A 230,686-nucleotide genomic window follows, 5' to 3' on the forward strand; every position below is an offset into this window, starting at 1 on the left:
AAGGAATATCTTTGTCATCAAATTGCTGAAGAATATGAGCTCTACGGTCTTTTGCTGATTTTAAACTAATAACGAAATTTTTCATAAATTACTCGATTTATTTAAAACCTACCGACTTAAAAAATAGGATACTTTTTAGCTGATGCAATATACGATAGAGTTCTAAAATAATTTTATCTACCCCCTTCTTCTTATTATATTTTCTTCTCAGCAAACGCTCTTTATATAAATGGCTTGCAAACCGAACACTATCTTTGCATGAATACAGGGTTACATCCTGAATACATAACGCTGGTTTCATTTGATATACAGAAAAAATATTTTCTGTGATCACACATTCAAACATTAAGTGATCTAAGGCAATTAACTTATCTAGTGTTTGAATGTAGCCCAACAATGTTTTTGCACCGTCTAAAGACAATATATAGCCAGCAGTACCTAGGTTTTTACTCTTTAATTGAAAAATAGCTCTATCATTAAAATCGTTAAAAAATTTTACTTTTTTTCCTAAAGCAGTCCTATGTGTAAATTCTTCTAATTTTATAAGATGCCAACTTGGATCTATCCATTGACTATCAGAAAGAAATTCATTGACGTCTTCGCCTAAATAAATATCGTCTTCAAATATCGCCATATACGGGGTATTTTCATCAACCATTTGTTTCCATAAATAGGCGTGACTCATAAAACAAGCAACCTCACCTTTGGTTAAAGCTTGCTCATCAATATTTAAATCAAGCGCTTGGGCAAAAATAGCAGCAGGCTCTGGCGTTAAAGCATCAAAAAAATCAAAAGCTACATTTTTTTTCCCAAACTCACTCAATATATGTTGTCTACGTTCAAGTGCTGTCGATAGGCTAATAACGATTTTTTTCATAGAGATGTGACTATAAGCAATAGATCTATTTTACTATTTTTTTGTCTAGCAATCATCCTTACTTACATACTTTGCTAAGAAATATCGAGGAAACTATCTTTAAAATACATTTTTTTTGAGAAGTAATGACTGAGTGTTTTTCGTTCTTTTCCTGCGAGTTTTAACAATCTAGGCGCCTCGGTTGGAGGGTAATTAATAGCAAAATCAATTAAAATTTTTTCTTTGATCCACTGATTTTTCACTTGATAAAACAAAGCATTTTCATCGCAATTAATTAACGTAATACTCGGGAAAGATTGTCTAAGTACTTTTTGACAAGCAACATAGGCGACTAAATATTCTAAATTACCGATTCTTTGAAAAAATTCTTTGCTGTTTTCTTGGGTATTTCGAATATTTTCTACATAGCGTTTGGGTGTTTGCTGAATTGCTAAATATAATTCATCATACCAATATTTAAAAAAAACATTATTTTGAACAGTTGCCAACAACCAATTTTCCAATACTGGATAATCGATCTGTGTGGTATTTTTTTTACGATAATATGAAAAACATTCTGTCTGATTCTTTTGCATCAACTCAGAAATCCAGTCTAGGTTTTCATAGACAATAATACTGGCATCTAACCAAATTCCACCATGCCGATATAACAGATCAAATCTGAGTAAATCAGCCTTTTGTTGAGGCGTTGCATTCGTCAATAAAGAGAAATCAATATCACTATACTGACTGACATTTTCAGGATTAAGTACACATACTTGATAAGATGGATTTTTTGCTTGAGTATTTTGAATACATTTTTCAACAAACTCAGGAAAATTACCTTCCCAATACATCCATATCTTTTTAGGTAATTCAATGGGTGTAGCAACAGGATTAAAAATCAGTTGTCCTGCATCGTTATCAATTTTTTGATTGGTATGTCTAATTTTGTAATAGTACATCATATGAAATTTAGCTAAATAAAATAATTTTTTAAAAATTTTCATATAAAAAATCCAATATTTTTTACAAAAAAGCAGAACCAATAAAATTTAAACTATACAGTATTTAAAATATTCATTACGTCATTTACTAGAACATCTTTGTACACTTAAAAATAAAGATGTTTAAATGCATACATCCGATCACGCCACATACGTTTTTGCTTTTTAAAACCATAGGAATGGTCACGATTTTCTTTCTCTTTACGAGATATTCCTTGTGTTGCAACTGTACCTAAAATATCGCTATCTAGACCTGCTGGGCGAACAAAAGCAGGCCAAACACCTAATCCTTTTCCATTCTTACTCAACCAAGTTTGGAAAAAGATATCAACAGGCATGGCAATTGTTTTACCTTGTGCAATAAACGCTTCAGCACCTTTACGTGACCAGATTAAACCCAAACCACGAATAGGAAAATAATAAGCATGCCACAATGAATAGTCACCTAACTGAATAATATCTTTGGCTAACTTTTTCTTCTTTGCCGCTAAATTCACCAAATACCAATCTAGCGCTTGATGGCAATCTAAATAAGCTAAAACTTGATCCATAGATTGTTTGAAATCAGCTGTAATTTTCATATCATCTTCTAAGACAACAAGATAATCCGCATCACTTGCTAAAAATTTCTGAGCGCAGCCATAATGACTGAGATAACAGCCCAGTTCTGAATTGAGTAAACGTCTTCCTAAAGTTTGCTGCGTTAACGCATCATCATAATCCTGAAAAGATGATAATTCTTTGCCACGGCCATCATAAGCAGAAAAACGCTCAAACTCCCAGTTTACCGCCTGTAACTGTTCTGTTGCGCGAGCAAGCCGCTCATCACTACCATCTAAATTGATCAGATATGTTTTAACTTTCATGATTGGCTTCCTACGATAAAACTTTGGCTGAAATCACTGATTTAGGCAAATAATCATATAATTTATCGATCATTTTACGACGTACCTGTGCAGCATTCTCAGAATTCAGTTGATCTAAACTTTGGATACAACCATATTTAATATTGTCTTGATTCAATGCTTCTACGAACTCAGTTAAACTTTCAGCATTCTTCAAATAAGCCAAAGCTAAATCAGGCTTTAAAACAGCTTCATTTTTTTGAATCTTTAAATGATTCATCAATGAAATCGGATTTAATTGTTCGACACTTCTAAACTTATATTTAATCTGTGTTTCTAGTAGGTCTGGATGATGCAATAAGTATTCACTTAAAATTTTACGATCAACACAGTGTGGATAATGATGGATTTCAAAAAACTCTTTAAATCCTAAAATATCAGCACCCAGCATTTGTGCGATCACATGACCGGGTTGAATCGGTTTATTAAAATTACGATTTAAAAATTGACGGTATTTCAGCTTGGCCTTGTAACTAAAACAACTTTTCCAGTGCCCATAGGTGACGATTTTATTGCTCTCAAGAAAATCTTCAATTTGAGCGGGTGAATTAAAAAAGAAGTCATCATTTAAGTAGATGAAGTAATCTGAAAGCCCGTTGATATTCCATAACATGCTTTCAATTGACCGAGTGTTAAACGTAGGTAGAAATTGCGTATAACCAGCAAAAATCTCACGATGATCAACGACACGAATTTTATTTGCATCACAAAGACCTTGCGCTACAAATTCATTTAAAAACTCAGGCTGCTGATTATCTGTAACAATGAAAATATGACGGCAAAAAGGCACATACTTCAATATAGATGCAATGTTGTAATAGATCTCATCATTACTGGCAAAACGTGTATCGCTCACAGCATCTGAGGCATCACCACCAGTGAGATATTGCTGACGTTTACGTTTTAACTCAACATCATTGCCATCGACCCAAGCAATCACGATATCAAGGTTTTGCATCTATATTGTTCTCAAATCATCTAAATAAAATTATTGCCAAGCGTCTTTAATCCAGTCTGAAGGCAACACATAGCGGTACCATTTACCTCCACCTCCAGTCACGGCATCAGGTGGATTAATTTCCCCATGGAAAATAATAATTTTGGCATCTTGTGGCTTAACTGGTGGCTTGAAATAAGCAAGCGGTAACTTTTGCAAACAATGGTATTTATAACTCTTACACCAATCTTTTGGCCAGTAACTGAGTTTTTGCTGCTGATCGACATACCAAGACAGATATTCTTGTTCATTTCGAAATTTATGACTAATTTCTTTAAAGTTTTCACGAAAATAAGGCAAGATGTCAGGAAAAGTACCTAACTTAAAACGATAAACTGAACTATTCCCAGTCACACGCCATGGACGTTTCCAGTCGTGAATAATGAGGAATTCACCCGGATAGCTAAAGAAGTCATCAATGTTGTCTACAATGACCACATCAAGATCTAAAAATAATAAATTGCCTTTTAAACCATATAAGTCAGGTTCAAAAGTCGATAACTTATTCCATCCACGTTCAGGACTTCCTTCAGGCAATGCTAACGGCGGAATTGGAAAGCATTGAACCTCTGGATTAATACCTTCTGTACGGTCAGTCAAACACACCATTTGGAAATCAATTGTGGTATGTCGTTTGACCATGTTATATAGGCGATTGACATAATCAGCACCATATTTGCTGCCCCACTTCATACACAAAACGATATTCTGTTCTGATTCAACTAAATTCGACTGTAAATTTGATTCATTGACCTGCATGCATCAATCTTCCACCTGAGCAATCCCCATATCATACCATTACCATCGCCAAGTTACTGTATTCGATTGCATATGCTGAACAATTTGTTTCATGAGAATATGCTATGATGCGCTAACAATTTACATTGAGCATAGTCATTTTAATTGTTCGATATTTTATTGAACAATCTTTGAATGAACGCTCTGTGAAATTGAATACAACTTTTGCAAGCACATTTTCTATATTAGGTTTTTATGAAAATAGCAGTCGCTGGAACAGGTTACGTTGGCTTATCCAATTCAATGATATTTGCACAACATCATGAAGTTGTTGCAGTAGATATTTTAGAATCTAAGGTTAACTTGCTCAACAATAAAATATCGCCCATTCAAGATGTGGATATTTCATTATTTTTAAAAGAAAAATCATTAAATTTTACAGCCACGACAGATTATCAAGCAGCTTATCGCAATGCAGATTTTGTGATTATTGCGACCCCAACGGATTACGACACCAAAACCAATTATTTTAATACGCAAAGTGTCGAAAGCGTGGTTCAACAAGTTTTAGAGGTCAACCCCAATGCAGTGATGGTGATTAAATCAACTGTCCCTGTCGGCTTTACCAAGAGCTTAAAAGAAAAACTCCACACCGAAAATATTATCTTTTCTCCAGAATTTTTACGTGAAGGAAAGGCATTGCATGACAATTTGTACCCTTCCCGAATTATTGTTGGGGAAAAATCTGATCGCGCAAAACTGTTTGCTGACTTATTGATCGAAGGCGCCATCAAAAAGGATAGCCCTGTTTTATTTACCGACGCAACTGAAGCTGAAGCAATTAAGTTATTTGCCAATACCTATCTCGCTATGCGCGTTGCCTATTTCAATGAACTGGATACCTATGCGCAAATTTTTGGCTTAGATACTCATCAAATTATTGATGGTGTTTGTCTAGATCAACGTATTGGTAATCACTATAACAATCCGTCATTTGGTTATGGTGGCTATTGCCTACCGAAAGACACCAAACAACTTTTAGCTAACTATAATCACGTTCCAAGTAATTTGATTCAAGCCATTGTTGACTCAAATAGTACGCGTAAAGACTTTATCGCAGACTCGGTGATCGCACGTAACCCCAATAAAGTTGGTATTTATCGTCTAGTGATGAAAAGTGGTTCAGATAATTTTAGAGCGTCGGCAATCCAAGGTGTGATGAAACGCATCAAAGCCAAGGGAATTGAAGTGATTGTCTATGAACCAACGTTACAAGAAAATGAGTTCTTTAAATCCAAAGTCGTCAATGACTTAGAACAATTTAAACAGCAAAGTGATGTGATTATTGCTAATCGAGTTTCTAATGACTTAAGTGATGTATTAGATAAAGTCTATACACGAGATATTTTCGGAGCAGATGAATGAAAGTCCTCGTCACAGGTGCAGCAGGTTTTATTGGCTTCAATGTTGCAAAAAAACTTTTAGAACGTGGTGATGATGTTGTCGGCTTTGACAATATGAATGATTACTATGACCCCGCATTAAAACAAGCCCGATTAGCAGTTCTCAAAGATACGGCGGTACAAACCCAGCAAACATTCACTTTTATTCATGCCAATCTTGCTGATAAAGCAATCGTTGATCAATGTTTTCAAGATCATCAATTTGATCGGGTGATTCATTTGGCTGCACAAGCTGGTGTCCGTTACTCATTAGAAAATCCATTGAGCTATGTCGAAAGTAATTTAATTGGCTTTACCAATATTATTGAAGCATGCCGTTATGCCAAAACGCCACATTTAACCTATGCCAGTACTAGTAGTGTTTATGGTGCGAATACCACCATGCCTTTTAGTGAAAAACATGGCGTTAACCATCCAGTACAGTTCTATGCGGCAACCAAACGTGCCAATGAACTCATGGCGCACAGTTATAGCCATCTTTTCAATTTACCGACAACAGGCTTACGCTTTTTTACGGTCTATGGTCCTTGGGGCCGCCCAGACATGGCTCTGTTTAAGTTCACTAAGAATATTATTGAAGACCAACCTATTCCTGTATTCAATCACGGCAACCATACCCGCGACTTCACTTTTATTTCAGATATTGTAGAAGGTGTAATTCGTTCAAGTGATCAAATTGCGCAACCTGATCCAAATTGGGACAGCAAAAACCCTGATCCATCGACCAGTTATGCGCCTTTCCGTATTTTCAATATCGGCAATAACAATCCAGTAAAATTGATTGAATATATTCATGCCATTGAAAAAGCTTTAGGCAAAGAAGCAATTTTAGAATTACTTCCATTACAACCGGGCGATGTGCCAGATACTTTTGCGGATAGCAGTGCTTTAGAACAGATGGTCGGATACAAACCATCGGTATCTGTTGATGATGGTGTTAAGCAATTCGTAGCTTGGTATCGAGATTTTTATCAGGTTTAATCAATAGTATTGTTCAGTTTAAAGCTTAATTTTAGCATTTGAATTTTGCTTTCAATTGTTTCAATACTCAAATTTAAGCACAAAAAAAGGATTCCACTAGGAATCCTTTTTTAGCATTCAGCCACTTATTTTACATAAGTCAGCCAATGTGCATATTTTGGATCTTTACCTTGAACAGCATCAAAGAATGCTTTTTGAATCTTCTCAGTAATCGGACCACGAGCACCTGAACCTATTTCACGATCATCATATTCACGGATCGGCGTCACTTCAGCAGCAGTCCCGGTAAAGAATGCTTCATCACCAATATAGAATTCATCACGGGTAATACGACGTTCAACAACTTCAATACCCATATCTTTTGCAATGGTGATAATTGTTTGACGCGTAATCCCATCCAATGCACCGCCAGCAATATCTGGTGTATGTAGTACACCATCTTTGACTAAGAATACATTTTCACCTGAACCTTGGCATACATACCCTTGAGGGTCCATAAGCATTGCTTCATCATAACCAGAATGTGCCACTTCTTGGTGTGCAAGAATAGACAAGGTATAGTTACCTGAAGCCTTGGCTTTACACATGGTCACGTTAGGGTGATGATGGGTAAATGATGAAGTTTTCACACGAATACCTTTTGCCATTGCTTCATCGCCAAGGTAAGCACCCCAGCTCCATGCAGCAACTGTCGCATGAATGGTATTATCCGTTGCAGCGATACCTAATTTTTCCGAACCAATGAAAATAATTGGGCGTAAATAGCATGACGCCAATTTATTTTCACGGACAACATCAATTTGAGCTTGTTCAAGAGTTGCTTGATCAAATGGAACTTTCATTTGATAAATTTTTGCAGAATTTAACAAACGTTTTGTATGGTCTTGGAGACGGAAAATCGCAGTACCGTTAGGTGTTTCATAAGCACGGACACCCTCAAAAACACCCATACTATAATGTAATGTATGAGTTAAGACGTGAATTTTAGCTTCACGCCAATCAACCATTTGTCCATCTTGCCAAATAAAACCATCACGATCAGCCAAATTCATGGCGCACACTCCAAATTTTTACACAATTATTCACTTTCCAAAGCGAAACTCGCTGTTGGATCAATTAATCTTTGCCATAACTTGCAAACGACCTCTCGGGTATCGTGCCAATCCGCAGCACTCACTTGCATATTATGATTTGCAAGTGCCAAACGGTGGCTCTCGGCGCGTTCACTGAGATAAGCTTGAATCAATGCGGATACATCGTCGCTGGATAAGCAACCTGCCTTTGCGGCATCTTCAAGGATTCGTACGTTGTCGGAATAATGGGCGAGATCAGGATTCGTCCCACTCCAGGCTAATACGACATACTGTGCCATAAATTCGATGTCAACGATACCACCTGCATCCTGTTTTAGATGAAAAATTCCATCTTTTTTCTGATCTTTTGAGGAACCCAAATGATCTTTCATCTTCTGACGCATGTTCAAGACTTCTTTGCGAACCGCCTCTTCTTCTCTCGGTAATGTGAGAACCCTGCAACGCAATTCTTCAAATTTTGCTCTTAGGCTTTGCTCACCTGCGATTGAGCGTGCGCGAACAATTGCTTGATGTTCCCACAACCAGGCACTTTTGAGTTGGTACTGTTCAAATGCTTTTAAACTGGTGACCAATAAGCCTGCTTCACCAGATGGGCGCAAACGGGTATCAATTTCATAGACTCGACCATCTAAAGTTTGTGTGGTCATCAGAGACATAAATTTTTGCGCAACACGCATGGCAAATTCAAAACCGCTTATGGCCTTTTGACCATCGGTATCTGCTTGCTCATCCATATAATGAATAAAAACCAGATCGAGGTCTGAACCATAGCCCAGTTCAATGCCGCCTACTTTGCCATAACCAATCACAGCATAGGCCATGTGGTCTAATGAACAGCGTAAGCCTTCTGCATCGACAGGATAACCATGACGCTTGGCAACCGTCTGATAAGCCAAATTTAATGTCGCGATCACAGAAACTTCTGCAATATCCGTTAAAGCATCCGAAACTTTCATCAACGGGCTTTCTGCTAGTACATCGCTTGCGGCAACCGTCAGCACATTAGATTTTTTAAATAAGCGCAATACTCGCATTTGATCTTCAACTTGATCGATTTCAATACGCAATAATTGCTGGCGGAGCGAATCTTCCAAATAATCTCGTCGAGGCAGTTCAAAATCCATGGATAAAAACTCATCCAGCAGAACTGGATAATGTGTCAATTCCTCACAAATCCATGGACTGACTGTGGCCATTTTGACCAAACGTTGCAGTGCCCCTTTGCTTTCAATCAGCATCACCAAATACACAGTACGGCGCATTACAGATTCGACCAGCGGCATCAATCGCATTAAAGCCACTTGTGAACTATTCGACTGTAAAACTGCCTCAACCAAATGTGGCCAAAATTCTTTTAAGCGCTGTACAGCTTTAGCAGGCAGTTTCTTGATTGCATGACCATACCAAAACTCATGAATCAGATTTTGTGCATTACTGTCTAAGATCTCATTGAGTTGGCTTTCCAGCTGACTAAAACTTTCAATCGGAGAATCTAGCCCTTTTTCTTTAATCAAATGCTCAAATTGAAAAGTCACTTTGCTGCGCTTTTGGTTGAGAAAATCAATAAAAGCATCCCAATCATCAAAACCCAAGGTATCAATTATTCGCTGACGAAGTTCAGGCTCTGTCGGTAAAGATTGTGTTTGCTGGTCATTCAAAGCTTGAATAGCATGCTCTACACGTCGTAAGAATAGATAGGCATCTTCAAGATCCTCAACAGATTGATGATCGAGTAAGCCTGCCTCACCCAAATGTTTTAGGCTAACAAGGCATTGGCGGTCTTGTAATTCTAATTTTGCTCCGCCATAAATCAGCTGAAAAACCTGCACAATAAATTCAACTTCACGAATACCACCAGCGCCCAGCTTAATATCATCTGCAATGTTACGCCGAGCCACCTCTCGTTCAATCATGGCTTTCATTTCACGCATGGCTTCAAAAGCGGTGTAATCTACATATTTACGAAAAACGAATGGGCGGGTCATGTCTAATAAACTATCACCGTCTTGCCCACCTGTGATAATACGCGCCTTAATCCATGCATAACGTTCCCACTCGCGCCCATGCTGGCTTAAATATTTTTCTAAAGCCACATGACTTATTGCCAATGCTGAACCATCCCCCCAAGGACGTAAACGCATATCCACACGAAATACAAAACCATCTGCGGTAATATGATCCAATAAATAGATCAGTTTTTGCCCCCACAAAATGCAAAATTGCTGTACATCAATACACTTACGCCCATTGCTTTCACCTTGTTCATCAAAGGCAAAAATCAGGTCAATATCACTAGATAAGTTCAGCTCTTGTGCGCCAAGCTTGCCCATCCCAATGACGATCAAATCTTGAAGCTTACCGTTATACCCCATCGGTTCGCCATGTTTTGCCAGCAAAGGAATTCGGGCAAAATCTTTTGCTGCAACGATACAGGCATCTGCAAAATCAGACAGTTCTCTTGTCAACTTCACCACATTGGTCAGTTGGTTGGCATCTTGCCAAATCCAGCGAAACATTAAGCGTGCACGAAGAATACGTAAGACTTTCATCCACGTATTTTCATCTTGTATATTGACTAAATGATCATAAACGAGTTGTTGAATTTGTGCAGTACTGAGCGATTGTTGAAATTGATCAATTGCATAATCATGTTTTAAAGTGGCTTGATGTAGACTTAATACTTGTTCTGCATACTGACTTGCATGTAATGTTTTTTGCAATTGCTCAATGTTCATTGAAAAGCCTGTACTTATGTTTTATCAACTTATTTATAGCAGTTTGCTTTACATTTAGGGAGGTTTTTGTACTTTTCTTAAAAAACAAAGCTCAAAAAACCACCAACCACAATCAAGCTAAATTATTCAAATATAGAATTATGAAATTTTTATTTTATCTTGCTTGATTTCAGGACAAACCAAAGTTTGATGGGTGTTTTTTGCAGCGGGTAACGCAACAATAAAAGTCGTTCCCTCACCTGTTTTAGAGCTTACAGAGATTTTTCCATGATTGAGATCCACAAACCGTTTACATAGAACCAGCCCTAATCCTGTTCCTCGTTCGCCAATGGTGCCTTTTATACTGGCTTTGATCTGTGGTTCAAACAGTTGTTCAATTTGCGACTGCGTCATTCCCAAACCAGTATCATGAATAATAATTTCTATATTTTTCCCTACTGGGTGCGCAATAATGGAAACTTTTCCAGAACCATCAGTACGGGTAAATTTTAAGGCATTTGAAACTAGATTTTGAATGACCGAGGTCACCATATTCATATCTGCAAAAACGCTTAAATCCTCAGCAACATTTTCAATCAGTTGTATATTTTTATTTACCGCCAAAGGCTTAAGCACATCGTAAACGATCTTTGTGGTCTGTTTTAATTTAAAATTAATTGGGTGATAAACAAAGCGCCCACCTTCTGCCATCGCCCAATTGAGCAAGTTTTCAAGTAGGGAATAAGTTGATTGCAAGGTATCATGCAGATAATCTGCAATATCCTGTATACCGTCATCAGTTAATGTTTCTCGTTCGTTTGCTAAAACATCCGAAAAGCCAATTAACCCATGAAACGGCGCACGTAAATCATGTGCAATGACTTGGAAAAACTTGGTCTTACTAAAATTTAAAGCGCGTTCTTGTTCATATAACTCATAATAATCTTGAGATTCAGATTTACGCGCTAAAATCGTCACCAAACCTGAGCTAAGTTCTTCTAATAAAGCCTGCTGCTTAGTTGTAAATCTTGTATCTTTATCATCATAAAAATAAACATGTGCAATAGAATCATCATCTTCTAACTTAAAGTCATAGCACAATAAGCGTTGGTGTTTTATCCCAATTTCAGCCATATATTGTGAGAATTTTTCATAATTTTTATGCGTTTCTGAAACGATGAGCTGATTGCCAAAATACGGTGATAAACTCAGTTTATGCGGAACTGACGCAGCTTTGAAATCACCATTTTCATTTGCAACCCAAATATAAGGCTCATTATGAAAAGTAAAAAAAGCATTTTCGACATTGAGAACGGCACGCGCTACTCGTAAATAGCGTTCAATTTTATTATTTGAGGTATAGACCCCTAAAATCAGCGATAGTCGACAAGCACTGAGCTGTTCGGTCTGATGAGCTTCTAAGAATTCTAATTTCATGTTTACCTCATTTGCACTTTCAGTTAACACGTTAGTTATTTAAATCGCCCACTTTTAAATATCAATTTCTTCCAAATACATCAAAACTTAAGACAGAATGTAAAATACAGCCTTGGAAGAGCACTTACAAATGTTCACATAAAACAATATAACAGCAATACAACCAAATAAAAACAATGGGGTGAAAGTTTCGATAAATTTCACATTTTTTCCAACATAAGTAGTCAGTTACAGCTTTATATATTTTTATGATTTAAATAGAAAAAACGAAGCGTTTTATAAAGACTAATACTTTAAAACATGGTGATCAAATTCATGAATCAGATATCAACCTATTGGCGTCTATAGCCAAGCTTAGGGATGTAGAACTAGCAAAGATCAAAAGACAAAATAGTAAAATTCGGCATCAACCAGAGCAAGGATATCCCTTAAATGAGTGAGAAAATACGTTATTTTTAATTCATTAAAAAGAGTATTTCAAATAAATAAACCACACCATACAAGAGCATAAAAATCAGAGATAGCAGCGTTAAATTTAAAATGAATTTGAGTATTTTATACGTCTTGAAATGCTTTTCACGGAATTGTATTGAATACTGTCTAAATGGCGCAAAAAATTTAAAAATCGCACTATACACCCCTCTTTTATCTTCAGGCGTGTTTGGAACAACGGTTCCTTTAACAAGAATACGATAAGCACTGTTAAAAATTCGTCCGAATATGTTCATCGGACGATCAACATCACACATCAGAATTAAACGCGCTGAATTTGCTGTGTTATATGCAAAATGTGGATAGGTTTCATCAAAGACAAAATCTTTACCATCAAACCAAGTACGGGTTTGCCCATCAATATTAATTTGGCAATTTTCAGCGTTAGGTGTCAGCAAACCGAGATGATACCTAAAACTACTACCGATAGGATCTGCGTGTAAGCTCAGTTCAGAACCTGCTGGTAACAGTGAAAACATGGCACCGCGAATAGCAGGGACTTGATTAAGTAATGCCAATGTCTTGGGACATAATCTTTGCGCAGAAACATGCGTAGTTCCGTACCATTTTAAGTAAAATTTACTCCAACCACGTTTGTAAAAAGTGCGAAAACCAACATCATAATAACCGTCTGCTCCAGGTGTCTTGATCACATCAAACACACCCGATGACTCCAATGCTATTGCCTCATCTCTAATCGTTGTCCAATTGGCTCTAAGCACTTCAATATTTTCCAAAAAATCAGCATCTAATATTGGCTTTTTTGCAAAGCTGCATGTCGTCATATACAGAACACAATTAAATGGTGCAAATATTGGCCAGCTTTTTCTTAAATATTGCGAGAGTGAGTCATAACGTGCTTTTCCTCGCCAACGGTATACATAAGTCATGGCTGCTATCGAATACACGATTAAACCAATGATGATCATAATACTTAGATTCATTATAATTTTACTCCGATTATGATTTCTGTATCTCCATGGTGTGTCCTTGATTTTCCTTAAATAAAACCAATCTTCTTTACTAGATAAGCCGCACTGAGATCATTTAGTTATTTTTCAAAATAGCGGGAAAAATAAAATATTTTCAAATTATTTAAAATACTTTTAACTATAACTAATTAATTTTCCTATAGGCAAGAAATATGTACACCTTTGGTTAAGTTTTAAATGATTGAAATTAAAAATATTAACTGTCATTGTTAAGTGATCAGGTACTATTTATCGCATACTGATATTTATTATAAAAATGCGTCATTAAAGAGGGATCGAAGGAACACTAGAAATTACGTAATTTTAATTAAACATCGAAACCATCATTTAAATGCCAATCTATTAATTGATCCATAGTGATCAGAATCAGTTTTTTCTTTTTAAGCACTCGTGTTCTTATATGGTTTCTTAAGTTCTGATAGCAGTAATTTCAAACAATAAAAAAGCCCTCAAGTCTAAATATGCTTGAAGGCTTTCCATAATATATGGTCCCGAGGGTCGGACTCGAACCGACACGTCATCGCTGACAGTGGATTTTGAGTCCACCGCGTCTACCAATTTCACCACCTCGGGAGAGGTTGTGTGCGTATAATAGCGCGTTTCATTTTCTTGTCAACGACAAGTTTTCACATTTGTTTAATTTTAAGGCAGTTCTGGTTTTTTTGGATTATAAAACATCAATTTCAGCCATTAATTTGAAAAACGACTATACTAGCGGCAGTTTTTAAATCCCAAATGTCAGTTTTTCTTCCTCATGATGCAACTCTCCGATTTTAATTTCGAACTTCCCGACGAACTCATTGCGCGCTACCCACTTGAAACACGTAGCGCTTCTCGCCTTTTACATCTCAATGCAGATGGTTCATACCAAGATCTTCACTTCACCGATGTTTTTGATTTATTCAATGAAGGTGATTTATTGGTACTTAATGATACCAAAGTGATGAAAGCACGTTTAAAAGGTAAACGCGCCTCTGGTGGTGCTATTGAAGTTTTGGTTGAACGCATTTTTGATCAGACCATTGCACATTGTCATATCAAAGCCAGCAATTCGCCTAAAGCAGGTGCTGAGTTATTTATTGGCAAAGATGAAGTTAAAGTGACGGTAACAGGGCGTCATGAAAACTTATTTGTGGTGGAGTTTTCACAGCCTATTTTGCAAGTTTTAGATTTATACGGACAATTGCCTATTCCGCCTTACTTTAATCGTGAAGCAGAAGCCATTGACACAGAACGCTATCAAACCGTGTTTAACGATCCAACCAAATTAGCAAGCGTAGCAGCACCAACAGCAAGTTTGCACTTTGACCAAGCCCTATTAGAAGAATTAGAGCAAAAAGGCGTAAATAAAGCGTTTGTAACCTTGCATGTGGGTGCTGGAACATTCTTACCTGTACGTACAGATCAGATCGAAAACCACATCATGCACAGTGAATGGTGTGATGTGCCTGAAGCAACCGCAAAATTGATTCAAGAAACCAAAGCACGTGGCAACAAAGTGATTGCCGTTGGAACAACAGCAACACGCGCTTTAGAAAGTGCAGCACAAGCATCTGGTGGAAAAATTGCCGCGTGGACAGGCGATACACAAATCTTTATCTATCCAGGGTATCAATTCTGTGTGGTTGATCGCTTGATCACCAACTTTCATTTACCAGAATCTACCTTGTTAATGTTGGTATCTGCATTATCCAACCGTGACAATATTATGAATGCATATCAACATGCTGTTGCAAGCAAATATCGCTTCTTTAGTTATGGCGATGCAATGTTGATTGAAAACGCAAATGGTTAGATTCAACTAAGCGCAATCTATTTAAAAATTATTGCTTAGTCAGCATACCAATATGCAAAGTGTGGTTTAAACACCACACTTTGCATTCAAAATCATTTTTTCGTTACAATCAGGCATCTAAGCACTTGCCACAATAATGAATAAAGATGAATGATTTACTCACAAAAATTCAAAATGCCTTTAGTCAACAACACGCCAACAATGGCAAGACTCAGCACAATATCCATGCGATCAATCAATTACTCTCATCAAATCAAGATTTTGAACAGATCATTGCAAGCTTAAAGAATTGGCAAGATGATCCGAGTCTGTCTATTCAAAATTATACGTTTTGGCTTTTTATCGCGATCGCGATTGGTTTATTTGTACTGGCTATTTTTACCCACCCGATACTCTTACTGGTTGCGGGTGCGAGTGTGGCTTTTGCTTTCTATAAGCGCACTTCGACAAAAGCCCTCAATCAATTGATAGAAGATGCTCATCAAAAGAACCTAGAAGCAAAATATCAAATTCGCTTCTATCCCAATGCCTTCGATGAAAATATGGAGTCTCCTTATAATTTCCCGTTATTTGGATTAGGGGATCATGAAAATACGATTGGTCATTGCATTTATGGCGCTTGGCAGGTCAACGGCATCAACTATCCATATATGCTGTTTAATTATCATTATGTGGATGAAGTCGAAACGCGTGATTCAGAAGGCAAAAAAAAGACTGAATATCGTCATTATGATTTATGGGGGATCATTCTAGAAAACTTCCCTGCTCAAGGTATCAGTATTTCATCTAAACAAAATCGAGCCTGCCGTCTTGGGGTAAAATGGTCGAGTGGGGATATTCGTTTCGACAATCAGTACCAATTAAGTGGTACAAATGAAATGCAACTTGCCAAATTTTTCACACCAAATCATGTATTAATGCTTGATCAAGCCATAGCTTATTTTAAAGGTGATTTTTATGTTCAAGCCCAGCGCCCTTCTTTGTGCTGGCTGTTTAAAACGGATATTACCAAAGCGCAGATGCAAGTCGATAAAGTTCAAACTGTCTATGATTTGGCTGCACAACTTGAAAGTATGAACATGCCTGATTATGAACAGTTAAAAGATTCACTGATCACGATTCTACAAGAAGTCCAGCCTCATTATGGGACAAATAAAGTTGAAAAATAAACAATTTACTTTGTCGATACAATAATTTATCGCATACTGATCAATCTGGAATTCGAACTTTAATAGACTTCAATCATGATTATTTGCCATGCCTATAGAAACCGTTGAGCGATTACTTCACCTACGCACAAGAAAAAATAAACATGTGATGCGCAATATCGCTCGGCTTTGGGAAATTGGACAACAGGCTCAATCTGCACAAGATATTTTAGATGGCTTACATCCGTGGGGAGAATGTAGAGAGTTATTTTTTCATAACCTCATCCCCAGACTGCTGTTTATGATTGGGGTACTGACTGCAATTTTTGGTTGGCTGATTCATCACTATATTCCCTACCCACTGAGTCTATTAGCAGCCTTGTTATGCTGTTTTGGCGCTTATTTAATTTATGAGCAAAGCGATCCAATTGATGAAGTCATCAATTTTTTAGAACAGCGCATGATGTTTCTCCGCTACGAATTAGATTTTAATAAAACCCCAAGTCATATCTCCACAACAAGCAATAGCTTTTTGGTCATGAGCAAGTTAAAACAAAGTTTTCCGTTGTTTTCGCAAGGCAATGTGTTGAATGAGATTGAACAATTTGCATCCACCAAATGGTTTGATGGTGAACAAGAACATCATGTGATGTTATTTCATTATCATTATGTCGATGAGTTTTCACTGCCCAATACCCAGGGTGAAAAACAGATAATTAAGGAAACTCGTAAAAACCAATGGGGTGCTTTTATTTTTCAATTACCCGCCCTCGGCTTTGCCGCCAGTAATAAACATCATGAATTTATTCCGCCCTATACCCAAATATGGAAAACTGCGGATATTCTGGTCAGTCAAAATTTATATATTTTTGGCTATGATCAACATCAACTTGCCCGTACCATTAGTCCAAGTATCACCTTAAAATTAAGTGATTTTTTTCAACACTATTCAGGTGATATTGTTTATCATTTTGAAGAAAATATGCTGTGCTATATGGGAGATCAAGATCTCTTTCGCATTCGTCGTAAAAAACAAAAGCTTCAGGATATTTCAGCACTTCGTGGACATTTAAGAACATTAACCATGCCTGAATATGAAAAATTTAAACAGTGCATGCTAAACTTGATTTCATAAATCAAAAGGAATAATCAAAATGGGTTTAATCATATTTATTGGGATTTTTATTGTTCTGATCGTTTGGGGTATTCTGGTCAGAAATAACATTGTGCGTTATTTCAATGCGACACAACGCGCATGGGCTGAAGTTGCCAACTTTGAACGTCAGAAAGTAAAAACACTGGAAACTTTAGAGCAAACTTTGGCACAATATACACAATTTGAAAAATCAACTTTGGAAAAAGTGACCGAGTTACGTCAGCAAATTTTGAATCTAAATCTAAACAATACCGATGTTTCTCAACTACAACATGTTGAAAAACTCAATCAAGATTTAATGAAAAGTTTAAATGTGGTGGTTGAAAATTATCCTGAACTCAAAGCGGATACTTTGTATGCAAAAATGATGGATGATATTCAAGAACAAAATGAAAATGTCGGTGCAGCAATCACCATCTTTAACCGTAATGTTGAAGAATTTAATAACACCATCGAAATTTTCCCAAACAATATGATCAATACCATTACTTTGGCAAAGAAAACAATTCGTCCATTTTCCGACAATGTGGTTACTCAGAATTTTGATTACAAGCCTAATTTTAACTAAGCTTTACTCTATATTATTGGAAAAACCCATCCTTCCCAAAGAAATATTGGGAAGGTTCTTTAATCAAACATCACTTAAATAAATACGTAAAAAACAAATAATCACAATGGATTTATCAACAGGCTTGGTAAAAAACAATGGGCAACAGTCCAGTCCTTGCATGCGATTAAACTAAAATTTCAAATCGTCTGTAGGATTTAAATCGGGTATAAATTACCAGCAAATAACACCAACAGCATTACTTAGAATTACCAACCCTATGTTGAAAATCTTTTCCACCCCTCCCTTTCGCCTTCTTTTCAAAAACTGGAATGTATTTGAAATTGTTTGGCTTTTTAGTTTTATTTTCATCGGCTGTATCATTACCTTAGTTCAACACGATACATGGTTTAATTTCGTGGTATTACTCAGCGGAATTCTCTGTGTGGTATTAGCAGCAAAAGGCAATATTCTCAATTATAGTTTTGGTTTATTTAATAGCTGTGCTTATGCATGGATTTGCTATAACAACGGGCTTTATGGCGAAATGGGACTGAATCTCTTATTCTTTGTCCCAACCGCTTTGATCGGCATGCTACTTTGGCAGCAACATACCAAAGAAAAACAATTACAACAGGCCTATACCCTTCGGCAGGCTTATTTGATTTTGATCATCCTGAGCAATATAGGTTGTATTGCGATACTCGGTTATCTTCTTGCCCAAATTGCCACTCAAAATACGCCTTATATCGATGCAACCACCAATATTCTTGCAATCACAGCAACGATTTTGATGCTGCTGCGTTTTAAAGAACAATGGTGGTTCTATATTACTTTAAATATCTTCAGTATTTTAATGTGGGCGATCCGGACCATTGATGGGAGTGGTGATGGTGCAATGATGTTATTGATGTGGTCGGCCTTTCTGATCAATGCCATCTATGGCTACTATAACTGGAACAAACTGGCACAAAACTATTCAAACTCATCCTATTGAATTTAAAAACTATGAAAAAAATCGGACTCACACTCGGTAAATATGCGCCCTTACATGCAGGTCATGTGCATGTATTTGAAACAGCATTACAAGAGGTGGATGAGCTGTATGTATTGATCTATCAAAGTTCAATTACAAGCATCCCCTTAAACATTCGCGCCCAATGGATCCGTGATTTATTTCCTCAAATTCATGTAATTGAAGCATGGGATGGGCCTGAGGGTTATTCCAATGATCGGGCGTTTGAAATAGAACAAGAAAATTACATCATTCAAAAGCTCAATGGTGTGAAAATTTCGCATTTTTATAGTAGTGAATTTTATGGTGAGCATGTCAGCACAGCACTCAATGCAATTGATCGTAGAGTGGATGAGTCACGTTTACAGGTGCCGATCTCCGCTACAATGATTCGAGCAAATGCCTTTCAAAATCGAAAATTTATTCCCAACTGTGTCTATGCAGATTTAATTAGCAAAGTCGTCTTTGTCGGTGCAATGTCTACAGGCAAGTCTACCTTGGTTGAAGCACTTGCGAAAAAGTATGCAACAACTTTTGCCCCAGAATATGGGCGTGAATATTGGGAAACTCACCAAGTTGATCGTCGTATCGGTTTTGAGGATTTCAACATTATTGCAGATCGTCATATCGCCTATGAAGATCAGGCCACTTTAGATGCAAACCGTTATTTATTTGTAGATACCAACGCGATAACCACAGCGATGTTTTGTATGGATTATCATGGACGATTACCAGAACATCTCAAACAACTTGCACTCGAAAATGCACAACGCTATGACTTATTTTTCTTGTGTGAAGATGATATTGCTTATGACGACACTTGGGATCGTAGCGGCCCACAAAAAAGAGCTATTTTTCATCAGCAAATTATTGCGGATCTCAAACAACGTCGGATTCCATACATTGCTTTAACAGGAAGTTTAGAACAACGGATTGCCAAGGTTGAACAAGTGCTAAATCAGTTTGATAAATTCAATAATTTTTTTGGATCAGCTTTTAAGCCATGAACAGGAATCGATTATGGTGATTGAGTATATTTGACTCGGAACATATCACCTAAATCACCATGTGGAATTTAAATAAAAAATTCAGTCATAATCCTGTTTATTTTCAACATAAAAAAATGACATTTTGATCATTTTCTGATATTTTCAGACCGCTAAAAAATGACTATTTTTAGAACAAAACGATCAACTTAAAATGATCAACTTAATAAAAAGACAATCTAAAGATTGGAGTAAATCTAATGTTAAAAAAATTATTCATGATGTTATGTCTGTGTTTTCTTTGGCAAGCCCCTGCTCAAGCGAAAGGCCTGTTAGTTTTCAATACAGGCGATGAAATGTTTAAGGTTGGCCCATTTCCACAAGAGGTGTTAAGTCAATATGAAGATCTTAAAAGTTTAAATGCAGGGTATAAATGTAGTCACTTTGGGATCTTATGGGCAGATGTCAAAACATGGGACTGCACCTTGGTCGGTATGACTGATGCAGAACCAGATACGTTTTATGAATTACCTGATGATGTCATTTCAACCTTAAGTAAAAACCCTGAATACCAAGAAAATAAAATGCAACGTAATTTTTGGAATCATTATGGAATATTCATCATGATTCTGGGAATTATCGCCTTGATCATTATCGGTCGTAAGGCAAAAGACTAATTTTCTATCTTGTCCAAATCTAAGCTCAAAAGTGAACCACTATTCGCTTTTGAGCTGCATAAAAATAATACCTTGATATTCAAACAATAATTATTCAACGATAAAAAAAATGATTCTCCTATCAACCTATTGATGTTCAAGGCGCTAAATCAATAATTTTAAATTTAACATTATGAAAAACAACATGACTGGTATTCGACCATAAAATCAGGGAAAATAGCCCCCTTTTGCAATTATCAATCAGCGAACTGTTTTTTCGCCAGATTTAGGTTATTTATGAAGTTTGAAAAATTAGGTCAGTCGGGGCGTGCTCGTCGTGGTCGTTTAACTTTAGAACATGGTGTGATTGAAACACCTGTGTTCATGCCTGTGGGAACTTATGGCACAGTTAAAGGCATGTTGCCACGCGATATCGAAGACATCAAAGCACAAATTATTTTAGGCAATACCTTCCATCTTTATTTACGTCCTGGACTAGATGTTATCCGTGAACACGGCGGTTTGCATGAGTTTATGAAGTGGGGCAAACCGATTCTTACTGATTCAGGCGGCTTCCAAGTCTTCAGTCTCGGCGCTATGCGTAAAATCAAAGAGGAAGGGGTGACTTTCCGCTCACCTATTGATGGTTCAAAAGTCTTTTTATCTCCTGAAATTTCAATGGATATTCAACATACATTGAACTCAGATATTGTGATGATTTTTGATGAATGTACGCCATATCCAGCAACCCATGAAGAAGCACAAAAATCGCTTCAACTGTCATTACGTTGGGCGAAGCGTTGTAAAACACAACATCACGATGTTTTAAAAAATAGAAACGCATTGTTTGGAATCATTCAAGGCGGCATGTATGAAGACCTTCGTGAAGAGTCTTTAAACGGTCTTAAAGAAATTGATTTTGATGGCTTTGCGATTGGTGGTTTATCTGTGGGTGAACCCAAAGAAGAAATGATCAAAGTTTTGGATTATCTACCTGCAAAAATGCCAGAAGATAAACCACGTTATTTGATGGGTGTGGGTAAACCAGAAGATATCGTTGAAGCAATTCGTCGCGGTGTCGATATGTTCGACTGTGTCATGCCAACTCGAAATGCACGTAATGGTCATTATTTTGTTACCGATGGTTTGGTTCGGATTCGTAACAGCCAATATCGTCATGATCAAAGTCCTCTGGATCCACATTGTGACTGTTATACCTGTACCAACTTCACTCGTGCTTATTTATTCCATTTAGAAAAATGCGGTGAAATGCTCGGTTCGATGTTGGGCACGATCCACAATTTACGTTATTACCAACGTTTTACCCAAGATATTCGTGATGCTTTAGATCAGGGAACTTTTGATGAATACGTGACTGATTTCTATCAACGTCGCGGTTTAGAAGTTCCTCCTTGTCCTGCTGACTAATGCCCCAATATAAAGTTGAATTGAAGATTAATTCAACAGTATTTGCGCTGAAACCCAAGACAAGGTAAATTGCTGAACAAGTCAATTTAAAAGCCATGAAAATGGCAGATAATTTTTAACATTAGGAAATTAGAATGAGCTTATTTATTTCTTCTGCTCACGCTGCAGCAGCGCCTGCACAAGGCCCAGGCATGATGGCAAACATATTGATGATTGTAGTATTTGTTGCAATCTTTTATTTTCTCATCTGGCGTCCTCAAGCAAAACGTGCAAAAGAACACCGTACTTTAATCGAAAGCTTAGGTGTTGGCAGTGAAATTGTCTTTGCAGGCGGCTTAATGGGTCGTATCCTAAAAATTGATGGCGACTTTGCAGTGGTTGAATTAAGCAAAGGAAATGAAGTCAAAGTTCAACGTGCAAGTGTTATTTCAGTACTCCCTGAAGGCACATTAAATAACCTTTAATCATAAAACGGTCGTGCACTTAGCACGACTTTTTCATTTTAAGAAGAAAGCGAATGCGTTACCCTGCATGGAAATATATATTGATTCTAGTGGTACTAGTGATCAGTACATTATATGCGCTGCCGAGTTTGTATCCTGACGAACCTGCTGTTCAAATTTCTGGTGCCAAGGCTGGTACCACAATTGATCAGTCTGTCATACAAAAAGCAGAGCAAATTTTAAAAAGTGAAAATATTAGCAGTCATGATAATACCTTCACCAACAATGCTGCCCTTCTGCGTTTAAATACGTCTGAAGCACAGTTAAAAGCAAAAGATGTCCTCAGCAAAGGTTTGGGTGAGAACTATACCGTTGCATTAAACCTTGCACCAACCACACCTGAGTGGTTGCAAAAAATTGGCGCTAAGCCAATGAAGCTTGGTTTGGACTTACGTGGTGGTGTTCATTTCTTACTTGAAGTAGATATGGACAAAGCTATTGCACAACGTATGGAAACCTCAGCAACAGACTTACGTCGTGAGTTTCGTGACAATAAGATTAAATTTAATAGTCTTTCATTGAACAACAATACCATTACGATTCAGTTTGCAAATAATGATGACCGTGCAGCGGTAATGGACTTTTTACGTCGTGATGGGAATAAGTTCAATCAACAAGCTTTAGCAACGGATACAGGTTCTACGCTTAAGTTGACTTATAACGATGCGACCAAGCAAGATATTCAATCTTATGCACTTAACCAAAACTTAACGACTTTACGTAACCGTATTAATGAGTTAGGTGTGGCTGAAGCATTGGTACAAAGCCAAGGTAGCAACCGTATTGTGGTTGAATTGCCTGGTGTACAAGATACTGCCGAAGCTAAACGTGTCTTGGGGCGTACTGCAAACCTTGAATTCCGTTTAGTGTCTGATTTAAATGATCAATATATTGACCGTTTCACAGGTAAATATAATGGTCAACCTTTACCGCCAGGTACTGAAGTTTTTGCTTACGAATCTTTGGACAGTGGTCGTGAACTGTTATTAAATCGCAGCCGTATCCTTACGGGTGAACGTGTACAAAATGCATCAAGTGGTTTTAGCCAAGATAGTGGTGGCGCTGAAGTAAATATTACTTTAGATACTGCTGGTGGTAAGTTGATGTCAGACGCAACCCGTACTGCTGTTGGCAAACGTATGGCGGTTTTGTTTATTGAAAATAAACAAAAAATCACCTCTGTTGCTGATCCAGTTACAGGTGCAATGACAGAAGTTCGTACCCCATATACTGAATCTGTGGTAATCAATGCTGCAAATATTCAAGCGGTTTTAGGTTCATCTTTCCGTATTACCGGTTTAGATTCTCCTCAAGAAGCGGCTGAACTTGCATTGATGTTACGTGCTGGTGCTTTAGCTGCACCAATGTACTTTGTAGAAGAACGTGTTGTTGGTCCAAGTTTGGGGCAAGAGAACATCGACAAAGGCGTATTATCAACTCAAGTTGGCTTCCTGCTTGTTGCAATCTGGATGATCGTGTTCTTCCGTCTATTTGGTTTAATTGCTGATGTAGCATTAGTGATTAACTTAGCAATGCTTCTTACCATCATGTCTTGGATCGGGGCTTCACTGACCTTACCAGGTATTGCAGGTATCGTAATCACCATTGGTATGGCGGTCGATGCCAACGTACTGATCTGTGAGCGAATACGAGAAGAAATGCGCTGGGGGGCCTCGCCCAAACAGGCCATTATTGCCGGTTATGATCGAGCCTACAACACCATTCTCGACTCAAACTTAACCACATTCTTGGTTGCATTTATTCTGTTTGCTATTGGTACAGGTCCGATCAAAGGCTTCGCTGTAACGCTGATGATTGGTATTATTTGCTCAATGTTTACTGCAATTACAGTAACACGTGCAATTGTCCAATTGGTATATGGCAGAAAACGTAACTTGAATAAGTTGAGCATATAGGAGATCGAAGATGACTGATGTGACTCAACCGAAAAAGAAATATGGTCGCCCAGATGATGAGCATGTAATTAATTTCATGAAGATTGCCAAACCAGCGGCAATCATCTCAATCCTTTTGACCATTGCAAGTATCTTCTTTATTGCAACCAAAGGCTTAAATCTTGGTTTAGATTTTACTGGTGGTGTTTCTGCAGAATTAAACTATCAATATGCAGCAAAACCAGCAGACGTGATTTCGAATTTGGATAAAGCCGGCTTTAAAGATGCAGTTGTACAAACATTAGGTTCAAACAAAGACTTAATTGTACGTATGCCTGCGCAAGACCTTAAAGTTGAAGACTTAAGCAATACCATCACCAAAGCAGTTCAATTGCCAAATAACACTGCTGTTGTTCACAAAGTTGACTCTGTCGGTGGTCAAGTCGGTAATGAGCTATATTTACGCTCTGCAGGTGCTGTAGCGCTTGCAATGCTACTTATGCTGATCTACGTGACCATTCGCTTCGAGTTTAAACTTGCAGTTGGTGCAGTGCTTTCATTACTGCACGATGTGATCGTAACGATTGGTATTTTTGCAATGATGCAATGGCCATTTGACCTTACTGTTTTAGCGGCTATTCTTGCCTTAATCGGCTTCTCGTTAAACGATAACATTGTTGTATCGGATCGTATCCGTGAAAACTTCCGTAAGATTCGTGGCGCGACACCGTTAGAAATTGTGAATATTGCCTTAACTGAAACCTTAAAACGTACCATTCATACCTCGATGACATTATTGCTGGTTGTACTTGCAATGATGTTCTTGGGTGGTGATGGCTTACACTGGTTCTCAGTTGCCATGTTTATTGGTGTATTTGTAGGTACCTATTCTTCAATCTATATTGGTACTGCATTTGCATTGTGGCGTGGTCTTAACCGTCAAGACTTTATCGTACAAGTTAAACCTGAATTCGAAGATGAAGAGCATATTCCTCATTAAGTTTCAGTTTTAATTAAAAAAGCTCATCTTTGGATGGGCTTTTTTATGCTTAAAATCTAACATCACAACGCAAAGAAGTTGTTCTATTCATAAAACCTTACGCTATCCCACAATTCAGCATCTGTCGATTTACATCATATAGCGATATCAATACAGAATAGGTATACGAGGTAAATTGTGACTACTGAGCATAATATTTTGCAGTTGGATAATACTTGGTCTTTTCCTTCCATTTTCCATTAATCAAATTACGATCCGTGACTTCAACTTGATCACCTTTGGGTGAAGTAGCATCCTCAATAAACTCTCGAACCAGCAATAAACCTTTTCTAGGTACAACTTGATACTCAGAACGAATATGGTAGCAACAGCCACTTTTATTAAAAGTGATGATACGTTTGCGCTTTTTGTCTAGCTCGAACATGCCTAAATTTTCTTGAGTAAGTGCAGACAGTTCCTGACTTAAAACAAATTTATTCTTGCTTTGATTAAATACATAAATGTCATACACAGGACCGCCATAAGAACCATAATTGCCGTTTCTAATCGCGAGGTCTTCTGTTCCATCGAAGTTAAAATCATCAAAAATCAAAGGACTTTGTTCGCCATAAAGCTGTATAACATTAACACTCGGTTTAAACTTTTCATCCAAATACATGGTCAATTCATCAGAGTGAAATGCTTGAAATACCGCTTTACTGCCCTTTTTAAATAGCTTTACTTCGGCCTTAGCCCCACATTCATCTTTTTCACATGCAATATCAATTACGGCATCATAGTGTTTAGAGCCATCTTGAATTTCAAAAACTTGTGCATGCGTTATAGACAAGGAAAATGCCAGATAGATGCCCAAGCTTTTACAGATTATTTTAAATGGTTGATTCATCATTTTTTATTCAGTCAATTTTATCAAAATCATAGCATTAAAATTGCTTAAATAAAAAACCGCCCGAAGGCGGTTAGGCTCCCTCCTTTATCAAAGGAGGGTTGGGGTGGATTTAATCCGATAGCGGCTTAGTGCCCACCACCATTGATTGCTTTTGTCATCTCTTCAACAACTTTCTTAGCATCACCAAAGATCATCATGGTTTTGTCATTGTAGAATAAGTCATTGTCTAAACCTGCATAACCTGTTGCCATAGAGCGCTTGATTACCATAATGGTACGTGCTTTATGTGCTTCAAGAATCGGCATGCCATAAATTGGTGAGCTTGGATCATCTTTAGCCGCTGGGTTAACAACGTCATTCGCACCAATTACCAGTACAACATCAGTCGCTGGGAAATCAGAGTTGATCTCGTCCATTTCCAAGATGTCTTCATATGCAACATCAGCTTCAGCCAACAATACATTCATATGACCAGGCATACGACCCGCAACTGGATGGATTGCAAAACGAACCTTTACACCTTGCTCTTTCAAGATTTCACACAATTCTTTCACTGCGTTTTGTGCACGACCTTGCGCCATACCATAACCCGGTACAATCACAACGCTGTCTGCATTTGACATCAAGAAGCCCGCATCATCTGCAGAACCAGAACGGTAATTACGTTGAACTTGCTCACCTTTATCAACCGATGCTACAGCCGTACCACCCATCGCACCACCAAACAATACATTGATGATTGAACGGTTCATTGCTTTACACATGATGTAAGACAGAATCGCACCTGATGAACCCACCAGTGAACCCGCAACAATCAGCATGTTGTTTTCAAGTGTGAAACCAATACCTGCTGCAGCCCAACCAGAGAATGAATTCAGTAGTGAAACCACCACTGGCATGTCACCACCACCGACTGGTGCAATCCAAACCCAACCAAATGCCAATGCCAGTGCAGTCATTGCCCAGAATGCTTGCATGTTGCCTGTGGTAAAGAAATACACACCACACGCCAGCATAGCCAGGAAAATGATCGCTTGAACAGGTTTAACCCAAGCACCTGAAATGGTTTTTGCCCATTTCTTTGCAGCTAACTTACCATAAGCAAATACAGATGCAGTAAAGGTAATCGCACCAACGAAGCAACCGACGAATAATTCAAATAAATGAACTTTACTCATATGCGCATGCTGTACACCAGCAGCGGTTAAAGCAGATTCGTTTTGTGCAAACAAAGCAGTCAGTTGGTTATTATGTAAAATTGCAGCAATTGCAATTAATACCGCAGCCAAACCAACAAGTGAGTGCATCAATGCCACTGTTTCTGGCATTTGTGTCATTGGAACTGTACGTGCACGCGCAATACCGACAATTGCACCCAACACCATTGCACCACCAATCATCCATACAACAGGATGATCTGCGACAAAGAATGTGGTGATTACTGCAATCGCCATAGCGATCATACCGTAACGGTTACCAGCAATCGCAGTTTTAGGGCCTGAAAGACCACGTAAGGTTAAGATGAAAAGGACAGCACCTACAAGGTAGAACCAATCCGCATATTCTCGAATAAATTCCATAGATTAGCCCTCTTTTTTCTTTTGTTTTGGCTTAAACATTTCAAGCATACGTGCAGTCACTGCGAAGCCACCAAAAATGTTAATACTTGCCAAGAACACTGCAATTGCACCAAGTACACTAACAACATTCACGGACTGGAATTGTACACTTGCATCTACAACACCAGGAATTCCAACTGTTTGTATCATCGCACCCACAACGATAATTGAGGACAATGCATTGGTTACTGCCATTAACGGCGTATGCAATGCAGGTGTGACACCCCAAACCACGTAGTAACCAACAAAGATGGCTAAGACGAAAATAGTAATAGTTTCAACCATGATGACTCTCCTTAACCACGCTTCAGCAGTACTTGACCGCCATGAGTTACTAGAAGTGCTTTTTGAATTTCGTCTTGTTGATTGATGGCAAAGTTTTTCTCTTGATCAAACAAAGTTTCTACGAAATTGAAAACATTACGTGCATACAGTGCCGAAGCTTCTGTCGATACTGTAGAAGGAATATTTGGAATACCTAAAATCGTCACGCCATTGTCAGTGACAACATTTTCACCATTCTTAGAACCTTCAACATTGCCGCCTGATTCAACCGCCATATCTAGGATGATTGAACCCGGTTTCATTTTGGCAACAGTTTCAGCTTTGATTAAGCGAGGTGCATCACGACCTGGCAACAACGCAGTGGTTATCACGATGTCTGCATTTGACACGGCTTTATCTACGATGATGGCTTGGTCTTGAATATATTGCTCGCCTGGCATCCAGCCATAACCATTTTTAGCAGCATCGGCAGCTTTTTGTTTTTCTTCATCAGACATCGGTACATCTAACCACTTACCACCAAGCGATTCGACTTGGTCACGTGCAGTTGGACGTAAATCTGTTGCTTCAACAACTGCGCCTAAGCGTTTTGCAGTTGCAATGGCTTGAAGACCTGCGACACCCACACCCATAATTACGATACGAGCGGGTTTCACAGTACCTGCAGCGGTCATCAGCATTGGGAACATACGTTGATATTCCGCAGCGGCCAATAACACCGACTTATAACCTGCAAGGTTGGCTTGAGAAGACAATACATCCATATTTTGCGCACGAGACAGTGTTCGTGGCAAAAGCTCTAACGCAAATGCAGACACTTGTTGTGACGCAAATTGGTCAAGTTCAGTATTACGGTATGGGTCAAACATTGCTACCACAGCTGTTCCAGCGGCAAGCTTTTGAATTTCCTCACCTTGTGGTGCACGAACTTTCAAAATAATTTGACTACCTGTATAGGCATCATCTGTAATTTTAGCGCCGACTTGTTCATAAGCACTGTCAATATAAGCCGCTTTTTTACCAGCGCCTCGTTCAATGACAATACTATGACCAGCACTAATCAACTTTTTTACTGTCTCTGGCGTAGCGGCTACGCGGTTTTCACCGACGACAGATTCTTTTGGGATTCCAATCTGCATGAGCGTTCCTCAAGCTAATTTTTCTTCAAGTAAACATCGTAAATAACCCGATGTTTCCCCCAGATGCGTTGTTATGAATTTTTGGATTCTAATTGAACTTTTTTAAAATACCACCCAATATTTATTTAATAAATACCCATATTTTGAACTGATGATTCATAAATATAATTGTGCGACATACCCTATATTCAATTTACTGTATTTTTCTCGTATTATCCTGCTCAGTTTTTTTGACATATCCTGTCTCCAATTTTTAAAAACGATGTTTTTTTAAGCTTATTAGCATATTTTAGGCTGCTCACCCTACCCTACTGATTGGCATTTACAGCAGTATGATTCACTTTTAAGCATTCCAGCTTGCTGTTTAAATACTCCATAAAACAATAGATTTAGCACAAAAACCAACATCCCTATTGACCTTTCTGACAAATTACATGGTTTTTTTATCAGCTTATATTGGCCTTTTCTATCATTTTTTCCGTCAAAAATGTAAGTCGGTTTTTATTACATTTTTTAATTTCATTAATAAAAAAAAGTACTTGGAATAACCATTAGAATTACCTTAGAACTGAGTCTAAAGCAATTACAAAAAATTTTAGTTTTTTTTTATTTGCCATTTTGTCAGTTAATAATACTCGAACAGCTTGAACCCACCATTACGATGTTGCACCTTTTTTGTGCAAAAAATAGCATATTGAATTTGAGCAGTTTATAAACAAGGATTTCAAGGTTGATTTTTATACAATTTTTATTTCAATCTATTTAAATGCTACTTAAATCCACACAAAAAGAAGTAAGCAAGTGTGTTTTATATTCCTTTTATTGCGTCAATTCATTCTTTTTTTGTATTTCCACAGATTGAAAACAACATTTATACTGCTTGTTCAAATTTACATGTCGTATAGCGACATCGTCAATGCAGTCAAATTCATGAAACTTTCTTTATCCAGTACCCAACTCGGTTCGATTTTCGCACTTGGTGCGGCTTTCTTATTTAGTACTAAAGCTATTTTTATTAAACAGGCTTACGCATTATCACCATTGGTTGACAGCACCGTGCTTATGGCATTGCGAATGGCAAGTGCCCTGCCTTTTTTTCTTTTACTGTGTTGGTTCAATCGCCATCATAATAAAAATATGACAGGAAAAGACTGGGCCTTATTGGTTGCTGCAGGTTTGATGGGCTATTACCTTTCAAGTTGGCTCGACTTCGCTGGTCTGATGTATATCAGTGCTTCATTAGAACGTATTATTTTATTTCTCTATCCAACACTGACAGTGATTGCCACAAGCTTTATTTATAAGCAAAAACTCAACTTTAGAACCATACTAGCAATTGCATTAAGCTATGGTGGTACAGTGATTGTGATGCTGCAAGAGCAAAGCACAGTACCGCATGAAGGAAATTTCTGGCTAGGCGTGAGTTTAGTCTTTGCCAGTGCGGTCTGTTTTGCGACGTACTTACTCATGACCCCACGTTTAATTCAAAAATTTGGTTCATGGAATTACACTGGTTTGGCATTAAGCATTGCATGTTTTGGTACGCTAACCCATTTTATCATTGCAACACCCCAGCCAATTCAACTGCTTACTCAACTTCCGACACAAGTCATTTGGTATGGTATCGCCTTAGGCTTATTGGTGACGGTTTTACCGACGATTTTGGTCGCGCAAAGTATTTCTCGTTTAGGTGCTGCACAAGCAGCTATGATTGGTTCGATTGGCCCGATCCTAACCATTATTTTGGCTGTGGCTTTGCTCGGTGAGTATATGAATGCGATACAATGGTTTGGTTGTTTACTGAATATCATCGGTGTCATGATGATTACTTTGTCTAAAAAGAAACTTGCACACTAAATTGTGCAGAAACTTGGAAGGAATATGCATTTTAAAATTGTATCGCCGAGTGCCTGTGTAGATGTTGAAAATATCCAGTTGGCACAGTCGCATTTGGAACAGTTAGGTCATACAGTCAGTTTGGGTGAACATGTATTTTCACAACATCGCTATTTGGCAGGTACAGTTGAACAACGTATTCAAGATTTAAAACAGGCATGTTTAGATCCAAACATTGATGCAATTTGGTGTGGTCGTGGTGGTACTGGCGCTGCAATGTTATTGCCATTTTTAGGTGAGTGGATTTTGAATAAACCCATTATTGGCTATTCAGATACCACCGTGTTATTAAACTATATCGCGATGCATCATGGACAATCTTTACATGCGCCTGTATTTCAGGAAATTGCCGTTAAAAATTTAGACAATAGTCCCCTATCATATGATGCTTTAAAAACCATCAGCCTGTTATCCGCGGATATAAACCAACACGGTCATTATCCCTTATCCAGCGCAAATGGTTTTGCTCAAGATCAGCACATTGAAGATGTTAAAATCTTAGGCGGAAATCTTACTGTACTGTGTACTTTACAAGGCACACCGTCTGCCTTAAAACTGAATCAGCCGAGTGTTTTACTGATTGAAGATGTAGGCGAACCCTATTATCGAATTGAACGTTCATTGACTCAGCTCCTACAAAGTATTGATATTTCAAACTTAAAGGCTTTTGTCTTGGGTGATTTTTATCAATGCCCACAAAAAAATGTCCCGCAAAGTATTGTTGAGATTGTAAAAGAACATCTCGATCCACTGCACATCCCACTTTACCAATGTGACTGGTTTGGTCATGGTGAAGTCAACCGTCCATTTTGGTTAGGGAAAACGGGCAAGATTGTAGATTCACAACTCATTATTTAACGGCTAGGTCATTTAATGACTGGGTTATTTTAGTACAGCGCTATTTCAGCGCATTGAATATAAAAATAGCCAATAACTTGCTTAAGATAGGTCTCTACGAAATCCTAGTCAGTGCTTACTGGGATTTCCTAAGAGCATCAAAGCAAAGATAAACAAACTATATACTTTTAATCCTGAGCAATACTTCACTTGCATCGTGCTTCTTCTAATCACTTTTCTATATGACGGTTTTCTTGTTTAACAGCCCCTTGATTGTTCATTCATAAATACGATCAGTTGCTTCGGTTTTTTCTTGGCATTTCCACTTGACCTTAAGTTAACTTGAGCTTTGATACTGACGGAAATTTCCAGTCAATCAAAAGAGTCATCCATGAATTCCAGATCAGAATCCGCGCAGATCAAATCGTTCCAAATGATTAACCCAAATACACTTTATAATCCAACAGCATTTGCGTATAGTCATGTGGCTGAAGTACGCCATTATTTGCGTATTTTGCATATATCTGGACAAGGTGGTGAAAACCAACAAGGACAATTATCCCAAGATTTTGCACAACAAGTTCATCAAGCTTTTGTCAATCTGCAACATGCCCTACAAGCGGCTGATGCATCATTATTGGATATTGCTGTTTTAAGAGTGCTTGTGGTCGATCACAGTACTAAAAAACATCAGTTTTTAATTCAGGAAATGCAACAACTTTGGAAAGATCAACCTTTCCCTGCGTGTACACTGATTCCTGTCCCGTGTCTTGCTTTACAAGGAATGCTCATTGAAATTGAAGCAACTGCCTATTGTATGTAACTCCAAGAACTAGGATATTTTTATGAATGCTCAACTCGATATTAGCCAAAATAAAGCATTACTTTGGCTGATGGCGATTGCCTGCGGTTTATGCGCAGGAGCAAACTATTATAGTCAGCCGCTGATTCACTCGATTCAACTCTATTTCAACATGCCAGAATCACAAGTGGCACTTACAGTGACCTTTGCCCAAGTATCTTATGCGCTTGGTCTTTTATTCATTGTGCCCATGGGTGATATTGTCAATAAAATCAAATTTATTCCTTGGTTAATGTTTTGTGCTGCGATTGGTTTATTGATGTGTGCTTTTGCTGTCAATTTACCCATGCTTTGGGTTGGCACAATTATTACAGGTCTATTTTCAGTTGCGGCTCAGGTGTTAATCCCTCTTGCAACGATGGCAGTTAAACCTGAAAAAACAGGTGAAGTTGTTGGCTTTTTAATGAGTGGGCTATTGGTTGGGTTATTACTTTCCACCAGTCTTGCCGGTTTGTTATCTAACCTGTTTAACTGGAAACTGATTTACTTTGTCAGTGCGGTATTGATGTTAATACTTGCATATTTATTGAAAAAACGTTTGCCACATGTACCTGTGTTTAAAATGAGTTATGGCAAAATTTTCTACTCAATGGGTGTGTTGTTAAAAGAAGAACGTCGTTTGGTCTATCGTGCAATTATTGGTGGCTTTGCATTTGCAGCCATGAGTATTTTATTTTCAACGATTGCTGTTTTACTGACCTCTGAACCGTTTAAATTACCTGATGTTTTGGTTGGTGTTGCAACGATTATTGGGGTATTTGGTGCTTTAGCCACTGCAAAAATTGGTAAAATTGCAGACCGTGGACATACCAGTATCCTGACATGGATTGGGGTAGCGCTGATGATCGTCAGTTGGGCGCTGCTTTATTTCGGTGGAAAATACCTCACCAGTTATATTTTAGGGTATGGCCTGATTAGCTTTGGACTCGCTGTGGTTCATACCAGCAATCAAAATATTATTTTCCGTTTACGCCCAGATGCCAAATCTCGGATTAACTCTATCTATATGACAGCCTATTTCACAGGTGGTGCATGTGGTTCCGCTTTAGGGGTTTATGCATGGCATCATGGAGGTTGGACCATGACTTGTCTTGTCGGTGTATGTCTGGTTATGGGGTCTGCACTATTTTCTCTGCTAGATCGTCTATATCTCAATAGAGCACAGACCATTTAAAGCATTCTAAAATCAAAATCCTTCAAAATTTGAGGGATTTTGATTTTTTAAGAAACTTATTATTTTAATAAAAATACGGATACCCAAATCATTCTATTTGAATAATATTCACTGTAACTATTGTGTGAAAAAACTGATCATAATATATTCACATCAATAGTCTGCGATAAAATTCAAAAAAATGCGATGTACACAATTTAAATGGATATGCCGGTTACTCTCTTAAAGCTATATGAATAAACAGTTGAGGAGCAGTAATTGTACGGAAAATAAATCTCAGAGCTTTAAAGAAATTTGTACAGGACAATCTATTTTTTTTGGAAAAAACATCCAAATATCCATGATTATTCAAATTTAAAGTTGATACACTTTGGTCCAAATGATACCCCTGCTTGTCTTTGCTAAAGCGTGATTGACGATACTCAAGCAAGGTTTTTTCAGCTCACACAACAATCAACATTCATCCTGATAGATCAATCAAGAGTTTATCCCTTATGAAAAAAATACGATTAGCATGCTTACCGATTAGTTTTTTATGTACTTTTTCAAGCTTGGTCTTCGCTGCACCAATAGGAAATGAAAACTTATTAAGCCAAGCTTTTATAAACTGTGACAACAGTGCCCAAGGTATTATAGAACAGGCAACTTGTCTAAAAGATGAGGCTGAACGTCAAGATGCACGATTGAATAGTACCTATAAAAAATTACAATCGCATTTGAGTGCTACCCAGAAAACAAAACTGGTTGCATCACAACGCATTTGGCTACAATCACGTCAAAGTGATGCTGAACTGGAAACAACGTTGTATGGCCAATCACAGCCAGACAACTTGCAAATTGAACTTAATGATATACAGCGTATTGCAGCCCGTACCGCACAATTGCAACGCTATCTGATTTTGCTTCAATAATGCGAATCAAAGCATAGAGATATTCAAGAACGAACATCGAGATCAAGATAAAACTAAAGGTCAAACATATGAAAAAATTTAAAAGTACTACATTGTTGTTCATCTCTCTTCTTCCTTTTGCAGCTTTTGCCGATGATGAAATGTCTCGTCCCCTTCCAGATGATTCTTATATTCATGCCAAATTAAGCAGCAGTTATGGCCAATGTATCAAGCAAAGTGGTGCAGTAACATTTGAAATGCAAAGCTGTATGGACCAAGAATATGCTCAACATAAGAACCGCGTTCAACAGGCCTTTGCCAAAATCATCAGTCGTCCAGACAGTGTGAAAAAAGACCGGCAGATGGATGAAATCGCAGCATGGTGGGAAAACACCGACAAGTATTGTAATTGGGATCCGAAAACCGAAGGACAAGGGCAAATGTTAGATGCACAGTCTTGCCGTCTGAACCGTATTGCCAATCTTGCGGATAAAATCAGCCACTATTGAGTCTCACAAATTAAAACTTAGCATCCCATCGTATTCAATAAAGTACTGTTGATTGGCATATTGTGATCCGTGAAACTGGGTTTATCTATGCCCAACAGTTGCATACTTATCTTCACATACTCACTTGGACTTTCTGAGAGTCTGTCAATCTTGTTGAGTAAGTAATTGATGCCCGAATGTAGCTAAAAAGTATTTTTATAAATTATTGTCATTCACAATCAATACAATAGCGTATCTGCTATTTTGAGGTTGTACTTTTGGATAAATTTGCCTTCTTAAAGAATATTCAGGAATGGTCTGATCAGTATCCATGGCTAGAGATGCTAACATCATTATCCATTCTAATTTTTTTCGCCTTTGTCGCAAATTATATTGCAAAACAAGTTGTTGTTCGTGGGATTCGTAAACTTATTTCAAAAATGAAGTTTGCACACAGTGAAATTTTTTCCCAGCATAGTGTCATCCGCAGAGTGGCGAATATTGTTCCTGCCATTGTTATTTTAAATGGTATTACCACAGTTCCACATTTGTCCTTAAAAGCGGTTGGCCTGATACAAATGGCTGCACAGGCTTTTATCTTCCTGACCATTGCACTGGCCATCAGTGAACTTTTAAATGTCTTTAATCTGCTTTATCAACGTAATCCAAAATCACTGAATAAGCCTATCAAAGGCTATCTTCAACTGATCAAGCTGATTCTGTTTATCGTTTGTGGTCTGCTGATCTTAGGTACCTTCTTAAAGAAAGATGTTTTTACCCTGCTTGCTGGTTTTGGTGCGATGGCAGCGGTATTGTTACTGGTTTTTCAAAATACAATTCTGTCCTTGGTGGCATCAGTGCAAATCTCTTCCTACGATATGGTTCGTATCGGTGACTGGATTGAAATGCCAACATTAAATGCAGATGGTGATGTGATTGATATGTCCTTACATACCATTACCGTACAGAATTTTGATAAAACCTTTACCACAATTCCCACCAATAAGTTGGTGACGGACACCTTTAAAAACTGGCGTGGGATGAAATTGTTGGGGGCGAGACGCATTAAGCGCTCAATCTTTATTGATCAAACCAGCATTCATTTTATCACCCATGAAGAACAACAGAAATTAAAAGCGTTCCTGTTACTGGATCAATATCTGGATAATAAACAATCTGAATTGGACAGCTTTAATCAACAATTTGAAGATCAGTCAGTTTATAACCAGCGCCGCCTAACCAATATTGGAACATTTCGGGCCTATGTCGAGTTCTACCTAAAGCAACATGCTGGTATTGCTAAAAACCAATCCCTGATTATCCGTCAGTTACAACCGACAAGTGCGGGATTACCACTAGAAATCTATGCATTTGCCAATACAACAGTATGGAATGATTATGAGGCAATCCAGTCTGATATATTTGACCATCTGATGGCAATTATTCCTGAATTTGGACTCAAGATTTATCAGGCACCTTCTGGTTCAGATTTACGTTCATTGTCAAAACACGCTGAAAGCAGCTCGGAACTTCTGTCCTGAGTTGTTCATTTACATCAAAAAGCCCATGCGGTAACCATGGGCTTGCTTGCAATAAAAGAAGAAGGTTTGTAGCGTCCTCCATAATCAATTCAAAGCATAAACCGACTACTGTAATCCTTAACAAATATCTTGAACATAATTCTATATTTATTTCACCGCTGTCTAATTATAAAAAGTCTATCGGTTCTATTTCAGCTAGATAGTCACTATCCAAAATTTTTAACGTTTTATTTTTAAACTGAATGATGTTTAAGTCTGATAAATCTTTAAAAATCCGATTTAGTTGTCTGGTCGAAATTCCTAACATAGCAGCAATAGAATCACGTTTTTCCAAGTGAATCATACTCCCCTCCATTTCCGCTCTAATTGCTAAATATTTACGTACTTTTATAAATGCTGGAAGCGTTGCATTTGTTAGCAGTTGAGTAGAAGCATATAATTTTTGACTAAGATGAGAGCAGATAAAACGTAGAAAAGCTGGATCGTTAAACGCATATTGCTCAATTTTGCTCAGGGATATCTCGAGAATATCCGCTTTTGAAATCGCAGTCACAGTACTTACTGTACCTATATCTCTATTTAAAAAAAGCTCTAAATCACCAATCACGGAAAAAGCCCTTTCAATAGAGAATACGGCACAACTCCCATCTTTTTGGTAATGTTCTACTTGTAATTTTCCATTCACAAGTAAATAGAGGCTACTTAGCGAGCTTCCTTGTGCAAGCAGATACTCACCTGCTTCTATTTGTTTTAATAAGAAATTTTCTAACAATATTGGAGAAAAATAACGCGATAAAGAAAACTTATCGATATAATTCTGTATTAATTCATCATTACTAATAGTCCTCATCTTTTACGGCTCTTCATTCAAAACTATCTATATTTTCAAAGTCTTTATCAATATTTGAAGCCTGTACCGGGCCTAGATAATAGGTAATAAACAGTGACATAGACCCAAGTTATCTGCTTGAGACAAGGTATTTTACGATCAATATAAAAAAAGGTCATCTGTCCTTTTTTTAATTTATCTTGAAGCATAAGCTGTAGACCACTCCAATAGCCAAGGTTGTGTCACGATGAGACACTTACTGATCCATATACAATGCTTTGGATGATGAATTCGCAATGCAGCGATCAACGCATATGCCTGAATTGAAGATGTTAGCGAAAAGTCATCTGAACATTATGTTATTGATTGCTTCTATCTAATAGATAAGCCTATAACTGCTCGCGTAGTAACTGGAATCAAAACAGATTACTTTAAAAAGCATTTATTGAGCTTATTAAAAGTAAAAATCTATAATTTTGATAGGAATAAGAAGCCGAAATGAATACTGACATTATTAAAGGTCGTTTACTCTTTTTGAAAGAGGCTGAAAACCTGAAAAATATAATGCGTTCCTCTCATACCTCTAAAGGCAGAGTTGAAAGTACAGCCGAGCATACATGGAGGCTTGCCCTGTTAGCTCTTGTATTTGAAGATGAATTAAAATATCTAGACTTTTCAAAGGTGTTAAAGATGTGTCTTGTTCATGATTTAGGCGAGACAATCAATGGTGATGTTCCAGCGACTGAAAAGAAAAATCATCCAGATAAAGACGTTCAAGAACGTAACGATCTATTATTACTTACTCAATCCTTAGATGTTCCCCTGAGAAATGCCATACTTGAATTATGGGAAGAATATGAAGCAGGTCAAACGCAAGAAGCTGTTGCAGTAAAGGCTTTGGATAAGCTAGAAACAATTTTACAGCATAATCAAGGAATTAATCCTGATGATTTTGATTATGAGTTTAATCTTAGCTATGGTGAAAAATATACAGATAAACATCCATTATTTAAAAGTATCCGTGCCCTCATGGATACAGAAACAATGCAAAAAATTAATAACAGTAAATAGAGATAAAAGCCCATGCGGTAACCATGGGCTTGCTTGCAATAAAACAGATTTTTAACTAAAACATATCTCTTTTATTGCGTTTCAAGGACCTTTTAAATTACTAGCACACTCCCAAACTCTGCCCAAATATTGGCAAGCACTTAAAAATTAATTTTTATACAAATCATATATATATTTCAAATTTCTGTGGAAGATCTGATTAAAACCTGCTTAATAGGTAATGGATTGCCTTAATGTTTTAATTAAGAGTTCATATAAATGATCGACCGCTTTTGAATTAAGCGAGGCTCTACTTCTATATACAGATGCTTCCATGGGTGCTAATGGGCCTAGTCCGTGCTCTGCTCCTAAAATTTCTAAATGCTGAGGCGCGCTACATTGTGTAAAAACTGCGACGGCTAAACCACTTTCAACTGCTGCAATTTGCCCGATTAAACTTGAACTATTATAAACTACACGATAACGACGACCTTGCAATGCGAGCGAATTGATCGCACTTTTTTTGGCTAAACTGGTACTCTCATAAACAGCAATCGGTATCGGATCTTCACGCCATAATTCAAATTGGGGAGAACCTACCCACACCATTGGCTCATGAAACAATAAAGTGCCTTGACGGGGGTTATCCCTTGAAATCAATGCTAAATCAATCTCGCCATTTTCTATACGTGGGATCAATGAAGTCGATTGTTCACAAATAAATTCTATTTCAACGCCACTATAACGTGGTGCAAAACGCTTAAGCACTGGCGTTAAATATTTAGCAGCGTAATCATCGGGTACACCAAGTCTAATCCGACCAGTTAACTCTTCTCCATTAAAAGCCATTTGTGTTTCATGGTGTAGATCGAGTATCCGTCTTGCATAACCTAAAAGAAGTTGCCCTTCAGAAGTAAGTTGAATTTGTCTATGCGTTCTAACTAAAAGTTGGCATTTTAAAGCACCTTCCAATTTTTTTAACTGCATACTGACAGCAGACTGTGAACGGTATAGCTCAGGTGCTGCATTGGAAAGAGAACCTGTATCAACAACTGCGACAAAACATTTTAGCCAATCAATCTGTAGATTTTGTAGATTCATGATCACCCCCAAATTATTCGATTTTCGAATAGTATATGCAAGAATTATGCGCTTTTCATTCTAACTTTCTAAGTCCATAATTTATTAAGAAAAGAAGGAAATTTCCCCTAATTTCCATCAGCGATCATTAGGTATATAGCTCATTAGAAAATTTAAAAAGATAAGGAAATTATTTTGTCGAATGTTAACCCAGATATTTATAGTTTAAGTTATTCCCAAGTTTGGTCAGGCTTTAAAAGCCTTCTTCCAATTTCATCTTTTGTGGTGATTTTTGGGGCTGCTTTCGGCTTAGCTGCAACGCAAACAGGACTAGACAATAGCTCTATCATGTTAATGAGTAGCTTTGTTTTTGCAGGAGCATCTCAATTTGCGACTTTAGAATTATGGGGCGCGCAAATATCACTGATTCCCTTAATAGTCACAGTTTTCTTTATCAATGCTCGGCATCTTTTAATGGGCGCATCTCTTTATCCTTGGCTACGGCACCTGCCTCCCATCAAACGATACAGTATCTTGCTGGTTATTTCTGATGCCAATTGGGCACTCTCACTACAAGCATTTAATCGTGGTGAATCCGGGATGGGCTTATTGTTTGGAGGGGGCCTTGCGCTTTGGCTCGCGTGGGTTTTAGGCACAGGACTGGGGTTCTATTTTGGTAATGTCATTCATCATCCTGCATTGCTGGGATTAGATATGGTCATGGCTTGTTTTCTACTGGCGATGGTTGTCGGTGGACAAAAAAACCTCAGAATACTCATCATCTGGACAATCGCAGCCTGTAGCTCATTATTGGCTTATTGGTACTTACCAGAAAATAGTCATGTCGTTGTGGGTGCTTTATTTGGCGGAATTGTCGGAATTTTATGGAAAGAGAAACAGCTATGAACCTAGAAATTAGCACCACCTATCCATTAATTATTATTTTTATTATGGCCGTTGTGACATTAGCCACTCGTTGGGGTGGTGTTTTAATTATGTCTTATGTACCTATTAGCGATCGTGTGCAACGATTCATTAATGCAATGTCGGGATCTGTACTGGTTGCACTTTTGGCCCCTATTGCGGTTGAAGGTGATCATGGCACTCGTTTGGCGTTACTGACAACATTGATCGTTATGCTACTGCTTAAAAAACCACTGTTGGCGATTGCAGCAGGAATATTGGCAGCAGCATTATTCCGTCAGTATTTTGTATGAAATGATAGGGAGCTCAAAGAAGCTGCCTTTGGCTATATTAAACCTAAACAAAATTGAGCAATGACTACACATTATTCATAAGCGACATAGGGGTAATTCAGTGAAACTAGAGTGTATTGTGATTCATTTTTTTGAATAAAAGAATCAACCAATTAATAAATTCACTTAGTCTTCGGGGTTGATTGTTTCGCGATTCATATAAAATCGACAAAGACATCGGTGCACTGGTAAATGCTGTTAATACTTCAATAAGGTCACCATTTGCCAATTGTTGTCTAACACCAATTCTCGGAATTTGAATGATCCCTAGTCCATTTAAACCTGCAGCTAAATAGGCATCCGTTGTGCCGACACTGATTAGACTTGGAGTTGGTACAAGGTAGGTTTGATTATTTTGATTGTATTCAAAAGCATTTTGCGACTGGGTGTCCGCATGCGAATAATCAACAATATAATGATTTTTAAGATCCTCTAATGATGTTGGTCTACCGTAATGTTCCGCATAACTGGGACTAATACAATTAACCATTTCCATAATACCCAAATGGCGTCCTATTAAATTACTGCTTTCAAGCTGACCACCACGGATTACGCAATCTACTCGTTCCTTGATAGGATCAATACGATAATCAACCCCAAGCAGCTTAATCTGTGTTTTAGGATATTGTTGAAACCATGCAGGTAGATGGGGAGCCACTACGCTAGAAAAAAACCGACTAGGCATATCGATGTTAATCACACCACTGAGTTCTTCACTTTGTTGTTGAAATTGGTTATCTAAGCCTTCTAACTCATCCAATAATCTTAAGCATTCGACATAATAGCGCTGACCTGCTTCTGAAAGAGAAAGGTGTCTTGTATTTCGATAAAGTAAACGAGTTTTTAAATGATCTTCAAGCTTAGTGATTGACATAGAGATTGCTGACTTAGGAATCTTGAGCTGTTCTGAAGCACGGGTAAAGCTACCATTTTGTACAACAGCGATAAAACGTTTCATCGTCTCAATCTTATCCATACATCACTTCCAATTGTTCATTATTTATGAACAGTCTTATCTGATTACTTACATTTATCAAGACAATTAATTCCTGTACTTTAATTTTATCAACAGTTAATCAGCATAATATGAGGTCAGTACATGAATAAAATCGCATTCATCACCGGAGGGAGTCGTGGAATAGGACGAGATGCAGCGCTTAAACTCGCTGAGCAAAATATTGACATTATTTTGACTTATCATCGCAATGAAAAAGCCGCTCTAGACGTGGTTGAGAAGATTAAAGAAAAAGGTCAAAACGCATTTGCCATTCAATCTGATATTCGAGATATCACATTATTTGATGATTTGGTAAAAAGCTTGAGTTTCGTATTAAAAGAGCAATTTGGTCGTGAAAGTTTTGACTACCTACTCAATAATGCTGGGACAGGTTTACATACGAGTATTGAAGAAACTAGTATTGATGATCTAGATGATATGCTCAATATCCATGTGAAAGGTCCATTTTTTCTCACTCAAAAATTGCTACCACTCATTGAAAATGGCGGTCATATTGTAAATATATCCTCTGGTCTAACACGCTTTTCTATGCCTGGGTCAGCTGCATACGCCATGGCAAAAGGCGCTGTAGAAGTCATGACACGTTATATGGCAAAAGAATTCGCCCCCAAAGGGATTCGTGTCAACACGATTGCGCCCGGTGCGATTGCGACTGATTTTAGAGACGGTGCAGTCCGCAATAGTGAGCAAGTTCAGGGGATGATCGCATCTATCACGGCATTAGGCCGTATTGGTGAAGCGGATGATGTTGGAAAAGCAATCGCTGCGATTTTTAGTGAAGGATTTAACTGGATCACAGGTCAGAGAATAGAAGCCTCTGGTGGTATGATGTTGTAGTTTTAACTCGTACAGCTTTAACATATTGGTGGAGTTATGCAAATTTCATATAACTCTGCCATATCGGGGTTCTAAGCAAATACAAAAAATTAATATTCATTAATTTTACAAATTCTATCTTTTGAGTATGGTTATTGATTTTAAAATAAAACACGTATAATCCGCACTTGCTTTTTTTCTATCTTTTTTCAGGTTGACTGTATGTCTGAGCTCCAATCTTTAACGCCTCGTATTTCGGTCGCTCCGATGATGGATTGGACAAAGAATAAAAAAATATTTAATCAATTTAACATCTTACTATTATTATAAAATTTTCAGGCGTAAATTTGGCGTAAACTTACTTTAAATTATTTTAAAGTAAGTTTACAAATAAAAATTACCTATTCACGTGTACCTATTAAATATTTTTGGGCCGGTCTGTTAGATAACCATTCATATAATCCAAACACATCAGCATTAATTTTAGATAGCTCTTCAGCAGCAGTAGCTCTCCACGCCAAATTACCCGGACCAGTGAATGTTTTTCTAAGTTCCCGAATGACATTTAAAACCATCTCCGACCATTCCATAAACTCAGTAGCCCCCCAATAACTTACTCCCTCTAAATGGGGAATCGCCCCATCTCTTGCATTAGTCACAGGTGTTAAAATGACAGGTAAAATTCTACAATTTTTATATGATTCATTATGATCATGTAACCATTTTGGATGAGACGCAGCTTGTCTTGCTTTTGTCGCACTTAATGAAGAAGTTTCTTCTGCATCAACATGATCTTCAAAAACTATTACTAGATCCCCCTTATACCACCAAGGATCAGGTGAGGCTTCAGATTCAACTTTCTCCGAATTAAATCCAAGATATTTACCAAGTTCAACCTGTGCCATTTCAAATGTTTCAGGATTATTAAGCCCTGCCCTTATTTTTGCTTCATTAGCAGCAAACTTTGTATTAGAAATTAAACCCAAATTAACTAAATTACTTTCAATTTGTTCAACCTGTTGCATAACCAATAAATTTTTTTGGTCTTCTTTATCTTCCTCAAATACTATATTCATATCTCTTGAAAGAGATGTCAGCCAAGGTATAGAAATTGTTGATTTTTTTGCTTGTAAATAGTGCTCACGTGCAATTGTATCAAAGCCTGCATGCCCTTCCATAAAAGCTTGATCGGCAGCTGATCCTGCATAATAATGCCATAATGCTCTATATCCTTTGAGATCTGGATGTTTTAATACACTTAAAACATCCCGTGCAGCTTCTCGTGCATCGACTGAATCACTATTCCATAATGCTTTTTGCCATTTAATTTCATATTTAACAGCTTGCGATAATTCTTCCATAGCTGGAAATTGTTCTTGCAGAGCTTCGGCACGACTTTCTAAAATTGATTGATTCGCCTCTTCCCAAGAATTGTCATGTTCAATAAAGATTTCAAAATTCTCAATTAAACTAGTTACGTCTGCTTCAGTAGATTGAAAAATACCAAACTCAAGTTCAGCTTGAAGTTCTGGATGAAAATATTTTCTTTTTTTTGAGTCTGTTAAATAACAGCTTAATTCATCACCTGTAATAATTACAGCAGAATAATCTTTAAGCCCCCTAGTACAGCGCCCAATTGCTTGCAAAGCTCTAGTTTGAATTCTGTCGTTAAATAACAAACTAGCGCCCATTTTATTTATAAAAAAACGCTCTTGTAAGTTTGTAGATTGAGACAAGCCATCCACGAATAATAATCTGCAGTCATCCTCAGGGAAATCGATACCATCATACCTGTTAGCAATTACAGCTACCGCATGATCATTTACAAGAAAATTAGACTTACTAGCTTCAAGCTCATTCGCTGTGAAAACAGGAAAACCTAAATGGACATCAACATCATTTGAAATTTCTTTCGCTGATTCATTGTTAGATGTTAAAACTATGCTTCTCCCAGCCTTAGCCATCAAAGTTCTTCTTAAGTGAATAATTTGTTCATCATCCAATGATTTTTCAGGGAAAATAAAAAATCTACGTCCAATACCTTGAGTATCCCATCCCGAAGGAATAGGCAAACGTTTAATATTAGCTCGACCGGTCAATCTCTCGAGATCTCCACCCAAACCTAAAGTGGCAGACATATATATACGCTGCTTGGCCTTTTCAAATGGGTTATGAACCCATGTTGGGGGAATTAAAGGCTTAATGAGAATTTCATTAGAAGAAACATAAAGTTGGCATGCATTTAGATGATCTTGCAACATGCTCCATGCATATCTTTGATCATTTTCACTTGATAAGTGAGCATTAATTGTTGCTCTTAAATCTTGGGCAATAGTTAATAGTTTCTTTGTTGGAATTTTATCAACCCATGTTGCATCTTCGATACCAGACCATGCACCAGATAATCTTGCAAAATTTTGTTCAGGTAAAACTGACTTTAAAACTCCACATATTGCTTTGTATAGAATTTTGTCACTTTCTTCTATACGACTAACACTAAAAGTCCAAAGTGATTGTAAATAGCTCTCTGCAGCATGAGCATCATCAATAATAATTACATCAGCATTATTAAAAAAAGGCCTAGTATTGAACAAACTATTATAAGTAGTTACAGCGACTCTATTACCATCCAAATAAGCTGACTTTGCTTCAGGAGTATAAAACTTAGCAGAACCAATAAAGCCTTGGACATGTAGTCCATATTTAGAATTTGCTTCTTCAACCACCTGATTTACTAGTTGACGAGTAGGACATAAAAAAACAACTCGCTCGTTAAATTTTCTTCTACGCCACTCCGCTAATAAAAGACCAACTAATGTTTTACCGCTACCAGTAGGGAGTTGAATTGCAACATCTTTATCATTTAATGCTTTATCAACATAACTCCGTAAAATTTGACCTTGGTGATCAAATAGGCTTGCATGTTTTCTACGAGGTAGATCATTGAACAATCTATCTGGACTATCAGGAACTGCTGATTTTGTGATTGGTTTTTTAAAAGCCATAGTACAATCTTTTTTCATCAAAATTTTTAATCTAATTAACAATACTATGATTAAAAACTGTCATATTTTCAATAGTTACTATCAATTAAAAATATCCATTTCTCTGCTCTTACCACCTATTTAAAAGTGCCTCATACTAAAAATGATGACCGTTTTTCTGAGACTAATGTGAAGGAGCTCTTCTATTCACAGATATGGATATTTCAAAAAAAACTTGAATAAATTTAAAAAATAAGTGGAGTTCACAACTAATTTTAAAATTAAAGTGTAATTATTTAGTATCTGAATATTTGTGAAAAATCCGATATGAATTACAAAAATCGTCTTAAATGATATAATTTCACAAACCATTCTTAGAGAAATTTTTTAAAGGAAATTAAACAATTATGAATGACAAGCAAAATCAACATTTCGTTCCTCAATACTATTTTAGAAATTTTTCTGATGATGAGAATAGTATAAGAATGCTATTAAAAAAAACAGGAAAAACTGTCGAAAATGCAGCAATAGATAATCAAGCTTCACAAGATAATTTTTATGGTTCTAGAGAAACTGAGAAGGAGGTGACATCTTTTGATACTGAATATTATCAACTCTTATCCCAAACAGTTTTAGACATAAAAAATAATACTTTAAAAAATGATGTTTTAGAAAAAATAAAGAAAGCCGTTATATTTCAAGAATATAGAACACTAAGAGAGAGGGAAAACAAACAACCTTTAATTAATTTTTACGGAGAATTCCTCCAACCACAAATAGAAGACCTTAATAATTACGATTCAGGAGTATCATCTGAAATTACGGATGTGATTCGAAATAGCCTTAAAAAAGCATTAGAAGGTATGAGTAACCAAAAAGCTCAACAGATATTTAGTATGTTTAATATAGAATCTGAGATTATAGAAATAGAAGATTTAAAGGCTATCTTCTTAAAAAACATATCTGGAACGCCTTTTATTTTTGGTGACACACCTGTCACAAGATTCAATCCAGCTCTTGAGGGCACGCCATATGATAAGCATGGAAATAAACACCATGGATTAGTTATACACTACCCAATAAATAGTGAAATAAGTTTTTTAATATTTGATAGTAATTCTTATAATATTCAAAAATATAAAAAGGTATTTGAATTAAAAAATAAAAATGATATAGATCAGCTGAATAAATTACAAATTCATAATTCAATAAATTCAGTATATTTCAAAGAATTCAAATATGCTCAATATGTAAAAGATTTATGGAATCAAGAGAAAAATAATTTCACTACAGATCAACCTAGAATTGAATGCTTACCAGAAATTACCGTAGATGGTTATTTAACAGGAAGAAACATTCAGACTCTAATCAAGCTAGAACCAACTTACGTTCCAAAACTATCTTTTCTTGAAATTATTAAAATTTCAGACTCAAAGTACTTACCTTTTAGATCAAAATTCATTCAAGTTTTAGCCACTTGAATACACTAAGTATTTTTCTTAATTGGAAAATAAATAAAGGCATCCGATGATGCCTTTAAATTAATTTACTATACCTACACTCTGTTGCAAACCTTTCTGAATATCCCGCACATGGCTCAAGTCATGTGTTTGTTGAGACTGCTCTGGTCTTGATTCGTCTGTATAAAACTCCTCAACAATATCCAAACCCTCTTCTCCACCCACCTCAAACCGTGCATTGCCATAACCCTGCCGTGCCACATGATCTAAAGCATGTTGATTAAATCCTGAAGCTTTGCTTTGTTGGTCAATGTCTTTGGCCAATTGAATGGCTTGTTGAAGGTTGATGCCATCTCTGAGCGTTAAATCGACGTAATACACAGGTGTACGATAGCTTTGTGTGGTGGATTTTCCTCTCAGTGTCAGTTGCAGTAGTAGGCATGAGAGCAAGCCATTCGATGCTGCATGGTAATAACTCAATCGCGCTGCCAAGGTACGAATGCTATTAAAACCCGTGGTTCTAAAGATGAATGTGCCAAGTTCATCGGACTCATCTAAATTGACATGCAGACGCCCATAAGGCTTGCAGTTGCCTCCTTGTGCCAATGGACATAGATCAGGGGATGGGCATGCATGTTGCTCAACCCCTTGATGGGTCAGTCGTTGGCAGGTTTCTCCATTTCCTACACACACGGGGCGCCCTGTCTGACGGTCAAATAAACTGTACTCCGCCCTCAAATTAAGCTCTGGATCGTTAAAGATCATACGGACTGGGATTGAACGGAGTTTTTGATTGGGTGCTTTGGCTCGCAGTTGCTCATCCAGTGGATGTTTAATCCAGCCTTCTTTGCCTTGAATTTGACTGGTAATGGTGAATTGATCATCCTTTTCAGGCAGTCGTTTACCATTCTTTTCAACCATCTTACCGATACTAATTCGCCCTAGAATAGGCGGTGTGATTGCTAGACCTTTGATCATGGTGCTTTCTCTTCTGTTTAAATGAGTTTCTGTATTTGCTTAAAATAAAATTGGTATAAAAAAATCCCATGCGCTCAGGCATGGGATTTTTGAGTGGAGCTTGAGATTCTGCTTGTGAATTGCACTTAGGCTAAAGCAGTTTCAATCATCCTTGCTGTAGATATTGAAACGTCGTGAACCTGTTTTGCTTTGTGGAAACTGATTCAGATATTCAGGATGCTGTTTGAGTAAAGCCTTACTGTCTAAACTGATCGAGTCTTTAGCCTTTTTCCATGTCACTGAACCTGTCGTAAACACGGCCCGTTCGACATTTTGCATCTTGGCTTGTAGCTGATGCTTCAGCAGATCGAACTGCTCCTGATGCTTGTCAATTTGGCTTCGAGCTTGAAGCAGTTGTTCAAACTGTTGATTGGCTTGTTCATCTTCAGATAAGTCTGTCGTAGAGAGTGGCACATGTTCTGGATAGAGGAGCTGTAAAGCTCTCGCTGCTGACTCACTGGCATCCGCTTCTGGTGGGGTATCCTTTTCCACACATTCCCAGAAGTAACGTTCAGCATTGACGATGTGTTGAATCACGGACTCTGAGCGTGTCACTTTAAAGATTCGAGTTTCATGTCCACAGATTAAGACACAGATATGTGCTGCCTTTTTGCCTGTCACGGCCAATTGATGTTGTACCTGACAGAGTACGTATAAAGGTACACCGTCTCTCCACAGCTTGGCCCCATACTCCCCTGCGGTTTTACACTCCAGTATTTGTACATCGGCATCTCCAACAACTGAGTAATCCAGATTAGCCAGCATGAAATGTTTGTCTGCATCAGGATGTTGTAACACGGCATTGACCCGACGGACTTTATAGTTGGTATGCATGCTGTAGTATTCCGCAACTAAAGGTTCAAGTCGATTGCCCCAATACAAGGGTGCATGGCCTTCACTTTCATCTTCTATATTTTGTTGAATCCGTCCTGTTTTAATCATCCATAGTTCCAACATCGACATATACGGATTGAGACCGCAGGCTGCGGCACAGTCACTGCTACCAATGCCCTTGCGTCTGACTTCCAGCCATTCGGCTTGAGTCATATTCTTAGTCTCGACAAAACGTTTTGCTGTAAATAGTTTCGGACGGTCAGCATGAAGGTTTGGTCTGGTATGAGTTGGGTGAATCAATGCTGAGTTCATAAATAATTTCCTGTAATTATTAAATTTTGGGCATAAAAAAAGCCACATCTGGAGATGTGGCAAAGAGGGGTCTGGATTGAGAGGATTTTATAGGATCATATTGATCTCATGTCCTCATGTTAAATCTGGAATCTGAATCTAAACTTAAACAACTAAGCGCAGTGCCTGTTCGAGTCCACGTTGCTTTAAGCCTGCACCAGCACCGAACCATGCAGAATCAAGCCTGTGATCCTGACTCATGGCACGACGTTCGTGATCAGCAAACTCTGTGATTGAGCACAGCAAACCGTAAGCGGTGTCTTTGGCTGAACTGAGTTCTGCTCCACGCCCCTGCCCATTAAACATGCTCATGACTTTGGACATGGCACGGCCATTTGGTTCAGTCTTGTTGTCAGCTTTTATAGTTGAGTTAGCTTGGGTGGCGACATTGCGGTAGAACTGAATAATGCTGTCATCCTGTTCGGCAATACTCAGACTTGTATTGTTAAACACGGCATCGAAATAAGCAGCTGCTTCCTGCTGCGTGACTTTACGCTGACTCAGTTGTTTCATTTCATACATGTGTTCTTCCCATGCACGCACGGATATACCGAGTTGCTGTTTAATCTTCTCAGCATCGAATTTGGTGCTGTGCGGCACTTTGACTACTCCTGTACTTGAGTTTTGTCCCTTCAGGGCAATGGCTAGGGTGTTATTACACACCACTCGAATACTGGTGAATTGCGCTGTAGTCGCTAAAGTGCCATCACAAGCGGTGGCTAAGAGAATATAGCCATTACTGACGTCTTTGCCCTTGAGTGATGTTGTTTGTCCTGTTCGTGCCAATGCCCAGAATTTCTTGCCACCTTTCAGTACCCCTGCGGTTTCTAATTCAAAGCCTGATTGTTCAGTCAGGTCTTTATAGAAATTTAGGATTTCCATTGGTTGCACTTCCTGATAACGCTGACTGACCACGGAGAGCGGTGCATGGGTATCGGAACGGTATAACACCCGTTGTTCTTCATATGGCATGATGATACTTTGCCCTCGTTCATTTTGTGCCATATAGCTGACATTGGAGGATTCAATCCGCCAGTCCATGCCTGCTTGTTGTGCCCAGACTTCAATCGGTTGGTTTTGCGTGAGTTGGTTGCCTAAGCCATGCCAAGGGGTTTCACCGACATACGCCATTTGTTCAATTTGATGTGCCATGAGTTTTGTCCTTATAAACAAAAAGGCTACTGAACCCCATCCCTTGATTGGAATGAAGTCCAGTAGCCTGATTCAGATTAGTCTTTTGAATGTGCTTATTAAGCCTTATGTAATTGGCTCAACAAACTCATTCAGTGTGTTGATTCATCTTTATGTTATATAAGTGAAATTTCTTTCAATCTGTTCAAAATTCCCAACGACTCAATTGTTCAACTGTATAGTGCGTGGAGCGCATGCAAAATAAACATCGCATTCAGCTTATTGTGGTGACATCACAATTTCACGTCCATCCTTGAGTACCGCAACCACCTCTCTGACATTACGTGGATCACAATTTAAAAAGAAGCGCATGGATTTACCGTACAGAATGGGATTGGCACCATCACGGTAATCCGCTCTACAGTTACCCCGATTCACCACCACTCGATCAAGAGTGATACTGTCTGACAGTGAAATTAAATGCAGATAGGCTGTTTCAACTTCGTGCTTTCCACCAAAGACCTGATTCTTGATTTCAATACGATACTGCATTGAAGCATCGCCTTGGTCGGATGGTGCTTGCTGTGTTTCCTTCTCCGCTTCCTGTCTGTTCAGTGTTTCCCACTCATCCCAGCCTTTGGCAATGAACTCCCGTATTTCCTCGACAGGGGTTACTTCCAAATTACTTAAGTAAAATCCTGCTGTACTGGCGGTTTCTTCACTGGGCGATTTCTCTAAAGACTCTAAGTCCTGTATTTCTTTCTCGGTCAGTTTTTCAGCTTTGAGCGCTGGTTTGGCTTTTTCAGTTTTAACTGCGGTATTCTGTGCATGTGCTGCTTCTGGTTGCTTTTCACAACCGACTGTGAACATGGCAATGGTTGCCAGCATTATGATCTTTTTCATTTTATCTCTCCCCCTATCCCCTCTATGCTTAGGCATTCACATCAAGGTGCTGGTCTGTCCATGCATTGTTGATAATATTTGTCTTTGAAGACTTGTTTGGTTTTTTCGAAAGTTGCTGTCCCACCTCGACCATATTCAAAGGCGTCATGAATCATCGGTCTGAGTTGTTCTCTGAGTTCATCGTTATCGCCTGCGAGCATATAAGTCGCTTCGGCAAAGCTGCCATAGGTCAATCGAGCCTGCATTACAGTTTCAGCGACATTGGCTTCTTCTTGACAAGCTTTCTCTTGTTTAGAGGTACAGCCTGTAAGCAAAGCAACGGCAATAATGAGAAGTAATTTTTTATTTAGCATGTTCCTACCCTCTGCATTTGCCTACGGTATAACCTCTGGCAAAGTCCAGACGACGTCTGTCTTCATCATTGGTGATCGGTACAGTAAAGAATGGCTTGCCATATTGTTCACGAATGCTGTCATAGCGACAGCTACAGGTTGCTTCACTTTCCACTGCGGTTTTAATGGCAGCGTTTGGATACATGCATTGTTCGATATAGGCTTTACGGTCTTTGCTATCCGTAGATGAACAGGCAGATAAAATAGGTAAAAGGAATACAGCAAGCATGCTGAATGTTTGAATTCTCATAAAGCTCCCCTCTGGAATTGTTCTGTATTGAAATCAAAATTTAAGACACAACGACGCATGCTCCCGAGTCAGGAAGATGTGCGAATATGAATAAAATGAGACGAATAAATCCCATCAACTGCTTAGTGAAAAGTCAGTTGTTTGAAATAGAGTTCAGTACAGTAAGGGGATGTTTTGAATGACCATGATGGACTCCTTGTGTAAAAAGAAGAACTACCACATCACTGCTAAATAATGGTGGCAGAACGAAGAGGGTTAGCAGACTGGTACACAAGGATCCAGCACGCACAAGTGCGTCCCCCTCCGTCCTACCATAGAAAAGGGGGGACGTAAGGATCCAGTACTAAAAATATGACTTTTTAGTACTCTTGTGTATTGGGTCTGCTAAAACCCACTGACAATGTAGGTCAGCATGCTAAGAATAATGGTGAGGTGGATTTAAGTCAATTCAGATGGTTAGGAATACAGCTTGCTTTTTAATTTCTATATTTATTGATTACTTACAAGTCAGCTTGACACTATTTCTAAATTTTAGTTCTGCTTGGCTTTGTTACATAAACATCTAACAGTATGATTTTATTAGTTTTATTCTTAAGTTGAAATTCATACAAACCTTTTAAAATCAGTACCCTACAAAATTTTTATGCAACAGAGCCATTCGTAATAAATAAAATTTACACTTCATCTTGAATTATAATATATACAAACTTATCATCTGTTCTGAATCATGCTTCCGCTAAATGACCTTGAAATTCGTCAAAATTTAATTCTGAGATTAAGTAATCAAAGGTTTAAACCTAGAGCTATCTTGGAAGAACTTAGAGTACATAATGGTAATGCCATAGCCGATATTGTTGCTTTATATGAAGAAGCTCATTGCTATGAAATAAAGGGAAGCAATGACAAAATTGAGAGAATTGTAAAACAAGGTTCTTTTTATGATACTAGCTTTAGAAAAATTACTTTAGTTACAACGGAAAATCATTTAGAAAAAGCACAAACTCTAGCCCCTCAATATTGGGGAATTATGCTTGTAAAAAAAACTAAAGATCAATGTACCTTTAAATCTATTCGTTCAGCAAAAAATAATCCAAATTTCACTAAAAACTTAGCTTCTCTAATGCTTTGGAAAAGTGAAATGCTTCAATTACTCGAACATCAAAAGCTTCATTCAAAACCTAGAGAGTTTCTTGCAAAAAAACTCTCTGAATCTAGAAAAAAAGCAGAATTAAATTACGAAATTTGTAATTTATTATTTGATAGGTACAAAGACCAATGCTCTAAAGAGGAGCATCTCTAAGCATATAAGTCATATGAGCATTTATTAGAGGTGCTACAACCATATTAGGTAAGCTAGCTGGTGGAACTCTCTTAGATCTGTCCTCTAAGAAGCGATCACCAACTGAATAGCTTGCTGTTCTAAAAAAGCTTTGAGTACATATCTGAGCCGCTAGATCAAAATATTGTTCTCTTCCATAAGTTTTAATAGCTTTTCCTCTTGTTATAAAGTGCTTATTTTCATAAGAATATATTAATTTAGCAGCCATAATATTTTGTAATGTCCCACCTGATAAATCCACATCAGAATAGTTCGGTGTAATAATCGTATAATCTCCAAATACTAGTTCATTACTAATTTGATGTCTTTTTAATTTTTCAAATATATTCATTTCATTACGTGTGATAGTTTTACTCTCACCAGTAGATAATAAATCTCTAATTGAAGCAGGAATACATGATCCAGTGGTAATTACCCTTCTAATCTCTGTAGATGGATATTTTTTTATAAAACAATCATGAAAGTCAGCAATGTATTTAGCAACTTTATTAGAGTCTAATTGATAGCAGATTCTAGTATCAAAGACTAAATCAATTTTATCGAATAATTTTATTACAGGCTCTAATAGATCTTCAAGATCAGTTTCGACACTTTCAAAATCTTCAAAATCTGAAAGTGAAAATCTCAAAGCCAATATGGATGAACTTATTAAACTAGATGTTTTCAATTTAATAATCGCATCTATATGCTCTTGTGATCGATCTATACCTGCAACAGGAATCACTAATAACTTCTTAAGTTCATTAAGAAAAAATTCATAATTATGTTTGCTGTCAATTTGTAAATCACTATCCAAGTCATAATTATCAAAATAAAATTCTTCAATTTCACTTAAATGAGTTACGTATTGTTTAACTTTAGTTTTAAAAGATTTCTTAATTTGATCTGCTGTCTTCTTCAAATCTAAAGGATAATCAAAAAAAGGAGTAACAAACTGAAACAACGAAGCATCTAAATGCTTTAATGCAAAAATTTCATTTTGTTTAGCTTTTAAAAATGGTACATATTTATTCATTTATAGTATCTCTTTTACATTAATAGAATGAACAAGCTCGCTGTAAATCTTATAGTTACCTTCTTCATGTCTTAATAGACCAGCAATAATAATAGGATTGATACCTATTGATTCAGAGAACTCAATTAAAATCTGTATATCTTTTGAATATTTAGCAGGACAACTTCGCCATTTATCTTTGGAAACAAATGAATCTTTAGCTAATTTATTTGCTTGTAATTCAAATTTATCTTCATTATTTTCTTCAAAATAATCAATAATCCCCTGTTCTAAATGCTCTTTATGTAAAATAATATGGGCAAGTTCATGTATTAGCGTAAACCAATAGCTATCTAATCTTGAGTATCTTAGACTCATTGCAATAACAGGATTACCTGACTTTAACAAGAAGACACAACCATCTAATTTCATAGATGGAAGATAATCCTGATAAATTAAGATAATCCCCTTTTGAGCTAACAGTTTAGGAAGAATTTTAATATTCTCAGGATCTGGGCTTAAAAGAGCTAACTCCTTTAAAAAATTTTTATCTATAGATTCATATTTAGGAATTTTATTTAAAAGAACTTTTAATTGAGCTGTACTTTTTACTTTAGATAACCATAAATTTATTAATAAATCATCAGATGTAAGGCTTTTTCTAAAAAGCGATATACTCGTATCACTTTGTAAAAAATCCTTAAAAAAATAACTTAAAGAAGAGATATCCTCTTTTGAAGATATCCATTCAAGTTGAACTAAATCACTTTTAGGTAACTTTTCAAAATTTTTTTTAAATATTTTATATTTTTCAAAAACAGCATAACCAGATGATTTATTTAGAGAATCAAATTCAGCCCAAGATTCTATTATTTTTTTGTCCATAATTTATGCGCCCAAAAAAACTTCTGCTTCAGAACGAGGCAGTTCAAAATATATTAATCCATCCTTAGTTAACGATGGAACTTTTAACATCTTAAGCCGTGTATAAAAAGTCTCAGCCTTAGGTAGTGAATGCAAACAAAAACCTGGATTAAGCCCCTCATTATTAACGTAGAACTCTAAAATTTTGTTTAATAAAATTGCTCCAACTCCTTTAAATTGGCGATCTCTAACAAACGGTATTTGCCTATTCCATGGAGCTACAGCAATAAATTCCACATAAAAGATAGGACTATTATTTAAAGCACCATCTTGTGGCTTATATATCAAAGATGCGCCCTGAGGTTTGTTATTTACATATAAAAAAAACCACTCATATCCAACTTTTTCTGAAAAATATAATGTTTTATTAAACCAATCCCAATGCTCATCTTCAAAACTAACTTGAGCAAAAATTTCTTGTAGCTTCTCTTCAGTAAAGTTTTTAGACTCAATTTCCTCTAAAATTTTTAAGTTTTCTTCACCCCATAAGCTATCGCATAAAATAGCTGAAGTCAGGGAGAATCCTTTCCGAATTTCATAACTATGATTTTCCCCTGTAACAGTATTTAATATATCCCCTGATTTAATAACTGCAATATTGCTATTTAAATCAGGAAAAGCTCCAGAAATAATTTGCCTTTTTAATTCCTTTATATCCACTAGAGTTCCTATAGAATTTCTTTAACCAAGAGTTAATTAATAAAAATATTAATTACTTAATTATACCATAGTTTAAAAATCAAACAACTCAATATCCGTAAGTATCTATTGAAGGGACGAGGGTATATTTTTTATAACTACATATAAATTCTATAATTTATTTAACATAAAATCTCTTATGTGAAATGTAGATGTGTGCTCAAGTATGATCTCCAAATTTCACCTAGAGGAGTTAAGCCGAGTATGACTCAATTCCTTTAAAAGCCCCAAATGACATTTTTAGCTAATAATGTATAACTCTATCCTACTGTATTGAGCTGTATAGCCTTGTGCTCAATCAAAATGAAGAACAACCAAAAGCCCTCGTACCTTTCACACGTACCCTGAGACGTTGTTCAATTTTCTCAGCACTCATACAAGCCAAATAACTATAGACAGCTTTAAGCCTATCTAACCCTCTAGGATCTTCACGCTTAACCATACCCAAGCCATTAAGATATCTATAACCTTCCTTTTGCTGAATGATGTCAGTATTCGCTACCATATTGCCACTGTCTTCCAAGTCATCATCCGCATGCTTATTCGTATGGCAATTCCAATAATAGCCAAGCCCTTTGGTGATTTCATCCATCCATACCATGCCTACCCATCGAGCTAATTTACAGTCATACGTAGATGTAGAACCATCATAGATTAAGAATAAATGAACGTGATAACTACCTAACCGGGCCTGCTCTAAACACCAAGCATTAAGCTTGAGGTTTTTAAAACACGTATGCTTATTTGCCATACGGTTACGAAGCGTTTGAACATGTAGATTAAACATTTCAATATCAACCAAATGCTGTTTATCCACGTGATATTTCAAATCCACTCTGACAATGAGATTACGGCTATAACGATGGAACAATCTTTCTGAGAGCTGCTTAAGCCTTTTAAACCGAGTACTTACTCCAAACCTATACTGACGAAGATCGTTCAGGACTTTTCTATTATTAACTTGGAATGACCAGCTATAAACATCTAGCAACCAATCACTTATTTCTAAAAGAGATGCATAGGTGTATTGACCATTTTGCATCTGCTTAAAGCCATAAAACTCATAGCTGGCTAAGAATTCAAATAAACCAACGTAGTCTGCATATACATGATTACATGAATAGATCTGTTCAAAGGCATCTAGCAATCTAACCAGTTCAGGTAAGTCTTTTCTGTTCAAACCATCCTTGATAATCCTCTTGGTAAAAGATTCAATTTCAATCAGCAGTCTTGGTTCATGGAGATTGTGTTGGTGAATGTTCATGATGAGTAATTCCGTAATATGCTCATCAGATCAGGTGTTTGAGTATTTTTTAATTCTTAATCTTTAGTTATATAATTCATATATATAATATCTACTACAGCTTTTCAGACAAAAAATTCCCTAGGATTCATTGAAATATAGAAACATTTCAATCTATTTATCCTAGGGAATGTTAGAAAATTGATCATTTTCAGCAAAGCTAAAGTTATTCAACGCTCAATACAGCTAATCTAATGAGTAAAAAGCCTTATTTAATGCCTAGCCAATCAAATCATGTGTGTAGTGATACTCTTAAACCCAACACGCCCAAGTGTTTTATGCCCCTCTATTTTTAAATTAAAAATACTATCCATCATCACAAATTTGGTAACGGAGCTTAAAGTGTTATAACAAAATGATGAATTACAAATCAAACGACTACCCGACCTGATTAACTTAAAATTTTTATTTGTATATACAGAATTTTTTAAAAAATTCTGTAGTCGATCCACACTATTTTGCTTTCTTTTCTTTTTTACACAAAATATAAAATCCAAATAAAATCCACGAGTTAAATTATGGTTTATTTTCCATAAACAACCCAAAAAATCATCAGCAAACTCCTTCCAACACATATCAATAAATAAATTTCTATCTGAACTTAAATCATTTAAAACTGTATCAAAATTGACTGTACAAATACTACCAGAGATATAATTATCAAAACTGAAATCACGAGTATGAAGAGTGAACTCTATCATGTTAAATTCCTTAGAACTATCAATCATTTTTTGACCAAATTCTAAGTATTTAAGTTTCATCTTAGAAGAATATTTCTGTTCGGCTTTAATCCCATCTTTAAAACCTTGGTCTTGAAAACCTGTCTTTAATTTTTCTAAAATAATCAACAATGGTTCTCTTACTTCAGCAGCAAATTCCTGAAGTTGCTTTTGAGCAAGAGGATGGTCTGAAACACCAAATAAACCAGTTTTATGAAACCGATTGTTGTAAATTATTTCTCTTAAATTTGTAAAAAGAGTAAGATTTTCTTCCACTACATCAAAATATTTAGAAATATATAAACTCGGTCTGTGTAATGGGAATTCCATTCCATACAAGTGACCTCTGTGGGATAAGTCCACAATCAATAAATATTTAAATATAAAAGCTGTCTCATTCTCTAATATTGCTTTTTCAATATTCAAGAGATTGAGCTCTTTGAGCAACTTTACCAATTTTAAAGTTTCATCAGCGATATTAAATCCAATCGAAATAACATCAAGATCATCACGAAATGAAGTTTGACCAAAATATGTTCTTGCCTCTGAATATACACTCATATTTATTCCTTATTAATTCAAAAATTTAATGCTTTAAGCTTAGAAGCATCCAAATATTGCTCATCAAACAATTTTGCTAACTCATTGAGATGTACAAAATATGGTGCTTTTTGACTACCATCCAAACGGAAACACGTGAATGGAAATTCCTGCTGTCTTGCCCGTTCCATCATTTTTGCCTTACTTAAATGTGGATAGTAATCATTCACTACTTCGAGCAATGGTACTGCTAGCTTCTTGTACTTCATAAATAAGTAGTCAGTTGTCGAAAGGTTCATTCACTTAACTCCTATCGCCCTTCAGTGATAAGCAATAGTGTAAATTTAGAAAAACTATGAGTGAAGGAATTAGGCATGATTAAAAAAACTGGACTTTTTTCCAACTTAAGGTAATGATATTTAAAAATTTATATTTATATATATGAACCTAACTGACTTACAACGAACTGAACTCTACCTATCAGAAATTTATTTCCGAGCAATCAAAGAATTTGAGTTACATGAACTAGCATTAAAATTTAATTCTTTTAATGAAGAAAATTACTTTCGACTTATTAATTATATTGAGCAATTCAAATCAACCAAACTTACGACAAAACTGAGTGAGTTATATGATTTATTGAACGAAGGTACGGAGCTAATTTATGGAATAAAGGCTAGACCACTATCATTTTCAGAGTTAGATATGAAGGATTTTGTAGATGATTACCTACAACTCGATTCAAATTATATAAAATCAATTAATGTTGAACTACTCAAACAACCTTTTGACTCAGAAACCAAGACGTATAAAAAATATCTAAAACTTAAAAAAGAACAATTATTCCTTGAACTCATCAATACGATTTATATAGAGCAGCAACATGGTTGGAAATCTGTTTCTAATGTCGTTGAGGCCACTTACAACCGTTATATGGCTGAATTTAAGAAATTTGATGTAGCTTGGCTTAAGGATGAAATCTTAAAAAAAGAGAATTATCTTCCCCGAATTGATAGTTTATTTGTAACGAAAGAACTAGCCTGTAAGGTTGTTGGTACATTAGAAAGGAATAAGAGTTTAGATATAATGCCGTATTATGAAACAATCCCAAATTTAAGACGCATAAAATCTGAAACAATCAAAACCGAAAAGGAAATTGAATTACTGAATCAACTATTAAATACTTTGCAAAATCCCCCCCTAGATCAGAATTTATTGAAAAAGTATCTCCCGTATTATGGCGATGGTGAAGATACATCACTAAGAAAACTATTAAGTAGTAATGAACAATTTAAAAGAACCATCATTTTCAAATAAGAAGAATGATCAAATAAGCATCAAACCTTCAACCCCAAACGAGTCGTTTTTTCAATTCACCATATCTTTTAATGAGTTCACCATAACTCTTAGTCAAAAAATTACTTATAAATCGTTTAATTGAATTAATATATTGATATTAATTCAATTTAGTAATAAAAATAAATACTAGCCCAACCAAATTGTATAGTTTTACTTATCAACAGTCTTATTAATATCAACATAATTTACTACCATTTTCCTCTTCTTAATCGATACATATCTCTCTAAACTCCCCCATGAGTCATGCAGACTCACTTGCTGAATTTGAGGAATAGTAAACCCCTGTTCAGCTAACCTTGTGCATCCCTCATGTCTTAAATCATGAAACTTTAAATCTTCAATACCTAGTAATTTGCATGCATTCCGAAATTCTCCCCCTATTGTTTTAGGGCTTAAAGGAATCAAATATTCGGCAGAATATCCTCTCTTAAGCATTCTGTCCCTTATACCTGAATCCATTAAAAGGTCTATTATTTGTTTACATGGTGGTAAAACATGAAACTCTTTATGATTACCCTTCGATCCAGTTGGGTTCTTTAAATCCCTAATTTTCCATAATTGATTATGTTGATCATAATCAGACAGTTCCATTCGAGTAATCTCTGCTTCACGTCTACACGAATAAATAGCAAACCAAATGATTAAATGCATTGGATAACTGTAGCTAGCTCTAGACCACTTTTCAGAGAAATATTTAGTCAACAAATGCAGTTCTTCATTAGTTGGCAATCTGTCTCTTTTTTTACTAGCTGATATTTGACGTGTTTTTCTAAGCTGTGAAGTAGCTTTATCAAAAGCATTTAAATCAATATCGATATCCCACATAACAGTGGCATGGGATAGAACTCCTCGAATATGTAGCAATTCGTGTTGAAGTGTACTTGCGGCAATAGGACTTAATCCCAATTTGTCTACTCCAACCTTCCTTTGTGCAACATGCTCGGCAATGTGAGTTGACTTTATTTTTGTGATAATATGCTGCGCGATTGGGAACTTCTGAATAAGTTTAAGTGCGTAAGTCTTGGTTCGTCCATACTCACTTCCAACCTCAGCCAAATATCTATCTATGGCATCTGTAAGCGTTAGGTCTACTAATTTTTCTTGACCAAACAAAATTTCAGGGTTGTTTTCTATTTCAGCTTCTCGCTTAGCTATCCAGCCTGCTGCTATTTTTTTTGATCCAAAAGTTTGACTCTCTTTATAGATAGGCAAGCCTTTACGATTAATACGAATCTCAGCTCGGTAACGTATAGTGCCATTAACTAATTTTCGCTGTGCTATTGTCCCCATAAATTTACGCCCTAAACCTTCTCATGAGCATTATGGCGCAATTATGGCGTAAATCAAATTTTAAAAAGCGTAAAATAAGTTAAAATGGTTCTTAATAGTTTTAAACAAATATTGATTCAAGTTGGTGATTTTAAATGAATATTTTACAAAGCAATGATATTAAAAGAAAACCACGAATCAGTGTTGCCCCGATGATGGATTGGACAACTCGTGACTATCGTTTCTTTGCACGTTTGTTTAACCCCAATATTATCCTCTATACAGAAATGGTTACTACAGGTGCCATTATCTACGGTGGAGCAAATCGTCATTTGGACTATAACCATGAAGAACATCCAATTGTTCTACAGCTCGGTGGTTCAAATCCGAAAGATCTTGCAACTTGTAGCAAAATGGCTCAAGACTGGGGTTATGACGAAATCAATTTAAATGTGGGCTGTCCAAGTGACCGCGTACAAAACAATAAGATTGGTGCCTGCTTAATGGCAGAGCCTGATTTGGTTGCAGAATGTATTGCTGAAATGCGTAATGCAGTTGATATTCCAGTCACAGTAAAACACCGTATCGGTATAGATGACATGCAATCTTATGAAGAGATGCTACATTTTGTCGATACCGTTGCGAAAACTGGATGTGATAATTTTATCGTACATGCCCGTATTGCTCTGCTTCAAGGTTTATCACCAAAAGAAAACCGCGATGTTCCACCACTACGCTACGAAGATGTGTATCGTTTAAAACAAGAGCGTCCTGAGCTACTGATCGAGATCAATGGTGGGGTTAAAACGTTCGCTGAAACGCAAGCACATTTAAAGCATGTTGATGGGGTCATGATTGGGCGTGAGGCTTATCACAACCCTTACCTCTTGGCAGAATTAGGTCAACTTTGGAATTTAGATTTACCTGATCGCTTTGATATTATCGACCAAATGCTGCCTTATATTGCTAAACGTATGCAAGAAGGCGCACCTCTATCGATTATTACGCGCCATATTTTAGGCTTATTCCAAAACCTACCCGGTGCCCGTAAATGGCGTCAGGCTTTAAGTGGTGGTAATGCCAAAACATTTGCAGATGTTGAAAATGCCATTATCAATATTAAAGAAGCCATGAAGCGTACAGAAGATTATATTCGTGAACAGTCTGTCTGATCACGACTGAAAATTTCTACGATTCTATACAATCTTAATCTACAGCTATCTTTTCAATCAAACGATGGTCTTTAAAGATCATCGTTGAAACTGTTTGATCATGTATTCAGTACATCGCTGAATGACACCATCTGCATTTTTACTCCAGACCATCACAACATCAGACCATGCATTTTCTGCATCCAAAGCAATCAGTCTTACCTGTTTAGGTAGAATATGCCTAAATTCTTCAGGAACAATACAAATTCCAATTTCAGCAGCCACCAATTGCAATTGTGAAACTTTACGGGACTGAACCGCCGCTTTCTTTGGAGAAAAACCAGCACTTAGGCAAAGGTTTGCAACCAAGTAACTTAATCCGCCCCGTTCCGCATGTGGTGTAGAAACAAAATTTTCATGCTTTAGCTGTTGGATTTTAATACTGCGTTCTGAAGCGAGTATATGATTTTGATGTAGTGCAACGTATAAAGGTTCAGGGTAGAGCGTGGTTGTATATAACTCATCTAAGCGATTTAAAACAGGTGGGCGAATAAAACCAACATCAATATTTCCTTTCATCAGTGCAAGAATTTGGTCTTCAGATGACAAGGTATTGATCTCGAAATTAACATTGAGATGCTTTGAGGTTTGATCAAATACTTTAACTTTTTCTAAGCTCATGGTAATAGAACTTGAGTGTGCAATTTTAATGAGTCGATTTTTTCCATCTGAAATATCTTTAGCATTTTCAATAATATGATCTAAGTTCAGTAAATTATTTTTAATTTGAGCATAAAAGAACTGCCCTGCTTGAGTGAGTTTTATTTTTTTATCACTGCGGTCAAAAATTTCAAATCCTACTTCGTCCTCTAAAAGCTTGATCTGACGACTTAAAGCAGATTGAGCAATAAACAGCTTTTCAGAAGCTGCAATAAAACCACCTTCCTCCACAATTCTAATCAAATAATTAAATTGTTTGAATGTCGCCATACCCATCTCAAAATTAGATCAATCCTGCTTTTTTCTATATTAGATTAGATTGTTTAATTTCACTAGACTTTACTTAAAGCGACTTAGATCAGAGAGAAATAGCATGAGCATATCCAAACAATTACTGGTTTTTATTTGTATTATTTGCACTGTTATTTTACTCAATCTTTATGATGGTTTTATCGCAAAGCAAACAGGTAAAACGCCCCAGCAGCCTGAGTTTATTTATTTACAGGACTGATTGAGCGGAACAGATAAAGTATGTTTTTTACAAGCGCGTGCAAGATTTCACTAAAGCATACTTTTTTATATTGGTGACGCATGTTGTGGTGCTTTTTTTAAAATCATATTGGTAAGCAATATACTTACCAGCAAGCTCATCACTCACAAAGGCGTCTTTTCGAAAATGAGCACGTATAATACAGCCGTGTAAATCAGGTGCAGCATATACTTTTATACTTTCAACATATTTGCTGTGTTGTTGAATATTGACCTCCCAGCCCAGCAGTTGCTTGATCTTTTGAAACTCTTCTTGTTTGCTGATCTGTTGGATATTTTGCAAATTACAGACTTGAATTGCATCCGCTTGAGGTTGAAGGATTGACCATCCCAACAAGTTCTGTATATCACGCATTATCGTTTTAGCTTCATCCAATTGGTTGACCGCCTGAAAATGACGAACCGTTGAATAAAGATAATATCCAATTCCACCAATCAACAGGATCGCCAATATTATTATTTTAAGATCGGGGATAGGTCGATTAAAAAGCCGCTTCATTCTCTAAGCTGTCCATGTCTATGGTCTGAATGCTATAGCGCATTTCAAGCGACTTTTCAGCATAGTTAACGACCAAACTTATTTAAACAACGCCAATATTTATCTTTAAATAGGCTGACATCGATTTCAAAGTTGTTCTGATATTTTTCAACAACCTGATCTATAACTTTGGCGGGTTTTCTAAACTCTTTACAAGCAAAATACATTGTTCTTAAGTTATTACCAGTTTCTCGCCCAATATTTAAATACCCTTCAAAATCCTTTAGCTCATCTAATAATTCTTCTTCAATCGCGTTAAGCAACTCATAATCTGTTGCAGACGGCATACCACTTGAGTTCTGACCAGCATAAGGTATTTCTATCAGCAGCATCCACGGATGAGAAGCCTTTTGATCCCATGTTAAAAGGGTACTGTTTAAGATCGCCACCAAAGGCAACCCTTCATTGGTCTCCCCCTCCAAACTGATATATTCATCTTCATCAGTACTTGAGCGGGTTATTTTGTCTAAGCGAGAAATTTCACTGTTCTTTAAAATTAAAATATTCTTTAAACGATCGATAGGCATTAATTCTTTTTCAGCATCTTGTCTGAATTGTAGCGAAACTTGATCTAGCTTTGTAATCGAATCATATTCACCCAAATAATTATCCAAAAAGATATAAACCGCTTGTAAGAATTCAGCTTTTTGAGCTTCATTATATTGATCATGCACAACCACAAGATCAGTTTCATCTGGATATTCTTCATGGTCTTTTAAATAAAACGATAGCGTTTTTTGACTAAACTCATGACCATGCATACCAATACTGGTTTGCTGAATATCACTTGCGGGTTTAAGTGCGGTAAATTTCCAGCCAGGAATTTCAGGGGCTGCTGCCACCAACTCCTCTACAAATACAATATTTGCCACAACACCATCTGGCGTTAAAATCAATTCAGCTGTTTGTGGGTCAAGCATCCCGGTAAGGAAAAAAATTCCACCATGAACTTTGGCCAATTCAGGCGATAATTTATCAAAGAAATCCGCCTGAATCGTATCTTGATTTAACTCATCCACAATACGATGGAAATCCTGTTGATGCTGCTCAAACCATTGCCAAAATTCAGCATAGCGGTTTCGATTGATTTGTATTTGTTGTTCTTTCTTTCCAAATAACTTTTTGAAAAAACTCATTTTGATTGTTCTCTGTTATTGCGTTTATTTCAGATTAATTTAACTGAATTTTTATGATTTTTAAATGCATCTAAACTTTTACTTAAAAATACCAAACGCTTATTTGATCCGATCTAACTTTTTCAACACTTCTGCAACAGCGACCATCGCAAAACTAGAAGTCACCACCACTGCCGAGCCATATCCACCACAGCGCAAGCCTGCACTCGCACACACATCAGCACTGGAAAAAGGATTATCAATTGAATACACACAAGTAATGCCAAATTTTTCTTTTGGTTTCTTACAAATGCCTTTGGCGCGCAACTGACTCCGCAATTTTGCAAGCATCGGATCTTGTTCTGTTTTAGATAAATCAGCAACACGAATTTTTAAAGGATCAAGCTTACCACCTGCCCCACCCGAAACAATCAAAGGAATTTTATTAAAACGACAATGTAGCATAAGTGCAAATTTTGCTTTAACGTCATCGATGCAATCTAAAATAATATCGGGAACATTTTCTAGAATTTCTTTTACATTGTCAGGGCTGAGATAATCATCAATCAAATTGATCTTGATCCGAGGATTAATTGAACGGCAACGTTCAGCCATGACTTCAATTTTCTCATGACCTAAAGTAGAGGTCATTGCAGGCAATTGTCGGTTGATATTTGAAGCAGCCACTGAATCCATATCGACCAGTGTTAACTCGCCAATCCCTGTACGTGCTAAGGCTTCGACCGCCCATGAGCCGACCCCACCAATACCAATCACCATGACATGACTTTTTTCATAGTGATTAAATGTCTCTTCTCCATAAATTTTGGCTACGCCTGCAAAACGGCGCTCATATTCATCATTTTGGAAAAGTTCAGTCATGGTTCAAATCTAGGCTCAAAAAATCCAGCTCATTTTATCAAAAATAAGCAGTGAAAATGAAAAATTAAATTTGCAATGCTAAGATCAAACTTTACAAATATAAAAGTTCGAACAATGCAAAATTCACAACAGATTATTTTATGCATTCCTGGGGTATGGAAAAATCATCAGGAATTAGTTCATGCCATGCTTGAATGCGACACTGGGTATATTTATGCGGGGATGATCATGACATCACTGCATTCTGATCATTTTGTTGAAGTTGAAGAACATAATCATGATCCTGAAGTAAGTCGTATATTCAGATTATTCAGTATGCAACGCTTTTCAGACCATGAGCTCGATCAAATCGATCAGCACAATATGGTGCTCTACCTCATATGCAAAGGTGGTCATTTTCAAAGTGTACAAGATGCCCTTAAGCTTGGACAAGCGTTATTAAAGGCAGGTGGATTAGGTATAAAAATAGAAACAGCAGGGCTTACACATAGCAAAGAACAATGGCTCGAATTTTCTGCAACGAATTTATTGGATATTTTTAAAGCATTTATACCAGTTGTTTCTGATCAAGAATATCTTTATTCGTGCGGCATGCATCAGTTTGGAAAACCGGATGGCTGTATTTCATCTAGTGTCAATGAAGCCAGTTTCACCTTAAATCAATTTCTACTTTATATTTTAGCCGAAGATCCTGATTTTAAAAAAGGTGATACATTCAGGGCTGAAGAGGATATGGAAAAATTCAACCTTTCTAAACGCTCCTCATCTGAGTTTTTTGAAGCAGATTCACTTTATTTTAACTCTTTCGGTATATGGCAATTAAATTCGCCACTTCCTTAAAAAGCAACATCAAGTTCTCTTTTAAACGAATAAAAAAAGCCCTGCATTCTATACAGGGCTTGGAGAACTGAAATATATTGTGATTTATTGATTAGACTATGAAGCGATTAAATTACGCAGCACATAATGCAAAATACCACCTGCTTTAAAATATTCCACTTCATTCAAAGTATCAATACGGCATAACACTTTGAAACGATCTATTGAACCATCGACACGTTTAACTTCTACATCTAAACTTTCATGTGGTTGTATGTCATCAGAAAGTCCATAAATCGACAGTTGCTCATGCCCAGTTAAGTTAAGTGATTGACGAGTTTGACCATCCACAAATTGCAACGGTAAAACCCCCATACCAACCAGATTTGAACGATGGATTCGTTCAAAACTTTCAGTAATCACCGCTTTTACTCCTAAAAGATTGGTGCCTTTCGCCGCCCAGTCACGTGATGAGCCTGTACCATATTCCTTACCTGCAATGATGACCAATGGCGTACCATCTTGCTGATACTTCATCGCAGCATCGTAAATGGCTAACTTCTCATCTGTCGGGATATAGAGGGTATTGCCACCCTCTTCGCCATTGAGCATTTCATTCTTAATACGAATATTGGCAAAGGTACCTCGCATCATCACTTCATGATTACCACGACGAGATCCATAAGAGTTAAAGTCCTTTTGATCGACACCTTGTGCTTCTAGGTAACGACCTGCTGGACTGTCTTTCTTGATATTCCCCGCTGGAGAAATATGATCTGTTGTGACTGAGTCACCAAGAACGGCCAAGATATTTGCATTGAGAATATCTTTAATTGGTTTCGCGGGTTGATCAATACCGTCAAAGAACGGAGGATGACGAATATACGTTGAGTTTTCATCCCATTCATAGGTTTCAGAGTCTGGGATTTGAATTGCTTGCCATTTTTCATCACCATCAAAAACTGCCGCATATTCTTTATGGAACATCGCTGTATTAACTTTTTGCAGCACCTCATCAATCTCGATTTGACTCGGCCAAATATCTTTGAGATATACCGGTTGACCTTGCTGATCGTGCCCTAATGCTGTGCTGGTAATGTCACTACGAATGGTACCCAGTAAACCAAATGCAACCACCAAAGGCGGTGATGCAAGCCAATTGGTTTTTACTAGTGGATGTACCCGCCCTTCAAAGTTTCGGTTGCCTGAAAGTACCGATGCAACATTCAGGTCATGGCACTGAATAGCGTCTTCAATCGGTTTAGGTAAAGGTCCTGAATTACCAATACATGTGGTACAACCATAACCAACGAGGTTATAGCCCAACTGGTCCAAATAAGGTAATAACCCTGCTGCTTCTAAATAATCGGTTACCACTTTAGAGCCTGGTGCTAGAGAGCTTTTCACCCATGGCTTACGTTGAATGCCTTTTTCGATGGCTTTCTTTGCCAACAAACCCGCAGCCAACATCACACTTGGATTAGAGGTATTGGTACATGAAGTAATCGCTGAAATTACCACATCACCATCCGTCAATGGATAGCGTTTACCATCAATCACACAATGCGGCTCTTCATTTTGTAAAGCAGACTGTTTTGAATCAATTGCTGTACCTGCACCACCTTCATTGGCTAAACGTTCTTTTTCTTCACCTTTAGCTGGCTTAAGATCCAGCGCCATTAAGGCACTAAAAGTTTGTGGGATATCAGGCAATGCCACTCGATCTTGCGGACGTTTCGGGCCAGCAACACTTGCTTCAACGGTTCCCATATCCAAAGCAAGCACATCGGTAAATACAGGTTCATCCCCAGTATGACGCCATAAGCCTTGTTCTTTACAATAGGCCTCAACCAATGCAATACGGTCTTCTTTACGACCCGTTAAACGCATATAGCCTAGAGTGATTTCATCAATCGGGAAAAAGCCGCATGTTGCACCATATTCGGGTGCCATATTGGCTATGGTTGCACGGTCTGCAAGCGGTAGAAATGCCAGCCCATCACCATAAAATTCAACAAATTTACCCACCACGCCTTTTTTACGTAGCATCTGAGTAATGGTTAAAACCAAATCGGTTGCGGTAATCCCTTCACGCAATTTCCCTGTCAATTTAAAACCAATCACTTCTGGAATCAGCATTGAAATCGGTTGTCCAAGCATGGCCGCTTCGGCTTCAATTCCCCCCACACCCCAACCTAATACACCTAAACCATTGATCATTGTGGTGTGTGAATCTGTACCGACCAAGGTATCGGGAAAGGCAAATACCTCGCCATCACTTTCACCCAGCCACACTGCTTGAGCTAGGTATTCTAAATTAACTTGATGGCAAATCCCTGTTCCGGGCGGTACCACACTAAAATTATCAAAAGAAGACTGCCCCCAACGGAGGAATTGATAACGTTCTCCATTACGTTGCATCTCAATTTCGACGTTCTCATCGAAGGCATGATCTGTCCCAAAGTGATCCACCATCACAGAGTGGTCAATGACCAAATCCACTGGAGATAAAGGGTTAATTAAATTGGGATCTTTATTGGCTTTCTGTACAGCTGCACGCATCGCAGCCAAATCTACCACAGCAGGTACACCGGTAAAATCTTGCATCAAGACCCGTGCAGGGCGATATTGGATTTCTTGATCTGAAGTTTTATTCTTTTGCCAATCAACAATCGCCTGAATATCGCTTTGCCTCACGGTTTGATCATCTTCAAATCTAAGTAAATTTTCCAATAATACTTTGAGTGATTTAGGCAATTTTGAAATATCACCTAAACTCGCTTGAACCTGTTTTAAATTAAAAATTTTATATCTTGTATCCCCTACAGTTAGGTCTTGTAGAGAATTTAAACGATTGATATGACCATATTTTGCCATTGGTTGAACCTCCAGCTTGGCGTTAACTTTCTTATTGGCTACTTGGAGTACTTCTTTAAATCTAAGACAAATATTTATTTTAGGTGTTGTTGATTGGTTATTTTTATTCAAATTTACATCGCTATATGTAAGCATTCATGTGAATTTTTCCACAACATCCCTGCCAGCGTTGCCTGATCCATTGCCAAGCTTTCAGCTAAACCTGCCAAGACAAAAGGCAAGTTCACTGGTGTATTACGGGTATGCTGCTGGTCAGACGTCTGGCAACACAGTGGTGTCATATCTGGGCAATCGGTTTCTAGCACTAAATGTTCTGCACCAACCGCTTGTACAACTGCATGCAATTTTTTGGCATTTGGATTAGTGATTTGTCCTGTGACACCCAGTTTAAAGCCTAATTTAATAAAGGCTTTTGCCTCTTCTATTCCCCCACTAAAAGCATGTGCAATACCACCATGTTTAAACTGGTGCTGTTTCAACATTGCAAGCACGTCAGCATGTGACTTACGAATATGTAGAAGAATGGGTTTATCGTATTGTTGGGCAAGTTCAATTTGGGCTGAAAAAAAATCTTGTTGTTTTTGAAAAATTTCAGCTTGTTTATGCTGTTTAAGAAACGTGTCTAAGCCAATTTCACCAACCGCAATACAAGCTTCAGTTTTCAGTATATTTTCCAAAGCATTTAAATGCTCTAGACGGTGTTGTTCGATATAAAAGGGATGCAACCCCGGCGCAAGATGGCTACGAGGCGCATTATTTAGCTGATTTAAAAATTGCTGAGTGTCTATCAAATCTTGAAAGCGTTCATATAGAAACCCAATCAAAATCAAATGTTCTACACCCACCTTTTTTGCTTGATGCGCCAATTGTTCTCGATCCAGATCAAAATCAGGAACATCAAAATGCGTATGCGTATCAAACAAAGGCCAAGGCATTAGGATTTCGCTTTACCACTTGCAACAGGTGTAGAGCTGCTTGGCTGATCAACTTGCATCTCCGCTGGGAAATATTGACTTTTCAGCACGCCTTTTAACTGATCGTAAGGAATCATCAAACGCGGTAAGCCAACAACATAAGGCCCAATATCATATTCACCATATTGTAAAATCAGACCTTGTTTACCCAAATAGAAATTGTCTGATAATGTAAACTTCCACGCCTGTTCATATTCATTGACGCTTTCAGCAAGTTTTGAATCGATAACCCAAGTTTTAAATGCATCATGTGCCAATTTTTCAAATTTAGCTTTTTGATTGGCTTCAATGATTTGATCCAAGCCAACTTGTTTTTTACTCACCAAATCAAAGTTAAAATAGGTTTGCGCAGATGCCCCATGTGCACCGCCTAAATAACTACTGGTATTTAATACCACCGTCGCTAAAGGTTTATCTGAGTTTAAAATTTTAGGACTTAAACTAATCGTGATCTGGCCACTTGCCCCTAATGTTTTAAGCTCTTTATCCATCTCAAGGAATGAATTTGCATAAGGTTGCACCCGCTCTTGCAATTGCTGAACAGGGGTTTTATTGGCTTGCACCTCACTTGCTGAAGCTTGTGAAGCCGTTTGCTGCTGATCTGCATCTTTTTTTGCTTTACTCAATTGCGCGATATCCAGCATTTTATCCAGATTATCAAGAATCGCTTGATCAATCGTTTCATCAACAAAAGCCTGATTACTTTTTAGTCTTTCTATAGAAAACTCAGGGCATGTATTGCCATTACACTCAGGCAGTGTCAATTTTACTTTTTCTGTATCGCCCTGTAATAACATTGATGTATCAGGCACTTGAGATGCAGCACTTTGATCAACTGTTGGTTCTGCTTTTTTCGAGTCAGATTTTTGACATGCAGTTAACCCTAAAGTGATCACCAGAATTGAAAGCGCTAAAGTACTTTTTTGATTTAACATTTCACAAACCTATCCAACGAATCAAGCCAAGATTTTTTTAATCTCTATATTCATTAGCCTATTCTTCTCTAAACAAATCCTCAATCAAAATTTGTATGAAAATTGAAGCGTTATTGCAATACATGGCTCAAGTTTATTGATCGCTGAGTCAATTCAACAAGGACCAATGATCTTAACCGCTCTGCTTTAGAATCCCGCTAAAATTGGCAGAATGATCAGAATACTCCTTAGAACATGCGTTGATACACTTCAGGCTTGAGTATTTTTTGCGTCTGTTCTTTGCTCAAATAAATATCCAACTGGGTACCATCTTCGACAATTTCATTGGCGCGATAATGTAAGCCAACACCTTCACCATCAAAGAACCAATCGGCTTGCCCCCAATATAACTTTTTAGGCGCATTTTTTTTCACATCACTATTTTGCTTTTCCAACCATTCTGCATATTTTTCTTGGACCCAAGTATTCAGTTGGTTCTGATGTTTGGCATCAATCACATCTAAAATACTTAAGCTTTTCTTCAATTTCCGGTCAGCAACAAAAAAGTATTGTCGTTCTTTGATACTGACATCCGCTTGTAAACTATTGACTGAAACTTGCAACAAAACATACTGATTGCGTTGTGAAGCCATACGCGTTTGCATATGCAGTTCAAAGGCTTTATTTTTCGGGAATTCTTCTTGCCAAGTATCTGACTTTTTGACAAAAGCATTAATGGCCTGTTGTAAGGTCATATTCTGTTTTAAATCAATCTGTGCCTGAATCACGCTGGACTGACTATTTGCAATCCACTGATTTAACCAATTGTCTTGGGTTTTAATGGTTTGAATATCAATTTCAATGCAATTGTTCTTTTCACAAAACGGTAAGGCATAATCAGCTTTGGTTTCTTGAATATTTAAATAAGGTAAGACTTCAGCGGCTTCTTGTTTGGGTTGTAATACAGAACCATCTTTGTCCTGATCTTTTTTAGAATCACATGCAACCAAAACCATTGTACTTAAGCAAAGCACTGAAATTATTTTTTTTGAAAATTGCACTGCATAAATCCCTTTGGACAAAAAGCATTGTATTTTGATACAAAAACAGCTTCACAAGGAAGCTGTTTTTACATTTTGCAATAAGTTAGCTGAACTTAATGCTCACGTGTAGAACGGAATTGAATATCCGGATAACGCTCTTGCATTAATTGTAGATTCACTCGGCTTGGTGCGAGATAAGTTAAATGCCCACCACCATCGACAGAAAGTTGGTCATGTGCCTTTTTCTTAAATTCATTAAATTTCTTTTCATCATCACAAGAAACCCAACGCACTGTGTTGATGTTCACTGGCTCATAAATACAATCTACTTTGTATTCTTCTTTCAAACGATACGCCACCACATCAAACTGAAGTACACCTACAGCCCCAACAATCAAGTCATTGTTGATTTGCGGCATAAACACCTGAGTTGCACCTTCTTCTGAAAGCTCTTTTAAACCCTTTTGCAATTGTTTAGATTTCAATGGATCTTTTAAGCGTACACGGCGGAACATTTCAGGTGCAAAGTGTGGAATCCCCGTAAAATGAAGTTTTTCACCTGAAGTGAATGTATCACCAATCTGGATCGTACCGTGGTTATGTAAACCAATGATATCGCCAGGCCAAGCTTCTTCAAGTTGCTCACGTTCACCCGCAAGGAATGTCAATGCATCGCTGATACGCACATCTTTACCAATGCGCACATGATTCATCTTTAAACCTTTCTCATACTTACCTGAACAGATACGCATGAAGGCAATACGGTCACGGTGTTTTGGGTCCATATTGGCTTGGATTTTAAATACAAATCCACTGAAGCCTTCTTCTGTTGCTTCAACAGTACGTTCATGTGTTGGATGCGCTTTTGGTTGTGGTGCCCACTGAATAAATGCATTTAATACATGATCAACCGCAAAGTTACCTAACGCTGTACCAAACAATACTGGTGTTTGACGACCTGCTAAAAACTCCGCTGGATCTAGCGGATCATTCGCCATTTGCACCAACTCTAAAGACTCTTCAAATGAAGCAAAGGCCAGATCACCGACTTTTTCACGAATGTCTGGGTAGTCATAGCCATCACGAATTTCAATATCTGTAATGGTCGAACCAAAACCCGCTTTATATACATAAAGCTTATTTTCAATGATGTTATATACGCCAGCGAAGTCGCGCCCCATACCCAATGGCCAAGTAATCGGCACACAACGGATTTTAAGCACGTTTTCAATTTCATCAAGCAATTCTAATGGCTCACGAATTTCACGGTCCATTTTGTTGACGAAAGAAATAATCGGGGTATCGCGCATACGACACACTTCCATCAATTTGATGGTCCGTTCCTCGACCCCTTTTGCACCATCAATCACCATCAATGCTGAGTCAACGGCAGTTAAAGTACGATAAGTATCTTCAGAAAAGTCTTCATGTCCTGGTGTATCAAGTAAATTGATGACATGATTTTTATAAGGGAACTGCATGACTGAGGTGGTAATCGAAATACCACGCTCTTTTTCCATTTCCATCCAGTCAGATGTCGCAGAACGGTCTGACTTTCGACTTTTAACCATACCTGCAACTTGGATTGCTTTACCCCACAACAACAGTTTTTCTGTCATTGTGGTTTTACCAGCATCGGGGTGGGAAATAATAGCGAAGGTACGTCGCTGAGCGACTTGCGCCGCTAATTCATCTTTAAACATAAAAAATCTACAATATGTACACAGTTATGTACACATTTATAAATATGTACTTGAACTGGAAAATGGGAATTCAAAAATTGGCGATATTGTATCAGATTTAGCGTCGTTTTAACGATTGTTGCTATATCATTAAGCACTTTGATCGCACAGACATCGCAAAAATTCCAGAAAGAGGATGAGCGATACAGACGACAAGCAAATGGTTTTAAAGATCAACGTAGATCTCAATATACAGTGGCGATGGTTAAGTAAAACGCGATTATGCTCAGCTTAAACCTCATTTGAATGATCGCGGTAGGTCTTTAGCTGGCTGAATATTTTTATATCTAAGGTATGGCTTTAACCATACTATAATTGGTTTCCAAACGGTCTACAGGTAACGGCATGCCTAACAAATAACCTTGTAATTGCTGGCAACCTAAACGTTTAAGAATCTGCGCCTGCTGTTCAGTTTCAACGCCTTCTGCCGTCACCACCAGACCCAAACGAATCGCCAAATGAATAATACTTTCTAAAATGATTTGTTCTTTTGAACCTTCACACAAATTACGGATAAATTCTCGATCTATTTTTAATTCATCTACTGGTAAATCTTTTAAATACAAGAAACTCGAATGCCCCGTTCCAAAATCATCAATTGCCAGTCGGATACCTAAATTTCTTAATTTCTCAAAGGTTTGAATACTGTCATCTATATGATGCATCGCTGTAGATTCAGTAATTTCAATAATTAAATTACCATTTTTGACGTGGTATTTTTGAATCAATTTTTCTAAAGTTTCGATCAAATGTTTATGTTCAAATTGTACTGCTGAAAGATTTACGGCGATGGGACCAAAAGCATATTTTTTATCTTCCCATTCTTGAATTTGCTTACATGCTTTCTCTAAGGCCCAATAGCCCATACGAATAATCAGACCGGTTTGCTCAGCACCATCAATAAACATACTCGGGGCTAATAAGCCTAGGGTTGGATGCTTCCAACGGATTAAAGCTTCTACCCCACAAATTTGGTAGTCCGCTGTAAATTTAGGTTGATAAAATAGAATAAATTGTTGTTCTTCGACTGCTTTATATAAATCATTGATGAGTTTAGATTGACTACGGCTTTGGTGTTGTTGGTCTAAAGAACTGCTATAAACACTAAAAGTATTACGCCCCTGCTCTTTAGATTGCATCATGGCGGAGTCAGCATTGATCAATAAATCTTGTAGGTTCTGCCCATGGTCGGGGAAAAATACGATGCCAATACTGGCAGAAATATTAATTTCTTTACCTGAGATTTGAAAACCATCTTGTATTTTTTGTAAGAACAATTCGGCAATCTCTTCAGCTTCATTACGATTAGAATCTTCCAGAATCAGAATGAACTCATCTCCACCAATACGAGTGAGTCTTTGCCCATCCTTAAGTAACGGATATAAACGCTGGGCGAGTTTAACCAAAAGCTCATCACCGATATGATGACCAAATGCGTCGTTAACAGATTTAAAGCGGTCTAAATCAATATAAATAAAAGCAATTTTAGACTGTATGTCCTTATAATCTAAAAATAAAGCATCGGTGTATTCAACGAGAAATAATCGGTTTGGAAGTTTAGTCAGATTATCTTGAAGTGCTAAGTCTTCAAGCTCTTTATTGGCTTGTAATAACTGTAAACTACGTTCTTCTAATCTTCGTTCTAAAATCGCCACACAAAAAGCAGAGACAAGTATTAAACTCGCGACAAAAATAATGGTAAACAATAAAATACCTTGCCCTTCGTGTAGTTGACTTCCAAAATGATTGTCATGCACCGATGAGATCGTTGCTGCTGCCATACCAATATAATGCATTCCCACAATACTGAGTGCTATCATGATCGATACAGCAATTTTATAAAGCATCTTATGATTAAAAGAGTTCTTATATTTAAATGCGAGCCAGAAAGACAATCCTGAACCACTAATCGCGATGATGACAGAGAGCATCACCAAAATAACATCATAATCAACTTGTTGATTTGGAATATCTAGCCCCAGCATGCCGATATAGTGCATTCCAGAAATTCCCAGTCCCATCAACACGCCACCTAAAATCAACCGTACAATTGGCAAAGTCTCTTGAGTGGTCAGCCAAATCGCAAAAGTCGAAGCCATGGCCGCAATAATATAGGAGATCACAGTTAATGTTAAATCAAAGGAATAACCTTGCGGTAGATCACAAGCCAACATTCCGACAAAGTGCATTGCCCAAATGGCGAAGCCAAAAACCATGCCACTTAAACACAAGATAATTTTCTGTAGACGAGGGGTATGTTGGGTAAATATGAGTTGTTCTAATGAAATAGCTACGTAACAGATGATAACTGCAATACATGCAGAACCTATTACGAGATTACTATCATAACTCATATAACTCATAAAAATTTACTTCCAGTAATGAACCTATTTTTGTTATAAGCAACCTCTATATATACAACGCAAAATTGCGAGAAGGTTCACCTTTTTTTAAAGAACGTTCGTTTTACTTAAAATATCACTATCCTATTGAACGTCAAGTTATTTTTTGAATCGAAATAAAAAAAGCATATCCGAGATATGCTTTTTTATTTTACCTAAATAGAATTTTTAGTTATTTACTTGTTAGATGTGCCAAATCTAACAGAACATTGGCAGCCTCATTCACAAAGGTCTCTTCCTCTGGCAATGCCGGACGTTGGTTTACCTTCATTTTCGCTCTTGATTCAGCCAATGCATCCAAACTTGCTTGATAACTTTCCCAATTTGAATATGGCTTTAATCCTGTTTCAGTGCGACGCTTATTCTCCGCAGCCAATGTTCTTGCTTCAAGCGCCACCAAATCTGCTTTACGTTTATCAATATCTAAAGAGATTCGTTTTTGATCTTTGGTTTCTTGAGCAATCGCTTTACGCGTCTCTAAGTATTGGAACTGAGGATCACCCGCCGCACGAACTTTTGATTTTTCGCCAAGCTGTGCCACATACGGTTGAATTGATCCTTCACGTTTAAATGGCGCAGTTGGAATCGTATCCCATTTCAAAGCATTTTTAGCTTTACGCTCACCAAACTCTTCATCATAAATATCCACCAGTTTGATATCTGGAATCACACCTTTGTTTTGGGTGCTGCCACCAGTCACGCGGTAGAATTTACGTTGCGTTAAGGTTGCTTGACCATAAGCCAGACTATCCAATTGAACTTGCGCAGTCCCTTTACCCGTGGTCGTACTTCCTAAAATTACCGCACGATCGTAATCTTGTAAGGCAGCAGAATAAATTTCACTGGCAGAAGCCGATGCTAAGTTAACTAAAACAGCCAAAGGTCCAGCATAGGTTTGCGCACCACCGTCGGTGTCTTCAAACACGCTCACATTGCCGTTACCATCACGGATTTGAACCACTGGGCCTTCTTTAATCACTTGCCCAATCATTTTGGCAACTTCTTCTAAAGAACCACCTGGGTTATTACGCAAATCAATAATAATCCCTTCAACATTTTGTGCTGCAAGTGACTTCAATGCTTTATTGGTATCTTCTGAAACAGAACGGTATTCAGTCCCTGCACGACGTGCACGATAGTTCAGATAGAAAGATGGGATTTCTAAAACACCAAACTTATGTTTTTTACCATCACGTGTTAGCTCTACAGTACGTGAACGCACACCCGCATCTTCTTCTTGAATCACATCACGAGTAATGGTCACAACTCGTGCTTGGCTCATAGAAGCGCCCGCAGCCAACAATTTCACTGACACCTTGGTGCCACGTTTACCACGAATCAAACCGACAATTTCAGAACTTGGCCAACCAATCACATCGACCATTTTATTGCCATCTTGTGCAACACCAATAATGCGATCACCAGATTTAACCTGTCCGGTCTTACTTGCCGGCCCACCATCTACAATGGTTTCAATCTTGGTATAGTCTTCATTACCACGCTCAGGACGAATCGAAACACCAATACCTTCAAGTTGTAAGGTGGTTTGACGATTCAACTCCATAGCATCAACAGGTGGGAAGTAATTGCTGTGTGGATCGTAGGTCAAGGTCATTGCATTGAGGATACGTTCCAGTACATCATCGCTCTTGGTTCGTCCAATACGCTCTAGTTGGCGGGTATAACGCTTGGTAAGCGTTTGAACAGGTGTAAGATCTTCTGATGCTGCCAAATCCTGACCATTGGCCAATGTTGGATCATCTTTTAATGCTTTTTGTTTGGCTTGATCTTCTTGCTTGGCAATAGTGAGATTGATTAATTGCGACACCAGCATCTTACGCCAATAGTTTTGCAACTCGGCTTTGCTGGCAAAGAATTCAGCTTTCTCACGGTCGGCATCAATAAATTCATTTGGCTGATTTAAGTTCTGGGTCTTTTTAAGTTCAGCCAATTCAAATTCATAAAATTCTTTTAAACGTGCACGATAATGCGCATGAATCGCAAATGGTCCAGACAAATCGCCTGCTTTTAATTTTGCGCCGAGTGTTGCACCATATTGCTTTTTATATTGTTCAATTTCTGAAGCTAAAAATAAGGTGTGCTCTGGGTCAAGGCTATCAATATACATGTCGAGAATACGATTTGATGTATTTGCATCTAAACGCATATTCAAATAATGCTGACGGTCAATCAATGTTGCAAGTTGACGTGTCACTAAGGCTTGATCTTGTGAAGGATGAATCGATTGAGACACGTTTGTAGCATTGGTTTCCGCCATTGCCTGATTGATGGTATGGGTAAAGAATAAACCACCTGTTGCAAGTGCTATAGCGCAAGCGAGAGTTTGAATTTTCATAAATTCTTAATACTTCCTTGGGTTTTCCAATTTCTATATCGTTTTTCAATCTGAACTCAACAGTTTCAATATCTTAAACGACTTTATCTGTTTATGTTGTGTAGTTTTAGCATAATCTGTACTGAGTAAGTGTAGCAAATCATTGCAGAAATCAGGTATTGTTTCCCAGTTTATATAAATACAACCGTGGATTCCTATGATCGGCGCATTGATGCTTGATATTGCAGGCACAGAACTTACTCAAGAAGATATTGAACTATTACAAACTCCGCAAGTCGGTGGCATGATTTTATTTTCAAGAAATATAGAATCACCTGCTCAAGTTCGCGCTTTAACCGATCATATGCGCCAAATACGCCCCGACATTCTTATTGCCGTTGATCAAGAAGGTGGACGAGTACAACGCCTAAAACAAGGCTTTACCCTACTACCAGCCATGGGGCATTTTGGTGAGCTATACTTAACTCAACCTGAAAAAGCTTTAACTCTGGCTGAACAATGTGGTTGGCTCATGGCAATTGAAGTGCTTGCAGTGGGGATTGATTTTAGTTTTGCACCTGTTTTAGATCTGAATGACATTAGTGATGTAATTGGCGATCGTGCCTTTGCAAAAAATGTACAAGATATTGTACCGCTTGCCAGCGCATTTATGAAAGGAATGCAACGTGCAGGTATGGCAACCACAGGAAAACACTTTCCTGGACATGGTTCTGTAAAAGCAGATTCTCATGTTGCTGCAGCAATTGATCCACGTGAATACCAAGACATTTACAACAAGGATATGCAAAGCTTTATTCAGCTACAAACCCAGCTGGATGCACTGATGCCTGCACATGTGATTTATGAAAAAGTAGATCCAAATCCTGCTGGTTTTTCACCTTACTGGATTCAAACGATTTTACGCCAAGAGCTTCAATTTGATGGTGTGTTATTCTCGGATGATTTAAGCATGCAAGCAGCTTGTGTTGCAGGCGGAGCAGATGCACGTATCCGTGCTGCCCTCGAAGCAGGTTGTGATATGGGCTTGGTGTGTAATAACCGTGAATCGGCATGTATTGCATTGGCTGGAATCGAAAACCTACCTTTGCCGAATCAAGCACGTTTAGAACGTATGCGTGGTAAAATTCTACAGATCAGTATTGATGAAACATTTGACCTTGGAAATGAATGGCAAGCTGTCAAAAAAGTCATTGAAGAATTTAAAAATTCACTTTAAAACCAATAGAGAGCTATCCATAGGATATTGTGCTAGATGACTTAATTTTGCTGCCCCCTCTTGATGACAAGCGGGGGCAAATCTGCAGCCTTTTATGATTAAAGAGATTTAAGCTATTCTCCTTTCAATAGGAGGGTTGCAAAGGATCAAAAAAAGATGACGAAGCAAAATTAAATTTTTAGTTGTGTTTTAATTGCTTTTCATCATGACCCCATTAGAAAAAATAAAAGTTAAGGATAACTATGTCAGACCAGCAACTTTCCAAGCACCGCCATATTTCATTTACAGCCCATTACACAGGCTATATTTGGTATCAAATGGGCATTTCTCATCCCTTATTTGCCACATCCAAAGGTAAAACTTTGGCTATGATTGCCCACCCAATAGAAAGTTGGGGAGAAAAATACGTCGGTGGCAGTATGCGTACCACACTCAAGCAACGTCATACCATGTTGGATGAACGTTTAGCTGAACTGATTGAACAGTCTCCAGACTTACAAGTACTGGAAATAGCCGCTGGACTGTCACCCAGAGGCTGGTGGTTTAGACAACATTATCCCTTGATTGATTATCGTGAATTAGATTTACCCGATATGGCAAAAACCAAGCAAGCGGCGCTTAAGCAAATTGATCACAAGAGCCCAGATGTGTTGTCTGTCGACTTATTTACAGCGGATTTTAAAAAAGCCTTTGAGGTATTTGATCCACAACGACCACTCGTCGTGATCAGTGAAGGTTTAATTAACTACTTCACCAAAGAACTGTTACAACAATTGATTCAATCGATTGCCCATTATGGGCAAGACTTTAACAGTCTGCATTATCTCACCGACCTTTACCCTGAACCAGTAAAAAACAAATTGGCAAAAGTGATTTGGAACAGCAGCAAGCTGTTAAAAGTCATGTCACGAAGTGCTTTTACTTTTCACTTTGTCACACCAGAACAAGTCAGAAATTTTATCTACCAAGCTGGTTTTCAAAAAGTTGACGTGATTCAGCCCCGTGTCTATTTCAATACAGATTCAACTGAATACAATGCTGAAGAGCATCTAGGTGATTTGGTGTGGATGATTGATGCACAACGCTAAAGCAATCATGTATTGAGATTTGGAGACTTAAATCCTTTAAAACGTAAACATTTCGAGATTTAAATACTTCAATTCTAAGAAATAAAAAACCAGTCAAAAGACTGGTTTTTTAACAGATCAATATATCAAAGGCTTAAGCCACTGCGCCTTCTTGCGCTATACATAACTGCACTGCTTGAGTCTGGCGTGCAATAAACCGTAATAAGCGATCTGCATTTTCAAAGCTACCATGCTTAAATAGTGCGCGAACACCAGATGCAGAGGTTTCAAAAATTAAACATTCAATCGCAAACTCACCTTCATCATCACTCAAATTTAAAGCCAAATCACGGGTATGTTGATTTACAAAAGCTAAATCTTGTTGATGATCAAGACGCATCAATAAACCAAAGTAATTTAAATCAACCACCTCAACCTGAATCACTTTATTTGAATGGCGATGTGTCAACTGACGATGTGGATCAAGCACTTGAATACGATTTTCACCACGACGCTCGATATGCTGCATTTGTTCCCGTGTGAAATTGACAATCCCATCCAGCCCTTGGATCGACCCACCTTTTAAATAAGTGGTGAATAAAGTCATGGTTTCTTTACGGCGTTGTAATTGAGGAACATGATCGGCATTGGCAATCATTGCAAACTGCATATCTGGGCATTGCAAAGCAAAGTTTGCATTTTCATGAGGTAAAGTAAAACTGTCGTATTGACCACATGCCACCAGTGTATTCACTTGAGGAACCGGTACATGGCTTAACCGTAATAGACGATTACAATTGATTTCATAACGTTCTTGTTCAGTATTTGAAAATTCAGCCATTTGCTTAAAGAATAATCTTTTGGCTGTGGGCGACATACGCGTTTTATCGAGCTTGGCATGATTGACTAAATACAAAATCACGGCCTGACCAAACTCGCCCATACGTTGTTCTTTCATCAACATCAATGATTCTTCTAACAACATGCGCCAGCTTTTACGAGTTTCTTGCATCACCCCCATCAAGATCATTTTTTCGACCAGTTCAGGGCGTTGATCAACAAAAAATGAAGCAATCACAGAACCTAAAGAAATCCCCACCACGGCAACCTTTTCAATCGCCACAATATCAAGCCACTGTCCCAACATACGAGAAAGATCAGGTAATTCTAATGTCCCCGCAGATAAACCAGAGTCGATATTGGTGATTTGTTGATTGGCGCCCATAGAGGGCAAATCAATCAAAATGACTGGGCCACTTTCAAAGAACTGCTCAACACAATACTTATATGAGTTAAAGTTTTGGAACGCTCCGCCCACAATCACAATCGGTGTATTGTGAATTGTTCGTGGATCTGCGATCGCCATATACTCAATTTTCCAGCCATCAATCCAAGTTGTTCTTGGCTCCTGCTTAAAACTGTTTTTGTGGTATATGTCGAAAAAACCAAAGCTTGATAAAGATTGGTGTGATTCTGTGTCCATTTGGATAATGGAATTCATATCCTTCCTCCATCCTTGCTTTATTCTTTTAATATGCAAGATTTTGACCCGCATTATTCTTTCAAATTCGTGATACGTATGAATTCTGTATCACATCAATGTCCTTATTGTTTCATTCTTACAGATGTGTGATTTATACGCAATCGCTAAATTGACCGTTTATCCAGTTTAAATGGCAAAAGATTTTGCAAGATATTTAACGCTTCAACGCTGCAAAATAAGTTTATTTCAGTGAAATACTTCCTTGGCTTTACTTAGACTGCTACTATCAAAGGGAAATTTTTAATGATCAAATAAACTGCTATGCAAGACTCAATTGAACAGTATATGCAAACTGTAGGGAAGCAAGCACGCCAAGCCGCTAGTGTTTTGGCAGGCGCAACTACACTTGCAAAAAATAATGCCTTATCTGCGATTTATACTGCTTTGGAAAATAGTCAACCGCAAATCTTGGCCGCCAACCAAATTGACATGAGCAAAGGTCGTGACAATCAATTGGATAGTGCTTTACTTGATCGTTTAGAACTCAACCCCACACGCTTTAAAGGAATGTTACAAGGCTTAAAAGATGTCATCAGCCTTGTCGATCCGATTGGTGAAATCACGGATCTTGCTTTCCGTCCAACAGGTATTCAGATTGGTAAAATGCGCGTGCCTTTAGGTGTGGTCGGTATGATTTATGAATCACGCCCAAACGTTACCCTTGAAGCTGCCTCACTTGCGTTAAAATCTGGCAATGCCATCATTTTACGTGGTGGTTCGGAGGCATTGAATTCAAATCAAGCAATTGCTGAAGCCATTCAACATGGTTTAAAAGCAGCGGGCTTACCTGAAACTTGTGTACAAGTGATTAACACCACTGACCGTGCTGCCGTGGGTCAATTGATTACCATGTCTGAGTATGTCGATGTCATCGTACCTCGTGGCGGTAAAGGTTTGATTGAACGCATTACCAATGAAGCAACCATTCCTGTGATTAAACATCTTGATGGAAACTGCCATGTTTTTGTTGAGGCGCAGGCGGATCTACATAAAGCACTTCCTATCGCATTAAACTCAAAAACACATCGTTATGGTGTGTGTAATGCAATGGAAACATTGTTGGTTGATGAAAAAATTGCGGAAGAGTTTTTACCCCGAATCGCTGAGCTTTATGCAGAAAAAAACGTTGAATTGCGTGGCTGTATCAATGTTCAAAAAATCTTAGGCAATGCTGTAAAACCAGCCAGTGAAGAAGATTGGTATGAAGAATATCTAGGTCCAATCTTGGCAGTGAAAATTGTGACTGGGATTGAAGAAGCCATTCAACATATTAACAAATATGGCTCACATCATACCGATGCAATCATCACTGAAAACTTTAGCTTAGCGCGTCAATTCTTAACCCGTGTAGATTCAAGTTCAGTTATGGTCAATGCTTCGACGCGTTTTGCTGATGGTTTCGAATATGGTTTAGGTGCTGAAATTGGTATTTCTACCGATAAAATTCATGCCCGTGGCCCAGTCGGTCTTGAAGGTTTAACCTCGCAAAAATGGATTGTTTTAGGCGATGGTCAAATTCGTCATTGATTCCAAGCTTGAATAACTCGACTCAGCATTTATCTCAAACATAAGTGCTGAGTTTTTATTTTTAATGCACAGTAAAAATATCAATCAATTTAAAATTTTGATAAAAAATATGTGCTTGTCTTTTAGAAAGACGCAAAGATTGCCTTTGGATAGGACAAGATTATTTACAAGAAACTATAGAATGCAGATAGATTAAAACAACAATGAGTGATAATTTTTAACAATCAATTGATAAATATTAATTATTAATCAATATCAGGTCGATAGTCCAAAAGTCTAATCACCTAAAGTCTATCTAGGACAAAAAAACTACACATGGTACAACATGACTGCTGATCTAATTTGCCCTTTATAAACAAGCATAATCAGATCAATCAGGATGACTTTTTTAAATTATAATTTCGGGTATTCAAACGTGTCTACATCAGTATTAGTAATTAACTGCGGATCTTCATCAATCAAATATGCGCTTGTTTCTGAACGTCGTGAAGATCGAATCTTTGGTTTAGCAGAAAATCTAGGCTCTGCTGATGCACGTATTAAAGGAATCACGGCGGGCAATCAACCACTTGAGCTTTCAATTCCCTATGCAGACCATGAAAAAGCTTTAGAAACCATCTTAGGTCGTTTATCACAGTATAAACCTCAAGCCATTGGACACCGTGTTGTTCATGGCGGGACCTTAACCAAAGCTGAGTTATTGACGCCTGAAATTGTAGAAAAAATTCGTGAAGCAACACCACTTGCACCACTGCATAACCCTGCTCATTTAGTCGGTATCGATGCGACAATGCGCCTATTCCCTGAATTACCGCAAGTTGCAGTATTTGATACAGCATTCCATCAAACCATGCCTGCACATGCATATCGTTATGCTTTACCAAAGTTCCTGTATACACAACACAACGTTCGTCGTTATGGTTTCCATGGTACCAGTCATGCCTATGTTTCTGAACGTGGTTCTGAACTCGCGGGGAGCTATAAACATGGCGGTTGGTTAACAGCACACTTAGGCAATGGTAGCTCCACTTGCGCCATTTGGAATGGTCAAAGTGTCGATACCTCCATGGGACTGACTCCGCTTGAAGGCGTGGTCATGGGTACTCGTAGTGGTGATGTTGATCCAAGTATTCATAGCTTCCTTGCTTCAAATCTGGGCTGGGACATCTATAAAATTGATAAAATGCTGAACAGTGAATCAGGCTTACTGGGCTTATCAGATCTTTCAAATGATATGCGTACCTTGATTGAAGCTTCAGAACAAGGCAATGAAGATGCGACTTTGGCGATTGAAGTATTCTGTTATCGTTTAGCCAAATCACTTGCGGCATTAAGCTGCGGTTTACCACGTATCGATGGTTTATTCTTTACAGGCGGTATTGGTGAAAATTCTGCCTATATTCGTGAAAAAACCATTGCTTACTTACCACACTTCGGTTTCAACCTCAGCAAAGAACAGAATGACGGTTTAAAACGTGGTACAGAAGGTCGAATTGATGCTGGAACAGGTCCTCAAATTTGGGTCATACCAACCGATGAAGAAGGTCGTATTGCTAAAGAAACCGTTCATGTTGTAGAACACGAGGTACAACAGGCCGCAAAAAAGCCTGAATCTGATATTGCGACAGCTTAAGCTGTCGTAAGTCTTGTACGAGCTTTGGGTATACCTATTGAAATAGCCGCATACTCAAGCTCGTTATTACAATTGATCTTGACCAGATTTTGATATAAAGCTGTTTTGTAATCGCTTAAGCTGGCATAAATATATAAACCAGCCTTGTAGATGAATATCGTTTTGCGATCACTGTATACACCACCAAAAAGATGTTGAGTGAAGCAGATGATTTGAGATATTCATCTTCAATTTATCCATGAATTCACATATTTTTACTGATTAAAGAATCGTCTATGAAAACAATTTTATTGGTTCCAACTGGGGAAGGCGTAGGTTTAACGTCTGCGTGTTTAGGTTTAGTCTATGCATTGGAATGCCAAGGCGTTAAAGCAGGCTTTGTAAAACCATTTTCACAAGAATTAATCGCTGAACCAGACCGCACCACTGCGCTTTACCGTCATATCTCAAAATTAGATACGGTTGAACCGATAGCTTATGCAAAAATCACACAACAGCTCAATGATGGTGAAACAGATGAGCTCCTTGAAGAAGCGGTCAGCTTACAACGCCAAATTGCAAAGTCCCATGACATTGTGATTGTAGAAGGCTTAGTCCCTACTGCACGTGATGCTTTTGCCAGTGATTTAAATGCCTCTTTGGCGCAAGCTTTGGATGCCAAAGTTATCTTTGTCAGCAATGCTAATATCGAAAAACCAGAACAAACTGCTGAAAAAGTTGAAGCACAAGTACGTAATTTTGGTGGTGCATCATCATCGCGTAATGCAGGCGTACTGTTTATGCGTACCCGTGGTCTACCTGCAGAATCTGCACAAATTCCGGTGACCATTGATCCAAGCTTACGTTTAGTTGCAGATACTGAAAAATTTAAAACTGAAATTCAAAAAACTCATGCACACATCGGCTCAGCAACATTTCCAATTATTGGCTTAGTTCCATTCAGTGACACCTTGAGTGTGCCTCGCATCTCAGACTTAGCAAAACAAATTCAAGCCACGTGGATTAATCAGGGCAAAGCCAACACACGCCGTGTATTGCACAGCAGCTTAATTGCTTCAAATATTGAACATGAACTACAAAAATTCGTTGCAGGCGAACTGATTATCAGTGCTTCTGATCGTATTGATGTGTTATTGGCGAGTAGTTTAGCCACCAGCAATGGCATTCCACTCGCAGGTTTAGTTTTAACTGAACACCATGAGCCAAATCCATTGGTTTTAGAGTTCTGCCAGTCTGCAATTAAAAATGGTCTACCGATTTTACACACACCACTCAGTACCTTTGAAACAGCACAGCAACTTGCCAATTTAAGCAATGAAATTCCTGTGGATGATACTGAACGTGCCGATCAAGTGACCCGATTCGTTTCAAGCCATATTGATCCAGAATGGTTGACCCAAATGTTGAATGGTGACTATAAACCCCGTTTATCTCCTTCTGCATTCCGTCATGAATTGGTACAAAAATCGATTGCTGCAAAAAAACGTATTGTACTGCCTGAAGGTGATGAGCCGCGTACCATTCAAGCCGCAGCAATTTGTCAATCTCGTGGTATTGCACAATGTGTATTGTTAGCAAAGCCTGAAGCGGTACTTGAAGTCGCCAAAGCACGTAATATTGAACTCCCTGTGGATTTAGAAATTATTGATCCAGATCTGATCCGTGAAAACTACGTGACCCAAATGGTTGAATTACGCAAAGGTAAACTCAACGAATTACAAGCACGTGAGCAACTGCAAGATACTGTAGTACTCGGTACGATGATGCTGGCACTTGATCAAGTCGATGGACTGGTTTCTGGTGCTGTGCACACCACCGCCAATACAGTGCGCCCTGCATTCCAGCTGATCAAAACTGCACCAGAATACTCCTTGGTCTCTTCAATCTTCTTTATGCTGTTACCAGACGAAGTTTATGTATATGGTGATTGCGCGATCAACCCTGATCCAGATGCTGAGCAATTGGCAGAGATTGCAATTCAATCTGCAGATTCGGCAAAAGCATTTGGTATTGACCCACGTATTGCCATGATTTCCTATTCAACCGGTACTTCAGGTGCAGGTGCGGAAGTTGAAAAAGTTGCAAAAGCCACGGAAATTGCCAAACAACGTCGTCCAGATTTACTGATTGATGGCCCTTTACAATATGATGCTGCATCTGTTGAAAGTGTTGGACGCTCTAAAGCACCAGACTCTCAAGTTGCTGGGCGTGCCAATGTGTTTATCTTCCCAGACCTCAATACAGGCAATACCACCTATAAAGCAGTTCAACGCTCTGCTAATGTGGTCAGTGTTGGTCCAATGCTGCAAGGTTTAAATAAACCTGTAAATGACTTGTCGCGTGGTGCATTGGTAGATGATATTGTCTTTACCATTGCATTAACGGCGATTCAGTCAGAACAACAAGCTGCACATTAATGCTGATCTACTAGACATAAAAAAACCACCCAAATCAATTGGGTGGTTTATTTAATGTACTGACGAAAAATTCATAAATCAGTCTTTATGATACTGATATCCCCATCGATTCAATTGCTATCATGGGTATTAGACAGCTTTATTTTCAATGAGATTAAAGCTTAGAAGAAATAGTTCACGCGAAATAAATAATTACGCGGAGTACCTGGCATAGCGTTTGAACGCCAATATTCTTTATCTGTTAAATTATTCACAGCAATCGTCGCCCCCCATTTATCATCTTTATAACCAATTGCAGCATCGATACGAGTCCAATCTGGCATTTTGGTGGTATTTTCATCAGAAGTATAATAATCCCCCATATAGGTTGCACCAACCTCGCCATAAATTTTTTCGGTAGGAAGATAACGTACAAACAAATTGCCTGTATGCTTGGAAACATTGCGTAAATTATTATCAACCAATTCAGGTCTTAAATCATGTTTAGTAATTTTGGCATCTGTATAACCATAGCCACCTCGAACATAAATATTATTCAGTGCCTGACCAATAAAACTAAACTCTAATCCTTTAGATTCATTTTCACCAACAACAACATAAGGCGAGTTATTATCATCTGGATCTTTACGTGCGCGGATATTATGTTTTTTAATATTGAATACAGATAATTGTGTGTTTAGCTTAGAATCCAGCCAATCACTTTTTATACCCACTTCATATTGATCAAGATATTGCGGCTCATAATTAAATGCACTTAGATCATCTGTTGCATTTATAACATTGACGCCCATATTGCCGCCAAAGGGTGAAAAACTTCGACTATAAGATGCATATAGACTTTGTTCAGGGACGGGTTGCCATACAAAACCTACATTTGGGCTAAATGTCTCATCTTTAACTGCACGTGATTGTCGGTATGATGTTGAACTCTCTAATTTATTTGTGGTTTTTGACTCATAGTAATCATAACGCCCACCTAACATCATTTTAAACTGATCATTAAAGCTAATGAGATCCTGAAGGAAAAGCGCATAATTTGTTCCTTCATTATAATTGTGAGAGGTCGTAATATGCCCTGTGCCACGGTTACTAAAACGATCACCTGTTAGTGGATTCACAAATCCATAAATCAATGAGCCATCCTTGTTTTTATTTGATAGTAAAGGTTCTCGCTGTTCATAAGACCAGTCTGTACCGACTAGAACATTATGTTTAATCGCCCCAGTATTAAACTCACCAGTTATATCCCAAGTATTGGTTGTGGTTTTATTGGTTGTTTGCTGCCAATAATAAATTTGATTGACATAACCTTTATAACATCCTTTATTTGTATTCGTTGGCTTCACATCTGCAGTACACATAGAGCCTAAATAAAAATGATCAAAATTTTGTTCCGACTCACGATGACTTAAACCCCAATGAAATTTCCAATTTGGCGCAAATTCATATTTAACATCTGTACGCATTGTTTGAAGAATATCTTCTACATAATCTCCAGATTGAGCAAACCCCATCTTAATTGAAGTCCCTGTAGGCAAGTTCTCATAGGAAGGACCACGATCAGGAACTCGATGTATATTGTCGTAAGTAAATTCGGTCGTCCAAAGTAGTTTTTCATCATCACTACGATAAGTCACACTTGGAGAAATCATTTCCTCATTGGCGCCGATATCGGAACGGAAGCTATTGGTATCGGACTTTTCACCAACCAAACGTACAGCCCAGTTATCATTAAGTACTTTATTAATATCAAGCGTTCCGCCAACATTATCATAAGAACCCACGTATGCCCCAACTGAGCTTCCCGAATCAAAATTTGCATATTTGGTGACCATATTGATCACACCACCACCGCCACTACGGCCATATAATACAGATGCAGGACCTTTTAAAATTTCAATTCGTTCAACATTGGCGGTACTGCGACGTATCTGTCCACTTTCACGCACACCATCACGATAGATATCTCCAGAATCCGCACTAAACCCACGCAGCATAATACCATCACCACGCATATCATAACTGGTTGAAACGCCTGGTGTGCCTTGTAACATAACACTCAAATCATTTGCGCCATACAGCTTATATTTCGAAACATCAATTGTATCAATCGTTTGTGGTATATCTTTTTTATCTAAACCATTTCTCGTAACATTGGCTTGTTTATAGTCCACATATGTTTTTATTGGGTCACCATCATTCATTGCTTCAATGACAATGGTGGGAAGCGTTGCTGTGCTTTTTTTCTGTTCTTCACTGCTATCTGTATTTGCAAATGTTAAAGAGGAAACGAAAAGCCCTCCCGTCGACAGCATCATTAAAGTTAAGCTTTTTTTAACAAAAGGCATTATTGCACCAAGAAAAATAATGAGAATTATTATCATTATAATATGAATTTTCACTAAATTTTACAATAACACGCTAATTTAACTACAAAATAATGATGATCTAAAAAATAAACGTGAAAAGTATATTAAATTAAGTGGGATTATTTTTACTTATTTAGAAATTAAACTAAAAAATAACTTTAATACTCATAATTAAAATATATGAATCTCTTAATTTGAGAATATTAAAATTTTTAGATATTTTTGTATTTATTGCTTAATTTATTTTCATCTAGGTATTTTATATTCGCTTGGCTAACCAAACAGTATGCCCAGTACAATCACGATCTTCAGCAATCATCTTTATCACTTCAAAATTATATTTTTTAAATAGTTCATGATACTCAGCGGATGATAAGCTGGCATGATACAGCGCATCACCAAACATCTCTCCAACCGCTTCACCCTGTGATGGTCCACTGGTAAACATTAAAGCAGCGCCAGCTTTTGTATATTGATCAAAAATTTCAAACATATCTCGCTGATCTTGTGGTGTAAGGTGAAAAAAGCTATCCCAAGCGAGTATTGCATCAAATTTGCGATCTAAATCTACTGTTCGCATATCAGCTAAAATCCAAGTGCGATCAGGAAAATTCTGTTTCGCCATTTCAATCATCACATCAGAACTATCAACACCTGTCACAGTATTCGCTTGCTCAATCAAATAAGCTGCAATTGGTTTTGCAGAGCCACAGCCCAAGTCAAGAATATGGGAATGAGCTGGAATTAAAGTTAAAAAGCGATCCAACCACGCTTTTTCATAAAGAAATTCCCCGCGTAATTCAGTCCATGCACGAGCATGCTTTGTATAAATTTCAATAATATTTTCCGCAAGATGCGTATAGTTTTCCATGTTGTTGTTATTTAGCCCAAGCTTTTGACTCAATAGAGTATAGAGCTTTTCTCACCCTGTAAAATCTGAAATTTATTTCAATACGGCTTTATCATCATTTATATAAAAAGTAGAAAAGTTGACTTGATCAATCAAAATATAAGCTGAGTTTCTCAAATAAAATCATAAAACTTTAGGCTGAAATTAGATCTAAGCCACCACAAAACAAGCAATATCACGTATAATTTAGCCCGCTAGCTAACAGCCCGCTCAAGAGATTTTTGATATGACAACTATTATCAAACAAGATGACTTGATCACATCGGTCAAGGACGCGCTTCAGTTCATTTCGTACTATCATCCACAAGACTTTATCCAAGCGATGAGCCGTGCTTATGATCGTGAAGAGAACCAAGCTGCAAAGGATGCAATTGCACAAATCTTAATTAATTCACGTATGTGTGCAGAAGGTCATCGTCCAATCTGTCAAGATACTGGTATTGTTAACGTATTTGTTGACGTGGGCTTAGATGTTAAATTTGATTTAACCATGAGCTTAGATGATGCGATCAATGAAGGTGTACGCCAAGGTTATTTAGAAAATAGTAACGTACTCCGCGCTTCAGTTTTAGCAGATCCTGCTTTTGGTCGTAAAAATACCAAAGACAATACACCTGCTGTAATTCACTACAAACTCGTTCCAGGCAATAAAGTCGATATTACTGTTGCAGCGAAAGGTGGTGGTTCAGAGAATAAATCTAAACTGGCAATGCTTAACCCTTCTGACTCGATCGTAGATTGGGTACTTAAAACTGTACCAACGATGGGTGCGGGTTGGTGTCCTCCAGGAATGCTCGGTATTGGTATTGGTGGTACTGCTGAAAAAGCCATGATGCTTGCAAAAGAATCGCTCATGGAAGAAATCAATATGGACGAGTTACTTCGCCGTGGTCCACAGAACCAAATTGAAGAACTGCGTATTGAAATCTTTGAAAAAGTAAATGCATTGGGTATCGGTGCGCAAGGTCTTGGTGGTCTAACCACAGTGCTTGATATCAAGATCAAAGACTACCCTTGCCATGCTGCTGGTAAACCAGTCGGTATGATTCCAAACTGTGCTGCAACTCGTCACGCTCATTTCCAGTTAGACGGTTCAGGTATTGCACATATTCAAGCGCCTTTACTTTCAGATTACCCTGAAGTGACTTGGGATACGTCAACATCTAAACGTGTTGACTTAGACAATATCACACAGGAAGAAATGAACTCATGGCAACCGGGCGATACATTATTATTGAACGGTACCATCTATACAGGTCGTGATGCTGCGCATAAACGCATGGTTGACATGTTGAATAAAGGCGAACAGTTACCTGTAGATCTCAAAGGTAAATTCATTTACTACGTGGGACCTGTAGATCCAGTCGGTGATGAAGTTGTAGGCCCTGCTGGTCCAACAACAGCAACACGTATGGATAAGTTCACACGTCAAGTCCTTGAAGCGACTGGCTTGTTTGGTATGATCGGTAAAGCGGATCGTGGCCCTGCTGCTGTTGAAGCGATCAAAGACAATAAAGCAACTTATTTGATGGCTGTTGGTGGTGCTGCTTATTTAGTATCTAAAGCCATTCGTGAAGCAGAAGTTGTTGCATTTGCTGACTTAGGTATGGAAGCTATTTATAAATTTAAAGTACAAGACATGCCTGTATCTGTTGCAGTTGATGTCAATGGTACTTCTATTCATGCGACTGCACCTAAAATCTGGCAAGCCAAAATTGGTAAAATCCCAGTGGTTGATGCTGTTGCACAATAATCTGATCTAAAGCTTAGATTAAGCTTGAGCATCACTTAAAAAGCACTCTATGATTAGAGTGCTTTTTATTTTGAGTCAGATCATGAACTTTATAAAATATATTATTTTTCCTGGATTATTTGTATGCTTGATCTCTATTCAAAGTTTTGCTTCAAACACTGATAGTGACGCTGTTGACCGACTAGCGCAAGGTATCATTACCAATCAAATATGGCGCCTACAATACAATGAAAGTGCAAAAAAGATTTATCAAAATCAAGCGGAAAATTTAATCAAAAACGGATCAAGTACAATAGAACTCACTGATAAAGAAAAACAAATCATCCCTCAAATTGTAGAGATTTATCAGGCAATACCAGAAAATATTCTCCGAGACCCACAATTTATCGCCCAAACCAAACAAATTCTTTTAGAATCGTTAAGTTCTCAAGAAATTGAAATGCTCTCACAGCATGACACAACGTCGAGCCAAGAGCTGTACACAAAACTTGCCAATATTGACACAGAAATATTCCTAGAAAGCAATGCAGCTATTCGTAAGGCAGTCAATGACCCTCAATTTATCCAACAATATCGCAATAAAATTGGAGAAATTATTCAGCAACTGCATCATTTAGATGAAAATAAATAATGGAAAACCTATGAAAATTAAGCAGTTCGTTTTAACTTTAAGTTTATGCTGTATCACAATGTCAAGTTTTGCATCTCCAGCAACAGATAAAAGTGTCGACAAATTGATGCAACTCTCCAATATCTCAGAGATTTTCAAACAAAGTACTCGTGATATGCAACCCTACTTTGACGATCAAGCAGAAGCACTTGTTCGCCAAGTGACGGGGGCTCAAACATTGAATATCGATCAGCAAAATGCAGCACTACAAATTAGTGCATTGTATAGTGATATTCAACAGCAGCTGGTGACTGACCCAGAATATCTCAACATGTTTAAATCATTATTTAAAAAGACCTTTACTGAAGAAGAAGTTCAAGCCAATATCGCTTTTTTAAGTACACCGATTGGACAATCCATCAATCAAAAGATGAACACGCTTATGACAGAAGTCATGCAAGAAACCGCAAAGTTTTCTCAAGAAAAAATGCTAAAAGTAGAAAATCAAAAAGCCCTGAAAGAAAAAATGGAAACGATTTTAAAGCCAATTCTTCAAGTTGAATAAGCTTTTACTCAACCATTTTATGATGTGAATTACAACCAGAACTTATATAGGTATTTTATGAAATTACTCCAACACTTACTACTTGCAAGCGCATGTATCAGCACAAATTTTGCTTTTGCAGCGCCCGCTTCAGACCAACAAGTTCAACAATTATTAAAAGTCATGAATATTGATGAACTGCTACAAGAAACCATACAACAAATTCGCCCTCAGTTGGATCAACAAGCTTACCAAATCATTCAAATGACGGTAAAAAAAGATCAGCTCAACCCACAAGAACAAATTGTCGCCAATGAGCTTGCTGACAAAATGTATGAGCAAAGTAAAAAAACCATTGCTTGGGATCAAATCAAACCTGTTTATCTTAAGATTTATAAAGACATATACAGTGCTGAAGAAGTTCAAGCTCAAATTGATTTTTATTCAAGTGCAATTGGACAGTCGATTCTGAAAAAAACACCTCAAGTTGCTCAAGAAACCATGAAAGTCATGAACAGCCAACTGATTAAAAGTGTACAAAACGCATCTGAAGACTTTAAAGAAGTGACTAAAAAACTAGATGCTTTAAAAAAGGCCGCAAATACTCAATAAAACAAATAAGAAAAGAGAGCCTCGCTCTCTTTTCTATATCAAGCATCTCTAGCGATAGATCACCAAGTCATTGGGTTCCAAAGTTTAAACTGCTGTCCCAAATGCACATCATCACTCACTTTGTACGGTTCACCTTTGATTTTTTCTTTAGGTTTGATCACACGACCATCTGCAGTCACTTCAGCCACGAAATTAAGGCCTGGAGTTTTCAGTTGAGTCATTGCAATTTCTTTAAGTCCTTGTCGGGTAGGCATTTGCATTAAAGGCCCTACACGTAATAACCCTGCTTCACCATTGGGTCCACCGCGAAATTTTTCTTCTTCATATTTGACAAAATATTGCCCGCCAGCTTCCACTGAGAAGTAAGCAACTTTGGGTTTCTGGAAATGAAAAACCGTTAATGGGCGACTGAGACTTAATTTATAGTCACCTTCAGCCAGTTCAATCCAGTAATAATGATTACTGATCAAACTTGGAATTTTCTTACCATTCAGAAAAAAATTGTTTGGAATAATTTCTTGTCTATTCCAACGACTGTCTGGTCGATAAAAATACACAATTGCAGCTTGAGGATTCTGTGGTTTAACCAGCTTAAAGTATTGCCCCGGTTTTTGATTGACCCAAGATCCGGTAGAAAATGATGCAACTTTATATTGTTCAAGCTTTTCATGAACCAACGAATCTTCTTTTTTGAAATCGATTGGATCTAAAGTTGAAACAACTTTTGCAGGTTGCTGTTCAACAGATTGATGACTTTGACAAGCTGCCAACCCACAACTGATCAAAACGACTAGACCGATGTAACGCATGATTTTCCCTCACCGCGTATTTTTTATTTTCGTTTTTAATAAACCCTATTGTCTACAGCCAGCTTAACATTTCAATGACCATTTAAAAATAAAAAACGTGCAAATAGTCAAGCTACTTGCACGTTTCAGATGAATTGCACTGAGGATGTATCAGAATCCAGCTTTTAAGCTGATTTTGTATCCAACACCTTCAAATCTACTTTTTCAACTTCAGTATTTTCATGCTTTGGTTGACGTTCAGATTTGAACTCTGGTGCAGCTTTATCGTTAATCACCGCTTCATTGATAATCACAGTACCAATGTCTGAACGACTTGGTAAGTCATACATGGTTTCAAGCAATACATTTTCTAAAATAGAACGCAGACCACGCGCACCTGTATTACGCTCTAACGCTTTTTTCGCGATCGCACGTAAAGCAGAGTCTTCAAAAAGAAGGTCTACATTTTCCATCTCAAAAAGATATTGATACTGACGCGTTAATGCATTTTTTGGTTCTGTTAAAATCTGCATCAAGGCTTCTTGATCAAGCTCTTCAAGTGTTGCAATCACAGGTAAACGACCAATGAACTCTGGAATTAAACCAAATTTCACCAAATCTGCAGCTTCAACTTGACGGAATAATTCAGATAATTTCTTACTATCGTCTTTATTCTTTACGTCTGCGGTGAAGCCAATGCCACCTTTTTCTTGACGTTGTTGCACAACTTTTTCAAGACCAGAGAATGCACCACCACAGATAAACAAGATATTTGCAGTATCAACTTGAATAAACTCTTGCTGTGGATGTTTACGTCCACCTTGAGGCGGAATTGACGCAACCGTACCTTCAATCATTTTCAACAATGCTTGTTGCACGCCCTCGCCAGACACATCACGTGTAATCGAAGGGTTTTCAGATTTACGGGTAATCTTGTCAATTTCATCAATGTAGATAATGCCCTTTTGTGCTTTTTCTACATCGTAATCCGCTTTTTGCAAAAGTTTCTGAATAATGTTTTCAACATCTTCACCAACATAACCAGCTTCGGTCAAAGTTGTTGCATCAGCCATTGCAAAAGGTACATCAAGCAAACGTGCAAGTGTTTGTGCCAGCAATGTTTTACCTGAACCTGTCGGTCCAATCAGCAAAATATTACTTTTAGCAATTTCAACGGCATCTTTAGGCTTATGCCCTGTTTGAGATACTTTTAAACGTTTGTAATGGTTATACACTGCAACTGAAAGTGTTTTCTTTGCTGTGTCTTGACCAATTACATACTGGTCCAAAGCCGCACGAATTTCATGTGGTTTTGGCAATGGGCGTGTTGCCCAATCGCCTGTTTCCACCTGTTGACTCGTTTGCACTAAGTCTAAGCACACATCCACGCATTCATTACAAATATATGCGTCCTCGCCTGCGATCAGCTTACCGACTTCAGACTGCGTTTTACCGCAAAATGAACAATGCTTTTGTCCTTGAGGAAGATCGGACATTTTCACTCCAAATTCTTAAATCTTATCTATAAATGTTTAGTCTTGAGGTCGTTTACTTAATACCTGATCCACTAAACCATATTCTTTTGCTTGCTGTGCAGTCATAAAATTATCACGATCTGTATCTTTAGCGACAGTTTCGTAATCTTGACCACTATGTTCAGCCATTAAACGATTTAAACGTTCTTTGATGAATAAAATTTCACGTGCATGAATTTCAATATCCGATGCTTGACCACGGAAACCACCCAATGGTTGGTGAATCATCACACGCGCATTTTCCAAGCAATAACGCTTACCTTTTGCACCAGCATTTAATAAGAAAGCCCCCATAGATGCAGCTTGACCCATACAATAGGTCACTACATCAGGCTTAATAAATTGCATCGTATCGTAAATTGCCATACCCGCAGTCACTGAACCACCAGGTGAATTGATATATAAATGGATATCTTTATCTGGATTTTCAGCTTCTAAAAACAACATTTGCGCGACAATAAGATTCGCCATGTTGTCTTCAACTTCACCAGTTAAAAAAATCACACGTTCACGTAAAAGACGTGAAAAAATATCGAAAGAACGCTCACCACGTGAAGATTGTTCTACGACTACTGGCACCAAAGCGCTTTCAATTGATGGAACGTACATACGTTATTTATTCCTGAATTCTTGTTACTTCACTCATGTTCACAATATGAGGGATAATTGCTGAAAATGCAAAATATTCCCAACTTAATATCAGATATTTTTTGCATAAGTATTGTGAATGGAATGATTAAATCCATGTTTAAGCTCATAAAAAAAGGCGCCAAAGCGCCTTTTTTTAGATCAAACAACTTAGCCTTGTTGGCGCGCTTGTTGCTCTTTTAACAAATCTTGATAGCTAACAACTTCATCAGTTACTTTAGCAGCAGCTAAGATATGATCAACAACTTGATCTTCTAACACTACGCCTTCGATTTGAGCACGTTGTTGCTTATCAGTTTTGAAATATTCGATCACTTCAGTCGGATCTTCATAAGAAGAAGCCATATCTTCGATATAAGCATCAACACGTGATTGGTCTACTTCAAGTTTAGCATCAGCCAATACTTTGCTTACCAATACACCAAGTTTAACTGCTTTTTCAGCTTGTTCTTTGAACAATTCATCAGGAAGCATGCTGCTGTCAAATGCTTTAGCACCTTGAGCACCAAACTGTTGAGTAAATTGTTGAATCATTTGTTGACGTTGACGATCAATTTCTTGAGCCAACATAGATTCAGGAACTTCTACGTCATTTGCAGCAACAAGTGCATCAAAAGTTGCACCTTTTACTTGGTTACGTAGGCCATTTTTTACTTCACGTTCCATGTTTTTGCGAACGTCAGCTTTTAATTTCTCAACGCCTTCTTCTTCAGTTAAACCGAAGATTTTAAGGAATTCAGCATCAATTTCAGGAAGTTTTTGTTTTTCAACAAGTTTAACTGTGATTTTGAATTGAGCCGCTTTACCTGCTAAGTTTTCAGCTTGGTAGTCTTCAGGGAAAGTTACATCAATCACTTTCTCTTCGCCTTTCTTCATACCAACGATACCGTCTTCGAAGCCAGGGATCATACGACCAGAACCTAAAACAAGTTTAAAGTCTTCAGCAGCACCGCCTTCAAACTTCTCACCATCAACAGTACCTTCAAAATCGAAAGTTACTTGCATGTCTTTTTTAGCCATGCCTTTAGTTTCAGTCCATTCAGCGCGTTGCTTTTGAAGATTTTCAAGCATTGCATCAACGTCTTTATCTGTTACTTCAGATGATTTACGTGATACTTCAAGACCTTCAAATTTAGCTTCAACTTCAGGATAAACTTCAACTGTAGCTTGATAAACTAAAGCATCATCTTTGTTTTCAACTTTGTCGATGTTTGGCATACCAACAGCGTTGATTTTTTCTTGTTGAATTGCTTCAAATACTGTGTCACGAATGATGTCGTTTACAACTTCTTGGTAAATACCAGCGCCGTATTCACGACGTACAACGTTTACTGGCACTTTACCTTGACGGAAGCCGTTGATCTTCACAGTTTTGGCAGTGCGTTTCAAGCGAGCTTCAAACTGCTCGTTAATACGGCTCGTCGGTACAGATACATTTAAACGACGGGCAACGCCCGAAACCGCTTCAGAAGTTACTTGCATGGCTTCCTCGATAGAATTTAATAATTACAGTTTTTCAAAAAGTGCCACATTATATGACAACATTTGAATATATACAAAACACCTGTGTAAATCATTTTATTTCGATCACTGATTTTCTCATTGTGGCGCTTTTTTTAATAAATTATCTTCGGCTCAATGACAAAATAAAAATTTTGTATTTTTATATAAATTTACCAAATTCAAATACGTTAGTGACATTAGAATAAATTTATTTACATTTTGAAATATCTACAATTAAAATTAAATAAATAAAATTCAAAAAGTTAAGTGAAATTTCAATACATTTTTAATTCGTTTTCTCATCATAAACATTTAAAACCATCGACAATTTCAATTTCAAACAGATGCAATAAACAATAAGAATCATTATTATTCGCATACAAATTTACACTACTCTTTGTGAGTTCACGTATGTCTTTTATCAAATCACGCAAAAAGATTGTTTCTACAGCAATCGCATCTTCACTTTCAGTTATTGCAACATCAGCCATCGCTCAAGACGAAATCGCAAAATTACCAACAATTAAAGCACAAGCAACGACTGAACAAAGTTTAAAAGTAGATCAGTCTGCCAATACAAAATTTGTTGCCCCGCTTTTGGATACACCTAAATCTGTAACTGTAATTTCAAAACAATTGATTGAAGATACTCAAGTGACAACACTTGCAGATGCACTTCGTACAGTTCCCGGGATTACATTAGGCGCTGGTGAAGGCGGTAACCCAAATGGTGATCGTCCATTTATTCGTGGTTATAACTCTGAAAGTTCTATGTATATTGATGGAGTTCGTAACTCAACTTCTCAAAACCGTGAAATGTTTGCTATCGAACAAGTAGAAGTCACTAAAGGTTCTGCTTCAGCGATGGGTGGTGCTGGAACTTCAGGTGGTAGCATCAATATGATTTCTAAGGTCGCTAAAAAAGGAGACTTTTTAGAAGGTTCTGTTGCAGGTGGTACAGATAACTACCAACGTATTACCCTAGATGGCAATAAAGATTTTGGCAATGGGATTGCTGCTCGTGTCGCTGTGATGGGGCATCATAATGAAAAGGCTGGTCAAGAAGATGGCACTGAATATAAACGTGCTGGTATTGCGCCAAGTATTACTTTTGGCTTGGATACAGCGACTCGTGCAACGTTAAGTTACTACTACTTAAAGTCAGACGATACACCAGATTCTGGTGTGCCATATCAGTATGATACAACTAAAAAAGCAACAGTAGGTAAGCCTGTCGATGTTAAGCAAGGTATTTATTATGGTTGGTTAGATCGTGATTTCCAAAAACAAGAAAATCAAAGTGGTACATTAAAGTTAGAACATGATCTTACTGATAGCCTCACTTTAAGTAATACGGCCGTTTATAGTAAATCAAAAAATAATTATTTATGGACTCAACCTGATGACAGCCAAGGAAATATTGTCAATGGAAAGGTTTGGCGCCGTGTAAACACCAATCTTACCAGCACAGACAGTTTTACTGATCAATTGGCTTTAACAGGTAAATTAAATACGGGGGCTTTCAAACATAAATTTAATGTAGGTGCAGAATACTCTAAACAAGATTCTGATCGTGGAACAAATATTGTTACTGATCCAAATACATCAAAAATCGGTGGCAGCCCAAGTAATAACAATGCAAATAACGCATGTTCACTTACAAATTCCAATGGCTGGTGTACAGACTTAAATAACCCTAATTCTCATGATGCATGGTTAGGCAATGTAAAAGCCAATCCTAATGTCACCAATATTACCTCTAAAACACAATCAATCTATGCTTTAGACAATATTGAAATCACGCCTCAGTGGTTACTTGATCTTGGTATCCGTTGGGATAAATTCGAAACGGACATGAAATATAATCAAGATTCAGGTTCAGGTGCTACAGCAATTAAAGCTGGGACACATTATAACTCTGACAATGATTTCTTTAACTATCAATTGGGTGTGACATTTAAGCCTGCCGATAATGGTTCTATTTACTTAAGCTATGCAACTTCTGCGAACCCTGTCGGTGTAGATGCAGGTGATGGTTCTGAAGGAATCAGCGTTCCTGGTCGTAATACATCGGATGAACAAGCACGTGCAATTAATAACTTAAAACCAGAAGAAGTTAAAACCTATGAAATTGGAACAAAATGGGATCTTTTTGGCGATAAGTTAAATTTAACAGCTGCTATTTTCCGCACTGAAAAACAAAATACACGTGCTTTAGATACAGATGGTTTTACGCGTAATATCGGTGAAACTCGTGTCGATGGTATTGAATTAGGTGCTAACGGTAATATTACCAATAAATGGGCAATCAGTGCTGGCTATACCTATCTAGATAGTGAAATCGTAGATGCAGGCTTTACAAAAAATAGTGATGGAACTTATTCACCAAGCTCAACAAATGGTAATCAAGTTCAAAACGTTGCGAAAAACTCCGCAACACTTTGGACAACTTATCAAGTGCTTCCACAGTTGAATTTAGGCGTTGGTGCAATTGCTATGGACAAAGTTTATGGTGATGCAGCTAATACTAAATTTGTTCCTGGCTATGTACGTTATGATGCAATGGCTCGTTATAACGTAAACAAAAATGTTGATTTACAATTAAACGTAAACAACCTTTCGGACAAACGTTATTTCACTAAAGCATATGCGTCTCACTATGCAGCAGAAGCAGAAGGTCGTAATGCTGTATTATCAATTAACTTTAAATATTAATAGTTAATACTTTAAAAATTAAAGTGAAATGGCTCCTATTCATAGGGGCCATTTTTTACCTATAATTTAGCTCGTTGTGTCTTTTATTAAAGATAAATCTCATTGTTATTAACCCTTACTAAAAAATAATTCTATAATTTCCAATAGTTACTTTTTACCAATCATTAAAAATACTTTAGATTTCAGCAATATGATCAAACTCCATCAATCATATTTCCTATAGCTTTCTTTAATTATATTGAATGAATTAAACAGTTTTTCCGTATGAATATTCACTTACTATTTATTGTGAATGAAAATAATTATCATTAGAATTCGCAACACTAGTTACATACCTTAACAATTTCTCCATTATTGCGTCATGAAGTTTCCTGAGCAGTATTGGTTAAGTTTGACACAACCTGCGATGGACGCAAAAAATGGCTCAAAAAAATTCTGTAAAAAACAAAAAAGTTAAAACAGTTGCACTTGCAATTGCTTTACCCAACCTAGCTTTTGCAGCAACTGAAGATACAACTATACAGCTCCCGACGATTCAAGCTCGAGCAGAACAAAATACTGCATATTTAGCAGCAAAAACATCCTCGACTAAGCGTACAGAAACCATTTTAGATACAGCTAAAACCGTTCAGGTCATCACGGAAAAAGCACTCAAAGATCAAGGCTTACTTTCACTACAACAAGCCCTTGCAACAACTCCAGGCATTAGTTTTGGTGCTGGCGAAGGTGGTGGTGGTTATGGCGATAAAATCAACCTACGGGGTTATGATGCAACCTATAACACAACTGTAGATGGCTTACGTGATGCAGCATTAACTAACCGTTCTGATTTATTCAATTATGAAGCTGTTGAAATCATCAAAGGTGCGAACTCTGTTGAAAATGGTGTAGGACAAATCAGTGGTGGTGTCAATTTAGTCTCTAAAACGCCTAAGAATCGTGACAGCAATGAAGTTACTTTAGGTTTTGGTTCAGATAGCTATAAACGCTTTACAGGTGATTTTAATAAAGTTGTAGATGAAGATTTAGCATTTCGTTTAAATGTAATGGGACATCAAAATACCTATGCAGGTCGTGATGAAGAAATGAAACGTTGGGGAATTGCACCTTCGGTTACTTTTGGAATCAGTGATACCACGAAGGCAACTTTATCGTACTTATATCAAAAAGATGAAAATGATCCACAGTACGGCGTGCCTTACTATAATGGCAAACCTGTCAAAGGGATTTCAGATAAAAATAACTATGGCTATAGCAACTTAGATCAACAAGATATTGAAAATCAGGTTGTCACATTTAAAGTAGAAAGCGAGATCAGTCCCAACGCAAAACTGAACTCCATTACTCGTTATAGTGATATTCAACAAAAAGCGACTGTTTCTGCACCACAAGGAACATTCTGTTTAGCAGATGGCACATCACCAACAGCATTGACCAATACCAACCAAACTGGCTATAAAAATTGTAATGTAACTTCTGGTTCAACCACGATTACTGTTCCAAAGGGTTCATATTATATTTCTGGCCCACGTGGTTATTATCGTGATACCCATAATAAGCAATTTGCCAATGACACCAACATCAATGTGCAATTCAAAACTGGCGTTGTCGATCATGCTCTTGTTGCTGGGGTAGGCTTTAGTCGTGAAGACTATGCGATTACCACAGCTGGCTATTTATATAATTCAAATGGTTCATCAGCAGGCAGTTCTATTACTAACCCGCTTTACATGGATGTATACAATCCAGATAACTTTTGGCATGGTCCAACAAACTTCCGTAAAACTGGTGTTGCTGAAGGCTACTTAAATGTTTATTCAGCGTATTTGTTTGATACTTTAAAGTTTGGTGAACAATGGTTACTTAACCTTGGTGTGCGTAATGATTATACTGACGGTCAATATCGTTCGGATACTATTTCAACAACCAATGCAACTGTAACGCGTGGTCAAAACTATAAACAGTCTGATAATTTAATTTCCTATAATGCTGGTTTGACATTTAAACCAACACCAGCAACCAGTCTTTATTTATCTTATGCTAATGCTCAAAAGCCAGTACAAAATACTGCAAGTGGTGGCTGCTCTCAAACTATTACCAACAATGCAATCACAGCAAATTCTTGCAATACAGACCCTGAGAATGCAGTTGCCTATGAAGTGGGGGCAAAATGGCAAGCAAATCCTAACTTCTTAGTGTCTGCCGCAGTATTTCGCAATGAACAAGATAAAGTCCGTGTAACCAATGATATACCTGGACAACCAGATGCAAAATTAGATGGTAAAAACTATGTCCAAGGTGTTGAACTTGGTTTAGCGGGTGAAATTACACCAAAATGGAACATCACCGCTAGTGCTGCTTATATGGAAGGAGAATATGACCAAACTAAAGTCAATGGTTCGCCGAATATTGACTTCCAAAAAGGTGACAAATTGGTCAATGTACCTAAAGTTTCAGGCAGCTTATGGACAACGTATCAATTCAATGATCAGTGGCAAGCTGGCTATGGCTTAACTTATCAAGGTGAAATGTATTTAAGCACACGTTCAGCGACGAATAATCTTGTGCCGCAGGTCAAGTCTGAAGATTATGTGATTCACAATGCTTCTGTAACGTACAGCTACAACAAAGATTTAAGTTTCCAATTATTGGGGCAAAACTTAAGTGATGAGAAGTACTATAGCCATATCCGTAACAATGGTTGGGCAATGCCTGGTGAGGGTCGCAAAGGCGTATTCAACATCAACTATAAGTTCTAAGATTTAATCAATCTATGTTAAAATTCAGCGTCTGATTCATCAGGCGCTGTTTCTTTTTTGGGGAAGAAAATCATGATTTTACATATTCCAAATTTACTTAGTCTGGATGAACTAAATCATTGTCGTCAGACACTTTCTCAAGCAGAGTGGACAGATGGAAAAGTAACAACAGGCTATCAATCTGCGCATTTAAAAAATAATTTACAACTAGCTCAAGATTCTCAACAAGCATTAGAACTTGGACAAATCATTCAAAATTCTGCTAATGCAAATCCTTTGTTCTTTAGCGCGGCTCTTCCAAAAACATTTTTACCTCCGCTGTTTAATTGTTATCAACACGGCGGAAACTTTGGGATGCATGTTGATAATGCTATCCGCCGTCATCCTCAACTCAATCAGTATTTAAGAACTGATGTGTCTTGCACTGTTTTTCTCACCAATCCCGATGAATATGATGGCGGTGAACTGGTGATCGAAGACACTTTTGGTACACAAGAAGTAAAACTTCCAGCTGGCGATGCAATTGTCTATCCTTCTACCAGTTTACATCAGGTCAACCCAGTCACTGAAGGTGCACGTATTGCCTCGTTCTTTTGGGTACAAAGCTTTGTATCATCCGATGCGCAACGACGAATTCTCTTTGACTTAGATCAAAATATTCAAAAGCTGACCATCGAGCTATCTGCTACACATGAGCAAGTGATTAGTCTTACAGGGATCTATCACAACCTTCTACGTGAATGGAGTGATTTATAAATTTTAGCTTGCAAGTCATTATTGTAATGAAAGTGTTTTGTATAAATTTGGACAATCAATAAATGAGTAAAAAAATCCAAGCACCACTCACTCAGATTCCAGCATATTTACAGACCATTGCGGATTACGAGAAACAAGCAGAACAGCATCTATCTGAAAACACTTGGCACTACTTGCAAGGTGGGGCGATGGATGAGCAAAGTGTGCAAGAAAACTTACAACAATTTAAAAATATTCAACTGATTCCAAGACTGCTCAATGACTTAACTCAAGGCTCGACCGAATGTGAAATTTTAGGACAAAAATTTCCTCATCCAATTTTTCTTGCACCGATTGGACATCAACAATTGTTCCACCCTGACGGCGAAGCTGCGGCTGCACTGGCGGCCGAAGTTTTAGGAAGTAATATTGTACTGAGCACTTTCACCAATACTGATATGCGAAGTTTAAAACAAGAAAACCCTTTGAAATGGTTTCAACTGTATTGGCAAGGTGATCGTGAGAAATCATTGGCCTTAGTTCGACTCGCAGAACAACAAAATTTTAAAGCACTTGTGATTACAGTAGATTCACCGCATACAGGGATTCGTGATCGTGAACGTCGGGTGAATTTTCAACTGCCAGAAGGCATGCAACACCCCCATACACCCACCCACATTCCCCTACCCGAAATTTCTGAGCATCAACACCCTGTATTCAACGGTTTAATGCAAATTGCACCCAAATGGGCAGATATCGAATTTATAATTGCCCATAGCCATTTGCCTGTAATTTTAAAGGGTGTGCTACATCCACTCGATGCAAAAAAAGCAGTCGAAATCGGCGTAAAAGGCTTAATCGTTTCCAATCATGGTGGACGAGTACTCAATAGCAGTATTTCCCCATTGATCGCCTTAGCAAAAATTAAGGCCGTTGTTCCTCATGATTTTCCTTTGCTTTTAGATGGTGGAATCCGTCGTGGTACCGATATATTTAAAGCATTGGCTTTAGGCGCATCTGCGGTGTTGATTGGCCGTCCTGCGATCTACGGGCTCTCTGTTGCTGGTGCTTTAGGTGTCGCCCATGTGATTAAAATTTTAAAGGAAGAATTTGAAATTACCATGGCATTAATGGGAACAGCTACCGTAAAAGAAATCAATCAAGAATATATTTTTCAAGATTAAGTCATTCAAAGGAAATTTTTCTCTCAACTGATATTTTTTATGCAAATTAAGGAAATTATTTCCAAGATAATTGTTTTAGAATTAATCTCAAGTTAAACCATTTGTAAGTTATCAGTGTTTAGATTTATCTCGTGCTACCCACGTATAAGTTTATGAAAATTTACTGTGTTTTCATCTTAAAAACACTTGTAAATTGAACAGATAGACACAATCTATATTTGTAGTAAGTTGCCTTTACCCAAGAGACGAGCAACAACAACTACACAAGGAGTTCCCTCATGATGTTGGCTGATCCAAGTAAAAAATATCGTCGCATGTATCAACGTGTAGACTTGCCTGACCGTCAATGGCCAAATAACGAAATCAATAAAGCGCCAATTTGGATGAGTACCGACCTTCGTGATGGTAACCAAGCGATTTTCGAGCCAATGAACATTGAGCAAAAATTCAAAATGTTCGAAATGTTGGTCAAAATCGGCTTTAAACATATTGAAATTGGCTTTCCTTCAGCATCACAAGTTGATTTTGATTTCACTCGTAAGTTGATTGAAGAAGGTCATATTCCAGATGACGTTTATATCGAAGTCTTGGTGCAAGCGCGTGATCATTTAATTGCACGTACCTTTGAAGCCTTACAAGATGCGAAACGTGCCATTGTGCATATCTATAACTCGAACTCACCCACTTTCCGTAAAAAAGTATTGAATGTTGATGTCAATGGTGCAAAACAATTGGCCATCAATGCAGCAAGCAAAGTAAAAGAATATGCAGCAAAACAGCCTGAAACTGAATTTATTTTTCAGTACAGCCCAGAATGTTTTACAGCAACAGAATTAGAGGTTGCTAAAGATGTCTGTGATGCAGTGACTGAAATTTGGGAAGCATCACCTGACAATAAAGTCATTTTAAATTTACCTGCAACTGTTGAGGTTTCAGGTCCGCATGTCTATGCCGACCAAATCGAATGGATGCATCGTAATTTGCAACGTCGTGATGGTGTGATTATTTCAGTACATTGTCACAATGACCGTGGTTGTGGTATTGCAGCATCTGAGTTAGCGATCATGGCTGGTGCTGATCGTGTTGAAGGTTGTGTATTTGGGAATGGTGAACGTACTGGTAACGTTGACGTTGCTGCAATTGCATTAAACATGTACACACAAGGTGTAGCATGTGAGTTAGATTTCTCAAACATTAATGAAATTATTGCCACAATAGAAGAATGTACTGGTTTACCTGTACATCCACGTCACCCATATGCTGGTGATTTGGTCTTTACTGCTTTCTCTGGTTCTCACCAAGATGCAATTAAAAAAGGCTTTGAGTTCCAAAAAGACGAAGAAATTTGGGATATGCCTTATTTACCGATCGACCCTAAAGACTTAGGTCGTGATTATGATGCAGTGATCCGTGTCAACTCACAGTCGGGCAAAGGCGGTATTGCTTACTTATTAGAGTCTAACTATAACGTAGTTTTACCTCGTCGCTTACAAATTGAATTCTCACAAATTGTTCAACAAGTTGCAGATGAAGAAGGCGTTGAAGTTTCAGCTCAACAAATTTGGACCTTGTTTAAAGACACCTATGTTGCTGCAAAAGATGCACATTATTCAGCGAAAAATTATAGATTGTCAGATGAAAATGGTAGCCAAGTGATTGAGCTTGATGTGGTCATCAATGGTGAAACTCAGCGCTTACGTGGTGAAGGGAATGGTCCAATTTCTGCGATTTTAAATGCACTTCAATTACCAATTGATGTCTTAAACTACGAAGAACGTAGTATCAGTTCAGGCGCACATGCAAAAGCGTTGGCATTGATCGAACTTCAAGTCCAAGGCACAGGTAAATCTGCATTCGGTGCTGGTGTACATGACAATATCGTCACCTCTTCAATTGAAGCAATCATTGCGGCAACCAATCGTTTAATTGACCAAGGTGTTTTAAGTACTGAACAAGTGATCGCTGCTGCTGTATAAGCGATATCAATTAAAAGACTTTAGAAAGGATGCCCCCTAGTGGTATCCTTTCTTTTATTTATTGATGTTATCAAGCAATCACTTCAAACAGCTTTATATCTTTTAAAGATAATGTATAGATAAAAGATACGTGAAAATTTTATCCATGATTGTTTGAGGTCAGACTGGTGTTGGCGAGTAGTGAACACGTTTGGCGATGAGAAGCAAAGTTTGACAAGATCGCTCTCTTATAAAGCTTAAGCTTTTTATTTTTTTCGAAAGAAGAATACGTTGAGCTTCAGCAAAGTCAAAACACTCATTGTGACTCTACTCGACATTATCACTCATCCTGAAGTGAACTTTAATGATAAAAGCTATTGTGAAAACCATGGAATATCATTAATTTATTAGCCATACAGATGACTTAGATATCTCTAATATCCGTAATTTATCGACCTTCTAAAATTTTAAGGTGAACATTTCCAGTGTCTTTTCCAGCTGATTCAGTGGGGCTCGTTACTCCACAAAAGTTTGAATTTGAAGAACCGTTAGAGCTTGAGTGTGGTCGAGTATTGCCACGCTATGAAATCATGGTGGAAACCTATGGTGAGCTCAATGCAGATAAATCAAATGGAATTTTGATTTGCCATGCACTTTCAGGGCATCATCATGCGGCTGGCTATCACCATGAAGACGATAAAAAAACAGGCTGGTGGGATGCATGTATTGGGCCGGGTAAAGCCATTGATACCTCGAAGTTTTTCGTGGTCGCACTCAACAATATTGGAGGTTGTAGTGGCTCAACGGGACCCACTTCACCTAACCCTGAAAATGAAAATCGCCCATACGGTCCCGACTTTCCATTAGTGACTGTACGTGATTGGGTTAAAACCCAAGCCCTCCTCTCTGACCGCTTAGGGATAGATGTTTGGTATTCAATCATTGGTGGTTCTTTAGGTGGCATGCAGGCTTTACAATGGTCAGTGGATTATCCTGACCGTTTACAAAAATGTGTCATCATTGCCAGCGCACCAAAACTTTCCGCACAAAATATTGCATTTAACGAAGTAGCGCGTCAGTCTATTTTGTCTGATCCAGATTTTCACAATGGCCGCTATTTAGAACTTGATAGTTATCCAAAACGTGGCTTAATTTTGGCACGTATGGTGGGTCATATTACCTACCTTTCTGAAGAAGCCATGAAACAAAAATTTGGCCGTGATTTAAAATCAGGCAAGTTTATGTATGGTTTCGATGTTGAGTTCCAAGTTGAAAGCTATCTGCGTTATCAAGGCGAACAATTCAGTCGTAACTTTGATGCCAATACTTATCTGATCATGACCAAAGCCTTGGATTATTTCGATCCATCACGTGAATATGAACAGTCACTGACGAAAGCATTATCTAATACCAAATGCCGTTTTTTAGTGGTGTCATTTACAACAGACTGGCGTTTTAGCCCAGAACGTTCGCAAGAGATTGTTAATGCATTGATTACCAATCAAAAGCCTGTGAGTTATTTGGATATTGATGCTGAGCAGGGCCATGACTCATTCCTATTCCCTATCCCCTTGTACGTCAAATCCTTACGTGCATTTTTAGGTGGTATTGAACACCTTAATTCAACACCTAAGGAGGCTTTGTAATGCGTATTGACCAACAGCTTGCAGAAAAATGGATCAATGCTGGTGCAAGTGTGCTCGATTTAGGTTGTGGTGATGGCGAATTATTGTCACAAATGAGCAAAAAACAGCAAATTCATGCTTACGGGCTAGAAATCGATCAAGAAAAGATTGCAATTGCCGTCAGCAAAGGGTTAAATATTATACAACAAGACTTAAACCTCGGTTTGGGACGCTTTGCCGACCAGTCTTTTGACTATGTGGTTATGGCACAAGCTTTGCAAGCTGTAGATGCACCTGATGTGCTTCTGCGCGATATGGTGCGTGTGGGGAAACAAGCAATTATTACGTTTCCTAACTTTGCGTATTGGAAAACACGGTCTTTCCTTGCACTGAAAGGCAAGATGCCTGTTTCTGATGCCTTACCGTATATGTGGTACAATACACCTAATATCCACTTATGCACCTTTCGTGATTTTGAAGCATTATGTGCTGAAAATCAGATTCAAATTATTGATCGACTCGCTGTAAATGGGAACCAACAAGGTAGCTTTTTAAGTAAAGCCATACCGAATTTGTTCGGCGAAGTCGCTATTTATCGAGTGAGCGCTCTATGAAGAAATTATTATTAGGCAGTACGTTATTTTTTGGGCTAGTGAGTATTCAAGCCCATGCGGACTATGTACCGCAGCAACAACAATCTGTATCAGCAATGGCAGCGCAATATGCACATATGAATGTGACAGATTTGCAAAAAGCAGCCAAAGCTGGTCAACCTGCTGCACAATTTTATTTAGCAACACATTTCCAGGCTGGTACTGGCGGTGTATCTAAAGACCTGAAACAAGCATTTACATGGTTTAAAGCTGCGGCTGACCAAGGTATTTCTGCGGCTCAGTTAAATGTTGGTCGTATGTATGCTGATGGTTTAGGCGTTTCTAAAAGCGAAACATCTGCGCGTCAATACTTTGAAAAAGCAGCAAGCCACGGCGATAACCGTGCAAGCTTTAATCTTGCGGTGATGGAAGAGCAAAAGAAAAACTACATGGGCGCTTATCAGTGGTATGAGCTTTCTACACGTGATGGTATGTTAGACAATAAAGTGATTAACATGTCGCAAACCAAAAAAACTGCTTTGGCTGCTAACTTAACTCAAGACCAAATTCGTACTGCGACACAACGTGCAGATCAATGGATTCAAGCTCAATAATTTGATTCTCATCGATCATAAAAGCACCTTCGGGTGCTTTTTTTACTACTACCAATTTAGGGTCTGTTAACAATGCAAGACCTATTCAAACAATTAATTCAATATGAATGCGGGTTGCATCATCGTGATCGTCAAAACTTTCAAATACTTGATCAACGGTTACATCCAGATTTTAAAGAAATTACCAAATCAGGGTGGATTGTGCATAAAGCCCAAATGATTGAAGCACTTTTAAACGATACAGATAGCGACATCATTCAAGCTCAGGATTTTCAAGTTCAGTCGTTATCTGATCATAGCGTTTTACTGACCTATCAAAGCCATCAAATCAATGTGGCAACTCAAGCTCAATACAATGTGGCTTTACGCAGTTCAATTTGGGTTATGAATGATCACGGTATATGGCAAATGATTTTCCATCAAGGCACCACTTGTGCTTTTGAGAAGTAAATCGAGTTCTTCTATGTATGGAAAGATATGCAAAAGAAAAAATATTATGCTTCACGCAAACAAATGATTCCTTTGGCGATTTTTGCTGGAATTTTGGCCTGCCCCTTTTGGGCTGCGACCGTGCTTTTGATCTGGGAAATGTTTGAATGGAAGAATGGCTTAAAAAGTCTCTTTTCGCTATTTCTTGTTACGCCATTGGGTTTCATTGCTTATTTTTTCAGTAATAAAGCTATTCAGATGTTTAGCAATCAACGTCCTATTTTAACCCTCTCCCAAGACATGATTAAAAGCATTGATTTTAAAGGTCGAGTGATAATTAAAAAACACATTAAAATACCAGAGATCTATGAAGTTGAGCTAAAAAAAACCTTACTTGATCGACAATACTATTTACTTTTTATCATGAAAGATAACAGCAAACAGAAACTCAATGTTGGACTAGGTTTTATGAAAAATGAAGATGTTCTCGATTTAAAACAAGAGTTGGACAAACGCATTAGCGCAAAAGCAAAACGCATCCAGTAAAGCGTAAAGGACAAGAGAATTTAGCCATATTTTATGACACAGATTAAGTTAAAATAACTCAATTTTAAATTTTGAGTCTGCATCATGTCATCAAAAGATTGGTTATCACAAGGAACACTGGTACTCGCAAGCAATAACAAAGGCAAAATTGCTGAATTTGAAAAATTGTTTGCTGAATTGGCTTTACCCGTTGAAGTGATTCCTCAAGGTCGATTGAATATCGAAGACGCGATTGAAGATGGCTTAAGCTTTATTGAAAATGCAATTATCAAAGCACGTCATGCAAGCCGTATTTCAGGTAAACCTGCGATTGCAGATGATTCTGGGATTTGCGTTCCTGTATTAGGTGGAGCACCTGGAATTTACTCTGCACGTTATGCAGGTGAACATGGCGATGATGCAGCCAATAATGCAAAATTGCTGGAAAACCTTAAGCCTTTACGCCAAGACGATCAAGCGATTGAAGCAATGTTCGTATGTGTATTGGCATTGGTTGAACATGCAGATGATCCTTTACCACAAATCTTCCAAGGGATCTGGCAAGGTGAAGTACTCGAGCAAGCTCGTGGTGAAAATGGTTTCGGTTATGACCCACTGTTCTGGCTACCCGAGCTAAATATTTCAAGCGCAGAAATGAGTAAAGAAGAAAAGAACAAAATTAGCCATCGTGGTCAGGCGATGCAATTGTTTAAAGCAAGCTTGAAATAAGCAGTTAAAACCAGCCGTTTAAAATCATACGATTTTGTTAGATTCCTCCTCGCCTTTGAGCAAAGGAGGAATACGATGAGTCTCGCTAAAGCTTATCTAAAACGAAGCAAAATAAACCGATAAAACTATAAAAAATGAATCAACGCACCATATAAAACACATACCACACAACTGACTATCGTTCCTGAAGCAATATATTTTGCTGAAACTCCAGTGCCTTGATAGTGGGTTTCCAATGCGACAATATTGGCAGCTGGCGGTAAACAAAACAGTAAAAACATCACCCCAATATATTGATGGATCTGTGGAACCGGTAAAAAGAAATAAGCCAGACTACACAATACAACACCACAAACTAACTTTAATATTGCAAGCTTAGTACTGGACAGTAAGTCCTCGATATGGACTTTGGTTTTTCTTAACCACATCCCCAATACACACATACCGGTAAAACTCATACTCCATTTAGCCAGAGTATAAATCCAATTAATCCAATCATTTGCCTGAAACTGTTGCACATCAAAGCAACGTAAAATCCCGGCAATGATCAAGGCAATCACAGGTGGCGATTGCAATACTTTTTTGATAAGCAATCGTTTGGATTGTGGAGCTGAGCTCACCGAAGTCACAGCCCAAGAGTTTCCAAAAATTGAAACCCCGATATAGAGCGGTATCATCAGCATACTATTGTCTGGACCAAATATAGCCAAGGCAATCGGAAAGCCGAGCCATGCCATATTGGTATAGCTAAAACACAAAGAAGCTAAACGATCTTTAGACAGCGTGAGATAAATAAAGAAAAGCGTAAAGCATGAGAAAAAAGCAAATAAGATTAAAGCAATACTGCCCGATTTATAAAATACCATATTGTAAATAATCACAATCGGGATAAATAATCGAGCCAGCAGCAAAGACATGAATGATTTTAAGTTTACTGAAAATTTGCTATTCGCCAGTATCAGCCCACAGATAAATGATAAAACTGGAAATAACAAAGCCACAATACAACACCTTATTCTCAAATCATGAACATACTAGCATTTTCCAAATATAGATGACGTTGAACATATCAAAATAATTTATAAATATTGTCTGTCTTTAAATTGAAATATTAGTGTCACTTTTTTGTCATGGATAACTGTTGTTATAGCTGTTATTAAATAGGAGTTAAAACTATGGCTGGATTATCGATTTGGCATGTACTTATTTTTGCAATTGTTGTGATTCTACTATTTGGTACATCAAAGCTGAAAAACTTAGGTAAAGATGTTGGTGGTGCCGTCAAAGATTTTAAGAAATCAATTAAAGAAGAAGAGGCAACAACTGCTTCACTGACTGAAACACGTACCCTAGAACATCAAACAAGCAATACTGATGTGAACTCTACAGTAAAACACTAATAATCGGTGAGGCGTAGATCATGTTAGATGTTGGATTTTCAGAACTGTTAGTGTTTGGGATCATTGCGCTCTTAGTATTGGGACCAGATAAACTTCCTGAAGCTGCGCGTTTTGCTGCCAAATGGTATAGCAAATTTAAACGTGCAATTAGTAGTGTCCAAAATGACATCGACCGTGAATTACGTCTTTCTGAATTTAGAGAACAAATGCAACAAGAGATGCAAAAAATTCAAGAACTTGAACAAAAAATGCAGGCTCAGATGCAGGAGTTACAGCAACAAAAAATTGCTGTAGAACAAGAAAGTCATCTCGCAATAACAGACAATAAAAAAATTCATACGACTTATCATAAACTTGATATTACGGTTCCCGCTATTTATATGTCAAAGACTTGGTTAGATAAACAAAACTGTACTGTAACTCGACCACAAATTGTTCTTGTTAAAGAAGTACCGCAATTGAAGGTGGCTGTATGAGCGACTCATTAGCACCACAAGTACATGATGCCTCGTCTACCGAGACGCCGCCTTTAGATGCGATGCCGATTACTCAACACCTGATGGTGTTACGTAAGCATTTATTTAAAATTGTTGGCGCGCTCATCACTATATTTTTTTGTTTATTGCCATTTGCTAATAAGACCTATATTGCGTTATCAGAACCACTCAGAAAACAATTACCTGCAACCTCAACCATGATTGCAACTGATGTTACAGCAACCTTCATGGCGCCGTTTAAGTTAAACTTCTTTATTGCGCTGATGTTGGCGATGCCCTTTATCATCTATCAACTTTGGGCTTTTATTAAACCTGCATTATACGAAAAAGAAAAAAATCTAGCATTTCCGTTGTTGTTTGGCAGTATTGTGCTGTTTTATTCAGGGATTGCTTTTGCTTATTTTATTGCATTGCCATCCATCCTGCATTTCTTTATCAGTGTTTCACCAGAAACCGTCGCGCCAATGACCGATATCAATAGTTATTTAAGCTTCTGTCTAAAATTATTTTTGGTCTTTGGTGTGACCTTTGAAATCCCAATTATTACTTTAGTGTTAATTTTAGTTGGCTTGGTCACCACTAAAACATTGGCTGAAAAGCGCCGCTTTATCGTGGTGGGATGTTTCTTCGTATCTATGTTTATTACCCCTCCTGATGCAATTTCAATGATCATGCTCGCAATTCCAATGTGGATGCTATTTGAGCTGGGTTTATTGCTGGGTAAAGTAATTGAAAAACGTAAAACTGTAGATGCTTAAGGATCAAAATAAAAAAGCTTTTAATATTTAAATGACTTCTTTTGAGGTCATTTTTTATTTTTAAGCGTGTTAAATTCTTTTTTAGAAACAATTATAAAAACAAGTCTATCGCTTAATCTTCAGCCCTTTTATTCGAATACATTAGATCTATTTCACAAGTCAAAAGTGATCAGGTTAAGTGAATTATATTGTGATTAAAAGTCACTTCTCCCCTCGGGAGAAGGTTAGGATGAGGGGGACTTTCTGTTGATCTATGCTTTTAATAAGCGCTTAGAAAAGAAGCCTATTCTTAAAATCTCTTTATGAAACATCTCTATTAAAAAAATAACTACAAGTTAATCCTGTTGATTCAATTCACCAAGCACATACCATGCTCAATCAGTCATACCCCAATGTTTATAGAAATTGAACAGCACAGTAATTATCTAAATACAAATATGACAATCCTATTACTTTCTTAAAATAAGATTAAATTTAACCAATATTAAATATAAGAGTAAGAGATCTTACACATTTGTTCTGTATGTTTTTAAGCTGAATCAAAATCACATTTAATCAAGACTTAAAGCCAAAGGGAATCGTATGACAGACCTCACGCCATATCATGAAAATCAAGAGTTAGATAACAATACTTCGAATAACACGCATTTCCGTGACATTTTAGAACAACGGATTTCTCGTCGTAGTTTAATTACAAAAACAGCAAGCGGTGCAGCGGCTCTCGCTTTAGCATCGAGCCTAGTCGGTTGTAATGACGACGATGACAATAACTCAACCCCAACAACGACCGTTAAAAAACCAGAAAAATTCACCTTTAACCCTGTTGCAAAAAACCTCAATGACATCGTCACTGTTCCTGCTGGTTATGAAGCAAATGTCCTTTATGCTTTAGGTGATCCATTAACACAGACTATCCCTGACTGGGATGATAACAATGTTCCTTCAGGGGTCAGCTTTACAGCGCGTTCAGGCGATTGTCATGATGGTATGAGCTATTTTGGCTTAAATTCCAATAGCTCTAAATATGATGCGAAAGCCTCAAACCGTGGCTTACTGGTCATGAACCATGAATACATTAATCAAACCTTCTTACATCCTAAAGGTGCAACAAAAGTAAATGGCCGTCGCCCAGAAGATGAAGTGATTCGTGAAGTTAATGCACACGGTGTTTCCATCATTGAATTAAAAAAAGATGCAACCACACAAAAAGTAGAGATTGTTAAAAGCTCTCCATTTAATCGCCGTATTACAGCGTCAACAGTCATGGACTTTGCTGGTACAGTTGCGGGTTCAGACTTGGTGAAAACCAAATATTCAAGCTCAGCAAAGCAAACACGTGGCACACATAATAACTGTGGTAATGGTTACACACCTTGGGGAACTTACCTCACCACAGAAGAAAACTTTATTGGATACTTTGTGCGTAATAAAGGTGACGATGCAAAACGTAGTGCGGCTGAAATCATCGCACTGAATCGCTATGGTTTAAAAGATGGTGCCAGCTCACGTTATGGCTGGGAAACTGCGATTGGGGCAATCGAAAGCCAAGATTTATATGACCGTTGGAACGCTTCTATTACCGCTGACTCAGCAGACAAAGATTATCGCAACGGCGCAAATACCTTTGGTTGGATTGTTGAAATCGATCCATTCGATAGTCGTTCAAACCCAGTTAAACGAACATCTTTAGGTCGCTTTGCACATGAAGACTGTCGCTCAAGCCGTTTAATCGAAGGGGAAAATCTGGCCTTCTATATGGGCGATGACTCACGTGGCGAATATATCTACAAATTTGTATCTGATGCGAAGTGGGATGCAAAAGATGTCAATGGTGGCTATCGCGCAGGCGATAAATATATGAACAGTGGCAAGCTATATGTTGCGCAATTCAATAATGATGGTACAGGTAAATGGATTGAATTGGCATATGGTAAAAACGGTTTAAATGATAGCAATACCGTCTATCCTTTTAAATCTCAAGCCGATGTCACTACTTTTGCACGTTTAGCTGGTGATTCGGTCAAAGCCACCAAAATGGATCGTCCAGAATGGGTTGCGGTGAACCCTGAGAATGGTGAAGTCTATGTCACCCTAACCAATAACTCGAACCGTGGTACAGCACATGCATTAGACGCCGCAAATCCACGAAACTATAGCGACCCAGAAGGCGGTAAAGGCAATGTAAATGGTCACATTATCCGCTTCCATGAAAAAGATAATAAAACCACAGCTGAAAGCTTTACTTGGGATATCTACCTCTTTGGTGCTGAAGCAAAAATGGCCAGCAACATCAACTTATCTGGGTTAAATGATAACAATGATTTATCTTCGCCAGATGGTATGTGGTTCGACCCACGTGGTGTCCTTTGGATTCAAACCGATGATGGTGCTTATACAGATACCACCAACTGTATGATGCTTGCTGCACTGCCTGGTAAAGTCGGTGATGGTGCAAAAGCAATAACATCTGCTGGGCAAGAAACGATCGTGGGTAAACAAGTCACTGATGAAAACCTGCGTCGCTTCCTAACAGGTCCAAAACAATGTGAAATCACAGGTGTCACCATGACACCCGACTACAAAGCCATTTTTATCAATGTTCAGCATCCAGGTGAAGACTCACCTAGCTTTGATAAGCCATCAAGTAACTGGCCTGCATCACAAAAAGATCCAAGCAATAAGACCGCTCGCCCACGCTCTGCAACGGTCGTCATTACTCGTAAAGATGGCGGTGTAATTGCTGGCTAATCAACTAAATTTATTTTTTTAAAGCCATAGTGACGAAAGTTGCTATGGCTTTTTATTTTTCAATAACGCGCTTAATCTCGACTAACTCGCCCATATGTTCACCTTGTTGTGTTTTTTCGATCCAATCAATCTGCGTACTGCTTATTCTTAAAAAGTTGGAACAGCGTGTCCCATAAATTGGACTTTGAATAAATGTTGAAGACAACAACGCTTCCATCTCAGGATTAATTCCAGTATTGGGCAGTAAATCAGGAATAATTTTTCGTTCATCTTCTAAAATATCCCAAACAGCGAATTGTAGATCTTGTTCAGGGATAGCAGGAACTTGCAGCATGGGTAAAAATTCTTGGGTAAAGCGTTTACGTAAATGCTTAGTTTTTTCCCAATCGTCTGACATCAAGCCGTTTGAAACGACAAATACACCTTGGGATAATACTTGTGGGGCTTCACCACGATTACTCATATAAACAGCTTGCTGTCGATCACCCACAAATAAGTTAAAACCAGCATAATCTCTTTGCTGCTTTTCCAGTGCTTGTGCAAAACGAATCGGTGTTTGATCTGACGCTAAAAAGGCTTGAATCAAATAGCCGCGTGTCGTCGGATAAGTTTGTTTATCAGCACCATCACGATAATTGGTAATCACTGCCCAACGTCCCTGTGGTGTGACCCCCATCCACGTTCCGCCTGATTGCAAATCTTGCCCTGCAATAATCGGACTGTTCGACCATGACTGTAATTGAGTGCTTGGACGATGGTAGAATTCATCACGATTTGAAATTAAACAAACAGGTAAATCATCCAAAACTTGCCAAGCCAATGCCACAATACACATAAAATACATTCCATGAAGTTTACACATTGAATGTACAACATTTTTAATATGTTTCAGCTAAAATCTGTGCAAAATAGAAAATCAAGGATTGGGAATGCTTACCTACCCGAATATTGACCCAGTTGCAATATCACTGGGTCCACTCAACGTCCATTGGTATGGGCTAATGTATCTCTTGGCATTTTTATGTGCTTGGGGCCTTGCCACTTATCGCGCCAAACAACGTGCTGACTGGAACTCTGAAATGGTTTCAGATCTGGTGTTCTATGGGGCACTTGGGGTTGTACTCGGTGGTCGTGTTGGTTATGTCTTATTTTACGAGTTTGGCAAATTTTTAGCAGATCCTATCTGGCTATTTAAAGTCTGGACTGGTGGTATGAGTTTCCACGGGGGCTTCCTTGGCGTAATGATCGCCATGCTTTTGTGGTGTCATAAATATAAGAAAACTTGGTTTGAAACACTGGACTTCATTGCACCCTGTGTACCGACGGGCTTGATGTTTGGTCGAATTGGTAACTTCATTGGTGGTGAATTATATGGCCGCCAAGTTTCTGACCCTAACTTTGCGCTAGGTATGATCTTCCCGACTGATCCACTACATTTGGTTCGTCATCCATCTCAGCTCTATCAAGCGCTGTGTGAAGGACTGCTGCTGTTCCTTATTCTATGGTTCTATAGTGCTAAACCACGCCCACGTTATGCCGTATCTGCGATCTTTCTAATGGGTTATGGCTGCGCTCGATTCTTTATGGAGTTCTTCCGTGAACCTGATGCAGATCAAGGTTATATCCTGTTTGGCTGGATGACCAAAGGTCAAATCCTCTCATTCCCAATGATTCTGATTGGATTGTGGTTAATTTGGTACGCTTACCAAAAGAAAATTTTTGACTGGGGTCCACAAAAAAATACTTAAGCCTTATGGGCTAAGTTTAAAAAGGTGAAGCTAAGCTTCACCTTTTTTATGCTAAATTATCATTATTCAATTTAAACGAAATCACTATGCTTGAATTTTGGTTTGATCCTAAAGTCTCGGTTGCAAAGAAGCTCATTTTCCTTATTTTATTGGCACTGGTCACTATTGGACTATATTGGTACCAGCCTCTAACCCCTGATAATATTTTACTTTTTGCAGGTACAGGTATTATTTTTCTGATTTGTCGTTACTGTAAGGTTCATTTTGCAGCCCAACGTCCAACAGGATTTCTTTATCGTTTATTGACCTGGATTCCACTGGCTTTAGTTTTGGCATTGGTTTTTAAAAATATGAACAATGGTGAAATTTTAATCCCAGGCGCTCAAGGTATTGGTTTTATGGCCCTAGCGGTTTGTATTTTTTCACCACTCTCGCTACTCAATAAAAACTCATCTGAACAAGCGTCTAAATAATGTTAGATTTTTGGTATTCAGCGCGCTGTAGCCGTGAAATGAAAGTGATCATCTCAATCTTAACCTGTGTGATAATTTATTATTGCGCCACGATTGAGAAGTTAAGTCCAGCGTTTACCGTGATATGTTTAGCAATTGGAATCTCTACGCATTTATTAAGAATGCTGGGGCTAAAAATTGCTCAACAGAATGTCTATGCTCAAGGTTTTAAAATTTTATTTTCAATCTACCCATTGCTTGCACTTATGCTTTTAATGGCTTTTTTACCCGCACAACATAAAATATTGACCTCGATTCAAGCGGTTGGCTTTGCTGCATTGGGTCTATTTATCATGTCAATTTATCAAAATCGCGCAAAACGTTTTGACTAAAGGTGTTGTAGTAAAAAAGCATTGCAATAAAAAAGGAAGCCTTTCATTCCAAAAGCTTCCTTTTTTATCTTTATAATCCGTAATAGATTAAATGCTTTTGACTGTGAAACTAAGCAGCTAGACGATAATATTCATAGGTTACATTTGGGTCTTTATACACATCGTAACTACGTTGTCTAAAATCAGAAACCCATTGAGAACCTGTAAATCCAGCAATATGACCATAACGATGGCGACTGGTACTGTTGATGATATAAATATCACCTTCTTGAGGATTATCAAAGTCAGGACGGATTTGCTTATAACCAATCTCTGTTAAAGTCGAACCCCAATCTGAAGCGGCAACAGGATGATCGGAAAAACGCGCACCGGCTGATTCAAGCGCTATACGCACATATCTTGCACAACGATGTGCAGTAGTACTACGTGACATACTGACAAGTTTTTCAGTAAATTTGCTAATATCGATTAAGCTTTCTTTCTTAAATGCTTCAGTTTGATTTTTAAAAGTTTCAAATGCTTTATTTTTTAAGTATTCATCTGGTCGAAAATTATTATTTTGATTTTCCGATCGAATCTGAATATGAACCGTGGGATTCACGTATTCATTCATATTAACATTGTGGTCGTAAATCATGCATTGTCCTCAAACTGCCCTTTTGAATTGATTCAAACCACCTTGTTTAAACCAATAACAACTTTTCACAAGCCATGAATAGTAATCAGCAATTCTTAAAATGTAGACTTAAAACATGTAAAAAAATATGTAAGTGTTAATAAATCTCATTTGTAACGCCTCAAGCTACTGAAACTGCTGACATTACACAATTCATCATCTGGGTTTGTTTGTTTAAAAATTAATCAATAAAAGTTTGCTCGGCCGTATCATTAAAATATTTTCTTAATCTAATCAACATATTAAACTGTCAATTCAGTCACACTTTTGTTTTATGAATTCAGCAAAATCGTATGCCAAAGAAAGATTTTTTCAATAAAAAGCTGACGTTATCAACATCAGCTTTTTAGAAATTATGCCGTCGGTGCTTAATAACAATCCCAGTTATACACCACTTTAGAGAAATCTCTTTTTTCAAGATCATCCGGATGAATAAAGAAGTTCCCTACACCTGAGTCGCCCCACATGATCTCAATACCTTCAGCTTCACCTGTATCAATCTGCAACAGCAAAATATAATCTTGAATAGATTCATTGTATTCACGCGGATCAGATTGAGTAAAAAATGGATATCCCCCTAAACGATGACCGCTTGCAGAAAAAACTTCACTGTACTCATCACAAAACTCTTCCTCATCTTCTCTTTCATAAGGGTCTGTGACTTTTTGAGCAAAATCAAAGTTGTTCATATCGATATAGCTTTCAGCCTTCTCAAACTGAATCGCAGACTGTCCTGCGATAGGACTATAAATATCGTCCTCAGCAAAACTTGGAAAATCGCTTTGTAAAAGTGCAAGATCTTGCTCAATCTTGTCATAAAAAACCACACGAAAGCCATCTTGCTTTTTTTGATCATCAAAATTGAGACCATATAAATCATCATGCGGATTGATAAAAAACTGTAAAATTCCAGACTTTGGATAATGTTGATTTTCTGGCACTTCTGCAAAATTGATCTGCGCCAATAATTGTAAGCCCTCACCCTCCGCGCTTTGCGGATATTGCTTCCCTACAGGTAAATAAGGATTTCCACCCACTTTGCTTTGCCAAATCTGTAAATCTTCAGTCGGCACTAATGATATTTCTATACTGTCTTTTTTTGTCGCAATAATTTGCGTTTTATATGGCTGTAAACATGCTGGGAGCTCATTCAAATTTATACTCATTTTCAAATACTCTTAGTTTTAGCTGTTAGATGGATGCAAAACAGAAAATAATCTAGCTTAAAAAGAAACTCAGATTAGTATAAACTCTGAAGCTATTCAGAAACATTACGAATGGGTAATCATGCGACATAATCTGTCATTTATGTCGTATAGACGCCCCAAATTGGACACTATATGAAAGCGTATTTAGACCTTCTACAACATATCCTAGACGATGGCGGTGACAAAGGTGATCGTACTGGTACAGGTACTCGTTCTGTATTTGGTCATCAAATGCGTTTTGACTTGTCAAAAGGGTTTCCGCTACTAACCACTAAAAAAATTCATTTCCGCTCCATTGTGATTGAACTGCTGTGGTTCCTAAAAGGCGACACCAACGTTCAATATCTTAAAGACAATAAAGTTTCGATTTGGGATGAATGGTCTACCGCTGAGCAGACTGCCCGTTTTGGACGCCCTGAAGGGGAATTAGGCCCAGTCTATGGTCATCAATGGCGTAACTTTGGCGCAACGCAAAAAGACAATGGTTTGTTTGAAAATGATGGTTTTGACCAAATCAGTTGGTTGGTCAATGAAATCAAGACCAATCCAAACTCACGTCGTTTGATTGTGTCTGGCTGGAACCCAAATGAAGCAGGTAAAGTTGCCTTACCGCCATGCCACACTTTATTCCAATTTTTTGTTCAGGATGGAAAGTTGTCTTGCCAACTTTATCAACGTAGTGCAGATGTTTTCTTAGGGGTGCCATTTAATATTGCCAGCTATGCTCTACTGACTCATATGGTTGCTCAAGTTTGTGGTTTAGGCGTAGGTGATTTTGTCTGGACTGGCGGTGATACACATTTATATGTTAACCATTTTGAACAAGCAAAACTTCAGTTAACACGTGAGCCCTTACCACTGTGCCAACTCAAGTTAAATCCTGAAATTAAGGATATTTTTGACTTTAAATTTGAAGATATTGAAATTACAGGTTATGAGTCACATCCTGCAATTAAAGCACCTGTAGCTGTTTAAATATTTTAATTCAGTCTTTCCTTATTCCCTCCTTGCAATTGGAGGGAAAATTTTCCAATGGATAATAAGCGAATTCATTATGACATTTAAAAACTTTGAAATTGTGCATGTCGTTGCAATGGATCAACAACGCTGCATTGGTAAAGCGAACGATCTTCCATGGCATATTTCAGCAGACCTTAAGCACTTCAAAGAAATCACCCAAGGTGGTGTTGTGGTGATGGGACGTAAAACGCTTGAATCGATGGGACGTGCATTACCTAAACGTGTCAATTGGGTAATTACCCGTGATCAGGATTGGAACTTTGCTGGGGTTAAAACGGCCCATAGTATAGATGCTGCTTTGGAGCAAGCGATTCCTGATGTATTGGCATCAGAAAAACCTGCCAGTATCTTTATCATTGGTGGTGGTGAAATTTTTAAACAAACCATGCACATTGCCGATCGTTTAGAGCTCACCCACATTGAGCTCGATGTACAAGGTGATGCGTATTATCCAGAAATTCCAACGGAGTTTAAAAAAGTTGCGAGCGAGTCACATGTTGATGACAAAACAGCTATTGCTTTTGAGTTTGCAACATACCGAAAATAGCACTGAACTTTATTAACAAAAATAGTGGCTTATGGATAGCTTAAAAGCAAGATCAATACTGCATACACTTGGAATGGGGATAATCCATTCCTTGTTTAGCTTATTTGTCATATTGAGCAGCCTGTGGTTTTGTTTCGCGATTTGGATTCAACACCCCTTAGGAAAGATTTTCAGTTATATCATCATCCCTATTTGGATTATTTTTGCACTGAGTATTTTTGGGATCTATTTTACTAAAAATATATTTAGCCGAAAAACTGACAGTTTGATCTATATCATCGCCTTTATTGTCAGCTTAGTCTGGTACTTTAATATTCCTGCGCAACAAGATCGTCAATGGAGTCCAGAAGTTTCCAGAATTTTTACTTACGAGCAGCAAGGTAATCTTGTCACGATTCATAATGTCCGTAACTTTAATTGGCACTCCCCTGATCAATATGACGAACGCTGGGAAACCAGAAGCTACAACTTAGATGAGATTACAGGCGTCAATATCATCACCTCTTATTGGATGGGACCACAGATTGCCCATACCTTGGTTAGCTTTGATTTTTTAAATCAGCGCCCACTCGTTTTTTCCATTGAAATTCGAAAAGAAAAAAATGAAAACTTTTCTGCAATTGGTGGGTTTTTTAGACAGTTTGAGCTAAGCCTAATCGCTGCAGATGAAAAAGATATTGTTTATACACGAAGTAATATTCGAGGCGAGCAGGTTTATTTTTTCCCGATTCAACTACCAAAAGCAGAAACCAAAGCATTATTTGAAGAGTATCTTTTGAAATCTTCCGCTTTGGCGGAACATCCAAAGTGGTACAACACCCTAACTAGTAACTGTACAACTTTGGTTTTTGATATGGTTCAGGCGATTTCCCCTGAAAAATTACCAACAGATTATCGTTTATTGGCTTCAGGTTATTTACCCAATTATCTTTATGATTTGGGTGCATTAAATCATCAATGGTCAATCAAAGAATGGTATAAAAAAGCACATATCAATCCAAGAACGGCTGAATATGCTCAGTTTAAATATCAAAATAGCGATAACTTTTCTAAAGTGATTCGTTTTGGTTTACCTGAAGGCCATACTCAATAATGTATAGCTTTAGTCAGCCCGTCTTTATGGTTTAACTCAATTTTGTTTATATAATGATTAAAATTAGGAGAATACGCATGTTTAAATCCATACTCGCAACCACATTCATCACAGCAACGCTCTTGTTTTCTGGATGTGCATCTACACCAAGTGTCGATCAGCAAAGCCAAAATTTAAGTTTGTTGCAAAACAAAAATTGGACACTTACGCATATTGGTGCAACAGAATATAAAGCAACGCCAAATGCTCACAACATACCAAGTATTCAATTTGGTTCAGATTTACGGGTAAGTGGTGCAGATGGTTGTAATCGTATTATGGGTGCCTATGCGATCAAAGGACAGCACTTAACCTTAGGGCAACTCGGCTCTACTCGGATGTATTGTCAGGACACTATGAAACTCGCGGCTGACTATACTGAAGCACTCAATAAGGTGAAAGGTTATCAAGTCTATGACAAAACGTTAAAGTTAGTCGATCAATATGGGAATCGTGTTTTGCAATTTACAACGCCATAACATCGCCTAATCAGTTATTTATATACGCAGTTTAAAAGCTTAAAACTTTAGGCTTTTAAACACCTCCAATTATAAAATCTAATACCAACAATGAAATTGAATAAAAATTTTAACTCTATCAATGAAAGACAATAATTTTACTACACACGCTGTCTTATCATTAGGATTAGAATAACAACAACTTAAAATTTGGATATTTCTATGAAAGTTATTGGCCTTATCTTGATCTCATGTCTAGTTCTATCTGCATGTAGTTCAATGAATGTAAGACCTACGGTTGGGGTAAGTATGGGAACATCTGTTAAATAAAAAAACAGCGCCGAAGCGCTGTTTTTTGATTCAATTATTTACAATAATCAATAATTCCATAAGGGCTTTTATTATTGATCGATGGTGTGTATGACCAATCAACCTTATCAAAATCATTTGTTACAGTAGGTAACATCACTGTGCGATAACCATGTACAGGATAATTTGACAATGATGTTTTAGCACCCACTTGGACTTTTAACCAACTTGCATATGCTTTTGGATAACGTAATTCAAAATCAAATTTACCTTCTTTGTCTGTCGTATAGGTTGCTGTATATGGATTAGATTCGCTAGCACCTATGAAGCGGACAGCATTTAAAGTTTCCAATACAGCAAGCCCATCTCTATCTTTTTCGCCCGTAATCGTTACATTACGATCATCATACGGTGTAGACGGATCATCGTTATCAGGGACTGCACAAGACAAAGGCAAAGATGCTGGTGGTAAATATTGAGCCCATGATTTTTCTTTAGTTACTGGATTTTCAACTACAGTCCATGCACCTCGCGTAAATTCAACTGCTCGAATATCCATAGTAACATTTTGATTTGCCACAGGACGACCATCTAAATCTACAAGCTGAACAGAAGCACTCCAGTTATAGTAAGTGCCTGTTTGATCATCAACACCAACATGATTTGGATTCATAACAACCGTAATTGACCCTTGAGTCACAGGTATTTCAGCATTAATCACATCAACTAAATAGCTTTGTCGACGTTCAGTTGCATTTGAATCTTTTACCAATGCTTCAACAATTAAATCATCACTAACAAATTGTGCTGCATCATAACCATTCGTACGAAGGCTCTCATCAACAACGACTGTAAATTTAACCCATCCATTTTCATCACTGGTAAGTGTAGATGCTCCACGAATATACGCACCATTCTTTTGATAATTTGGAATAGTTAACGTTACAGCTTTACCTGGCTGACTAGATCCATTGATATCCGTAACTAATACAGATACATCCACAGCATCACCTCTAACATGCAATTTGTCTTTAGAAGCTTTTAATTTTAAATCTAGCTGAGGAATTAATGCAGTTGGCGTATGCACTCCAATCTGAGAAATTTGCTGTGCTTTTGCACCTTGTGTATTTGTATGCGTCGCAATTAATTGTATTGAACTTAAATCTAAAGAATTAGAGGCTTTCATATCAATTGAAAAAACAGCTTCCCCATATTGATTTGTGACGATTTGTGACGCACCTTTAATCGTTGTACTATTCCTTGAATCAACAATTGCTAAGTTTACAGGTTGATTTTGAATACCACCTTGATTTGCATCTAATAATTTCACTGTTACTAAAGCAGTATCACCAGCTAAGCTCAGCGAAGCTCTATTACTATCTATCGAGAGGTGATAATCATTTACGACATCTTGAACTTCCAACTCTAAGGTCGTTTTTATCTCTGCACCATTCGGATTATTAATCGAACCAATAACTGAAATTTTACTTAACTGCGCTGTTGTTAAACCATTAGGGATATTGAGTTCAACCGTTACGTTCCCAGTAGAAGAAACCAATATGCTGTCTGCACTTAATGTAACACCTGCTGCAACTGCCTCAGGGTTTAAGCTAAGCCTCATCGGCGTACCCGTAGTATAAGCTCCTGCTTCATCTTTTACTGAAGCATAAATCTTGATTTTATCATTCGCTTTAGCGTATTTAGTATCTGTAGTTAGACGAGGATTCAAAGCATTGGCTGGAACAGCAACCTGAATCGAACCCGTCTGCTGAATACGATCACCATTATTACGATTTGTACCCACAACAGCAAACGTGATGCCATTCTTGATTAAGCTCGCATCATAAGCACCCTCAGCAACTCGAATGGTAAATTCAGCTTCACCCTTACTATTGGTTGTCACATTGGAGTCTGACAATGAAACTCGAGAACCCGCTAAACTTGATAATGCAATCGCGACAGATGTATTTGGAATAATTGCTCCATTCTCATCTTTGGCAATCACTTTAACACGGACCTCTCCACCCAATACAGAAACGGTTTGAACATCATAGCTCAGACTTAACGCTGCCAAATCTGGAATGATAACCACAGGTTGAGAGATCTCAACTTTACGTGTAATAGTATAAGCAGAGCCATCAGTACGTACTCCTTTCACAGCCACGGTAAGGCCATTTGCAACCAAGTTTGCCAACTCACTTGTATTATTGGCTTTCACCTTAATCTTAAACGTTGCTTGACCTTGGCCATTCGTTGTAAGTGTTGCCGCCGTAGCGAGGCTCGCTCCATTACTTGTCGCCGCATCATTTAGCCCGATAGACACTTTTTGATTCGCCAGCGCCTTACCATCTGTACCCAACGCATTAACGGTTACATCGAATGTTTGTTCGTTATTTGCGGTTAAAATGAGGCTACCCAACATATCAATATTCAAGTGATCTAAATCAATTTCACCTTGAGCTGTTGGTGCTTTGAAATTGAGATTGACAGTACTTGCCGCGCCAACTCCATTGGTTGGTTTAGCAATAAGTCCTAAACCATTCTCAACTAATGCTTTTTGGGTTGGACTTCCACTTGCTTTATACTGATAGGTAAAGGTTGCATAACCTGTTGCATCCGTAAGTGCATCCGCAGAACTGGATAGACTTAATCCTAGGCTTTGCAACTCTGAAACTGAATATGCCTTTGAAAATCCTAAATTAACAGTCTCTCCTTTTAATGCACTACCTTTTACACCTGTAGCTTTCACTTTGACTACAATGGTTTGATCCTTAGTGTAATCATAGGCCACATTAATCGGGTCTATTGCAAGATAACTTAATGCTTCCTCTGACTTCGCTTCATCTTCCACTGTAATCTTAATGCTGTTTGTTACATTATTATCAGTGGTAAATGTTGCAGTAATACCTGCCGCAACTAAAGCTTCAACAGCTGCCGGCGTTTTAGCATTGGTTTTTAAGGTGTAAGTGACATAACCTGTTTTAAATTCCTGTTCTGCACTTCCATCAAAAGTAACACCATTAGAATTCGCTTCAGCATTTAGGCTCAGTTTGACCTTACCTTGAGTCGCGGCTTCACCTTTATTATTAATTCCTTTAACAGTAATGGTAATCGAATCATTTTTTGCATTAATCTGATACGAAGACGCAATTTCAAGGCGTTGAAGTGCCTGCTGGTTTGATGCTCCAGTATCAGCAGTTGTCACTTTAACTGTTGCTGTTGCAAAAATATCTGCGGAGTCACTATAAGTCGCTTTTAAGTTAATTCCTTGTTGAGATAAGGCAATCGGATACGATGATGCAGATTTAAGGGTAAATACTGCATAGCCTTTCGCATCAGTTGTCACTTCTGCCTGATCAATCGTGACACCATATACAGCACTACTATCTGTAAAAGATAATTTTACTTTTTTATTGGTTAAAAGATTACCATCACTATTTTTTGCAACAACAGTAACTTGCGTCGTTCCACCTTGTGCAACGATAGGGCTATCTTGAGTAACAATTTCTAATTTTTGAACAATTTGAGAAACATCTTTAAAAGTAATTGATGCTTTTGCTTGGCTCTCAGCTTTAAACTCATCTACTAATTTAAAATCTAAACTTGACGAGGTTAATACAAGTTGAGCAATGTCAGCTGCCGTTAAATCACTATTCGCAGTAATATTAAAAGTTGCTTTGCCTAGCTCATCTGTTTTTAAGGTAGAACCATTTGTAATCGAAAATTTACCTTGCATTTCAGCAGGTAAAGCTAAAGATACAGATTGATTCGCTTTTACACCACCATTTTTATCTGTGACTTGGGCAGTAATAGAAGCTGAACCTTTTGGTAGATTAAGCACAACTCCTTGTTGGATTTTAAGATTATATTCACTTTGAATCGTGCTTGTTTTTTTAATATTAAGGGTATAAACCTGTTTAATTGTTGTTCCATCTACAGTTGCAGTCAGCTGTACTTTTCCAGAATTTGCATTCAGTGTAGGAATATTTAATTCAAATACCGCAACACCATCATCACCAGTCGTTACCTGAGAACTCTTACTTGTTACACCTAATTTTTCACTATCTGCAATCGATAAATTTACCAGTTTAGCAGCAACACCACCTTTATCACTGTTCAAGGCTTGAACTGAAATTAAGACTTTAGAATTGTCATAAGCAACATCAATTGGTTTAGCTTCAGCATCTTGTAGCGAAAGCCCCAAACTTTCTACAACTTTTTTAGTATCCGTGGTTGAACCATTACCACCATTTCCTGTACCTGTTCCACCATTATTCTTATCATCCCCATAATATCCACCACCTCCACCGCCGCCACACGCCACTAAAGCTAATGAGGACGCCAGAACTGTTGCTTTAACCCCTAATTCTTTAAATTTTGTTAAGTAAATCATAATTTCATCCATTGTATTTAGTATAAGTTTTGCCCTAAAAATACTTTTATGGCTTTTACACGAAATGTACTCAATTCTACAAAACTTTTCAATCTAATACTTGTGATATATTGAAAAAATATAATTTGACGACACTCTTTATATGAATATTTTTTATAAATTGCTATTAAATCTTTAATTAATATTTCTTGTAATATAATTAAATGAGGAGAAGATATGTACGACATCATTATCATTGGCGCAGGAACAGCGGGTATTAGTGCATATAAAGAAGCAATCAAATATACATTTAACATACTGATTATCAATAAAGGTCCATGGGATACAACCTGTGTCCGTGTTGGCTGTATGCCAAGTAAAGTTCTCATTTCAACTGCAAATCGGATGTATGACATTCAAAATGCCAAAGAAGTCGCTTTAGAGGTAAAAGCAGAGATCGATACACGTCAAGTTATGCAACATGTCAGAAATTTACGTGACCGCTTTGCTCGGGCGACGCTTAAAGATGTAGAAAGTTGGGAGGCTGCACATAAACTTGATGGCGAAGCTAAATTTGTAAATGCAAATACGGTTGAAGTCGAAGGAAAACATTATCAATCTAAATCATTTATTCTTGCTGTAGGTTCAACACCGACCTATAACCAAGATTGGAAAAATAAACTGGGCAATAAACTGATTACTTCAGATGAAGTATTTGAACTTGAGACGCTGCCTAAGTCAATTGCCGTGATCGGTAGTGGTGTGATTGCAATTGAATTAGCTCAAGCAATGCATCGCTTAGGCGTAAATACGACTGTTTTTGCAAGAAGCAAAAAAGTGGGGGTGCTTAGTAGCCCTAATTTACAAGAAATCGCTCAAGCAGAATTATCCAAAGAACTGAATATTAAATTTGAAGTTTTACCTGATTCAATCCAAAATCTTGAAAATGGGGTTGAAATATCATTTATCGAAAATAATGAATCTAAATCCATACAGGTTGACTATATTTTAAATGCGACTGGTCGTGCTACACACTTATCAACCTTGTCCCTCGAAAACATTGATCAGTCATTCTCAGATTTAAAACAATTACCAGTTCATCCCACCACTAAACAATTGGCTGATTTTCCAATATTTATTATTGGCGATGCTTTTACCCAAACGCCTTTACAACATGAGGCTGCAAATGAAGGAAGAAATGTCGTTTCAAGTTGTTTAAATTTTCCCAATATACACAACTTAAATAACCTATCCCCTTTAGGTATTGTGTTCTGTAGTCCAGAAATGGGGATTGCTGGGCAAAACTTTGCCGCGTTGTCAAAATCAGACACAACATTTATTACAGGTTTTGCTTCTTATGAAAAACAAGGTCGCGCATTGGTTTTAGGTAAAAATAAAGGTGCTGTTGAAGTTTATGTAGATCAGCAAAGTAGAAAACTCTTAGGTGCTGAGCTTTTTGTTGAGTCTGCCGAACATATGACTCACTTACTCTCTTGGATCATTGCAGAACAGCTGACAATTGATGAAATATTAGCAAAACCTTTTTATCATCCAACCTTGGAAGAAGGCCTAAGAACTGCATTAAAACATGCCCGAAGACAGCTTAAATAACGTTTTTACCTATCAAATTAAGCTCTATTTTAAAGAATAGAGCTTTTAATATTCTATTTTAGACTTTTTTCTTCCAGATATCCCAACACCGCGCATAAAAAAACACCCCGTTCTCGCTAGAGACCGGGGTGTTTTAGATTTAAAAGCTGGCGATGACTTACTCTCACATGGGTAACCCCACACTACCATCAGCGCTAAGAGGTTTCACTTCTGAGTTCGGGAAGGGATCAGGTGGTTCACTCTTGCTATTGTCGCCAGCAAACTGTTATGGACTTGTTCGGGTCTTATTTAAATGCCTTACTTCGTACCAAATGAGTTATTAACAGAACATTTGAGTTGGGTATTGTAACTAGCTTTTCAACTAAATCAAGTATGTTTGATCTTTTATGAATCAAATGATGCTTCATATACAACTGCTTGGGTGTTGTATAGTCAAGCCTCACGAGCAATTAGTATTGGTCAGCTTCATGCGTCACCGCACTTCCACATCCAACCTATCAACGTCGTAGTCTTCAACGGCTCTTTAGAGGACATAAAGTCCTAGGGAAATCTTATCTTGAGGTAGGCTTCCCGCTTAGATGCTTTCAGCGGTTATCCCTTCCGAACATAGCTACCCGGCGATGCGACTGGCGTCACAACCGGTACACCAGAGGTTCGTCCACTCTGGTCCTCTCGTACTAGGAGCAGATCCTCTCAAATTTCCAACGCCCACGGTAGATAGGGACCGAACTGTCTCACGACGTTCTAAACCCAGCTCGCGTACCTCTTTAAATGGCGAACAGCCATACCCTTGGGACCTGCTTCAGCCCCAGGATGAGATGAGCCGACATCGAGGTGCCAAACACCGCCGTCGATATGAACTCTTGGGCGGTATCAGCCTGTTATCCCCAGAGTACCTTTTATCCGTTGAGCGATGGCCCTTCCATACAGAACCACCGGATCACTAAGACCTACTTTCGTACCTGCTCGACTTGTGGGTCTCGCAGTTAAGCGCGCTTTTGCCTTTATACTCTACGCGTGATTTCCGACCACGCTGAGCGCACCTTCGTACTCCTCCGTTACTCTTTAGGAGGAGACCGCCCCAGTCAAACTACCCACCAGACATGGTCCTCGTCCCGGATAACGGGACAGAGTTAGAACCTCAATATTACCAGGGTGGTATTTCAAGGATGGCTCCATAGCAACTGGCGTCACTACTTCAAAGCCTCCCACCTATCCTACACAAGTAAGATCAAAGTTCAATGTCAAGCTGCAGTAAAGGTTCACGGGGTCTTTCCGTCTAGCCGCGGGTACACCGCATCTTCACGGCGATTTCGATTTCACTGAGCCTCTGCTGGAGACAGCGCCCCCATCATTATGCCATTCGTGCAGGTCGGAACTTACCCGACAAGGAATTTCGCTACCTTAGGACCGTTATAGTTACGGCCGCCGTTTACTGGGGCTTCGATCAAGAGCTTCGCTTACGCTAACCCCATCAATTAACCTTCCAGCACCGGGCAGGCATCACACCCTATACGTCCACTTTCGTGTTTGCAGAGTGCTATGTTTTTAATAAACAGTTGCAGGGGCCTGGTTTCTGTGGCTGCCAATAGCTCAAGGAGCAAGTCCTATCACCGTCAGCAGCGTACCTTCTCCCGAAGTTACGGTACCATTTTGCCTAGTTCCTTCAGCAGAGTTCTCTCAAGCGCTTTGGTCTACTCGACCTGACCACCTGTGTCGGTTTAGGGTACGATTCCTGTGTAACTGAAGCTTAGAGACTTTTCCTGGAAGCATAGTATCAGCCACTTCGCTAGTAAACTAGCTTGCTATCAGCTCTCAGCATAGAGCACCCCGGATTTGCCTAAGATGCATGCCTACTGCCTTTCACCTGGACAACCAACGCCAGGCTGACTTAACTTTCTCCGTCCTCTCATCGCATTACACAGAAGTATTGGAATATTAACCAATTTCCCATCGACTACGCCTCTCGGCCTCGCCTTAGGGGTCGACTCACCCAGCCCCGATTAACGTTGGACTGGAACCCTTGGTCTTTCAGCGAACGGGTTTTTCACCCGTTTTGTCGTTACTCACGTCAGCATTCGCACTTCTGATACCTCCAGCATACTTCTCAATACACCTTCATCGGCTTACAGAACGCTCCCCTACCACGTATACATAGTATACATCCGCAGCTTCGGCATATAGTTTTAGCCCCGTTACATCTTCCGCGCAGGCCGACTCGACTAGTGAGCTATTACGCTTTCTTTAAAGGGTGGCTGCTTCTAAGCCAACCTCCTAGCTGTCTATGCCTTCCCACATCGTTTCCCACTTAACTATAATTTGGGGGCCTTAGCTGGCGGTCTGGATTGTTTTCCTCTTGACTACGGACGTTAGCACCCGCAGTCTGTCTCCCGGATAGTACTCATAGGTATTCGGAGTTTGCATCGGTTTGGTAAGTCGGGATGACCCCCTAGCCGAAACAGTGCTCTACCCCCTATGGTATTCGTCCGAGGCGCTACCTAAATAGCTTTCGGGGAGAACCAGCTATCACCGAGTTTGATTAGCCTTTCACCCCTATCCACAAGTCATCCCCTGGCTTTTCAACGACAGTGGGTTCGGTCCTCCAGTTAGTGTTACCCAACCTTCAACCTGCTCATGGATAGATCACCCGGTTTCGGGTCTATACCCAGCAACTAAACGCCCTATTAAGACTCGATTTCTCTACGGCTCCCCTATGCGGTTAACCTTGCTACTGAATATAAGTCGCTGACCCATTATACAAAAGGTACGCAGTCACCGAACAAGTCGGCTCCCACTGCTTGTATGCATGCGGTTTCAGGATCTATTTCACTCCCCTCACAGGGGTTCTTTTCGCCTTTCCCTCACGGTACTGGTTCACTATCGGTCAGTCAGGAGTATTTAGCCTTGGAGGATGGTCCCCCCATATTCAGACAAGGTTTCACGTGCCTCGCCCTACTCGTCATCATTATATGTGCCCTTTCGTGTACGGGACTATCACCCTCTACGGTAGCACTTCCCAGAGCTTTCCGCTAAAACACATATAACTTAATGGGCTGATCCCCGTTCGCTCGCCGCTACTGAGGGAATCTCAATTGATTTCTTTTCCTAAGGGTACTGAGATGTTTCACTTCCCCTCGTTCGCCTCGCATGACTATGTATTCATCATGCGATACCTACCTTATGGTAAGTGGGTTTCCCCATTCAGAAATCTCCGGATCACAGGATATTTGCCGCCTCCCCGAAGCTTATCGCAGGCTATTACGTCTTTCATCGCCTCTGACTGCCAAGGCATCCACCACATGCACTTAATTACTTGACTATACAACCCCAAACAGTCGTTAATCCCTACAAGGAGGATCAACAATGTGAACTTAATCACTTCTATTTGTTGCCTGTGAACTTAATCACCATACAGCTTCAATTTAATTCATATACCAAAACGCTTGATTCAGTTTTATCGCTAGTGCTCATTTCACTCAACATTAACAATTACTTGCTAACATCAACTAAAACGAGTTTAAACAATTATTTCAACTCAAATATATTCTGTTAATGATTCACTACCGCCTCGTCAGCGAGTAGTTAACTGTGATAAATCACAGAACTTAATAAGCTATCGGCTTACTAAGTTCTGTAATCACTTAGTCTTTAATTAGTGGTGGAGACTAACGGAGTCGAACCGTTGACCTCCTGCGTGCAAAGCAGGCGCTCTACCAACTAAGCTAAGTCCCCAGCTTAAGATCTTAATATATCTGCTCTTCTGTGTTCAGTAGACTTGGTGGGTCTGACAAGACTTGAACTTGTGACCCCACGCTTATCAAGCGTGTGCTCTAACCAACTGAGCTACAGACCCTCAGATACATCAATGAAGAACAACTTGTTGTGGATTCTTACCAATCGTCAATCTTTCGTTAAGGAGGTGATCCAGCCGCAGGTTCCCCTACGGCTACCTTGTTACGACTTCACCCCAGTCATCGGCCACACCGTGGTAAGCGTCCTCCTTACGGTTAGACTACCTACTTCTGGTGCAACAAACTCCCATGGTGTGACGGGCGGTGTGTACAAGGCCCGGGAACGTATTCACCGCGGCATTCTGATCCGCGATTACTAGCGATTCCGACTTCATGGAGTCGAGTTGCAGACTCCAATCCGGACTACGATCGGCTTTTTGAGATTAGCATCCTATCGCTAGGTAGCAACCCTTTGTACCGACCATTGTAGCACGTGTGTAGCCCTGGTCGTAAGGGCCATGATGACTTGACGTCGTCCCCGCCTTCCTCCAGTTTGTCACTGGCAGTATCCTTAAAGTTCCCACCCGAAGTGCTGGCAAATAAGGAAAAGGGTTGCGCTCGTTGCGGGACTTAACCCAACATCTCACGACACGAGCTGACGACAGCCATGCAGCACCTGTATGTAAGTTCCCGAAGGCACCAATCCATCTCTGGAAAGTTCTTACTATGTCAAGACCAGGTAAGGTTCTTCGCGTTGCATCGAATTAAACCACATGCTCCACCGCTTGTGCGGGCCCCCGTCAATTCATTTGAGTTTTAGTCTTGCGACCGTACTCCCCAGGCGGTCTACTTATCGCGTTAGCTGCGCCACTAAAGCCTCAAAGGCCCCAACGGCTAGTAGACATCGTTTACGGCATGGACTACCAGGGTATCTAATCCTGTTTGCTCCCCATGCTTTCGTACCTCAGCGTCAGTATTAGGCCAGATGGCTGCCTTCGCCATCGGTATTCCTCCAGATCTCTACGCATTTCACCGCTACACCTGGAATTCTACCATCCTCTCCCATACTCTAGCTTCCCAGTATCGAATGCAATTCCCAAGTTAAGCTCGGGGATTTCACATCCGACTTAAAAAGCCGCCTACGCACGCTTTACGCCCAGTAAATCCGATTAACGCTCGCACCCTCTGTATTACCGCGGCTGCTGGCACAGAGTTAGCCGGTGCTTATTCTGCGAGTAACGTCCACTCATCCTAGGTATTAACTAGAAGAGCCTCCTCCTCGCTTAAAGTGCTTTACAACCATAAGGCCTTCTTCACACACGCGGCATGGCTGGATCAGGGTTCCCCCCATTGTCCAATATTCCCCACTGCTGCCTCCCGTAGGAGTCTGGGCCGTGTCTCAGTCCCAGTGTGGCGGATCATCCTCTCAGACCCGCTACAGATCGTCGCCTTGGTAGGCCTTTACCCCACCAACTAGCTAATCCGACTTAGGCTCATCTATTAACGCAAGGTCACAAGTGATCCCCTGCTTTCCCCCGTAGGGCGTATGCGGTATTAGCATCCCTTTCGAGATGTTGTCCCCCATTAATAGGCAGATTCCTAAGTATTACTCACCCGTCCGCCGCTAGGTCAATTACCGAAGCAATCTCCCCCGCTCGACTTGCATGTGTTAAGCCTGCCGCCAGCGTTCAATCTGAGCCATGATCAAACTCTTCAGTTAAAAATCATTAGTGACTTAAGGTCACAATTCTGGCTCATCAATGTACTGACAAATTCTCTCAAATAAACTTCGAGTAATTTAAACCAATCAATCAATGATAATATTTCGATTAATCAATCAGTAAAAATCCACACAAGTTGTTCTTCATATTCTCTTAATGATCTTCTCAATGCTTCGTCAGCATCAAGCTAGGTCGGCCATACTACTCTCTATCTCTAAAAAGTCAATCAATAATGTTAATTATTTTTTCTAACAAACCCAACTCCAATCTCATCTTAAAATCTCAATTCGAAATCTTAACAACTTAATCAAGTGCCTGATTTATCAGAAGTTTTATTTAACATCACCGCCGATGGATGTGCATTCTACAGCATTCCCAACCCAACACAACCCCTTTTTTTAATTATTTTTCATTTTATCTATCACTTGCTTATTTATTCTTCTAAATTGGCCTTATTCCTGTTTTTTGGTCTATTTTTTAAGCATGATCAGCACAGGACTGCTCGATTTATTTGATAATTTATTGTCTTTATCTATTTCCTGCCATTTTAAAGGGCGGCAATCTATATATTCACAGTAACCACCCTCACCTTGATAGTATTCATCATTGAGATGTAGTTGATAAACAAAACTTCCAACATAACCTGCAGCTAAACCAAACTTATAATCACCACGGCTTTGTGCTTGAATATCAATTTTGGTATTTTCATCTTGATATTGCCATTCAAACTCGCGTGGTAAATACATCTCCTGATGATTTACTGTTGTGACTTTAGGGAACACCCGATGAATATTGAAACGGACCTGTCGATCAAGCATTTCTGTTTCATTGTTTTGAATATCTCGAATATAGATACGTGAATGTAAAATATTATTCATCTGATCACGACTATGCATAAAAATAATCTGTAGATCGTCATTCACTTGAATCAATTGATATGTATACAGCGCATAAGGCAGATAAGGAAAATTCACTGTTTTCATATATTCAAAAACAGCATTTTGTTCAATTTCGTAATTTTGATCTTTGTATTGAATTGTCCCTTTACAATGTGCAACCAAAGACCAGTGCTGTGCAAATCCAAATTTCAAATGAATAAAATGAGAAATTAAAGGCATTGTTGTAATGCTTAAATTCACACTCAATTCGTCATCCTGTCTTTGAACAGTAAAATCAGGAATTTTTCCAAACACTTTTTCTTTTTGACCAAACGTATAGGTCACATTGCTATTTTCATCAATGTGAAATTGGCATTCATGCTGAATTGAGTATGAGTTTAATTGTCCCACCATATGGGGACTGGAGCTGACCAGTAAGGTTGCTGTATCTAAAGCAGTTGTTGAGATTTCATTGTTATTGCAAAAAACAGGACTATTGGGCTGTCCAATCAAACTAAAAAAATTGAGGTAATGCAACGGCGCGGGTAAATTGGCAAGCACTAATTTTTGATGAATAATTTTATATCTGTCTTGTGGGGGATGACAGCAAAGTTCTATAGGCTTTTGAGCTTGATTCAGCTGTTTAGACTGATCTAAGAAATCTTGAAACAACCGCATATCAAGCCCCCTTACCTTTTTATCTTTTATTCAACAGTATTCTTTCTCGCTAAGAATGTTGTCACAAAACCAGAAATCGCATAGATAATCGAAATGACTAAAATCCCTACAGGAATATTATAAGTGATTGCTGCAAGGATAAAAACTGCTATAGGCAATACAAAGAATGGAACACGTTTACGGTCTACTGTTTTAAAAGAATAATATTTGATATTTGAAATCATCAACAAACCTACTGCAATGATAACAAATGCATTGGTCGCTTGAATCGCAACATCTTTTAAATCAAAAATATAGGTGAAATCTTGTCCAACCCATACCCATGCAATAATAATAATTGCTGCTAATGGGCTTGCCACACCGATGAAATAACGCTTATCGACCACACCAATTTGTACATTAAAGCGGGCTAAACGAAATGCAGCACATGCGGTATAAACAAAACAAGCAGCCAAGCCAATCCGCCCTAGATCATGCAAACTCCAGCTATACATCAAAATTGCTGGGGCAACACCAAATGCCAAGAGATCTGAAAGAGAATCGAATTGTTCACCAAAAGCACTTTGTGCACCAATTGCACGAGCAACACGACCATCTAAACCATCAAATAGTGCTGCAAGAAATATCGCATAAACGGCTTGAGTGAAGTCACCATTCATACTGGCAATAATCGAATAAAAGCCAGATAACAACGCAGATGTTGTAATCAGGTTAGGCCACAAATAGATTCCGCGACGTTTGACCTTCTGCCCTTCATGGGTATGCTCTTCTTCTTCCACTTCAAAAGTAATGCCATCAAATCCATGGTCTTGATTAGAAGAGTTTGGGCTTTCTGGTTTATTTATATTTGTCATTTTTTGAATCCTATCTATGGCTCTTATAGAGCTGTTGATATCTCACTTAAATATTTTATCACATTCATTTTTAAGTGAAATTGATGTGAATTACTCAATGTATTTCGTCTTAATTTGTAATTCACACCATCGTTCATGTTTCTGTTGATATCCAATCGAATGGATTATTCACCCACTAACCAGCGAACAGCAGCATGTCCACCATTTTCACTCATACGTAAATGTGGGAACAACCATTGCAATGCCTCATCAGCATCGTTAGAGAATTTCCAAGGTGGGTTAATCACCAACAAACCACAACCATTCAACCCGACTGGTGTGTCATCTGGCCAAACACAAACTTCACAGACCAACTGACGGCGAATCCCTGTTTTCATCATTTTCTTTTCAAAACGATCAATCATGGCACGGTCTTTAATTGGATACCAAATTGCAAATACGCCTGTTGGCCATTTTTTATGTGCAGTGGCAATCAACTCGACCAATTGCGGGAAGTCTTTACGTTCTAATTCATAAGGTGGATCGATCATCACCAAACCACGTTTTTCTTTTGGAGGAATAACCCCCAAAAGACCTTCATAAGCATCACGCTCATGTAAACCCGCACGTTTATCGCGAATATTAAAATACAGTTGTTGAAACACATCACGCTGCATTTCAAAAATAGTCGCTTTATCAATATCACGCATGCCTTCAAGTGCAAACCACGGTGAACCTGGATAAGCGCCTTTACCTGAACCTGCACGCATATCTTCAACAATTTTAAGATATTGTTTTACACCTTCAGGCGCATTACGTTTAATCGACTCATCCAGCTTAACCAGACGATGAATACCGGTTAAGAATTCACCTGATTTTTGTGCTTCAGAAGTAGATAAATCATATTTACCTGCACCACCATGTGTATCTATATAGCGATATGGTTTGTCTTTAGTATTTAGACGTGTCAAAAGTTGCAGCAATAACACATGTTTCATGACATCGGCAAAGTTGCCTGCATGGAAATGGTGACGGTAATTCATGTTTCGATTAATTCCTGAGTTCAATAATCATTTTAACACGAAAAAATATTTCTTCACTGTCCATCGTTTGTTCTAATATAACAACATATCTTTATTGCACTATTTTTTGGTAATTTATGGAAGCGCTGCTACTCCCAAAGTCATGGAATGTTGATCAAATTCTTGATGATTTAGATCAACATGGATTTACCATTATTGATCATGCTTACTCCGCTGAATACGGACTTCAACTGGTTGCAGAATGTACTTCAAATTTAAATCGCTTTCGTGAAGCAGCAATTCAAAATGGTGTGATCAGCAATATTCGCAGCGACCATATCTTGTGGATCAATGAAGAGCTTACGATCGCACAACAACATATTGATGCACTCAAACAGCTCTCGCAAATTTTAAACTACTCATTTTATTTAGGTATTCAGGATGTAGAAGCACATTTTGCCTGCTATAACGCAGGTGAATTCTATGCACTTCATCGCGATAATCCGCAAGGTAAAAATGGCCGTATGATTTCTACTGTGTATTATCTACACCAAGAATGGCAGGATGACTGGGGTGGAAAGTTACACTTACAGGATAAAAATAATGTTTGGCATACAATAGATCCCCAGCCTAATCGTATTGCCATGTTCCAAAGTGATTTATTACATGAAGTGCTAGAAGCCAAACATCAGCGATTATCAATTACCGCATGGCTAAGAAGCGACAATACTGTGTTGTAATATACTCAGTTTTCAAATTTGCAACGCTGTATCTCTATAGGGCAAGCTTTAAATTATTGAAATAGACCTCATAATACTCTTCATAAATTCAGAGGATTCAGCACATGTTTGATAATACAAAACAAATCATCTCGCGCATTGGGGAAACAGATCAATTGTATTTGTCAGGCAATACACCTGAACTTGCACTTGAACGTGGGGACTTACGCTTACAGCTGGTCACTCAAAGTCATTCAAAGCAGGAACAAATCCATTTCTTGCAAGAAGCCATTGTTTTACTTGAAACTGCGCGATTTGAATATGAAGAAATGCCAATGTCAGTCTACATTCAGCTTTCTTTGCATTTGGCCAAAGCCTATATGATTTACTTTGAATTGACCAAAGAATCACGTTATGCATTGATTACGCAGCAGATTTTAAAACCATTGGCACAACATCATCATGCTGATATTTACTTTATGTTGGCTTATGCATCTGTGAGTAAAAATGAATTTGCATTGACTCGTCACTGGCTGAGTAAATATATCAAGACAACTGATTTTGATTTAACCTTACTGCAACAACACACTGCATTTAGACCTGTTCGCAATGAAGCTTGGTTTAGTCAAATGATTCAGTCTAAATTACATTGATCAGTGCTATGCTCATTCAAAATGACTCAATTTGTTATTCGTTTTGATCAATACTAATTTGATCGATACAAAATAGAAAAGATGGCCATAACGGCCATCTTTTTTGTTGCTCTGGGGGAAACTAAATCATTAGGCTGTTAGCTTATACGCATCTAGATGTAATTGTTGGTTTAACTCGTCAATCCAAATTGCCCAATCATCATCTTGTATCAAGTGACTAATTAATAAGTCACGTTGAGATTTATTCCAAAACGGCGCTTCATGTAATGAAAGATTTGCTGGCAATTGATGAGTGCGTACATATAGCTCAATTGCTGCGGGACTATTTGCCAAACCAAGTTGAGAAAATAGTAATTCTAAGGATGGTGTGTTCGTCCTGAGCATATTGCCTCCTTATATAAATTTATTTGTCATCTTTTATTCAATTAACTTATAAGAAAATAATTTTAAAAGATAGTCTAGATTTTAATTTTCTTGTTTCAATTTGTGATTAAAAAACAAACAAATGTTGGCTTAATATAAATTATCTATTCTCAAGATGTTTGATTTGAAGCATAAAAAAAGCACTCTAAATAGAGTGCTTTTTTCAAAATTAATCTTTAACAGATTAAATTTTAATTATTTGAGCATATCAGCAATAGCTGCGCGCTCTTCTTCAAGTTCTTGAAGAGTTTTGTCCATACGTTCACGGCTGAATGCATCAATTTCTAAGCCTTCAACACGAGTGTATTCGCCATTTTCACAAATTACAGGAACACCATACATCACACCTTCAGGAATTCCATAAGAACCGTCAGAAGGAATACCCATTGTTACCCATTCGCCATTGGTGCCAAGTGCCCAATCACGCATATGATCGATCGCAGCATTTGCAGCAGAAGCAGCAGAAGAAAGACCACGCGCTTCAATGATTGCAGCACCACGTTTACCAACAGTTGGAAGGAATACGTTTGCGTTCCAATCAGCATCGTTGATTTTGTCTTTTAAGCTTACGCCATTTGCAGTTGCAAAACGGTAATCCGCATACATTGTTGGAGAGTGGTTACCCCAAACTGTAAGGTTTTTGATATCCGCTACAGCAACACCCGCTTTTTGAGCAATTTGAGTCAACGCACGGTTGTGGTCAAGACGTAACATTGCTGTAAAGTTCTTCGCTGGAAGATCTGGAGCAGATTTCATTGCGATATAAGCATTTGTATTTGCAGGGTTACCTACAACAAGTACTTTAACGTCACGGCTCGCAACTTCGTTAAGTGCTTGGCCTTGACCAATGAAGATTTCACCGTTCACTTTTAACAAGTCAGCACGTTCCATACCAGGACCGCGTGGACGTGAACCAACCAATAACGCGTAGTCAGCATCTTTAAATGCAACTTTTGGATCATCAGTACCGATCATGCCAGCCAATAATGGGAAAGCACAGTCATCTAATTCCATCATTACGCCTTTAAGCGCAGCTTGAGCTTTCTCAAATGGAACTTCTAACAATTGCAAAATAACGGGTTGGTCTTTACCAAGCATTTCACCGCTAGCGATACGGAATAATAAGCTGTAACCGATTTGACCAGCTGCGCCAGTAACGGCAACGCGAACAGGTTGCTTCATGTAATTATCTCCAATGAGGATCGTTAATGTGATTAAACGGTTAAATCCGTTTTAATCGAATTATCATAAACGGCAAAGATTGTACTCCAATCCTTTAACAGTTGCATGTAAAAGAGAATGCTTTTCAACAAAAGTATGATAGGAAATATAAATAAAATTCCTCAGAAGAACTAATAAGTCCCTTTGATCGAGAATGTATTTGGGCAGTTTGAAACAATGTGATTTGAACATTGTTTATACTGACCATTGACCCGATAACACACTTGAACCTCGGTTAACACTGGGTTTGATGATGAACTTTGACAAGTAAAACGGATACTGTCGTTATTCATTCCCGGGTTTAATCTAACAAATTGAGTTTTTAACGCATTATGTTGCACATTCTTGTTTTCAGAGCTGGTTAAATCTGCAGGAATTTTCAAACGATCTGCCAAATTAATCACAGTTCTAAAATATTGACTCGCGTTCATTGGAACACAGCCACCCACGCTACGCCACAATTGAATACGTGCATTTTCCTCAGGCATTACCCGTGCAACCACCTTAGCTTGTAAAGGGGTCAAACTTGCAGATGTATTGGTGGTGCAATTCCGCTCTGTCGTTTCAGGCAACAGACCTGTGATGGTCAATGAATAACCTTCGAGACATTTGCGTTGCTTTTGTTTTGAAGAATCAAGTGCACAGACAGCAGGTGTCAACTGGACTTGCATGACATAGCCTTGTAATTGCGGTGCAGCATGTAACTGCACATTGAGCCCAAATAATCCCGCAAAGCATAAGCTCCATGCTAAGCAAGATTGTTTCAATTTACGCAAAATTTTGAAAATCATTGATTTACCAACAAAGTTTCATCCAAGTCCAAATAGTTTTATTGTGAAACACGGGTTGGAATAACAGGCATACGACTCTCAATCGCTTGAGGCCCTTGTCCCAACAAGATTCCATAATGTGCTGCATTGGTCATCACATTTTTGACATAGTCACGTGTTTCATTCAGAGGAATAGATTCTGTATATTGATCTGCTGAAAGATTTTGATAATCTGGCTGCCAACGTTTCGCGCGATTTGGTCCTGCATTATACCCTGCGGTTGCCAAGACAGGATTACTGCTTAATTGACCATGAATCATCGACAGATAGAAAGTACCATAGCGAATATTGGTATTGGCATCACTGAGCGCAGCAGGATTATAAGTTTCACCCATTTGTTTTGCCACCAACTTTGCAGTGCCTGGCATGATTTGCATCAAACCACCTGCACCAACATGTGAGCGAGCAGCAGTTACAAAACGGCTTTCTTGGCGCATTAAACCATAGGCCCAAGCAGGATCAATACCCGCATTACGGCTATGACTCACCACCAACGACTGATGAGGTGTGGCATAACGATAAACATAGTTATGTTTTTTCTCAGTACGTTCTGCCGCATAAATTGCACGATCATACCAGCCCATATCAGTTGCACGTTTTGCCGCAGCAAGCAGTAACCCATCATCATGTTTTAAGTATGCCTGACGTACCGCCCAGTTCCATTCCCTATTGGTATAAGTTGCAGGCGCATTAATATTTCGTAAAGTAAATGCACGACGGAAATGAATATCGCTATTTAAGCGTTGTTGGTCATCAGTTGAAGGCTGTTCTCTGGCAGGGCTATCATTATACTTTTGCCCCAAATGATCTTTGGCAAGCAAATTATGATAATCATCACCCGACATTGCCAATCGTTGATAGATATCTTTGGCGGTTCTTTTAGATTGTGCATCATTGCGTTGTTCTGAAGCACGTGCCAACCAATATTGCCAACGGTCTTCTTGCTTTTGTGTCACGCTCATACTGTCTATTGCACGAATCACACTTTCCCAAGCCCCAAATCGAATGGCTTGTCGTGCATAAACTTCTGCTTCTTCTGCACTAAATGGCGCACCATAGCTTGCATCAAAATTTTGCAGTACTTCACGATTAAAATTATTTTTCATAACGGTCGTTCCGCCGATATAACCGACAGTACGATAAATATATTTTTGCACATCCGCTGGTACACCCTGAACCAACTTTGGTACTGACTGTAAAGCGCTGGTTAAATCAGTATCTGCTGCACGACCCAGTGCATAAACCAAATAAGCATAATCTTCTACATTGTTTTTGGGTGCAGACCATAAATAATTTAATGGATTGGCTTGGATTTGGTTCAATTGGGTTAACGATAAATTAACGCCAATCGTTTGTGCGGTAGCGATGGCTAGACCAGACTGCCCTGCTCTCAGTTGTGCATATAATCGTTGTTGGCGATCTTGTGCGGTCATGAGTGGGCTGCTAAGCATCATGCGACCTAAACCATTGCATGATTCAGGTTGAGAGTTGGTTGCCAACCAAACATCTTTAAATTCAGCATAGACCAAAACGTCACCAGTTTTCGCACGAACTTGAGCAACAGCACAACGTTCTGCTTGATCTGGATTAGAGACATATTGCAATACAGGTTGCGCGCTGGCGTAATCTGCTTGTTTAACCTTCTCTTCGACATAATCCGCAGCCAACTTTTCTGCCATCGCCGATTGAGGATAACGTTGCGCAAAGCTAATAATATTTGCAGAAGGTTGAAAAGCGAGATTTGAATTCAGTGACCAATACTCAGGATAATAGCCCAAAGCATCATTTTGCATTGAAGAACGATATTGTTCTAAAGCACTTGGATTATTTGCATTACGTAAAGCATCATTAAACTGCTCTTCAGCAGCATGGGCCACTTGCAGGCTTGTACATGCAACTGTTCCTAAAAGGTAAAGTTTTAATTTATTTTGCTTAAGTTGCTGCTTTAACACCGTTTTTCTCTCAACCTGCATGATGTGCCTTTAACATACTGATGCACTTATTTGTGCCTAGTTTAATTATTCTAATCCATTTCTACTGTTGTGTTATGTAACCTTATGATTCATCATTAATATTGTTCTCTATTTTTTCTTCATAATTTTCATTTTCAATGCCCTACAATCCAATAAATGGCAATAGCCGCTAAATATTTTCCTGAGTTCACTCTAAATGCTATAAAATGGCGCGCCTTTTATGAGTCTGTTAAAATAGCAGGCTTAGTACACATTCAAAATTCCCTTTATTCATAGGAAAGACGCCTCCATGACGGTTCAAACCTTCATTCCCAATGGTGCCAAAGCTGCCTCAGAAAACACTGTAACCCAGCCACAGCACACCCCAGCCGACGGTGCAGTAAAAAAACTGTATATCGAAACGCAAGGGTGTCAGATGAATGAGTATGACAGTCATCGTATGGCAGATCTTTTAGGCGACTCACACGGTTACATTTTAACCAAAGATCCAAGTGACGCAGATATCCTGTTAATGAATACCTGCTCAATTCGAGAAAAAGCCCAAGAAAAAGTATTTTCTGAGCTGGGTCGCTGGCGCAAATTAAAAGAAAAAAATCCTGATCTCGTCATCGGTGTTGGTGGATGTGTTGCTTCTCAAGAAGGCGACAATATTCAAAAACGTGCACCGTATGTCGATATGGTTTTTGGCCCTCAAACCTTGCACCGTTTACCACAAATGCTGGATCAGCATGTTGAGCAAATTGAAAAACCGAAGAAAGACAAAATTAAACTTGTAGATATTTCATTCCCTGATATTGAAAAATTCGACTTTTTACCTGAACCGCGTGTTGAAGGTTACAAAGCATTTGTTTCAATCATGGAAGGTTGCTCGAAATACTGTTCTTTCTGTGTAGTTCCCTATACTCGTGGTGAAGAAGTTTCTCGTCCTTTGGATGATGTCTTGGCAGAAATCGCTGGTTTGGCTGAAAAAGGCGTTCGCGAAATCAGCCTTTTAGGACAAAATGTAAACGGCTATCGTGGTGAAACTTTTGAAGGTGAAATTTGTACCTTTGCAGATTTATTACGTTTGGTTGCAGAAATTCCAGGAATCGGTCGTTTACGTTATACAACATCACATCCGCTCGAATTTAATGAAGATTTGATTCAGTGCTACCGTGACCTACCACAAATGGTTTCACATCTGCATTTACCAGTACAAAGTGGCTCAAATGATGTGTTACAAGCGATGAAGCGTAACCACACCATTGATGTCTATATCGAAAAGATTGCCAAACTGCGTAAAGCTCGTCCAGATATGCATTTATCTTCAGATTTCATCATCGGCTTCCCTGGTGAAACTGATGCACATTTTGAAGAAACCTATCAGTTTATCCAAGATTTAGACTTTGATCATTCTTATAGTTTTGTTTATTCAAAACGTCCTGGTACACCAGCGTCTGAATTACCTGATGACACCTCTGATGCAGTCAAGAAAGAACGTTTAGCCAAAGTTCAACACTGGATTAAGCAATCAAGTATTCGTAAAACCGATGCGATGTTAGGCACCATTCAACGTGTACTGGTTGAAAATGTTTCCAATAAAGATCCAAATTTATTGGTCGGTACAGCTGACAATACACGTTTAGTAACATTTGTAGGTGACGCCTCTTGGGTCGGACGCTTTGCAGAGATTGAGGTTACAGAGATTAAGACCCTAAATTTAGTTTATGGAGAACTCTTGAATCTTGAGCCTGACGTGGCGTAATGTAAGGGTATAGACTTTACTTTAAAAAGGATATCTCTTGACTGCAGCGATTCGACGTACAGTAGCTTTTCCAGGTATTTCAGTTGAACGTTTAAAAAGCATGTTAGGTGCTTATAACGGTCATCTGAAACAAATCGAACAACGTTTAAATGTCAACATTTCTCATCGCAACGATAACTTCTATATCGATGGTGATTTAGAAGCAGTTGAGAGAGCTGAAGGTTTATTGCAGCGTTTGCATGCAGAAGCTGAACTCTCTCAGCAAATCAGTGCTGATACGATTCATTTGATGATTCAAGGCAGCCAAACTGACCGTGAGTTACAAGACGACCTTTCAGACAATGAGCATACCGGTTTAGATGATGTCTGGTTGCAAACGCGTAAAGGTCGAATCAACCCTCGTGGTGCCAATCAAAAACGTTATGTACAACGTATTCTACAAAGCGATATTTCTTTCGGAATCGGCCCTGCAGGTACAGGTAAAACCTATCTTGCAGTCGCTGCTGCGGTAGATATGCTAGAACGTAATGAAATTCAACGGATCCTTTTGGTTCGCCCTGCTGTTGAAGCTGGGGAAAAACTCGGTTTCTTGCCGGGCGATTTAAGCCAAAAGATCGACCCATATCTACGCCCGCTTTATGATGCATTGTATGAAATGCTTGGCTTTGAAAAAGTTGCAAAACTGATTGAGCGCCAAGTGATTGAAGTTGCACCGCTTGCTTATATGCGTGGTCGTACATTAAATCATTCCTTTGTAATTCTCGATGAAGCACAAAACACCACCCCTGAACAGATGAAGATGTTTTTGACCCGTTTAGGTTTTGGTTCTCGTGCAGTGATCACCGGGGATATTACACAGGTCGATTTACCACGCGGGCAACAGTCTGGTCTTGCTCACGCATTGCGTATTATCGAAAAGATCAAAGAAATTCACATCACTCGCTTCCATTCCCGTGATGTCGTTCGTCACCAGCTGGTACAAAAAATTGTAGAGGCTTATGAAGGATGGGACAGTGAACAATACCGTTTAAGTGCTGAAGCACGTGCAGAACGTAAAGCACGTCAAGAAGCCTTAATTTCTGAAAATGATTCTGCCGCAGATGCTCAACATGAGGAACATACTGCTGCAAATCAGGAAAATGTTTAAGGACTGTTTTTGAAACTTAGCTTATCGTTACAACAAGCGTTTGAAGCACCAGAATTGGTGCTCAAACGTGTCTATGTAAAAAAAGTCATTGAAACAACACTACGTCATATTGATGTAGATCAAGATTGTGAAATCGGAATTGCGTGTGTTGATGAAGATGAAAGTCACAAATTAAATTTGGAATATCGTGAAAAAGACAAACCCACCAATGTATTGTCTTTTCCAAGTGAGATTCCAGAAGAAGTTTTACCCATGCTCGATGCATTACCCATCGGTGATTTAGTCATTTGCATCCCCGTGGTTTTACAAGAGTCGATTGAACAACAAAAAACACCGATTGAGCATTTCACTCATATGCTGGTTCATGGCACCTTACATTTAATGGGGTATGACCATGAAACTTCTGATGATGATGCTGAAGAAATGGAAGCACTCGAAATTGAAATCTTGAAAAAACTAGGCTTTGAAAACCCTTATACTGTTAAAGAAAGTTGATTTTATAATCAACTCCAAATCCCTCTGCTCTAGAGGGATTTTTTGTTTCATTCAAATGAGATGCCTTTCAAAAAACTGATCTCATTCAAAATCTAAGTATTTGAATACATCATCACGGTGTATTATCGGAAACTCTCCCAAATCCCAACTTGCCCTTCTTTGACACGTGGAATATTGCCTAATTTAATCCAAGGCATATTGTCACCATGGAAATCACTCCCCACAGAGACTTTTAAACCGTGTTCAGCAATCATTCGATCGACCATTTGTCGTGTTGAAGCGGGTTCCATTGCGGGTGGAAGCTCAACAGCATCACCACCATATTGTGCAAAGATTTCAATTAAATAACGGGTATTTGTTGCTGATAGATCATAACGTGTTGGATGTGCCAATACTGCAAAACCTTGACTCTCATGAATCACTTGAATGGTTTCTGCTAAACCTAAACCATCAAATTTCACATAGGCTTTTTTACCTTCCTTAATGTATTTATCAAATGCCTGCTGTGCGCGCTGAACAAAACCCTTTTCTACAAGGGTCTTGGCAATATGCGTCCGAGTAATCCGATCAGGTTCACCATCTACCTTTGCCACAACTTCTGCATAAATATCCTGATGAATCAAAGGAATTAGCAAATCACAGATTTGCTTGGCTCGCTCAGCACGAATTTTCTTCTGTTGCGTTAAAAGCTGTTGTAATGGTTCAGGATTTTGCATATTGAGCGCAACAATATGCACACCATAACTTTTTTTAGTCTCAGGTCTGGACCATTGACTAGAGATTTCTACACCTGAAATGATTTGAATTGGTTGATTTTTTGCAAATTGTTCAGCTTGTATTAAGCCATCCATGCTATCGTGGTCCGTCAATGCAAGTGTATGTATGCTTTTCTCGATGGCAGCTTGAACCAATAACTCTGGCGTCAGAGTCCCATCAGAAATATTACTGTGAGTATGTAAATCTATGCCTTGCATCTTTTATACTATCCCATCAACCTGAACAGACTAGATACTTTAACATGAAAGCACTTTTAGACTTTGTGCCCCTCATAATTTTCTTTTATTTATACAAAACGGTTGATCCTAAAAACACCGATCATCCATTATTACAATTGATCGGCTCAGCAGGTGGTGTAAATAACAACAACATTCTTGTTGCAACTACAGGTCTGATTATTTCAATGCTTGTGGTCTATGGTGCGTTATTCATTTTCCAAAAATTCCGTCTGGATAAACAACAATGGTTTGTTTTGTTCATGACCGTCATTTTTGGCGGAATCACCTTAATGTTGAGTGATGACTTCTATATTCGCCTGAAAGCTGCAATTTTGAATTTAGCCTTTGCTGGCGCGTTCTTACTCTCTCCCTATTTTGGTAAAGAAAAGAAGCCACTCATTCAAAGATTATTTGGTCCTGTTTTAAACCTGACTGAAAAAGGCTGGAAAAATCTAAACTTTGCATGGGCTGCAATGTTCATTGTCATGTCTTGTTTACATATTTTCTTCGCATTTTTATTTGCAGGTGGAAAATATTGGGGTGAATTTACAGCATTTGGTGACATGATCGTCATGTTTTCCTTTATTATTATCCAGTTTGTTATATTACGAAAACACTTTAAATCTACCGATGAATAAAGTGTTTTAGAAAATCGAGAAATATCATGCCATTATTTGTAATTACGTGTACAGATCAAGCAGGTACAGTAGAAAAACGTCTTGCTGTACGCCCACAACATTTAGCTCGACTCGAGAAGTTAGATGCTGAAGGCCGTGTCATCGTGGCTGGCGCGATGCCGATTGATCGTGAAAATCCACAAGCAGGTTTTTATGGCAGTACTTTAATTCTCGATTTTGACAGCCGTGAAGCTTTGGATGAATGGTTAAAAGAAGAACCTTTCTTAAAAGAAGGGATTTATAGTCATATTGATGTTAAACCATTCAATAAAGCATTGCCTAAGGGATAACATAATGCGCGTTGTCGTCCAAAGCTTACTTAGCCTGACTTTAAGTTCTTTTGTACTTTTATCACCTGTTGTATCGGCTGAGCCTACTCAATCTTCAGCGACTCAAGCAACGACGGCAGCGCCTACTCAGGCGGCCCAACCTGTTGCACCGCCAAAACCGAGTATTATTCCTGCTGTAGCAGGCGCAAATTCCAGTACCCAAACACAGGCGCAAGCACAAGAAAATAAACCGTTAACAGCTGAACAAATTAGCAAAGAAAAAGCATCTCAAGATGCCAAAGCTAAAGCTTTGGTTAAAGACCAAGCAACACGTTTACAGCAACTTGAAAAGGCCAATTTAGAAGCCCTTTCACAGAACCAAGAATTACAACTCAAAAATGACAATCTGGGTGTACAAGTTCAAGTTCTACAAAGTGAACAAAGTGCGCAAATGTTCTTATATGGTGCTGCGACCATTGCTGTTGGTGTTTTACTTGGCTTTTTAATCGCAAGCTATATCTATACCAAACGTCGTCGTCAGTGGTAAGCCACTGCTTCGACATTATGCTTAAAAAGTTTCACGCCATAACCTGATACTGCGAAATGTCAGGTTTTTTCATTTTAATTATCAAAAGGTAATCTGCTTTGTCAAATGCCATTCAAACTGCCGATTTAGACTGGCAATGTATTGATGGAATTGAAGTTCCAATTTCCAAACAATTTGGTGATGTCTATTTTTCTAAAGACAACGGGTTACTTGAAACCCGACACGTATTTTTGAATGGTAATGATCTTTCAATACGACTTGCAGATTTAGATGATTTTGAATACTTCTGTGTTGGTGAAACTGGCTTTGGTACAGGATTAAATATTTTGGCATTGTGGCAACTTTGGCACAATGTTCGTCCAGATAATCACAGCCACTTGCATGTGATCAGTGTAGAGAAGTTCCCCTTGTCTAAACAGGATTTAACCCGTGCGTTAAAGGTCTGGACTGAACTTCAACAATTTTCTGATCAATTGATTCAACACTATCCATTGCCCATCGCTGGTTGTCACCGTTTAAGCTTTCCAGAAGCCCGTTTTTCAATTGATCTTTGGTTAGGTGATGCACATGATGTATTTCCAGCAATGGTTAAAGCCCAACAAGTTAACGCATGGTTTTTAGATGGATTTGCCCCCTCTTGTAATCCAGACATGTGGGAAGACAAAGTTTTAAACAATATTGTCAGACTGTCAGATTTTGGAACAACTTTTGCCTCATTCAGCGTGGCAGGTGTGCTTAAACGGGGTCTAAAACAGCATGGAATCACTATTTCACGTCCGCGTGGTTTTGGTCATAAACGTGAAATGCTAAAAGCCATTTGGAATCCATCTGAGCAAGCAGTCGAAGAAAATCAATCTCAGTCAATGGACCTTGCAGCGCAAAACATTCAAAAAAAAATACGGAAAACTCAAAATAATTTAAATCAACGCCACATTGCCATCATTGGTGCTGGAATTGCAGGTTTAAGCTGCGCATGGGGATTTGCCCAAAGAGGACATCAAGTTACGATTTACGACCAATCAGCGCCTTTAGCAGGTGCTTCTGGTAACCCTCTGGCCTTATTAAATCCGAAACTATGCCCTATCGAGCAAAGTTCGGAACATTTAATGACCTTGGCTTGGCAACACGCCCTACAGCACTATCCAAAATTTCAGGCTTTTCGTCCTATTGCCGTTCAACAATTAGCACAAAAAAATGCTGAACATTTATTGGATTTAGCAGCACAATATCCTCAAGGTTTACTCAAAGCTCAAACAGCAGATGCTTTAGAGCCACAAACTACACTTGAGAGTTTACAGCTCACTCAAGCGGGTTCAATTTATCCCCAGCAACTCAAAGACCAAATCCTTGAACATCCACTGATTCAATTTAAACATGCTCACATTCATAGTATTGTTCAATCGAATTATCATCAATTAACACTACAAGATAGCCAGCACACAGATCTTGGTGATTTTAATCATGTGATTGTCTGTTGTGCCAAGGAAAGCCATGCTTTTTTTGAGCAGTTCCCGATACTCAAACCGATCCGTGGACAAGTCAGTTGGCTCAACAATGTTAAACATCGATTAGATCCGCAATATGCCTACAGTTATGGTGGCTACTGCATGCAGCTTGATGAGCAGCATTTGATTTTAGGTGCTTCTTTTTATCCCAATCGTGATGACACTGAAGTTTTGCTTGAAGACCATGTGCATAACTATGAACTTATCCACAGTGTGTTTCCACAATACGCAGAATCACTTTGCAAAGTAGATGAATGGCACGGGCGTGCTTCTGTACGAGCCCAAAGTCTGGACTATTTTCCATTACTGGGAAAAGTTGAAGCTGAGAAAGAGGTTTATACATTTTCTGGGCTGGGCTCTAAAGGTTTTTTATTTGCGCCCTTGTGTAGTGAAATATTGGTGGCTTTGGTCCTTAATCAAGCTTGCCCGATTCCCCAAAATTTATTGCAAAAATTAAATCCAAACCGCTTTCAAAAGAAAGTAAAAGCCAAAAAACCTTATTTTAAACCGATTCAATCATGATTCTTTTTTATTGATTATCTGTAATAAAAAAGCGCCTTTCGGCGCTTTTTTATGAACCCTGTTCTAATGGGAGACCTGCATCACGTGCTGCACGTGTTCCCCCCATAAGTACAACGTAATCACGAGAATCATCTAAACTCTCTAATTTTTCAGCAGCTCGAGGCGCTTTACTTCCACCACCACATAAAATGTAAATGGACTGATCCGAATTCACTTGAGTCAAGCTCTCAGCACTTAAACCATCTATAGGCTGATTTACAGCCCCTTTTACATGGCCTTCGGCAAAGGCTTTTGCATCACGAACATCCCAGATAACTGCATTTTCTGGGAACTCAAATGTTGTAATTTCTAATTTACGGATCATTGTGCACTCCTTTGATGTAAACAACACTTGGCAAATGAAGAAAACATCCCTAGCATCTCAGATATTCTTTCCATTTGTAAAGGTCTAAACTATGCCATCTTTCGATATTGTTTCAGAATTAGAGATTTTTGAAGTAAATCACGCTGTTCAAAACACACAAAAAGAAATTGCAACACGCTTTGACTTCCGTGGTCAGGACGTTTCAATCGAAATTAATGAAAAAGCCAAAGAAATTAAAATTTCAACTGAAAGTGATTTCCAGTGTGAACAAGTCTATAGCATGCTTGAAAATCATTTCTTTAAACGTAAAATCGATATTCAAGCCCTTGATCCACAAAAAATGACGGCTTCAGGTAAAAATATTGTGCAAGTGATCAAGCTTAAAGATGGACTTGACTCAGATACCGCAAAAAAAATTAATAAAGCCATTAAAGAAAGTGGCGTCAAAGTGCAATCTTCTATCCAAGGTGACAAGATACGTGTAACTGATAAAAAGCGCGATACATTACAGCAAGTTATGGCATTTTTAAAAGAACAACAATTCGGTGTACCTTTACAATTTAATAACTTCAAAGACTAAGGTCTTTAGCAACACTATAGGTTAAGACATGACTCAGACCAACCGTTTATCTAAACTTGTGAAAGCGACTTCTAAATTCCCTAAAGGCATTCGTAGTACGCTCTGGAGTAAGGCGTTTGGTCGAGTTGTGCCTATGGTGGGCACAGCCAATATTAAGTACCTAGAAGTCAGTCATTCAAAAGTTGTGGTGGAAATTAAAAACCATCGTGCTATGCAAAACCATATTGGACAATTACACGCTGTTGCAATGGCGCTGATTGCTGAAACAGCAACAGGCTTTGTCACAGGTATGAATGTTCCTGATAGTTCAATTGTATTGATCAAAAGCATGCATATTGAATATAAACGACCGTCTAAAGGTGATATGACAGCAACAGCGACATTGAGCAAAGAACAAATTTTAGAAATGCAAAGCTCTGAAAAAGGTGAAACGCTGGTTCCAGTCACCATTATGGATGAGTCTGGAAAAGAGCCTGTCGAATGCCAAATGGTATGGGCTTGGGTGTCAAAAGAACGCCTAAAAAAGAAATAAATACAAATCTGCAAATGTAAATAAAACTTACTGCTCAGTAAGTATAAAATTTACCAAAGTACAAATAATGAGTGACGATTATTCACTATATTCATGCTTATTTACTCATCAAGATGGTGTTATTTCCACCACCATCTTGAACTATTGAGATTTGAACTATAGAGGATAATCATGCGATCAGCTATGCCAAGAAAAATTATTGCACTCAGCCTCATTCTAAGCCCTATTTTGTTTCTCACTGCATGTGCCCAAAATCCAAATCACGTTGCTACTACTGCAACGGGCAACACATTAGCAGCGAATTCAACCACCCAACAAGCGCAACAAAATAAAGCTATTGTGACTGATTTTTATGAAGGTGTATTTCAAAAGCATCAAGTTAAAGCATATGCAGATCGTTATATTGGTGACCAATATATTCAACACAATCCGCGTGTTCCAGATGGTAAAGCGCCCTTTGTAAATCACTTTACCCAGTATTTCCAAAAAAATCCTGAAGCAAAAAGTGTAATCAAACGTGCTGTCGCAGAAGGAAATTTAGTATTTTTACACGTTCATTCAGCTCAAAATCCACAAGATCGTGGTGTTGCAATTGTCGATATCTTTAGAGTCGAAAATGGAAAAATTGTTGAACACTGGGATGTACAACAAGCTGTTCCAGAATCAAGCGCCAACAGCAATACCATGTTTTAACACAATATTTAAATCAAACGATCTAAGCGCCTATTCCATAAAAAAATCCCAAACAATGTTGGGATTTTTTATCTTGAGCATTTAAGCACTTTGTGAAGCTAAATATTTCTGCTTTACATCTTCAGGAATTTGGCGTTTATTTCCCGCAACATCTACAGCAACAAAAGTAAATACACCTGCGGTAACACGTTTGGCAGCACGAGAACTGTCATGACTATCCCAAACTTCGATCTGCATTTGAATCGATGTATTACCAACCTTTAAAAGCTTGGTATAACAACTGATCACATCCCCCACTTTTACGGGAACAAGAAAAGTCATCTGATTAATCGAAATCGTTGCACAACGCCCTTTACTAAAGCGTTCTGCATGAATTGCACCAGCCAAATCCATTTGTGAAACAATCCAACCACCAAAAACATCACCACTCCAGTTTGTATCTGCTGGCATTGCGATGGTTTGTAAAGACAGTGTACCTTCAGGTTTTACATGAGAATCTGACACAATAACTCCGAGCCCGTGAATTACTTATGGGCATTCAATTGTTGATCTAACCATTCTTGTAATTGGTTAGCACGTAACGCACCACTTATTCTAGCAACTTCCGTAGTTTTATTCATTAAAACCAAGGTTGGAATGCTGCGAATATTAAATGCACTACTTAACCGTGGATTCGCTTCAGTATCAATTTTAGCAAAAACCACATGAGGGTTATTTTTTGCAACTTCAGCAAAATGCGGTGCCATCATTTTACAAGGACCACACCACTCTGCCCATAAATCAATCATAATTGGCAAATCACTATGGCTGACAAAGTTACTGAAATTTTGTTCATTTAACTCGATAGGAGCAAGTGTAATCAAATTTTGATGACATTGACCACAAGTGGGTTGAGCATTTAATTTATCTTCGGGAACTCGGTTTTTTGCGCCACATGCTGGACATACAATAATCATCTAGCTCACTCCAATATGTTGATGTAAAAACTCTAATTGGGTCAAAATTGTTTTTTCCAACCATTTCCCATGATAAATATCAAAATGTGCCATATCCCATTCATGATATTGTACAAAAGGTGCAATATTTGTCGCCGTTTCCCGACTAGATTCAATCGGGATAAAACTGTCTTTTTTAGCCGCAATAAATAGCACAGGAATATTAATACTTCTGACGGTCTGAATTGGTCTAAAACGGATTAAATTAAAAAATACCCGTGCTGGAACTTCCCCACTCCAAAAGTAGTCGGGATTTACAATCGACATATAGCCGTTATAACTATCTTTGGTCGGAATAAAGCATAAATCAAAGGGGTGTACCACAGGTAAGGTTCGTGGAAGCATGCCAACTTTTGCCCCCATATAATCTTGACTAGATATTTTTAATGCCTTGGGTAACTGTTGAATTGGAAACAATTTTGCCGTTTCTGCTCCATCCACATAAGGCACTTGCACCATAATGGCTTGGACACTTTTTAGCTCACTTGCAAGACTAAGTACATAGCCGCCACTCAAAGAGGTTCCCCAAAGCACTATTTTTTTTGGATTAATTTTCTTTTGAGTTGCGACATAACTGACTACAGTTTTCCAATCATCCAATTGATTTTGCAGTGAAATTAGTTCACGAGGAAAGCCTGTACTTCCTCCCCAAAAACGATAATCAAACAGCACAACCGCATAGCCTGCCTGTGCAATTTTTTGCGCATAGCTCACCAACTTAAATTGTCTTAAACATGCAAATCCATGAGCCATAATAATAACAGCAGGTTTTTTTAGATTTTTAGGTCGATAAAAATCCGCCGCTATGACTTCTTGTCCAATGGGAATATATAGTGGTTCAACTGTATATGCGTACATACACACTCCATTGCGTTATCTTTTATAGATATTTCTTTTATAAATCTTTTATCGTTCAAACTCAGTTCTGAGCTTAATGCTATTATATATAGCATATTGGATTTTAAATCATATAGGAGTGACGAAATGAGTGAAAATGTTGGTTTTGCTGGTCAAATTGGTCCAGAACATATTGCTCAAGTGGCAGAAAAAGGCTTTAAGTCTGTAATGAATAATCGTCCTGATTTGGAAGGTGGAACGGAACAGCCTACAAGTGCTCAAATTGAAGAAGCTGCACGTGCTGCAGGTTTGGATTATGTATTTCTACCTGTTGTTGCTGGTCAAATCACAGAAGTTGATGTCAGAACCTTTGCCAACCGCTTTAACGAGCTTCCAAAACCAGTACTCATGTTTTGTCGTACAGGGAATCGTTCAAATAACCTCTATCAAATTGCAAAACAAATGGATTTATTAGACGACGAATAAATTCTCATGAATATAGAAGGCATTCCGTTGAATGTCTTTTGGTTCACCTTAAATAGAAAAGCTTAAGTTTTTACAGCAATTCGAATAGATTGCGCTTTTAAAATTTTGCAACAATTTAAACAGATCTGTTTAGTGAATCAAACAGCTATTGTACCTATGCTTAAATGGTTATATGACAAACTAAGCAAGTTCACGATATGATCTTTGGCATCGTTTCGTCTTTTCTATAATTTAAAAATAAAGGGATCTTCACATGCAACAGGCTCTATTTGGTGGTGGCTGCTTTTGGTGTACCGAAGCCGTATTTTTACAACTCAAAGGTGTCAATCACGTTGTCAGTGGTTATGCTGGCGGGCATACTCCCAATCCAACTTATGAAGCAATTTGTAATGGGGATACCAATCATGCTGAAGTGATTTTGATTGAATTTGATGAACAGCAAATCAATTATCAACAATTACTCACGGTTTTTTTTGCAATTCATGATCCAACTACATTAAACCGCCAAGGTAATGATATTGGAACACAATATCGTTCGGTGATTTATTACTTCAATGAGCAGCAAAAACTTGAATCTGAACAATTTATTGAGCAGCTCAAAGCAGATGGCTTAAATATTGTGACTGAACTCAGTCCAGCACCTACCTTCCATCCTGCCGAAGAATATCATCAAAACTTCTTTGCCCGTAATCCTGCGCAAGGTTATTGTAATTTTGCCATTCCACCAAAATTACTCAAACTCCATAGCCAATTTCAAGATCTTTTAAAAGACTAAGATCACTGACATACTTCACTTTATGCAATAACACTGAACTAACCCAATAGCCAAAATATCAACATAAAAAAAACCTCCTTAAAAGGAGGTTTTAAAATATTTGTAATTATTTAAATTAATTATCACTCATAAAGGCAAGATCATTTAATCCTGCTTCACTTGCACGAGACATCACTTGTGCAACGGTATCATAGCGAGATTCTTTATCCGCTCTCAACTGTACAGCTGGTTTTACTGGCTTTTGACCTTCTTCATCAAATCGTTTAGCCAACTCATCTAAAGTGATGACTTTATCATTCCAAGCAACATCGCCATTCTGATTGATACTGATGGTAATTGCTTCAGGTGGAGGCGCGATTACTTCAGCAGTGGTCTTTGGTAAAGTTAATGGTATCGATGGGTTAGCAACGGTGGCTGTCACCAAGAAGATGATCATCAATACCAACATAATATCGATCAGCGGAATGAGGTTCATCTCATTCATGCCAGAATCGTTGTCTTCTCCCAATTGAAAAGCCATTAAGCTTGACCTCCAACTAAACCTTTATTGGTAGATTCAGATTCAACTTTTTGCGTTGAAGAATCTTGTTGTAACATCGTATCAATTAACAAACCATGTGCTTGATCTTGCAACTCATTTGACAATGTACGGTTAAAACGTACGCAAATGTTATATGCCAATACCGCTGGAATCGCAACAGCAAGACCTAGACCGGTCATGATCAATGCCTCACCAACTGGCGTTGCAACTTGAGCTAAACCTGCTTGACCACTTTTACCTACAGCAACAAGTGCATGGAAGATTCCCCATACTGTACCAAATAAACCAACAAATGGTGCAAGTGAAGCAATCGTTCCTAAAACTGAAACACCTTTTTCAGCATTGGCCTTTTCTGCTGAGATTTGACGGAGTAACGCTTGTTCTGCAACCGCTTTACGTTGATCAAAGCTTAATGGCGCAAGCTTGGCTTTTAATGCTTTTAAAGCATGAGCAAGGTGATCCTGAGCAACCTGCTTGAGTTGACGCGTGCCTAAAATACGCAAAATGAACACAGTCCACGTTGCAATAGACATTGCCAATAACACGAAATACAGTGTCTTACTGACCGCATCAGCATGTTGCCAATAAACTGAAAAGTTCATATGCACATTTCCTAATTCTTAAAAAAATTATTTACTTTTTAGAGACCGACAATGCAAAATCTTGCCTAATTTTAAATGGTACACCCGCACCATTTTCTCTATAAGCTTTAAATTTTGCAGATTGAGTCTGCTTAACAACATAACTATCTAAACTTGAATTACCGCTAGATTGAAGAATACGGACATTGGTAATATTTCCGCCCGCATCCGCAGTAATTTCTAGATTCACAACCTTTGTTCCATCTTCTGGAGACATCAGTTTAAGTAATTGCTCTTTTGCGATACGTGGACTACGACTCCAAGACACCTGACCTTCATTTACATTACGCGGCGTGTTTCTTTGCTCTTGATCACGACGTTGACGATCGCGCTCATCTTGCTCACGTTTTTGACGATCACGTTCATCTTGTTCACGTTTCTGCTGTTCCGCACGCTTCTGATCATCTTGACGTTTTTGCTCATCTTGACGTGCCTTATCCTGCTTCTGTTGCTCTTCTAAACGCTTTTGTTCTTCAAGCTTTCTTGCCCGATCATCATTTTCTACAGGTTTTTTCTGCTCAATGATTTTTGGCTTAACCACAGGTTTAGGCTCAACTTTCTTCTCTATAGGTTTCGGTTGAACTTTAGGTTTGATGGGTTCAGATGGAGGAGGTGGCGGCGGTGGAACATCTTCTTTTAACTTTAAAAATTTGATTTTTAAAGGTTCTTTCTTTATTTGAGGCAGTTCAAATGGTTTCATATGACTTACCCCCCACAACACACCTACGTGCCCGACAACAACTGCTAACACTGCAGCAAGGACTTTTTTCTTCATCGGTGGTGGCGTTTGAAGTGGTGCAATGGAAGACTGACTCATAAGAATCTAAATACCTAAAATTGAGCAAACTACAAAAAATTATTCAGTTTGTAGATTAAGCTCATCGGATAGAACAATTAAAGTGCAACAATGATAAATGAGAAGTGTTTTCATTTGCAACTGGTTTTTCAATGTTTTTAATCGATTTTACAAATTAAAAATAAAAAAAGGATGCATAAAGCATCCTTTTTTACGACTCATATTAAATGAATATTCACATGTTATTGAAAAACAACAGTCTTATTGCCATCGACAATAATACGGTCTTCTAGATGCCATTTTACCGCTCTAGCAAGTACGTTACGTTCAACGTCTTGGCCTAATTCACGCAGTTGATCCACAGTAAAATCGTGATTTACTCGTTCTACATCTTGCTCAATGATTGGGCCTTGATCCAGATCAGCCGTCACATAATGCGCTGTTGCACCAATCAATTTAACGCCTTTTTCATAAGCCTGTTTATATGGATTTGCCCCCACAAAAGCAGGTAAAAATGAGTGATGAATATTGATCACTTTCATTTCCCACTTTTGTACAAACTCTTCATCGAGAATTTGCATATAACGCGCGAGAACCAGTAAATCATTCCCTTGCATTAACTCATCGATCTTTGTATAGGCTTCACGTTTATTTTCTTTGTTGACTGGAACCACATAGAAAGGGATACCAAAGTTTTCTACTGATTCGCGTAAGTCTTCATGGTTTGAAACCACTTGAGTAATTTCACAAGGTAAGCCACCACGTGAATGGCGCCACAACAACTCAAGCAAAGCATGGTCAACTTTAGACACCAAGATACCGACTTTTTTAATGTCGCTCACCAAAGCTAAACGCCAATGCATACTATAACGTTCAGCCACATTGGTTGCGAAAGTTTGAATGAGACTCTCACGACGGGATTGCAAATGATCAAGTTCAAACTCAACACGCATAAAATAACGCCCGCCCTGAGCTTCAGTTGCGTATTGATCAAGCGCAGTAATGTTCGCGCCCTGATGATACAAAAAGCTCGATACAGCTTGCACGATTCCTGGCTTGTCTTCACAAGTAATCAGTAGACGTGCTGTGTTGGCAGTAGTCATGTTCATGTTGATGGATATCACTTATAAGTTAATTTAAAAAACAGCCGAATATTTTAACGCTTTTTCATCAGCTTTCAATCTTGATTCAGCATCAATCGCGTTTTACCGCAGATAAACTGGCAAATAATTCCGAAGAACCGAAGCTTTCTAGCAAACGTTCATAGGTTTCACGACTTTCACCACGTAAATAAGGACCTTCTAAAAACACCATCTGGCGCAATGCTTGCCAAATCCATTTTTCATCTAAATGGTTGGAATCACTTAAATGCCCAGACATATATAAGAAGTTTGTCCAGTTGGTCAGGACAATCCAAATATTGATGATAAGTGCTTCAATTTCAGAAGGTGTCATCTGCATCAGCCCTGCTTCAACAAAGGCATGATAAATTTTTTGCCCTTGTTGCATCACCTTGCCAGCAAAGCGAGGATAAATTTTTCTAAAGTCGTCGTTATTTTCAATTAAATGATAAACATCACGATGTAGAAAGCGATATTCCCATAGCTGACTGCTTAAAACTTGGAAATAACGGATTTTATCATTCGCATTGACTCCACGGTCATCGGGTAATGACAGCATATCTAAAGTTTCTTTTTGGTATTGTTCCATCAATTCTTTGATGATTTCTTGTTTGTTTCGAAAATGATAATACAAATTTCCAGGACTGATCCCAAGCTCTGCTGCAATATGATTCGTTGTAACTGCACGTTCGCCGCGCTCATTAAAAAGTTGCAGACTAATCTGCAAAATTCGGTCTTTCGTTTTCAAAGTTTTGGAGCTCGACATCCTATTACCATTTTTAACCGTTAGCACAAGCTAACATAAAGTGACTTGACTATTTAGAGTATTTACTCTAAAAATTATATTATATTAACCTATTCGTAAATGGTGTTTGTCATGAACAGTCATACAAAAACAAATTCAATGACTTCTTACTCACCTGAAGTTCAACGTATGCATGACATTCTTGAACAACAGAAAGTCGCTTATCAACGCTACCCTGTTCCTACAGCAAAGGAACGTATTGAACGTTTAGCTCGCTTAAAGAAAGTTCTGGTAAAATACCAAGATCAATTTGCAGAAGCAATCAATCAAGACTACGGCAATCGTTCAATCAGCGAAACTAAAATTGGTGAACTACTCACATGTTTAGAACAAATTAAATATTATAGCAAGCATTTAACAGCATGGATGAAACCATCTAAGCGCCATGTGTCTATCTTACACCAACCAGCCAAAGCTTGGGTGCAATATCAGCCTTTAGGTGTGATTGGAATTATTGCACCATGGAACTATCCATTGTTGCTTTCTGTTGGCCCACTGATTTGTGCACTGGCTGCTGGAAATCACGCAATACTCAAAATTTCAAGTTCATCTTCTAATTTTGGCTTCGTACTTGAAAATGCTCTCTCAGAAGCATTTCCACAAGAATTGGTTGCGGTGGTGAATGGTGGTGGTCAAATTTCGGATGCATTTTCACATTTAACATTCGATAAAATCATTTTCACTGGCTCTACCAATGTCGGTAAAACGGTGATGTCTGCTGCTGCCGAAAATCTAGTGCCTGTTATTCTTGAGCTTGGTGGTAAATCACCTGTAATCGTACACCCTTCAAGTGATCTCAATCTGGTCGCTGAACGTATTGCTTTTGGTAAATTATGGAACTCTGGTCAAACCTGTGTAGCACCAGACTATATGTTCCTACCTCGAGGAAAAACTGCCGAGTTTATTGAAAGCTTTAAACAAGCTGCAACAACAATGTACCCGACGATTCGTGATAATCAAGATTACACCAGCATCATCAACGATAAGCAGTACAACCGTGTTCAAGGTTATTTAGAGGATGCACGTCAACAAGGCGCTGAGTTGATTGAAATCAATCCTCAAAATGAAGAATTAGCGAGTGTACGTAAAATTGCCCCAACATTCTTAACAGGTGTTCTACCGACAATGGACATTATGAAGAATGAAATCTTTGGTCCAGTGCTTCCGATTATGGAATATGATCAAATTGACGATGTAATTGACTTTATTAATGGCAGACCGCGTCCACTTGCTTTATACTATTTCGACTTTGACAATGCCCGCGCAGAATACGTTTCTCAACGTACCCATTCTGGGCATTTCGGTCAAAATGCCGTAGTTACCCATGTCGCACAAGACGATTTACCATTTGGTGGCGTTGGTGCATCTGGCATGGGCAAATATCATGGCCCAGAAGGTTTCTTTGGTTTATCACATGAGCGTTCAGTAATGTCTATTCCTAAGCTATTTAGCTTAAAATTCATATTAGCGCCTTATGACAAAGCCCTAAATAAGATTTTAGAGAAAACTTTCTTACGCTAACTGATCAAGGCATGATCTATCAAATTAGATCATGTTGCGTTTTGACGAATTCCGCTTGTCTTTTAAGCGGAATTTTGGTATAAAACGCCCCTTGAATGAATTCAATCCGTTTTATTTTGACTGGCCATACAGATTTGCTGTTGGCTAAATCAATGGAGTTACACCATGTCTAAGGTTTGCCAAGTTACCGGCAAGCGTCCAGTCGTTGGTAACAACGTCTCACACGCCAACAACAAAACTAAACGCCGGTTCGAGCCGAACCTGCATCACCACCGTTTCTGGTTAGAAAGCGAAAAACGTTTTGTACGTCTTCGTCTAACCACTAAAGGTATGCGTATTATCGACAAATTGGGCATTGAAAAGGTTGTTGCTGACCTTCGTGCTCAAGGTCAAAAGATCTAAGGAGTCTGAACCATGCGTGATAAAATTCGCTTAGTTTCTACTGCTGGTACAGGTTATTTCTATACCACTACTAAGAACAAACGTACTATGCCGGAAAAAATGGAAATCAAAAAATTTGATCCAAAAATCCGTCAACACGTAATCTTCAAAGAAGCTAAAATTAAATAATTTTAGTTTTCTTAAAAAATACGATCCATTTGGGTCGTTTTTTTTGCCTTTTTTTTCTTCGACTTGTTAAACTCTTTAGCGAATTTGGCACTGATTGTGCATTTTATATGGCTTTATACAAAGTCATTACCTTAAGAAATGATTTTTTGAATGATTTCTCCTGAAGATTTAAGGAGTATTTAGTGCCTCATGATGTAGATCTGATTATTTTACTTGCAGTTGGTTTTGGTATAGCCCTGATCTTTGGCTATATCGCTGCACGATTACGCCTGCCACCTTTGATTGGTTATTTAATTGCGGGAATTATCATCAGTCCCAATACCCCAGGTGTTGTTGCAGACATCGCGCTGGCCAATCAGCTTGCTGAATTAGGCGTCATGTTCTTGATGTTCGGTGTCGGGATGCATTTTTCCCTCAACGATTTAATGCAAGTCCGAAAAATTGCCCTTCCTGGTGCAATTTTACAAATCGCAGTTGCGACATTACTGGGTATGGCAGTTTCCATCTTTTGGGGCTGGAGCTTTGGCTCTGCACTGGTCTTTGGCTTAAGTTTATCCTGTGCAAGTACGGTGGTTTTACTCAAAGCATTAGGTGACAAGGGACTGCTTAACTCTGTGAATGGTAAGATTGCCGTTGGCTGGTTGCTGGTCGAAGATCTGGTCATGGTTTTAGTCTTGGTTCTACTGCCTGCAACAGCCGTACTTTTAGGCGGACATCCTATTGCAGGACATGAATCTGATCAAAACATCTGGTTAACACTCGGCATTACCCTGTTAAAAGTAACTGGTTTTATCGCCTTTATGCTCATCATTGGGAAACGTCTTGTGCCAATGATTATGCAATATGTGGCACGTTTAGGTTCTAGAGAGCTTTTTACTTTAACCGTGGTCGCAGCAGCAGTTTCAATTGCTTATGGCTCATACGCAATCTTCGGTGTTTCTATGGCACTTGGAGCGTTCTTTGCCGGAATGGTGGTTAAAGAGTCAGATTTTAGTCATCGTGCAGAAGAAGAAACCTTACCTTTACGCGAAATTTTTTCGATTTTGTTCTTCGTTTCTGTCGGAATGTTATTTGATCCACGTATTATTGTGGAACAGCCTCTGCATATTTTAGCAGTCATTGCCATTATTATGATTGGTAAGACGCTGGCTGCCATGGCATTGGTGTTATTTTTCCGTTATCCCATCAATACAGCATTAACAGTCGGCGCCAGTTTGGCACAAATTGGAGAGTTCTCCTTTATTCTGGCAACCTTAGGCTTGTCACTAGGATTACTTAGCCCTGAAGCGCAAAACTTAATCTTAGCGGGTGCTTTATTTTCTATCACCCTCAATTCATTTCTATTTTCTGCGATCGAACCTGTACAAAACTGGATCCGTGAACGTTCGCATTTGGCGCGCTTACTTGAGCGTAGCGGTGATCCATTGGCAATGCTTCCAGATGAAGTTGATCAAGCCTATTTACGTGATCAAGTGGTGATCGTTGGTCATGGTGAAGTCGGACGTCGTATTACCAAAACATTGATGGATGATGGCATCAAAGTGGTCATCGCTGAAGAAAACCGTGAAATTGTAGAAAATTTGCGTGAAAAAGGCATCGCTGCAGTTTCTGGCCGAGCAACTGAACCCAGTGTATTGATTCAAGCCCATATCCAACATGCACGACTATTGGTGATTTCACCGATGGATATTGTAGATATTCATAAAATTGTCGATACAGCCAAGCTGCTTAATCCAGAAATTCAAGTGTTAGTCTGTGCTGAAAATAAAGAAGAAGCTGAAGTGATCCGTAAAGACAATGTCGGTGAAGTCTATTATGCAAAAGAGGAAATGGCGAAAAACATGAGTAATCATATTTTAAACCAGATCCAAATTGCTCATCATCATGAACCAACACATTGAATTCGGCTCATTTTTAAAACGTAGATCTTTTAAAAGGCAGCTAAAACCACACGACTGTTCTTTGTAGACCTTGGAAAGTCGTGATGCTTCCATTATGTAATGGTATCGATAACCATGTTGGATGGGGGATCATCACCCCATCTAACAAAAGATTTAAAACTTCTAGAATTTGACGCCATTTGCGTATGTCAGGTTATTTGCCTACAAAGAAAAACGCACTCGAAAGTGCGTTTATTGTATTTATTCTAGAATAAATGAAATCACTAGCTCATAAATTTTGGTTGTTCATCAACAACTTCAGCATGCCATTCATCTGCCTGTTTTTCAAGTAACGCAAATAATGCAGCCTGAATCATCTGTTGTGCAATCGCTGGTGTTTGATCACCCAGTAGTGCTTTCACTTCTTCATTAAATTGAATAGTGACCAATGGCTCTTTTTCAGAACCTGCATTACGCAGTGCCAGCTCCCCACTTTCGAGCTGTACCAACTCCAAAATAGCTTCCTGATTTCCAAATAACTCTTTTAACTGTTCGATAGACATAAATCCTCCATGCTCAACATGGGGCAAGGTGCTGAATGCACTTTGCATCTTGTAGATATTTTATATAGTCATTTAAAACAAAATTTCAAGTATATCTGATCAAAAAGATCAGAATTCAACCATTTCATTACGAAAACCATCAATAAGTTGCGATAAATCTCGGTGCCACTCTCTTAAAATCTTTGTATCAGGCAACCAAGCTTGTGGTGTTTGCGTCACTTTAATAATTAAGTTTGATGATGTTTCATCCTCTGGTTCTGGCGCACTTGGTTCAGGTGCATATTGACAAAGTCGATATGCTCTTTTGAGTTCAGCAATAAATCCTTCTTTGGCTAATTTTTGCATCACTAAAACTTCTGGTGAGACTTGTCCTTTAGCCGCCATATTTTCTTCGATTGACTTTAAGGTTGGGGAAAAATCATTTAAACGGTAATAACGTACCAACTCTTGCAGAAATGCTAAAACCGCGCCATGTAAATGAAATACTGCTGCTTCACGATGTGCTTGAGCTTGTTGAACATTTTCAGTTTGTTCTCCCTGCATACATGCAAGACGAGCAAAATAAAGTTTTTGATTGGTACGGTCTGCATGAAAGCGAGCTACACGTGACATGGAAGTTCCCTAAGATTTTGGCATTCTTTACAGTCTTAGCTTAATCTTTATTGAACAAAAATCACAATGAATTTTATCCATGTTGTATGTCAATAAAATAGATAGCGCTCTTTTTTGCAAAAATATCAATTTAAGTTTTTATTTTTATCATGGTTTGACGAGATTATTTAAATACTAAAATAAAAAAAAGGAGCAATAAATGCTCCTTAGACTATCTGCCAATTATGCTTCTGGCTTATCTTCCGCTGCTTTTACACGAATTCCATGACCATGTAAGCGCAAGGTATTTAAACCTTTAATCGCTTTAACTGCTTCTCTACCATGTGGCATTTCAACAAAAGCAAAACCTTTCGATTTACCTGTTGCCGCATCAAGTACTAAAGTACAAGTATCTACTGTACCGTATTGCTTAAATAACTCTAACAATTCAGCTTCAGTTACAGTACGTTCTAAATTACGAACTAAAATTTTCATCTCACAACCTTAAAATATAAACGAGGCAAAAAACATCAAAAAGCACTCGCCTACCTACTTTTTGAATGAAAAACGATTGCTATAGTTTAATCTAGATCTATACCAAAATCTAAATTAATCGCCCGACGTTCGATTAAGGCACTTTTTACAGTTTGCTCTCGCTGTCTATAGTGGGTTTCTGTGCTACATAAATTTCGAGTTAAATCATTGAGAAAATAACTTTCAATCTTACGACCTTGTTCATCTGTTTGCGTATGTGCCCAAAAACTTAAATTTTGTTTGGTTAGAATAAGTTCATTTTGCGCGCGTGTTAAAGCCACATAAAGTACACGGCGCTCTTCTTCAACTTCATCGAAATTGCCTTGTGCACGTGCATTTGGGTATTGCCCCGCAGAGACATTTGCCACATAGCAAACCTTTTGTTCTGTGCCTTTAGCAGAATGGATGGTAATTAAAGTCACCACATCATCTTGCGACTGACGCTCAATTTCACTGATTGAAACAGGGTCAAGTACATATTCTTCTAAGAACTCGCTCAGTTGGGTATGTTTAGACGCCAATTGCTTGACCAGATCAAAATCCCCCACCCGTTTATGCCAATCTTTTTTGGCATAATTTTCTTCAAGCTGATTGAGAATAGCCTCTACACCGAGTTTTACACAGGCTTCAACTTCAGTTTTTAGCACACTCATTTGCTTCATAATCAGCAAGGTATTGTCAGGAATACGCCCAAACTTTTCTAATTTTTCTGTAATTTTTTCAATATCTGCATCAAGTAAGAGTTGTTGCGCCAGCTTACTCGCACCAACATCACCCACGCCATTCCATAAGGTTAAAAACCGCATCCACGCAATATCATCCAATGGATTGGCAATAACACGCAATAAGCTCAGTAAGTCTTTAACATGTGCTGTTTCAAGTAACTTCATCCCTCCAATAAATCGGTAGGGAACATTGGCTTGGATAAAAGCAGCCTCGATATGCCGTGCAGCAAAGGCTGAACGCACCAACACCATGTGGTCATTCCAAGCTGAACCTTCCAATAAATGCCGTTCTTTGATGTCGATCGCGATCCATTTTGCTTCATCAAACTCATTTGGAAAAACATGCATTCGCGGTTTAATGCCATCACCACGATAAGCTTCAAGTTTTTTATCGTAATGAATCGAACTTTGATCGAGTAACCAGTTTGAAAAATCTAAAATTTCTTGAGTAGAGCGATAATTTTTTTCTAATTTGAAAATCTCTGCATCTGGCACACGCTCTTTAAAATGGTGGATATTTTCAAAATCCGCACCACGAAAACCATAAATCGACTGTGCATCGTCCCCCACGCAGAACAGTGATGTTTTATCTTTTAATGGTTCAAGAATCGCCCACTGTAGAGGATTGGTATCTTGCATTTCATCAACCAGCATGTATTGACATAAGCCCGCAACATAATCCGCTAAACCATCGGACTGTGCCAAAGCAGACGCAACCACGGCGAGAATATCATCGTAATCTAGAAAACTACGTGCCCGCTTACGGATTTCGTACTCTTTCATGATTTCTGCGATTTGATCTTTATCGTCTAAAAACTCAGGCAGTTGCTTTTCTAAAGCCAAACTTAGTTTTTGCCGAGTATTACGTGCAAAGGAATATAAATCACAAAGCTGTTGTGGTTTGGGTAAGGCGTTGGGATTCTTTTTATCATCCTTTCCACGAATCAAACGGAACAACATCAATTGATCATCACGATCTATAATCGAAAATTGATCCAATCCAAAAGCTTTTGGCACACGTCTAAGTAAATACATGCAAAAGGTATGAAATGTAGATGCACGTAACCCTTTGGCCTGATCACCTAAAGCAAGCTCTACCCGCGCTACAATCTCACTGGCAGAACGGCGGGTAAATGTCAAAATTTGGATTTGATTGGCAGGAATGCCTTGATCAATGAGATATGCAGCTCGTGCCACAATGGTTTTGGTTTTGCCACAACCTGCCCCAGCAAGAACTAGACTATGTTTTGTTTCAGTCGTAGCAGCTTGTTTTTGTTGAGGGTTTAATTCATCAATCAGGTTGGCTAAACTCATTTTCACTCATCATTTTATGGATGGCTGCTAGTTTAGCAGAGCTATAGTGAAATTATGCATTTTAACCCAAGAATCAAGTCGTGAATTGACGCTTAAATCAGGACATACCAATGAAGAAAAATTCAAGACAATAAAATTTATCGTCCCAAGCAGAGATTAAAGGGGGAGCTTCGACAATAAAAACCGCCTTATAGTCTTAACAACCGTGCCACACTCTCACAACAGCGTTCTAAATTTTGCTCACCATGCTTTAATGCTGTTGCTAAATCACATGCACCATCAACAATACCAAAAATTGCACTAAAGCCTTCGGCATAAAGCTCCTCGACGCCTTCACCGATATGCCCTGCAAAAGCAATCACAGGTTTATTCAACTGCTTGGCAACTTGCGCTACCCCAAAAGGTGTTTTGCCAAACTTGGTTTGAAAATCAATACCACCCTCGCCAGTAAACACATAATCTGCTTGGGCAATTTTTTCCTCAAGTCGGGTTTCTTTAATCACGATTTCCACACCAGAGCGTATTTTTGCTCCTGTAAAAGCCATAAGTCCAAAGCCCAAACCGCCTGCAGCACCAGCACCCTGTAGATTTGCAACATCAACATTCAACTGTTGTTTCACCAACGCAGCAAAATGATCAAGGTTTTGATCTAAGATCCTAACCATCTCAGCGGTTGCTCCTTTCTGTGGTGCAAAAATAAAAGAAGCTCCATTTGGACCGCATAATGGATTGTTTACATCACTGGCAATAATAATCTCAGTCGCTTTTAAACGCGCATCGAGTTGTGAAATATCAATGCTTTTGATCTGCTGAAGCTGCCCACCACCCACGTCTACAGGATGGTTGTTTTCATCTAAAAATTTTGCCCCTAAAGCCTGTGCCATCCCGGCACCAGCATCATTGGTAACACTACCACCCAGACCAATAATGATTTTACCAACACCCAAATCCAAAGCGGCTTTGATCATTTCCCCTGTACCCAGAGTTGACGTCACTAAAGGATTACGTTGAGACTTCTCGATCAGATGAATACCGTTTGCCAGCGCCATTTCTATAACAGCTGTTTGACCGTCATCAATTAATCCCCAATAGGTCGATATTCGTTGCTGAGCCAATGGACCAGCGACCTCAACATATACTTTACGACCACTTCGTGCAGCGACCAAAGCATCGACTGTTCCCTCGCCACCATCTGCCATAGGTACATGAATAAACTGTGCATCAGCAATGACTTTTTCAATGCCTCGTTGCATTGCAAAACAGGCTTGTTCGGCTGTCATACTTTCTTTAAATGAGTCAGGCGCAAGAACAAAAACTTTAGACATGAGCAAATGTATTTTGGTGAGATTCAAAAATTAACATAACGATTTTTCGAGTATAGATAAACTAATAAATTCATAATTAAGACTAAAGAAATGACAACTATGCAACGTGTAAACCTTGGTAAGACTGCCCCAGAACTATATAAAACGGTCATCGAGCTTGAAAATTTATCTATGCAAAAAGTTCAGCAAGCTGGGCTTGATGTTGGATTCTCTCATTTGCTCAAATTAAGAGCCTCGCAAATTAACCAATGTGCTTTCTGTGTTCGTATGCATACCCAAGATGCAATTAAAGCGGGCGAGTCAACGGATCGTATTGCGTTGATTAGTGCTTGGCGTGAAAGTGAATACTTTACTGAAAAAGAACGAGCGGCTTTAATTTTAATTGAAGAGATCACTTTAATTGCCAATCAACATTTTCCAGATAGCGCTTATGAACAAGCTGCACAGCATTTATCCAGTGATGAAATCACGGCGATTGAATGGGTTGCGATTGTAATCAACACATGGAACCGTATCGCCATTTCCAGCCAGTATAAAGTCGCGAAATAAGCTGAGTTTCTACGCTTAAATCATTTATCTAGGCAACACCTCGCTTTTTAGGAGTGTTAATTGAGATAAGATTTAACTGAATACTGTTCTAGTTGCATAAAAATTTACACCAAAATACAAAACGCCTGATCTCATTGATCAGGCGTTTTGTTAAAAGCACATATGATTTAAAACATTAAATGAAACCTTAATGACTCGCAGGTGGGATTTGTTTAATTGCCGCAGCAAAGGTGAGATAGTTGACTCCTTGGAATAAAATATCCACACCTAAAAATAATCCGAGTACCCAAAAAGGAGAATCTGGTGATGCCAGAATAATTGCACCTGTTGCCAAGGTTAAAAGCCCTGAAAATAATGTCCAGCCCCATCCAGACATTGGTTTCAACATAAACGCATTAAAAATACGAATAAAACCGCCAATCAATAAAGCAATTGCCAGTAAATTGGTTAATACCACTGCAGTGGTAATCGGAGATTTAAACGCATAATAACCCGCTGCGATATACAACACACCAAACAACGCCCAAAGCCAGCGGAAGCCACCATCAAAAATTTTAAATGCTGCAATCAGGTGTAAAACCCCACCGATCATCATTAAAGCACCAAACAATGCAACAACCGTCAATGTTGCCATACCCAGTGAAGCCAATAGCACTAATCCAAAGATCACCAATAAAGCTCCAAGCAGAAGATACCATTTACGGTTTTCATGGAGTTGATGACGAACTAAATCATTTCCTACAGTACGCATAATTCTTCTCTTGGTTGTTATTCATTCATTTTATTGTTGATCTAATTCAGGTGTTTGTCTGTATAAAATCTGCATCTATACCAGAATAAAGCTTTGTTTGAGCAGAATCTAAGCAATAAACAGCACAGCTCTATACGCTACTTCACCCAACCCATTTCTTGTGCAGTGAGTCGACTGATCATGGTATCTTCTAGATCTTCAGGTGTTTTGCTTTTACTTTCTGAAAGCGCAATATAGCCGCCCATAATTTCTGCACGTTGTTGTGGATAACGTGGTTGTTGTTCAGGATTGGCATAGCCCGTCGGATAGAGTGGCTGCCCCGTTGTAAAATCATATTTGTCTTTTGCACCAAAGGTATGCAATAACTCATGTACAAGAACGACTTTATTGCTCGAACTTTGCTTTCGTGATGCAAATAGATTCACAGAGCCAATACGCCCACGCTCCAATGCAGTAGAGTGTTTCAATACTTTCTGCAACTTGGGATCATAATAATTTAAATACAGGGTCACCGATGGTGAGCCATCTTCGCCTTGATGCTGTTTCCATGCATAAAATCTAAATTTTAAACTCCACAAAACTGTATCCAAGATACGGCCTGATTCTGGAAACTTAGGTGGTAAGGTATTTAACTCACGTCCAAGCTGAAAATGAAACGAAATCGGCTGCCCCCGGAATGCTTGAGACTGCAAACCTAAATAATGTTCAATTTCCTCAAGATCATCTGTTGAAATTTGCTGAATATAGGCTGATGTGGAGCGTTGACCATCTGCATTGATCGGATGTAATAAAACAACGATTGGCTTGCTCCAATCTTGGTTCATATCGCGCCATGCGTTCACTGCAACAATCAGCAGAATGACCAGTAAAATACCAACTCGAATCTTTTTCCACATTGAATATATTCTCAATTTTTTAATCGCAATAAAAATGCTGACCTAGGCCAGCATTTTTAAATATTTATGGATTAAGCTTCTACCCATTTCCCATCTTGGTAGACCAAAGACCATTTGGTTTGTTTACCTTCTGGAGTTTCTGAACCAATATATTGTGCTTGGTTTTTACGGCTAAACTTAACCAATGTTGGATTACCATCTGGATCTTGATCAGGTGCTTGCAAGATAAACTGATACTTAGGATCAAGTTGATCTGCAACTGAACGTAACTCCGCAACCTTCGGTGCACGTGTTTCGCGTACTTTAGGGAATTTGCTTGCCGCCAAGAATAAACCCGCTGCTCCATCACGTAGAACAAAGTAATCATCATGTTTGACTGAACGTAAATGTCCCATTTTGATTGGGTCGACACGAGGTGGCGCTGGCTGACCATTTTTCAAAACTTTACGGGTATTGTCACAACTCATACAAGCGAAATATGGACCAAAACGACCCGTTTTCAACTGCATCTCGCCATCACATTTATCACATGGAATGGTTGGACCATCATAACCCTTGATTTTGAACTCGCCTTCTTCTAGCTCATAACCATCACAATCTGGGTTATTACCACAAATATGTAACTTGCGACCACCATCAATCACATAGCTGTCCATTGCAGTACCACAGACTGGACAACGTTTCTTCGACATCAAATCAGCAGTTTCAGCACTGTCATCATCAGAAAGTATAGCCAACGACTCAACTGGTGTTAAATTCAACGTCCCTTTACAACGTTCTTTTGGTGGTAAGTTATAACCAGAACAGCCAAGGAATACACCCGTCGTGCCTGTACGAATCTGCATTGGGCGTTCACATTCTTTACAGTGAACAGCTTCAACTTCTACAGGTTGATTACGGCGCATGCCGTTTTCGCCCTGTGCTGTGGTTAAACGCTTTTTAAAATCACCATAGAAACTATCTAACAGTTCTTTCCAATTACGTTCACCATCTGCAACTTTATCCAATTGACCTTCCAAATCTGCAGTAAATGCATAATTCATCAGGTTATTGAAGTTCTCGTCTAGACGATCGGTAACAATTTCGCCCATTTTCTCTGCAAAAAGACGGCGATTGTCGAGTTTGACATAACCACGATCTTGAATCGTCGAAATAATCGCAGCATAAGTCGATGGACGACCGATTCCACGTTTTTCCAATTCTTTTACTAAAGATGCTTCAGTAAAACGTGCAGGTGGTTTAGTAAAGTGTTGAGAAGGATCAAGTTTCTCAAGTTTGAGAATTTCACCCACTTTGACTGCAGGTAATAAAACATCATCATCAGACTTGTTCTGACCACGAACTTTGGTAAAACCATCAAAAACTAAAGTACGACCTTTGGCTTTGAGTTCTACACCATTGGCATCAACCAAAATCGTTGAGGATAAATACTCTGCTGGGGTCATTTGACATGCAACAAATTGACGCCAGATCAAATCATATAAACGCTGTGCATCACGCTCAACACCCGCCAAACTATCGCCTTTTAAGGCAACATTGGAAGGACGAATCGCTTCATGGGCTTCTTGCGCATTGGCTTTATTCCCATAACGATTTGCTTTAGCAGGTAAGTACTTCGCACCAAATTCAGTTTCAATATGATTACGCACCATACTGACAGCATCATCACTCAAGAATGTTGAGTCAGTACGCATATAAGTAATAAAACCAGCTTCATATAAACGCTGTGCAAGCATCATGGTTTTCTTTACAGAGAAACCTAAACGAGTACTTGCAGCTTGTTGCAAGGTTGAAGTGATATAAGGCGCACTTGGATTGACCTTCGTTGGCTTATCTTCACGTGTTGCAACTTTATATTCAGCATCTTTTAAAATTTTCAATAAAGCATCTGTTTGCGCTTTATTTTGTAATTTTAATGTTTTGCCGCCTTGTTTGACTGCTTCTAAACGAATTTCATCTTTTGCAGAATGAGTGTCTGCAAAAACTTGCCAGTATTCTTCAGGAATAAAGGCACGAATCTCACGCTCACGCTCGACCACCAATTTTACTGCAACCGACTGTACACGCCCTGCAGAGAGGCCACGCGCAATCTTTTCCCACAGTAGTGGTGAAACCATGAAGCCCACCACGCGGTCGAGAAAACGACGAGCCTGTTGCGCATTCACACGGTTTAAATCTAGACGTGTAGGTTGCTTAAATGCTTCTTGAATGGCATTTTTGGTAATCTCGTTAAAGACCACACGATGGTAACGGCTATCATCACCACCAATTACTTCTCTTAAATGCCACGCAATCGCTTCTCCTTCTCTATCCAAATCCGTTGCGAGATAGATTTCATCTGCATCTTTGGCTAGTTTTTTGAGTTCAGCGACCACATGTTCTTTGCCGGGAAGCACTTCATATTTAGCTTTCCAGCCATGCTCAGGATCGACACCCATACGATTGACTAAAGCGGATTGTGCTTTTTCAGCCTTCTGTTCATCCGTCAATTTGGTACGCGTTGCAGGCTTTTTTTCTGTCGATTTACTTGAACCACCTGTAGGTAAATCACGAACATGACCTACCGAAGACTTCACAATGTAATTTGAGCCTAAATATTTATTAATCGTTTTCGCTTTTGCAGGCGACTCCACAATCACTAATGCACGTTTTTTCCCAGCATCAGGAGAATTTGCTGTTGTGCTTTTGGATGTGGACCGAGGAGCGTTCGCCATAATAAACCACTGTTCCTATTATTAAGTTAAATTTCAGCCAATTTAAGTAAATATGCCTTCATATCATCAAGCTGTGTTGCTCTGAGGTCAGATTCTTCATCCCAATAAAGCCCTACACAGTTGGCCTGCATATCAATAGCATAAATCCCTTTTAATGCAATGGGAAAATCTTTAAATTTCTCATCACCGAGGACCACTTGAAGCTTTTGCTCTTCTACACGGGCGCGCATCAAAGCTAAGCGTGCATCTGGAATCAGTACACTATAATAAGCCACCATACTCGCACGAGACTCTGTTGCCATCGGGATTTTCGTCCACTCTGGTGCAGCCACTAAACGTGGGTGTAAGCCCATCTTGCGTGCTTTCTCTCGCATTAAACCTAATGCTTTTTCTCTAGGGCTTACGCGTAAGCCAAAAATTGAGCCCAATACAAAAACAATAATAACGAGCGCAACCCAAAGACCAGTGTGTTCCATAGTTCACCTTTTAATTCCTATATTAGAGTTGCATAAGCTGAATATAAAACGCAAGTTTAAAATTAAAATTACCGCCAATTACTGATTTTGAGGTCAGTTTAATTTCTTATTTTTCATTCATATTTTTTTCATAAAGCTCCATCCAGCTTCCCAATGACTGAATAGCACTTTGCAGCGTTTGTCCTAATTCGGTAATTTGATATTCCACTCTAGGCGGTACTTCTGGGTAAATCTGCTTGGTTATAAGTTGGTGTTGCTCCAGCAGTTTTAAATGTTTCGACAACTCTTTTTGTGGAATTGGCGCTAAAGCCTTCTGTAATTGGCTAAATCGAACAGGATGCTGTGCTTCAATAAGATGATAGACAATTGGCAATACCCATTTTCCCGAAAATAATCCAACAAATCGCATAATCGAACAATTTTGCTCATATTGCAGTGTTGTCATTTTTCCACCTTACATAAAGCTACATTTTATAGCCTTTGAGTTTAGTCTATTTCAAACCAAACAACGACTAAGTCACCAATTGGTAAGTACTTACTTTGGCAAATAAATTTTCACAATATAAGAGTTTGTAGACATTTTAGTGAAAAATATGCGATTAAAGGATAAAACGGTTTTAATTACTGGCGCAACCAGTGGAATCGGTTTTGCAGCAGCACAACGTGCAATAGAAGAAGGAGCTTTTGTTGTGTTTACTGGCCGAAATCCAGATCAAATTGTACAAACACAAGAACAATTCGGCAGCCAAAGTTTGGGCATCCAATGTGATCACTCAAGCTTAATATCACAAGATCATTTCATTGAAAAAATGCAACAATTATCCATTAAATTCGATGTGATTTATATCAATGCAGGCAATGTTAGCCATGAAGCATTTGGACAATGGACCGTTGAACAATTCGATGCGATTTTCGATACCAATGTAAAAGGTCCATTTTTCCTGATACAACGCTTACTTCCAATGATCAAGCCCCATGCTTCAGTGATTTTATGTGGTTCGACCAGTATTCATATCGCCTTAGAGAAAAGTAGCGTTTATGCCGCTTCAAAAATCGCCTTACGCTCTTTGGTCAAGACCTTATCTAGAGAACTTTTGGCCCAGCAAATACGATTTAACTTACTTTCACCAGGACCAACCTTAACCCCTGCCCTCAACAAAGTTGCGAGTACACCCGCTGAAGTTGAACAGCTCAAAGCCAGTATTGAAAATCTTGTGCCAATTCAAAGGTTGGCGGATCCAGTCGAAATTGCCAATGCCTTTATTTATCTTGCTTCTGATGAAGCTAAATTTATTGTCGGTAGCGAACTCTTGGTCGATGGTGGCGTAGCAAATTTATAAGCATAAGCAAAGTTATAAAACTATAGTGTATGGCTTAATAAAAAAGCGCTAAATATTCAAATCTAAGCGCTTTTTTATATTGCTCTGAGCAGCTTAAAAATCGCCCTAATTTAAATACATTTCATGACTATAAACAACTTCATGACCATTCCAATAAATATAGCCTTTTTCAATCAATTCTTTAAGCAATAAACGGATATCAGATTTTGGAAACATTTGCTCCAATAAATCACGCAACTCATAAATATCTTTAGGTTTATCGGTTTTTAAATTATTCAATTTATGAATAACTTCAATTTGCACTGGATCTATTTTTGCAAAGTTTTTAAACAAAACCTGATGTACTGCACCCACAGAGTCTTGCTGATCCATTTCCTGTAACACCTGATCTGAATCAACACGTAATTTTTCTAAAATTTGATCAATTTTTTCAAGTTTGATATTGGGTTGTGCTGCGGATTCAGTCTCAACTGGGTGTGCTAAAACAGGCTTGCCGATGTCAAGACTTGTCCATTGTTTCAAGACTTTTTTACGATAAGCCACCTGATCATCAAAGCGTTTGACAATTTTTAAATTGATTAACATGCCGACCAGATGCTGAGCTTTTTCTGGCACAACTTGTAAAATATTCACAATAGAATTCTTTAATTTTTCAATGGTATTCGGTTTGCCTGTCATCTCTCCCAAGGCATCGCAATACTTTTTAACCATTTGCAAATACGGCTTATTTTGAATGGTTTGTAGACTAGGTATCGAGTACTTGTTGCGTTGACGTTCCAACGTTGATTCGACTTGAATAAAACTACACGCTAGATCAGCACTACGCATCAGATCCAACAATAAGGAACAACTTGGCATCGCAGAAATGACCTCAATCTGCATCTCTGGCTCTAATAATGCCAATAATTGCCCCACCACAACTGCATATTCATATTCTTTTTCAGATGCATTCGGTACTTCTAAAATCACCACCTGACCACTGCTCACCCAGCCTGAAAATTCAGTTAAATCTTCCAGTGAGTACTGGAATTGTCCCGTACAATTGAAAAGATAGAGTGTTGGGTAATGTTCAATAATCTCCCGCAGCATTTTGGCTGTAGGTATATTATTTTCAAGATCGAGAAGAACAGCTTTATTCGGCATGGTCAAAAAGTTTGCAACTGAACAGTGGCAAGCATTACAACCAGCTTTCAACAAAAGGTCAAATAAAATTGGAAATTTAATCCTAAATTCCCAATTCCATCTGACTTAAATGTATAAGTTTTAGATTTTAAAGATAAATATTACTGGATGGTTGCAATCACTTGATCAGCCTGACACGTGCTCCCGACTTCTTTCAGCAATTCAATTTGACCACTTTGATGTGCCAAAACTTGAACTTCCATTTTCATAGCTTCCATAATTGCCACAACTTGCCCTGCACTCACTTGCTCTCCGGTTTGGACTTTCCAAGCAATGATGGCCCCATTAATAGGCGCTTGTAAGTGCTCAGGTTGAAGTGCTAACTCTGTGCTTTGCGCTGGTTGTTGCTCCACCTGAACTGCGCCTTGAGCAAACATTCCTGCAGGTAGGCCTAGACGGTGTAATTTCCCATCAATTTCGATATAGCTTAAAACCATCGCTTGTTGATGCTGAGGAATCGCACGTCGAGTTGATTTTAAGTCTTGTTTAAAGTCATTTTCAATCCAACGCGTATGGACTTTAAATTCGTCGGTAAAATCAGGCTCATTCAGCACGGCACGATGAAAATCTAAAACTGAAGCCACCCCCTCAATTTTAAACTGCTTTAAAGCACGTTTTGCGCGGCGTATTGCGATTTCACGCGTTTCCCCCGTCACAATCAGCTTTGCCATTAAAGAATCGAAATGGCTGGAAACCAGAGAGCCTGTGCGCACGCCAGTATCGACACGCACACCATGACCAAAAGGTGCTTCAAATAAACTTAGTGTACCAAATGCTGGAATAAAACCACGGCTAGGGTCTTCTGCATTGATACGAAACTCAATGGCATGACCTTGTGCTTTAGGGGTTTCTTTGATCGATAACTCTTCGCCCAAAGCCACCTGAATTTGCTCAACCACCAAATCAACGCGCGCTGTTTCTTCGGTCACAGGATGTTCAACTTGCAACCGCGTATTGACTTCTAAAAATGATAAAGTCCCATTTTGGCTCAATAAATACTCGACTGTCCCTGCTCCAACATACTGAGCAGCCTGACAAATATTTTTTGCTGAAGTTAAAATCTCTTGATAAATCTCATCACTGATAAATGGTGCAGGAGATTCCTCAACTAATTTTTGATTACGACGCTGTAAAGAACAATCACGCGTACCTAAGACCACCACATTCCCATGCAGGTCGGCAATCACTTGCGCTTCCACATGACGAGGATTGTCTAAGTACTGCTCAACAAAGCATTCGCCACGACCAAAGGCCGCTTTTGCTTCACGGACAGCAGAGTCATAGAGTTCTTTCACTTCTTCAAGCTTCCAAACCACTTTTAAACCACGACCACCACCACCAAATGCCGCTTTAATTGCAATAGGTAAGCCATATTGTTTTGCAAAGGCTAAAGCCTCATCTGCATTATTCAATGGGTCTTGTGTGCCTTGTACCAAAGGAGCACCCACTGAAGCAGCGATTTTACGTGCTTCAATTTTATCACCCAACTTGGTAATTGCTTCAGGAGATGGGCCGACCCACTTCAAGCCTGCATCAATCACAGCTTGTGCAAATTCAGCCCGTTCCGATAAAAAACCATAACCAGGATGCACCATGGTGGCTTTTGATTTTTTAGCAATATCAATAATGGCATCAATATTTAAATAGGTTTCTTTTGCGGTTGCACCAACCAAACCCCATGCTTCATCTGCAAGTTCGACATGTAAACTGCCGATATCGTCATCTGCATACATTGCCACAGAAGCAATGCCCATATCACGACAAGCATGGATAATACGCACAGCAATTTCACCACGATTGGCAATCAATAATTTTTCATTTACATATTTTTGCTGGTTCATCTTAGTTCTCGATATCTACAAATTCGGCGATTTTTCTAAATTTGATATGGCAATCCGCAGGTATTTGTGCCACCAAATCCCAATGATGCTTGGCAACCGAAGCAATCACAGGATAACCACCAGTTAATGGGTGATCATTCATAAACAATACAGGTTGACCATTGGGTGGAATCTGCAAAGCACCAATACATGTGCCTTCGCTTTCCAATTCATGGCAAATCTTACGTGTTAAGGGCGCTTTCCCAGATAAACGTAATCCCACTCGATTACTTTCATTGGTGACTAACCATGCTTGATTGCACAGTTTTTCAATACTGCTTTGCTCAAACCAATCCGTTCGAGGTCCCATCACAATATCAAGTTCAATCGTATCGCCAAGGGACGGGAGATTGGATTTTGGCACTTCGTTGATGCTGATATTGGATGGGACGACTTGACCTTGGTAAATGACATCACCCGTTTTTAAAGGGGCTGGACCAAGAATGGCTAAACTGTCAAAAGAACAGCTATTTAAAACGGGTTGAATATCCAAACCACCACGAACCGCAAGGTAATTGCGTAACCCTGCGCTCGGTGTTTGAATTTGAAATTCATCTCCCTCATCCAGTGCAATCGCCTGATAGCTGTCAAAATCTGCTTTTTGACCATCTGCAAATTTCACATGGATATTGGAAATTGCACCTGCCACGCTAATGACAGCTGAATTTTGCATGACTGCTTTTAAACCGCCATTTAGCACCTCAATCACAGGCGTATCCGTTGGATTCCCTACGATTCGATTGGCACAATGCATCGAAGCGACATCCATCGCCCCTGCTGTACCCACACCGATATTGCTGTGCTGAAAACGACCTTCATCTTGAATCGAAACTTGCAAGCCAGATGCCGTGATTTTGAATAGGGGCTGTTTTAAAGTTAAATCTTGCCGTGGTGTGATTTGCTTGGGCACATCCACAGATACAGGATGATGGGTTATATCCTCAAAATGCACCCGCATTCCTGGTCGTAAAAGCGCAGGATTTTGACGCTCCAAATCCCACATTTTTTCTGACGTTGTTCCAATCAATTGCCAGCCACCCGGACTATCTTTTGGGTAGATACCCGAGTATTGTCCAGCAAGTCCAAGTGAACCTGATGGAATTTTTTTACGCGGTGTTTTTAGACGAGGAACGTCTGTAAAGGGTAGATCAAGGCTACTCATATAAGCAAAACCTGGAGCGAACCCAATAAAGGCAACGTCCCAAGTGCTTTGATGATGTTTTAAAATCAGATCGGCTATAGAGAGGCCTTGCAGTTCCGCCACTTGTGCTAAATCTTCACCATCGTAACGAATCGGAATAATCACTTCCTGCGTATTGCGATCAAAGCCTGAATCAAGGTTTAAAGTACCAATCAAAACACTCAAGGTTTTAAAGTCAGTCTTGATTTCGTTAAAACAAATCAAAATTGTTTTTGCAGCAGGAATTAAATCTTTGATTCCATTCAAGTGTAAATTTTGCAATTTACTGTATAACGCCAAAGTCTCTTCTAAACTAGAAAGTTCAATCAAGAAACTGTCGGAATTTACCGATAAAAATCGCATTTACTGATCCTTTCTTGTCTTAACGCATCCATGCACGATCAGGTATGTCTGTAATCAACATATGTCCTGGTGCATGGCTAATGGCAAATGGGATTTTCGAGTTCATGATTGCAGCTTGAGGCGTTACACCACATGCCCAAAATACTGGAATTTCACCCTGTTCAATACGTGAGGCATCACCAAAATCTGGCTGATTGATGTCGCGTATGCCCAAACTTTCAGGATGACCAATATGTACGGGAGCGCCATGAACACTCGGCATACGTGCCGTAATTTTTACAGCCTCAGCTATTTGATGGGCAGGAATGGGGCGCATAGAAACCACCATATTTCCTGAAATACGTCCAGCAGAAAGGCATTCGATATTACTCAAATACATCGGTACATTGGTCTTATCATGGATATGACGCACTTCAATTCCCGCTTCTTGCAAAGCTGTTTCAAAGGAAAAACTACAGCCAATTAAAAAAGTCACTAAATCAGGATGCGCGTTATAAAGCTCACTCGCATCCGTGAGCTCATCAACCATTTCACCGTCTTTCCAAACACGATATCGCGGAAAGTCAGTGCGAATGTCTGAGTCAGTAGCCAATCGAGAGTGGTATACGCCTTCTTCCAAAACATCTAATACAGGACAGCTTTGCGGATTACGCTGTGCGTACAACAAGAAATCATATGCCCAGTCTTTGGGTACAGAAATCATGTTCACTTGGGTCATTCCAGCAGCCATTCCTGCTGTGGGTTGATCAAAACCCGTACGAATTTGTTGTCGCGCATCCAATGCAGCTTTGAGTTGAACTGGATCGACTTTAATCTCTTTAAACATGTGTCTTGTCCTTATTGTTTTATGCACAAAATGAACGAACTTGAATGTCGTTTTTTAACAGCTCAGCTTTAATCGCTGCGGACATTTCTAATGCACCTGCGGTATCACCATGCAAACAAATCGTATCGGCTTGAATCGGGGTAAATACGCCATCAATTGACTCAACCCCGCCATTTTTTAACATCGCAACCACACGTTTTGCCACAAACTCTGCATCATGCAAAACAGCACCCTCTAAACGGCGTGAAACCAGTGAGCCATCACGGTTATAAGCACGATCAGCAAAGGCTTCTGAAACCACTTTTAAGCCTGCCTGACGTGCTTGTGCAACCAAATTTGACCCAGCCAAAGCAACCAGTACCAATGCTGGGTTATACATTTTAATGGCTTCAATCACGGCTTCGGCTTGTACGGGATCTTTGGCTATGGTGTTATACAATGCCCCATGCGGCTTGACATATTGCACTTTGGAGCCAGCAACTTTTGCCAAACCATCAAGTGCCGAAATTTGATAGAGCACATCCGCGATCAGTTCGTCTTGAGACAGATCCATATTACGGCGACCAAAACCAACCAAATCTGGGTAGGAAACATGTGCACCAATCATGACATCTAATTTCACCGCTTGTTGAAGCGTTTTCAATATTCCCAACGGGTCACCTGCATGAAAGCCACAGGCAATATTGGCACTACTGACCACAGGTAAAATTTGCTCATCATTGCCCATTTTCCATGAGCCAAAACTTTCACCCAAGTCACTATTTAAATCGACATACATTGTGATCATTCCTTTTCAATTGAGTGTGAAGTTGATTAGAGCTTGGTGAGGTAATTAAATACCGTCGTGAATGACATATAACCCATCCACCATGTGAGTAAGCAGGTTAATACACCCAAAACCAGCAACCATTTTGGATAATTATAATTACCCATCATGTCTTTACGACATGCCGCAACATAGACAAAAATCGTTAAACCAATTGGTAATACCAAACCATTAAAACCACCCACAAAGATCAGTAAGCCCGCAGGTGTTGCACCTAGAATCACGTAAAGCAACAGGGCTAAAGAAATAAAGCTAATGGTGAGGTAGTTGGTATGTTTAGTGGTTAAGTTCTTTTTAAATGCGGACATAAATGAAACAGAGGTATAGGCTGCACCAATTGTGCTACTGATTCCGGCTGCCCAAAAAATCAAGCCAAACAGTTTAAAACCAAATGTACCCGCAGCATATTGGAATGCTTGCGCAGCTGGGTTGGCATCGTGACTTGCTAAATCGATATTTGCGCCGCTGACCACAACCCCTAAGAATGCCAAGAACAATACATAACGCATGATCCCGACCACCACAATACCTTTGGTTGCGGCTCTGGCAACTTCATCAATATTTTCTGGTCCTACAGCACCTTTGTCCAATAAGCGATGCGCGCCTGCGTAGCAGATATAACCGCCCACTGTACCGCCAACAATGGTTGTAATGATGGCGAAATCAATTTGATCAGGTGCAAAAGTTTGTTGAACGGCTTGCCCCACAGGTGGCATGACAATGAATGCAACGATCACAATCAAAACGATTTTGAGCAACCCCAAAATAATCATGCTCTTGTCCATCGCCAGTGTGGCTTTTCTGGAAGCAAAAATCAGAATTGCCAAAGCACCACTCAGCACGCCGCCGACCTTGGTATCCAACCCAAAGAGTGCATTTAAGCCCAGTGCAGCACCCGCAATGTTACCGATACTAAAGAAAAACCCACCTAAAATGACCAGAAATGCGAGTAAGTAACCACTCCCCGGTAAGGCTTTATTGGCAATATCAGAAGCGCGCATTTGCGTTAAGGTGACCACACGCCAAATGTTTTGCTGCACAACATAATCAATAATGATCGAAACTAGGATTGCAAAGCCAAATGCAGCACCTAATTTCACTGTAAATACAGCGGTTTGAGTTAGAAAACCTGGCCCCATCGCAGACGTTGCCATCATAAAGATAGATGCAACAATTGCCCATTGACGGTCAGACAAAAAAGAAGATTTCAATAAAGACATGTAGGCGTTCCTCATCCATTTGAGCTTAATCAACGCTATTTCAAGTGAAACAAAGAACATCTATTTTTCTAAAATACGAAATTCTTTAATCCTTTAAACTTTTAAGATTTTCTGGTTATGCTGAACCAAATCTGTATTTCAAATAAAAGCATAGGCGAAGGTCAGTCACAATAAGACTTTATCCAAAATTCATTAAACATAAGATATTGAATTTATATGTTTTTATTATTTTTAAAATCATTTAATAATGAATGTTTATCAGTTTCTATAAGTTCTCATTATCAATATTTCATATTTTTGCAATTTTTAAATCAAAATCAAAGCTGCATAAAATGCCGTTTTATTGTTCATTATCTAATTTTATTATTCAGCTTTTTCATGGCATTTTCCGAAGTTAAAACCGCTAAATCCGTCAACTTTTCTTTTAATGCGGTGTTATTGCCTTGTGTATAGATTGCGGTAAAGTGGAATGTCTTTAATTGGATTGGCGTATCTAGAATTTCAAGTCGCCCATCTAAAATTTCTTTGATTGCCGTTAGTTTAGGTACCACTGCAATCCCTAAACCTTGTTCAGCTAAACGTAATAATGTGACCAATGAATAACTTGTGATGGATAGCGGTTCATCGATCTTCTGTTCTTTCATTTTGGCTTTGAGCTCTTTATAAGGATAGGTAATTCTTGGATAGGTTAAAATGGTATGCGACATCAATGTCCGCAATGACATCTGCCCGATTCCACCTTTAAATGAAGGTGATGCTAGAAAGCTTAATTCAAAATCACACAATGAACGTTCTATACATTCAAAAGGCAAAGTTGGCCCCAGTAAAAACGCCATATCCAAATCACCGATGCGTACACCTTCTTGTAAATCTGGAGTTAAATTCACCACGATTTCGATGGAAACTTTGGGAAACTCTTGCTGGACTTGCTCCATATACTCCACTAGCCAAGTATGGACAATCGTTTCGGAAACCCCTAAACGAATCGTTCCTGTTAAATACTGACTTTCTGTGAGTTCAGCCACCAAGTCTGTTTCCAGTCGCATAAACTTTTCAGCATATTTAAATAAGGTCATGCCCTTATGCGTGGCTTTGATTTGACGAGAACTGCGATCAAGCACTTTAAAACCGAGATCATTTTCAATCGCAGTAATTTTTTGAGAAATTGCAGGCTGTGTCGTTTGAAGCTTTGTTGCGGCTTTATTAAAACTGTTTAAGGTCACCACCCAATAAAATGCTTCGAGGTTTTTTAAGTTCATAATCCATCTTAACCCACAAATTTAGCGCTTGCGTTATGCAAATCCTTTGCCAATATCACTGCTATGTGTGAATTTACACCTGATTCAGCACACCTCAGCCACTCATATTTCACATCCGTTGCATCAATAATGCGGAGGACGATTGGTCATTGGGTCAAATGCTGCAATACCTTCTGACAAATCAGCAGATTCTATACGTTGGTAAATTAACTGCATTTGTTTTTTTAAATCAGCGATTTCCAAGCTTTGTTGTGCCACTTGATCATTTAATTGTTCGACTAAATCATCTAAAAATGCAATTCGGACTTGCAAATCTTCTATGGGTGCGGAAAATGACGCCTGATCATCAATATTTTTATGTTTAGTCATTTTTAGTCCTCAGTGTGGGATGTTTAGGAAACCGTATGGCCTATATTACTATAAGGGATGTCCAACTTGCGTTTGGTGGACCTGCCCTGCTCGATGGCGCAAACTTCAATTTAGAACGAGGCGAACGAGTCTGTCTGATTGGTCGTAACGGTGAAGGTAAGTCTACTTTACTCAAACTGATTGAGGGAAGTTTATTGCCTGATCAAGGTGAAATTGCATTACAAAATGGTATTACGATTTCTATGCTTGCTCAGGATGTACCGATGGATTCGGGCAAAGTTGCAGATATTGTTGCCGAAGGTGCAGGAGAAGCCGCGCTCGTCCTAAAAGAATACCACGAAGCCAGCGATGCTTGTGTATTAGGTGATATGGAAGCTTGTGATCGTATGGGCAACCTACAACATAAGCTGGATTTGCTCGATGGTTGGGCCTTAGAAACCAAAGTAAATTCTATCTTAAGCAAAATGGGCTTAGATCCTGAAGCGGATTTAGCTGATTTATCAGGTGGGCGTAAACGCCGTGTACTTTTAGCACGTGCATTGTTGACGCAACCTGATGTTTTATTACTTGACGAACCAACCAACCATTTGGACGTAGAAAGTATTGAATGGTTAGAGAAATTCTTACTCGATCAAAACAATCTCACCCTATTATTTATTTCCCATGACCGTGCTTTTGTTGACAGTATTGCGACACGTATTGTGGAGTTGGATCGTGGTGTTTTACGTAGTTATGAAGGTAACTACTCACGCTACCTCGACTTAAAAGCACAGCAAATGGAAGCTGAAGAAAAGCAGAATGCACTGTTTGATAAACGCTTGGCTGAAGAGGAAACTTGGATTCGTCAAGGGATCAAAGCACGTCGTACCCGTAACGAAGGTCGTGTACGTGCATTAAAAGATTTACGTGAACAATCTAAAGCACGTCGCTCACAACAAGGTAAAGTGAGCATGGCGACTCAAGAGGCGAATCGTTCAGGTAAATTGGTCTTTGATATTGAACACTTAAGTGTGGCTTTTGGTGATAATGCACCGATTATTAAAGATTTCTCTGCGTTAGTACTGCGTGGCGACCGTATTGGTTTAGTCGGTGATAATGGTGTAGGTAAAACCACCTTGATTAAAGCCATTTTAGGTGAACTTGAACATGGCGGTTCGGTGAAAACAGGTACACAGCTTGAAGTGGCTTATTTTGACCAATTACGTAATGCGCTAGATCTTGAAAAATCAGTAATGGCCAACGTGTCTGAAGGCTCAGACTTTGTCGATGTTAATGGTGGTCGCCGTCATATCTACAGCTATTTACAAGACTTTTTATTCTCGCCTGAACGCGCGCGTACTCCAGTAAAAGCACTTTCAGGTGGTGAGCGTAACCGTATCCTTTTGGCGAAGTTATTGCTTAAACCGTCTAACCTTATTGTGATGGATGAGCCAACCAATGACTTAGACATGGTGACTTTAGAATTACTCGAAGAGATGTTGAGTGATTATAAAGGGACTTTGTTATTGATCTCACATGACCGTGCATTTATGGACAATGTTGTGACATCAACTTGGGTATTTGACGGTAAAGGCAATATCGATGAATACATTGGTGGCTATCAAGACTATTTAGAACAACGTCCAGATCAACGTGTTGTCGATCAGAAAAGTGATGTAAAAAAAGCCATTGCGAAAGCGGAAGCTGCTGCGGCGCCTGCTGAACCAGCCGTTAAAAAAGTGAAGTTGAGTTATAAAGATCAACGCGCTTTAGAACAGTTACCTGCAGAAATTGAAGCTTTGGAAAAAGAACAAGCTGAACTGACTGCAAAACTTGCAGATGGTTCTTGGTTTGTGACTGATGCAGATGCAGCCACCAAAGCGTCGCAACGACTTGGTGAGATTGATGAACTGATGCTTGAAAAAATGGAGCGTTGGGATGCATTAGAAGAAATGACCAAAGGTTAATTCTTCTAAAATCTTTAAATAAAAACTCCGCAAATATGCGGAGTTTTTATTGAGCCTGCCGACATTGAAACCAACAACATTGATCAATTATCTTATAGATATACAACACATATTTTCAGCTTTATGTATTAACCAGATTTAAAGACATTGGAACATAACGTAACCCATGATTTTCAATGGTTTCATCTTTCACCACAAAGCCAAATCGTTCATAAACAGCTTGTGCATTACAGCTTGAATTTACCGTAAATACTGAAACACCAGACTTTTGCACCTCCTGCAAGATAAAATTCCACATTGTTCGGCCAATTCCCTGAGCTTGCTTCTCTTTCGATATAAAGAAATGAACCAAATGGGCAGGATTCTTATACGCAATAACACCGATCATCTGCTGATGATCGCTATAAACAAAATAGTGAATTTCAGGATTCTCAAGCATTTTTTCAATCATACTTACGCAAAACAGTTGTCGCCCACTGTCATTAATTGCAAATTCATCAATAAAAGGCGCAATCAATTGGGTAATTGCAATTAAGTCCTTTGTGGTTGCTCTTCTGATTGTTTTATTCATGTGAGGGACATTTCAATAGTGGAGTAGCAGTAAAAGATCAAAATGCTAAACTTAAGTCTGTAATCAGCATTTCGTTATCTAGCTAATACTTGAAATGATATATAACAGATTCTTTCATTTTCAAAAATAAACGCACTTATTTAAATGGCTTAGTTCAAGTTAAAATGACGGCAATACTTTACTGATTAAAATTAAATAAAACTTAAAAAATCAAAGCACTTACCATTCCCCACTCATCTTACCAATGATCATTTCATTTATACTGAATTTCGCTACAAGCACTTCATGATGTTTCCATACAAATCCACCAAGATATGATTATCGAATCTAGTTCAGATCTCGAATTATTTAGTGAGAATATGATCATGAAAAAAGTTACATCATTACTTGTTGCAGCATTTACCACAGCAATTTTCGCAGGTTCGGCAATGGCAGCAACTCCAGCACAGCATTCGACTCAAGCGGTTAAAACCCATCAAATGCAAAAACAACATAAAGCTGGTCATAGCCAAAAACACCATGCCGCTGCACAAAAATCAGCAACAGCAAAAAAAGTAGAGGGTAAAGCAGCAACCAAATAATCCACTTTAAAACGTTGTTTTAAAACTGTCGCTTTATAAAATTATGATCCTCATGCTTAAAAGCTACACCAACAGTGTAGCTTTTAAATTTTCAGCGAATGCTCTGGATCGCTTCAAATCCATTCGCTACTTTAAACCGAATTTTTCAACAGGTTTGATTAACCATAAAGATAATTTTCTTAATAAAATATCAAAAAATTGCTGTTGTAACATCCAGCAAGTCAATACAGATAAACCAATACAAATCCCAATTTCCACAAAAATATTAAAATCCAGTTGCCAATAACGTGCAATTAACATCACCACAAAACCATGTAGCAAATACACCGCCAAGGTGTTTTTTCCAAGTTGCACACAGCCAATATTCAATAATTTTGTCCACGCAAACATCGCGAAAATACCCAAACTCGACATCAAAAGACAGCCTATTCTGATCCAAGTACCATCCCACATACTTACCTTAAGTTGCTGATAACTTAAACTGCCATATAACCAAAATGGGTTGATTTGGGTGAAATACACCAAGCTTGCAATACCCATCACGATGAATCCAGCTAAAATTTGAGTGACTTTAAATTGCTGAATTTTCTCGACAATGGTTTTGCCATAAAGTGCACCCACAATAAAAAATGGAAAGAAGCTAAAAATTCTGCCGATTGAGTATTGGTAATTGTTCCATGGGCTTAAGCCGACACATAAAGCAAGAATCAGTGCAATCAGCAGTGCAAATTTTGTTTTTATCAAAAAATGGCTAAGCGTTGTCCATACCATCATGCCCAACAGATACCATAAGATCCAATAAGGTCGTTCAAACACATTCCAATTGAGCTGAAATTTACCTGACCAGATGGCATCAAATGCAGGAAATAGAATTTGAAAGGGTAAATAGAGCGCAACAAAAAATAGAATATTCTTAAACCATTTACTGTCTTTAAACAACATGCCCGAAATAAAGATAAAAGCAGGCATATGTACAAAATAAATCGTACCTAATAAGACATGATCAATCGGATCTTTCCAACCGATCATGCGTTCTAGAAAATGCCCGAGCACCACAAGAAATATCAGCGTTGCCTTACAACTGTCTAAGTAGGTATCTCTCATCGTAAGGTTGTCTAAAATAGTCAGTGAATAACTGCGATTATATACCTAAAACATGCACTTGCTTTTGATCAATCTCAGCAAGATGCTGGCGATAGATTTTAAAATTTTCCAAATCAAAACACACGAAACTGACTTCCTCTAAGTTGTTCGTCTGGGTTAAAAACTTAGTCACGCTGTTTATGGCGATAAATGCTGCCTCTGATTTGGGAAAACGATAAATCCCTGTTGAAATATTCGGAAATGCCAGTGTTTTTAGCTGATGTTGCTCAGCGAGTCTTAAGCTATTGAGATAGGCTTTCTCAAGCAGTTCATTTTCAGCATGCTGTCCATCTTGCCAAGTGGGGCCCACGGTATGAATCACATAATTACAGGGCAACAACCCCGCTGTGGTAATCACTGCTTCACCAATTGGACAACCACCCTGTCTGGCTCGGATCTTTTGACAATCCTCCAAAATAGCAGAACCACCTTTTCGATGAATTGCACCATCCACACCACCACCGCCAAGTAACGAGGTATTGGCAGCATTTACAATTGCATCCACCTTTTGAATTGTAATATCACCTTGAATTAACCGAATTATTTTCACGTCATGCTTCCTTGCGTATCCTCAATGAGAGTGAATGACATCTTGAATTTTCTTCTTTAAACCGCTTCATGCTACACTCCTTTCAGTTTTAACTTCCCCAAAATTTACAAAACTGCTATGAGTAAAAAGCATCAATACGAGCCTGGAAAATTTTATTGGGCATTTTTACATCCGAAATATTGGGGAATCTGGATTGCGATTGTATTTTTGATGATGCTCGCTATCTTGCCTTGGGCAATTCAGTATCGCTTAGCGACATTGTTGGGCAATATTGCCTTTGATCGACTAAAATCACGTCGTGAAACAACAACACGTAATTTAGAAGTCTGCTTTCCAGAATGGTCACCTGAGCAAGTCATCGACAACTCAAGACAAGTCTTTGTTGATCAAATGATTGGGGTCTTTGAAACTTTAAATGCATGGTACTCACCACAATGGTTTAAAAACCGTGTCAGTATTCAAGGGCTAGAGCATATCCAACAGGCCAAACAAAATGGTCAAGGCATATTGCTACTCGGCACCCATAGCACCATGCTTGATGCTGGTGGTTATTTATGTGCACAATTTTTTGAACCCGATGTCGTGTATCGCCCACAGAATAATCCTTTACTCGATATGTTGATTTATCGTTGTCGTGCAACGATTTATAAAGCGCAGATTGATCATGATGATATGCGTGGATTGATTCGCCATCTGAAAGAAGGTGATGCGATTTGGTATAGTCCAGATCAGGATTTTGGATTAAAACAAGGGGTAATGGCTCCCTTTTTTGGTACGCCCGCTGCAACGGTAACGGCGCATCGACGTTTATTGAAAATATCAAAAGCTGTCGCAATCCCACTGTATTTTTATCGTGATGGTGATATCAAAGATCCAAAATATCATGTGCTTATTGAACCTGCTGTTGATCCATTACCCAGTGAAGATGAAATGGATGATGCGATTCGTGTCAATAAAATCATTGAAAATCAACTGCGGATCGCACCGACACAATATATGTGGTTTCATCGTCGCTTTAAAACACGTCCAAAAGGCTACCAGAAAATCTATTAAGTTTAAGTGTTTTGTTTTAACAATCAGGAGATATAAAATATCTCCTTTTTTATTTTGGTCATCTCGCGTCTAAATAGCATCGTTCATGGCGAACTGTGTCTAGTTACACATGCCCACTTTCTTGATTAAACAAAGCGAATTAAGATTTATCAATAATAAATTCAAATTTAAGGAAAATAAAACAATGAATATCACCAATAAAGTTCTTTTTTCGTGTTTGATCAGTTTCAGTTTGATGTTTACCGCATGTTCAGAGCAAAAAGCAGATATCGCCCAAGACAAAACATCAGAAACTACGTCTACTGCAACAACTCAAGGCAATTGGAAAAGCAAAGCGACTGAACTGAGTACAGCCAACGCAACAGAGATTACAACAGACTTAGCTCAACTTAATCAGATCGTCAATCATGCAAATACTCAAGCACTTCAATTAAGAGCGGAGCTTCAATCAGCCACTCGCCAACCTGAAAAGCGCCAGCAGATTTTACTCAAAGCCAATGATATACAAGCGGCAACTCAACAACAAATCATGGCATTAAATTTAAAAAGTAGTGAAGTACAAAGTCTACGCACACAAATGATTGATAATTTAGTCACTAGTCAGAAAATGTATACGCTTTCAACAGCCCCAGATTTTAATGCAAATGCACCCAGTGATGAATTTAAGCAACTTGGTAAACGTTCAATGGCGCTTCAACAAAAAATTTCTGCTGAAATGGACGCCTTAAATCAAGATTATGGAAAATAAAAACAATCTGAATCATAAGCGGGTTAAGTAGAAAGACCTAACCTTTCCATACCCGAAAACGTGCCATCGCCCAAATCACATAAGGCCAAAAAATCATATTGACTATGCTATGGATACTTTCCCAAATACGCCAATAACCTCTACCAAAAATATCTGCGCGTGCATTAAAGATTTCAATTACAAAGGCAAACACCACTGTGGCGATAATCGCAAGATTTGATTTAAGTTGTCTTTTATGAATTGCAGCAACAATAAAATAGATGATTAAACCTGCATAGATAAATAAAGCATCACTACTTAAACCAGTAAAATGTTTAAGACTTGAAGCAAACTCTTGAACTTTTGCGAGAAACATAGCCACTCTTTTTTATTTTCAATTTTGTCTATTCTAAATTATATACCATAAATAAAGCATAACCCGAGTTCTGCATCCTGCAAAACTCGGGTTCATGAGGTTGTGCTTTCACATCTTATTCTTATTTTCTTGGTTATCCATTCCAACATCAAATCCTTGATGATTGCTCCATCGACTTCGTCTTCCTTAGTGAGATTTTCCGTTCTCATTCCCTGTGTCGATAAGTAAAGATTAAAACGAATATGCTTTGCATACTATCCGCTTAGGGCCTAAATCCATGTAAGTAATTGCTTACAAAAATCAGCCATTTTTTAATTTTATTGTCAGACAATCAGGTTCCAGCTTTATAACTTTGCGCAATTTCATCAGTCACCAACTTCTCCTCTTTCTCTGCTTTTTCAATCCCTTCCTGAATTGCCTCTTGCGCTTCCCTTTCATCTGCATCAGTTTGCTCTAACTCTTCTTGAGTTTGCTCAAAAATACGCCCTGTTTGTAATACTACATAAATCGGAAAATGATCTGAACCCACATGAGGCAGTCGTTGCATATGTACTAAAGCAAAATCTGTACTGTGAAATAAATGATCCAAAGACCATCTCAAAAATTTATAGTCAGCATGGAAGGTGTTGATATATCTGCGCCCCACACGTGGATCAAGCAAACCACTGATACGTTGAAATAAACGTGTTGTGCGTGACCAAGCAACATCGTTTAAATCACCCATAACAATACAGCTCTCATCCAAGTCTTTGATCTGATCCCCCACAATAAGCAATTCAGCATCACGTAAAGTCGAGTCTTTGGCTTCTGTTGGGCTTGGTGGTTTGGGATGTAAACAATACAGTTGCACCGCTTGCCCAGATGGTAAAATCACCGTGGTATGAATAGACGGAATTTCATCACTGAGGATGAATTTAACCTCTGTATCGACCAGCTTGAGTTTGCTATACAAATGCATCCCATAGAGATTATCTAAAGGTATAGCCACACGATAAGGATAGTCTTTTTCAATTTGAGCCAATTCATTTTGCCAAGTTTGATCAGTTTCAAGTGTCAAAACAATATCTGGCTGGTGCTGTTCAATTTGCTCAAGCAATAAGTGATATTGATCATTCGGTGTCAGCACATTAGACACAATCACTGAAATTTGCTGATCAGGATTAAGCTGATCTTTGCTCACCTGTTTGACTTGTTTCTTCCAAATGAAGGTATAAGGCAAAACCATCTTTAATTGAAAAGCTAAGGCTGCTATCAATAAAAATAAAATCACTTCACGAGCCAAGTCCCACGGCGCTGTCCAAAACAACATCAAGACCAAGGCAATCAAACCAACAAATAATATCTGCAAGCGTGGAAAATCAGCACCTCTAAACCACCATTCATCACGGGGAATCAGTGACCAGAAACTTAGCCAAATCACGATCAACGCAAGTACTTCTATCCAGATCATATTTTGTCACTCTTATATTCTTAATTTTTGAATGATTCATAAATTAATATCAATTTTGCATGTATCATAAACAAGATATATTGCACAATATAGTTGTGTTTTCATTGTGTATGCTATTGCAGTTACACACTCTTTTGATACACTCAAACCCCCTTTTATTTTTTAACGCACCGAGGCAAAGTGACATGAAAGTAGGTCTGGTCGGTTGGCGCGGGATGGTTGGTTCTGTCCTTATGCAACGTATGGTTGAAGAGAATGATTTTGCTCATTTTGAGCCATTCTATTTCTCTACCAGTAACGCAGGTGGTGAATCGCCTGCTTTTGGTGGTAAAACTGCTCCAGCACTTATGGAAGCGACGGACATTACCAGTCTGAAGCAAATGGATGTCATTATTACCTGTCAAGGTGGCGACTATACATCAGAAGTCTTTCCTCAGCTAAAAGCTGAAGGTTGGAAAGGCTATTGGATCGATGCAGCGTCTACATTACGTATGGATGATGAAGCAATCATCGTACTCGACCCAGTCAACTTAAATGTTATCAAAGACGGTTTGGTCAATGGTATTAAAACATTTGTTGGCGGTAACTGTACGGTTTCTTTGATGTTGATGGGCATGGGTTCACTGTTCCAACACAATTTGGTGGAATGGATGACGGCGATGACGTATCAAGCCGCTTCAGGTGCTGGCGCGCAAAACATGCGTGAGCTGATCACAGGTATGGGGTATTTATATAACAATACTCAAGACTTGTTAGATGATCCACGTTCTGCGATTTTAGACATCGACAGCCGAATTGCCGAATTACAACGTGGCGAAGGTTTCCCGAAAGCAAACTTCGGTGTGCCTTTAGCGGGTTCGTTGATCCCTTATATTGATAAGCAACTTGAAAGCGGTCAATCTAAAGAAGAGTGGAAAGGTCAAGTTGAAACCAACAAGATCTTAGGTAATGCTCAAATTGTTCCAATTGATGGTCACTGTGTACGTATTGGTGCAATGCGTTGTCACTCTCAAGCCTTAACATTGAAATTGAAAAAAGATGTTCCGCTTGATGAGATTGAAGACATGATTCGTCAGTCTAACCAATGGGCAAAAGTGGTTCCAAATACACGTGATGCATCAATGACGGATCTTACTCCAGTCGCTGTAACAGGAACTCTATCTGTGCCAGTAGGTCGTTTACGTAAATTAAATATGGGTAAAGAGTATTTAGGCGCATTCACTGTAGGTGACCAATTACTTTGGGGTGCTGCTGAGCCTTTACGTCGTATGTTACGTATCTTAATCGACTATAAAAATGCTTAAAGTCACAAAAAACTCATAAACAATGAAAAAGCCGATCTATCTTGATCGGCTTTTTTATGTAACTATATTTATGTAACTCTAATGTTAATATTTTACATATAGACTACAGCTAAATATTGTATTATGGGGATGCCTTGAACTTTGTCAGAGCAATGGATAGAGATGACTGTATATAACAAATTAAAAATTGCCATTTTAGCCATCATGACGTCGCAAGCGGTGAGTGCGATTACAATAGACCCGATTCAAGTTCAATCAGGGTCTGGTGATCTGCTTTATGCTGAAATGAAGTTTAGTAATGCAAATCCAAATGAAAAAATAGAAGTCGGATTAGCCGATGCAGATGATATTCAAAATATTGGTATTTCCACGCAAGCACCTGGACATTTAAATTTTTATACTCGTCGTTCAGGAGATGGCACTGGGGTGATTGTGATTACCTCTTCTCGCCCGATTGTTGAATCTGAATTAAATATATTATTAAAAGTCAAAGAAGGGAGTGCGACCCATATTCAACAAGTCAAAGCCCCATTGACCCGTGGGCGTAGCAACATCCCTGCTCCAATGAGCAATGCGTTAGTCAAAGAAAAGCCTCTGACACCTCAAATCATCGTCAGCGAAAAAGATATTGCATTAAATTTACCAACCAGCACGCAATACCACGTGACAACGCCAGAAGTCGTAACTCCACCAGTTATGGCAACCAAAGCAACGACGACAACGGATTCAGCTGGTACTTTAGCGATTAATGTGATTGCACCACCAGCTCTCAAAACAGAACAAAAACCAACCACAGTTGCGACAAACACACCGCCTGCGGCTACAACCAATACTCCGAACCCTCTTCAAAGCAATCATCAAAGCAGTGCTCAGAATACGCCACAAACACCGACGGTAACTGTACAACAAGTACCTCAGCCACCAGCCGAAAAAGCACCAGTGCAATCTGCAAAAGCTCAGACCCCACCCGCTAAATTAGACGAGCAAAAAGCAGAATCACAAAAGCCAAAAGATTCCAAAGCTGAGACCAAGCAAGCAAAATCGAATGAGCCTCGCGTAGCGAAATCGAAAGCGGAGTCACAAAAAGCACTTAAACAGGAAAAAGCCAATAAAGCATTAGATAAACAACCTAAGCATATTGTTCAGGCCAATGAGTCACTGTGGAAAATTGCTTCTCGGATTGCAGCAGAAACCAATCAAAGCGTTCCAGAAGTGATGCGACAAATTAAAGCAAATAATGCCAATGCGTTTATTCAAGGTGATGTAAACCGTATTCGTCGTGGTGCTGCACTCAATCTTGCAGCCAGCTATCGTCAAATACCACAAAGCAAAAATAAAGTTGCAACGGCTGCACCTGAAATTGCCAAAAAGCAATCGGGTTCTGCCAAATATCGTTTAGACCAAGCAGAAATGAGTTTAGTCGCAGACAATGAACAACCCGCTGCTCAGAGTCAAGGAAAGCAAAATACACAGTTGAATCAGACCACTACTGAATTATCTACAAAAGTTATGACTTCTCGTGAAAAAACGGTTAAATTACAGAAGAATGTGAACCAACTTGCAGCAGGTTTACAACAAAAGAATCAGCGAATTCAATTATTAAATGCTCAGCTCGCTCAATTGCAACAGCAATTACAACAGCAGAATGCAAAAAAACCAAATAGTTAGGATATTCAAAATATTGATTCATTGTGCTCAATGAAGGGGAAATAAAATGTTGTTGTATGTGATTCCATTTGTTCTACTCTTGGTCGTGGCGATCGTGCTCAAAAAACGAGAGGATGCCAATAAAGAGAGCGCCAGTACCAATAACAAAAAAAGTAACAATAAAAAGACCTCAAAGAAAAATGTTGCACGCACTGCGCGTACCTCAAAAAAACAACAGACCACTGTTGTTGAAGATGAAGTTATTGTTAAACAAGCAACAAAACCATTAAGCCCTGAATTAAAAACTAATATTGAAAAGCTGATTGCTGAGAAAAACTATTTCTCTGCTGAAGCAAAAATCAATCAAGTTTTAAACCAAGACAATGCTCAACATGAACTTTATCTTTATCTTTTAGACGTGCATCTGGCACAAAAAGATGAATTTGCAGTGAATCAATTGATTAATCATATTCGTTCATTAGGCTTAGACGAAATCGTCATTCAAGCCGAAGAACGACGAAAAGCCAATCAAGCTGATCACCCAGTTGAATCGATTGCTTTTGAACCCTCAAGCCCTGTCGTGCCAGAAAGCAAAAATACAGCTGCCTTTGATGCCTTGATTGGAAATACAGAAACAATTTCACAACCCGCTGTATCTAAAACCGAAACGCAAAATCTGGCACAAGTCGATGCGCTAGAATTCGATCATTCAACGCTTGTTGAGCAGAAAGTTGAGACACCGCAACAACCTGTTCAGCCTTTAGAATTTAATTTAGATCCTGCACCTGAAAAAGCGCCAACAACAACACCTGAGCTTTCTTTTGAAGTAGTTCCTCCTGCCCCAGAAATTAAAACTGAAACTGTTAAGCCGTTAGAGTTCACGTTTACAGCAAATGAACCTACAGCAATTCCAGTTGAAAAAGCAGCAGAAGTTGAAGTCGCACCAGAATTCAAACTTGATTTTGCTGAACCGATTACCCCAGTAGCTACTGAAGAAAGCACACCAGTACGTGAGTTTGAATTTAAACTCACGCCTACTGAACCAGAGACACAGCCTACTTTTAGTTTTGATTTAGATCCAAAACCTGAAACAGTTGAGCAAGTGCATAGTACAGCAACACTTAGCCTTGAAACGCCTAGTGAAGCTGAAACCAGTCTGGCCATAGATGCAAACGACCCATTACTCCATTCATTCCCTGAGCTGGCTCAAGTGAATGAAGTTCAATTAAATTTAGACCTTGCTCAACAATATCTAAATTTGGGTGCATATGCTTCCGTTCGTGAACTACTCTCACAAAATGAAGCAGCGTATACCGCTGAACAACGCCAACAATCACAAAATTTACTCAATCAAATAGCTTCTTAAATCTATTCGTCTTAAGATAAAGCAGTCATGAATGGCTGCTTTTTTATTATGAACAAAAAAATTGCTTTAATTTACATGGGTGGAACTTTTGGCTGTATTGGCGAGCCTTTAGCGCCGATGCCTGATGCTGAGTTTATTCCACAACTCAAAAAGGTCTTAGCACCTCAGTTTAAAATTGAGTGCTTTAAGGCGCCCAGTATCAAAGACAGTAGTGCATGTACAGCCATTGACTGGCTTATGCTGATTCAACAAATACAAAGCCTACAACTCCAAAATTTCCAACACTTTGTCATTATTCATGGCACAGACACGCTCAGTTATGCTGCGGCGACCTTATCACGCTTTTTAGCTGAGTCCTGTCATGTCGTCCTTACTGGAAGCCAATATCCACTGCTCAATATTCAAGGGGACAATACTCGAGAATTCACCGATGCGCTGGATAATTTAAATACCGCACTGGATGCCGTCACTCGACTTCCTGTAGGCGTATATTTGGCTTTCTACCATCAAGTGATTCATGCCAGAACCACATTAAAAGCCCATAGCACTGCTTTAGATGCGTTTAAAGGACTCAAAGCCGAACAGCAAATAGCGGTAGATCATTCCGTCATTCAGGTACAACTTTCACATATCGAAAAAGCCAAATCGCTCAATATCGTCAATTGGATGATGGTGCCGACTGAAATATTACAATTTGAACATAATCTGGAAATTTTCTCCAAACATGCTCCGCATTTCTTGATCATTCAAGCTTATGGGGTAGGTAATTTAGCCGTAAATGCGGGCATTATCCAAAAAATTAAAAGCTTGCAGGAAAATGGCTGCCAAATCATTTTATCGACTCAAGTGCCTCTAGGCGGCATGGATCAACGCTATGCAATTAGCCAATGGATCAAAGATTCAAAAATTTTAGTCAGTGATGCACTGAGCCAAGCAGATCTTTATGCCAAAATTGTTAAAATTTATTTACAATACCCCTCTTCGGAACAATGGCATGACCATTGGTATGATCATCCTGAATAGAGGTATTTATGCAACGTTTTGCAATTGGTATTGAGTTTTGTGGCATGCGATATAAAGGTTGGCAAACTCAACAGCCTGGCGTACGTAGTATTCAGGAAACCATGGAAAAGGTGCTCAGTAAAATTGCCGACGAGCCTATTATTTTACATGGTGCAGGTCGTACTGACGCGGGTGTCCATGCGACCAATATGGTGGCCCACTTCGACACCAATGCGATTCGCCCTATACGTGGCTGGTTAATGGGTTCAAATAGTCAATTGCCCAAAGACATTTCAATCCAATGGATTAAAGAAATGGATAACGATTTCCATGCACGCTTTAAGGCAAAGGCACGTCGTTATCGTTATGTGGTCTATCAATCGGCAAATCGCCCAGCCCTGTTACATAAACAAGTGACACATGCCTATTATCCACTCGATGTGGATAAGATGATTGAAGCGGCGCAAAAATTTCAAGGTACGCATAATTTTGAAAGCTTCCGTGCTGCGGCATGTCAGTCCAATCAACCTGTACGTCATGTCAAACATTGTCGCTTAATTCGCCATGGCAACTATCTAGTTCTCGATATTCAGGCAGATGGCTTCTTACACCACATGGTACGTAATATCATGGGCTGCTTACTTGAGATTGGCCAAGGTCTATATGAAGTGGATCATATTGATGAAATTTTTGCGGCACAAGATCGTAAAGCGGCAGGAATCACCGCACCACCAGATGGACTTTATTTTATTCATGCAGATTACCCAGAACAATTTGAATTGCCTCAACCACCGTTAGGACCACATTGGTTAAATATGCCTGAATAATTTTTGCGGCTTCATATAAAAAATCCTTCTCAATAGAAGGATTTTTTATATTAAAACTGTTCAGTTCATTTCCCGCAACATACGACTTAACGCTGTTTACGCTTTCTATATTCCACAGGCGTTTCATTGGTCCAGCGTTTAAATGCGCGGTAAAAAGTACTTGGCTCAGAGAATCCAGTCAAATAAACAATACGCTCAACACTTTCAGTGGTATTGGCCAATAATTTCTTGGCTAAGCGACAACGATAATCTGAAAGAATTTGTTGAAAGCTGGTATTGGCTTCCGAAAGCTGTGTACGTAAACGACGCGGGGTAATGCTGAGTTGTGCAGCAACAGTTTCAAGGGTTGTTTCACCACTTTCCAAAGTGGAGCCTATCGCACGACGTACTTCACCCACCAAATCATAACGTGCAAGCTCTTGCAGTTTTTCAATTGCAAGTTGTTCATGCAATTGCAATAACTCAGGTTCCGCTTGCCACAATGGATATTCTAAAATTGAAGGATCAAAATAAAGACGCGTCTCTTTTTGCCCTAAACTGACAGGACAACCATAAACACGATAATACTCACCATCAGAAGCACCATTGGTGAAATTAAAATCGATGTAAATCGGTTCAAAACGTCCTTCAGTGATAAATTTAAAGAAGCGTAAAATCCCTGAAATAGCACATTCTGAAAAATGACGATTGACGATGTTCTCACCCCAAGGCTGCTCACCATTGGTTAAATAACAACGTCCATCGTCATCAATGATCAATTTGGCATGAAATGCATCGCTAATTAAACGTTGATAAGCCAAAGCACGCTTTAAGCCTTCGCCAAAGTTTTCACTTGAAATAAACAAGTGTTCGATTACTTGCCCACGATACAGTGGCAAGTGCTCTCCGAGGTGTAAACCAATATCTGGATCATTACTGACTTCCTCCGCAGCGACCCAAAATGCAAATTGTGCATTCAACGGTGTTCGAGCATTTTGGTCAACCTGACCCAATGCTACCCCAGCCTTTGATAATATTTCTTCTGTCGGCAATCCTGCACGACGGATCGCTTGATAGCCTAATCGTAAAACAACCGAAGCATCAGTTAGCTGACTCACGCAGTGCCCTTCCTTGTATGTTATTCATTTATACTTAAAACATTTAATTTAGATTACAGTCGATTGACCAAACTGACAATATTTATCCGCTTTTTTTTGTAGAAATTGTTTAACAATATGTTCGCTTATTTTCAAGTCATCTACCGCCTTGTAATGCCGAATATTCTTGTCTTTCTGCAAAAAATTGCCTATAATTTGCGCCTTTCCAATTTGATCATCAGGTAGGCTATGGCCAATAAAGAGGAACTTATCGAGTTCGAAGGCGTTGTCACCGAAACGCTTCCTAATACTATGTTCCGTGTGCGTTTAGAAAACGGTCACGAAGTGATTGCTCACATTTCTGGTAAAATGCGTAAACACTATATTCGTATTTTAACAGGCGATAATGTAAAAGTTGAAATGACTCCATATGACTTAACAAAAGGTCGTATTACATATCGTGCACGCTAAGTTTTAGTGTAAGCAAAAGCCACTTTTAGGTGGCTTTTTCATTATCCACAAGATTTACCCTCCTGCTTACGATCTTTTATCGTCTGGCAACTATACATCTGACACATTAAAATCTGTTTCCTATACCTATTTATCACTTGTAATCCATTTACTTCAAAGTTGATAGCACTAATTTGTTCTAAATTTTAATACAACTGATCTTTTCACGGCTTCACCAGTCCTGTCTATTTGACGCTTTTTTAGTAAAATCTATACCACTTGGTTTGCTCTGCAACCAAGCTACATACATATGGCTGTATATTTATTATACTGAATAGAAATCATTTCTAAATTAAGTTAACTATGGATTAGGTGAAACTTATGAAAATACATGTATGTATGTTTTTATTGGCATCTGTTGCACTTGTTGGATGTAAAAGCTTAAACACCCGACCTGCAAATTTAGATCAATATTTACAGCAATTTATTGGTAAAACCAGTGCTGAAATTCAAAGTACCCTAAATTTTCGGGCTTTGGGATATAAGGTGAGTGATAAAATTCAAACCACCAGTAACACCTTAAGCTATACCATTCTTAGACAAATCAATATCCCTATGGCAGGAAGCAATGCGATTGTAGGCTCTACGATTGCCATTGCCACACCAAGCTATAACATTAATTTTAATTGTAAAGTCATTTTTCTATTAAAAAATGGTGTTGCTGAATCTGTTGAGTATTTAGGTCGAGCTTGTTAGCTGTTTTAAAGTGAATCTAATACCCATCGCTATAATGGCGAGAAAATGGATAGACTTTTATCAAAAGCTAAAATTTAACAATAAAAAACACAGCTTAAGCTGTGTTTTTTATTACCAAGCATTTAAAACAGGTATTTAAGCAATCGCTGCAACGACAGCTTCACCCATTTCAGCCGTACCAACTTTACGCATGCCATCAGACATAATATCGCCAGTACGCAAGCCTTGGTCTAAAACTTGCCCTACAGCATCCTCAATGGCTTTTGCAGCCACTTCTTCACGGAAGGTGTAGCGTAGCATCATTGCCACAGAAAGAATGGTAGCAAGTGGATTGGCAACGTTTTGCCCAGCAATGTCAGGAGCAGAACCATGACAAGGTTCATACATACCTTTGCCATTCTCATCTAAAGAAGCAGATGGAAGCATACCAATAGAGCCGGTTAGCATTGCTGCTTCATCGGAAAGAATGTCACCAAACAAGTTCCCTGTCACAATCACATCAAACTGTTTTGGCGCACGAACCAATTGCATTGCTGCATTATCGACGTACATATGTGAAAGTTGAATATTTGGGTATTGTTGTTCTTTAAGTGCAGTCACCGTCTGCTTCCAAAGCTCAGTCACTTCAAGCACGTTGGCTTTATCCACTGAACAAACTTTACCGCCGCGTAAGTTTGCCATTTCAAAAGCAACTTTTGCGATACGTTTAATTTCAGACTCTGAATAAACGTCAGTGTTATAACCTTGCTTCTCACCATTTTCGAGTTCACGAATACCACGTGGTTGACCAAAGTAGATGCCACCCGTCAGTTCACGAACAATAAGGATATCTAACCCAGAAACAATCTCTGGTTTAAGACTAGACGCATCCGCCAATTGCGGATAAAGGATTGCAGGGCGTAAGTTAGCAAATAGATTTAATTCACTACGAATTTTCAATAAGCCACGTTCTGGACGAATTGAACGTTCAATATTATCCCATTTTGGACCGCCTACAGCACCCAGTAAGATTGCATCTGCTTTTTTCGCTTGTTCCGCTGTTACAGCTGGGTAAGGTTCGCCATGTGCATCAATTGCTGCACCCCCTAACAAACCTTGTTCCCATGTTAAACCTAAATTAAATTTATCATTGACACGTGTCAGTACTTTTTCAGCAGCAGCAACGATCTCAGGACCGATACCATCACCTGCCAAAATCAAAATTTGTTTAGACATTTGTAGTTCCATTTATTTTTCAGTATCTATACTGATGTGAGATTAAATCTTCTGTTCAACAAATTCGCTCACGCCCGTCACCGCATTATGCGGGCGACAAAAACGGCGAATTGTCCGTTTTTCTTGAACCATATCGACACATAGCGGTGTCGGTGAAGAAACATTCAGTAAACTTCCTGAACCCTGTGACCTTAAGCGATACATCTTAAATGTGTATTTTTGATTTGCTTTAAAATCATGAATAACATGGAAAACTTCAGCATGCTGTTTAGTGATTGGATAGAATCGAATCACCATCTCATATTGCTGAGGTGGAATCGTTAAATAAACACCATTTTGATCTAAAGGCTCACCCGTTAATTTGAGATAACCCTTTTGAATGGCGCTACGATTGGCACGTTGTGCACGTTCATCCATGATAATCACATCATTTAAGCGCGCAAATTCACAATGCTCTGCACCTGAACAATAGACAGAAACCGAATTTTGGCTGACATATTTATTTTCAGCTTGCTTGATACGCATTAAATCAACCATTTGAGTGGATTGACATGCACTAAGCATAAAGCTTGTTAAACCGATTAAAACACTGCAACTCAAAAACTTAGTCATTGCTCAACCCCAACCCTCACTTCACTGAGTCAACATTCATTTTGTTATACTCGCATGTTAGCAAGAGTTAGGCATTCACGCTATGTGTAAAATGTTCGCTGAAAATTAACCTTGAATTTCAGCAAATACCCAAGGGCGTGATTGTTTGGTTTTTTCTTCATAAGCACGAATTTCATCCGCAGCCTGTAAAGTCAACCCAATATCATCCAAGCCATTCAATAAACAGTGTTTACGAAATGGATCGACTTCAAATTTAAAAGCTTCACCACTTGGTGTACGGACTTCTTGAGCTTCTAAATCAATGGTTAATTGATAGCCTTCCTGAGCAGCACATTCTTTAAACAGTTGATCCACAACAGATTCAGGCAAAATCACTGGCAACATGCCATTTTTAAAACTGTTATTGAAAAAGATATCAGCATAGCTTGGTGCAATCACTGTGCGAAAACCATACTCTTCCAATGCCCAAGGCGCATGTTCACGGCTTGAACCGCAACCAAAATTGGCACGAGAAATAAGTACAGATGCCGCTTGGTAACGTGGCTGATTCAAAATAAAATCAGGATTCTTCGGACGTTTAGAATTGTCTTGCCCCGGATAACCTTCATCTAAATAACGTAATTCATCAAATAAGTTATCACCAAAACCGGTGCGTTTAATTGATTTTAAAAACTGTTTTGGAATAATTAAGTCGGTATCTACATTGGCACGGTCTAAGGGTGCAACAATACCCTGTTCAACGGTATAAGCTTTCATCTCTTTGCTCCTTAAGCCTGATTAGAATGAACGTACATCAACAAAGTGACCTGCAATTGCTGCCGCAGCTGCCATTGCTGGACTGACAAGGTGAGTACGTCCACCATTGCCCTGACGGCCTTCAAAGTTACGATTTGAAGTCGATGCACAATGTTCACCCGGTTGTAACTTATCAGCATTCATCGCCAAACACATTGAACAACCTGGCTCACGCCACTCAAAACCAGCTTCGATCAAGATTTTATCTAAACCTTCCGCTTCCGCTTGTTGTTTCACTAAACCAGAGCCTGGAACAACCATGGCCTGTTTAATACTAGACGCTACTTTTTTACCTTTTGCCACTTCTGCAGCAGCACGAATATCTTCAATACGTGAGTTGGTGCAAGACCCAATGAATACGCGGTCTAATTGAATATCAGCCAATGCCTGACCTGCATTTAAACCCATATATTGATACGCACGGGTCCAGTCATTACGCTGTACATCATCTTTGGCCTGTTCCAAAGTTGGAACTGCTTGAGATACAGGAATCACCATCTCAGGAGAAGTACCCCAAGACACTTGTGGTTCAATTTCTTCACCATTTAAAACCACGATCGTATCAAAATGTGCATCTTCATCAGAATGTAAAGTATTCCAATACGCGACTGCCGCATCCCACTGTTGGCCTGTTGGTGCATAAGGACGATCTTTAACATATTCAATCGTTTTGTCATCGACAGCAACCATACCAACACGCGCACCGCCTTCGATTGCCATATTGCACACAGTCATACGCCCTTCAATCGACATATCACGGAATACCTGACCACCAAATTCAATCGCATGCCCTGTACCGCCAGCCGTTCCGATTTTACCAATAATTGCCAAAACCACGTCTTTTGGGGTAACGCCTTGACCTAATGTTCCGTCCACACGCACCAACATGTTTTTCATTTTCTTCTGTACTAAGCATTGTGTTGCCAATACATGTTCAACTTCTGACGTTCCGATCCCGTGTGCCAAACAACCGAATGCGCCATGTGTCGCTGTATGCGAGTCACCACATACCACCGTCATACCCGGTAAAGTTAAACCTTGTTCTGGTCCAACGACATGTGCAATACCTTGACGCACATCGTTAATGTCAAACTGCACTACATTAAAGGTTTTACAGTTATCGTCTAAGGTCTGAACTTGGATACGAGAAGTATCATCTTCAATCCCAGCAATCCCTTCTGAACGCTCTTTGGTTGATGTAGGAACATTATGGTCAGGTGTTGCAACGTTAGCACTTAAACGCCAAGGTTTACGCCCAGCAAGTTGTAAGCCTTCGAATGCTTGTGGAGAAGTCACTTCATGCAATAAATGACGGTCGATATAAAGTAATGCTGAACCATCATCACGTTGTGTTACAAGATGGTCATCCCACAATTTGTCATACAAAGTTTTTACTGATTCTGTTTTTGCTTTTTGGTTTTCGCCTGCCATGTCGAAATGCTCCACTGGACTGGGTAATTCTTTCATTCACTCAATTATAACCACGTTTTTACATAAATCTAATTTATCATTTTTATTAATTTAAAAACTTTTTGGAATTGATTTTATCCAAATAAATGCTCCTAAAATCACCTTTATAAAGTATTTAAATCAATGATATATTTTCAATGACTTTAAAAGCACTTGGCTTAATCATCAAGAAAAAATAGAGCTTAAACCAATAAATGTACGTCCTAAACCATAAATTAAGCAAATCCATGATTTAAAAAGAACTCAATAATTCCTATATCAACAATCACGATGCAATGTATAAAGAATAAAATATCGCTTTATCCAATCAACATTAATCAAAAAAACCTTTTTACATTACAATTGATAATGATTATTATTTAACTATTGAATTAATAAGTGGTGATTCTCATGGCGAGTATCCAAAATTTCCTACAAAGCAATCAACGTGTTTTCAAAAAAACCTTAAGCTATTACATCATGCATATCACAGTAGCAATGTTGGTTGCTTATGCGGTGACTGGTAATTTTTGGATGGCTGTGACATTAAGTTTACTTGAACCGACTGTACAAGCATTTGCATTCTTTTTCCATGAAAAGGCTTGGAATAAACGAGACCAAAAGGCAGCACAAAGCACTGAAATTAAAATCTAAATCAGATGTATTTTCTGTGGCTGGAGCTGCTAATCACCACCGCCTCCTCCACAGCTGCTACAACTACTACAAGAGGAAGATGAATCAGAACTTGTACTATGTGAATGGCTCGAATCACTGGATGAACTTGATCCTGAACATGAGCTAGAAGAACATGACGATGTTGCAGAAGCCTGTGGAAAATCTGAAGTTGAACTTGTCATTTGGCTATACATTGTCATCATAAATGGTAAGCTAAAAATTAAACCCCGCTCCCATCGAACATGGGCATCAACCTGAAAAATTCGAGGTAAGACCTGCGTGTTTTGTGGATTCAATCCATGTAAAGCACATGCCCCATGCCAAGTATTGAGCAATTGCTGTCTTTGAGCAGCCCGCTGTGATTCTGTTACTTGTAAATCATGCGGTTTATGAATCAGTTCATAACCTAAAAAACGTTGGCTCATGGACTGATAAAAGTCATCAAATTCTTCAATCAATATATGCCATAACGCGTCTACTGAGTGTGAAGGCATTGCATAAGCTCCCCTACGCCACAAATGAATTGCTAAATAGTCTTTAAAACCTTCTTCAATCAATGGATAAGAAGATTGTCTGATATTTGGATGTCTTTGTTTAAAAGCAAGCCAAATACGATTTGGAAATTTAAAATTCTCCAACTCTTGCATTTTTCTTAGGCGATTTAACCGAAGCTTCAACCAAATTATGCTGAGAATAGCGATGATAATGATGGGGAAATAGATATTGAAAAAATATACAAAGATTAAACCTAGAGCAGAAAATATCAGTATCGTGGTAAAAAATCGAAGCCAAGTTTTAGAGAAGGTATTTCTAGTATGTTGTTGAAAATAGTGAATGGTGGTGTTTGTTGGTTGATTCAAATAGCTTTCCTTTTGTTGTTTTTATGCGCTGAATATAAATGAGCTTTGCTTAAATTGTACAGTAAAAAGTTGTATTAAAATTTTTCCAAAGCACGAATAGAACCAATCACTTTGCTAAAAATAAAAAAATTTGAAAATTACTTTGATTAATTCTTAAATTTTCTAAATAATGAATTACGCATAAAAATTCTTTATGGATGGAAATATTATGAATCTCGCTGCTTTTGAAGCCTTTGTCAAAGTTATGGAAACTGGTTCGATTTCTATGGCAGCAGAACATCTGTTTATTACTCAGCCAGCTGTCACCAAACGCATACATAGCTTAGAAGAATATTTCGGCGTCAAACTTTTTGAGTCTGCAGGTCGTGGTGTTCAAGCCACACATGCAGCGCATTCATTATTACCTAAAGTAAAAAACTGGTTAAATGAATTGGGAGATATTCACCATACCCTGAGTCATGAGCAAGGTGAAGTTCGAGGAAAACTCAAGATTGGCACCAGTCACCATATTGGCCTACACCATTTACCACAGCATTTAAAAAAATATGTACAGCACTTTCCTGAAGTCAAACTAGATGTACATTTTGTGGACTCTGAACAAGCGCATGAACAAGTGCTTGCTGGGGATTTAGAACTGGCATTTTTAACCCTTCCGCCACAAGGTGATGAGCGTTTGCGTTATATCACGATCTGGAATGATCCTTTGGTATTCGTGGTTGCACCTTTTCATCCTTTGGCACAAAAAAAGAACCTTAAGCTTGAAGATCTGATCGAATACCCAAGCTTATTGCCAGCAGCACAGACTTATACCAGTCAAATCACCTTGGCAGAATTTGAAAAGAAAGGTTTAAAGCCAAAAATTACCATGAGCAATAATCCGCTTGAATCTATTCGGATGTTGGTTTCCATTGGTTTAGGCTGGTCTGTTCTACCTAAAACCTTGTTAAATCAAGACTTACAACAACTTGATATTCGTTTTGAAATGAACCGCCAATTGGGTATGGTTTGGCATCCTGGACGTACCCAGTCTAGAGCTGTGCAGGAATTGATTGAGATGATGAAATAATCCCTACAATCAAAATCCCTTATCTTGTTACTCAAGATAAGGGATTTACATATTACACAGGGATAGTCGTACTTATCTTTCCCTTCATTCCCTTATAAAGTCTTCATTGCACAATTTTTTACTTTACTGAGTCTTCATGTAGAGACTCATTTAACTGATCAACCACTAATGCCCATTCACCATCAGATTTAATTTTTTCAGCAAGAAACTGACGTTGTCCCTCACTCCAATAAGATGCGTCTGTAATTAGAGTATCTGCATCCAACTGGTGATTTTCAATAAAACTTTGAATTGCTTCTTCGCTAGAATCCAAGCCGAGTTGTTCAAATAAATTGGTCATTCTTGGACGTGTCTGGCTCATTATATAATCTCCGTCAGTTTTAAAAGTGCTCAAATCAACATAGCATTTTTACACTATAAATGAAGTACAAAATCTTCATTTATAAAAATATTTACAAAACTTCTCATTCTTGACAAAACAATCAAGCCATAAAAAAGCAGTGATCAACACTGCTTTAAATCACAATAATCAGCCCAGCTCAAATCGACCAATCTTGGATATCCCAACCCTGTTCTTTTGCCAGATGCTCAAGACGATCATCAGGATTTACTGCAATCGCATGGTCAGCATATTCCAATAAAAAACGGTCATTAATCGAATCTGAATAAGCCCATGATTCAGTGACAGTACGACCATCGAGCCATTGATCCAAACGTGCCAATTTACCTTTTTGGTAACATGGAATATTGATCACTTTCCCCGTGTATTTCCCATCTTTTATTTCAGCATTGGTCGCAATAATTTCGCTGATACCAAATTCACGGAAAATAGGTGCTGTAATAAAATCTGAAGTTGCTGTAATACCAACCAACGCATGGCCTAAATCTTTATGTTTTTGAATCGCGGCAAAACCAGCTGGACGCATTTGTGGACGAATCACTTTTTGTATAAACAACTGATGTAATTCAGTTAAATAATCATTATCGTGTTGAGTAAGAAACTCAAAGACAAATTCATTATAAGCAATTGGATCAAGCTTGCCTGCTTTATAGTCTTCATAAAACTGATCATTCATCGCACGATGTCGGACTGGATCGACCAAGCCTTCATTGACTAAGAACTCTCCCCAAGAATGGTCAGAATCTGTATTTAATAAGGTGTGATCTAAGTCAAACAGCGCCAATTCCATGAAAATACTCGTTTAAACTGAAATTTAAGAAAAAATTTGTAAATCTATCACCGCTAGTCGATAGAAATTCGTTAAGATCATAGCAATTTTAAAACATTATTACTTTGACTTTATCGAGTTGGACAAAAGAGTGTATGTCCCCATATATAAAGTCAAATGAAATTAACAAATTTTAGGTAGCCAAATGATCGACTCAGAAGGTTTCCGACCCAACGTCGGGATCATTTTGGCAAACGATATTGGACAAGTTTTATGGGCAAAACGCATTGGACACAATGCTTGGCAATTTCCTCAAGGAGGCATCCAGTTTGGAGAGACTCCTGAGCAAGCTCTATTTAGAGAACTACGAGAAGAAGTTGGGCTCCTACCCGAACATGTCCAAATTATTGCCCAGACAGATGACTGGTTGCATTATCGTTTGCCGCTTCGATACATTCGCTCGGATTCCGATCCGATTTGTATTGGACAAAAGCAAAAATGGTTTTTACTGAAACTCACAGCTTCAACGAAACATATTCAGTTGAATCTCTCTGACCCGCCGGAGTTTGATCAATGGCAATGGGTTAGTTACTGGTACCCACTTGGACAAGTGGTGAATTTTAAACGAGATGTTTATCGTAAAGCGATGATGGAGTTATGTATGCGAATGCCGCAATATACAGCTGAAATTTCTTCAAAATATGAATGATTTTTCAAGGTAGTACTGTTATAAATAATACTGATGAAGTCGCTTTAAAACATAGCTTAAATTAGGAGCATACATCCATGTCGAACATGCAACTGGACACATTAAGACGTATTGTACAAGAGATCAATGCGTCAGTCAGTTTGCATGATTCTTTGGAAATCATGGTTAATCAAGTTTCCGAAGCCATGCATGTTGATGTTTGCTCTATTTACCTTTTAGATGAACGTAACCAACGTTATGTACTCATGGCAACCAAAGGCTTAAACCAAGAATCTGTAGGGACAGTTTCCTTACAACTTGGCGAGGGTTTGGTTGGTTTAGTGGGGCAACGTGAAGAGATTGTCAACTTAGACAATGCGTTTAAACATGAACGGTTTGCCTACTTCCCCGAGACAGGGGAAGAGATCTATAACTCGTTCCTTGGTGTGCCAGTCATGTATCGCCGCAAAGTGATGGGCGTGATGGTGGTTCAGAACACCGAACCTCAAGATTTTAGCGAGGCAGCAGAATCATTTCTGGTGACCTTATGTGCGCAACTCTCTGGGGTAATTGCTCATGCACATGCAGTGGGTAATATTGATGTTTTCCGTAAACCCAGCAATTCATCTAACTACAAGACCTTCCAAGGTTCATCTGGTGCAGGCGGCATTGCACTTGGGCGTGCCATCATCCTTTACCCTCCGGCAGATTTAGCTTCAGTCCCAGACCGTGATGCGGATGATATCAGTGAAGAACTTAAGCTTTTAGACCAAGCTATTGCGTCTGTACGCAATGAAATTCAATCGCTTGATGACAAAATGCAAGATTCACTCATGGCGGAGGAACGTGCTTTATTTAGCGTGTTCTTACGTATGTTGGATGAAAATGCCCTACCTGCTGAAATTAAAGAAATTATTCGAGATGGAAGCTGGGCGCAAGGTGCAGTTAAAAATGTGATTGAACGCCATGTTGCGCTTTTTGCACAAATGGAAGATGACTATTTACGTGAACGTGTATCTGATTTAAAAGACCTTGGACGCCGAATCCTAGCAGCATTACAAGAAGGTGATACCAGCCATAAAGAGATCACCTCTGAAAGTATTTTAATTGGAGATGAGATTAGTACGGCTGCTTTGGTTGAGCTTCCTGTAGATAAAATCGCCGCAATTGTAACCTCTGAAGGGGCTGCCAACTCCCACATGGTGATTGTCGCCCGTGCACTCGGTATTCCAACCGTCGTGGGTGTTACTGAGCTGCCAGTAAATACCCTTGATGATGTTGAAATGATTGTCGATGCTTATCAAGGTCGGGTTTTTGTCAATCCACCACGTCGTTTACGTACACGTTATAAAGAGATCCAAAAAGAAGAAGAACAAATTGCCAAAGATTTAAAGCAATACGAAACCAAAGATGCCATTACCCCTGATGGTGTTGCAGTAAAGCTGTATGTCAATACCGGTCTAATGATTGATGTGGTACGTGGAGTTCAACGTGGTGCAAAAGGTGTAGGACTTTATCGTTCTGAAATTCCATTTATGCTGCGTGAACGTTTCCCGGGCGAAGAAGAACAGCGTGCGATTTATCGTCAACAGCTGAGTCACTTTGCCAACAAACCTGTGGTGATGCGTACACTTGATATTGGTGCGGATAAAGACCTGCCATATTTCCAAATTGAAGAAGAAAACTCAGCTTTAGGATGGCGTGGCATTCGTTTTACTCTCGATCACCCTGAAATTTTTTCTTCACAAATCAGAGCAATGTTAAAAGCCAGTATCGGCTTAAACAATCTGCATATTTTATTGCCAATGGTCACCAGTGTCAGTGAAGTAGAAGAAGCACTTTACCTACTGGAACGTGACTGGATTGCGGTTCAAGAAGAAGAGCAAGTTAACTTCGCCAAACCGAAAATCGGGATTATGGTTGAAGTACCGAGTGTGCTTTTACAAATTGGTGAATTTGCTGAATTGGTCGATTTCTTCTCAGTCGGTTCAAATGACTTGATTCAATATTTATTGGCAGTTGATCGTAATAATCCACGTGTATCCAGTGTTTATTCACACTTCCACCCTTCTGTACTTCGCGCTTTAACGCGTTTGGTTCAAGAATGTCATAAGTATGAAAAACCGATCAGTATTTGTGGAGAAATGGCAGGCGACCCACTCTCAGCTATCTTACTTATGGCAATGGGATTCAATACATTATCGATGAGTTCAAGTAATATTCTGCGAGTGCGTAAAGCGATTTGTCATGTATCAATGACAGATGCACAAAAGCTATTAGAAGAAGTGATTGCGATGAATAACCCACTCATGGTCAAGAGCTGGATGGAGTATTACTTTAAACATCATGGTTTGGCTGATATGGTGAAATCGAATCGTCTAGTCAATATTTAATTGTTTATTTTTATTAGATTTTTATAATTATTTAAGCAAAAATTGCAGTCCACAAAAAAGGCCGATAATCATCAGAATATCGACCTTTTTTGTGTTTATCATAACCACGTTTTGCATTCTTTTTACGATCTACAAACACTTGGCTTTTGTTGACTTCATGCATGTGTTTGGCCACAAAGTTGTGAATCACAACCTCTGGCATTGCTTTTTTCTTTGCCATTTTCTTTACCTATTTTGCTGTATACCACTTGATCAGTGGGAATCTGATATTACGCTTTTTTGTGTAGAATACAAGTATTTGTATTGATCAAGTTTGTGACTATTTCCTAGTGCACTCTTTTTACCTATTGCATCAAGGCAAATTTGCAGATTTATCTCAAATTGATTTTAATCATCAGAAGATCATCTTTAATTTAATTAAAATTTTACAAATCAGATTGAAAACTTCATGTAATTCATGAGTATTGTTATCTATAGTATTTAAAGAAATTTGAATATAAATATGCTCAATAAAATATAGGGTAATGAGTTAGAACTGGAGGATCATGTGTTCAATCAAAAGAAATTATCGAGTTTTCTACTATTGTTGGTTATCCCTACACTTGGTTTAATCGCATGTAGTAAACCTGAAAAAGCGGAAGTCATAACAACTGAATCAAGTGCGAGTTCTGTACCATCTGAAACTGTGAAAACTGAATCTACAGAGAACACTTTTGATCTTTCCAAGATTCCAATTTCAAATATTACACTCGGTCAGTTTCCATATATTTCTTTGCCAAATGGCTATCAGTTTCACGAAGCAACCAGCGTAAATTTTGAGAAAATACCATTTTGGACAGGTCAACATATCGAAAATATTGAAGGTCAATTATATAGTGCAGCCATTCAACAAAATGAAAATTATAAAGAAGGAAGTTTTTTAGAATTGCAACGTAATTTGGAAAATGTAATCCAGCAATTGGGTGGCAAACAAATTACCCAGAGTAAAATTCCTCAACAAGAATTAGAAAAGATCCCACAAAAATTCCAAGTCGATTATGTTGCAGGATTGGGAGATGTTTTTAATAACCCGACACAGACCTTTGTGATACGTCAAGCGAATAAAAATATTTGGTTCCAATTGACACAGACAGGGAATGGACATGCTGGCCTATTCGTCGCAGAAACTAAACCTGTTGAAATTACAGCTAAAGCATTAAGTTCAGACCAACTCAAAACAGCTTTGGATAAGGACAATAAAGTCAATATTGAGGTTAACTTTGCCACGGATCAAGCGAATATTTTGCCTGACTCTCAACCCCAAATTGAACAAGTCATTCAACTGCTAAAAAACAACCCTGAACTCAAATTGAGTATTAATGGTCATACAGATAATTCAGGTGATACCAAACATAATCAAACGCTTTCAGAACAACGTGCAAATGCTGTTGTTAAGGCTTTAACCAATAATACTGGAATTCAACAAAGCCGTTTAACAGCCAAAGGCTTGGGAGATACACACCCTATTGCGGATAATTCAACTGAAGACGGTAAAGCTTTAAATCGTAGAGTTGAGCTGATTAAATCTAATTAATTCTGTGAAATGCTGAGTTCATTGAACAAAGAAAACCCATTATAAATAAATGGGTTTTCTTTTAAAAATAGCTCACTCACTACATACACGATGTACTCAGTAAAACTCTATCTAGCAATCATTTTACATCCACAGCTTGCACATCTAACATTTCAGCAACTCATCCATAAAACAGACTATAAGGTGTTTTAATAAAAGCATCCGCTTGTAATCTACTGTTGATTCTTCCGCTCACAAACAAATTTTTATTAAAAGATAAAAACTGCGATAACAATAACTTATTTACTGAAATAAAAACTTAACTACAACAACTTTCAATAAAAAACAAAAATATTAAATATTTTCAACAATATAAATTTGCCGAATTCAAAAAATGCATATATATTGTATATACATTTTTTGAATTATCACCTTTGGGGATAAATACGTCATGGCTGAATTACCCAAAAAGACAAAGGTGAATAAAAAAGATGGGCAACTCTTAATTCGCATTAACAGTACTGAGCGTGACCAGTTTTTACAACTCTGTGAAACGATGGATACCAGTGCAGCACGTGAGTTAAGAAAATTTATCCGTAGTTTTATCAAAAAACATCAGCCAACGGATACTCAAACTAAGGAGTAACATGATGTCTAAGCAAGTTAAATCTTTAAAACAGAAAATCAAAGCACGTTTGGAAAAAATCTCCAAACACGAAGGTAAATTGAAAAAGCTCAAAAAAAAGCTTAAAAAACAAAAGTAATTTCGATTACACATCCTAAGCTTGAACTTTGATAAAAGTGGCTTAAAAAAAGCGGCATTATTTACATAATGCCGCTTTTTGCATTTTCGAAGGGACTAAGCTAAAGCTCTATCTAATAAGCGTTTTACATCCACAGCTTGCGCATCTAACATTCCGACCACGCGTCCATAAAACGCACTATAACGTGTTGCAATAAAAGCATCTGCAACAAAATCTGGTGCATGTTGTTTCAACAAAATAGCTTGTGCCAAGATGACCAAGCGACTGACTAAACTACGTGCCATAAATTGCAATTCATCTGCTTGTAAGCCACTAAATAATTTAAATAAAGCTTGTAATTCATCTTGTAAAATTGAATCTTGAGAGGCGACTTGTGCAAATGATTTAAATAAGACTTCAATTGATTCACGGTCACGTTGAATTGCACGTAATACATCCAAACACATCACATTACCAGAACCTTCCCAAATAGTATTTACAGGGGCTTCTTTAAAAATACGCGCCATGATTCCTGTATCGACATAACCATTGCCACCGAAGACTTCCATCATCTCACCCGTCAACTCCACAGTACGCTTACACACCCAGAACTTTGCTGCTGGTGTCATGATTCGTCTCCATGCCAGAGATAATTCATCATCACTCTCATAGCAATGCGCAAGATGAAAACTCAATTGCATAGCTGCTTCTGTTTCCAAGGCTAAATCCGCCAATACCGCTTGCATCAACGGTTGTTCCGCCAAATGTTTACCAAAGGCCTTACGCTGACGGGTATAGGCAATACATTGCACCAAAGCCTGACGTAACATCGCACTTGAACCGACTGAACAGGTCAAACGTGTATAGTTTGCCATTTCAATAATCGTGGGAATCCCGCGCCCAGCTTCACCGATCATAATGCCCCAAGCATTTTTAAATTCAACTTCTGAGCTTGAATTACTGCGATTACCCACTTTATCTTTAAGTCGTTGTACTTGAACCGGATTTTTTGTCCCATCTTCCAGCCAACGTGGTACAAAAAAGCAGGCCAATCCATCTTGTTCAGTTTTTGCCACGACTAAATGTGCATCACACATTGGTGCAGAAAAGAACCATTTATGCCCTGTCAGTAAATATGCTTGCCCACGTCCTGACTCAGCTACAGGAACAGCCCGTGTTTCGTTGGCACGCACATCTGACCCGCCCTGCTTTTCCGTCATCCCCATACCTAACCAAATTGATTTTTTCTGAGAAATCGGAATGTCACGTTCATCGTATTCCGTCGATAAGAGCTTTTCACCGACTTTTGCCCACAATTCTGGTTCATTTTGAATTAAGGGAATACTACCTAACGTCATAGAATTAGGGCATAGATTGCCACACTCAACTTGTCCACTCAGGAAAAATCGAGCCGCCCAATCGACCCATTTTGAACTTGATTGTGGATGATTAAATGGATGTGCGTGTGTGTCAAATTGTCGATTTAGCCGCATCCATTTATGCCATGCAGGATGAAATTCTAGAAAATCTTTACGGCGACCACGAGCATCAAAACTATGTAATTCAGGAGTATGTCGATTGGCCAAATCGGCATATTCATAATATTCAGTAGAACCCGCAATCTGTGAGAATTCAGTTAGGCGTTGCTGATCCTGACTGCCATAACGTTGCAAAATTTCTTGTAAGACTTGATCTGTAGTCAATAAATTATAATTTTGCAGTTCGTCAAACTGATTGCTGATTTCATGTGTTTGCCAATTCTCTGCTGTGTTCATCCTGAATTCCTGTCTTGTTGTTTTAACCAATTGCATTCAGTATAGAAGAAAATACCTTCAAGGATGTTCGGATTATTTTTATGGCTTTACCTGCAATCAATGTGCGTCGTAAACCCCGCCAATCAAGGGCACGTATCACGCAAGAAGCGTTGATGGAAAGTTTTGTTCGGCTTTTACATGAACATCCTGCCAATAAAATTACCATTCGTGAAATTACCGATCTTGCTGGTGTGGGTTTAGGGACGTTCTATGAGTATTTTTCTAAAAAGGAAGATTTGATTGCTTTAACTATTCACCAACATGTAAAAAGCAATGCAGAAGTCTTAAAAAGTTATGCACAAAGCGTGTATGACTTATCCACAAAATCAGATTTTCAAAGCTATTTACAGCAAATCATTCATTTTCAACTTGAGCAAATTCAAGCACAGCAATTTTTATGGGCCCAGTCTTTCTTATTAGAACGACAGGTTTCCAGTATTGAAACATATCAAAAAAGTTATGCCATGATGGTAGAGATGTGGCAAAACATGCTGAAACCTTTTATTCAGGATGATGAACAACTTAAACAGATGAGTCTAAATGTACAACGAATTTGCTATGGTTTTGTCTCGCAGACATTGTTGATTGAACCTGAGTTTAAGGATTGGAAAGTTTTGGAGGCGGATATGGTTCAAATCATAAACAGCGTTATATGTATTAAAAAACAGATTTTCTAAAATTGAATGCTATCAATTTTCGTTTAGCAAAATATTCTCAAATGGATGAAGACAAGCTGAATGTTTCCAAGTCCATTTTCACTAAAAAACCCAATCTATTGATTTTTATTTATTTTGTATTTTAAACCATCATTGTTATCGTAAATAAAAGCTGAATTAATGTTTTTCTTATCAGTACGCAGAACTCTGCCCATTAATCGCCAAAACAAATCAATAATAATATTTTTATCAATTTCACAAATATAAAAAATCACTCTAAAGTAAAGTTATCGCTTTAAAACATTGCTTGCTCTTCCTTAAACAACAGTATTTTAAAGCAGATAGAGACCGGTAAGTTGTTTCTAAAAATAAATGACAAATCATTTATTTTTAGATCAATTAGATTTAACAATTGTTCACTATATTGGTTTTTCAATTACGGTTAATGTCATGTAATAGCGAATATTCTTTATCTATTCCATCTATTCAAAAATGAATACATGATTAATTAAAAATGGAGAAATAGAATGAGCCAAGACTCAAAAAAATGTCCTGTAACCCACCTGACAACGGCTTTTGGTGCACCTGTTGTAGACAACCAAAATAGTTTAACGGCAGGCGCACGTGGTCCTCTACTGGCACAAGATTTATGGTTAAACGAGAAACTGGCCAACTTTGTACGCGAGGTGATTCCTGAGCGCAGAATGCATGCAAAAGGTTCAGGTGCTTTTGGTACATTTACCGTAACTCACGATATTACCCAGTACACACGCGCTAAAATCTTCTCACAGATTGGCAAACAAACAGAAATGTTTGCACGCTTCACCACTGTCGCTGGTGAACGTGGTGCAGCAGATGCAGAACGAGATATTCGAGGCTTTGCACTTAAGTTCTATACCGAAGAAGGTAACTGGGATCTCGTTGGAAACAACACTCCCGTCTTTTTCATGCGTGATCCACGTAAATTCCCAGATTTAAATAAAGCCGTAAAACGCGACCCTAAAACCAATCTACGTAGTGCAACCAACAACTGGGATTTTTGGACGTTATTACCTGAAGCTTTGCATCAGGTGACAATTGTGATGTCTGATCGTGGTATTCCAAAAAGCTTCCGCCATATGCATGGTTTTGGTAGTCATACGTACAGCTTTATCAATGCAAACAATGAACGTTTTTGGGTCAAATTTCATTTCCGCACCCAACAAGGCATTGAAAATTTAACCGATGCTGAAGCGGAAGCGGTTGTTGCTAAAGACCGTGAAAGTAACCAACGTGATTTATTTGATTCGATTGAAAATGGTAACTTCCCAAAATGGAAGCTTCAAATTCAAGTGATGCCTGAAACAGATGCAGAGAAAGTCCCTTATCATCCATTTGACCTGACCAAAGTTTGGCCTCATGCAGATTATCCACTGATTGATGTGGGTGAGTTTGAGCTGAATAAAAATCCTGAAAACTTCTTCCTTGATGTAGAGCAATCGGCTTTCGCACCAAGTAACTTAGTTCCAGGTATCAGTGTTTCACCTGACCGTATGTTACAAGCGCGATTATTTAACTATGCCGATGCTCAACGCTACCGTTTGGGTGTGAATTATCAACAAATTCCTGTCAATGCTGCACGTTGCCCTGTTCATTCTAATCACCGTGATGGTCAAGGCCGTGTCGATGCAAATTATGGCGGTTTACCACACTATGAACCGAATAGTTTTAGCCAATGGCAGGAACAAGCTCAGTTTAAAGAACCACCATTAAAAATCAGTGGTGATGCAGATTATTGGGATTTCCGCCAAGATGATTCGGATTATTTCAGCCAACCACGCGCTTTATTCAATTTAATGAATGATACGCAAAAACAAGCACTGTTTGATAATACGGCGGGTGCGATGGGTGATGCACTTGATTTTATTAAGTATCGTCATATCCGTAACTGTTATGCATGTGACCCCGCCTATGGTGAAGGCGTGGCAAAAGCCTTGGGCTTAACTGTTGCAGATGCACAAGCTGCACGCGATAGTGATCCTGGTAAAGGTCATCCTGGTTTTCAATAAGCCTAGCTCAATATAAAGTCATTCAATAGAAACCGCCTTCGGGCGGTTTTTTATTTTGTGTAAATACACTATATTGAAGAAACTCCCAATCGCGAGTAAAGCCATGCAACAGAAAATTGAAGCGATAATTCAACAACATGACATCATTTTATTTGATGAAATCTGTATGTTATGTAATGGCTGGGCAAAGTTTTTAATCAAATATGATACACAGGCACAATTTAAATTAACTTCAGTACAATCACCATTAGGACAAGACATCTTAAGACATTACCAAATGCCCACTGAGCAATTTGAGAGCATGTTGGTGATTAAAAATGGGCAAGCCTATAGTGAATCCACTGCGTTTTTAAAAGTGATTGAAAGCTTAGGACAACCCTTTTCATATTTAAAAATGGGTTATGGGATACCCAAATTTATCCGAGATTTTCTATACCGCCGAGTCGCTTTAAATCGCTATCGTTTATTTGGTACAACTAAACAGTGTTTACTGCCTTCATCTGAAAATAAAAAACATTTCTTGGAACATAGCATTGATGCAAAATTTTAAAGCACTTCAGAATGCCCTATTGACCATTCATATTTCACTGGCTGTCTTATGGTTCTATCAGGGGCTCATCCCTAAAATCATATATAAAGTCATCGAAGAGCAACAATTTTGGCAATTTACAGGGATTCAATTGTTGCCCATTCCTAGACTTATTGAACTCTCAGGATTTGGCGAAATCATATTTGGTGGATTATTTCTTATTTTTAGACAATCAAAGCTTCTGCATTATTTAAATATCATCGCGATGCTGTTGTTTTTACTGGTTGTCGCGATCGTTTATCCACACTATTTTGCGCAGGGCTTTAATCCTTTCATCATGAATACTGCAATGGCTGCACTGTCTATTGTCGCAATTCAACTTCTCAATGCTCAAAAAGCCGAATAAACTTACATTCGCACATTTGTACCAAACTGCTCTTTCCATCCTTTGGTTTCAGTCGCAATTTGCTTGGCAAGTTTGCTTTTCACTTCTTGAATTAAGCGCGCCCGTTCCTGTCCATGCACAAATCGACCTTTATAATCACTTTGCATGGTTTGAATATATTCATTCAGTGCACGTTGTTGTTGCTTGGTTTTTGGAGCAGTATGCAAAAATTGAAGGTATTCCTCATCTGGGTTTGTGCTAAGCGGATCACCCAAAATATCTTCAACATATAGTACAGCACTGACTAATTTCACTTTACCCTTTGCATCCACAGTATAAGTTTGTTTGCGCACACCATAAGGATAGGTCCAGAGCCCCTGCCGATCACCTGAAGCCCAATAGCTATAAAAAATAATCTTGTTATCTTTGACCTCATAATCACCCAATTCAATCTGGAGAATACTGCAGTCACCCGTGGTTGAATAAATTGTATGCGTGAGCAGCTTTTGATTATTTCGATATAATTCAATATCTTTACGCAAAAAGTCGGCTTCTTCTTCATTCATCACTGTTTTCAACTCAAAATTATTCTGATTAATTTGTATATTTTGAGTCTCAGCAAAAGCTGTACTGGATAATGCCAGTAACATCAATAAAGTTTGGATTATTTTCATTATTCATCTCCCTTGATTTTTCAATCAGGAATCAACACTATTTTTTAGTTTGGGTAAATACACCCTAATCCTGACACAGCTTTTGCAAAACTGGAAGTATTTCACCAGCCTGACTAAAAGGTTGTGTTTGACGATAATGCTCGACCTTTTTAACCAGTTTATAGTTTTTATCGTCCTGACTTTTAAACTGCTCAAGTCGTGTAAATGTCCGATCCTTACACAATACTTGATAATAATTAATCGTGTATTGTTTTTTTGGGTTCACACTTTTAACCCAAGCTTGAGCAAGCTGAATAGTATCGGCCAATCGCAGATCATTTTCAAAGAATTGAGTATCTGAATTTTGGTATATCAGCTCCCATTTATCCCCCATTTCCAAATCATATTTTTCATTTGAAGGCTTAATACTTTTCGTATAATCCTCAGGTTCAAAATCTTCGACTGCTGCAGATTGGTCTACAACAGCACAAGGCGCATCTGAAACACAATCCGCCCTAGCCGCTTGAGTTAGGTCTATAGATTTTGCAGCGACTGAAGTCATCACCAAACAAAATAACAAAGTACTGGATAAGATTTTTATCATTTTTAGTGTTTTCAATTTTTATGGCTCAATAAGGGCCCACTACACCACCAATTTACGACCTTCACGGATACAGTAGAATGGATTAACCATTTTTGATGAATTCTTCATGGCCTTTTGTAAATCCTGCTCAGGCTGTTCCCGCGCTTCATCCGTCAATTGGAAAGTACGGTAATGAATTGCCAAAGAGCGCTTGGCTTGTAAATCTAAATGCGCCTGAAAAGCATCTTGTGGATTCATGTGCATATATTTCATTAACGCTCTTGGTTCATACGCACCGATTGGCAATAACGCAATTCGCGGTGAACCTAAACGTTTTTGAATTTCTTTAAAATGCGGTGAATACCCTGTATCGCCAGCAAAGAAGAAATGACCATGTTGCGATACCACAGAAAAACCACCCCACAATGCAATATTCTGATCACGTAAACCACGACCCGAACCATGCTGTGCAGGGGTATAAATAATTTTTAAGTTTTTAAATAATGCAGATTGCCACCAGTCCATCTCAATCACATGGAACTCTTTAGGCAAGTAACAGGCATTGCCCAAACCTGTATAGATTGGCATGGCAAATTTGTTGTGTAGCCATCTTAAAGAGGCTAAATCCATATGGTCATAGTGATTATGACTAAGTAAAACTGCATGAATCTCGGGCAATTGCTCTAAAGCAATTCCAGCAGGAATCACACGTTTTGGTCCACGCCCATGTTTCGGACTAACATAATCGGCCCAAACAGGATCAGTTAAGAAGTTATAGGGACCTATTTGAACCAGTACAGTCGCATGACTCACAAACCAGATTTGCCAATCATGCTCATCAGCATCTGGTCGATTCTGAGGTAATACACGTTTTGCCGCATAGAATTCTGATGATTCTTTTTGAGTATCCACATTCCAAGTATATGATTTTCGGGTACCCAGCCATTTCATCAAATCCCAACGGCTACGCCCTTGTGGTTTACGTATTTCATTAAAGAACCGTTCACCATTGTGCTGATTTGAACCAATCACACTAAATACAGGTTTATACCATGTATGTGACAGACAATTTTCAGTATCAATTCGATAATGCAATTGTTGAACTTGCTGAGATGGAACAGTCTTATTTTGCATTGTGTTGTCTTGTACCGTTGTATCTTCAAGACGGACCATTGGCTCTTGTTTCGACATGATTACTCTAAACGCCCTTTCATTCTTTCAAGCCATACTTGCTGTGTTTGTGGCTTCACGAATAATGCCACGATTTCGGGATGAATACTTTTAATCTTTGCTTCAATTCTGTTCACACAGGCTTCGATATCATCTGAAGTTAAACTATCTTTAAACTCTAAGCTTAAAGAAGCAATCACCTGATGTGCACCCATTTGTTCAGTCAGTACGCCATTTGCTGAATACACGGCAGGATCTTCCTGAGCTATTTTCAATACATTATGACGTAGTTTTGGATCTGCTGTTTCACCCATCAACAACCCTTTGGTTTCCCTTGCCAAAAGCAGGGCCGAGATGGCTAAGACAACCCCAATCAGCACTGAAGCCACACCATCTAAAACGGGTAAATCAAACTGCTGGGCACAAAATATTCCCAGCAATGCAATGATTAAGCCAATTAAAGCTGCTGAGTCTTCAAATAAAACTGTAAAGGTTGTCGGATCTTTACTGCGACGAAAGGCTTCAAAATATCCCATTTGACCTTTGGTCTTTTTAAATGTTTTCAACGCAATAAACCATGAAGTACCCTCACAAAGCAGCGCAAACCCGAGTACCACATAATTGACCAATGGGGATTGTATAACTTCTGGATGACGAATATGTTGAATACCCTGATAAATTGAAACCACAGCACCTAAAGCAAAAACCAACAATGCGACAATAAAGGCCCAAAAGTATAACTCTCTTCCATAACCAAAGGGGTGATGATAATTTGCAGGCTGTTGTGATTTTTTTAAACCATACAACAATAAGATTTCATTTAAAGTGTCTACGACAGAATGGACCGCCTCACTGAGCATTGCCGAACTATTTGTAATATAAGCGGCAACAAACTTAACCAGAGCAATGGCTAAATTGCCCAAAAGTGCTGCATATACAACAATTTTGTTGGAATCTGACATTTATTGTCCTGTTTTTTATCATCAAATACATCAATTTGATTTTTATATCTGTCCTGCTTCATATTAGCGAAACTATCTGTGATTTTTCTTTATTTTTTGTTGCTTTTCACAATTGAGTGAATCTTTTATGGAACCCAATTTAACCAATATTCTAAATACTCCGTCGCAGTCTCATCCACAATTATTAAAAATTTGGGAAGCCTCTGTACGTGCGACGCATGACTTTTTAAACGAACAGCATATCTTACAAATTAAAACGCTCATCATTCAGCATCATTATTTTGATCATGTGCAGTTGTTTCATGTGGAACGTGAAGGGCAAATCGTTGGGTTTATGGGATTGGCTTATCAAAAGATTGAAATGTTATTTATTGACCCTAAATTTTTTGATCAAGGCATTGGTTCCATGCTCATTCAAAAAGCCCTTGAGTTAGGTGCGCATGAGGTAGATGTCAACGAACAAAATATTCGTGCTTTGGAGTTTTATAAGAAACATAACTTCCAACAAATTGCGCGTTCGGAACTTGATGCTGAAGGTAATCCATTTCCAATTTTGCATTTGAAACTAAAGAAGCCTTCCGTCTAAGTATTTTGAGATAGAGCGATATCAAAAACATCATCATAAACACCCTGATCAAGCTGAGTGTCCATGATGACGAAACCGACCTTGCCCCCTATCTCCAAGTCGGTTTTAGTAATCCTCAGCATGATCATGTTTATCAGACAGATTGCAACAACTTAAACCAGTGCAATCAAACACTTTTCAAGTGTTCCTTCATATAAATTTGGATCATTATAGATTGATGACGAGATACATCAATTAAAACATCGATATCAATTTTTCTATTCCTGAAAGTAAGCTTATGACAAGTAAGGGCCGTAGATAAATTGATGCAACTTTGTACAGATGATGGCTTCTAGGCTAGGGCTTAGCGAAATATTTTTTGTTTTAATTAAGATATTTTATCAATTATTCGCCACGTTATTTTCTATATTAAAATAACAATGATTTTGAAAAGTTCATTTATTTTCTAAATACTATAATCGTCTTCACCTGACAGTTGTTTATAGATTATACTCTTTGAAAATCTTAGTAAGACATTTTTTGGATTATTCTTTGGACGCGTTATATGGAATTACGACATCTGAGATACTTCATTACTGTGGCTGAAGAACTCAACTTTAGCAAAGCAGCATTGAGACTTTATACAGCACAACCCTCACTCAGCCAGCAGATCAAAGATCTTGAAGAAGATGTCGGTGTTCGGCTGTTAAACCGGACCAAGCGTAAAGTTGAACTTACTGAAGAAGGTGCTGTTTTTCTGGAGCAAGCACGCTTAACTTTAGCACA

Annotated in this window: 210 protein-coding genes, 3 tRNA genes, 3 rRNA genes and 2 pseudogenes (2 of these 218 only partly in view); 104 read left to right on the forward strand and 114 right to left on the reverse strand. The window is 38.6% G+C overall.

What is annotated here, in order from left to right:
• The 6 genes from PYV58_RS18820 to PYV58_RS18845 form a co-directional block, all read right to left on the reverse strand.
• Positions 1-85, reverse strand: partial view of a glycosyltransferase family 25 protein gene (locus PYV58_RS18820; protein ID WP_034609930.1) — the start only. 689 nt of this gene lie to the left of the window's left edge; only the first 85 of its 774 coding nucleotides appear in the window; its start codon is at positions 83-85; its stop codon lies beyond the left edge, outside the window.
• 12 nt (positions 86-97) lie between these two features.
• On the reverse strand, positions 98-877 hold the full coding sequence (locus PYV58_RS18825) for a glycosyltransferase family 25 protein (protein ID WP_004819051.1): 780 nt from the start codon (positions 875-877) through the stop codon (positions 98-100).
• 74 nt (positions 878-951) lie between these two features.
• A complete protein-coding gene (locus PYV58_RS18830) occupies positions 952-1,866 on the reverse strand; it encodes a capsular polysaccharide synthesis protein (RefSeq protein WP_034609927.1) in 915 nt (304 codons plus the stop codon).
• 104 nt (positions 1,867-1,970) lie between these two features.
• Positions 1,971-2,729, reverse strand: coding sequence for a glycosyltransferase family 25 protein (locus tag PYV58_RS18835; RefSeq protein ID WP_034609925.1), 759 nt, complete (start codon positions 2,727-2,729; stop codon positions 1,971-1,973).
• Positions 2,730-2,739: 10 nt separating this feature from the next.
• A complete protein-coding gene (locus PYV58_RS18840; RefSeq protein WP_034609922.1) occupies positions 2,740-3,726 on the reverse strand; it encodes a Stealth CR1 domain-containing protein in 987 nt (328 codons plus the stop codon).
• 30 nt (positions 3,727-3,756) lie between these two features.
• The gene (locus PYV58_RS18845; RefSeq protein ID WP_004723130.1) at positions 3,757-4,524 is read right to left on the reverse strand and encodes a hypothetical protein; all 768 of its coding nucleotides are present in this window, start codon (positions 4,522-4,524) and stop codon (positions 3,757-3,759) included.
• Positions 4,525-4,758: 234 nt separating this feature from the next.
• Between PYV58_RS18845 and PYV58_RS18850 the strand changes: the two genes are divergently transcribed.
• A complete protein-coding gene (locus tag PYV58_RS18850; RefSeq protein ID WP_275059647.1) occupies positions 4,759-5,928 on the forward strand; it encodes a nucleotide sugar dehydrogenase in 1,170 nt (389 codons plus the stop codon).
• Complete coding sequence (locus tag PYV58_RS18855; protein WP_034609917.1) at positions 5,925-6,947, forward strand: NAD-dependent epimerase; 1,023 nt, start codon at positions 5,925-5,927, stop codon at positions 6,945-6,947. Before PYV58_RS18850 ends, PYV58_RS18855 begins: the two co-directional genes overlap by 4 nt.
• Positions 6,948-7,072: 125 nt before the next feature.
• On the opposite strand, the gene PYV58_RS18860 is transcribed toward PYV58_RS18855, so the two are convergent.
• The 5 genes from PYV58_RS18860 to PYV58_RS18880 form a co-directional block, all read right to left on the reverse strand.
• The gene (locus tag PYV58_RS18860; RefSeq protein ID WP_004723137.1) at positions 7,073-7,999 is read right to left on the reverse strand and encodes a branched-chain amino acid transaminase; all 927 of its coding nucleotides are present in this window, start codon (positions 7,997-7,999) and stop codon (positions 7,073-7,075) included.
• A gap of 26 nt (positions 8,000-8,025) precedes the next feature.
• Positions 8,026-10,776: a bifunctional [glutamate--ammonia ligase]-adenylyl-L-tyrosine phosphorylase/[glutamate--ammonia-ligase] adenylyltransferase gene (glnE, locus tag PYV58_RS18865; RefSeq protein WP_034609914.1), complete on the reverse strand. Its 2,751-nt coding sequence runs from the start codon at positions 10,774-10,776 to the stop codon at positions 8,026-8,028.
• 138 nt (positions 10,777-10,914) lie between these two features.
• Positions 10,915-12,192, reverse strand: coding sequence for a HAMP domain-containing sensor histidine kinase (locus PYV58_RS18870; RefSeq protein ID WP_034609912.1), 1,278 nt, complete (start codon positions 12,190-12,192; stop codon positions 10,915-10,917).
• Between the two features lie 455 nt (positions 12,193-12,647).
• A complete protein-coding gene (locus PYV58_RS18875; protein ID WP_034609909.1) occupies positions 12,648-13,628 on the reverse strand; it encodes an aspartyl/asparaginyl beta-hydroxylase domain-containing protein in 981 nt (326 codons plus the stop codon).
• A gap of 534 nt (positions 13,629-14,162) precedes the next feature.
• Positions 14,163-14,249: transfer RNA gene (locus PYV58_RS18880), tRNA-Leu, on the reverse strand.
• A gap of 184 nt (positions 14,250-14,433) precedes the next feature.
• Between PYV58_RS18880 and queA the strand changes: the two genes are divergently transcribed.
• The 11 genes from queA to secF all read left to right on the forward strand — a co-directional run bounded on the left by queA (position 14,434) and on the right by secF (position 25,805).
• Positions 14,434-15,471 (forward strand): tRNA preQ1(34) S-adenosylmethionine ribosyltransferase-isomerase QueA, encoded by a 1,038-nt coding sequence (gene queA, locus PYV58_RS18885; protein WP_034610110.1) that lies wholly within the window; start codon positions 14,434-14,436, stop codon positions 15,469-15,471.
• Positions 15,472-15,617: 146 nt separating this feature from the next.
• The gene (locus PYV58_RS18890; RefSeq protein ID WP_034609907.1) at positions 15,618-16,640 is read left to right on the forward strand and encodes a hypothetical protein; all 1,023 of its coding nucleotides are present in this window, start codon (positions 15,618-15,620) and stop codon (positions 16,638-16,640) included.
• Positions 16,641-16,728: 88 nt separating this feature from the next.
• Positions 16,729-17,754, forward strand: coding sequence for a membrane protein (locus PYV58_RS18895; RefSeq protein ID WP_034609904.1), 1,026 nt, complete (start codon positions 16,729-16,731; stop codon positions 17,752-17,754).
• A gap of 19 nt (positions 17,755-17,773) precedes the next feature.
• Positions 17,774-18,343, forward strand: coding sequence for a LemA family protein (locus PYV58_RS18900; protein ID WP_004723147.1), 570 nt, complete (start codon positions 17,774-17,776; stop codon positions 18,341-18,343).
• Between the two features lie 259 nt (positions 18,344-18,602).
• Positions 18,603-19,319 (forward strand): nicotinamide riboside transporter PnuC, encoded by a 717-nt coding sequence (gene pnuC, locus PYV58_RS18905; protein WP_034609901.1) that lies wholly within the window; start codon positions 18,603-18,605, stop codon positions 19,317-19,319.
• A gap of 11 nt (positions 19,320-19,330) precedes the next feature.
• Complete coding sequence (locus PYV58_RS18910; protein WP_034609896.1) at positions 19,331-20,344, forward strand: AAA family ATPase; 1,014 nt, start codon at positions 19,331-19,333, stop codon at positions 20,342-20,344.
• Positions 20,345-20,583: 239 nt separating this feature from the next.
• A complete protein-coding gene (locus PYV58_RS18915; RefSeq protein WP_034609892.1) occupies positions 20,584-21,000 on the forward strand; it encodes a hypothetical protein in 417 nt (138 codons plus the stop codon).
• A gap of 276 nt (positions 21,001-21,276) precedes the next feature.
• Positions 21,277-22,407 carry a tRNA guanosine(34) transglycosylase Tgt gene (gene tgt / locus PYV58_RS18920; protein WP_004723155.1) on the forward strand — a complete coding sequence of 377 codons (1,131 nt, stop codon included), beginning with the start codon at positions 21,277-21,279 and terminating at the stop codon, positions 22,405-22,407.
• 134 nt (positions 22,408-22,541) lie between these two features.
• A complete protein-coding gene (gene yajC, locus PYV58_RS18925; protein ID WP_004723156.1) occupies positions 22,542-22,871 on the forward strand; it encodes a preprotein translocase subunit YajC in 330 nt (109 codons plus the stop codon).
• A gap of 53 nt (positions 22,872-22,924) precedes the next feature.
• Positions 22,925-24,826 carry a protein translocase subunit SecD gene (gene secD / locus PYV58_RS18930; protein WP_004723158.1) on the forward strand — a complete coding sequence of 634 codons (1,902 nt, stop codon included), beginning with the start codon at positions 22,925-22,927 and terminating at the stop codon, positions 24,824-24,826.
• A 10-nt stretch (positions 24,827-24,836) separates the two neighbouring features.
• Positions 24,837-25,805, forward strand: a complete 969-nt coding sequence (gene secF, locus PYV58_RS18935) for a protein translocase subunit SecF (protein ID WP_004723159.1) — start codon at positions 24,837-24,839, stop codon at positions 25,803-25,805.
• A 181-nt stretch (positions 25,806-25,986) separates the two neighbouring features.
• On the opposite strand, the gene PYV58_RS18940 is transcribed toward secF, so the two are convergent.
• The 4 genes from PYV58_RS18940 to PYV58_RS18955 all read right to left on the reverse strand — a co-directional run bounded on the left by PYV58_RS18940 (position 25,987) and on the right by PYV58_RS18955 (position 29,737).
• Positions 25,987-26,694 (reverse strand): FG-GAP repeat protein, encoded by a 708-nt coding sequence (locus PYV58_RS18940; protein ID WP_034609882.1) that lies wholly within the window; start codon positions 26,692-26,694, stop codon positions 25,987-25,989.
• 125 nt (positions 26,695-26,819) lie between these two features.
• A complete protein-coding gene (locus PYV58_RS18945) occupies positions 26,820-28,274 on the reverse strand; it encodes an NAD(P)(+) transhydrogenase (Re/Si-specific) subunit beta (protein ID WP_034609879.1) in 1,455 nt (484 codons plus the stop codon).
• A 3-nt stretch (positions 28,275-28,277) separates the two neighbouring features.
• Positions 28,278-28,598, reverse strand: coding sequence for a proton-translocating transhydrogenase family protein (locus PYV58_RS18950; protein WP_004723166.1), 321 nt, complete (start codon positions 28,596-28,598; stop codon positions 28,278-28,280).
• 11 nt (positions 28,599-28,609) lie between these two features.
• Positions 28,610-29,737: a Re/Si-specific NAD(P)(+) transhydrogenase subunit alpha gene (locus tag PYV58_RS18955; protein WP_004723168.1), complete on the reverse strand. Its 1,128-nt coding sequence runs from the start codon at positions 29,735-29,737 to the stop codon at positions 28,610-28,612.
• Between the two features lie 930 nt (positions 29,738-30,667).
• Here PYV58_RS18955 and PYV58_RS18960 point away from each other — a divergent pair.
• The 7 genes from PYV58_RS18960 to PYV58_RS18990 all read left to right on the forward strand — a co-directional run bounded on the left by PYV58_RS18960 (position 30,668) and on the right by PYV58_RS18990 (position 37,425).
• On the forward strand, positions 30,668-31,594 hold the full coding sequence (locus PYV58_RS18960) for a DMT family transporter (RefSeq protein ID WP_034609874.1): 927 nt from the start codon (positions 30,668-30,670) through the stop codon (positions 31,592-31,594).
• A gap of 24 nt (positions 31,595-31,618) precedes the next feature.
• Positions 31,619-32,491 carry an LD-carboxypeptidase gene (locus tag PYV58_RS18965; RefSeq protein ID WP_034609866.1) on the forward strand — a complete coding sequence of 291 codons (873 nt, stop codon included), beginning with the start codon at positions 31,619-31,621 and terminating at the stop codon, positions 32,489-32,491.
• 370 nt (positions 32,492-32,861) lie between these two features.
• The gene (locus PYV58_RS18970) at positions 32,862-33,293 is read left to right on the forward strand and encodes a RidA family protein (protein ID WP_004723174.1); all 432 of its coding nucleotides are present in this window, start codon (positions 32,862-32,864) and stop codon (positions 33,291-33,293) included.
• Between the two features lie 22 nt (positions 33,294-33,315).
• A complete protein-coding gene (locus tag PYV58_RS18975) occupies positions 33,316-34,506 on the forward strand; it encodes an MFS transporter (RefSeq protein ID WP_004723176.1) in 1,191 nt (396 codons plus the stop codon).
• Positions 34,507-35,000: 494 nt separating this feature from the next.
• The gene (locus PYV58_RS18980; RefSeq protein ID WP_034609860.1) at positions 35,001-35,417 is read left to right on the forward strand and encodes a lysozyme inhibitor LprI family protein; all 417 of its coding nucleotides are present in this window, start codon (positions 35,001-35,003) and stop codon (positions 35,415-35,417) included.
• Between the two features lie 68 nt (positions 35,418-35,485).
• On the forward strand, positions 35,486-35,905 hold the full coding sequence (locus PYV58_RS18985) for a hypothetical protein (protein ID WP_004819009.1): 420 nt from the start codon (positions 35,486-35,488) through the stop codon (positions 35,903-35,905).
• A gap of 257 nt (positions 35,906-36,162) precedes the next feature.
• Positions 36,163-37,425, forward strand: a complete 1,263-nt coding sequence (locus PYV58_RS18990; protein WP_034609856.1) for a mechanosensitive ion channel domain-containing protein — start codon at positions 36,163-36,165, stop codon at positions 37,423-37,425.
• A gap of 166 nt (positions 37,426-37,591) precedes the next feature.
• Here the strand turns inward: PYV58_RS18990 and PYV58_RS18995 are convergent, their stop codons facing one another.
• Entirely contained in the window at positions 37,592-38,275 is a 684-nt protein-coding gene (locus PYV58_RS18995) for a Crp/Fnr family transcriptional regulator (protein ID WP_034609852.1), read from the reverse strand.
• A gap of 477 nt (positions 38,276-38,752) precedes the next feature.
• Between PYV58_RS18995 and PYV58_RS19000 the strand changes: the two genes are divergently transcribed.
• On the forward strand, positions 38,753-39,325 hold the full coding sequence (locus PYV58_RS19000; protein WP_034609848.1) for an HD domain-containing protein: 573 nt from the start codon (positions 38,753-38,755) through the stop codon (positions 39,323-39,325).
• 210 nt (positions 39,326-39,535) lie between these two features.
• Here PYV58_RS19000 and PYV58_RS19005 read toward each other — a convergent pair whose 3' ends face one another.
• Complete coding sequence (locus PYV58_RS19005; RefSeq protein ID WP_034609846.1) at positions 39,536-40,405, reverse strand: LysR family transcriptional regulator; 870 nt, start codon at positions 40,403-40,405, stop codon at positions 39,536-39,538.
• A gap of 174 nt (positions 40,406-40,579) precedes the next feature.
• On the opposite strand from PYV58_RS19005, the gene PYV58_RS19010 reads away from it, so the two are divergent.
• Together PYV58_RS19010 and PYV58_RS19015 are read left to right on the forward strand one after the other, a co-directional pair.
• Entirely contained in the window at positions 40,580-41,290 is a 711-nt protein-coding gene (locus tag PYV58_RS19010) for an AzlC family ABC transporter permease (RefSeq protein WP_034609844.1), read from the forward strand.
• Positions 41,287-41,601: an AzlD domain-containing protein gene (locus PYV58_RS19015; RefSeq protein ID WP_034609840.1), complete on the forward strand. Its 315-nt coding sequence runs from the start codon at positions 41,287-41,289 to the stop codon at positions 41,599-41,601. The genes PYV58_RS19010 and PYV58_RS19015 overlap by 4 nt, the downstream gene beginning before the upstream one ends.
• A gap of 106 nt (positions 41,602-41,707) precedes the next feature.
• On the opposite strand, the gene PYV58_RS19020 is transcribed toward PYV58_RS19015, so the two are convergent.
• Entirely contained in the window at positions 41,708-42,616 is a 909-nt protein-coding gene (locus PYV58_RS19020; RefSeq protein ID WP_034609838.1) for a LysR family transcriptional regulator, read from the reverse strand.
• Between the two features lie 123 nt (positions 42,617-42,739).
• On the opposite strand from PYV58_RS19020, the gene PYV58_RS19025 reads away from it, so the two are divergent.
• Positions 42,740-43,495 carry an SDR family oxidoreductase gene (locus PYV58_RS19025; protein ID WP_034609835.1) on the forward strand — a complete coding sequence of 252 codons (756 nt, stop codon included), beginning with the start codon at positions 42,740-42,742 and terminating at the stop codon, positions 43,493-43,495.
• 380 nt (positions 43,496-43,875) lie between these two features.
• Here PYV58_RS19025 and PYV58_RS19030 read toward each other — a convergent pair whose 3' ends face one another.
• Positions 43,876-46,479: a DEAD/DEAH box helicase gene (locus PYV58_RS19030; protein ID WP_034609832.1), complete on the reverse strand. Its 2,604-nt coding sequence runs from the start codon at positions 46,477-46,479 to the stop codon at positions 43,876-43,878.
• 386 nt (positions 46,480-46,865) lie between these two features.
• Between PYV58_RS19030 and PYV58_RS19035 the strand changes: the two genes are divergently transcribed.
• Positions 46,866-47,939, forward strand: a complete 1,074-nt coding sequence (locus PYV58_RS19035; protein ID WP_034609829.1) for a DUF4238 domain-containing protein — start codon at positions 46,866-46,868, stop codon at positions 47,937-47,939.
• A 60-nt stretch (positions 47,940-47,999) separates the two neighbouring features.
• Here the strand turns inward: PYV58_RS19035 and PYV58_RS19040 are convergent, their stop codons facing one another.
• From PYV58_RS19040 to PYV58_RS19065, 6 genes are all read right to left on the reverse strand, one after another.
• Positions 48,000-48,896, reverse strand: a complete 897-nt coding sequence (locus tag PYV58_RS19040; protein ID WP_034609825.1) for a hypothetical protein — start codon at positions 48,894-48,896, stop codon at positions 48,000-48,002.
• Between the two features lie 141 nt (positions 48,897-49,037).
• Positions 49,038-50,081, reverse strand: coding sequence for a lambda-exonuclease family protein (locus PYV58_RS19045; RefSeq protein WP_034609822.1), 1,044 nt, complete (start codon positions 50,079-50,081; stop codon positions 49,038-49,040).
• 144 nt (positions 50,082-50,225) lie between these two features.
• On the reverse strand, positions 50,226-51,272 hold the full coding sequence (locus PYV58_RS19050; RefSeq protein ID WP_034609819.1) for a DUF932 domain-containing protein: 1,047 nt from the start codon (positions 51,270-51,272) through the stop codon (positions 50,226-50,228).
• 258 nt (positions 51,273-51,530) lie between these two features.
• On the reverse strand, positions 51,531-52,154 hold the full coding sequence (locus tag PYV58_RS19055; RefSeq protein ID WP_034609816.1) for a hypothetical protein: 624 nt from the start codon (positions 52,152-52,154) through the stop codon (positions 51,531-51,533).
• Between the two features lie 41 nt (positions 52,155-52,195).
• Positions 52,196-52,507 carry a hypothetical protein gene (locus PYV58_RS19060; protein WP_034609814.1) on the reverse strand — a complete coding sequence of 104 codons (312 nt, stop codon included), beginning with the start codon at positions 52,505-52,507 and terminating at the stop codon, positions 52,196-52,198.
• Positions 52,508-52,511: 4 nt separating this feature from the next.
• Positions 52,512-52,796, reverse strand: a complete 285-nt coding sequence (locus PYV58_RS19065; RefSeq protein WP_034609812.1) for a hypothetical protein — start codon at positions 52,794-52,796, stop codon at positions 52,512-52,514.
• 727 nt (positions 52,797-53,523) lie between these two features.
• Here PYV58_RS19065 and PYV58_RS19070 point away from each other — a divergent pair.
• Entirely contained in the window at positions 53,524-54,096 is a 573-nt protein-coding gene (locus PYV58_RS19070) for a sce7726 family protein (protein ID WP_034609809.1), read from the forward strand.
• Here PYV58_RS19070 and PYV58_RS19075 read toward each other — a convergent pair.
• The 6 genes from PYV58_RS19075 to PYV58_RS19100 all read right to left on the reverse strand — a co-directional run bounded on the left by PYV58_RS19075 (position 54,077) and on the right by PYV58_RS19100 (position 59,613).
• Complete coding sequence (locus PYV58_RS19075; protein WP_034609805.1) at positions 54,077-55,150, reverse strand: beta family protein; 1,074 nt, start codon at positions 55,148-55,150, stop codon at positions 54,077-54,079. The two genes, PYV58_RS19070 and PYV58_RS19075, sit on opposite strands and share 20 nt — an antisense overlap.
• On the reverse strand, positions 55,151-56,014 hold the full coding sequence (locus PYV58_RS19080; protein ID WP_051670952.1) for an ImmA/IrrE family metallo-endopeptidase: 864 nt from the start codon (positions 56,012-56,014) through the stop codon (positions 55,151-55,153). It lies immediately after the preceding gene.
• 3 nt (positions 56,015-56,017) lie between these two features.
• Positions 56,018-56,713, reverse strand: coding sequence for a hypothetical protein (locus PYV58_RS19085; protein ID WP_051670950.1), 696 nt, complete (start codon positions 56,711-56,713; stop codon positions 56,018-56,020).
• Positions 56,714-57,050: 337 nt separating this feature from the next.
• Entirely contained in the window at positions 57,051-58,016 is a 966-nt protein-coding gene (locus PYV58_RS19090) for an inovirus-type Gp2 protein (protein ID WP_034609801.1), read from the reverse strand.
• 266 nt (positions 58,017-58,282) lie between these two features.
• Entirely contained in the window at positions 58,283-59,335 is a 1,053-nt protein-coding gene (locus PYV58_RS19095) for a hypothetical protein (RefSeq protein WP_034609798.1), read from the reverse strand.
• A gap of 17 nt (positions 59,336-59,352) precedes the next feature.
• Positions 59,353-59,613, reverse strand: a complete 261-nt coding sequence (locus PYV58_RS19100; RefSeq protein WP_034609794.1) for a pyocin activator PrtN family protein — start codon at positions 59,611-59,613, stop codon at positions 59,353-59,355.
• A 142-nt stretch (positions 59,614-59,755) separates the two neighbouring features.
• On the opposite strand from PYV58_RS19100, the gene PYV58_RS19105 reads away from it, so the two are divergent.
• Positions 59,756-60,631, forward strand: a complete 876-nt coding sequence (locus PYV58_RS19105) for a hypothetical protein (protein WP_034609791.1) — start codon at positions 59,756-59,758, stop codon at positions 60,629-60,631.
• Between the two features lie 192 nt (positions 60,632-60,823).
• On the opposite strand, the gene PYV58_RS19110 is transcribed toward PYV58_RS19105, so the two are convergent.
• The gene (locus tag PYV58_RS19110) at positions 60,824-61,963 is read right to left on the reverse strand and encodes a tyrosine-type recombinase/integrase (RefSeq protein ID WP_034609788.1); all 1,140 of its coding nucleotides are present in this window, start codon (positions 61,961-61,963) and stop codon (positions 60,824-60,826) included.
• 134 nt (positions 61,964-62,097) lie between these two features.
• Here PYV58_RS19110 and dusA point away from each other — a divergent pair, with 134 nt between their 5' ends.
• Positions 62,098-63,114, forward strand: a complete 1,017-nt coding sequence (dusA, locus tag PYV58_RS19115) for a tRNA dihydrouridine(20/20a) synthase DusA (protein ID WP_034609785.1) — start codon at positions 62,098-62,100, stop codon at positions 63,112-63,114.
• A 78-nt stretch (positions 63,115-63,192) separates the two neighbouring features.
• Here the strand turns inward: dusA and PYV58_RS19120 are convergent, their stop codons facing one another.
• The 4 genes from PYV58_RS19120 to PYV58_RS19135 form a co-directional block, all read right to left on the reverse strand.
• A complete protein-coding gene (locus PYV58_RS19120; RefSeq protein WP_034610103.1) occupies positions 63,193-64,083 on the reverse strand; it encodes a LysR family transcriptional regulator in 891 nt (296 codons plus the stop codon).
• Positions 64,084-64,351: 268 nt separating this feature from the next.
• Positions 64,352-64,861 (reverse strand): hypothetical protein, encoded by a 510-nt coding sequence (locus PYV58_RS19125; RefSeq protein WP_034609783.1) that lies wholly within the window; start codon positions 64,859-64,861, stop codon positions 64,352-64,354.
• Positions 64,862-64,926: 65 nt separating this feature from the next.
• Positions 64,927-66,036, reverse strand: a complete 1,110-nt coding sequence (locus PYV58_RS19130) for a DUF695 domain-containing protein (RefSeq protein WP_034609781.1) — start codon at positions 66,034-66,036, stop codon at positions 64,927-64,929.
• A 99-nt stretch (positions 66,037-66,135) separates the two neighbouring features.
• On the reverse strand, positions 66,136-66,897 hold the full coding sequence (locus PYV58_RS19135; protein WP_034609779.1) for a tRNA threonylcarbamoyladenosine dehydratase: 762 nt from the start codon (positions 66,895-66,897) through the stop codon (positions 66,136-66,138).
• Positions 66,898-67,011: 114 nt separating this feature from the next.
• Here PYV58_RS19135 and PYV58_RS19140 point away from each other — a divergent pair, with 114 nt between their 5' ends.
• On the forward strand, positions 67,012-67,737 hold the full coding sequence (locus tag PYV58_RS19140; protein WP_034609776.1) for a DUF4261 domain-containing protein: 726 nt from the start codon (positions 67,012-67,014) through the stop codon (positions 67,735-67,737).
• Between the two features lie 96 nt (positions 67,738-67,833).
• On the opposite strand, the gene acnA is transcribed toward PYV58_RS19140, so the two are convergent.
• The 7 genes from acnA to PYV58_RS19175 all read right to left on the reverse strand — a co-directional run bounded on the left by acnA (position 67,834) and on the right by PYV58_RS19175 (position 80,024).
• Positions 67,834-70,593 carry an aconitate hydratase AcnA gene (gene acnA, locus PYV58_RS19145; RefSeq protein ID WP_034610101.1) on the reverse strand — a complete coding sequence of 920 codons (2,760 nt, stop codon included), beginning with the start codon at positions 70,591-70,593 and terminating at the stop codon, positions 67,834-67,836.
• A 113-nt stretch (positions 70,594-70,706) separates the two neighbouring features.
• The gene (locus PYV58_RS19150; protein ID WP_034609774.1) at positions 70,707-71,528 is read right to left on the reverse strand and encodes a TatD family hydrolase; all 822 of its coding nucleotides are present in this window, start codon (positions 71,526-71,528) and stop codon (positions 70,707-70,709) included.
• Positions 71,528-72,502 (reverse strand): RsiV family protein, encoded by a 975-nt coding sequence (locus PYV58_RS19155; protein ID WP_034609772.1) that lies wholly within the window; start codon positions 72,500-72,502, stop codon positions 71,528-71,530. The genes PYV58_RS19150 and PYV58_RS19155 overlap by 1 nt, the downstream gene beginning before the upstream one ends.
• Before the next feature lie 227 nt (positions 72,503-72,729).
• The gene (locus tag PYV58_RS19160; RefSeq protein ID WP_004818929.1) at positions 72,730-73,497 is read right to left on the reverse strand and encodes a hypothetical protein; all 768 of its coding nucleotides are present in this window, start codon (positions 73,495-73,497) and stop codon (positions 72,730-72,732) included.
• A 140-nt stretch (positions 73,498-73,637) separates the two neighbouring features.
• On the reverse strand, positions 73,638-75,227 hold the full coding sequence (locus tag PYV58_RS19165) for a peptide chain release factor 3 (RefSeq protein WP_004723253.1): 1,590 nt from the start codon (positions 75,225-75,227) through the stop codon (positions 73,638-73,640).
• Positions 75,228-75,553: 326 nt separating this feature from the next.
• Positions 75,554-77,629 carry an EAL domain-containing protein gene (locus PYV58_RS19170; protein WP_034609768.1) on the reverse strand — a complete coding sequence of 692 codons (2,076 nt, stop codon included), beginning with the start codon at positions 77,627-77,629 and terminating at the stop codon, positions 75,554-75,556.
• Between the two features lie 211 nt (positions 77,630-77,840).
• Positions 77,841-80,024, reverse strand: coding sequence for a carboxy terminal-processing peptidase (locus PYV58_RS19175; protein ID WP_004818923.1), 2,184 nt, complete (start codon positions 80,022-80,024; stop codon positions 77,841-77,843).
• A 196-nt stretch (positions 80,025-80,220) separates the two neighbouring features.
• Between PYV58_RS19175 and nagZ the strand changes: the two genes are divergently transcribed.
• On the forward strand, positions 80,221-81,240 hold the full coding sequence (nagZ, locus tag PYV58_RS19180; RefSeq protein WP_034609765.1) for a beta-N-acetylhexosaminidase: 1,020 nt from the start codon (positions 80,221-80,223) through the stop codon (positions 81,238-81,240).
• A 242-nt stretch (positions 81,241-81,482) separates the two neighbouring features.
• Entirely contained in the window at positions 81,483-82,328 is an 846-nt protein-coding gene (locus PYV58_RS19185) for a class I SAM-dependent methyltransferase (protein WP_034609762.1), read from the forward strand.
• A 133-nt stretch (positions 82,329-82,461) separates the two neighbouring features.
• On the opposite strand, the gene PYV58_RS19190 is transcribed toward PYV58_RS19185, so the two are convergent.
• Entirely contained in the window at positions 82,462-83,808 is a 1,347-nt protein-coding gene (locus tag PYV58_RS19190; RefSeq protein ID WP_004818917.1) for an alpha/beta hydrolase, read from the reverse strand.
• Between the two features lie 303 nt (positions 83,809-84,111).
• On the opposite strand from PYV58_RS19190, the gene PYV58_RS19195 reads away from it, so the two are divergent.
• The 3 genes from PYV58_RS19195 to pta all read left to right on the forward strand — a co-directional run bounded on the left by PYV58_RS19195 (position 84,112) and on the right by pta (position 89,427).
• Positions 84,112-85,377 (forward strand): glutamate-5-semialdehyde dehydrogenase, encoded by a 1,266-nt coding sequence (locus tag PYV58_RS19195; RefSeq protein ID WP_034609758.1) that lies wholly within the window; start codon positions 84,112-84,114, stop codon positions 85,375-85,377.
• Between the two features lie 415 nt (positions 85,378-85,792).
• Entirely contained in the window at positions 85,793-87,010 is a 1,218-nt protein-coding gene (locus PYV58_RS19200; RefSeq protein ID WP_034610100.1) for an acetate kinase, read from the forward strand.
• Positions 87,011-87,285: 275 nt separating this feature from the next.
• A complete protein-coding gene (gene pta, locus PYV58_RS19205) occupies positions 87,286-89,427 on the forward strand; it encodes a phosphate acetyltransferase (RefSeq protein WP_034609754.1) in 2,142 nt (713 codons plus the stop codon).
• A 161-nt stretch (positions 89,428-89,588) separates the two neighbouring features.
• On the opposite strand, the gene PYV58_RS19210 is transcribed toward pta, so the two are convergent.
• Positions 89,589-91,775 carry a TonB-dependent receptor gene (locus PYV58_RS19210; RefSeq protein ID WP_034609746.1) on the reverse strand — a complete coding sequence of 729 codons (2,187 nt, stop codon included), beginning with the start codon at positions 91,773-91,775 and terminating at the stop codon, positions 89,589-89,591.
• A gap of 280 nt (positions 91,776-92,055) precedes the next feature.
• Positions 92,056-92,667 carry a class I SAM-dependent methyltransferase gene (locus PYV58_RS19215; protein WP_034609743.1) on the reverse strand — a complete coding sequence of 204 codons (612 nt, stop codon included), beginning with the start codon at positions 92,665-92,667 and terminating at the stop codon, positions 92,056-92,058.
• 265 nt (positions 92,668-92,932) lie between these two features.
• Between PYV58_RS19215 and PYV58_RS19220 the strand changes: the two genes are divergently transcribed.
• The 4 genes from PYV58_RS19220 (at position 92,933) to PYV58_RS19235 (ending at position 96,225) form a co-directional block, all read left to right on the forward strand.
• On the forward strand, positions 92,933-94,459 hold the full coding sequence (locus tag PYV58_RS19220) for a fumarate hydratase (RefSeq protein WP_004726542.1): 1,527 nt from the start codon (positions 92,933-92,935) through the stop codon (positions 94,457-94,459).
• 82 nt (positions 94,460-94,541) lie between these two features.
• Positions 94,542-95,090, forward strand: a complete 549-nt coding sequence (locus PYV58_RS19225; RefSeq protein WP_034609739.1) for a hypothetical protein — start codon at positions 94,542-94,544, stop codon at positions 95,088-95,090.
• A gap of 10 nt (positions 95,091-95,100) precedes the next feature.
• Entirely contained in the window at positions 95,101-95,634 is a 534-nt protein-coding gene (locus PYV58_RS19230) for a DUF2059 domain-containing protein (RefSeq protein ID WP_004818906.1), read from the forward strand.
• A gap of 57 nt (positions 95,635-95,691) precedes the next feature.
• Positions 95,692-96,225, forward strand: coding sequence for a DUF2059 domain-containing protein (locus tag PYV58_RS19235; protein ID WP_004818905.1), 534 nt, complete (start codon positions 95,692-95,694; stop codon positions 96,223-96,225).
• A 59-nt stretch (positions 96,226-96,284) separates the two neighbouring features.
• On the opposite strand, the gene PYV58_RS19240 is transcribed toward PYV58_RS19235, so the two are convergent.
• The 4 genes from PYV58_RS19240 to tig all read right to left on the reverse strand — a co-directional run bounded on the left by PYV58_RS19240 (position 96,285) and on the right by tig (position 100,678).
• Positions 96,285-97,034 carry a DUF2846 domain-containing protein gene (locus tag PYV58_RS19240; RefSeq protein WP_004726536.1) on the reverse strand — a complete coding sequence of 250 codons (750 nt, stop codon included), beginning with the start codon at positions 97,032-97,034 and terminating at the stop codon, positions 96,285-96,287.
• 164 nt (positions 97,035-97,198) lie between these two features.
• Entirely contained in the window at positions 97,199-98,509 is a 1,311-nt protein-coding gene (gene clpX / locus PYV58_RS19245; protein ID WP_275059648.1) for an ATP-dependent Clp protease ATP-binding subunit ClpX, read from the reverse strand.
• A gap of 36 nt (positions 98,510-98,545) precedes the next feature.
• Complete coding sequence (gene clpP / locus PYV58_RS19250; protein WP_004726532.1) at positions 98,546-99,157, reverse strand: ATP-dependent Clp endopeptidase proteolytic subunit ClpP; 612 nt, start codon at positions 99,155-99,157, stop codon at positions 98,546-98,548.
• A 189-nt stretch (positions 99,158-99,346) separates the two neighbouring features.
• The gene (tig, locus tag PYV58_RS19255) at positions 99,347-100,678 is read right to left on the reverse strand and encodes a trigger factor (RefSeq protein ID WP_004726530.1); all 1,332 of its coding nucleotides are present in this window, start codon (positions 100,676-100,678) and stop codon (positions 99,347-99,349) included.
• A gap of 432 nt (positions 100,679-101,110) precedes the next feature.
• On the opposite strand from tig, the gene PYV58_RS19260 reads away from it, so the two are divergent.
• The 11 genes from PYV58_RS19260 to rdgB all read left to right on the forward strand — a co-directional run bounded on the left by PYV58_RS19260 (position 101,111) and on the right by rdgB (position 114,562).
• Complete coding sequence (locus tag PYV58_RS19260) at positions 101,111-103,414, forward strand: TonB-dependent siderophore receptor (protein ID WP_034609734.1); 2,304 nt, start codon at positions 101,111-101,113, stop codon at positions 103,412-103,414.
• Positions 103,415-103,833: 419 nt separating this feature from the next.
• Positions 103,834-106,173 (forward strand): TonB-dependent receptor, encoded by a 2,340-nt coding sequence (locus PYV58_RS19265; protein ID WP_034609733.1) that lies wholly within the window; start codon positions 103,834-103,836, stop codon positions 106,171-106,173.
• Between the two features lie 72 nt (positions 106,174-106,245).
• Complete coding sequence (locus PYV58_RS19270) at positions 106,246-106,929, forward strand: Fe2+-dependent dioxygenase (protein ID WP_034609731.1); 684 nt, start codon at positions 106,246-106,248, stop codon at positions 106,927-106,929.
• Between the two features lie 62 nt (positions 106,930-106,991).
• A complete protein-coding gene (locus PYV58_RS19275; RefSeq protein WP_034609730.1) occupies positions 106,992-108,092 on the forward strand; it encodes an alpha-hydroxy acid oxidase in 1,101 nt (366 codons plus the stop codon).
• 278 nt (positions 108,093-108,370) lie between these two features.
• Positions 108,371-110,068 (forward strand): 2-isopropylmalate synthase, encoded by a 1,698-nt coding sequence (leuA, locus tag PYV58_RS19280; RefSeq protein WP_034609729.1) that lies wholly within the window; start codon positions 108,371-108,373, stop codon positions 110,066-110,068.
• A gap of 464 nt (positions 110,069-110,532) precedes the next feature.
• Positions 110,533-111,693: a homoserine O-acetyltransferase gene (locus tag PYV58_RS19285; protein ID WP_004726519.1), complete on the forward strand. Its 1,161-nt coding sequence runs from the start codon at positions 110,533-110,535 to the stop codon at positions 111,691-111,693.
• Positions 111,693-112,286 carry a methionine biosynthesis protein MetW gene (gene metW, locus PYV58_RS19290; RefSeq protein WP_004726517.1) on the forward strand — a complete coding sequence of 198 codons (594 nt, stop codon included), beginning with the start codon at positions 111,693-111,695 and terminating at the stop codon, positions 112,284-112,286. Before PYV58_RS19285 ends, metW begins: the two co-directional genes overlap by 1 nt.
• A complete protein-coding gene (locus PYV58_RS19295; protein WP_004726515.1) occupies positions 112,283-112,879 on the forward strand; it encodes a tetratricopeptide repeat protein in 597 nt (198 codons plus the stop codon). Before metW ends, PYV58_RS19295 begins: the two co-directional genes overlap by 4 nt.
• Positions 112,880-112,951: 72 nt before the next feature.
• On the forward strand, positions 112,952-113,329 hold the full coding sequence (locus PYV58_RS19300; protein ID WP_034609728.1) for a DUF4440 domain-containing protein: 378 nt from the start codon (positions 112,952-112,954) through the stop codon (positions 113,327-113,329).
• Positions 113,330-113,356: 27 nt separating this feature from the next.
• Positions 113,357-113,854, forward strand: a complete 498-nt coding sequence (locus PYV58_RS19305) for a hypothetical protein (RefSeq protein ID WP_034609720.1) — start codon at positions 113,357-113,359, stop codon at positions 113,852-113,854.
• A gap of 84 nt (positions 113,855-113,938) precedes the next feature.
• On the forward strand, positions 113,939-114,562 hold the full coding sequence (rdgB, locus tag PYV58_RS19310) for an RdgB/HAM1 family non-canonical purine NTP pyrophosphatase (RefSeq protein WP_034609719.1): 624 nt from the start codon (positions 113,939-113,941) through the stop codon (positions 114,560-114,562).
• A gap of 125 nt (positions 114,563-114,687) precedes the next feature.
• On the opposite strand, the gene PYV58_RS19315 is transcribed toward rdgB, so the two are convergent.
• The gene (locus PYV58_RS19315; protein WP_034609718.1) at positions 114,688-115,563 is read right to left on the reverse strand and encodes a permease; all 876 of its coding nucleotides are present in this window, start codon (positions 115,561-115,563) and stop codon (positions 114,688-114,690) included.
• A gap of 174 nt (positions 115,564-115,737) precedes the next feature.
• Here PYV58_RS19315 and tatA point away from each other — a divergent pair, with 174 nt between their 5' ends.
• From tatA to PYV58_RS19335, 4 genes are all read left to right on the forward strand, one after another.
• Positions 115,738-115,962: a Sec-independent protein translocase subunit TatA gene (gene tatA / locus PYV58_RS19320; protein ID WP_004726505.1), complete on the forward strand. Its 225-nt coding sequence runs from the start codon at positions 115,738-115,740 to the stop codon at positions 115,960-115,962.
• Between the two features lie 20 nt (positions 115,963-115,982).
• Positions 115,983-116,438, forward strand: coding sequence for a Sec-independent protein translocase protein TatB (tatB, locus tag PYV58_RS19325; RefSeq protein ID WP_004818879.1), 456 nt, complete (start codon positions 115,983-115,985; stop codon positions 116,436-116,438).
• Positions 116,435-117,217, forward strand: a complete 783-nt coding sequence (gene tatC / locus PYV58_RS19330; RefSeq protein WP_034609692.1) for a twin-arginine translocase subunit TatC — start codon at positions 116,435-116,437, stop codon at positions 117,215-117,217. Before tatB ends, tatC begins: the two co-directional genes overlap by 4 nt.
• Positions 117,218-117,799: 582 nt before the next feature.
• The gene (locus tag PYV58_RS19335; protein ID WP_034609689.1) at positions 117,800-119,965 is read left to right on the forward strand and encodes a PhoX family phosphatase; all 2,166 of its coding nucleotides are present in this window, start codon (positions 117,800-117,802) and stop codon (positions 119,963-119,965) included.
• 52 nt (positions 119,966-120,017) lie between these two features.
• Here the strand turns inward: PYV58_RS19335 and PYV58_RS19340 are convergent, their stop codons facing one another.
• The gene (locus tag PYV58_RS19340) at positions 120,018-120,800 is read right to left on the reverse strand and encodes an NRDE family protein (protein ID WP_034609687.1); all 783 of its coding nucleotides are present in this window, start codon (positions 120,798-120,800) and stop codon (positions 120,018-120,020) included.
• 94 nt (positions 120,801-120,894) lie between these two features.
• On the opposite strand from PYV58_RS19340, the gene lgt reads away from it, so the two are divergent.
• The 3 genes from lgt (at position 120,895) to PYV58_RS19355 (ending at position 122,557) form a co-directional block, all read left to right on the forward strand.
• Positions 120,895-121,713, forward strand: a complete 819-nt coding sequence (gene lgt / locus PYV58_RS19345) for a prolipoprotein diacylglyceryl transferase (protein WP_034609684.1) — start codon at positions 120,895-120,897, stop codon at positions 121,711-121,713.
• Positions 121,714-121,799: 86 nt separating this feature from the next.
• Positions 121,800-122,186: a hypothetical protein gene (locus PYV58_RS19350; RefSeq protein ID WP_034609682.1), complete on the forward strand. Its 387-nt coding sequence runs from the start codon at positions 121,800-121,802 to the stop codon at positions 122,184-122,186.
• Complete coding sequence (locus PYV58_RS19355; protein WP_034609680.1) at positions 122,186-122,557, forward strand: hypothetical protein; 372 nt, start codon at positions 122,186-122,188, stop codon at positions 122,555-122,557. Before PYV58_RS19350 ends, PYV58_RS19355 begins: the two co-directional genes overlap by 1 nt.
• Positions 122,558-122,666: 109 nt before the next feature.
• Here the strand turns inward: PYV58_RS19355 and PYV58_RS19360 are convergent, their stop codons facing one another.
• Positions 122,667-123,194, reverse strand: a complete 528-nt coding sequence (locus PYV58_RS19360; RefSeq protein ID WP_004726489.1) for a hypothetical protein — start codon at positions 123,192-123,194, stop codon at positions 122,667-122,669.
• A gap of 407 nt (positions 123,195-123,601) precedes the next feature.
• Positions 123,602-124,399, reverse strand: coding sequence for a YwqG family protein (locus tag PYV58_RS19365; protein ID WP_034609677.1), 798 nt, complete (start codon positions 124,397-124,399; stop codon positions 123,602-123,604).
• A 174-nt stretch (positions 124,400-124,573) separates the two neighbouring features.
• Between PYV58_RS19365 and thyA the strand changes: the two genes are divergently transcribed.
• The 4 genes from thyA (at position 124,574) to PYV58_RS19385 (ending at position 127,619) form a co-directional block, all read left to right on the forward strand.
• Positions 124,574-125,416: a thymidylate synthase gene (gene thyA, locus PYV58_RS19370; RefSeq protein WP_034609675.1), complete on the forward strand. Its 843-nt coding sequence runs from the start codon at positions 124,574-124,576 to the stop codon at positions 125,414-125,416.
• Positions 125,417-125,495: 79 nt separating this feature from the next.
• Complete coding sequence (locus tag PYV58_RS19375) at positions 125,496-126,008, forward strand: dihydrofolate reductase (protein WP_034609674.1); 513 nt, start codon at positions 125,496-125,498, stop codon at positions 126,006-126,008.
• Between the two features lie 31 nt (positions 126,009-126,039).
• Complete coding sequence (locus PYV58_RS19380) at positions 126,040-127,101, forward strand: DUF4105 domain-containing protein (protein WP_034609669.1); 1,062 nt, start codon at positions 126,040-126,042, stop codon at positions 127,099-127,101.
• A gap of 77 nt (positions 127,102-127,178) precedes the next feature.
• Positions 127,179-127,619, forward strand: coding sequence for an META domain-containing protein (locus PYV58_RS19385; protein ID WP_034609666.1), 441 nt, complete (start codon positions 127,179-127,181; stop codon positions 127,617-127,619).
• Between the two features lie 343 nt (positions 127,620-127,962).
• Here the strand turns inward: PYV58_RS19385 and PYV58_RS19390 are convergent, their stop codons facing one another.
• Entirely contained in the window at positions 127,963-132,300 is a 4,338-nt protein-coding gene (locus tag PYV58_RS19390) for an Ig-like domain-containing protein (protein ID WP_034610098.1), read from the reverse strand.
• 216 nt (positions 132,301-132,516) lie between these two features.
• Between PYV58_RS19390 and PYV58_RS19395 the strand changes: the two genes are divergently transcribed.
• Entirely contained in the window at positions 132,517-133,890 is a 1,374-nt protein-coding gene (locus PYV58_RS19395) for a dihydrolipoyl dehydrogenase (RefSeq protein WP_034609663.1), read from the forward strand.
• Between the two features lie 144 nt (positions 133,891-134,034).
• Here PYV58_RS19395 and rrf read toward each other — a convergent pair.
• The 8 genes from rrf to rlmJ form a co-directional block, all read right to left on the reverse strand.
• Positions 134,035-134,149, reverse strand: a 5S ribosomal RNA gene (rrf, locus tag PYV58_RS19400).
• Positions 134,150-134,318: 169 nt separating this feature from the next.
• Positions 134,319-137,209, reverse strand: a 23S ribosomal RNA gene (locus PYV58_RS19405).
• Positions 137,210-137,546: 337 nt separating this feature from the next.
• A tRNA-Ala gene (locus tag PYV58_RS19410) sits at positions 137,547-137,622 on the reverse strand.
• A 44-nt stretch (positions 137,623-137,666) separates the two neighbouring features.
• Positions 137,667-137,743, reverse strand: a tRNA-Ile gene (locus PYV58_RS19415).
• A 59-nt stretch (positions 137,744-137,802) separates the two neighbouring features.
• Positions 137,803-139,341, reverse strand: a 16S ribosomal RNA gene (locus PYV58_RS19420).
• The 16S, 23S and 5S rRNA genes sit together here with 2 tRNA genes alongside, the layout of an rRNA operon.
• Before the next feature lie 471 nt (positions 139,342-139,812).
• A complete protein-coding gene (locus tag PYV58_RS19425) occupies positions 139,813-140,898 on the reverse strand; it encodes a DUF6670 family protein (RefSeq protein ID WP_034611704.1) in 1,086 nt (361 codons plus the stop codon).
• A 26-nt stretch (positions 140,899-140,924) separates the two neighbouring features.
• Positions 140,925-141,752: a CDP-diacylglycerol--serine O-phosphatidyltransferase gene (gene pssA, locus PYV58_RS19430; protein ID WP_004717950.1), complete on the reverse strand. Its 828-nt coding sequence runs from the start codon at positions 141,750-141,752 to the stop codon at positions 140,925-140,927.
• A 164-nt stretch (positions 141,753-141,916) separates the two neighbouring features.
• Entirely contained in the window at positions 141,917-142,774 is an 858-nt protein-coding gene (rlmJ, locus tag PYV58_RS19435; protein ID WP_004717951.1) for a 23S rRNA (adenine(2030)-N(6))-methyltransferase RlmJ, read from the reverse strand.
• A 116-nt stretch (positions 142,775-142,890) separates the two neighbouring features.
• Between rlmJ and PYV58_RS19440 the strand changes: the two genes are divergently transcribed.
• Both PYV58_RS19440 and PYV58_RS19445 read left to right on the forward strand, forming a co-directional pair.
• Positions 142,891-143,493 carry a 2OG-Fe(II) oxygenase gene (locus tag PYV58_RS19440; protein WP_004717953.1) on the forward strand — a complete coding sequence of 201 codons (603 nt, stop codon included), beginning with the start codon at positions 142,891-142,893 and terminating at the stop codon, positions 143,491-143,493.
• 104 nt (positions 143,494-143,597) lie between these two features.
• A complete protein-coding gene (locus PYV58_RS19445) occupies positions 143,598-144,125 on the forward strand; it encodes a hypothetical protein (protein WP_004818848.1) in 528 nt (175 codons plus the stop codon).
• Positions 144,126-144,254: 129 nt separating this feature from the next.
• On the opposite strand, the gene PYV58_RS19450 is transcribed toward PYV58_RS19445, so the two are convergent.
• From PYV58_RS19450 to PYV58_RS19465, 4 genes are all read right to left on the reverse strand, one after another.
• Positions 144,255-144,509, reverse strand: a complete 255-nt coding sequence (locus PYV58_RS19450) for a DUF2789 family protein (protein WP_004818847.1) — start codon at positions 144,507-144,509, stop codon at positions 144,255-144,257.
• A gap of 234 nt (positions 144,510-144,743) precedes the next feature.
• Complete coding sequence (locus PYV58_RS19455; RefSeq protein WP_004717959.1) at positions 144,744-145,730, reverse strand: malate dehydrogenase; 987 nt, start codon at positions 145,728-145,730, stop codon at positions 144,744-144,746.
• Positions 145,731-145,900: 170 nt separating this feature from the next.
• On the reverse strand, positions 145,901-146,560 hold the full coding sequence (locus PYV58_RS19460) for a hypothetical protein (RefSeq protein ID WP_004717962.1): 660 nt from the start codon (positions 146,558-146,560) through the stop codon (positions 145,901-145,903).
• Between the two features lie 38 nt (positions 146,561-146,598).
• On the reverse strand, positions 146,599-148,572 hold the full coding sequence (locus tag PYV58_RS19465; protein ID WP_034611701.1) for a lytic transglycosylase domain-containing protein: 1,974 nt from the start codon (positions 148,570-148,572) through the stop codon (positions 146,599-146,601).
• Between the two features lie 289 nt (positions 148,573-148,861).
• Here PYV58_RS19465 and miaB point away from each other — a divergent pair, with 289 nt between their 5' ends.
• From miaB to ybeY, 3 genes are read left to right on the forward strand one after another with little or no spacing between them, the layout of a single operon-like run.
• Complete coding sequence (miaB, locus tag PYV58_RS19470) at positions 148,862-150,316, forward strand: tRNA (N6-isopentenyl adenosine(37)-C2)-methylthiotransferase MiaB (RefSeq protein WP_004717965.1); 1,455 nt, start codon at positions 148,862-148,864, stop codon at positions 150,314-150,316.
• 37 nt (positions 150,317-150,353) lie between these two features.
• Positions 150,354-151,463, forward strand: coding sequence for a PhoH family protein (locus PYV58_RS19475; RefSeq protein WP_004717967.1), 1,110 nt, complete (start codon positions 150,354-150,356; stop codon positions 151,461-151,463).
• 9 nt (positions 151,464-151,472) lie between these two features.
• Positions 151,473-151,958 (forward strand): rRNA maturation RNase YbeY, encoded by a 486-nt coding sequence (gene ybeY, locus PYV58_RS19480; RefSeq protein ID WP_034611699.1) that lies wholly within the window; start codon positions 151,473-151,475, stop codon positions 151,956-151,958.
• A gap of 122 nt (positions 151,959-152,080) precedes the next feature.
• Here the strand turns inward: ybeY and PYV58_RS19485 are convergent, their stop codons facing one another.
• Positions 152,081-152,932, reverse strand: coding sequence for a PHP domain-containing protein (locus PYV58_RS19485; protein ID WP_034611696.1), 852 nt, complete (start codon positions 152,930-152,932; stop codon positions 152,081-152,083).
• A 44-nt stretch (positions 152,933-152,976) separates the two neighbouring features.
• On the opposite strand from PYV58_RS19485, the gene PYV58_RS19490 reads away from it, so the two are divergent.
• The 4 genes from PYV58_RS19490 to mnmC all read left to right on the forward strand — a co-directional run bounded on the left by PYV58_RS19490 (position 152,977) and on the right by mnmC (position 156,473).
• The gene (locus PYV58_RS19490) at positions 152,977-153,591 is read left to right on the forward strand and encodes an inner membrane-spanning protein YciB (RefSeq protein WP_004717972.1); all 615 of its coding nucleotides are present in this window, start codon (positions 152,977-152,979) and stop codon (positions 153,589-153,591) included.
• A 26-nt stretch (positions 153,592-153,617) separates the two neighbouring features.
• Entirely contained in the window at positions 153,618-153,920 is a 303-nt protein-coding gene (locus PYV58_RS19495) for a YciI family protein (RefSeq protein WP_034611693.1), read from the forward strand.
• Positions 153,921-153,924: 4 nt separating this feature from the next.
• Positions 153,925-154,446 carry a hypothetical protein gene (locus PYV58_RS19500; protein ID WP_004717976.1) on the forward strand — a complete coding sequence of 174 codons (522 nt, stop codon included), beginning with the start codon at positions 153,925-153,927 and terminating at the stop codon, positions 154,444-154,446.
• Between the two features lie 98 nt (positions 154,447-154,544).
• Complete coding sequence (gene mnmC / locus PYV58_RS19505) at positions 154,545-156,473, forward strand: FAD-dependent 5-carboxymethylaminomethyl-2-thiouridine(34) oxidoreductase MnmC (RefSeq protein WP_034611691.1); 1,929 nt, start codon at positions 154,545-154,547, stop codon at positions 156,471-156,473.
• Positions 156,474-156,522: 49 nt separating this feature from the next.
• On the opposite strand, the gene PYV58_RS19510 is transcribed toward mnmC, so the two are convergent.
• Positions 156,523-156,837 carry a rhodanese-like domain-containing protein gene (locus tag PYV58_RS19510; RefSeq protein ID WP_004717980.1) on the reverse strand — a complete coding sequence of 105 codons (315 nt, stop codon included), beginning with the start codon at positions 156,835-156,837 and terminating at the stop codon, positions 156,523-156,525.
• 91 nt (positions 156,838-156,928) lie between these two features.
• On the opposite strand from PYV58_RS19510, the gene PYV58_RS19515 reads away from it, so the two are divergent.
• The 3 genes from PYV58_RS19515 to PYV58_RS19525 all read left to right on the forward strand — a co-directional run bounded on the left by PYV58_RS19515 (position 156,929) and on the right by PYV58_RS19525 (position 158,642).
• Positions 156,929-157,417 (forward strand): YajQ family cyclic di-GMP-binding protein, encoded by a 489-nt coding sequence (locus PYV58_RS19515; protein ID WP_004717983.1) that lies wholly within the window; start codon positions 156,929-156,931, stop codon positions 157,415-157,417.
• A 28-nt stretch (positions 157,418-157,445) separates the two neighbouring features.
• Positions 157,446-157,949 carry a DUF4442 domain-containing protein gene (locus PYV58_RS19520; RefSeq protein ID WP_004717985.1) on the forward strand — a complete coding sequence of 168 codons (504 nt, stop codon included), beginning with the start codon at positions 157,446-157,448 and terminating at the stop codon, positions 157,947-157,949.
• Between the two features lie 171 nt (positions 157,950-158,120).
• Positions 158,121-158,642: a nuclear transport factor 2 family protein gene (locus PYV58_RS19525; protein ID WP_034611690.1), complete on the forward strand. Its 522-nt coding sequence runs from the start codon at positions 158,121-158,123 to the stop codon at positions 158,640-158,642.
• An 81-nt stretch (positions 158,643-158,723) separates the two neighbouring features.
• Here PYV58_RS19525 and PYV58_RS19530 read toward each other — a convergent pair whose 3' ends face one another.
• From PYV58_RS19530 to PYV58_RS19540, 3 genes are read right to left on the reverse strand one after another with little or no spacing between them, the layout of a single operon-like run.
• Positions 158,724-159,146, reverse strand: coding sequence for an acyl-CoA thioesterase (locus tag PYV58_RS19530; protein WP_004717987.1), 423 nt, complete (start codon positions 159,144-159,146; stop codon positions 158,724-158,726).
• 20 nt (positions 159,147-159,166) lie between these two features.
• The gene (gene trxC / locus PYV58_RS19535; RefSeq protein WP_034611686.1) at positions 159,167-159,598 is read right to left on the reverse strand and encodes a thioredoxin TrxC; all 432 of its coding nucleotides are present in this window, start codon (positions 159,596-159,598) and stop codon (positions 159,167-159,169) included.
• Positions 159,599-160,495, reverse strand: coding sequence for an alpha/beta hydrolase (locus tag PYV58_RS19540; protein ID WP_034611683.1), 897 nt, complete (start codon positions 160,493-160,495; stop codon positions 159,599-159,601).
• A gap of 126 nt (positions 160,496-160,621) precedes the next feature.
• On the opposite strand from PYV58_RS19540, the gene PYV58_RS19545 reads away from it, so the two are divergent.
• Together PYV58_RS19545 and msrA are read left to right on the forward strand one after the other, a co-directional pair.
• A complete protein-coding gene (locus PYV58_RS19545; protein ID WP_004818831.1) occupies positions 160,622-160,960 on the forward strand; it encodes a TIGR01244 family sulfur transferase in 339 nt (112 codons plus the stop codon).
• A 253-nt stretch (positions 160,961-161,213) separates the two neighbouring features.
• Complete coding sequence (gene msrA, locus PYV58_RS19550; RefSeq protein ID WP_004818830.1) at positions 161,214-161,735, forward strand: peptide-methionine (S)-S-oxide reductase MsrA; 522 nt, start codon at positions 161,214-161,216, stop codon at positions 161,733-161,735.
• 115 nt (positions 161,736-161,850) lie between these two features.
• Here the strand turns inward: msrA and PYV58_RS19555 are convergent, their stop codons facing one another.
• The 5 genes from PYV58_RS19555 to PYV58_RS19575 form a co-directional block, all read right to left on the reverse strand.
• Positions 161,851-162,255 carry a biopolymer transporter ExbD gene (locus PYV58_RS19555; RefSeq protein WP_004717995.1) on the reverse strand — a complete coding sequence of 135 codons (405 nt, stop codon included), beginning with the start codon at positions 162,253-162,255 and terminating at the stop codon, positions 161,851-161,853.
• Positions 162,255-162,878, reverse strand: coding sequence for a MotA/TolQ/ExbB proton channel family protein (locus tag PYV58_RS19560; RefSeq protein ID WP_034611680.1), 624 nt, complete (start codon positions 162,876-162,878; stop codon positions 162,255-162,257). The genes PYV58_RS19555 and PYV58_RS19560 overlap by 1 nt, the downstream gene beginning before the upstream one ends.
• A gap of 31 nt (positions 162,879-162,909) precedes the next feature.
• Positions 162,910-163,734, reverse strand: coding sequence for an energy transducer TonB (locus PYV58_RS19565; RefSeq protein WP_004818828.1), 825 nt, complete (start codon positions 163,732-163,734; stop codon positions 162,910-162,912).
• Positions 163,735-163,955: 221 nt separating this feature from the next.
• A complete protein-coding gene (gene purU / locus PYV58_RS19570; RefSeq protein WP_016539263.1) occupies positions 163,956-164,822 on the reverse strand; it encodes a formyltetrahydrofolate deformylase in 867 nt (288 codons plus the stop codon).
• Between the two features lie 85 nt (positions 164,823-164,907).
• Positions 164,908-165,600, reverse strand: coding sequence for a TetR/AcrR family transcriptional regulator (locus tag PYV58_RS19575; RefSeq protein WP_034611676.1), 693 nt, complete (start codon positions 165,598-165,600; stop codon positions 164,908-164,910).
• Positions 165,601-165,711: 111 nt separating this feature from the next.
• Between PYV58_RS19575 and PYV58_RS19580 the strand changes: the two genes are divergently transcribed.
• The 4 genes from PYV58_RS19580 to PYV58_RS19595 all read left to right on the forward strand — a co-directional run bounded on the left by PYV58_RS19580 (position 165,712) and on the right by PYV58_RS19595 (position 169,631).
• Positions 165,712-167,160 (forward strand): coniferyl aldehyde dehydrogenase, encoded by a 1,449-nt coding sequence (locus tag PYV58_RS19580; RefSeq protein ID WP_034611674.1) that lies wholly within the window; start codon positions 165,712-165,714, stop codon positions 167,158-167,160.
• Positions 167,161-167,325: 165 nt separating this feature from the next.
• Positions 167,326-167,562: a 50S ribosomal protein L28 gene (gene rpmB, locus PYV58_RS19585; protein ID WP_000048256.1), complete on the forward strand. Its 237-nt coding sequence runs from the start codon at positions 167,326-167,328 to the stop codon at positions 167,560-167,562.
• A 12-nt stretch (positions 167,563-167,574) separates the two neighbouring features.
• Positions 167,575-167,730 (forward strand): 50S ribosomal protein L33, encoded by a 156-nt coding sequence (gene rpmG, locus PYV58_RS19590; RefSeq protein ID WP_003654787.1) that lies wholly within the window; start codon positions 167,575-167,577, stop codon positions 167,728-167,730.
• 182 nt (positions 167,731-167,912) lie between these two features.
• Complete coding sequence (locus PYV58_RS19595; protein ID WP_004718008.1) at positions 167,913-169,631, forward strand: cation:proton antiporter; 1,719 nt, start codon at positions 167,913-167,915, stop codon at positions 169,629-169,631.
• 263 nt (positions 169,632-169,894) lie between these two features.
• Here PYV58_RS19595 and PYV58_RS19600 read toward each other — a convergent pair whose 3' ends face one another.
• The 5 genes and pseudogenes from PYV58_RS19600 to PYV58_RS19620 form a co-directional block, all read right to left on the reverse strand.
• Positions 169,895-170,173 carry a hypothetical protein gene (locus PYV58_RS19600; protein WP_004718010.1) on the reverse strand — a complete coding sequence of 93 codons (279 nt, stop codon included), beginning with the start codon at positions 170,171-170,173 and terminating at the stop codon, positions 169,895-169,897.
• A 108-nt stretch (positions 170,174-170,281) separates the two neighbouring features.
• A complete protein-coding gene (locus tag PYV58_RS19605; RefSeq protein WP_004718012.1) occupies positions 170,282-170,785 on the reverse strand; it encodes a DUF6586 family protein in 504 nt (167 codons plus the stop codon).
• A gap of 222 nt (positions 170,786-171,007) precedes the next feature.
• Positions 171,008-171,259: an RNA-binding protein gene (locus tag PYV58_RS19610; RefSeq protein WP_004718014.1), complete on the reverse strand. Its 252-nt coding sequence runs from the start codon at positions 171,257-171,259 to the stop codon at positions 171,008-171,010.
• 200 nt (positions 171,260-171,459) lie between these two features.
• A pseudogene (locus tag PYV58_RS19615) lies at positions 171,460-173,337 on the reverse strand (ATP-dependent helicase); the annotation flags it as partial.
• Between the two features lie 188 nt (positions 173,338-173,525).
• Positions 173,526-174,662 (reverse strand): glycerate kinase, encoded by a 1,137-nt coding sequence (locus tag PYV58_RS19620; RefSeq protein ID WP_034611670.1) that lies wholly within the window; start codon positions 174,660-174,662, stop codon positions 173,526-173,528.
• A 99-nt stretch (positions 174,663-174,761) separates the two neighbouring features.
• Between PYV58_RS19620 and PYV58_RS19625 the strand changes: the two genes are divergently transcribed.
• Positions 174,762-175,211: a carboxymuconolactone decarboxylase family protein gene (locus tag PYV58_RS19625; RefSeq protein ID WP_034611667.1), complete on the forward strand. Its 450-nt coding sequence runs from the start codon at positions 174,762-174,764 to the stop codon at positions 175,209-175,211.
• 187 nt (positions 175,212-175,398) lie between these two features.
• On the opposite strand, the gene PYV58_RS19630 is transcribed toward PYV58_RS19625, so the two are convergent.
• The 5 genes from PYV58_RS19630 to PYV58_RS19650 form a co-directional block, all read right to left on the reverse strand.
• The gene (locus PYV58_RS19630; protein WP_004718021.1) at positions 175,399-175,962 is read right to left on the reverse strand and encodes an HdeD family acid-resistance protein; all 564 of its coding nucleotides are present in this window, start codon (positions 175,960-175,962) and stop codon (positions 175,399-175,401) included.
• Positions 175,963-176,099: 137 nt separating this feature from the next.
• On the reverse strand, positions 176,100-176,858 hold the full coding sequence (locus tag PYV58_RS19635) for a hypothetical protein (RefSeq protein WP_034611666.1): 759 nt from the start codon (positions 176,856-176,858) through the stop codon (positions 176,100-176,102).
• A 71-nt stretch (positions 176,859-176,929) separates the two neighbouring features.
• Positions 176,930-179,572, reverse strand: coding sequence for a type I DNA topoisomerase (gene topA, locus PYV58_RS19640; protein WP_034611665.1), 2,643 nt, complete (start codon positions 179,570-179,572; stop codon positions 176,930-176,932).
• 26 nt (positions 179,573-179,598) lie between these two features.
• A complete protein-coding gene (locus PYV58_RS19645) occupies positions 179,599-180,048 on the reverse strand; it encodes an ammonium transporter (protein ID WP_004718027.1) in 450 nt (149 codons plus the stop codon).
• A gap of 106 nt (positions 180,049-180,154) precedes the next feature.
• Positions 180,155-180,493 (reverse strand): helix-turn-helix domain-containing protein, encoded by a 339-nt coding sequence (locus tag PYV58_RS19650; protein WP_034611662.1) that lies wholly within the window; start codon positions 180,491-180,493, stop codon positions 180,155-180,157.
• A 148-nt stretch (positions 180,494-180,641) separates the two neighbouring features.
• Here PYV58_RS19650 and PYV58_RS19655 point away from each other — a divergent pair, with 148 nt between their 5' ends.
• Positions 180,642-181,388 (forward strand): SDR family oxidoreductase, encoded by a 747-nt coding sequence (locus tag PYV58_RS19655; RefSeq protein WP_034611659.1) that lies wholly within the window; start codon positions 180,642-180,644, stop codon positions 181,386-181,388.
• A gap of 105 nt (positions 181,389-181,493) precedes the next feature.
• On the opposite strand, the gene PYV58_RS19660 is transcribed toward PYV58_RS19655, so the two are convergent.
• From PYV58_RS19660 to PYV58_RS19695, 8 genes and pseudogenes are all read right to left on the reverse strand, one after another.
• Positions 181,494-182,531 (reverse strand): hypothetical protein, encoded by a 1,038-nt coding sequence (locus tag PYV58_RS19660; RefSeq protein WP_034611709.1) that lies wholly within the window; start codon positions 182,529-182,531, stop codon positions 181,494-181,496.
• Positions 182,532-182,671: 140 nt separating this feature from the next.
• Complete coding sequence (locus PYV58_RS19665) at positions 182,672-184,411, reverse strand: biotin carboxylase N-terminal domain-containing protein (protein ID WP_034611657.1); 1,740 nt, start codon at positions 184,409-184,411, stop codon at positions 182,672-182,674.
• 1 nt (position 184,412) lies between these two features.
• The gene (locus PYV58_RS19670; protein WP_034611654.1) at positions 184,413-185,993 is read right to left on the reverse strand and encodes an urea amidolyase family protein; all 1,581 of its coding nucleotides are present in this window, start codon (positions 185,991-185,993) and stop codon (positions 184,413-184,415) included.
• Positions 185,994-186,012: 19 nt separating this feature from the next.
• On the reverse strand, positions 186,013-186,819 hold the full coding sequence (locus PYV58_RS19675) for a putative hydro-lyase (protein ID WP_034611652.1): 807 nt from the start codon (positions 186,817-186,819) through the stop codon (positions 186,013-186,015).
• A gap of 19 nt (positions 186,820-186,838) precedes the next feature.
• Complete coding sequence (locus tag PYV58_RS19680; protein ID WP_034611649.1) at positions 186,839-187,597, reverse strand: 5-oxoprolinase subunit PxpA; 759 nt, start codon at positions 187,595-187,597, stop codon at positions 186,839-186,841.
• 35 nt (positions 187,598-187,632) lie between these two features.
• Positions 187,633-188,884: pseudogene (locus PYV58_RS19685) on the reverse strand (NRAMP family divalent metal transporter).
• 331 nt (positions 188,885-189,215) lie between these two features.
• Positions 189,216-190,124 (reverse strand): LysR family transcriptional regulator MumR, encoded by a 909-nt coding sequence (gene mumR / locus PYV58_RS19690; RefSeq protein WP_004818810.1) that lies wholly within the window; start codon positions 190,122-190,124, stop codon positions 189,216-189,218.
• Between the two features lie 123 nt (positions 190,125-190,247).
• A complete protein-coding gene (locus PYV58_RS19695; RefSeq protein WP_004718047.1) occupies positions 190,248-190,493 on the reverse strand; it encodes a SlyX family protein in 246 nt (81 codons plus the stop codon).
• A 35-nt stretch (positions 190,494-190,528) separates the two neighbouring features.
• Here PYV58_RS19695 and PYV58_RS19700 point away from each other — a divergent pair, with 35 nt between their 5' ends.
• Positions 190,529-192,439 carry an ATP-binding cassette domain-containing protein gene (locus tag PYV58_RS19700; RefSeq protein ID WP_034611646.1) on the forward strand — a complete coding sequence of 637 codons (1,911 nt, stop codon included), beginning with the start codon at positions 190,529-190,531 and terminating at the stop codon, positions 192,437-192,439.
• Positions 192,440-192,560: 121 nt separating this feature from the next.
• Here PYV58_RS19700 and PYV58_RS19705 read toward each other — a convergent pair whose 3' ends face one another.
• Entirely contained in the window at positions 192,561-193,010 is a 450-nt protein-coding gene (locus PYV58_RS19705; protein ID WP_034611644.1) for a GNAT family N-acetyltransferase, read from the reverse strand.
• A gap of 365 nt (positions 193,011-193,375) precedes the next feature.
• Here PYV58_RS19705 and PYV58_RS19710 point away from each other — a divergent pair, with 365 nt between their 5' ends.
• On the forward strand, positions 193,376-193,591 hold the full coding sequence (locus tag PYV58_RS19710) for a hypothetical protein (protein WP_224964682.1): 216 nt from the start codon (positions 193,376-193,378) through the stop codon (positions 193,589-193,591).
• A gap of 126 nt (positions 193,592-193,717) precedes the next feature.
• Here the strand turns inward: PYV58_RS19710 and PYV58_RS19715 are convergent, their stop codons facing one another.
• Complete coding sequence (locus tag PYV58_RS19715; protein ID WP_004818805.1) at positions 193,718-194,695, reverse strand: acyltransferase family protein; 978 nt, start codon at positions 194,693-194,695, stop codon at positions 193,718-193,720.
• A gap of 37 nt (positions 194,696-194,732) precedes the next feature.
• The gene (locus tag PYV58_RS19720; protein WP_004818803.1) at positions 194,733-195,284 is read right to left on the reverse strand and encodes an O-acetyl-ADP-ribose deacetylase; all 552 of its coding nucleotides are present in this window, start codon (positions 195,282-195,284) and stop codon (positions 194,733-194,735) included.
• A gap of 117 nt (positions 195,285-195,401) precedes the next feature.
• Between PYV58_RS19720 and PYV58_RS19725 the strand changes: the two genes are divergently transcribed.
• Together PYV58_RS19725 and PYV58_RS19730 are read left to right on the forward strand one after the other, a co-directional pair.
• Complete coding sequence (locus tag PYV58_RS19725; RefSeq protein ID WP_004818802.1) at positions 195,402-196,337, forward strand: hypothetical protein; 936 nt, start codon at positions 195,402-195,404, stop codon at positions 196,335-196,337.
• Positions 196,338-196,521: 184 nt separating this feature from the next.
• A complete protein-coding gene (locus tag PYV58_RS19730; RefSeq protein WP_034611641.1) occupies positions 196,522-197,085 on the forward strand; it encodes a hypothetical protein in 564 nt (187 codons plus the stop codon).
• A 37-nt stretch (positions 197,086-197,122) separates the two neighbouring features.
• Here the strand turns inward: PYV58_RS19730 and PYV58_RS19735 are convergent, their stop codons facing one another.
• Complete coding sequence (locus PYV58_RS19735) at positions 197,123-197,440, reverse strand: hypothetical protein (protein ID WP_004718064.1); 318 nt, start codon at positions 197,438-197,440, stop codon at positions 197,123-197,125.
• A 331-nt stretch (positions 197,441-197,771) separates the two neighbouring features.
• Positions 197,772-198,890, reverse strand: coding sequence for an endonuclease/exonuclease/phosphatase family protein (locus PYV58_RS19740; protein ID WP_034611639.1), 1,119 nt, complete (start codon positions 198,888-198,890; stop codon positions 197,772-197,774).
• A gap of 185 nt (positions 198,891-199,075) precedes the next feature.
• On the opposite strand from PYV58_RS19740, the gene asd reads away from it, so the two are divergent.
• From asd to truA, 5 genes are all read left to right on the forward strand, one after another.
• Positions 199,076-200,194 carry an aspartate-semialdehyde dehydrogenase gene (gene asd, locus PYV58_RS19745; RefSeq protein ID WP_004718072.1) on the forward strand — a complete coding sequence of 373 codons (1,119 nt, stop codon included), beginning with the start codon at positions 199,076-199,078 and terminating at the stop codon, positions 200,192-200,194.
• A gap of 162 nt (positions 200,195-200,356) precedes the next feature.
• Positions 200,357-201,862 (forward strand): hypothetical protein, encoded by a 1,506-nt coding sequence (locus PYV58_RS19750; protein WP_034611636.1) that lies wholly within the window; start codon positions 200,357-200,359, stop codon positions 201,860-201,862.
• A 46-nt stretch (positions 201,863-201,908) separates the two neighbouring features.
• Positions 201,909-203,207 carry a hypothetical protein gene (locus PYV58_RS19755; protein WP_034611634.1) on the forward strand — a complete coding sequence of 433 codons (1,299 nt, stop codon included), beginning with the start codon at positions 201,909-201,911 and terminating at the stop codon, positions 203,205-203,207.
• 48 nt (positions 203,208-203,255) lie between these two features.
• Entirely contained in the window at positions 203,256-204,230 is a 975-nt protein-coding gene (locus PYV58_RS19760; RefSeq protein ID WP_034611706.1) for an asparaginase domain-containing protein, read from the forward strand.
• An 8-nt stretch (positions 204,231-204,238) separates the two neighbouring features.
• Positions 204,239-205,036 (forward strand): tRNA pseudouridine(38-40) synthase TruA, encoded by a 798-nt coding sequence (gene truA / locus PYV58_RS19765; RefSeq protein ID WP_004718082.1) that lies wholly within the window; start codon positions 204,239-204,241, stop codon positions 205,034-205,036.
• 86 nt (positions 205,037-205,122) lie between these two features.
• Here the strand turns inward: truA and PYV58_RS19770 are convergent, their stop codons facing one another.
• Positions 205,123-206,133: an AraC family transcriptional regulator gene (locus PYV58_RS19770; protein WP_004818793.1), complete on the reverse strand. Its 1,011-nt coding sequence runs from the start codon at positions 206,131-206,133 to the stop codon at positions 205,123-205,125.
• 228 nt (positions 206,134-206,361) lie between these two features.
• Here PYV58_RS19770 and infA point away from each other — a divergent pair, with 228 nt between their 5' ends.
• Positions 206,362-206,583: a translation initiation factor IF-1 gene (infA, locus tag PYV58_RS19775; RefSeq protein WP_004718087.1), complete on the forward strand. Its 222-nt coding sequence runs from the start codon at positions 206,362-206,364 to the stop codon at positions 206,581-206,583.
• 360 nt (positions 206,584-206,943) lie between these two features.
• Positions 206,944-207,318 carry a hypothetical protein gene (locus tag PYV58_RS19780; protein ID WP_004818791.1) on the forward strand — a complete coding sequence of 125 codons (375 nt, stop codon included), beginning with the start codon at positions 206,944-206,946 and terminating at the stop codon, positions 207,316-207,318.
• A gap of 135 nt (positions 207,319-207,453) precedes the next feature.
• Here PYV58_RS19780 and leuB read toward each other — a convergent pair whose 3' ends face one another.
• From leuB to leuC, 4 genes are all read right to left on the reverse strand, one after another.
• Positions 207,454-208,533 carry a 3-isopropylmalate dehydrogenase gene (gene leuB / locus PYV58_RS19785; RefSeq protein ID WP_004718091.1) on the reverse strand — a complete coding sequence of 360 codons (1,080 nt, stop codon included), beginning with the start codon at positions 208,531-208,533 and terminating at the stop codon, positions 207,454-207,456.
• 42 nt (positions 208,534-208,575) lie between these two features.
• Complete coding sequence (locus PYV58_RS19790; protein WP_034611630.1) at positions 208,576-209,145, reverse strand: hypothetical protein; 570 nt, start codon at positions 209,143-209,145, stop codon at positions 208,576-208,578.
• Between the two features lie 105 nt (positions 209,146-209,250).
• Positions 209,251-209,901, reverse strand: a complete 651-nt coding sequence (gene leuD / locus PYV58_RS19795; protein WP_004718096.1) for a 3-isopropylmalate dehydratase small subunit — start codon at positions 209,899-209,901, stop codon at positions 209,251-209,253.
• A 21-nt stretch (positions 209,902-209,922) separates the two neighbouring features.
• Positions 209,923-211,371, reverse strand: a complete 1,449-nt coding sequence (leuC, locus tag PYV58_RS19800; protein ID WP_004818782.1) for a 3-isopropylmalate dehydratase large subunit — start codon at positions 211,369-211,371, stop codon at positions 209,923-209,925.
• 423 nt (positions 211,372-211,794) lie between these two features.
• Between leuC and PYV58_RS19805 the strand changes: the two genes are divergently transcribed.
• On the forward strand, positions 211,795-212,043 hold the full coding sequence (locus PYV58_RS19805; RefSeq protein WP_171066891.1) for a DUF2061 domain-containing protein: 249 nt from the start codon (positions 211,795-211,797) through the stop codon (positions 212,041-212,043).
• A gap of 29 nt (positions 212,044-212,072) precedes the next feature.
• Here the strand turns inward: PYV58_RS19805 and PYV58_RS19810 are convergent, their stop codons facing one another.
• On the reverse strand, positions 212,073-212,558 hold the full coding sequence (locus PYV58_RS19810) for a hypothetical protein (RefSeq protein WP_227504215.1): 486 nt from the start codon (positions 212,556-212,558) through the stop codon (positions 212,073-212,075).
• A 574-nt stretch (positions 212,559-213,132) separates the two neighbouring features.
• On the opposite strand from PYV58_RS19810, the gene PYV58_RS19815 reads away from it, so the two are divergent.
• Positions 213,133-213,990 (forward strand): LysR family transcriptional regulator, encoded by an 858-nt coding sequence (locus PYV58_RS19815; RefSeq protein ID WP_004718104.1) that lies wholly within the window; start codon positions 213,133-213,135, stop codon positions 213,988-213,990.
• A 118-nt stretch (positions 213,991-214,108) separates the two neighbouring features.
• On the opposite strand, the gene PYV58_RS19820 is transcribed toward PYV58_RS19815, so the two are convergent.
• Positions 214,109-214,351, reverse strand: coding sequence for a DUF2789 domain-containing protein (locus PYV58_RS19820; RefSeq protein ID WP_004718105.1), 243 nt, complete (start codon positions 214,349-214,351; stop codon positions 214,109-214,111).
• Between the two features lie 178 nt (positions 214,352-214,529).
• Positions 214,530-215,180, reverse strand: a complete 651-nt coding sequence (locus PYV58_RS19825) for an HAD family hydrolase (RefSeq protein ID WP_034611625.1) — start codon at positions 215,178-215,180, stop codon at positions 214,530-214,532.
• Positions 215,181-215,364: 184 nt separating this feature from the next.
• Here PYV58_RS19825 and PYV58_RS19830 point away from each other — a divergent pair, with 184 nt between their 5' ends.
• Together PYV58_RS19830 and ptsP are read left to right on the forward strand one after the other, a co-directional pair.
• A complete protein-coding gene (locus PYV58_RS19830; protein WP_004718109.1) occupies positions 215,365-215,868 on the forward strand; it encodes an RNA pyrophosphohydrolase in 504 nt (167 codons plus the stop codon).
• A 77-nt stretch (positions 215,869-215,945) separates the two neighbouring features.
• The gene (gene ptsP / locus PYV58_RS19835; RefSeq protein WP_004718112.1) at positions 215,946-218,240 is read left to right on the forward strand and encodes a phosphoenolpyruvate--protein phosphotransferase; all 2,295 of its coding nucleotides are present in this window, start codon (positions 215,946-215,948) and stop codon (positions 218,238-218,240) included.
• Between the two features lie 31 nt (positions 218,241-218,271).
• On the opposite strand, the gene PYV58_RS19840 is transcribed toward ptsP, so the two are convergent.
• The gene (locus tag PYV58_RS19840; RefSeq protein ID WP_004718115.1) at positions 218,272-218,460 is read right to left on the reverse strand and encodes a hypothetical protein; all 189 of its coding nucleotides are present in this window, start codon (positions 218,458-218,460) and stop codon (positions 218,272-218,274) included.
• A gap of 327 nt (positions 218,461-218,787) precedes the next feature.
• On the opposite strand from PYV58_RS19840, the gene PYV58_RS19845 reads away from it, so the two are divergent.
• Both PYV58_RS19845 and PYV58_RS19850 read left to right on the forward strand, forming a co-directional pair.
• Positions 218,788-219,813, forward strand: coding sequence for an OmpA family protein (locus PYV58_RS19845; protein WP_034611622.1), 1,026 nt, complete (start codon positions 218,788-218,790; stop codon positions 219,811-219,813).
• A gap of 430 nt (positions 219,814-220,243) precedes the next feature.
• Positions 220,244-220,438 (forward strand): hypothetical protein, encoded by a 195-nt coding sequence (locus PYV58_RS19850; RefSeq protein WP_034611620.1) that lies wholly within the window; start codon positions 220,244-220,246, stop codon positions 220,436-220,438.
• A 213-nt stretch (positions 220,439-220,651) separates the two neighbouring features.
• Here the strand turns inward: PYV58_RS19850 and PYV58_RS19855 are convergent, their stop codons facing one another.
• Positions 220,652-222,310, reverse strand: coding sequence for an acyl-CoA dehydrogenase family protein (locus PYV58_RS19855; protein ID WP_034611618.1), 1,659 nt, complete (start codon positions 222,308-222,310; stop codon positions 220,652-220,654).
• Between the two features lie 80 nt (positions 222,311-222,390).
• Here PYV58_RS19855 and PYV58_RS19860 point away from each other — a divergent pair, with 80 nt between their 5' ends.
• From PYV58_RS19860 to PYV58_RS19875, 4 genes are all read left to right on the forward strand, one after another.
• Positions 222,391-223,026 carry a TetR/AcrR family transcriptional regulator gene (locus PYV58_RS19860; RefSeq protein WP_034611615.1) on the forward strand — a complete coding sequence of 212 codons (636 nt, stop codon included), beginning with the start codon at positions 222,391-222,393 and terminating at the stop codon, positions 223,024-223,026.
• Positions 223,027-223,532: 506 nt separating this feature from the next.
• Positions 223,533-225,053, forward strand: coding sequence for a catalase (locus PYV58_RS19865; protein WP_004718136.1), 1,521 nt, complete (start codon positions 223,533-223,535; stop codon positions 225,051-225,053).
• Between the two features lie 103 nt (positions 225,054-225,156).
• Positions 225,157-225,603, forward strand: coding sequence for a DCC1-like thiol-disulfide oxidoreductase family protein (locus tag PYV58_RS19870; protein WP_034611613.1), 447 nt, complete (start codon positions 225,157-225,159; stop codon positions 225,601-225,603).
• Positions 225,590-225,988 (forward strand): DoxX-like family protein, encoded by a 399-nt coding sequence (locus PYV58_RS19875; protein ID WP_034611610.1) that lies wholly within the window; start codon positions 225,590-225,592, stop codon positions 225,986-225,988. Before PYV58_RS19870 ends, PYV58_RS19875 begins: the two co-directional genes overlap by 14 nt.
• Positions 225,989-225,990: 2 nt before the next feature.
• Here PYV58_RS19875 and PYV58_RS19880 read toward each other — a convergent pair whose 3' ends face one another.
• The 4 genes from PYV58_RS19880 to PYV58_RS19895 form a co-directional block, all read right to left on the reverse strand.
• Positions 225,991-226,641 carry a hypothetical protein gene (locus tag PYV58_RS19880; RefSeq protein ID WP_034611607.1) on the reverse strand — a complete coding sequence of 217 codons (651 nt, stop codon included), beginning with the start codon at positions 226,639-226,641 and terminating at the stop codon, positions 225,991-225,993.
• Positions 226,642-226,705: 64 nt separating this feature from the next.
• Positions 226,706-227,224, reverse strand: a complete 519-nt coding sequence (locus PYV58_RS19885; protein ID WP_034611605.1) for a hypothetical protein — start codon at positions 227,222-227,224, stop codon at positions 226,706-226,708.
• A 39-nt stretch (positions 227,225-227,263) separates the two neighbouring features.
• Positions 227,264-228,394 (reverse strand): MBL fold metallo-hydrolase, encoded by a 1,131-nt coding sequence (locus PYV58_RS19890; protein ID WP_004718147.1) that lies wholly within the window; start codon positions 228,392-228,394, stop codon positions 227,264-227,266.
• A 2-nt stretch (positions 228,395-228,396) separates the two neighbouring features.
• Positions 228,397-229,335, reverse strand: a complete 939-nt coding sequence (locus PYV58_RS19895; RefSeq protein WP_034611603.1) for a cation diffusion facilitator family transporter — start codon at positions 229,333-229,335, stop codon at positions 228,397-228,399.
• Positions 229,336-229,462: 127 nt separating this feature from the next.
• On the opposite strand from PYV58_RS19895, the gene PYV58_RS19900 reads away from it, so the two are divergent.
• On the forward strand, positions 229,463-229,921 hold the full coding sequence (locus PYV58_RS19900) for a GNAT family N-acetyltransferase (protein ID WP_004718150.1): 459 nt from the start codon (positions 229,463-229,465) through the stop codon (positions 229,919-229,921).
• Positions 229,922-230,465: 544 nt separating this feature from the next.
• Positions 230,466-230,686: the 5' end (the start) of a DNA-binding transcriptional regulator HcaR gene (hcaR, locus tag PYV58_RS19905; protein WP_034611600.1), read on the forward strand. 688 nt of this gene lie beyond the right edge of the window; 221 of the gene's 909 nt are visible here — the first part of the coding sequence; its start codon is at positions 230,466-230,468; the stop codon falls past the right edge of the window.

Origin of the sequence: Acinetobacter sp. TAC-1, assembly GCF_029025845.1 — a bacterium.
GTDB classification, from domain to species: Bacteria; Pseudomonadota; Gammaproteobacteria; order Pseudomonadales; family Moraxellaceae; genus Acinetobacter; species Acinetobacter guillouiae.

Coding starts and splice junctions, on each gene's coding strand:
- PYV58_RS18825 (WP_004819051.1), bottom strand. CDS start 877: ATGAAAAAAATCGTTATTAGCCTATCGACAGCACTTGAACGTAGACAA.
- PYV58_RS18830 (WP_034609927.1), bottom strand. CDS start 1,866: ATGAAAATTTTTAAAAAATTATTTTATTTAGCTAAATTTCATATGATG.
- PYV58_RS18835 (WP_034609925.1), bottom strand. CDS start 2,729: ATGAAAGTTAAAACATATCTGATCAATTTAGATGGTAGTGATGAGCGG.
- PYV58_RS18840 (WP_034609922.1), bottom strand. CDS start 3,726: ATGCAAAACCTTGATATCGTGATTGCTTGGGTCGATGGCAATGATGTT.
- PYV58_RS18845 (WP_004723130.1), bottom strand. CDS start 4,524: ATGCAGGTCAATGAATCAAATTTACAGTCGAATTTAGTTGAATCAGAA.
- PYV58_RS18850 (WP_275059647.1), top strand. CDS start 4,759: ATGAAAATAGCAGTCGCTGGAACAGGTTACGTTGGCTTATCCAATTCA.
- PYV58_RS18855 (WP_034609917.1), top strand. CDS start 5,925: ATGAAAGTCCTCGTCACAGGTGCAGCAGGTTTTATTGGCTTCAATGTT.
- PYV58_RS18860 (WP_004723137.1), bottom strand. CDS start 7,999: ATGAATTTGGCTGATCGTGATGGTTTTATTTGGCAAGATGGACAAATG.
- glnE (WP_034609914.1), bottom strand. CDS start 10,776: ATGAACATTGAGCAATTGCAAAAAACATTACATGCAAGTCAGTATGCA.
- PYV58_RS18870 (WP_034609912.1), bottom strand. CDS start 12,192: ATGAAATTAGAATTCTTAGAAGCTCATCAGACCGAACAGCTCAGTGCT.
- PYV58_RS18875 (WP_034609909.1), bottom strand. CDS start 13,628: ATGAATCTAAGTATTATGATCATCATTGGTTTAATCGTGTATTCGATA.
- queA (WP_034610110.1), top strand. CDS start 14,434: ATGCAACTCTCCGATTTTAATTTCGAACTTCCCGACGAACTCATTGCG.
- PYV58_RS18890 (WP_034609907.1), top strand. CDS start 15,618: ATGAATGATTTACTCACAAAAATTCAAAATGCCTTTAGTCAACAACAC.
- PYV58_RS18895 (WP_034609904.1), top strand. CDS start 16,729: ATGCCTATAGAAACCGTTGAGCGATTACTTCACCTACGCACAAGAAAA.
- PYV58_RS18900 (WP_004723147.1), top strand. CDS start 17,774: ATGGGTTTAATCATATTTATTGGGATTTTTATTGTTCTGATCGTTTGG.
- pnuC (WP_034609901.1), top strand. CDS start 18,603: ATGTTGAAAATCTTTTCCACCCCTCCCTTTCGCCTTCTTTTCAAAAAC.
- PYV58_RS18910 (WP_034609896.1), top strand. CDS start 19,331: ATGAAAAAAATCGGACTCACACTCGGTAAATATGCGCCCTTACATGCA.
- PYV58_RS18915 (WP_034609892.1), top strand. CDS start 20,584: ATGTTAAAAAAATTATTCATGATGTTATGTCTGTGTTTTCTTTGGCAA.
- tgt (WP_004723155.1), top strand. CDS start 21,277: ATGAAGTTTGAAAAATTAGGTCAGTCGGGGCGTGCTCGTCGTGGTCGT.
- yajC (WP_004723156.1), top strand. CDS start 22,542: ATGAGCTTATTTATTTCTTCTGCTCACGCTGCAGCAGCGCCTGCACAA.
- secD (WP_004723158.1), top strand. CDS start 22,925: ATGCGTTACCCTGCATGGAAATATATATTGATTCTAGTGGTACTAGTG.
- secF (WP_004723159.1), top strand. CDS start 24,837: ATGACTGATGTGACTCAACCGAAAAAGAAATATGGTCGCCCAGATGAT.
- PYV58_RS18940 (WP_034609882.1), bottom strand. CDS start 26,694: ATGATGAATCAACCATTTAAAATAATCTGTAAAAGCTTGGGCATCTAT.
- PYV58_RS18945 (WP_034609879.1), bottom strand. CDS start 28,274: ATGGAATTTATTCGAGAATATGCGGATTGGTTCTACCTTGTAGGTGCT.
- PYV58_RS18950 (WP_004723166.1), bottom strand. CDS start 28,598: ATGGTTGAAACTATTACTATTTTCGTCTTAGCCATCTTTGTTGGTTAC.
- PYV58_RS18955 (WP_004723168.1), bottom strand. CDS start 29,737: ATGCAGATTGGAATCCCAAAAGAATCTGTCGTCGGTGAAAACCGCGTA.
- PYV58_RS18960 (WP_034609874.1), top strand. CDS start 30,668: ATGAAACTTTCTTTATCCAGTACCCAACTCGGTTCGATTTTCGCACTT.
- PYV58_RS18965 (WP_034609866.1), top strand. CDS start 31,619: ATGCATTTTAAAATTGTATCGCCGAGTGCCTGTGTAGATGTTGAAAAT.
- PYV58_RS18970 (WP_004723174.1), top strand. CDS start 32,862: ATGAATTCCAGATCAGAATCCGCGCAGATCAAATCGTTCCAAATGATT.
- PYV58_RS18975 (WP_004723176.1), top strand. CDS start 33,316: ATGAATGCTCAACTCGATATTAGCCAAAATAAAGCATTACTTTGGCTG.
- PYV58_RS18980 (WP_034609860.1), top strand. CDS start 35,001: ATGAAAAAAATACGATTAGCATGCTTACCGATTAGTTTTTTATGTACT.
- PYV58_RS18985 (WP_004819009.1), top strand. CDS start 35,486: ATGAAAAAATTTAAAAGTACTACATTGTTGTTCATCTCTCTTCTTCCT.
- PYV58_RS18995 (WP_034609852.1), bottom strand. CDS start 38,275: ATGAGGACTATTAGTAATGATGAATTAATACAGAATTATATCGATAAG.
- PYV58_RS19000 (WP_034609848.1), top strand. CDS start 38,753: ATGAATACTGACATTATTAAAGGTCGTTTACTCTTTTTGAAAGAGGCT.
- PYV58_RS19005 (WP_034609846.1), bottom strand. CDS start 40,405: ATGAATCTACAAAATCTACAGATTGATTGGCTAAAATGTTTTGTCGCA.
- PYV58_RS19015 (WP_034609840.1), top strand. CDS start 41,287: ATGAACCTAGAAATTAGCACCACCTATCCATTAATTATTATTTTTATT.
- PYV58_RS19020 (WP_034609838.1), bottom strand. CDS start 42,616: ATGGATAAGATTGAGACGATGAAACGTTTTATCGCTGTTGTACAAAAT.
- PYV58_RS19025 (WP_034609835.1), top strand. CDS start 42,740: ATGAATAAAATCGCATTCATCACCGGAGGGAGTCGTGGAATAGGACGA.
- PYV58_RS19030 (WP_034609832.1), bottom strand. CDS start 46,479: ATGGCTTTTAAAAAACCAATCACAAAATCAGCAGTTCCTGATAGTCCA.
- PYV58_RS19035 (WP_034609829.1), top strand. CDS start 46,866: ATGAATGACAAGCAAAATCAACATTTCGTTCCTCAATACTATTTTAGA.
- PYV58_RS19040 (WP_034609825.1), bottom strand. CDS start 48,896: ATGATCAAAGGTCTAGCAATCACACCGCCTATTCTAGGGCGAATTAGT.
- PYV58_RS19045 (WP_034609822.1), bottom strand. CDS start 50,081: ATGAACTCAGCATTGATTCACCCAACTCATACCAGACCAAACCTTCAT.
- PYV58_RS19050 (WP_034609819.1), bottom strand. CDS start 51,272: ATGGCACATCAAATTGAACAAATGGCGTATGTCGGTGAAACCCCTTGG.
- PYV58_RS19055 (WP_034609816.1), bottom strand. CDS start 52,154: ATGAAAAAGATCATAATGCTGGCAACCATTGCCATGTTCACAGTCGGT.
- PYV58_RS19060 (WP_034609814.1), bottom strand. CDS start 52,507: ATGCTAAATAAAAAATTACTTCTCATTATTGCCGTTGCTTTGCTTACA.
- PYV58_RS19065 (WP_034609812.1), bottom strand. CDS start 52,796: ATGAGAATTCAAACATTCAGCATGCTTGCTGTATTCCTTTTACCTATT.
- PYV58_RS19070 (WP_034609809.1), top strand. CDS start 53,524: ATGCTTCCGCTAAATGACCTTGAAATTCGTCAAAATTTAATTCTGAGA.
- PYV58_RS19075 (WP_034609805.1), bottom strand. CDS start 55,150: ATGAATAAATATGTACCATTTTTAAAAGCTAAACAAAATGAAATTTTT.
- PYV58_RS19080 (WP_051670952.1), bottom strand. CDS start 56,014: ATGGACAAAAAAATAATAGAATCTTGGGCTGAATTTGATTCTCTAAAT.
- PYV58_RS19090 (WP_034609801.1), bottom strand. CDS start 58,016: ATGAACATTCACCAACACAATCTCCATGAACCAAGACTGCTGATTGAA.
- PYV58_RS19095 (WP_034609798.1), bottom strand. CDS start 59,335: ATGAGTGTATATTCAGAGGCAAGAACATATTTTGGTCAAACTTCATTT.
- PYV58_RS19100 (WP_034609794.1), bottom strand. CDS start 59,613: ATGAACCTTTCGACAACTGACTACTTATTTATGAAGTACAAGAAGCTA.
- PYV58_RS19105 (WP_034609791.1), top strand. CDS start 59,756: ATGAACCTAACTGACTTACAACGAACTGAACTCTACCTATCAGAAATT.
- PYV58_RS19110 (WP_034609788.1), bottom strand. CDS start 61,963: ATGGGGACAATAGCACAGCGAAAATTAGTTAATGGCACTATACGTTAC.
- dusA (WP_034609785.1), top strand. CDS start 62,098: ATGAATATTTTACAAAGCAATGATATTAAAAGAAAACCACGAATCAGT.
- PYV58_RS19120 (WP_034610103.1), bottom strand. CDS start 64,083: ATGGCGACATTCAAACAATTTAATTATTTGATTAGAATTGTGGAGGAA.
- PYV58_RS19125 (WP_034609783.1), bottom strand. CDS start 64,861: ATGAAGCGGCTTTTTAATCGACCTATCCCCGATCTTAAAATAATAATA.
- PYV58_RS19130 (WP_034609781.1), bottom strand. CDS start 66,036: ATGAGTTTTTTCAAAAAGTTATTTGGAAAGAAAGAACAACAAATACAA.
- PYV58_RS19135 (WP_034609779.1), bottom strand. CDS start 66,897: ATGACTGAACTTTTCCAAAATGATGAATATGAGCGCCGTTTTGCAGGC.
- PYV58_RS19140 (WP_034609776.1), top strand. CDS start 67,012: ATGCAAAATTCACAACAGATTATTTTATGCATTCCTGGGGTATGGAAA.
- acnA (WP_034610101.1), bottom strand. CDS start 70,593: ATGGCAAAATATGGTCATATCAATCGTTTAAATTCTCTACAAGACCTA.
- PYV58_RS19150 (WP_034609774.1), bottom strand. CDS start 71,528: ATGCCTTGGCCTTTGTTTGATACGCATACGCATTTTGATGTTCCTGAT.
- PYV58_RS19155 (WP_034609772.1), bottom strand. CDS start 72,502: ATGTTAAATCAAAAAAGTACTTTAGCGCTTTCAATTCTGGTGATCACT.
- PYV58_RS19160 (WP_004818929.1), bottom strand. CDS start 73,497: ATGGTTTTGGTTGCATGTGATTCTAAAAAAGATCAGGACAAAGATGGT.
- PYV58_RS19165 (WP_004723253.1), bottom strand. CDS start 75,227: ATGTTTAAAGATGAATTAGCGGCGCAAGTCGCTCAGCGACGTACCTTC.
- PYV58_RS19170 (WP_034609768.1), bottom strand. CDS start 77,629: ATGAGTTATATGAGTTATGATAGTAATCTCGTAATAGGTTCTGCATGT.
- PYV58_RS19175 (WP_004818923.1), bottom strand. CDS start 80,024: ATGAAAATTCAAACTCTCGCTTGCGCTATAGCACTTGCAACAGGTGGT.
- nagZ (WP_034609765.1), top strand. CDS start 80,221: ATGATCGGCGCATTGATGCTTGATATTGCAGGCACAGAACTTACTCAA.
- PYV58_RS19185 (WP_034609762.1), top strand. CDS start 81,483: ATGTCAGACCAGCAACTTTCCAAGCACCGCCATATTTCATTTACAGCC.
- PYV58_RS19190 (WP_004818917.1), bottom strand. CDS start 83,808: ATGAATTCCATTATCCAAATGGACACAGAATCACACCAATCTTTATCA.
- PYV58_RS19195 (WP_034609758.1), top strand. CDS start 84,112: ATGCAAGACTCAATTGAACAGTATATGCAAACTGTAGGGAAGCAAGCA.
- pta (WP_034609754.1), top strand. CDS start 87,286: ATGAAAACAATTTTATTGGTTCCAACTGGGGAAGGCGTAGGTTTAACG.
- PYV58_RS19210 (WP_034609746.1), bottom strand. CDS start 91,775: ATGCCTTTTGTTAAAAAAAGCTTAACTTTAATGATGCTGTCGACGGGA.
- PYV58_RS19215 (WP_034609743.1), bottom strand. CDS start 92,667: ATGGAAAACTATACGCATCTTGCGGAAAATATTATTGAAATTTATACA.
- PYV58_RS19220 (WP_004726542.1), top strand. CDS start 92,933: ATGACAACTATTATCAAACAAGATGACTTGATCACATCGGTCAAGGAC.
- PYV58_RS19225 (WP_034609739.1), top strand. CDS start 94,542: ATGAACTTTATAAAATATATTATTTTTCCTGGATTATTTGTATGCTTG.
- PYV58_RS19230 (WP_004818906.1), top strand. CDS start 95,101: ATGAAAATTAAGCAGTTCGTTTTAACTTTAAGTTTATGCTGTATCACA.
- PYV58_RS19235 (WP_004818905.1), top strand. CDS start 95,692: ATGAAATTACTCCAACACTTACTACTTGCAAGCGCATGTATCAGCACA.
- PYV58_RS19240 (WP_004726536.1), bottom strand. CDS start 97,034: ATGCGTTACATCGGTCTAGTCGTTTTGATCAGTTGTGGGTTGGCAGCT.
- clpX (WP_275059648.1), bottom strand. CDS start 98,509: ATGTCCGATCTTCCTCAAGGACAAAAGCATTGTTCATTTTGCGGTAAA.
- clpP (WP_004726532.1), bottom strand. CDS start 99,157: ATGTACGTTCCATCAATTGAAAGCGCTTTGGTGCCAGTAGTCGTAGAA.
- tig (WP_004726530.1), bottom strand. CDS start 100,678: ATGCAAGTAACTTCTGAAGCGGTTTCGGGCGTTGCCCGTCGTTTAAAT.
- PYV58_RS19260 (WP_034609734.1), top strand. CDS start 101,111: ATGTCTTTTATCAAATCACGCAAAAAGATTGTTTCTACAGCAATCGCA.
- PYV58_RS19265 (WP_034609733.1), top strand. CDS start 103,834: ATGGCTCAAAAAAATTCTGTAAAAAACAAAAAAGTTAAAACAGTTGCA.
- PYV58_RS19270 (WP_034609731.1), top strand. CDS start 106,246: ATGATTTTACATATTCCAAATTTACTTAGTCTGGATGAACTAAATCAT.
- PYV58_RS19275 (WP_034609730.1), top strand. CDS start 106,992: ATGAGTAAAAAAATCCAAGCACCACTCACTCAGATTCCAGCATATTTA.
- leuA (WP_034609729.1), top strand. CDS start 108,371: ATGATGTTGGCTGATCCAAGTAAAAAATATCGTCGCATGTATCAACGT.
- metW (WP_004726517.1), top strand. CDS start 111,693: ATGCGTATTGACCAACAGCTTGCAGAAAAATGGATCAATGCTGGTGCA.
- PYV58_RS19295 (WP_004726515.1), top strand. CDS start 112,283: ATGAAGAAATTATTATTAGGCAGTACGTTATTTTTTGGGCTAGTGAGT.
- PYV58_RS19300 (WP_034609728.1), top strand. CDS start 112,952: ATGCAAGACCTATTCAAACAATTAATTCAATATGAATGCGGGTTGCAT.
- PYV58_RS19305 (WP_034609720.1), top strand. CDS start 113,357: ATGCAAAAGAAAAAATATTATGCTTCACGCAAACAAATGATTCCTTTG.
- rdgB (WP_034609719.1), top strand. CDS start 113,939: ATGTCATCAAAAGATTGGTTATCACAAGGAACACTGGTACTCGCAAGC.
- tatA (WP_004726505.1), top strand. CDS start 115,738: ATGGCTGGATTATCGATTTGGCATGTACTTATTTTTGCAATTGTTGTG.
- tatB (WP_004818879.1), top strand. CDS start 115,983: ATGTTAGATGTTGGATTTTCAGAACTGTTAGTGTTTGGGATCATTGCG.
- tatC (WP_034609692.1), top strand. CDS start 116,435: ATGAGCGACTCATTAGCACCACAAGTACATGATGCCTCGTCTACCGAG.
- PYV58_RS19335 (WP_034609689.1), top strand. CDS start 117,800: ATGACAGACCTCACGCCATATCATGAAAATCAAGAGTTAGATAACAAT.
- PYV58_RS19340 (WP_034609687.1), bottom strand. CDS start 120,800: ATGTGTATTGTGGCATTGGCTTGGCAAGTTTTGGATGATTTACCTGTT.
- lgt (WP_034609684.1), top strand. CDS start 120,895: ATGCTTACCTACCCGAATATTGACCCAGTTGCAATATCACTGGGTCCA.
- PYV58_RS19350 (WP_034609682.1), top strand. CDS start 121,800: ATGCTTGAATTTTGGTTTGATCCTAAAGTCTCGGTTGCAAAGAAGCTC.
- PYV58_RS19355 (WP_034609680.1), top strand. CDS start 122,186: ATGTTAGATTTTTGGTATTCAGCGCGCTGTAGCCGTGAAATGAAAGTG.
- PYV58_RS19360 (WP_004726489.1), bottom strand. CDS start 123,194: ATGATTTACGACCACAATGTTAATATGAATGAATACGTGAATCCCACG.
- PYV58_RS19365 (WP_034609677.1), bottom strand. CDS start 124,399: ATGAGTATAAATTTGAATGAGCTCCCAGCATGTTTACAGCCATATAAA.
- thyA (WP_034609675.1), top strand. CDS start 124,574: ATGAAAGCGTATTTAGACCTTCTACAACATATCCTAGACGATGGCGGT.
- PYV58_RS19375 (WP_034609674.1), top strand. CDS start 125,496: ATGACATTTAAAAACTTTGAAATTGTGCATGTCGTTGCAATGGATCAA.
- PYV58_RS19380 (WP_034609669.1), top strand. CDS start 126,040: ATGGATAGCTTAAAAGCAAGATCAATACTGCATACACTTGGAATGGGG.
- PYV58_RS19385 (WP_034609666.1), top strand. CDS start 127,179: ATGTTTAAATCCATACTCGCAACCACATTCATCACAGCAACGCTCTTG.
- PYV58_RS19390 (WP_034610098.1), bottom strand. CDS start 132,300: ATGATTTACTTAACAAAATTTAAAGAATTAGGGGTTAAAGCAACAGTT.
- PYV58_RS19395 (WP_034609663.1), top strand. CDS start 132,517: ATGTACGACATCATTATCATTGGCGCAGGAACAGCGGGTATTAGTGCA.
- PYV58_RS19425 (WP_034611704.1), bottom strand. CDS start 140,898: ATGCGGTTGTTTCAAGATTTCTTAGATCAGTCTAAACAGCTGAATCAA.
- pssA (WP_004717950.1), bottom strand. CDS start 141,752: ATGACAAATATAAATAAACCAGAAAGCCCAAACTCTTCTAATCAAGAC.
- rlmJ (WP_004717951.1), bottom strand. CDS start 142,774: ATGAATTACCGTCACCATTTCCATGCAGGCAACTTTGCCGATGTCATG.
- PYV58_RS19440 (WP_004717953.1), top strand. CDS start 142,891: ATGGAAGCGCTGCTACTCCCAAAGTCATGGAATGTTGATCAAATTCTT.
- PYV58_RS19445 (WP_004818848.1), top strand. CDS start 143,598: ATGTTTGATAATACAAAACAAATCATCTCGCGCATTGGGGAAACAGAT.
- PYV58_RS19450 (WP_004818847.1), bottom strand. CDS start 144,509: ATGCTCAGGACGAACACACCATCCTTAGAATTACTATTTTCTCAACTT.
- PYV58_RS19455 (WP_004717959.1), bottom strand. CDS start 145,730: ATGAAGCAACCTGTTCGCGTTGCCGTTACTGGCGCAGCTGGTCAAATC.
- PYV58_RS19460 (WP_004717962.1), bottom strand. CDS start 146,560: ATGATTTTCAAAATTTTGCGTAAATTGAAACAATCTTGCTTAGCATGG.
- PYV58_RS19465 (WP_034611701.1), bottom strand. CDS start 148,572: ATGCAGGTTGAGAGAAAAACGGTGTTAAAGCAGCAACTTAAGCAAAAT.
- miaB (WP_004717965.1), top strand. CDS start 148,862: ATGACGGTTCAAACCTTCATTCCCAATGGTGCCAAAGCTGCCTCAGAA.
- PYV58_RS19485 (WP_034611696.1), bottom strand. CDS start 152,932: ATGCAAGGCATAGATTTACATACTCACAGTAATATTTCTGATGGGACT.
- PYV58_RS19490 (WP_004717972.1), top strand. CDS start 152,977: ATGAAAGCACTTTTAGACTTTGTGCCCCTCATAATTTTCTTTTATTTA.
- PYV58_RS19495 (WP_034611693.1), top strand. CDS start 153,618: ATGCCATTATTTGTAATTACGTGTACAGATCAAGCAGGTACAGTAGAA.
- PYV58_RS19500 (WP_004717976.1), top strand. CDS start 153,925: ATGCGCGTTGTCGTCCAAAGCTTACTTAGCCTGACTTTAAGTTCTTTT.
- PYV58_RS19510 (WP_004717980.1), bottom strand. CDS start 156,837: ATGATCCGTAAATTAGAAATTACAACATTTGAGTTCCCAGAAAATGCA.
- PYV58_RS19515 (WP_004717983.1), top strand. CDS start 156,929: ATGCCATCTTTCGATATTGTTTCAGAATTAGAGATTTTTGAAGTAAAT.
- PYV58_RS19520 (WP_004717985.1), top strand. CDS start 157,446: ATGACTCAGACCAACCGTTTATCTAAACTTGTGAAAGCGACTTCTAAA.
- PYV58_RS19525 (WP_034611690.1), top strand. CDS start 158,121: ATGCGATCAGCTATGCCAAGAAAAATTATTGCACTCAGCCTCATTCTA.
- trxC (WP_034611686.1), bottom strand. CDS start 159,598: ATGATTATTGTATGTCCAGCATGTGGCGCAAAAAACCGAGTTCCCGAA.
- PYV58_RS19540 (WP_034611683.1), bottom strand. CDS start 160,495: ATGTACGCATATACAGTTGAACCACTATATATTCCCATTGGACAAGAA.
- PYV58_RS19545 (WP_004818831.1), top strand. CDS start 160,622: ATGAGTGAAAATGTTGGTTTTGCTGGTCAAATTGGTCCAGAACATATT.
- msrA (WP_004818830.1), top strand. CDS start 161,214: ATGCAACAGGCTCTATTTGGTGGTGGCTGCTTTTGGTGTACCGAAGCC.
- PYV58_RS19555 (WP_004717995.1), bottom strand. CDS start 162,255: ATGGCTTTTCAATTGGGAGAAGACAACGATTCTGGCATGAATGAGATG.
- PYV58_RS19560 (WP_034611680.1), bottom strand. CDS start 162,878: ATGAACTTTTCAGTTTATTGGCAACATGCTGATGCGGTCAGTAAGACA.
- PYV58_RS19565 (WP_004818828.1), bottom strand. CDS start 163,734: ATGAGTCAGTCTTCCATTGCACCACTTCAAACGCCACCACCGATGAAG.
- purU (WP_016539263.1), bottom strand. CDS start 164,822: ATGAACATGACTACTGCCAACACAGCACGTCTACTGATTACTTGTGAA.
- PYV58_RS19575 (WP_034611676.1), bottom strand. CDS start 165,600: ATGTCGAGCTCCAAAACTTTGAAAACGAAAGACCGAATTTTGCAGATT.
- PYV58_RS19580 (WP_034611674.1), top strand. CDS start 165,712: ATGAACAGTCATACAAAAACAAATTCAATGACTTCTTACTCACCTGAA.
- rpmB (WP_000048256.1), top strand. CDS start 167,326: ATGTCTAAGGTTTGCCAAGTTACCGGCAAGCGTCCAGTCGTTGGTAAC.
- rpmG (WP_003654787.1), top strand. CDS start 167,575: ATGCGTGATAAAATTCGCTTAGTTTCTACTGCTGGTACAGGTTATTTC.
- PYV58_RS19600 (WP_004718010.1), bottom strand. CDS start 170,173: ATGTCTATCGAACAGTTAAAAGAGTTATTTGGAAATCAGGAAGCTATT.
- PYV58_RS19605 (WP_004718012.1), bottom strand. CDS start 170,785: ATGTCACGTGTAGCTCGCTTTCATGCAGACCGTACCAATCAAAAACTT.
- PYV58_RS19610 (WP_004718014.1), bottom strand. CDS start 171,259: ATGAAAATTTTAGTTCGTAATTTAGAACGTACTGTAACTGAAGCTGAA.
- PYV58_RS19620 (WP_034611670.1), bottom strand. CDS start 174,662: ATGTCTAAAGTTTTTGTTCTTGCGCCTGACTCATTTAAAGAAAGTATG.
- PYV58_RS19625 (WP_034611667.1), top strand. CDS start 174,762: ATGCAACGTGTAAACCTTGGTAAGACTGCCCCAGAACTATATAAAACG.
- PYV58_RS19630 (WP_004718021.1), bottom strand. CDS start 175,962: ATGCGTACTGTAGGAAATGATTTAGTTCGTCATCAACTCCATGAAAAC.
- PYV58_RS19635 (WP_034611666.1), bottom strand. CDS start 176,858: ATGTGGAAAAAGATTCGAGTTGGTATTTTACTGGTCATTCTGCTGATT.
- topA (WP_034611665.1), bottom strand. CDS start 179,572: ATGGCGAACGCTCCTCGGTCCACATCCAAAAGCACAACAGCAAATTCT.
- PYV58_RS19645 (WP_004718027.1), bottom strand. CDS start 180,048: ATGGAACACACTGGTCTTTGGGTTGCGCTCGTTATTATTGTTTTTGTA.
- PYV58_RS19650 (WP_034611662.1), bottom strand. CDS start 180,493: ATGACAACACTGCAATATGAGCAAAATTGTTCGATTATGCGATTTGTT.
- PYV58_RS19655 (WP_034611659.1), top strand. CDS start 180,642: ATGCGATTAAAGGATAAAACGGTTTTAATTACTGGCGCAACCAGTGGA.
- PYV58_RS19660 (WP_034611709.1), bottom strand. CDS start 182,531: ATGCCGAATAAAGCTGTTCTTCTCGATCTTGAAAATAATATACCTACA.
- PYV58_RS19665 (WP_034611657.1), bottom strand. CDS start 184,411: ATGAACCAGCAAAAATATGTAAATGAAAAATTATTGATTGCCAATCGT.
- PYV58_RS19670 (WP_034611654.1), bottom strand. CDS start 185,993: ATGCGATTTTTATCGGTAAATTCCGACAGTTTCTTGATTGAACTTTCT.
- PYV58_RS19675 (WP_034611652.1), bottom strand. CDS start 186,819: ATGTTTAAAGAGATTAAAGTCGATCCAGTTCAACTCAAAGCTGCATTG.
- PYV58_RS19680 (WP_034611649.1), bottom strand. CDS start 187,597: ATGTATGTCGATTTAAATAGTGACTTGGGTGAAAGTTTTGGCTCATGG.
- mumR (WP_004818810.1), bottom strand. CDS start 190,124: ATGAACTTAAAAAACCTCGAAGCATTTTATTGGGTGGTGACCTTAAAC.
- PYV58_RS19695 (WP_004718047.1), bottom strand. CDS start 190,493: ATGACTAAACATAAAAATATTGATGATCAGGCGTCATTTTCCGCACCC.
- PYV58_RS19700 (WP_034611646.1), top strand. CDS start 190,529: ATGGCCTATATTACTATAAGGGATGTCCAACTTGCGTTTGGTGGACCT.
- PYV58_RS19705 (WP_034611644.1), bottom strand. CDS start 193,010: ATGAATAAAACAATCAGAAGAGCAACCACAAAGGACTTAATTGCAATT.
- PYV58_RS19710 (WP_224964682.1), top strand. CDS start 193,376: ATGAAAAAAGTTACATCATTACTTGTTGCAGCATTTACCACAGCAATT.
- PYV58_RS19715 (WP_004818805.1), bottom strand. CDS start 194,695: ATGAGAGATACCTACTTAGACAGTTGTAAGGCAACGCTGATATTTCTT.
- PYV58_RS19725 (WP_004818802.1), top strand. CDS start 195,402: ATGAGTAAAAAGCATCAATACGAGCCTGGAAAATTTTATTGGGCATTT.
- PYV58_RS19730 (WP_034611641.1), top strand. CDS start 196,522: ATGAATATCACCAATAAAGTTCTTTTTTCGTGTTTGATCAGTTTCAGT.
- PYV58_RS19735 (WP_004718064.1), bottom strand. CDS start 197,440: ATGTTTCTCGCAAAAGTTCAAGAGTTTGCTTCAAGTCTTAAACATTTT.
- PYV58_RS19740 (WP_034611639.1), bottom strand. CDS start 198,890: ATGATCTGGATAGAAGTACTTGCGTTGATCGTGATTTGGCTAAGTTTC.
- asd (WP_004718072.1), top strand. CDS start 199,076: ATGAAAGTAGGTCTGGTCGGTTGGCGCGGGATGGTTGGTTCTGTCCTT.
- PYV58_RS19750 (WP_034611636.1), top strand. CDS start 200,357: ATGACTGTATATAACAAATTAAAAATTGCCATTTTAGCCATCATGACG.
- PYV58_RS19755 (WP_034611634.1), top strand. CDS start 201,909: ATGTTGTTGTATGTGATTCCATTTGTTCTACTCTTGGTCGTGGCGATC.
- PYV58_RS19760 (WP_034611706.1), top strand. CDS start 203,256: ATGAACAAAAAAATTGCTTTAATTTACATGGGTGGAACTTTTGGCTGT.
- truA (WP_004718082.1), top strand. CDS start 204,239: ATGCAACGTTTTGCAATTGGTATTGAGTTTTGTGGCATGCGATATAAA.
- infA (WP_004718087.1), top strand. CDS start 206,362: ATGGCCAATAAAGAGGAACTTATCGAGTTCGAAGGCGTTGTCACCGAA.
- PYV58_RS19780 (WP_004818791.1), top strand. CDS start 206,944: ATGAAAATACATGTATGTATGTTTTTATTGGCATCTGTTGCACTTGTT.
- leuB (WP_004718091.1), bottom strand. CDS start 208,533: ATGTCTAAACAAATTTTGATTTTGGCAGGTGATGGTATCGGTCCTGAG.
- PYV58_RS19790 (WP_034611630.1), bottom strand. CDS start 209,145: ATGACTAAGTTTTTGAGTTGCAGTGTTTTAATCGGTTTAACAAGCTTT.
- leuD (WP_004718096.1), bottom strand. CDS start 209,901: ATGAAAGCTTATACCGTTGAACAGGGTATTGTTGCACCCTTAGACCGT.
- leuC (WP_004818782.1), bottom strand. CDS start 211,371: ATGGCAGGCGAAAACCAAAAAGCAAAAACAGAATCAGTAAAAACTTTG.
- PYV58_RS19810 (WP_227504215.1), bottom strand. CDS start 212,558: ATGCCTTCACACTCAGTAGACGCGTTATGGCATATATTGATTGAAGAA.
- PYV58_RS19815 (WP_004718104.1), top strand. CDS start 213,133: ATGAATCTCGCTGCTTTTGAAGCCTTTGTCAAAGTTATGGAAACTGGT.
- PYV58_RS19820 (WP_004718105.1), bottom strand. CDS start 214,351: ATGAGCCAGACACGTCCAAGAATGACCAATTTATTTGAACAACTCGGC.
- PYV58_RS19825 (WP_034611625.1), bottom strand. CDS start 215,180: ATGGAATTGGCGCTGTTTGACTTAGATCACACCTTATTAAATACAGAT.
- PYV58_RS19830 (WP_004718109.1), top strand. CDS start 215,365: ATGATCGACTCAGAAGGTTTCCGACCCAACGTCGGGATCATTTTGGCA.
- ptsP (WP_004718112.1), top strand. CDS start 215,946: ATGTCGAACATGCAACTGGACACATTAAGACGTATTGTACAAGAGATC.
- PYV58_RS19840 (WP_004718115.1), bottom strand. CDS start 218,460: ATGGCAAAGAAAAAAGCAATGCCAGAGGTTGTGATTCACAACTTTGTG.
- PYV58_RS19850 (WP_034611620.1), top strand. CDS start 220,244: ATGGCTGAATTACCCAAAAAGACAAAGGTGAATAAAAAAGATGGGCAA.
- PYV58_RS19855 (WP_034611618.1), bottom strand. CDS start 222,310: ATGAACACAGCAGAGAATTGGCAAACACATGAAATCAGCAATCAGTTT.
- PYV58_RS19860 (WP_034611615.1), top strand. CDS start 222,391: ATGGCTTTACCTGCAATCAATGTGCGTCGTAAACCCCGCCAATCAAGG.
- PYV58_RS19865 (WP_004718136.1), top strand. CDS start 223,533: ATGAGCCAAGACTCAAAAAAATGTCCTGTAACCCACCTGACAACGGCT.
- PYV58_RS19870 (WP_034611613.1), top strand. CDS start 225,157: ATGCAACAGAAAATTGAAGCGATAATTCAACAACATGACATCATTTTA.
- PYV58_RS19875 (WP_034611610.1), top strand. CDS start 225,590: ATGCAAAATTTTAAAGCACTTCAGAATGCCCTATTGACCATTCATATT.
- PYV58_RS19880 (WP_034611607.1), bottom strand. CDS start 226,641: ATGAAAATAATCCAAACTTTATTGATGTTACTGGCATTATCCAGTACA.
- PYV58_RS19885 (WP_034611605.1), bottom strand. CDS start 227,224: ATGATAAAAATCTTATCCAGTACTTTGTTATTTTGTTTGGTGATGACT.
- PYV58_RS19890 (WP_004718147.1), bottom strand. CDS start 228,394: ATGTCGAAACAAGAGCCAATGGTCCGTCTTGAAGATACAACGGTACAA.
- PYV58_RS19895 (WP_034611603.1), bottom strand. CDS start 229,335: ATGTCAGATTCCAACAAAATTGTTGTATATGCAGCACTTTTGGGCAAT.
- PYV58_RS19900 (WP_004718150.1), top strand. CDS start 229,463: ATGGAACCCAATTTAACCAATATTCTAAATACTCCGTCGCAGTCTCAT.